General features: G+C 69.5%; 193 protein-coding genes, 1 tRNA gene and 3 pseudogenes (2 of these 197 only partly in view). 127 read left to right on the forward strand and 70 right to left on the reverse strand.

Annotation, left to right across the window (positions count from 1 at the left end; genetic code table 11):
- The 3 genes from OHB23_RS14290 to OHB23_RS14300 form a co-directional block, all read left to right on the forward strand.
- Positions 1-333, forward strand: the 3' end of a protein-coding gene (locus tag OHB23_RS14290) for an ABC transporter substrate-binding protein (RefSeq protein ID WP_328809761.1). Its footprint begins 1,389 nt before the window's first position; only the last 333 of its 1,722 coding nucleotides appear in the window; its start codon lies off the left edge, out of view; it ends in the stop codon at positions 331-333.
- Entirely contained in the window at positions 330-890 is a 561-nt protein-coding gene (locus tag OHB23_RS14295) for an adenine phosphoribosyltransferase (protein ID WP_027505231.1), read from the forward strand. The genes OHB23_RS14290 and OHB23_RS14295 overlap by 4 nt, the downstream gene beginning before the upstream one ends.
- 95 nt (positions 891-985) lie before the next feature.
- Positions 986-3,487: a RelA/SpoT family protein gene (locus OHB23_RS14300; RefSeq protein ID WP_328809762.1), complete on the forward strand. Its 2,502-nt coding sequence runs from the start codon at positions 986-988 to the stop codon at positions 3,485-3,487.
- A 98-nt stretch (positions 3,488-3,585) separates the two neighbouring features.
- Here the strand turns inward: OHB23_RS14300 and OHB23_RS14305 are convergent, their stop codons facing one another.
- Positions 3,586-4,458 carry a peptidylprolyl isomerase gene (locus OHB23_RS14305; protein WP_328809763.1) on the reverse strand — a complete coding sequence of 291 codons (873 nt, stop codon included), beginning with the start codon at positions 4,456-4,458 and terminating at the stop codon, positions 3,586-3,588.
- 191 nt (positions 4,459-4,649) lie between these two features.
- Here OHB23_RS14305 and OHB23_RS14310 point away from each other — a divergent pair, with 191 nt between their 5' ends.
- The 3 genes from OHB23_RS14310 to OHB23_RS14320 are packed head-to-tail and all read left to right on the forward strand — an operon-like array spanning position 4,650 to position 7,233.
- A complete protein-coding gene (locus OHB23_RS14310; RefSeq protein ID WP_027505234.1) occupies positions 4,650-5,318 on the forward strand; it encodes an MBL fold metallo-hydrolase in 669 nt (222 codons plus the stop codon).
- Positions 5,315-6,604 (forward strand): histidine--tRNA ligase, encoded by a 1,290-nt coding sequence (gene hisS / locus OHB23_RS14315; protein WP_328809764.1) that lies wholly within the window; start codon positions 5,315-5,317, stop codon positions 6,602-6,604. Before OHB23_RS14310 ends, hisS begins: the two co-directional genes overlap by 4 nt.
- A 2-nt stretch (positions 6,605-6,606) precedes the next feature.
- Positions 6,607-7,233: a hypothetical protein gene (locus OHB23_RS14320; protein WP_285185024.1), complete on the forward strand. Its 627-nt coding sequence runs from the start codon at positions 6,607-6,609 to the stop codon at positions 7,231-7,233.
- On the opposite strand, the gene OHB23_RS14325 is transcribed toward OHB23_RS14320, so the two are convergent.
- The 3 genes from OHB23_RS14325 to OHB23_RS14335 all read right to left on the reverse strand — a co-directional run bounded on the left by OHB23_RS14325 (position 7,223) and on the right by OHB23_RS14335 (position 9,748).
- The gene (locus tag OHB23_RS14325; RefSeq protein WP_222631017.1) at positions 7,223-7,906 is read right to left on the reverse strand and encodes a TetR/AcrR family transcriptional regulator; all 684 of its coding nucleotides are present in this window, start codon (positions 7,904-7,906) and stop codon (positions 7,223-7,225) included. The genes OHB23_RS14320 and OHB23_RS14325 overlap by 11 nt on opposite strands.
- A 3-nt stretch (positions 7,907-7,909) precedes the next feature.
- A complete protein-coding gene (locus tag OHB23_RS14330) occupies positions 7,910-8,413 on the reverse strand; it encodes a DUF3237 domain-containing protein (RefSeq protein ID WP_056444756.1) in 504 nt (167 codons plus the stop codon).
- Positions 8,414-8,482: 69 nt separating this feature from the next.
- A complete protein-coding gene (locus OHB23_RS14335; RefSeq protein ID WP_328809765.1) occupies positions 8,483-9,748 on the reverse strand; it encodes an FAD-binding domain-containing protein in 1,266 nt (421 codons plus the stop codon).
- A 124-nt stretch (positions 9,749-9,872) separates the two neighbouring features.
- Here OHB23_RS14335 and OHB23_RS14340 point away from each other — a divergent pair, with 124 nt between their 5' ends.
- Positions 9,873-10,910 (forward strand): Rv2578c family radical SAM protein, encoded by a 1,038-nt coding sequence (locus OHB23_RS14340; protein WP_328809766.1) that lies wholly within the window; start codon positions 9,873-9,875, stop codon positions 10,908-10,910.
- Positions 10,911-10,919: 9 nt separating this feature from the next.
- Here the strand turns inward: OHB23_RS14340 and OHB23_RS14345 are convergent, their stop codons facing one another.
- Both OHB23_RS14345 and ypfJ read right to left on the reverse strand, forming a co-directional pair.
- The gene (locus OHB23_RS14345) at positions 10,920-11,699 is read right to left on the reverse strand and encodes an MBL fold metallo-hydrolase (RefSeq protein ID WP_222631021.1); all 780 of its coding nucleotides are present in this window, start codon (positions 11,697-11,699) and stop codon (positions 10,920-10,922) included.
- A gap of 41 nt (positions 11,700-11,740) precedes the next feature.
- Positions 11,741-12,658 (reverse strand): KPN_02809 family neutral zinc metallopeptidase, encoded by a 918-nt coding sequence (gene ypfJ / locus OHB23_RS14350; protein ID WP_027505242.1) that lies wholly within the window; start codon positions 12,656-12,658, stop codon positions 11,741-11,743.
- Positions 12,659-12,802: 144 nt separating this feature from the next.
- Between ypfJ and aspS the strand changes: the two genes are divergently transcribed.
- The 14 genes and pseudogenes from aspS (at position 12,803) to aroB (ending at position 31,086) form a co-directional block, all read left to right on the forward strand.
- Positions 12,803-14,623, forward strand: coding sequence for an aspartate--tRNA ligase (gene aspS / locus OHB23_RS14355; protein ID WP_222631023.1), 1,821 nt, complete (start codon positions 12,803-12,805; stop codon positions 14,621-14,623).
- Between the two features lie 49 nt (positions 14,624-14,672).
- Positions 14,673-15,596, forward strand: coding sequence for a DUF389 domain-containing protein (locus tag OHB23_RS14360; protein ID WP_328809767.1), 924 nt, complete (start codon positions 14,673-14,675; stop codon positions 15,594-15,596).
- Between the two features lie 56 nt (positions 15,597-15,652).
- Entirely contained in the window at positions 15,653-18,280 is a 2,628-nt protein-coding gene (locus OHB23_RS14365) for a circularly permuted type 2 ATP-grasp protein (RefSeq protein ID WP_328809768.1), read from the forward strand.
- Complete coding sequence (locus OHB23_RS14370) at positions 18,277-19,179, forward strand: transglutaminase family protein (protein ID WP_056444737.1); 903 nt, start codon at positions 18,277-18,279, stop codon at positions 19,177-19,179. The genes OHB23_RS14365 and OHB23_RS14370 overlap by 4 nt, the downstream gene beginning before the upstream one ends.
- A gap of 237 nt (positions 19,180-19,416) precedes the next feature.
- A complete protein-coding gene (locus tag OHB23_RS14375) occupies positions 19,417-20,589 on the forward strand; it encodes a kinase (RefSeq protein WP_027505245.1) in 1,173 nt (390 codons plus the stop codon).
- Positions 20,590-20,596: 7 nt separating this feature from the next.
- Complete coding sequence (locus tag OHB23_RS14380) at positions 20,597-21,958, forward strand: replication-associated recombination protein A (RefSeq protein ID WP_307092885.1); 1,362 nt, start codon at positions 20,597-20,599, stop codon at positions 21,956-21,958.
- 9 nt (positions 21,959-21,967) lie between these two features.
- On the forward strand, positions 21,968-24,640 hold the full coding sequence (gene alaS / locus OHB23_RS14385; RefSeq protein ID WP_328809769.1) for an alanine--tRNA ligase: 2,673 nt from the start codon (positions 21,968-21,970) through the stop codon (positions 24,638-24,640).
- Positions 24,641-24,642: 2 nt separating this feature from the next.
- Positions 24,643-25,221, forward strand: coding sequence for a Holliday junction resolvase RuvX (gene ruvX / locus OHB23_RS14390; RefSeq protein ID WP_051613214.1), 579 nt, complete (start codon positions 24,643-24,645; stop codon positions 25,219-25,221).
- Positions 25,218-26,567, forward strand: a complete 1,350-nt coding sequence (locus OHB23_RS14395; protein ID WP_051613215.1) for an endolytic transglycosylase MltG — start codon at positions 25,218-25,220, stop codon at positions 26,565-26,567. The genes ruvX and OHB23_RS14395 overlap by 4 nt, the downstream gene beginning before the upstream one ends.
- Entirely contained in the window at positions 26,564-27,403 is an 840-nt protein-coding gene (locus OHB23_RS14400) for a shikimate dehydrogenase (protein ID WP_328809770.1), read from the forward strand. The genes OHB23_RS14395 and OHB23_RS14400 overlap by 4 nt, the downstream gene beginning before the upstream one ends.
- 79 nt (positions 27,404-27,482) lie before the next feature.
- On the forward strand, positions 27,483-28,034 hold the full coding sequence (locus tag OHB23_RS14405) for a prepilin peptidase (protein ID WP_328809771.1): 552 nt from the start codon (positions 27,483-27,485) through the stop codon (positions 28,032-28,034).
- Between the two features lie 12 nt (positions 28,035-28,046).
- Positions 28,047-29,234, forward strand: a complete 1,188-nt coding sequence (gene aroC / locus OHB23_RS14410) for a chorismate synthase (RefSeq protein ID WP_027505250.1) — start codon at positions 28,047-28,049, stop codon at positions 29,232-29,234.
- A pseudogene (locus OHB23_RS14415) lies at positions 29,231-29,785 on the forward strand (shikimate kinase); the annotation flags it as partial. The gene aroC and the pseudogene OHB23_RS14415, both read left to right, overlap by 4 nt.
- 191 nt (positions 29,786-29,976) lie before the next feature.
- Positions 29,977-31,086: a 3-dehydroquinate synthase gene (gene aroB / locus OHB23_RS14420; RefSeq protein ID WP_027505251.1), complete on the forward strand. Its 1,110-nt coding sequence runs from the start codon at positions 29,977-29,979 to the stop codon at positions 31,084-31,086.
- 12 nt (positions 31,087-31,098) lie between these two features.
- Here aroB and OHB23_RS14425 read toward each other — a convergent pair whose 3' ends face one another.
- Positions 31,099-31,692, reverse strand: a complete 594-nt coding sequence (locus OHB23_RS14425; protein ID WP_222631037.1) for a B-4DMT family transporter — start codon at positions 31,690-31,692, stop codon at positions 31,099-31,101.
- Positions 31,693-31,811: 119 nt separating this feature from the next.
- Between OHB23_RS14425 and OHB23_RS14430 the strand changes: the two genes are divergently transcribed.
- The 25 genes from OHB23_RS14430 (at position 31,812) to OHB23_RS14550 (ending at position 57,097) form a co-directional block, all read left to right on the forward strand.
- Entirely contained in the window at positions 31,812-32,921 is a 1,110-nt protein-coding gene (locus OHB23_RS14430; RefSeq protein ID WP_027505253.1) for a M24 family metallopeptidase, read from the forward strand.
- A 100-nt stretch (positions 32,922-33,021) separates the two neighbouring features.
- Positions 33,022-33,585, forward strand: coding sequence for an elongation factor P (gene efp, locus OHB23_RS14435; RefSeq protein WP_027505254.1), 564 nt, complete (start codon positions 33,022-33,024; stop codon positions 33,583-33,585).
- On the forward strand, positions 33,586-34,146 hold the full coding sequence (gene nusB / locus OHB23_RS14440) for a transcription antitermination factor NusB (protein ID WP_051613217.1): 561 nt from the start codon (positions 33,586-33,588) through the stop codon (positions 34,144-34,146).
- Between the two features lie 90 nt (positions 34,147-34,236).
- Positions 34,237-34,812, forward strand: a complete 576-nt coding sequence (gene pyrR / locus OHB23_RS14445) for a bifunctional pyr operon transcriptional regulator/uracil phosphoribosyltransferase PyrR (protein ID WP_056444721.1) — start codon at positions 34,237-34,239, stop codon at positions 34,810-34,812.
- Entirely contained in the window at positions 34,809-35,768 is a 960-nt protein-coding gene (locus OHB23_RS14450) for an aspartate carbamoyltransferase catalytic subunit (protein ID WP_268788559.1), read from the forward strand. The genes pyrR and OHB23_RS14450 overlap by 4 nt, the downstream gene beginning before the upstream one ends.
- On the forward strand, positions 35,765-37,081 hold the full coding sequence (locus OHB23_RS14455) for a dihydroorotase (RefSeq protein ID WP_222631043.1): 1,317 nt from the start codon (positions 35,765-35,767) through the stop codon (positions 37,079-37,081). Before OHB23_RS14450 ends, OHB23_RS14455 begins: the two co-directional genes overlap by 4 nt.
- Positions 37,082-37,585, forward strand: a complete 504-nt coding sequence (locus tag OHB23_RS14460; protein ID WP_027505258.1) for a PH-like domain-containing protein — start codon at positions 37,082-37,084, stop codon at positions 37,583-37,585. It begins immediately after the preceding gene.
- Entirely contained in the window at positions 37,582-38,736 is a 1,155-nt protein-coding gene (gene carA, locus OHB23_RS14465; RefSeq protein ID WP_027505259.1) for a glutamine-hydrolyzing carbamoyl-phosphate synthase small subunit, read from the forward strand. Before OHB23_RS14460 ends, carA begins: the two co-directional genes overlap by 4 nt.
- Positions 38,736-42,140: a carbamoyl-phosphate synthase large subunit gene (gene carB, locus OHB23_RS14470; RefSeq protein WP_222631052.1), complete on the forward strand. Its 3,405-nt coding sequence runs from the start codon at positions 38,736-38,738 to the stop codon at positions 42,138-42,140. Before carA ends, carB begins: the two co-directional genes overlap by 1 nt.
- Positions 42,137-42,979 (forward strand): orotidine-5'-phosphate decarboxylase, encoded by an 843-nt coding sequence (gene pyrF / locus OHB23_RS14475; RefSeq protein WP_328809772.1) that lies wholly within the window; start codon positions 42,137-42,139, stop codon positions 42,977-42,979. Before carB ends, pyrF begins: the two co-directional genes overlap by 4 nt.
- A 192-nt stretch (positions 42,980-43,171) precedes the next feature.
- Positions 43,172-43,492: an integration host factor, actinobacterial type gene (gene mihF / locus OHB23_RS14480; protein ID WP_027505261.1), complete on the forward strand. Its 321-nt coding sequence runs from the start codon at positions 43,172-43,174 to the stop codon at positions 43,490-43,492.
- A gap of 73 nt (positions 43,493-43,565) precedes the next feature.
- Positions 43,566-44,135, forward strand: coding sequence for a guanylate kinase (gene gmk / locus OHB23_RS14485; protein WP_056445214.1), 570 nt, complete (start codon positions 43,566-43,568; stop codon positions 44,133-44,135).
- A 64-nt stretch (positions 44,136-44,199) separates the two neighbouring features.
- On the forward strand, positions 44,200-44,505 hold the full coding sequence (rpoZ, locus tag OHB23_RS14490; protein ID WP_027505263.1) for a DNA-directed RNA polymerase subunit omega: 306 nt from the start codon (positions 44,200-44,202) through the stop codon (positions 44,503-44,505).
- The gene (coaBC, locus tag OHB23_RS14495) at positions 44,502-45,812 is read left to right on the forward strand and encodes a bifunctional phosphopantothenoylcysteine decarboxylase/phosphopantothenate--cysteine ligase CoaBC (protein WP_056444715.1); all 1,311 of its coding nucleotides are present in this window, start codon (positions 44,502-44,504) and stop codon (positions 45,810-45,812) included. Before rpoZ ends, coaBC begins: the two co-directional genes overlap by 4 nt.
- A 105-nt stretch (positions 45,813-45,917) precedes the next feature.
- Positions 45,918-47,132: a methionine adenosyltransferase gene (metK, locus tag OHB23_RS14500; RefSeq protein ID WP_328809773.1), complete on the forward strand. Its 1,215-nt coding sequence runs from the start codon at positions 45,918-45,920 to the stop codon at positions 47,130-47,132.
- Between the two features lie 110 nt (positions 47,133-47,242).
- Positions 47,243-49,210, forward strand: a complete 1,968-nt coding sequence (locus OHB23_RS14505; RefSeq protein WP_328811646.1) for a primosomal protein N' — start codon at positions 47,243-47,245, stop codon at positions 49,208-49,210.
- Positions 49,211-49,215: 5 nt separating this feature from the next.
- A complete protein-coding gene (fmt, locus tag OHB23_RS14510; protein WP_056445208.1) occupies positions 49,216-50,139 on the forward strand; it encodes a methionyl-tRNA formyltransferase in 924 nt (307 codons plus the stop codon).
- A complete protein-coding gene (locus OHB23_RS14515; protein WP_328809775.1) occupies positions 50,136-51,650 on the forward strand; it encodes an RsmB/NOP family class I SAM-dependent RNA methyltransferase in 1,515 nt (504 codons plus the stop codon). Before fmt ends, OHB23_RS14515 begins: the two co-directional genes overlap by 4 nt.
- A 46-nt stretch (positions 51,651-51,696) precedes the next feature.
- Entirely contained in the window at positions 51,697-52,422 is a 726-nt protein-coding gene (locus OHB23_RS14520; RefSeq protein WP_307092916.1) for an SGNH/GDSL hydrolase family protein, read from the forward strand.
- Positions 52,423-52,452: 30 nt separating this feature from the next.
- On the forward strand, positions 52,453-53,121 hold the full coding sequence (gene rpe / locus OHB23_RS14525; protein ID WP_328811647.1) for a ribulose-phosphate 3-epimerase: 669 nt from the start codon (positions 52,453-52,455) through the stop codon (positions 53,119-53,121).
- A 29-nt stretch (positions 53,122-53,150) separates the two neighbouring features.
- Positions 53,151-54,149, forward strand: a complete 999-nt coding sequence (ribD, locus tag OHB23_RS14530; protein ID WP_328811648.1) for a bifunctional diaminohydroxyphosphoribosylaminopyrimidine deaminase/5-amino-6-(5-phosphoribosylamino)uracil reductase RibD — start codon at positions 53,151-53,153, stop codon at positions 54,147-54,149.
- A 47-nt stretch (positions 54,150-54,196) separates the two neighbouring features.
- On the forward strand, positions 54,197-54,799 hold the full coding sequence (locus OHB23_RS14535; protein ID WP_027505271.1) for a riboflavin synthase: 603 nt from the start codon (positions 54,197-54,199) through the stop codon (positions 54,797-54,799).
- A gap of 86 nt (positions 54,800-54,885) precedes the next feature.
- Entirely contained in the window at positions 54,886-56,157 is a 1,272-nt protein-coding gene (locus OHB23_RS14540) for a bifunctional 3,4-dihydroxy-2-butanone-4-phosphate synthase/GTP cyclohydrolase II (RefSeq protein WP_051613220.1), read from the forward strand.
- The gene (gene ribH, locus OHB23_RS14545) at positions 56,157-56,642 is read left to right on the forward strand and encodes a 6,7-dimethyl-8-ribityllumazine synthase (protein WP_027505272.1); all 486 of its coding nucleotides are present in this window, start codon (positions 56,157-56,159) and stop codon (positions 56,640-56,642) included. The genes OHB23_RS14540 and ribH overlap by 1 nt, the downstream gene beginning before the upstream one ends.
- Positions 56,639-57,097, forward strand: coding sequence for a PH domain-containing protein (locus OHB23_RS14550; RefSeq protein WP_027505273.1), 459 nt, complete (start codon positions 56,639-56,641; stop codon positions 57,095-57,097). The genes ribH and OHB23_RS14550 overlap by 4 nt, the downstream gene beginning before the upstream one ends.
- Before the next feature lie 6 nt (positions 57,098-57,103).
- On the opposite strand, the gene OHB23_RS14555 is transcribed toward OHB23_RS14550, so the two are convergent.
- Positions 57,104-59,062: a gamma-glutamyltransferase family protein gene (locus OHB23_RS14555; RefSeq protein WP_328809776.1), complete on the reverse strand. Its 1,959-nt coding sequence runs from the start codon at positions 59,060-59,062 to the stop codon at positions 57,104-57,106.
- Positions 59,063-59,145: 83 nt separating this feature from the next.
- Between OHB23_RS14555 and uvrC the strand changes: the two genes are divergently transcribed.
- The 9 genes from uvrC to ppc all read left to right on the forward strand — a co-directional run bounded on the left by uvrC (position 59,146) and on the right by ppc (position 70,665).
- The gene (uvrC, locus tag OHB23_RS14560) at positions 59,146-61,359 is read left to right on the forward strand and encodes an excinuclease ABC subunit UvrC (RefSeq protein WP_328809777.1); all 2,214 of its coding nucleotides are present in this window, start codon (positions 59,146-59,148) and stop codon (positions 61,357-61,359) included.
- Positions 61,356-62,273 carry an RNase adapter RapZ gene (gene rapZ, locus OHB23_RS14565; protein ID WP_051613222.1) on the forward strand — a complete coding sequence of 306 codons (918 nt, stop codon included), beginning with the start codon at positions 61,356-61,358 and terminating at the stop codon, positions 62,271-62,273. The genes uvrC and rapZ overlap by 4 nt, the downstream gene beginning before the upstream one ends.
- Positions 62,270-63,301, forward strand: coding sequence for a gluconeogenesis factor YvcK family protein (locus OHB23_RS14570; protein WP_051613223.1), 1,032 nt, complete (start codon positions 62,270-62,272; stop codon positions 63,299-63,301). Before rapZ ends, OHB23_RS14570 begins: the two co-directional genes overlap by 4 nt.
- Complete coding sequence (gene whiA, locus OHB23_RS14575; protein ID WP_197027771.1) at positions 63,298-64,275, forward strand: DNA-binding protein WhiA; 978 nt, start codon at positions 63,298-63,300, stop codon at positions 64,273-64,275. Before OHB23_RS14570 ends, whiA begins: the two co-directional genes overlap by 4 nt.
- Positions 64,276-64,450: 175 nt before the next feature.
- On the forward strand, positions 64,451-65,470 hold the full coding sequence (gene gap, locus OHB23_RS14580; protein WP_027505278.1) for a type I glyceraldehyde-3-phosphate dehydrogenase: 1,020 nt from the start codon (positions 64,451-64,453) through the stop codon (positions 65,468-65,470).
- A gap of 4 nt (positions 65,471-65,474) precedes the next feature.
- Positions 65,475-66,686, forward strand: coding sequence for a phosphoglycerate kinase (locus OHB23_RS14585; protein ID WP_056444694.1), 1,212 nt, complete (start codon positions 65,475-65,477; stop codon positions 66,684-66,686).
- Positions 66,687-66,689: 3 nt separating this feature from the next.
- Complete coding sequence (gene tpiA / locus OHB23_RS14590; protein WP_222637593.1) at positions 66,690-67,505, forward strand: triose-phosphate isomerase; 816 nt, start codon at positions 66,690-66,692, stop codon at positions 67,503-67,505.
- Positions 67,506-67,594: 89 nt separating this feature from the next.
- Positions 67,595-67,828, forward strand: a complete 234-nt coding sequence (gene secG, locus OHB23_RS14595) for a preprotein translocase subunit SecG (protein WP_027505281.1) — start codon at positions 67,595-67,597, stop codon at positions 67,826-67,828.
- A gap of 68 nt (positions 67,829-67,896) precedes the next feature.
- Positions 67,897-70,665: a phosphoenolpyruvate carboxylase gene (ppc, locus tag OHB23_RS14600; RefSeq protein ID WP_328809778.1), complete on the forward strand. Its 2,769-nt coding sequence runs from the start codon at positions 67,897-67,899 to the stop codon at positions 70,663-70,665.
- Between the two features lie 236 nt (positions 70,666-70,901).
- On the opposite strand, the gene pgl is transcribed toward ppc, so the two are convergent.
- Genes pgl through tkt form a run of 5 tightly spaced genes read right to left on the reverse strand, consistent with a single transcriptional unit; the run spans position 70,902 to position 77,325 of the window.
- The gene (pgl, locus tag OHB23_RS14605) at positions 70,902-71,642 is read right to left on the reverse strand and encodes a 6-phosphogluconolactonase (RefSeq protein WP_328809779.1); all 741 of its coding nucleotides are present in this window, start codon (positions 71,640-71,642) and stop codon (positions 70,902-70,904) included.
- Entirely contained in the window at positions 71,635-72,540 is a 906-nt protein-coding gene (opcA, locus tag OHB23_RS14610; protein WP_027505284.1) for a glucose-6-phosphate dehydrogenase assembly protein OpcA, read from the reverse strand. Before opcA ends, pgl begins: the two co-directional genes overlap by 8 nt.
- Positions 72,537-74,096 (reverse strand): glucose-6-phosphate dehydrogenase, encoded by a 1,560-nt coding sequence (zwf, locus tag OHB23_RS14615; protein ID WP_328809780.1) that lies wholly within the window; start codon positions 74,094-74,096, stop codon positions 72,537-72,539. The genes opcA and zwf overlap by 4 nt, the downstream gene beginning before the upstream one ends.
- Positions 74,097-74,099: 3 nt before the next feature.
- Positions 74,100-75,221: a transaldolase gene (tal, locus tag OHB23_RS14620; RefSeq protein WP_027505286.1), complete on the reverse strand. Its 1,122-nt coding sequence runs from the start codon at positions 75,219-75,221 to the stop codon at positions 74,100-74,102.
- Between the two features lie 4 nt (positions 75,222-75,225).
- Positions 75,226-77,325, reverse strand: coding sequence for a transketolase (gene tkt / locus OHB23_RS14625; RefSeq protein ID WP_027505287.1), 2,100 nt, complete (start codon positions 77,323-77,325; stop codon positions 75,226-75,228).
- A 337-nt stretch (positions 77,326-77,662) separates the two neighbouring features.
- On the opposite strand from tkt, the gene OHB23_RS14630 reads away from it, so the two are divergent.
- Positions 77,663-78,640, forward strand: a complete 978-nt coding sequence (locus OHB23_RS14630) for a heme o synthase (RefSeq protein WP_442973044.1) — start codon at positions 77,663-77,665, stop codon at positions 78,638-78,640.
- Positions 78,641-78,653: 13 nt separating this feature from the next.
- Here OHB23_RS14630 and OHB23_RS14635 read toward each other — a convergent pair whose 3' ends face one another.
- Positions 78,654-79,619 (reverse strand): quinone oxidoreductase family protein, encoded by a 966-nt coding sequence (locus tag OHB23_RS14635; RefSeq protein WP_328809781.1) that lies wholly within the window; start codon positions 79,617-79,619, stop codon positions 78,654-78,656.
- A gap of 105 nt (positions 79,620-79,724) precedes the next feature.
- Between OHB23_RS14635 and OHB23_RS14640 the strand changes: the two genes are divergently transcribed.
- Positions 79,725-80,105: a hypothetical protein gene (locus tag OHB23_RS14640; protein WP_027505290.1), complete on the forward strand. Its 381-nt coding sequence runs from the start codon at positions 79,725-79,727 to the stop codon at positions 80,103-80,105.
- 10 nt (positions 80,106-80,115) lie between these two features.
- Here the strand turns inward: OHB23_RS14640 and OHB23_RS14645 are convergent, their stop codons facing one another.
- From OHB23_RS14645 to mptB, 4 genes are all read right to left on the reverse strand, one after another.
- Positions 80,116-81,099: a COX15/CtaA family protein gene (locus OHB23_RS14645; RefSeq protein WP_027505291.1), complete on the reverse strand. Its 984-nt coding sequence runs from the start codon at positions 81,097-81,099 to the stop codon at positions 80,116-80,118.
- A gap of 97 nt (positions 81,100-81,196) precedes the next feature.
- Complete coding sequence (locus tag OHB23_RS14650; RefSeq protein ID WP_027505292.1) at positions 81,197-81,997, reverse strand: ABC transporter permease; 801 nt, start codon at positions 81,995-81,997, stop codon at positions 81,197-81,199.
- The gene (locus OHB23_RS14655; protein ID WP_051613224.1) at positions 81,994-82,968 is read right to left on the reverse strand and encodes an ABC transporter ATP-binding protein; all 975 of its coding nucleotides are present in this window, start codon (positions 82,966-82,968) and stop codon (positions 81,994-81,996) included. Before OHB23_RS14655 ends, OHB23_RS14650 begins: the two co-directional genes overlap by 4 nt.
- Positions 82,965-84,632 (reverse strand): polyprenol phosphomannose-dependent alpha 1,6 mannosyltransferase MptB, encoded by a 1,668-nt coding sequence (mptB, locus tag OHB23_RS14660; protein WP_051613271.1) that lies wholly within the window; start codon positions 84,630-84,632, stop codon positions 82,965-82,967. Before mptB ends, OHB23_RS14655 begins: the two co-directional genes overlap by 4 nt.
- Before the next feature lie 250 nt (positions 84,633-84,882).
- Between mptB and OHB23_RS14665 the strand changes: the two are divergent.
- The 7 genes and pseudogenes from OHB23_RS14665 to OHB23_RS14695 form a co-directional block, all read left to right on the forward strand.
- Positions 84,883-85,623 (forward strand): annotated as a pseudogene (locus tag OHB23_RS14665) (helix-turn-helix transcriptional regulator); the annotation flags it as partial.
- A gap of 170 nt (positions 85,624-85,793) precedes the next feature.
- Complete coding sequence (gene sufB / locus OHB23_RS14670; RefSeq protein ID WP_027505295.1) at positions 85,794-87,245, forward strand: Fe-S cluster assembly protein SufB; 1,452 nt, start codon at positions 85,794-85,796, stop codon at positions 87,243-87,245.
- Complete coding sequence (gene sufD, locus OHB23_RS14675; protein WP_328809782.1) at positions 87,242-88,459, forward strand: Fe-S cluster assembly protein SufD; 1,218 nt, start codon at positions 87,242-87,244, stop codon at positions 88,457-88,459. The genes sufB and sufD overlap by 4 nt, the downstream gene beginning before the upstream one ends.
- A 49-nt stretch (positions 88,460-88,508) precedes the next feature.
- On the forward strand, positions 88,509-89,282 hold the full coding sequence (gene sufC / locus OHB23_RS14680; protein ID WP_027505297.1) for a Fe-S cluster assembly ATPase SufC: 774 nt from the start codon (positions 88,509-88,511) through the stop codon (positions 89,280-89,282).
- Positions 89,279-90,547 carry a cysteine desulfurase gene (locus OHB23_RS14685; RefSeq protein ID WP_328809783.1) on the forward strand — a complete coding sequence of 423 codons (1,269 nt, stop codon included), beginning with the start codon at positions 89,279-89,281 and terminating at the stop codon, positions 90,545-90,547. The genes sufC and OHB23_RS14685 overlap by 4 nt, the downstream gene beginning before the upstream one ends.
- The gene (gene sufU / locus OHB23_RS14690) at positions 90,544-91,014 is read left to right on the forward strand and encodes a Fe-S cluster assembly sulfur transfer protein SufU (protein WP_027505299.1); all 471 of its coding nucleotides are present in this window, start codon (positions 90,544-90,546) and stop codon (positions 91,012-91,014) included. The genes OHB23_RS14685 and sufU overlap by 4 nt, the downstream gene beginning before the upstream one ends.
- Complete coding sequence (locus OHB23_RS14695) at positions 91,011-91,358, forward strand: metal-sulfur cluster assembly factor (protein WP_027505300.1); 348 nt, start codon at positions 91,011-91,013, stop codon at positions 91,356-91,358. The genes sufU and OHB23_RS14695 overlap by 4 nt, the downstream gene beginning before the upstream one ends.
- Before the next feature lie 7 nt (positions 91,359-91,365).
- Here OHB23_RS14695 and OHB23_RS14700 read toward each other — a convergent pair whose 3' ends face one another.
- The 7 genes from OHB23_RS14700 to OHB23_RS14730 form a co-directional block, all read right to left on the reverse strand.
- A complete protein-coding gene (locus OHB23_RS14700) occupies positions 91,366-92,556 on the reverse strand; it encodes a GNAT family N-acetyltransferase (protein ID WP_328809784.1) in 1,191 nt (396 codons plus the stop codon).
- Positions 92,553-93,314, reverse strand: a complete 762-nt coding sequence (locus OHB23_RS14705) for a phosphatidylserine decarboxylase (RefSeq protein WP_328809785.1) — start codon at positions 93,312-93,314, stop codon at positions 92,553-92,555. Before OHB23_RS14705 ends, OHB23_RS14700 begins: the two co-directional genes overlap by 4 nt.
- The gene (locus OHB23_RS14710) at positions 93,311-93,550 is read right to left on the reverse strand and encodes a hypothetical protein (RefSeq protein ID WP_156380493.1); all 240 of its coding nucleotides are present in this window, start codon (positions 93,548-93,550) and stop codon (positions 93,311-93,313) included. Before OHB23_RS14710 ends, OHB23_RS14705 begins: the two co-directional genes overlap by 4 nt.
- Before the next feature lie 40 nt (positions 93,551-93,590).
- Complete coding sequence (locus tag OHB23_RS14715; protein WP_261769385.1) at positions 93,591-94,841, reverse strand: SDR family oxidoreductase; 1,251 nt, start codon at positions 94,839-94,841, stop codon at positions 93,591-93,593.
- A 183-nt stretch (positions 94,842-95,024) separates the two neighbouring features.
- Complete coding sequence (gene ku, locus OHB23_RS14720; protein WP_027505303.1) at positions 95,025-96,047, reverse strand: non-homologous end joining protein Ku; 1,023 nt, start codon at positions 96,045-96,047, stop codon at positions 95,025-95,027.
- A 43-nt stretch (positions 96,048-96,090) separates the two neighbouring features.
- A complete protein-coding gene (locus tag OHB23_RS14725; RefSeq protein ID WP_328811650.1) occupies positions 96,091-97,218 on the reverse strand; it encodes a lycopene cyclase family protein in 1,128 nt (375 codons plus the stop codon).
- Positions 97,215-97,985 carry an SDR family oxidoreductase gene (locus OHB23_RS14730; RefSeq protein ID WP_328809786.1) on the reverse strand — a complete coding sequence of 257 codons (771 nt, stop codon included), beginning with the start codon at positions 97,983-97,985 and terminating at the stop codon, positions 97,215-97,217. The genes OHB23_RS14725 and OHB23_RS14730 overlap by 4 nt, the downstream gene beginning before the upstream one ends.
- 140 nt (positions 97,986-98,125) lie before the next feature.
- Here OHB23_RS14730 and OHB23_RS14735 point away from each other — a divergent pair, with 140 nt between their 5' ends.
- Positions 98,126-99,757, forward strand: a complete 1,632-nt coding sequence (locus OHB23_RS14735; RefSeq protein WP_027505305.1) for an ABC-F family ATP-binding cassette domain-containing protein — start codon at positions 98,126-98,128, stop codon at positions 99,755-99,757.
- 6 nt (positions 99,758-99,763) lie between these two features.
- Here the strand turns inward: OHB23_RS14735 and OHB23_RS14740 are convergent, their stop codons facing one another.
- Positions 99,764-100,333, reverse strand: coding sequence for a TetR/AcrR family transcriptional regulator (locus tag OHB23_RS14740; RefSeq protein WP_027505306.1), 570 nt, complete (start codon positions 100,331-100,333; stop codon positions 99,764-99,766).
- A gap of 134 nt (positions 100,334-100,467) precedes the next feature.
- On the reverse strand, positions 100,468-103,272 hold the full coding sequence (locus OHB23_RS14745) for an aconitate hydratase (protein WP_308123754.1): 2,805 nt from the start codon (positions 103,270-103,272) through the stop codon (positions 100,468-100,470).
- A 379-nt stretch (positions 103,273-103,651) separates the two neighbouring features.
- Between OHB23_RS14745 and OHB23_RS14750 the strand changes: the two genes are divergently transcribed.
- The 8 genes from OHB23_RS14750 (at position 103,652) to OHB23_RS14785 (ending at position 112,308) form a co-directional block, all read left to right on the forward strand.
- The gene (locus tag OHB23_RS14750) at positions 103,652-104,221 is read left to right on the forward strand and encodes an Rv1476 family membrane protein (protein ID WP_328809787.1); all 570 of its coding nucleotides are present in this window, start codon (positions 103,652-103,654) and stop codon (positions 104,219-104,221) included.
- A gap of 288 nt (positions 104,222-104,509) precedes the next feature.
- Positions 104,510-106,120, forward strand: a complete 1,611-nt coding sequence (locus OHB23_RS14755) for an NlpC/P60 family protein (protein ID WP_442972986.1) — start codon at positions 104,510-104,512, stop codon at positions 106,118-106,120.
- Positions 106,121-106,215: 95 nt separating this feature from the next.
- Complete coding sequence (locus tag OHB23_RS14760; RefSeq protein WP_328809788.1) at positions 106,216-107,433, forward strand: AAA family ATPase; 1,218 nt, start codon at positions 106,216-106,218, stop codon at positions 107,431-107,433.
- Positions 107,430-108,440, forward strand: coding sequence for a DUF58 domain-containing protein (locus OHB23_RS14765; RefSeq protein WP_374197736.1), 1,011 nt, complete (start codon positions 107,430-107,432; stop codon positions 108,438-108,440). Before OHB23_RS14760 ends, OHB23_RS14765 begins: the two co-directional genes overlap by 4 nt.
- Positions 108,437-109,432 carry a VWA domain-containing protein gene (locus tag OHB23_RS14770; RefSeq protein ID WP_027505310.1) on the forward strand — a complete coding sequence of 332 codons (996 nt, stop codon included), beginning with the start codon at positions 108,437-108,439 and terminating at the stop codon, positions 109,430-109,432. Before OHB23_RS14765 ends, OHB23_RS14770 begins: the two co-directional genes overlap by 4 nt.
- Positions 109,433-109,540: 108 nt before the next feature.
- Positions 109,541-110,299, forward strand: coding sequence for a 3-oxoacyl-ACP reductase FabG1 (fabG1, locus tag OHB23_RS14775; RefSeq protein ID WP_037185384.1), 759 nt, complete (start codon positions 109,541-109,543; stop codon positions 110,297-110,299).
- Positions 110,300-110,367: 68 nt separating this feature from the next.
- Positions 110,368-111,192 (forward strand): NADH-dependent enoyl-ACP reductase InhA, encoded by an 825-nt coding sequence (inhA, locus tag OHB23_RS14780; RefSeq protein WP_222637578.1) that lies wholly within the window; start codon positions 110,368-110,370, stop codon positions 111,190-111,192.
- Between the two features lie 63 nt (positions 111,193-111,255).
- On the forward strand, positions 111,256-112,308 hold the full coding sequence (locus tag OHB23_RS14785; RefSeq protein WP_222649006.1) for a ferrochelatase: 1,053 nt from the start codon (positions 111,256-111,258) through the stop codon (positions 112,306-112,308).
- Between the two features lie 104 nt (positions 112,309-112,412).
- Here the strand turns inward: OHB23_RS14785 and OHB23_RS14790 are convergent, their stop codons facing one another.
- The gene (locus OHB23_RS14790; protein ID WP_222649005.1) at positions 112,413-113,234 is read right to left on the reverse strand and encodes a hypothetical protein; all 822 of its coding nucleotides are present in this window, start codon (positions 113,232-113,234) and stop codon (positions 112,413-112,415) included.
- A 133-nt stretch (positions 113,235-113,367) separates the two neighbouring features.
- Between OHB23_RS14790 and OHB23_RS14795 the strand changes: the two genes are divergently transcribed.
- The 3 genes from OHB23_RS14795 (at position 113,368) to OHB23_RS14805 (ending at position 115,941) form a co-directional block, all read left to right on the forward strand.
- Positions 113,368-114,216 carry a DUF3097 domain-containing protein gene (locus OHB23_RS14795; RefSeq protein ID WP_056444639.1) on the forward strand — a complete coding sequence of 283 codons (849 nt, stop codon included), beginning with the start codon at positions 113,368-113,370 and terminating at the stop codon, positions 114,214-114,216.
- A 63-nt stretch (positions 114,217-114,279) separates the two neighbouring features.
- The gene (locus OHB23_RS14800; RefSeq protein ID WP_027505316.1) at positions 114,280-114,711 is read left to right on the forward strand and encodes an NfeD family protein; all 432 of its coding nucleotides are present in this window, start codon (positions 114,280-114,282) and stop codon (positions 114,709-114,711) included.
- Positions 114,712-115,941, forward strand: a complete 1,230-nt coding sequence (locus OHB23_RS14805) for an SPFH domain-containing protein (protein WP_051613228.1) — start codon at positions 114,712-114,714, stop codon at positions 115,939-115,941.
- A gap of 3 nt (positions 115,942-115,944) precedes the next feature.
- On the opposite strand, the gene OHB23_RS14810 is transcribed toward OHB23_RS14805, so the two are convergent.
- From OHB23_RS14810 to OHB23_RS14820, 3 genes are all read right to left on the reverse strand, one after another.
- Positions 115,945-116,523 carry a hypothetical protein gene (locus OHB23_RS14810; protein ID WP_037185388.1) on the reverse strand — a complete coding sequence of 193 codons (579 nt, stop codon included), beginning with the start codon at positions 116,521-116,523 and terminating at the stop codon, positions 115,945-115,947.
- The gene (locus OHB23_RS14815; RefSeq protein WP_027505318.1) at positions 116,523-117,119 is read right to left on the reverse strand and encodes a hypothetical protein; all 597 of its coding nucleotides are present in this window, start codon (positions 117,117-117,119) and stop codon (positions 116,523-116,525) included. Before OHB23_RS14815 ends, OHB23_RS14810 begins: the two co-directional genes overlap by 1 nt.
- 115 nt (positions 117,120-117,234) lie before the next feature.
- Entirely contained in the window at positions 117,235-117,858 is a 624-nt protein-coding gene (locus tag OHB23_RS14820) for a TVP38/TMEM64 family protein (RefSeq protein ID WP_285186007.1), read from the reverse strand.
- Between the two features lie 274 nt (positions 117,859-118,132).
- Here OHB23_RS14820 and OHB23_RS14825 point away from each other — a divergent pair, with 274 nt between their 5' ends.
- From OHB23_RS14825 to meaB, 3 genes are read left to right on the forward strand one after another with little or no spacing between them, the layout of a single operon-like run.
- Positions 118,133-120,064, forward strand: coding sequence for a methylmalonyl-CoA mutase family protein (locus OHB23_RS14825; RefSeq protein ID WP_328809789.1), 1,932 nt, complete (start codon positions 118,133-118,135; stop codon positions 120,062-120,064).
- Positions 120,061-122,340, forward strand: coding sequence for a methylmalonyl-CoA mutase (gene scpA, locus OHB23_RS14830; protein ID WP_328809790.1), 2,280 nt, complete (start codon positions 120,061-120,063; stop codon positions 122,338-122,340). Before OHB23_RS14825 ends, scpA begins: the two co-directional genes overlap by 4 nt.
- Before the next feature lie 2 nt (positions 122,341-122,342).
- Positions 122,343-123,353 (forward strand): methylmalonyl Co-A mutase-associated GTPase MeaB, encoded by a 1,011-nt coding sequence (gene meaB, locus OHB23_RS14835; RefSeq protein ID WP_328809791.1) that lies wholly within the window; start codon positions 122,343-122,345, stop codon positions 123,351-123,353.
- Between the two features lie 2 nt (positions 123,354-123,355).
- Here meaB and OHB23_RS14840 read toward each other — a convergent pair whose 3' ends face one another.
- The 6 genes from OHB23_RS14840 to OHB23_RS14865 all read right to left on the reverse strand — a co-directional run bounded on the left by OHB23_RS14840 (position 123,356) and on the right by OHB23_RS14865 (position 130,312).
- Positions 123,356-124,399 carry a nucleoside hydrolase gene (locus OHB23_RS14840; protein ID WP_328809792.1) on the reverse strand — a complete coding sequence of 348 codons (1,044 nt, stop codon included), beginning with the start codon at positions 124,397-124,399 and terminating at the stop codon, positions 123,356-123,358.
- A gap of 12 nt (positions 124,400-124,411) precedes the next feature.
- Positions 124,412-125,785, reverse strand: coding sequence for a CoA transferase (locus OHB23_RS14845; RefSeq protein ID WP_328809793.1), 1,374 nt, complete (start codon positions 125,783-125,785; stop codon positions 124,412-124,414).
- Positions 125,782-127,083: a saccharopine dehydrogenase family protein gene (locus OHB23_RS14850; RefSeq protein WP_222648994.1), complete on the reverse strand. Its 1,302-nt coding sequence runs from the start codon at positions 127,081-127,083 to the stop codon at positions 125,782-125,784. Before OHB23_RS14850 ends, OHB23_RS14845 begins: the two co-directional genes overlap by 4 nt.
- 38 nt (positions 127,084-127,121) lie before the next feature.
- Positions 127,122-128,618, reverse strand: coding sequence for a glutamate-cysteine ligase family protein (locus OHB23_RS14855; protein WP_328809794.1), 1,497 nt, complete (start codon positions 128,616-128,618; stop codon positions 127,122-127,124).
- Between the two features lie 57 nt (positions 128,619-128,675).
- On the reverse strand, positions 128,676-130,148 hold the full coding sequence (locus tag OHB23_RS14860; RefSeq protein WP_037185609.1) for an SDR family NAD(P)-dependent oxidoreductase: 1,473 nt from the start codon (positions 130,146-130,148) through the stop codon (positions 128,676-128,678).
- A gap of 78 nt (positions 130,149-130,226) precedes the next feature.
- Positions 130,227-130,312: transfer RNA gene (locus OHB23_RS14865), tRNA-Leu, on the reverse strand.
- Positions 130,313-130,465: 153 nt separating this feature from the next.
- Here OHB23_RS14865 and OHB23_RS14870 point away from each other — a divergent pair.
- Positions 130,466-131,830, forward strand: coding sequence for a M20/M25/M40 family metallo-hydrolase (locus tag OHB23_RS14870; protein WP_285184903.1), 1,365 nt, complete (start codon positions 130,466-130,468; stop codon positions 131,828-131,830).
- Positions 131,831-131,864: 34 nt separating this feature from the next.
- Entirely contained in the window at positions 131,865-132,395 is a 531-nt protein-coding gene (locus OHB23_RS14875; RefSeq protein WP_027505328.1) for a YbhB/YbcL family Raf kinase inhibitor-like protein, read from the forward strand.
- Between the two features lie 11 nt (positions 132,396-132,406).
- On the opposite strand, the gene OHB23_RS14880 is transcribed toward OHB23_RS14875, so the two are convergent.
- Genes OHB23_RS14880 through OHB23_RS14890 form a run of 3 tightly spaced genes read right to left on the reverse strand, consistent with a single transcriptional unit; the run spans position 132,407 to position 134,858 of the window.
- Complete coding sequence (locus OHB23_RS14880) at positions 132,407-133,492, reverse strand: quinone-dependent dihydroorotate dehydrogenase (protein ID WP_328809795.1); 1,086 nt, start codon at positions 133,490-133,492, stop codon at positions 132,407-132,409.
- Between the two features lie 55 nt (positions 133,493-133,547).
- Positions 133,548-133,766 carry a DUF5703 family protein gene (locus OHB23_RS14885; RefSeq protein WP_328811652.1) on the reverse strand — a complete coding sequence of 73 codons (219 nt, stop codon included), beginning with the start codon at positions 133,764-133,766 and terminating at the stop codon, positions 133,548-133,550.
- A 48-nt stretch (positions 133,767-133,814) separates the two neighbouring features.
- Positions 133,815-134,858: a hypothetical protein gene (locus tag OHB23_RS14890; protein ID WP_328809796.1), complete on the reverse strand. Its 1,044-nt coding sequence runs from the start codon at positions 134,856-134,858 to the stop codon at positions 133,815-133,817.
- A 140-nt stretch (positions 134,859-134,998) separates the two neighbouring features.
- Between OHB23_RS14890 and OHB23_RS14895 the strand changes: the two genes are divergently transcribed.
- Positions 134,999-135,355: a hypothetical protein gene (locus tag OHB23_RS14895; protein WP_027505331.1), complete on the forward strand. Its 357-nt coding sequence runs from the start codon at positions 134,999-135,001 to the stop codon at positions 135,353-135,355.
- Positions 135,356-135,358: 3 nt separating this feature from the next.
- Here OHB23_RS14895 and OHB23_RS14900 read toward each other — a convergent pair whose 3' ends face one another.
- Positions 135,359-136,288, reverse strand: a complete 930-nt coding sequence (locus OHB23_RS14900) for an aldo/keto reductase (RefSeq protein WP_027505332.1) — start codon at positions 136,286-136,288, stop codon at positions 135,359-135,361.
- Between the two features lie 161 nt (positions 136,289-136,449).
- Between OHB23_RS14900 and OHB23_RS14905 the strand changes: the two genes are divergently transcribed.
- From OHB23_RS14905 to OHB23_RS14930, 6 genes are all read left to right on the forward strand, one after another.
- Positions 136,450-137,295 carry an undecaprenyl-diphosphate phosphatase gene (locus OHB23_RS14905; RefSeq protein WP_027505333.1) on the forward strand — a complete coding sequence of 282 codons (846 nt, stop codon included), beginning with the start codon at positions 136,450-136,452 and terminating at the stop codon, positions 137,293-137,295.
- 47 nt (positions 137,296-137,342) lie between these two features.
- Complete coding sequence (locus OHB23_RS14910) at positions 137,343-138,071, forward strand: histidine phosphatase family protein (protein WP_328809797.1); 729 nt, start codon at positions 137,343-137,345, stop codon at positions 138,069-138,071.
- A gap of 65 nt (positions 138,072-138,136) precedes the next feature.
- On the forward strand, positions 138,137-138,733 hold the full coding sequence (locus OHB23_RS14915) for a DUF3090 domain-containing protein (protein WP_027505335.1): 597 nt from the start codon (positions 138,137-138,139) through the stop codon (positions 138,731-138,733).
- A complete protein-coding gene (locus OHB23_RS14920; RefSeq protein WP_373425285.1) occupies positions 138,730-139,569 on the forward strand; it encodes an SCO1664 family protein in 840 nt (279 codons plus the stop codon). Before OHB23_RS14915 ends, OHB23_RS14920 begins: the two co-directional genes overlap by 4 nt.
- A 47-nt stretch (positions 139,570-139,616) precedes the next feature.
- Entirely contained in the window at positions 139,617-140,855 is a 1,239-nt protein-coding gene (gene mshC, locus OHB23_RS14925; RefSeq protein WP_027505337.1) for a cysteine--1-D-myo-inosityl 2-amino-2-deoxy-alpha-D-glucopyranoside ligase, read from the forward strand.
- Between the two features lie 172 nt (positions 140,856-141,027).
- The gene (locus tag OHB23_RS14930) at positions 141,028-141,861 is read left to right on the forward strand and encodes an endonuclease domain-containing protein (protein WP_328809798.1); all 834 of its coding nucleotides are present in this window, start codon (positions 141,028-141,030) and stop codon (positions 141,859-141,861) included.
- A gap of 78 nt (positions 141,862-141,939) precedes the next feature.
- On the opposite strand, the gene OHB23_RS14935 is transcribed toward OHB23_RS14930, so the two are convergent.
- From OHB23_RS14935 to OHB23_RS14970, 8 genes are all read right to left on the reverse strand, one after another.
- Positions 141,940-146,082 (reverse strand): TIGR02680 family protein, encoded by a 4,143-nt coding sequence (locus OHB23_RS14935; protein WP_328809799.1) that lies wholly within the window; start codon positions 146,080-146,082, stop codon positions 141,940-141,942.
- Positions 146,079-147,410, reverse strand: coding sequence for a DUF2398 family protein (locus OHB23_RS14940; protein ID WP_307092987.1), 1,332 nt, complete (start codon positions 147,408-147,410; stop codon positions 146,079-146,081). The genes OHB23_RS14935 and OHB23_RS14940 overlap by 4 nt, the downstream gene beginning before the upstream one ends.
- Positions 147,407-148,897, reverse strand: coding sequence for a TIGR02677 family protein (locus OHB23_RS14945; RefSeq protein ID WP_328809801.1), 1,491 nt, complete (start codon positions 148,895-148,897; stop codon positions 147,407-147,409). The genes OHB23_RS14940 and OHB23_RS14945 overlap by 4 nt, the downstream gene beginning before the upstream one ends.
- Before the next feature lie 17 nt (positions 148,898-148,914).
- On the reverse strand, positions 148,915-149,232 hold the full coding sequence (locus OHB23_RS14950) for a Rieske (2Fe-2S) protein (RefSeq protein ID WP_056444601.1): 318 nt from the start codon (positions 149,230-149,232) through the stop codon (positions 148,915-148,917).
- Positions 149,229-151,715, reverse strand: a complete 2,487-nt coding sequence (nirB, locus tag OHB23_RS14955; RefSeq protein WP_222648981.1) for a nitrite reductase large subunit NirB — start codon at positions 151,713-151,715, stop codon at positions 149,229-149,231. The genes OHB23_RS14950 and nirB overlap by 4 nt, the downstream gene beginning before the upstream one ends.
- The gene (locus tag OHB23_RS14960; RefSeq protein ID WP_042572487.1) at positions 151,715-152,062 is read right to left on the reverse strand and encodes a hypothetical protein; all 348 of its coding nucleotides are present in this window, start codon (positions 152,060-152,062) and stop codon (positions 151,715-151,717) included. Before OHB23_RS14960 ends, nirB begins: the two co-directional genes overlap by 1 nt.
- A 90-nt stretch (positions 152,063-152,152) precedes the next feature.
- Positions 152,153-153,286 carry an MFS transporter gene (locus tag OHB23_RS14965; protein WP_328809803.1) on the reverse strand — a complete coding sequence of 378 codons (1,134 nt, stop codon included), beginning with the start codon at positions 153,284-153,286 and terminating at the stop codon, positions 152,153-152,155.
- A 16-nt stretch (positions 153,287-153,302) separates the two neighbouring features.
- On the reverse strand, positions 153,303-154,169 hold the full coding sequence (locus OHB23_RS14970; RefSeq protein ID WP_197027772.1) for a PAC2 family protein: 867 nt from the start codon (positions 154,167-154,169) through the stop codon (positions 153,303-153,305).
- 189 nt (positions 154,170-154,358) lie between these two features.
- On the opposite strand from OHB23_RS14970, the gene metH reads away from it, so the two are divergent.
- The 5 genes from metH (at position 154,359) to OHB23_RS14995 (ending at position 161,338) form a co-directional block, all read left to right on the forward strand.
- A complete protein-coding gene (gene metH, locus OHB23_RS14975; protein ID WP_027505346.1) occupies positions 154,359-157,928 on the forward strand; it encodes a methionine synthase in 3,570 nt (1,189 codons plus the stop codon).
- 53 nt (positions 157,929-157,981) lie between these two features.
- Positions 157,982-158,650 carry an HAD family hydrolase gene (locus tag OHB23_RS14980; RefSeq protein ID WP_328809804.1) on the forward strand — a complete coding sequence of 223 codons (669 nt, stop codon included), beginning with the start codon at positions 157,982-157,984 and terminating at the stop codon, positions 158,648-158,650.
- Positions 158,651-158,689: 39 nt separating this feature from the next.
- The gene (locus tag OHB23_RS14985; protein WP_027505348.1) at positions 158,690-158,953 is read left to right on the forward strand and encodes a phosphoribosyl-ATP diphosphatase; all 264 of its coding nucleotides are present in this window, start codon (positions 158,690-158,692) and stop codon (positions 158,951-158,953) included.
- 55 nt (positions 158,954-159,008) lie between these two features.
- Entirely contained in the window at positions 159,009-159,860 is an 852-nt protein-coding gene (gene hisG / locus OHB23_RS14990; protein WP_328809805.1) for an ATP phosphoribosyltransferase, read from the forward strand.
- Between the two features lie 95 nt (positions 159,861-159,955).
- Entirely contained in the window at positions 159,956-161,338 is a 1,383-nt protein-coding gene (locus OHB23_RS14995) for an FAD-binding oxidoreductase (RefSeq protein WP_328809806.1), read from the forward strand.
- A 15-nt stretch (positions 161,339-161,353) separates the two neighbouring features.
- Here OHB23_RS14995 and OHB23_RS15000 read toward each other — a convergent pair whose 3' ends face one another.
- Entirely contained in the window at positions 161,354-162,157 is an 804-nt protein-coding gene (locus OHB23_RS15000; RefSeq protein WP_328809807.1) for a thioesterase family protein, read from the reverse strand.
- A complete protein-coding gene (locus OHB23_RS15005; protein WP_373428291.1) occupies positions 162,154-163,029 on the reverse strand; it encodes a RecB family exonuclease in 876 nt (291 codons plus the stop codon). The genes OHB23_RS15000 and OHB23_RS15005 overlap by 4 nt, the downstream gene beginning before the upstream one ends.
- A 128-nt stretch (positions 163,030-163,157) precedes the next feature.
- Here OHB23_RS15005 and OHB23_RS15010 point away from each other — a divergent pair, with 128 nt between their 5' ends.
- Both OHB23_RS15010 and arc read left to right on the forward strand, forming a co-directional pair.
- Positions 163,158-164,039, forward strand: coding sequence for a tRNA (adenine-N1)-methyltransferase (locus OHB23_RS15010; RefSeq protein WP_027505353.1), 882 nt, complete (start codon positions 163,158-163,160; stop codon positions 164,037-164,039).
- A 138-nt stretch (positions 164,040-164,177) separates the two neighbouring features.
- Positions 164,178-165,971, forward strand: coding sequence for a proteasome ATPase (gene arc, locus OHB23_RS15015; RefSeq protein WP_027505354.1), 1,794 nt, complete (start codon positions 164,178-164,180; stop codon positions 165,969-165,971).
- On the opposite strand, the gene OHB23_RS15020 is transcribed toward arc, so the two are convergent.
- Entirely contained in the window at positions 165,959-166,489 is a 531-nt protein-coding gene (locus OHB23_RS15020; RefSeq protein ID WP_328809808.1) for an NUDIX hydrolase, read from the reverse strand. The genes arc and OHB23_RS15020 overlap by 13 nt on opposite strands.
- A gap of 57 nt (positions 166,490-166,546) precedes the next feature.
- Here OHB23_RS15020 and dop point away from each other — a divergent pair, with 57 nt between their 5' ends.
- The 4 genes from dop to prcA all read left to right on the forward strand — a co-directional run bounded on the left by dop (position 166,547) and on the right by prcA (position 169,978).
- Entirely contained in the window at positions 166,547-168,046 is a 1,500-nt protein-coding gene (gene dop, locus OHB23_RS15025; protein WP_027505356.1) for a depupylase/deamidase Dop, read from the forward strand.
- Between the two features lie 116 nt (positions 168,047-168,162).
- A complete protein-coding gene (locus tag OHB23_RS15030) occupies positions 168,163-168,354 on the forward strand; it encodes a ubiquitin-like protein Pup (protein ID WP_027505357.1) in 192 nt (63 codons plus the stop codon).
- Entirely contained in the window at positions 168,351-169,229 is an 879-nt protein-coding gene (gene prcB, locus OHB23_RS15035; RefSeq protein WP_027505358.1) for a proteasome subunit beta, read from the forward strand. The genes OHB23_RS15030 and prcB overlap by 4 nt, the downstream gene beginning before the upstream one ends.
- On the forward strand, positions 169,226-169,978 hold the full coding sequence (gene prcA / locus OHB23_RS15040) for a proteasome subunit alpha (RefSeq protein WP_027505359.1): 753 nt from the start codon (positions 169,226-169,228) through the stop codon (positions 169,976-169,978). Before prcB ends, prcA begins: the two co-directional genes overlap by 4 nt.
- 22 nt (positions 169,979-170,000) lie before the next feature.
- On the opposite strand, the gene OHB23_RS15045 is transcribed toward prcA, so the two are convergent.
- Positions 170,001-171,485 (reverse strand): bifunctional phosphatase PAP2/diacylglycerol kinase family protein, encoded by a 1,485-nt coding sequence (locus OHB23_RS15045; protein ID WP_308115430.1) that lies wholly within the window; start codon positions 171,483-171,485, stop codon positions 170,001-170,003.
- A 71-nt stretch (positions 171,486-171,556) separates the two neighbouring features.
- Here OHB23_RS15045 and pafA point away from each other — a divergent pair, with 71 nt between their 5' ends.
- From pafA to OHB23_RS15080, 7 genes are all read left to right on the forward strand, one after another.
- A complete protein-coding gene (gene pafA, locus OHB23_RS15050; RefSeq protein WP_197027762.1) occupies positions 171,557-172,915 on the forward strand; it encodes a Pup--protein ligase in 1,359 nt (452 codons plus the stop codon).
- Between the two features lie 93 nt (positions 172,916-173,008).
- The gene (locus OHB23_RS15055) at positions 173,009-174,025 is read left to right on the forward strand and encodes a helix-turn-helix transcriptional regulator (protein WP_222637552.1); all 1,017 of its coding nucleotides are present in this window, start codon (positions 173,009-173,011) and stop codon (positions 174,023-174,025) included.
- Complete coding sequence (locus OHB23_RS15060) at positions 174,022-174,984, forward strand: helix-turn-helix transcriptional regulator (RefSeq protein WP_328809809.1); 963 nt, start codon at positions 174,022-174,024, stop codon at positions 174,982-174,984. Before OHB23_RS15055 ends, OHB23_RS15060 begins: the two co-directional genes overlap by 4 nt.
- 140 nt (positions 174,985-175,124) lie before the next feature.
- Positions 175,125-175,400: a Sec-independent protein translocase subunit TatA gene (tatA, locus tag OHB23_RS15065; RefSeq protein ID WP_027505364.1), complete on the forward strand. Its 276-nt coding sequence runs from the start codon at positions 175,125-175,127 to the stop codon at positions 175,398-175,400.
- A 155-nt stretch (positions 175,401-175,555) separates the two neighbouring features.
- Entirely contained in the window at positions 175,556-176,497 is a 942-nt protein-coding gene (gene tatC, locus OHB23_RS15070) for a twin-arginine translocase subunit TatC (RefSeq protein WP_328809810.1), read from the forward strand.
- Between the two features lie 106 nt (positions 176,498-176,603).
- Positions 176,604-179,333 (forward strand): DEAD/DEAH box helicase, encoded by a 2,730-nt coding sequence (locus tag OHB23_RS15075; RefSeq protein ID WP_056445154.1) that lies wholly within the window; start codon positions 176,604-176,606, stop codon positions 179,331-179,333.
- Between the two features lie 46 nt (positions 179,334-179,379).
- Positions 179,380-180,081: a DUF4333 domain-containing protein gene (locus OHB23_RS15080; protein WP_328809811.1), complete on the forward strand. Its 702-nt coding sequence runs from the start codon at positions 179,380-179,382 to the stop codon at positions 180,079-180,081.
- Between the two features lies 1 nt (position 180,082).
- Here OHB23_RS15080 and OHB23_RS15085 read toward each other — a convergent pair whose 3' ends face one another.
- Positions 180,083-181,045, reverse strand: coding sequence for a 5'-3' exonuclease (locus OHB23_RS15085; protein ID WP_027505368.1), 963 nt, complete (start codon positions 181,043-181,045; stop codon positions 180,083-180,085).
- A 42-nt stretch (positions 181,046-181,087) separates the two neighbouring features.
- Here OHB23_RS15085 and OHB23_RS15090 point away from each other — a divergent pair, with 42 nt between their 5' ends.
- Positions 181,088-182,212, forward strand: a complete 1,125-nt coding sequence (locus OHB23_RS15090; protein ID WP_328809812.1) for a M24 family metallopeptidase — start codon at positions 181,088-181,090, stop codon at positions 182,210-182,212.
- Complete coding sequence (locus OHB23_RS15095; RefSeq protein WP_328809813.1) at positions 182,209-182,967, forward strand: maleylpyruvate isomerase family mycothiol-dependent enzyme; 759 nt, start codon at positions 182,209-182,211, stop codon at positions 182,965-182,967. The genes OHB23_RS15090 and OHB23_RS15095 overlap by 4 nt, the downstream gene beginning before the upstream one ends.
- Before the next feature lie 2 nt (positions 182,968-182,969).
- Here OHB23_RS15095 and OHB23_RS15100 read toward each other — a convergent pair.
- A pseudogene (locus OHB23_RS15100) lies at positions 182,970-183,808 on the reverse strand (alpha/beta fold hydrolase).
- A 118-nt stretch (positions 183,809-183,926) separates the two neighbouring features.
- Here OHB23_RS15100 and OHB23_RS15105 point away from each other — a divergent pair.
- Positions 183,927-184,499 carry a TetR/AcrR family transcriptional regulator gene (locus OHB23_RS15105; protein ID WP_328809814.1) on the forward strand — a complete coding sequence of 191 codons (573 nt, stop codon included), beginning with the start codon at positions 183,927-183,929 and terminating at the stop codon, positions 184,497-184,499.
- Here OHB23_RS15105 and OHB23_RS15110 read toward each other — a convergent pair.
- On the reverse strand, positions 184,462-184,863 hold the full coding sequence (locus OHB23_RS15110; RefSeq protein ID WP_056444561.1) for a PPOX class F420-dependent oxidoreductase: 402 nt from the start codon (positions 184,861-184,863) through the stop codon (positions 184,462-184,464). The two genes, OHB23_RS15105 and OHB23_RS15110, sit on opposite strands and share 38 nt — an antisense overlap.
- Before the next feature lie 32 nt (positions 184,864-184,895).
- On the opposite strand from OHB23_RS15110, the gene OHB23_RS15115 reads away from it, so the two are divergent.
- From OHB23_RS15115 to OHB23_RS15130, 4 genes are read left to right on the forward strand one after another with little or no spacing between them, the layout of a single operon-like run.
- Entirely contained in the window at positions 184,896-185,678 is a 783-nt protein-coding gene (locus OHB23_RS15115; RefSeq protein ID WP_328809815.1) for an SDR family NAD(P)-dependent oxidoreductase, read from the forward strand.
- Positions 185,675-186,877 carry a precorrin-6y C5,15-methyltransferase (decarboxylating) subunit CbiE gene (gene cbiE / locus OHB23_RS15120; RefSeq protein WP_328809816.1) on the forward strand — a complete coding sequence of 401 codons (1,203 nt, stop codon included), beginning with the start codon at positions 185,675-185,677 and terminating at the stop codon, positions 186,875-186,877. Before OHB23_RS15115 ends, cbiE begins: the two co-directional genes overlap by 4 nt.
- Positions 186,874-187,623 (forward strand): precorrin-4 C(11)-methyltransferase, encoded by a 750-nt coding sequence (gene cobM, locus OHB23_RS15125; RefSeq protein WP_328809817.1) that lies wholly within the window; start codon positions 186,874-186,876, stop codon positions 187,621-187,623. The genes cbiE and cobM overlap by 4 nt, the downstream gene beginning before the upstream one ends.
- 27 nt (positions 187,624-187,650) lie before the next feature.
- On the forward strand, positions 187,651-188,448 hold the full coding sequence (locus OHB23_RS15130) for a cobalt-precorrin-6A reductase (protein WP_222631146.1): 798 nt from the start codon (positions 187,651-187,653) through the stop codon (positions 188,446-188,448).
- On the opposite strand, the gene cobJ is transcribed toward OHB23_RS15130, so the two are convergent.
- Positions 188,377-189,903 (reverse strand): precorrin-3B C(17)-methyltransferase, encoded by a 1,527-nt coding sequence (gene cobJ / locus OHB23_RS15135; RefSeq protein ID WP_222645208.1) that lies wholly within the window; start codon positions 189,901-189,903, stop codon positions 188,377-188,379. The two genes, OHB23_RS15130 and cobJ, sit on opposite strands and share 72 nt — an antisense overlap.
- Complete coding sequence (locus OHB23_RS15140) at positions 189,900-190,526, reverse strand: precorrin-8X methylmutase (RefSeq protein WP_027505377.1); 627 nt, start codon at positions 190,524-190,526, stop codon at positions 189,900-189,902. Before OHB23_RS15140 ends, cobJ begins: the two co-directional genes overlap by 4 nt.
- Before the next feature lie 183 nt (positions 190,527-190,709).
- Between OHB23_RS15140 and OHB23_RS15145 the strand changes: the two genes are divergently transcribed.
- On the forward strand, positions 190,710-190,838 hold the full coding sequence (locus OHB23_RS15145; RefSeq protein WP_307093034.1) for a hypothetical protein: 129 nt from the start codon (positions 190,710-190,712) through the stop codon (positions 190,836-190,838).
- A 15-nt stretch (positions 190,839-190,853) separates the two neighbouring features.
- Here the strand turns inward: OHB23_RS15145 and cobG are convergent, their stop codons facing one another.
- Positions 190,854-191,987, reverse strand: a complete 1,134-nt coding sequence (gene cobG, locus OHB23_RS15150; RefSeq protein WP_328809818.1) for a precorrin-3B synthase — start codon at positions 191,985-191,987, stop codon at positions 190,854-190,856.
- 162 nt (positions 191,988-192,149) lie between these two features.
- Here cobG and cobN point away from each other — a divergent pair, with 162 nt between their 5' ends.
- The 3 genes from cobN to OHB23_RS15165 all read left to right on the forward strand — a co-directional run bounded on the left by cobN (position 192,150) and on the right by OHB23_RS15165 (position 197,697).
- On the forward strand, positions 192,150-195,758 hold the full coding sequence (gene cobN, locus OHB23_RS15155) for a cobaltochelatase subunit CobN (RefSeq protein WP_328809819.1): 3,609 nt from the start codon (positions 192,150-192,152) through the stop codon (positions 195,756-195,758).
- Between the two features lie 19 nt (positions 195,759-195,777).
- Positions 195,778-196,158 carry a PPOX class F420-dependent oxidoreductase gene (locus OHB23_RS15160; protein WP_222631154.1) on the forward strand — a complete coding sequence of 127 codons (381 nt, stop codon included), beginning with the start codon at positions 195,778-195,780 and terminating at the stop codon, positions 196,156-196,158.
- A gap of 81 nt (positions 196,159-196,239) precedes the next feature.
- On the forward strand, positions 196,240-197,697 hold the full coding sequence (locus OHB23_RS15165; protein WP_328809820.1) for an HNH endonuclease signature motif containing protein: 1,458 nt from the start codon (positions 196,240-196,242) through the stop codon (positions 197,695-197,697).
- Positions 197,698-197,705: 8 nt separating this feature from the next.
- Here OHB23_RS15165 and OHB23_RS15170 read toward each other — a convergent pair whose 3' ends face one another.
- From OHB23_RS15170 to OHB23_RS15180, 3 genes are read right to left on the reverse strand one after another with little or no spacing between them, the layout of a single operon-like run.
- Positions 197,706-199,100 carry a metallopeptidase TldD-related protein gene (locus tag OHB23_RS15170; protein ID WP_328809821.1) on the reverse strand — a complete coding sequence of 465 codons (1,395 nt, stop codon included), beginning with the start codon at positions 199,098-199,100 and terminating at the stop codon, positions 197,706-197,708.
- The gene (locus OHB23_RS15175; protein ID WP_222637525.1) at positions 199,097-200,623 is read right to left on the reverse strand and encodes a TldD/PmbA family protein; all 1,527 of its coding nucleotides are present in this window, start codon (positions 200,621-200,623) and stop codon (positions 199,097-199,099) included. The genes OHB23_RS15170 and OHB23_RS15175 overlap by 4 nt, the downstream gene beginning before the upstream one ends.
- Before the next feature lie 10 nt (positions 200,624-200,633).
- Entirely contained in the window at positions 200,634-201,401 is a 768-nt protein-coding gene (locus OHB23_RS15180; RefSeq protein ID WP_222631166.1) for a TSUP family transporter, read from the reverse strand.
- 43 nt (positions 201,402-201,444) lie between these two features.
- On the opposite strand from OHB23_RS15180, the gene OHB23_RS15185 reads away from it, so the two are divergent.
- The 6 genes from OHB23_RS15185 (at position 201,445) to OHB23_RS15210 (ending at position 221,012) form a co-directional block, all read left to right on the forward strand.
- The gene (locus OHB23_RS15185) at positions 201,445-202,650 is read left to right on the forward strand and encodes a sensor histidine kinase (RefSeq protein WP_051613278.1); all 1,206 of its coding nucleotides are present in this window, start codon (positions 201,445-201,447) and stop codon (positions 202,648-202,650) included.
- A 10-nt stretch (positions 202,651-202,660) separates the two neighbouring features.
- Positions 202,661-203,323 carry a response regulator gene (locus tag OHB23_RS15190; protein WP_027505385.1) on the forward strand — a complete coding sequence of 221 codons (663 nt, stop codon included), beginning with the start codon at positions 202,661-202,663 and terminating at the stop codon, positions 203,321-203,323.
- Between the two features lie 77 nt (positions 203,324-203,400).
- Positions 203,401-203,937, forward strand: a complete 537-nt coding sequence (locus OHB23_RS15195; protein ID WP_328809822.1) for an FxsA family protein — start codon at positions 203,401-203,403, stop codon at positions 203,935-203,937.
- Between the two features lie 43 nt (positions 203,938-203,980).
- Positions 203,981-205,570 carry an amidohydrolase gene (locus tag OHB23_RS15200; RefSeq protein WP_328809823.1) on the forward strand — a complete coding sequence of 530 codons (1,590 nt, stop codon included), beginning with the start codon at positions 203,981-203,983 and terminating at the stop codon, positions 205,568-205,570.
- Positions 205,567-207,147, forward strand: coding sequence for an apolipoprotein N-acyltransferase (gene lnt / locus OHB23_RS15205; protein ID WP_328809824.1), 1,581 nt, complete (start codon positions 205,567-205,569; stop codon positions 207,145-207,147). Before OHB23_RS15200 ends, lnt begins: the two co-directional genes overlap by 4 nt.
- A 338-nt stretch (positions 207,148-207,485) precedes the next feature.
- On the forward strand, positions 207,486-221,012 hold the full coding sequence (locus tag OHB23_RS15210) for a non-ribosomal peptide synthetase (RefSeq protein ID WP_328809825.1): 13,527 nt from the start codon (positions 207,486-207,488) through the stop codon (positions 221,010-221,012).
- Positions 221,013-221,090: 78 nt separating this feature from the next.
- On the opposite strand, the gene OHB23_RS15215 is transcribed toward OHB23_RS15210, so the two are convergent.
- Positions 221,091-221,435, reverse strand: a complete 345-nt coding sequence (locus OHB23_RS15215; RefSeq protein ID WP_027505388.1) for an RNA polymerase-binding protein RbpA — start codon at positions 221,433-221,435, stop codon at positions 221,091-221,093.
- 142 nt (positions 221,436-221,577) lie between these two features.
- Here OHB23_RS15215 and OHB23_RS15220 point away from each other — a divergent pair, with 142 nt between their 5' ends.
- Positions 221,578-221,946 carry a hypothetical protein gene (locus OHB23_RS15220; protein ID WP_056445139.1) on the forward strand — a complete coding sequence of 123 codons (369 nt, stop codon included), beginning with the start codon at positions 221,578-221,580 and terminating at the stop codon, positions 221,944-221,946.
- Positions 221,947-221,952: 6 nt separating this feature from the next.
- Here the strand turns inward: OHB23_RS15220 and OHB23_RS15225 are convergent, their stop codons facing one another.
- The 5 genes from OHB23_RS15225 to OHB23_RS15245 form a co-directional block, all read right to left on the reverse strand.
- Entirely contained in the window at positions 221,953-222,819 is an 867-nt protein-coding gene (locus tag OHB23_RS15225) for an oxygenase MpaB family protein (protein WP_222631181.1), read from the reverse strand.
- Positions 222,816-224,264, reverse strand: coding sequence for an aldehyde dehydrogenase family protein (locus OHB23_RS15230; protein ID WP_328809826.1), 1,449 nt, complete (start codon positions 224,262-224,264; stop codon positions 222,816-222,818). The genes OHB23_RS15225 and OHB23_RS15230 overlap by 4 nt, the downstream gene beginning before the upstream one ends.
- Positions 224,265-224,374: 110 nt before the next feature.
- Positions 224,375-225,655 (reverse strand): lipase family protein, encoded by a 1,281-nt coding sequence (locus tag OHB23_RS15235; RefSeq protein WP_328809827.1) that lies wholly within the window; start codon positions 225,653-225,655, stop codon positions 224,375-224,377.
- Positions 225,656-225,746: 91 nt separating this feature from the next.
- A complete protein-coding gene (locus tag OHB23_RS15240; protein ID WP_222631193.1) occupies positions 225,747-226,301 on the reverse strand; it encodes a TetR/AcrR family transcriptional regulator in 555 nt (184 codons plus the stop codon).
- A gap of 25 nt (positions 226,302-226,326) precedes the next feature.
- Positions 226,327-227,712, reverse strand: a complete 1,386-nt coding sequence (locus OHB23_RS15245; protein ID WP_027505392.1) for a cytochrome P450 — start codon at positions 227,710-227,712, stop codon at positions 226,327-226,329.
- Positions 227,713-227,828: 116 nt separating this feature from the next.
- Between OHB23_RS15245 and OHB23_RS15250 the strand changes: the two genes are divergently transcribed.
- Genes OHB23_RS15250 through OHB23_RS15260 form a run of 3 tightly spaced genes read left to right on the forward strand, consistent with a single transcriptional unit; the run spans position 227,829 to position 229,286 of the window.
- Complete coding sequence (locus OHB23_RS15250) at positions 227,829-228,407, forward strand: TetR/AcrR family transcriptional regulator (protein ID WP_328809829.1); 579 nt, start codon at positions 227,829-227,831, stop codon at positions 228,405-228,407.
- Between the two features lie 11 nt (positions 228,408-228,418).
- Positions 228,419-228,862, forward strand: coding sequence for a helix-turn-helix transcriptional regulator (locus OHB23_RS15255; RefSeq protein ID WP_027505394.1), 444 nt, complete (start codon positions 228,419-228,421; stop codon positions 228,860-228,862).
- A 10-nt stretch (positions 228,863-228,872) separates the two neighbouring features.
- Positions 228,873-229,286: a VOC family protein gene (locus tag OHB23_RS15260; RefSeq protein ID WP_222637519.1), complete on the forward strand. Its 414-nt coding sequence runs from the start codon at positions 228,873-228,875 to the stop codon at positions 229,284-229,286.
- Here the strand turns inward: OHB23_RS15260 and OHB23_RS15265 are convergent.
- Together OHB23_RS15265 and OHB23_RS15270 are read right to left on the reverse strand one after the other, a co-directional pair.
- Positions 229,277-230,467 (reverse strand): FAD-dependent monooxygenase, encoded by a 1,191-nt coding sequence (locus tag OHB23_RS15265; RefSeq protein WP_328809830.1) that lies wholly within the window; start codon positions 230,465-230,467, stop codon positions 229,277-229,279. The genes OHB23_RS15260 and OHB23_RS15265 overlap by 10 nt on opposite strands.
- A gap of 136 nt (positions 230,468-230,603) precedes the next feature.
- On the reverse strand, positions 230,604-230,686 hold the 3' end of the coding sequence (locus OHB23_RS15270) for a dihydrofolate reductase family protein (RefSeq protein ID WP_328809831.1). 499 nt of this gene lie beyond the right edge of the window; the window shows 83 of its 582 coding nt (coding positions 500-582); its start codon lies off the right edge, out of view — the gene reads right to left on this strand; its stop codon occupies positions 230,604-230,606.

Raw genomic sequence — 230,686 nt, forward strand, 5'->3', positions numbered from 1 at the left:
GCCTCCACCGCCGGACAGGCGGGAGCGTCGGGCACGTCCTCCGCGGATCCCGGTCGCTTCGCCCTGCGCGGCGGACAGGGCGTCAACGTCGGCGGCTACGCCAACGGGCGTCTCGACGAGCTGATCGATCGCCTGGCCGTCGACCAGTCCGACGCCACCGTGCTCGCCGCGGCGGTCGAGGCGGAGAACATCCTGTGGACCGACATGCCCACCCTCCCGCTCTACAACGCGCCGCGCGTCACCGCGGTGGCGTCCGGAATGCGTGGTGTGGAGTCGAACCCGACGGTCGCGGGTGCGGGCTGGAACATGGACAAGTGGATACTCGTCGGATGAGTACACCCGGATCGAGCAGCCCCACCACGAGCGCACCCGGTGGATCGGACGTCGTCGCCCGGTTGACGCGCTGGGCCGACGACTTCCCCACGCCGGGAGTGCGCTTCGCCGACCTCACGCCCGTGTTCGCCGACGCGGAGGGGCTGCGCACCGTGGTGGACTCGCTCGCCGAGGCGGGCCGTGACGCCGACGTCGTGGCCGGTATCGACGCGCGCGGCTTCCTTCTCGGTGCCGGCGTCGCGCTGGCGTTGAACACCGGCGTGATCGCCGTCCGCAAGGCGGGGAAGTTGCCCCCGCCGGTGCACCGGCAGTCGTACGAACTCGAGTACGGCACGGCGGAGCTCGAGATCTCCGCCGAGGGCATCGCGCTCGAGGGGCGCCGCGTACTCGTCGTCGACGACGTGCTCGCGACCGGCGGCACACTCGAGGCCGCCGCCGAACTGTTGACGCGGTGCGGAGCGATCGTGGTGGGTGCCGCCGTCGTTCTCGAGGTGGAAGTTCTGGGCGGCCGCGAGCGTTGGAAGCATGGACCGCTCACGACATTGGGCGTCGTCTGAGCATCCGACCTCGAGAAGATGTGAGGGCGTGCGCTGTGCGCTCCGGTGACGGCGGATAGAGTCGGGTCTCTCGAGCAGCTGAGGAGGTGTCGATCATGACGCGATACATCGGTCGTACCGCCGAGGAGTCCGCAGCAGTGCCGCCTGGCGCGGGGGAGTCGCTGCCGTCCGACGCCGTCCTGCCTGCCGATGCTGCGGCTGACGAGGCCGCGACGGAGCCCGTGCCCTTCGGGGCGGAGCCTGCCGATCCGACAGCGCGCACCGATGCCCTGACACCGGAGCCGGTCGCACCCGCCACGGAGCCAGTGCCCGATCCGGCACCCTCCTCCGCCACCCCCACTGCGCCGTCGTCCGCGTCCCGGCGCGTTCGTGCGCGGCTGGCCCGCCGCATCACCGCGCAGCGCAACACCGCGGTCAAGCCGGTGCTCGAGCCGTTGGCCGGCACCCACCGGTCGATGTACCCGAAGGCGGATCTCGGTCTGCTGCAACGCGCGTACGACGTGGCCGACGAGCGTCACGCCTCGCAGATGCGCAAGTCGGGTGACCCGTACATCACGCACCCGCTCGCGGTCGCCAACATCCTGGCCGAGCTGGGAATGGACACCACGACGCTCGTCGCGGCGCTGCTGCACGACACCGTCGAGGACACCGGCTACTCGCTGGACCAGCTGCGCACCGAGTTCGGCGACGAGGTCGCCCATCTCGTCGACGGCGTGACGAAGCTCGACAAGGTCGCCCTCGGCACCGCCGCCGAGGGCGAGACCATCCGCAAGATGATCATCGCGATGGCGCGGGATCCGCGGGTGCTGGTCATCAAGGTGGCCGACCGGCTGCACAACATGCGCACGATGCGCTTCTTGCCGCCGGAGAAGCAGGCGCGCAAGGCGAAGGAGACCCTCGAGGTCATCGCACCGCTCGCGCACCGCCTCGGCATGGCGACGGTCAAGTGGGAGCTCGAGGACCTCGCGTTCGCGATCCTGCACCCCAAGAAGTACGACGAGATCGTGCGCCTCGTCGCCGACCGGGCCCCGTCACGCGACACCTATCTCGCCAAGGTGCGCGCCGAGATCAACGCGACCCTGTCGGCCTCCCGCATCAGTGCCGTGGTCGAGGGTCGGCCCAAGCACTACTGGTCGATCTACCAGAAGATGATCGTCAAGGGCCGCGACTTCGACGACATCCACGATCTGGTCGGCGTGCGCATCCTGTGCGACGAGATCCGGGACTGCTACGCCGCCGTCGGCGTGGTCCACTCGCTGTGGCAGCCGATGGCCGGACGGTTCAAGGACTACATCGCGCAGCCGCGCTACGGGGTCTACCAGTCGCTGCACACCACGGTCGTCGGTCCCGAGGGCAAGCCTCTCGAGGTGCAGATCCGCACCCGCGACATGCATCGCACCGCCGAGTTCGGCATCGCCGCGCACTGGCGATACAAGGAGACGAAGGGCCGTCACTCCGGTGACGCGACCGAGCTCGACGACATGGCGTGGATGCGCCAGCTGCTCGACTGGCAGCGTGAGGCCGCGGACCCGGGGGAGTTCCTCGAGTCGCTGCGGTACGACCTCGCGGTCAAGGAGATCTTCGTCTTCACCCCCAAGGGCGACGTGGTGACCCTGCCCGCCGGATCGTGTCCCGTGGACTTCGCCTACGCCGTGCACACCGAGGTGGGGCATCGGTGCATCGGTGCCCGCGTCAACGGGCGCCTCGTCGCACTGGAGCGTCAGCTCGACAACGGCGAGGTGGTCGAGGTCTTCACCTCGAAGGCCCCGACAGCCGGACCGAGCCGCGACTGGGCCACCTTCGTCGCGTCGCCGCGTGCGAAGACCAAGATCCGCCAGTGGTTCGCCAAGGAACGTCGCGAGGAAGCGCTCGAGGCCGGCAAGGACGCCATCGCCAAGGAGGTGCGGCGCGGGGGACTTCCGTTGCAGCGCTTGATGAACGGCGAGTCCATGTCGGCCATCGCGCACGAGCTGCGGTATGTCGATGTCTCGGCTCTCTACACCGCGGTGGGGGAGAACCACGTCTCGGCGCAGCACGTCGTGCAGCGTCTCGTCGCTCACCTCGGCGGTGTCGGCGATGTCGAGGAGGAACTGGCCGAGCGGTCCACCCCGTCCACCATTCCCACCCGTCCGCGCCGCGTCGGCGACGCAGGGGTCATGGTGTCGGGTGCGGACGGCGTCGTCGCCAAGCTGGCGAAGTGCTGCACCCCGGTGCCGGGAGACGACATCATGGGCTTCGTCACCCGCGGTGGCTCGGTGAGCGTGCACCGCACCGATTGCACCAACGCCGGGTCGCTGCAGACGCAGTCGGAGCGGCTGATCGAGGTCGAGTGGGCCCCGTCGCCGTCGTCGGTGTTCCTCGTCGCGATCCAGATCGAGGCACTCGATCGCCACCGTCTGCTCTCCGACGTCACGAAGGCGCTGGCCGACGAGAAGGTCAACATCCTGTCGGCGTCGGTGACCACCTCGGGCGATCGGGTCGCCATCTCGAAGTTCACCTTCGAGATGGGTGATCCCAAGCATCTGGGCCACGTGCTCAACGTGGTGCGCAACGTCGAGGGCGTGTACGACGTGTACCGCCTGACCTCAGCGGCCTAGAGCTCGACCCACCCCCGGCGAGTACGTCCGACGTGTCGTGATCCCGTCCGGAATCACGACACTGTCGGCGTACTCGCGGGAGTGTGCGGGGTGAGCCGTCAGGCCAGGTCGAGCCGCACCGTGTTCAGGGTGGTCGCGAGAGCCGGCGCACCGTCCTGCGCGCCACCCTCGACGCCGGCTGCAGCGATCTTGTCGAGCGTCGCGAGGCCGGTCTCGTCGATCGTGCCGAACACCGTGTAGTTCGGGGGCAGCTGCGAATCGCCGAACACGAGGAAGAACTGGCTGCCGTTGGTGTCGGCGCCGGCGTTCGCCATCGCGATGGTTCCGCGGGGGTACAGGACGGGCGACTGCAACGCGGCCGGATCGTCGGCGTACTGGTCCGTGGGGAACTCGTTGGCGTACTGGTAGCCCGGGCCGCCCGTTCCGGCGCCGGTCGGGTCACCGCACTGCAGGACCTTCAGGCTGTCGGCCGTGGTCAGACGGTGGCAGGGAGTGGCGTCGTAATAGTTCTGCCCGGCCAGCGAGGCGAAGCTGTTCACGGTGCAGGGCGCCTTCGTGGCGTCGAGAGACAGGCCGATCGGGCCCTGCGAGGTGTCCATGCTGACGCTGACGTTGTCGTCCGTGGTGGGCACGTTCTCGGTCTGCGGAGAGTTCGCCGGCTTCGCGGCAGTGCCGCCCGCAGGGTAGGAGCAGCTCACGGTCTCGGGCAGCGGTTCCGAGCGGCCGGCGGGCAGCATGCCCTCCGGGGTCGCGTTCTCGCTGGTGGGGGAGTCGGAGGCCTCGACGGCGGTATCGTCGTCGCCGCGTGTCACACCGATGGCGACAGCGACGCCGCCGATGACGACGACCAGTCCGATGACGGCGGCGGCGATGGTCGCCTGCTTGCGTCGTCGCGCCCGAGCGGCACGGTTCTCGAGCTGGCGTTCGAGCTTGCGCTTGGCAGCGTCACGTCGTTGTTCGTTCGTCGGCACGGTTGGCGTTCCTCTTCTCGCTGGAGCGGGTGAGCAGCAGAAGTGTGCCAGGCTTCCCTGAGAGGCACCTGACCCGGTGGACGGCCGAGGTGCCTGCCCCACGTTCCGGGGCGCCCGGTCGCACCGCCTACGCTGGTGGCATTCGTCCGATCGCGGATCGCTGCACCGCAAAGCATGAGGAGTCCTTCACTGTGCGTGTCACCGGATTCCCCGCCGGCATGTTCCAGACGAACTGCTACGTCGTCAGTCGGGACGAGGGGACGGACTGCATCGTCGTCGATCCCGGCCAGGACGCCGCGGCGCCGCTCTACTCGTTCCTCGACGACGCGGGCCTGACGCCCATCGCAGTGCTCCTCACGCACGGCCACCTCGATCACATGTGGGACGCGACGCCGGTGTGCGCGCGCTTCGACATTCCCCTGTACGTGCATCCCGACGACCGCCACATGCTCACCGATCCGGCGTCCGGTATCGGCCCGGTCCTGGCGCCGCTGATCGCGCACTCCACCTTCGAGGAGCCCGCGACGGTGGTGGAACTGGCGCACGGCGACGTTCTCGACGTGGCCGGACTCGGTGTCACCGTCGCGCACACGCCCGGTCACACCCGTGGCTCCGTCGTCTTCCGTCTCGACGGGGGCGAGCAGCAGGTGATCTTCTCGGGGGACACGCTCTTCGCGGGATCGATCGGCCGCTCCGATCTGCCCGGCGGCGATCACGAACAGTTGCTCGCCTCGATCGCCGAGCACCTGCTGTGCCTCGACGACGAGACCGCCGTGTTGCCCGGACACGGCGAGTCCACCACCATCGGCGCGGAACGCGGCAGCAACCCGTTCCTCGTGGGACTCGGTGGTGTGCGATGACCGGCGACACACAGCGCATCCAGCCGTTCGCCGCCCCCAAGGGCGTCCCGGACTATCTGCCACCCGACTCCGCGACCTTCGTGGCAGTGCGCGACGGTCTCACCGCCGCTGCCCGGGCCGCGGGCTACGGCCACATCGAGCTCCCCATCTTCGAGGACACGGCGCTGTTCGCACGCGGCGTGGGTGAGTCCACCGACGTGGTGAGCAAGGAGATGTACACCTTCGCCGACAAGGGTGACCGCAGTGTCACGCTGCGACCCGAGGGCACCGCCGGCGTGATGCGCGCGGTCATCGAGCACAGTCTCGACCGCGGAGCGCTCCCGGTGAAGGTCAGCTACTCCGGCCCGTTCTTCCGCTACGAGCGCCCCCAGGCCGGTCGGTACCGGCAGCTGCAGCAGGTCGGCGTCGAGGCCATCGGGGTCGACGATCCTGCGCTCGACGCCGAGGTCATCGCCGTGGCCGACAGTGGGTTCCGGAGCGTCGGTCTCACCGGTTTCCGGCTCGAGCTCACCTCGCTCGGTGACGAGACCTGCCGCCCGCAGTACCGGGAGCTGTTGCAGGACTTCCTGTTCGGTCTCGAGCTGGACGAGGACACGCGTCGCCGCGCCGAGATCAATCCGCTCCGCGTCCTGGACGACAAGCGACCGCACGTCCGTGAGATGACGGCCGACGCACCGTTGATGATGGACCACCTGTCGGAGTCGGCTCGCGTCCACTTCGACACCGTCCGCGCCCATCTCGACGCGATGGGCGTGCCGTACGTGGTCAATCCGCGCATGGTGCGCGGTCTCGACTACTACACGAAGACCACCTTCGAGTTCGTCCACGACGGTCTCGGTGCGCAGTCCGGCATCGGCGGCGGTGGACGGTACGACGGCCTCATGGCGCAGCTCGGCGGGCAGCCCCTGTCGGGCATCGGTTTCGGTCTCGGCGTGGACCGCACGGTGCTCGCTCTCGCGGCCGAGGGCGTCGCGCCCGCGTCGACGGCCCGGTGCGAGGTGTACGGCGTGCCCATGGGCCCGGAGGCCAAGCTGCGTCTCGCGGTGATCGCCCGGGAACTTCGGGCCGCCGGCGTCCGCGTGGACCTCTCCTACGGCGACCGCGGAATGAAGGGCGCCATGAAAGGTGCCGACCGTTCCGGTGCCCGCCTCGCGCTGGTGCTCGGTGATCGCGATCTCGAGGCCGGAGAGATCGGCCTGAAGGACCTGGCGACCGGCGAGCAGTCGTCGATCCCGTTGTCCGAGGCCGCCGCTCGCGTGCGTGCCACGCTGTCGCCAGTGAGCTGACCATGGCCGACAGAGGGCTGGTGGCGCTCGATCTGGTGCCGCCGGAGCTCATCGTTCCGCGGCTCCGCGTCGCCGGTGCGGTGTTCGCCGTGGTCGGTGCCGTGCTCGGCGTCGTCGCCGGACTGTTGATCTCGCCGTACGTCGGTGTCGCTCTGGGAGCTGCGCTCGTCGCCACGGCAGGGTTCGCCGTCGTGTCGGGCGGCCGCAGACGCGTGTGGATCGATCACGGTGTGGTGAGCCGGCGCGGGTCGTTCCGCGTGCGACGGGTCAACCTGTCGGACGCGACGAAGGTCGAGGTCCTCGTGCGAGTCGCGCGCGTCAGCCAGGTGCTGATCCGTGTCGGCGACTCGTCCGGCGACGTCACGGTCGGCGTGGCGATGTACACGACCGACGGCGGCCGCGAACTGCAGCCGATCGCGCTGCGCGCGGTGGCGGACGGACTGGCCTCGTCCCCGCTCGCGTCGGCTCTGGCGCTGTCGTCGGTACTGGTGACCCAGCTTCGCGCCGAGGCCCGCGAGGCCGGGCTGACGGAGCGCCCGCTCTATCGGGCGATCGACGTGGTCCGCACGTCCGGGCGAGCCCCGGCGACCGTGCTCACCGACGCCGAGGTCGCGGCTCTCACCGACTGATCGGCCGAGCGGCGTCGAGCAGTGTCGTGGCCGTGTCACGCAGCGACGCCGTCGAGCCCGTCCACCCCAGCACGCGCACCGCGGCGTCGGCGATCGTGTCGGGCGTCGCGAGGGAGTGCCGCGTCGATTCCGCATCGGACCGGGCGCTGATCACCGATTCGACGATGCGGAACGGGAGGGGTGTGAGTTCCTCGGAGACCACCAGCGTGCCGATGTCGACGAGAGCGTCCCGCGACAGCGAGGCGTAGAGCGCCATGAGGTCGGAGCGACGAGTGCGGAACTGTTCGAACCGTGCGCTGCGCAATTCGGGGACGAGGTACAGGGCGCCGAGGTTCCATCGCGAGGTCATGAGCTGGTCCGCGTCGAACCACACCAGGGCATACAGCGCGCTCGGAGCGTCGGCCGCGGCGTCACGCAGCGCCTGCGCACAGGCCAGGGGTGCGTCGACGGTCCCCACCAGCAGCGCCGCGAGCATGTCGTCCTTGGTGGCGAAGTGGTGATACAGCGACGCCTGCCGGACCCCGACCGCGTCGGCGATCATGCGGGTGGAGGTGCTGGTGACACCCCGCGTCGTGAACAACTCCGCCGCCGCGTCGAGGATCTCCTCCCGCGCCGTGGCTCCCGGTCGCTTACGGGTGGTGAGCCGGGGACGCCCGGCACCGGTGGTGGTCATCGACTACGTGACCAGGAACGCGTCAACCACGGACTGGGTGCCCTGACGCGAGCCGGAGGTGACGATCACGGCCCTGTTCAGGTAGGCGAGCGTCCGGATCGACGTGGACACCGTGAGGGTGCCGCGGAAGTAGTAGAGCGCGGACTCCACGTCCTCCCCGCGATCGAGGGCCTCGACGACCTCGGCCGATCCGAAACGGACGGAGTTCAGCGTCAACCGCATCACGGCGCCCGGGTCGTCCGACTCGACGTCGGCCAACAGGTCGGTGGAGTACGTGGTCGATCCGTCCGCTCGGACGTGGGCGTGCTCGGCACCGACGGCGCGGACGACGGCCTCGACCCCGGGCCCACTCAGCACACCACCCACGACCGGTGCCACGGACTCCGCGCCGACGGGAGTGTCGCCGAGCTGCACCGGATCCGCGGTGCGCAACACGATGCGCAGCAGCGGCTCGAGCGTGGGAGCGGTCGGTTCGATCGACGCGGACGGGTCCGTGGGTTCGGTCACGCGCTCGACCGTATCCGATCCACCTGGTGCCCTCCTGCCGACTTTCCGGCCGGGCTCCGCCCTCCCCGCCTACTTCCCGGCCGGGCTCCGCCCTCCCCGCTCCGACGCCCGGCGCCACGCGCTGAACGACCGCACCGATGATCGGGTCGGACGCACCAACCACGGCCACGGGTGCACCTCCACCGGATCGAGGGCGGCCGCGATGCGTGCCCACCCCGGTACCGGGGCGTGGGTCGCGGCGAGGCGCCGTCCGGCGAGCTCCTCGGTGACCCGTCCCCGTCGTACCTCCAGAGGCCGGACGGCGGCGAGCTCGCCGAGTGTCTCGGCGAGGAAGACCAGTCGCTTGCCGGACAATCGCAACCGTCGGAGCAGCGGCTCGTCGAACACGAACACCGCGGGGCGGGCGTCGTCGGCCGCGAGGGCCGGATCCGCGCTGCCGAGCGACTCCGCCGTCAGCCACACCTCGTCGCCGTCCTCACCCACGGTGTCCGCGGGGCCGGCCGGGGTGTCGCCGGTGGCCAGGCTCGGTCCGTCGACCGACGGGCCGAGAGCGGCCGTCGGCCAGTCCTGAATGGGACACGCTGACGACAGCGCGCACGATCGGCACAGGCTGGGTGCGCGTTTCTCCACCTGCCAGCGACTGAACCCGTAGACCTTGCCGCTGCCGGTACCGACGGTCCACTGCCAGCCGAGTCGGTTGGCCGCCCTCGAGCCGTCGAGGAGATGGGTGAACATCTCGTCCTCGCCGTCCCGCCATGTCGCGCCGGCCCGCACGGCCCACTGCGACGCCAGCCACATGCGCGTCTGGTTCACCAGCCACCCGTCCTCGTGCAGCTCGTCGACGACGGACTCCATGCAGCGCATCCGGGCCGGCCACGGATCGTCGGACCAGGTGTCGTCCGCCGAGACGGTCGGACGGGGCTGCTCGCGCGTGAGTGACGCCCCCAGGTGCGAGCCCACCCGTGCGTACAGGTGGCGGGCGTACTCCTGCCACAGCAATTCGTCGCGGTAACGAGACCGGTCCCGGGTCGGCGCGTCCGCCACCGCGTCCCACACCTCGCTCAGCGTGAGCAGGCCGTGCCGGATGTACGGCGACATGCGACTCGCCCCGCGCCGCGACGGCGGTTCCACCGTGCTGCGGGACCGGGCGTAGTCCGTGATGTCCAGGCTCGCGAGAGCGGCGTCGGCTGCCGACTGTCCGCCGCGCAGACCGCCCGCCCGGATCTCCTCGGGCTCTTCGAGGGTGAGGTCACCGAGGTGCTCGGCGACCCAGGCGACGACATCGTCGGACCGGGCGCCGTCAGCAGGTGACGGGGGAGACGGGAGGAGGGCCATGTCCACCGACACTACCGAAGAGTTGACACCTCGATAGAACGGATGTTCGACTGTCTGCGATTCGTCGATCGATCGTGTGTTCGAGGCATCGGCGTGCCGGGGTCGCCGGAGAACAGGAGGGGTCATGCGGTGGGACGGTCAGACACTCGACGCTCCCGACGGGGCGCTTCCCGGCCTCGAGCGCACCGGGCTGGTGCGTGCCGGTCTGGTCCGCACTGTCCGCACGCCCGAGTTCGAGGGCGTCACCTTCCACGAGGTGCTCTGCAAGAGCGCCCTCAACCGGGTGCCCGAGGAATCGGCGCTGCCGTTCCGCTGGACCATCAACCCCGCGCGCGGGTGCTCGCACGCGTGCCGCTACTGCTTCGCCCGGCCCACCCACGAGTACCTCGACCTCGATGCGGGCCGCGACTTCGACTCGCAGATCGTGGTCAAGACCAACATCGTCTCGGTGCTGCGCAAGGAACTCGCCCGCGCCTCGTGGAAACGTGACCCGGTCGCCCTGGGCACCAACACCGACCCGTACCAGCGCGCGGAGGGTCGCTACGAGCTCATGCCGGGCATCATCCGGGCGCTCACCGAGTCCGGCACCTCGTTCTCGATTCTGACCAAGGGCACGCTGCTGCGACGGGATCTGCCGCTGCTGACCCTCGCCGCTCAGCAGGTGAACGTGCAGGTGAGTGTCAGTCTCGCCTTTCACGACGAGGATCTGCAGAAGTCTCTCGAGCCGGGGGCGCCGTCACCGCGCGCTCGCCTCGACATGATCCGGGCCATCACGGACGCGGGTCTGTCGTGCCACGTGCTCATCGCGCCCGTCATCCCGTTCCTGACCGACAGTCCCAAACACCTCGGCGCCCTGATGGCGGCCCTGGAAGACGCGGGCGCGACCGGTGTGACCGCGCTGCCGATGCATCTGCGGTCCAGCACCAAGGAGTGGTTCATGAGCTGGCTCGCCGAGCATCATCCGGCTCTCGTGCGCCGCTATCGGGTGCTCTACGGACGCGGGGCGTACGTCAGCCCGGAATACAAGCAGTGGCTCCGCGACAAGGTGGAACCGTTGCGGGAGAAGCACTCTCTGACGGGGATCGATCCGGCCGGTGCGCGGCGTGTGGCCAGGGCAGCTCCCGCGGAACCCGCTCCGGAACCAGCGATGACCCTGTTCTGAGCCGGTCGGTCAGAAGCCGGGGGTCACGCCGATGTGCTCGAGGTAGCGCCGCGCCGAGCGGACCACCGCGCCGTGAGCGTCCTCCTCGACGACCCGGTCCCACCACGCCCCGACGATGCGCTCGAAGGCCACGTTCTCGAGGAGGGCGACCGTCCGGCGGATCGTGTCGGGATGTTCGGGGATCAGGTTGGGGTAGCTGTACATGAACGAGACCCATCGGCGGTCGGACACCACCTGGACGATGTCCCCGGTGCACAGCGCGCCGCGGCCGTCGGTGCCCGGCCAGTGCAGCACCGAACCGCCCGCGAAGTGCACCCGGGTGTTGATCAGCGTCCGCCCCGGCAGTATCTCCAGGGAGTCGCCCGACCACGTGCGGATGTTGCCGGCGCGGGGCAGCCACGCACGGTCGGACTCGTGCACGTAGATCGGCACGTCGCCGAAGGCCTCGCTCCACTCGACCATCGCGCTGTAGTAGTGCGGGTGGGACAGAGCGACGGCCGACACGCCGCCCAGTTCGGTGACACGGGCGATCGCGGCGTCGTCGATCGTGGTGATGCTGTCCCACAGCAGGTTTCCGCCGTCGCCGGGGACCAGCAGCGCGCGTTGACCGATCGCGAAGGTCGGCTCGGTGCCGATGCCCCACAGGCCCGGGTACTCCTCGCGCACCACGGTCCGGTGCGACGCCGACACCTCGGCGACGGTGGTCCACCGCTGGCCGCCGCGTCCGACGTACTGGCGCTCGTCGGTGCAGATCGGGCACTCGTCCGGATCGACGCGGTCGAACTGCACGCCACACGTCTCACAGACCGGCAGCTCCGTGCGGGACGACATCAGCGGACGGACGACGGGTCGTTCAGATCCGACGCGTCGTAGGTGTTGCAGGCGGCGACAGCTCCCGTGCGGTAGCCGGCGTCGAACCACGCCTGTCGCTGGTCGGACGAGCCGTGGGTCCAGCCCTCCGGGTTCACGCGGCCCGTCGAGGCCTGCTGGATCCGGTCGTCGCCGACGGACGACGCGGCCGACAACGCGTCGGACACGTCCTGGTCGGTGAGCGGATCGAGCAGCGGCTCGGAACTGCCGGGTGCGGGAACGTCGTCGGCCTTGTTCGCCCACACGCCGGCGTAACAATCGGCCTGGAGCTCGGTGCGCACGGCGCCGGACTCGGGTCCGTTCGGGTCGGCCTGCGCCCGGCCGATGTCGCCCAGCTGGTTCTGGATGTGATGGCCGAACTCGTGGGCCACGACGTATTCCTGCGCGAGCGGGCCGCCGCTGGAACCGAACTGGTCGACGAGCACCTGGAAGAATCCGGTGTCGAAGTACGCGGTGGAGTCGGCGGGGCAGTAGAACGGGCCGACGTCGGACGTCGCGGCGCCGCACCCGGTGGAGACCTGACCGGAGAAGATGTCGACCTCGGGGCGCTCGTACGGCACGCCCGTCTGCGCCGCCAGCTCGGCGTCCCACACCTGATCGAGACTGTTCACGGTGGCCGTGACCCGGCAGTCGACATTCGCGTTGGCGTCGGCCCCGGTGTCGCAGTTCTCGATGGCGCCGCTGCCCGAGTCCTGCGACGTGGCCTCACCGCCGCCGAGCTGCCCGATCACCGACGACGGGTCGCCGCCGAGCAGCAGGGTGATCACCACGATGACGATGCCGCCGAGACCGCCGCCGACGGCGATGCCCTTGCCGCGGCCACCGGAGGACCGTCGAACCCGGGAGGAGTCGATCCTGGCGTCGGGGTCGAACGTCATGAGTCACCACTTTCGTCGGCGTGTGCGGCTCACAGCTTCGCACGTGGCCACCACCGACACAGCGCTGTTTCTCCCGGCGTCGGGGTGGGCTCGAATGGTCCGTAGGATCACCAGCTGTATTCGTCTACTTCTGGAAGGACTCCTGTGCTGCGCACGCACCTCGCCGGTTCGCTTCGAGCCGAGCACGCGGACCGACACGTCACCCTGACCGGTTGGGTCGCTCGACGGCGCGATCACGGCGGAGTCATCTTCATCGACCTGCGTGACGCCTCCGGAGTGGTCCAGGCCGTGTTCCGCGACGGTCCGGCGGCCGAGCAGTCGCACCGCCTGCGGTCGGAGTTCTGCGTCAAGATCACCGGCATCGTCGAGCTCCGCCCCGAGGGCAACCAGAACCACGAGATCCAGACGGGCGCCGTCGAGGTGAACGTGACCGAGCTGGAGGTGTTGGGCGAGAGCGCGCCGCTGCCGTTCCAGCTGGACGAGACTCCGGGCGAGGAAGCGCGGCTCAAGTACCGCTACCTGGACCTGCGTCGCGCCGGACCCGGTCATGCGATCCGACTGCGCTCGAAGGTCAACGCGGCGGCACGGTCCGTCCTGGCCCACCACGAATTCGTCGAGGTGGAGACGCCCACGCTGACACGCTCGACCCCCGAGGGTGCCCGCGACTTCCTGGTTCCCGCGCGACTCCAGCCGGGAAGCTTCTACGCACTCCCGCAGAGCCCGCAGCTGTTCAAGCAGTTGCTCATGGTCGGCGGCATCGAGCGGTACTACCAGATCGCCCGCTGCTACCGGGACGAGGACTTCCGCGCCGACCGGCAGCCGGAGTTCACTCAGCTCGACGTCGAGATGAGCTTCGTCACGCAGGACGACGTCATCGTCCTCGCCGAGGAGATCCTCACCTCGCTGTGGAACCTGATCGGCCACGAGATCACCACACCCATCCCGCGCATGACCTACGCGGACGCGATGCGCCGCTTCGGTTCCGACAAGCCCGATCTCCGCTTCGGCGTCGAGCTCGTGGAGTGCACCGAGTACTTCGCCGAGACGCCGTTCCGCGTCTTCCAGGCGCCGTACGTCGGCGCCGTCGTCATGCCGGGCGGTGCGTCGCAGCCGCGTCGTCAGCTCGACGCGTGGCAGGACTGGGCGAAGCAGCGCGGCGCCAAGGGCCTCGCGTACGTCCTGGTCCAGGAGGACGGCACCCTCGGTGGTCCCGTCGCCAAGAACCTGTCGGACGCCGAGCGCGACGGACTCGCCGCCCACGTCGGCGCGAAGCCCGGTGACTGCGTCTTCTTCGCGGCCGGCCCCGCCAAGGCGCAGCGCGCACTGCTCGGTGCCGCCCGCGGCGAGATCGCCCGCAAGCAGGGCCTCATCGACGAGAACGAGTGGGCCTTCGTCTGGATCGTCGACGCGCCGCTGTTCGAGCCGACGTCCGATGCCACCGCCAGCGGCGACGTCGCCGTGGGTTCCGGCTCGTGGACCGCCGTGCACCACGCCTTCACCTCGCCGAAGCCCGAGTCGATGGACACCTTCGACACCGACCCCGGCAACGCCCTGGCCTACGCGTACGACATCGTCTGCAACGGCAACGAGATCGGCGGCGGCTCGATCCGTATCCACCGCAAGGACATCCAGGAGCGTGTCTTCGCGATCATGGGCATCGACGCGGAGCAGGCGCAGGAGAAGTTCGGCTTCCTCCTCGACGCCTTCGCCTTCGGTGCGCCGCCCCACGGCGGTATCGCTTTCGGCTGGGACCGCATCACGGCCCTGCTGGCCGGAGTGGACTCCATCCGTGAGGTCATCGCATTCCCGAAGTCGGGCGGCGGCGTCGATCCGCTGACCGACGCGCCGGCTCCGATCACCCCGGCGCAGCGCAAGGAGTCGGGTATCGACGCGAAGCCGGTTCCTCGTCAGACGCCGGGTGGCGCATCGGGCGAGAAGCCCGCGTCGGAGGGCCCCACGACCTAGGGTCGAGGCGTCGCCGGTCACGCGTCGACGACGCGCGGACGGAGAGTGCATGCAGAACCTCAGGGTGGTCAGTCCGGCGGACCGGACCGACGAGGTGCTGCGGGTGCTCGACGAGACTCCCGGCGTCGCTCACGTCGTCGTTCTGCGCGGTGCCGCTGTGCGCCCGGAGGGCGACGTCGTGGACGCCGTCGTCGTGCGGGAGTGCGCGAATCAGGTTCTCGACGGTCTGCGTTCGCTGCGCCTGACCCACGACGGAGCCATCACCATGCAACCCGTGGAGACGGTGCTGTCGGACGCGGCGCGCACCGCGGAACAGGACGCGCCCGGTGACCCGGACGACTCGATCGTCTGGGACGAACTGGTCGGACGTACGCGGGAGGAATCGTCCCTCACCCTGACGTTCGTCGCCTTCCTGACCATCGCGCTGCTGCTGGCGGCCATCGGCGTCGTGACCGACTCGCCGGTCACCATCGTCGGTGCGATGGTGGTGGGACCCGAGTTCGGTCCGCTGGCAGCGCTGTCGGTCGGCCTGGTGCGTCGTCAGCGATCACTGATCCGTCGATCGTTGCTGGCGCTGCTCGTGGGTTTCCCGATCGCGATGGTCATCACGGCGCTGGGGGCGTTCGGGGCCGAGGCCCTCGGATGGATCCGACCGGAGGCGATGGACGACCTGCAGCAGGTCGACTTCATCTACCAGGTGGGTCCGTTCTCTCTCGTCGTGGCTCTGCTCGCCGGCGCCGCCGGCATGCTCGCGCTGGTGTCGGCGAAATCAGCCGCCCTGGTCGGGGTCTTCATCTCCGTGACCACCGTTCCGGCAGCAGGTTTCGCCGTCGTCGCGGCCACGGTGGGGAGCTGGCGCATCGCCGCTCTGTCCGCAGGACAGCTGGGTATCAACCTCCTCGGCATCGTCGTCGCGGCGACCTTTGTGCTCTCCCTGCACCGGCGATCGGCTCGGGCACAGGCGGACAGGTAGATTTCTCGCGGACGTGCGCCGAGCGCGGTGCCGGTCGTCTGCGGAGGGGGAGTTGCGTGCAGCAGGGTGAGGCCACATCTCCCGTGCTCGCGGCGTACCTCGACGAGATCCGTCCGGACGGCCACGACGACCTCGTGGAGAACGCCGTCGACGGTGGTCCGCGGCTACGAGAGCGCTGGGCGGCCCTCCCCGGCGCCGAGGACGTGACCCCGGCTGATCTCGCCGCCGCACAGTTGCGCGTGGGCCGTCTGGTGGACGACTCCGGCATCACCTACAACGACACGGCGGACGCGTCGTCCGAATCGCCGTCGTCGACGCAGTCCGGTGCGCGGTGGGAGCTCGACGTGGTGCCGACGGTGGTGTCGGCGCCGGACTGGGACCGGCTCGAGGCCGGCATGCTGCAACGCTCGCGCATCCTCGACGCGGTGCTCACCGATCTGTACGGCGAGCGCACCCTGATTCGCCGCGGTCTGCTGCCGCCGGAGATCGTCTTCCGGCATCGCGGCTATCTCCGAGCCGCGCACGGCATCACCATCCCCGGCCCACATCAGCTGTTCTTCCACGCGGCGGACATCGCCCGATGCACCGACGGCGAGTTCCGAGTCCTCTCCGACCGCACTCAGGCACCGTCGGGCGCCGGCTACGCCCTGGCGGACCGGTCGATCGTCGCGCGTGCGGTACCGGCTGTCTTCGGCCGGGTGGCGCCCCGTCCCGCGAGCACCTACGTCGGTGCGATGCGCGTGGCCCTCGTCGAGGTGGCGCCTGCCGCCGCCGAGAACCCGCTCGTGGTGGTGCTCAGTCCCGGTGTCTGGTCGGAGACGGCGTTCGACCAGGCGCATCTCGCCTCGGTGCTCGGATTCCCCTTGGTCGAGTCCGCTGATCTGGTCGTCCGCGACGGCGCCCTGTGGATGCGCTCGCTCGGCACCCTGCGCCGCGTCGACGTCGTGGTGCGCCGTGTCGACGACGACTACGTGGATCCGCTCGACCTGCGCCCCGAGTCACGCCTCGGTGTCGTGGGACTGCTCGAGGTCGCGCGGCGCGGAGCCGTCACCGTGGTCAACACGATCGGCAGCGGCGTCCTCGAGAACGCGGCGCTGTTCGGACGGCTGCCGGAGCTGGGCCGGGCGCTGCTCGGGGAGGAGCCCCTGCTCGACTCGGTCCCGGCCTTCTGGGCGGGGGATCCACACGGCCTGTCGCACATCGTCTCTCGTATCGGTTCGCTCGTGGTGTACGCGATCGGCTCGCACGAGAGCGTCGTCGGTCCCGCGCTGTCCATGCGCGAGCGGGACGAGCTGGTGCGGCGGATCGGGGCGGACCCGACGGGGTGGGCGGCGCGGGCGATACCGGACCTGGCGACGTCGCCCGTCGGGCCGGTCGGTCATCGCCGGCACGACGCCGCCGTGCTGCCGAGGCCCGTCGGCATCCGACTGTTCGACGTGGGCGGGCGCCGGGGCTACACCCCGATGACGGGCGGTCTCGCCCAGGTGTTGGTCACGGATCCGCCGTCGGAGCCCATGGCCACGACCGCTGCCAAGGACGTGTGGGTGCTGGCCGAGCGTCGCGGCCGGTCGGATCAGCCGGACGTGTCGAGCGCCGTCGACGCACCGCGTCCGATGGGTGGACGCCGTCCCCGTGTCATCGACTCGGTGAGTACGCCGCGTGTGCTCGACGACCTGTACTGGATGGGTCGCTACGGCGAGCGTGCCGAGGCGACGGCCCGCCTGCTGGTGGCCGCGAACCAGATGGTCCGCGATCATCGCGGCGAGACGCCGTTCGGGGAGCAGGCGCGGTCCGACACGGACGTCGCCCTGGCCGTGGTGCTCGACGCGGTGACCGCGGTGACCGCGACGGCGCCGGGGTTCCGCGCCGCGACCACGCGGTCGGACCTGCTCGCGGAGTTCCGGTCGCTGACGGTGCGGACGCGGCGCACCGGTTCGCTCGCGCACGCCGTGGCGGCGTTGCAGACGTGTGCCCGCGCGGTGCGGGATCAGCTGGGCGAGGACACCTGGGCGGTGTTCAACCGGCTCGACACCGCGCTCGCCGAGTGTGCGGCGTCGCCGGTGTCCGACGAGGCGGGGCTCTGGTCGACGCAGAGCCGTGTCGTGGGGTCGATGCTCGCCGTCGCCGGTCTGTCGGCCGAGTCGATGGTGCACGATCCGGGCTGGTTCCTCATGGACACGGGCAAGCGCATCGAGCGCGCTCTGCAGATCACCGCCCTGCTCGCCGAGACCGTGGGCACCGCACGTCCACCGGCCGTCGAGCAGGCCGTGCTCGGGGCGGTGCTGAACGCCGCCGACTCGTCGGTCACCTACCGGCGCCGCTATCGCGGTGCTCCCGAGGTGGGCGCCGTGGCCGAGCTCGTGCTCTTCGACGGCGGCAACCCGCGCTCGGTCATCCACTCGGTGGAACGAGCAGCGGTGAACCTGGCGTCGCTGCCCGGGTCGACGGGGACCTCCCGCACCGATCGGGCGCTCGAGCGCATCGTCGCGACGCTGCGCCGAGTGGACCCGTCCGATCTCGAGGACGTCGACTCCACCGGGACCCGATCGGAGTTCGACGACGTCGTCCGGTCGGTGCATACCGATCTGCTCGACCTCTCCGAGTCGATCACCGCGGCGCACCTGACGCTGCCCGGCGGCACGCAGCCGTTGTGGGGACGCGGCGGCGGACGGGTGTTGTCGTGACCGATCACGAGGGTGCGCGGTGGTACGCCATCACCCACCGCACCGAGTACGTCTATCAGGGCACCGTGTCGTCGTCGTACGGCCGCGGCCACCTCTTCCCGCGCTCGACCTCGGAGCAGCGGTGTCTCGACGCCTCCGTCACCGTGACGCCGACGCCGACCGACCGGTCCACCGGTGTCGACCTCTTCGGGAACGAGGACGTCTACTTCCACGTCACCACCGATCACGACCGGTTGTGCGTGACCGCGCGCGCCCTGGTCGCCGTGGACCCTCCCGACCCCGCTCGCCTCACCACCCGGGCTGCGACGACGGCGTGGGAGAGTGCTCGTCCCACCGGGGTCGACGGGGCCCTGGACGTCGACTTCGTGCTCGATCTCGTGCCACCGGAGATCACCGACGAGGTGCACGAGTACGCCGCGCTCTCGCTGACCGAGGGCCGCCCGTTGGTGGAGGCGGTGTTCGACCTCAACCACCGGATCCACACCGACTTCGCCTACCTGTCGGGGTCGACGACCATCTCGACGACCGTCGCGGACGTCCTCGCCGCCCGGACCGGTGTGTGTCAGGACTTCGCACGGGTCGCCGTCGCGTGCCTGCGCTCGCACGGCCTCGCCGCGCGCTACGTCTCCGGCTACCTCGCGACTCAGCCGCCGCCGGGCAAGGAACGCATGGTGGGCGTGGACGCCACCCACGCCTGGGCGGCGGTGCGGTCACCGGACGGCTCGTGGCTGGCCTTCGACCCGACCAACGACCAGTGGGTGGACGAGCGCTACGTGACGGTGGCGTGGGGCCGTGACTACGACGACGTCCCGCCGCTGCGCGGCATCATCTACACGGAGTCGGCGGGGAGCCGCATCGCCGTGTCGGTCGACGTCGCGCCGATCGTCCGAGCCGTCTGACCTCGGGTCTTGCCTCTCATGGGCACCGAGGTCCCAGCGGCGCCCCCGAGCTGTCGCCGAGAGTGCGATAGGGTCGAGAAACCGCACAGCGAGCCCGTTTCATCGACTGTGGAGCGGGGAACCCGATCTTGCTCCGGCAGTACGCACACAGCATCACAGGCGGCCCTCGCGGGCCGACGCGAGTACGGAAACGAGGAATGACCTGCCCGTTCACGGACGAGGTGGGTCGGACAATCGATGACGGCAATGTTGGCAGATCCGGTCACCGAAGCAGTGGCAGCAGCACGAGAACTCCTCACCAGACGCACGGGAGCATCGGTGACCCTGGTCGACCCGGTCGATCTCGGCGGCAGCGGGCGCACTGTGGTCATCCGTGTCCGGGTGGCCGAGAACCCGTTCCAGTTGCCCCGCACGCTCGTGATCAAGCAGGTCCGCGAGACGTCCACGGAGTCGGTGTCCCGCACGGGTCTCGGCGCCGGAGATCACACGGCGTTCCTGCGCGAAGCGGTCTCGTACCAGTTCGCCACCGCCCTCGCGACGCACACCCGTCCCGGTCCGTCCCTCATCGCGTACGACCTGAAGGAACGGCTCCTCGTCCTCAGTGACCTGGGGGACGCCGCGCCGTTCACCAGTCTGATCGCGAACCCGGATCCGTCGTCCGTCACCAACTCGCTCATGGCTCTGGCCCAGGCACTCGGGCGGATGCACGCCGCCACGTTCGGCCGCGAGGAGGATTTCGGGGCGCTCCTCGGTCGCGCCGGCGTCGCCGATTCTCGGGACGGGCTGGCCGATCAGGTCGCGGTGGCCCAGTCGGACGTCCCGGCGATGCTCGCCGCGGATCTCGGCATCGAGGTGCCGCCCGCGGTCGCCGCCGCCGTCGCCCGCGCGGCCAAACTCTTCGGTTCCGGCGGACACCGCGCCTTCAGTCCGTCGGACCTGTGCCCGGACAACATCATCGTCAACGACGAGGGCGTGCGATTCCTGGACTACGAGTGGGGAGGCTTCCGGGACGCCACTCTCGACGTGGCCTACACGCTCCTGTCCTACCCCGGGTGCCTGTGCCGTCTCGATCTCACGCCGGAACGCGCCGAGGCCATGGTCGATGCGTGGCGCGCCGAGGTGGTCGGAATCTGGCCGCACCTCGCCGACGACGACGTGCTGCACGCCAAGTTGCTGGACGCCCAGTTGGTGTGGGCCTGGCTCACGACGCACTGGTTCCTCCCCGACGACGACACCCGCAACGCCGCACTGCGTCGGCACCACCTCTCGGTGCCCCGCGCCGCCGCGCTGACCACGCGGTGGTCCATCCTCTCGGAGTACGCGCGCTTCGTCGGGCACCACGATCTCGCGGACTTCGCGGGCGATGTCCGGCAGGCACTCGCGGCGCGGTGGCCCGCCGCCGCGTCCTGACCGTCCGATGAGCGCCGACGACTCCCTCTTCGACGACGACACCGCTGCTCCCGACGGGGACGCGTTCGTCCCGTCCCCGCGTGCGAGCACACCGGGTGCGCCGCTGGCCGTGCGGATGCGTCCACGGTCGTTGGACGAGGTCGTGGGCCAGGGCCACCTCCTCACCCCGGGTGCCCCGCTGCGCCGCCTGGTGGAGGGGTCCGGGGCAGCGTCGGTCATGCTCTACGGCCCACCCGGCACCGGCAAGACCACGCTCGCGTCCCTGATCTCGGGTGCCACCGGCCGCAAGTTCGAGGCCCTGTCCGCGCTCTCCGCGGGCGTCAAGGACGTCCGGGCCGTGATCGACCTGGCGCGTCGCCGGCTGCTGAACAACGAGCAGACCGTGCTCTTCATCGACGAGGTGCACCGGTTCTCCAAGACCCAGCAGGACGCCCTGCTTGCCGCCGTCGAGAACCGGATCGTGCTGCTCGTCGCCGCGACGACGGAGAACCCGTCGTTCTCCGTCGTGTCGCCGCTGCTGTCACGGTCCCTGGTGCTGCAGCTCCGGTCGCTCACCGACGACGACATCCGCGAGGTTCTCACGCGGGCCCTGGCGGACGAGCGCGGTCTCGGCGGGTCGGTGACGGTGACCGACGAGGCGCTCGGACACCTCGTGCGGCTGGCCGGCGGTGACGCTCGACGGGGTCTGACAGCGCTCGAGGCGGCCGCCGACACTGCGGGTGCGGGCGGCACCGTGGATCTCGAGACCGTGGAGAAGAGTGTCGACCGAGCCGCGGTGCGGTACGACCGGGACGGTGACCAGCACTACGACGTCATCAGCGCGTTCATCAAGTCGATCCGCGGTTCCGACGTCGACGCGGCCATGCACTACCTCGCCCGGATGATCACCGCCGGTGAGGACGCACGCTTCATCGCCCGCAGGCTCGTGGTGCACGCCAGCGAGGACATCGGCATGGCCGACCCCACCGCGTTGCTGGTCGCGACGGCGGCGTCGCAGGCGGTGCAGACGATCGGGATGCCCGAGGCGCGGCTCGCCCTCGCCCAGGCCACCATCCACCTCGCCACCGCACCGAAGTCCGGTGCCGTCACCAGCGCGCTGTCCGCGGCGATGGCCGACATCGCGGCGGGGAAGGCAGGCGCCGTGCCGCCGCACCTGCGCGACGGGCACTACACGGGAGCCGCCTCACTGGGCAACGCGGTGGGCTACAAGTTTCCGCACGACGACCCCGACGGTGTGCTCGCCCAGCAGTACCCGCCGGACGAGCTGGTGGGCGCCGACTACTACCGGCCCACCAACCACGGAGCGGAGCGAGACCTCGAGACGCGCGTCGGCAAGCTCCGCAGAATCGTGCGTGCTCTCGCGCGCTAGGGTGTTTCCGTGCAGACTCACGAGATTCGCCGTCGTTTCCTCGACCATTTCGAGAAGCTGGGACACACCCCCGTCCCCAGCGCCTCGCTGGTCCTCGACGACCCGAATCTGCTGTTCATCAATGCCGGCATGGTGCAGTTCGTCCCGTACTTCCTCGGGCAGCGCACCCCGCCGTTCGCGCGTGCCGTGAGTGTGCAGAAGTGTGTGCGCACCGGCGACATCGAGAACGTGGGCGTGACCACCCGCCACAACACGTTCTTCCAGATGGCCGGCAACTTCTCGTTCGGCGACTATTTCAAGCGCGAGGTCATCGGCTTCGCGTGGTCACTGCTCACCTCGTCCGTCGAGGACGGTGGCTACGGCTTCGATCCCGAGAGGATCTGGGCCACAGCGTATCTCGACGACGACGAGGCCATCCAGATCTGGAAGGACGTCGCCGGTCTGCCCGACGAGCGCATCCAGCGCCGAGGCATGGCCGACAACTACTGGTCCATGGGCATTCCCGGACCCTGCGGGCCGTGCTCGGAGATCTACTACGACCGCGGACCCGAGTTCGGCAAGGAGGGCGGTCCGGAGGCGGACGAGGACCGCTACATCGAGATCTGGAATCTCGTGTTCATGCAGAACGAGCGCGGACAGGGGACGTCGAAGGACGACTTCGAGATCCTGGGGCCGTTGCCGCGCAAGAACATCGACACCGGTATGGGTGTCGAGCGCGTGGCGTTCCTGCTGCAGGACGTCGACAACGTCTACGAGACCGATCTGGTCCGTCCCGTCATCACCGAGGCCGAGGCACTGTCCGGCCGTCGGTACGGGGAGAACCACGACGCGGACGTGCGGTTCCGCGTCATCGCCGATCACGCCCGCACCGCGGTCATGCTCATCGCCGACGGCGTGACGCCGGGCAACGACGGCCGTGGCTACGTGCTGCGGCGTCTGCTGCGCCGGATCGTGCGCAGCGCACGCCTGCTCGGTGCCGAGGACCCCTCGATGGCGCGGTTCGTCACGGTCGTCCGCGACACGATGGCCGAGTCGTACCCGGAACTGGTCGAGGACTTCGCGCGCATCGAGTCCGTCGCCGTCGGCGAGGAGAAGGCGTTCCTCGCGACCCTCACGTCCGGATCGCGCCTCTTCGACAACGCTGCTCAGGCCGTGACCGCGTCCGGCGGCACCCGCATCAGCGGTGACGAGGCCTTCGTCCTGCACGACACGTACGGCTTTCCCATCGACCTCACACTCGAGATGGCGGCCGAGACGGGCCTGCAGGTCGACGAGGCCGGATTCCGCACGCTCATGGCGGAGCAGCGCAACCGTGCGAAGGCCGACGCGCAGTCGCGCAAGCACGCGCACACCGACCTGACGGTGTACAAGGAGTTCGTCGACCGTGGTCCCACCGAGTTCACCGGTTTCGACGAGCTGGACAGCGAGGCAACGGTTCTCGCGATCATCGCCGGGGGCGTGCGGGTGCCCACCGCCGCTGCGGGGGAGAAGGTCGAGGTCATCCTCGACCGCAGCCCGCTGTACGCCGAGTCCGGCGGACAGCTCGCGGACATCGGCACCCTCACGGGCCCGGGACTGAGTGTCACCGTGGGCGACGTGCAGAAGATCGCGAAGACCGTGTGGGTGCACAAGGTCACCGTCGACGAGGGGCAGCTCACCGAGGGCGACGTCGTCACCGCGCACGTCGACCAGCAGTGGCGCCGCGGCGCCACCCAGGGACACTCCGGCACGCACATGGTGCACGCCGCACTCCGCCAGATCCTGGGCCCGAACGCGGTACAGGCCGGATCGCTGAACAAGCCCGGCTACCTGCGATTCGACTTCACGTACCAGGGTGCGTTGTCGGAATCGCAGCGCGAGGACATCGAGTCCGTCACCAACGACGCCGTCGCGTCCGACTTCGCGGTCAACACCTTCGTCACCGGTCTCGACGACGCCAAGGCCATGGGGGCGATGGCGCTGTTCGGTGAGAACTACGGCGACGAGGTCCGGGTCGTGGAGATCGGCGGACCGTTCTCGATGGAACTGTGCGGCGGCACCCACGTCCAGCACTCGTCGCAGATCGGCCCGGTGACGCTCCTCGGAGAGTCGTCGGTCGGGTCGGGCGTGCGACGCGTCGAGGCCTTCGTCGGCCTCGACTCGTACAAGTACCTCGCCAAGGAGCGGGCGCTGCTCGCCGGTGTCGCCTCGTCGCTCAAGGTGCCCACCGACGAGGTGCCCGCGCGGATCGAGAACCTCGTCGAACGGCTCCGCGTCGCCGAGAAGGAGCTCGAGGCCACTCGCGCCGCCGCCGTGCTCTCGTCCGCCGGGTCCTACGTCGACACGGCGCGCCGGGTCGGGTCGCTGCTCGTCGTCGCGGAGCCCGCGCCGGCCGGCGTCGGTGCCGCGGATCTGCGCACCCTCGTCGGCGACGTTCGCGGCCGGTTCGGCACGCAGCCCGCGGTGGTGGCGCTGTTCGGAGACGTCGACGGCAAGGTGCCGTTCGTCGTGTCGACGACCAAGGCCGCGCAGGAACTCGGCGTGAAGGCCGGTGAACTGGTGGGTGCCTTCGGTCCGAGCATCGGCGGCCGCGGCGGTGGCAAGGCCGACACCGCGCAGGGAGCCGGGTCGGACGCGTCGGGTGTTCCCGCGGCGATCGAGGCTCTGCTCGGTCGCGTCACCGAGATCGCCGGGAACTCCTGACGGTGGCCGCCGGCAGCTCCGCGCCCGACCGGCCGGGCGCCGACGACCCGGGGCGAGGGCGGCGGCTCGCGATCGACGTCGGGAGCGTGCGCGTCGGAGTGGCGTCCTCCGATCCCGACGGCACCCTCGCCACACCCGTCGAGACGGTCCCGCGCGCAGCGAAGACGCACACCGACTCGGCCGACGTCCAGCGGATCGTCGCGCTCGCCGAGGAGTACGAGGCCGTCGAGATCATCGTCGGTCTGCCGCGCACGCTGCGCGGCGAGCGCGGAACCGCCGCCACGCTGGCTGTCCGTTTCGCCCGAGTCCTGCACCGTGCGCTGCCCGGCGTGCCGGTGCGGCTGTCCGACGAACGCTTGACTACGGTGAGTGCCGCGCGTGGTCTTCGAGACAGCGGCGTCCGCGCGAGAGACCAACGGTCGATGATCGACCAGGCGGCGGCGGTCGCCATCCTGCAAGGGTGGCTCGACGAGCGCCGCAGTGTCCTGGCGCGAGAGATGGTCGCCCAGGCGAACGAGGAGGGGGCAACGGTGCCCGAGAATCACGGTCCGGAGCAGGACACACCGGGGACGACCCCGTGACGGACGACGGTCGTGGACAGCGGCCCGGCCGACGCGACGAGTGGGACACCGACGAGCTGAATCTCCCGGTCGACGACCTGCGCCGTCAGCCGCTCGCCGACGACCGCCGCGCCCGTCCTGCGCGAGTGGCGTCGGGTCCCGGTGACCGCCCGAGCCGCGCGAGCCGCGCGGACACCCGCCGCGACCGCGCCGCGGCCGGTCGCAAACGTCGCTCGCGCATCATCGGCGGACTCGGTGTGCTGGTCCTGGTCGGCCTCGTGGCCGTCGGAGGTGTGTGGGGAGTGTCGAAGTTCACCGGCGGCGGGGCCGCGGTCGCGGAAGACTACCCGGGTCCCGGCGGCGACGCCGTGGTGGTGCAGGTCGCCTCGGGCGACACCGCACAGGAGATCGCGACCGAGATGGCGGACAAGGACGTCACCGCCAGCTCGGCGGCCTTCTACGAGGCCGCGGTCCAGAACACCGCGATGACCTCCGTGCAGCCCGGATTCTATCGGATGCGCTCGCAGATGGCGGCGGCCGACGCGGTCTCCGCACTGGTGGACCCGGCATCGCGAGTGGGCCAGATCCAGATCGCCGAGGGCCGTCAGTTGCACGACTCGACCGACGTCAACACAGGCGCCGTCCGCAAGGGCATCTACACGCTGATCTCCGAGGCCAGTTGTGCTGTCGGAGAGGGTCTTCCGTGCGTGACATACGACGACCTGAACCTCGCGGGTGCGGGGGACGATCCTTCCGCACTCGGTGTCGCCGACTGGGCGACCGACGCGGTGCGGCAGGTGCCGGATCGCGATCGTCAGCTCGAGGGGCTCATCGCCGCGGGCACGTTCAACTTCGACCCCAGCGCCGCACCGACGGACATCCTGCGTCAGCTCGTGTCCGAGAGTGCCGCGATCTACGAGGACACCGGTCTACTGGAGGCAGGCGCCTCCTCGGGTCTCGACCCGTACCAGGTGCTCGTGGCGTCGTCCCTCATCGAGCGCGAGGCGTTGCCGCAGGACTTCGCCAAGGTGGCGCGCGTCATCCTCAACCGTCTCGCCATCGGGCAGCGTCTGGAGTTCGACTCCACGGTCAACTACTCGCTGGACACCACCGAGGTGGCCACCACCGACGCCGACCGTGCGAACGTCACGCCGTGGAACACCTACGCCAAGGAGGGTCTGCCGGCGACGCCGATCTGCTCTCCCGGTGTGGCAGCGGTGCAGGCCGCCGAGGCTCCCGAGCCCGGCAACTGGCTCTACTTCGTCACCATCAACGCCGCCGGTGAGACGCTCTTCACCGACGACTACCAGGTGCACCTGGACAACATCACGAAGGTCGAGGGCGGGTTCCTCGACAGCGGCCGGTGACGTCCGTCTCCGACGCCTCGTCGACGAGGCGCGCGGCCGTTCTGGGGTCGCCGGTGGCGCACTCGCGTTCACCGATCCTGCACGCGGCGGCGTACCGGGAGCTCGGGCTCACCGGGTGGACCTACGAGCGGGTGGAGTGCACCGCGGAACGGCTTCCAGAGTTCGTGGACGGCCTCGGACCCGAGTGGGTGGGACTGTCGGTGACGATGCCGGGCAAGTTCGCGGCTCTGGCCTGTGCGACCGAACGAACGCAGCGCGCAATCGCTGTGGGCTCGGCGAACACCCTGGTACGCACCGACTCGGGCTGGCGCGCCGACTGCACCGACGTCGACGGTGTCACGGGGGCCCTCGGCACGGTCGGTGTCCGTGACCTGTCGGGAGCGTCGGTGGTCGTCGTCGGGGCGGGCGGAACGTCCCGCCCAGCGCTCGTCGCTCTGCGTGATCTCGGGGCGAATGCGGTCACCGTCGTCTCGCGGGACGAGGAGCGGGCGGAGGGAGCTCTGGTCTGTGCTCGCGACGCCGGTCTCACCGCTCGGTGGAGTGCACCGGACGACGACGCGCTGCCGCGAGCGGTCGCGGACGCGGCAGCCGTGGTGTCCACCGTCCCGCCCGAGGGCGGCGCTGCGATGATCGACGCACTGCGCGGGACGCGCGTGCTGCTGGACGCGATCTACCACCCGTGGCCCACGCCGCTGGCCGCCGCGGTCGAGCAGTCCGGTGGCGTCGTCGTCGGCGGTCTCGAGATGCTGCTGCACCAGGCCTTCGGTCAGGTGGAGCAGTTCACCGGTATGCCTGCCCCGCGTGCTGCGATGGAACAGGCTCTGCGGGAGTCCTGACCATCCCCGGGTGCGCCCTCGTCCCCGGGCGGGTCGCCGCGGCACGAATCATGGGAGTCACCGGTGCCACCGTGACTGCATGACCGTCCTCCTCGGATCCGCGCTGTGTTGCCTCGCTCTTCTCACCGTCGGTCGGTGGGTGACGCCGACGGTGCCCGACCTGCTCGCGGCCGCCGTCGTCGGCGCCGCGCTCGGCGCGGTCACCACCGACGTGGCGATCCTCGCGGTCGGCGCGTGGTCCTGTGCCGTCGCGCTCGTCGACCTGGTCCGTCACCGCCTGCCGGACGATCTGACGCTGCCCGCCGCGGGTGCGGTGCTCCTGGCAGCCGCCCACCAGGGTGGGGGCGAGTTGGCGCTCCTCGGCGGCCTGGCTCTGGCCGGTGTGCACCTCGTCGGGTCGGTGGCGTCACCCGGATCGATCGGAGGCGGCGACGTCAAGCTGTGCCTCGCACTCGGGGGACTGGGCGCGGTCTCGGGGCCGTCCGTGTGGACGGTGGCCGCCGTGCTGGCACCGACGACGACGCTGGTGCTGGCGGCGATGACGGGACGAACCGGGGGAGCGGCGGTGATTCCGCACGGACCCGCTCTGTGTGCGGCGACCCTGGTGGCGTGGGTGAACGCCGGGACGTGAAAAGATCGATCCGTGTTGCGATGGATCACTGCCGGAGAATCTCACGGCCCTGCCCTGGTTTCCATTCTCGAGGGCATGGTGGCCGGAGTCGAGGTGACCTCCGAGGACATCGGAGCTCAGCTCGCCCGACGACGCCTGGGCTACGGCCGCGGCGCCCGCATGAAGTTCGAGGCCGACAAGGTCACCGTCATCGGCGGTGTCCGGCACGGCTCGACGCTCGGCGGTCCCGTCGCCATCGAGATCGGCAACACGGAGTGGCCGAAGTGGGAGACCGTCATGGCGGCCGACCCGGTCGATCCCGCCGTGCTCGCCGACCTCGCGCGCAATGCGCCCCTGACCCGTCCGCGCCCCGGCCACGCCGACTACTCGGGCATGCTCAAGTACGGCTTCGACGACGCCCGGCCCGTGCTCGAGCGTGCCAGCGCACGGGAGACTGCCGCCCGCGTCGCGGTCGGCACCGTCGCGCGACAGTTCCTGAAACAGGTCCTCGGCGTCGACGTCCTGTCGCACGTCATCTCGATCGGCGCGTCCGACCCGTACGAGGGCCCGGAGCCGTCGGCGGGAGACATCGAGGCGATCGACGCCAGCCCCGTGCGGGCGTTCGACGCCGTGGCCGAGCAGTCCATGATCACCGAGATCGAAGCGGCCAAGCGCGACGGGGACACCCTCGGCGGCATCGTCGAGGTGGTCGTCCACGGCCTTCCCGTGGGACTCGGCTCGTTCGTCACCGGCGACAGCAAGCTCGACGCGCAGCTCGCCGCGGCACTCATGGGCATCCAGGCCATCAAGGGTGTGGAGGTCGGCGACGGGTTCGAGACCGCACGCCGCCGCGGCAGCGCCGCCCACGACGAGATCCTCCCCGGCCCGGACGGGATCGTCCGCACCACCAACCGCGCCGGCGGCATCGAGGGCGGCATGACCAACGGCGCCCCGCTGCGGGTGCGCGCGGCCATGAAGCCCATCTCCACGGTTCCGCGTGCCCTGGCGACGGTGGACATGTCCACCGGCGAGGGTGCGGTGGCCATCCACCAGCGCAGCGACGTCTGCGCCGTGCCGGCCGCGGGGGTCGTCGCGGAGACCATGGTGGCTCTGGTGCTCGCCCGCGCCACGCTGGAGAAGTTCGGAGGCGACTCCGTCGCCGAGACCGCCGGCAACGTGCGCCGCTACGTGGAGAACGCGCAAGCCCGTCCGCCGCGATGACCGGGCAGGCCGGAGGCCGGTCGGACGAAGCCGGGGAGGTCTCCGGTCCGCCGCGTGCAGTGCTGATCGGGCCACCCGGCGCCGGGAAGTCCACCATCGGCCGACGGCTGGCTCAGGCCCTGGGCACGCAGGTGTACGACACGGACGTGGCCATCGAGAAGGACACCGGCCGCACCATCCCGCAGATCTTCGCCGAGAGCGGTGAGGCGGAGTTCCGTGCCATCGAGGAGCGCATCGTGCTCGATGCGCTGCGCACGTATCCGGGCATCGTGTCCCTGGGCGGTGGGGCGATCCTGTCCTCGCGCACTCGTGCGGCGCTCCGCGGTCACACCGTCGTCTACCTCGAGATCAGTGTCGGCGAGGGCCTCCGGCGCACCGGTGCGACCACTGCCAACGCTTCACGACCCCTCTTGGCCGGCTCGGACCCGCGGGCGAAGTACCGCGAACTGATGCGCACTCGGCGACCCCTGTACCGCGAGGTGTCCACCATCCGTGTCCGCACGGACGGCCGCAGCCCCGCTCGCGTCGTCACCGCTGTGCTCGGCCGTCTCGGCGTCGCCCCCGCCGACCGCGTCCCCGCGCCGGCCGCACCACCGCAGCGGACCTCGCCGCGGCGTCGGATCCGGCGCAAGGGCGGACGTCCGATCCCCACCGATCCGGGACCGTTGCCGCGGCAGTCGGCACCACGGACCGGCCGTACCCGACCACCGCAGGATCCACCCCCAGCACAGGAGACGCTCTCGTGACAGAACCTGTTCGTATCGACGTCCGGACGGCGAACCCGTACCCCGTGATCATCGGTCGCGGTCTGCTCACCGACCTGGTGGAGCAGCTCGCGGGCACGCGCACCGTCGCGATCTTCCATCAGCCTCCGCTCGCCGAGACCGCCGAGGCCGTCCGAGCAGCACTGGCGGACAACGGGATCGACGCACACCGCATCGAGATCCCCGATGCCGAGGACGGCAAGGAACTGGCCGTCGCCGGCTTCTGTTGGGAGGTGCTCGGCCGCATCGGTCTGACGCGGAGCGACGCCGTGGTCAGCCTGGGCGGCGGCGCGGCCACCGATCTCGCCGGCTTCGTCGCGGCCACCTGGATGCGCGGCGTCCGCATCGTGCACGTGCCCACCACGCTGCTCGCCATGGTCGACGCGGCCGTGGGAGGCAAGACCGGCATCAACACCGACGCCGGGAAGAACCTCGTCGGTGCCTTCCACGAGCCTGCGGCCGTCCTGGTGGACCTGGCGACCCTCGAGACGGTGCCGCACAACGAGATCGTGGCCGGGCTCGCCGAGGTGATCAAGACCGGATTCATCGCCGACCCGGTGATTCTCGACCTCATCGAGGCGGATCCCGCTGCCGCGCTGGACCCGACGGGCGAGGTGTTGCCCGAGCTGATCCGGCGCTCCATCGAGGTGAAGGCTCGGGTCGTCGCGGCCGATCTCCGGGAGTCCGATCTTCGCGAGATCCTGAACTACGGCCACACCCTGGGACACGCCATCGAGCGCCGCGAGAAGTACAAGTGGCGCCACGGCGCCGCGGTCTCCGTCGGTCTGGTGTTCGCCGCCGAGCTCGGACGTCTCGCGGGGCGACTGTCGGACGATGTCGCCGACCGGCACCGCAGCATCCTGCAGGCGGTGGGACTGCCCGTCAGCTACGACGCGGACGCGTTCGCCCATCTGCTGTCGGGCATGCAGACGGACAAGAAGAACCGCAACGGGCTGCTGCGCTTCGTCGTGCTGGACGGACTGGCCAAGCCGGGCCGCCTCGAAGGACCGGATCCGGCGCTCCTGGCAGCCGCGTACTCCGCAGTGGCGCGTGAGGAGCCGACGACGGGGTCGTCGATCTTCCTCTGACGACGGGGTCGGTCAGGAGGAGCGGTCGCCCTTCGCGAGGTTCGGGCGCCGATCGGAGTCCCGGACCGGCGCGAAGACCTCGGTGTCGGCGTCCGACTCGCCCCGTGCGGGTGCTCCGGAGGTGACGCGGTCGCGCTCGGTCGCGTCCTCCTTCTTGCCCGGCCGCAGGTCCTCCTGCTTGTCGTCGCCGCGTCCGGCCAGCCAGCGGCCCACCGTGACGGCGATGACCGTGGGGATGAAGACGAGCAGAATCGTGAACGCTGCGCCGGAGGTGACCTCGAAGAAGAGGGAGTTGCTGCTCACCGCGAGGTTCGCCACCGCCGAGAACACCCAGCAGACGAGCCCGGCGAGGACACCGGCCACGACCGACGCCTTCAGCCACAGCATCGTGAAATCGGTCCGGCCCTCGCCGTGGTCACCGCGGCGGTGCGCGTTGATCCCGTCGATTCCGCCCCACACGACGGCCACGAGAACGACGGCGGCCAGCGTGATCATGCGCAACACGGACCCTTGCGCGGGCCAGGCGGAGACCGCCAGCGCGAGCAGCACTCGTGCCACCACATGAACCAGCGCCATCCCCACACCGCGAACCACCCACCCAGTCATGCTGCACACAGTAATCACCCCGGTCGGTCGCGTGTGCTTCTGCCCACATATCCGGGTGCGGTGTCGTCGGGCGGACCGGTGTCGCCGGCCGTCGGTGACGGCGGCGGTAGGTTCGAGAGATGCCGTCCTCCGACCGCGCCGCACGGCGCGACGCCCTCCGAGAACTCGTCCGCGACCGGGAGGCCGACGCGCTCCTGGTGACCGATCTGCTCAACGTCCGCTACCTCACGGGGTTCACCGGTTCCAATGCCGCGCTGCTGCTGAGTGCGCACGACTCCGCCTCCGACGAGTCCGGCACCGTGGTGTGCACCGACGGTCGGTACGTGACGCAGGTGGCCGAGCAGGTGCCCGACCTCGCGGCGGTGATCGACCGCGCGGGCCCTGTTCGCCTGCTGCAGGACGCCGGCGGTGCGCGGGGCGGGCAGACCGTCGGATTCGAATCGCACGTCGTGTCCGTCGACGAGCATCAGGCATGGTCCGACGCCGCGTCCTCGCTCTCGCTCCAGCGCATGCCGCGACTGGTGGAGAAACTGCGGATGATCAAGGACGAGAGCGAGATCGACGCGCTGCGACGCGCCTGCGGTGTCGCCGACGCCGCGCTGGCCGCGTTGATCGAGCGGGGCGGCATCAGCGCCGGTCGGACCGAGAAGCAGGTCGCGATCGATCTGGAGTTCCTCATGCTCGAGCTGGGAGCGCACGCCATCTCGTTCGAGACCATCGTGGCCGCGGGCGCACACTCGGCGGTGCCGCATCACCGCCCCACCGGTGCGGTGCTCGAGCAGGGTGACCTGGTGAAGCTGGACTTCGGCGCGGAGGTGGACGGGTACCACTCCGACATGACGCGTACCTACGTGCTGGGCACCCCCGCGGACTGGCAGCGCGAGCTGTACGCCCTCGTCGAACAGTCCCAGGCCGCCGGACGCGCCGCCGTCCTCCCCGGCGCCGACGTGCAGGCGGTGGACGGAGCGGCTCGCTCGGTCATCGTGGACGCGGGGCACGGGGACAAGTTCCTGCACGGACTCGGCCACGGCGTGGGACTCGAGATCCACGAAGCGCCGGGAATCGGTGCCACCGGCACCGGTACACTGCTCTGCGGTGCTGCGGTGACAGTCGAGCCCGGCGTGTACTTCTCCGGTCGCGGAGGCGTACGGATCGAGGACACGCTCATCGTTCGAGAGAACGAGCCGGAACTGCTGACGCTCACCAGCAAAGAGTTCACCGTTCTGTAGGCGAGGGCCTGCCGACCAGTGCTTGTCAGGCCCGGAGGCCGTGCGCGGCGTCCGGGTACCGAGAGACCGAGACGACAGTCGACGAGGAGACGCGAAGCAAGTGGCTTCCACCAGTGATTTCAAGAACGGACTCGTTCTCAACATCGAGAACCAGTTGTGGTCCATCATCGAGTTCCAGCACGTCAAGCCTGGTAAGGGACCGGCCTTCGTGCGCACCAAGCTCAAGAACGTCACGTCGGGCAAGGTCGTCGACAAGACCTTCAACGCGGGCGTCAAGGTCGAGACCGCGACGGTCGACCGACGCGACATGACGTACCTCTACCACGACGGTTCGGACTACGTCTTCATGGACGGCGACACCTTCGACCAGATCTCCGTCGCCGAGGCGACCATCGGCGAGGTCTCGCGCTTCCTGCTCGAGAACATGAAGGTCCAGGTGGCGATGCACGAGGGTCTGCCGCTGTACGTCGAGTTGCCGGTCACGGTCGAGCTGATCGTCCAGCACACCGATCCGGGTCTGCAGGGCGACCGCTCCACCGGTGGCACCAAGCCGGCGACCCTCGAGACGGGTGCCGAGATCAACGTGCCGCTCTTCATCAACACCGGCGACAAGCTCAAGGTGGACTCCCGCGACGGCAACTACCTCGGGCGCGTGAATTCCTGAGTGAGCGAGCCTTCCAAGAACCCTGCCGCACCGGGCAAGCCGGCGGCGAAGAAGCTCGGAGCACGGCACAAGGCGCGTAAGCGTGCCGTCGACTTCCTCTTCGAGGCCGAGGCTCGGGATCTCGATCCCGTGGTGCTCGCGACCGAGCGCGGCGAGCTGTCCGCTCACGAGGAGACGGTGGCGCCGGTCAACGCGTACACCACGACTCTCGTGACCGGAGTGGCCGAGAACCTCGACCGCGTCGACTCGGTCATCGGGGATCACCTGCACCAGTGGACTCTCGATCGTCTCCCCGCCGTCGACCGCGCGATCCTGCGCGTCGCGGTGTGGGAACTGCTCAACGCGGTCGACGTCCCGCCGGTGGTGGCCGTCGACGAGGCGGTCGAGCTGGCCAAGCAACTCTCCACCGACGACTCGCCGTCCTTCGTCAACGGGGTGCTGGGCCAGATCGTGCTCGTCGCACCCCAGGTGCGCGCCGCCGCGGCGGCGCGTCCGGCGGCGCAGAGCCGGCCCGTGACGGAGAACACCGCCGACGACGCCGTACCGCCCGCCTCGAGCTGAGTTCGAGCCCGGCGTGGTTGGTATAGTCACCGCGTCAGACATCCTTTAACGATCCGTCCAGTGAGGCGGAGAAGGAGGTCACCTGTTCTCGTGTCCTCAGACGAGCCCGGTACCCCCGGTCCAGCAGGCCAGTCCCGCGAGCTGTTGTCGTCGGCGGACGTCGGCCGCACCATCGCCCGGATGGCCCACCAGATCATCGAGAAGACCGCATTCGGCTCGGCCGACGCCGCTCCGCTGGTTCTCGTGGGTATCCCCACTCGCGGTTCCACTCTCGCCACGCGCCTCGCGGACCGGATCGAGGAGTACTCCGGACTCCGCCCGCCGGTCGGTTCTCTCGACATCACGCTCTACCGCGACGATCTGCGCAGCAAGCCCCATCGCGCGCTCGAGCGCACCTCGATGCCCGACACCGGTGTGGACGGCGCTCTCGTCGTGATCGTCGACGACGTGCTGTTCTCCGGCCGATCGGTGCGCGCCGCGCTCGACGCTCTCCGCGATCTCGGGCGTCCGCGGGCCGTGCAGCTCGCGGTGCTCATCGACCGCGGCCACCGCGAACTCCCGCTCCGCGCGGACTACGTGGGCAAGAACGTGCCGACCGCGCGCACCGAGGACGTCTCGGTGCTGCTCGACGAGCACGACGGTCGAGACGGGGTGGAGCTCTCGTGAGTGCCCGGCACCTGCTGTCGACGATGGACCTGAGCCGCGACGACGCCACCGACATCCTGGACGAGGCGGAGCGCTTCGAGCAGGCGCTGCTCGGCCGCGACGTGCGCAAACTCCCCACCCTGCGCGGCAAGACGGTCATGACCGTCTTCTACGAGAACTCGACGCGCACCCGAGTGTCGTTCGAGGTCGCGGGCAAGTGGATGAGCGCGGACGTCGTCAACGTCAGCGCGAGCAGTTCCTCCGCGTCGAAGGGTGAGTCGCTGCGCGACACCGCCCTCACGCTGCGAGCGGCCGGCGCGGACGCCCTGATCGTGCGGCACCCCGCGTCCGGTGCGGCGCACCGCATCGCCCAGTGGACGGCCCTGTCCGACGGCTCGGGTCCGGCCGTGATCAACGCCGGGGACGGCACGCACGAGCATCCCACCCAGGCGCTGCTCGACGCGCTGACGCTGCGCCAGCGTCTCGGGGGAATCGAGGGCCGCCGCATCGCCATCGTCGGTGACGTCCTGCACAGCCGCGTCGCCCGGTCCAACGCGTTCCTGCTGGCCACGCTCGGTGCCGAGGTGGTGGTCGTCGCGCCGCGCACGCTGCTGCCGGTCGGCATCGAGACGTGGCCTGTCACCGTGGCACCGTCGCTCGACTCCGAGCTGCCGGCGCTCGACGCCGTCATGATGCTGCGCGTCCAGGCCGAACGCATGAACGGTGGCTTCTTCCCGTCGGCGCGGGAGTACTCCATCGGATACGGGTTGTCGCAGAAGCGGTTCGATCTGCTCCCCGACCACGCGGTGGTGCTGCACCCCGGTCCGATGCTCCGCGGCATGGAGATCGGCTTCTCGGTCGCCGACGCACCCGAGACCGCCGTCCTGCAACAAGTCCAGAATGGAGTGCACGTGCGTATGGCAGTGCTGTTCCGCCTGCTCATCGGGTCCGAGCCGACACCGGGACTCGCGCGATGAGCGGGACCGTGGTGCTGCGCTCGGTGCGCCCCTACGGCGAGGGTGATCCCGTGGACGTGGTGGTGTCGGGCGGTGTCATCGACGCGATCGGCGCGGACGTCACCGTTCCCGACGGTGCCGAGATCGTGGACGGTGCCGGTGGCGTTCTGTTGCCCGGCTTCGTCGATCTGCACACCCATGTCCGGGAGCCGGGCCGCGAGGACACCGAGACTATCGAGACCGGTTCCGCCGCAGCAGCTCTCGGCGGATACACCGCCGTCTTCGCGATGGCGAACACCTCTCCGGTCGCGGACTCCGTGGTGGTCACCGACCACGTGTGGCGTCGCGGCCAGGAAATCGGGCTGGTCGACGTCCACCCCGTCGGCGCCGTCACCGTGGGCCTGCAGGGCAAGGCCCTGGCGGAGATGGCCACCATGAACGCCGGTGTCGGTGCGGTCCGGATGTTCTCGGACGACGGTCACTGCGTCGCAGACCCACTGCTGATGCGCCGTGCCCTCGAGTACGCGGCCGGCCTGGGAGTGCTCATCGCCCAGCACGCCGAGGAGCCGCGGCTCACCGAAGGTGCCGTCGCCCACGAGGGTCCGACCGCGGCGCGCTTGGGTCTCACCGGATGGCCCCGGTCCGCGGAGGAGTCCATCGTCGCCCGCGACGCGATCCTCGCGCGGGACGCGCGCAGCCGCGTCCACATCTGCCACGCCTCCACCGCCGGCACCGTGGAGCTCCTCGACTGGGCGAAGAAGCAGGGCATCGCCATCACGGCCGAGGTGACACCGCACCATCTGTTCCTGGACGACTCGCGTCTCGAGACCTACGACGCCGTGAACAAGGTGAACCCGCCGCTGCGGGAAGCCTCCGACGTCCAGGCACTCCGCGCGGCGTTGGCCTCGGGTGTCGTGGACTGCGTGGCCACCGATCACGCGCCACACGCCGAGCAGGACAAGTGCTGCGAGTTCTCGCAGGCCCGGCCCGGCATGCTCGGTCTCGAGACCGCCCTGTCGGTGATCGTCACGACCATGGTGGAGACCGGTCTGCTCGACTGGCGCGGCGTCGCACGGGTCATGAGCGAGCGACCGGCGGAGATCGTCGGGCTCACCGACCAGGGTCGGCCCATCGCGGTCGGAGAGCCCGCCAACCTGACGATCGTCGACCCGGACGTCCGGTGGACCGTCGTCCCGAAGGATCTGGCCTCGCTGTCCGCCAACACCCCGTACGAGTCGCTCGAGCTGCCCGCGAAGGTCACCGCGACGCTGCTGCGCGGACGGATCACCAGCCGCGACGGAGTCGCGGCCGCGCCATCGGGAGGGATGAACTAGATGGACAGAGTGCTGTTGGTGGTCGGCTTCCTCGTGTTCTGGGTCGCCATGATCGGCCTGATCATCTGGGGCTGGAAGAACCGTCAGAAGCGTCAGGCCGACGCGATCGGAACCCTCCCGGCCGTGCCGGAGCAGCTCGGCGCCGTCGTCACCCCGGCCTGCACAGGTCTGTACGTGGGATCGACGTTGGCCCCGAGCTGGCAGAACCGGATCGCCGTGGGCGACATGGGCCATCGCGCCACCGGAACGCTGACGCGCTACGAGACGGGCATCCTGCTCGAGCGCACGGGGGAGTCCGACATCTGGATGCCCGCCGACTCGCTCCGCGCCGTGCGGACCGAGCGTGGCCTCGCCGGCAAGGTCATGACCAGGGACGGCCTGCTGGTCGTCCGCTGGGAACTGCCCACCGGCACCGAGATCGACACCGGCTTCCGAGCCGACGACAAGACGGTCTACCCGCAGTGGGTGGACGACACGAGCAGTGACGAGAAGGAGACCGCGTGAGCACCCAGGACGCCGCGGCACTGGTCCTCGAGGACGGGCGCATCTTCCGTGGCACCGCGTTCGGAGCCCGGGGTTCGACCCTGGGCGAGGCGGTGTTCTGCACCGGCATGACCGGCTACCAGGAGACGCTGACCGATCCGAGCTACCACCGCCAGATCGTGGTGGCCACGGCCCCTCAGATCGGCAACACCGGCTGGAACGGTGAGGACAACGAGTCCGTCGGACGCACCGGCGACGCCGACGACTCCCGTATGTGGGTCGCCGGGTTCGCCGTCCGCGACCCCAGCCGCCGCAGCTCGAGCTGGCGCTCGACCGGCACCCTGGGCGAGGAGATGGCGCGGCAGGACGTCGTCGGCATCGCCGAGATCGACACCCGCGCGCTGGTGCGGCACCTGCGCACCCGCGGGTCGATGAAGGCCGGCATCTTCTCCGGGGAGGCCCTCACCGACGTCGACGCGCTGATCGAGACCGTGCGCAGCCAGCCGAGCATGGTGGGTGCGGATCTGGCGGGCGAGGTGAGCACGACCGAGGGGTACACGGTCGACCCCGAGGGCGAGCCCCGGTACTCCGTCGTCGCGGTCGACCTCGGCATCAAGTCGAACACGCCGCGCATGTTCGCGCAGAGGGGAATCCGGGTCCACGTGGTCCCCGCGAACGCCGACATCGACCAGGTGCGGGCACTCGGCGCGGACGGAGTGTTCCTGTCCAACGGACCGGGCGACCCGGCCACCGCGGACTCCGTGGTGCGGCTGACCGAGCAAGTGCTCGGTGACGGCACCCCGCTGTTCGGCATCTGCTTCGGTAACCAGATCCTCGGCCGCGCCCTCGGCCGCTCCACCTACAAGATGACCTTCGGTCACCGGGGCATGAACATCCCGGTGATCGAACACGGCACGGGCCGCATCTCCATCACGGCCCAGAACCACGGGTTCGCGCTCGAGGGCGAGGCCGGCGAGGAGTTCGACACCCCGTTCGGCCGGGCGATCGTCAGCCACACGTGCGCGAACGACGGCACCGTCGAAGGTGTCCGCCTGCTCGACGACTCGGCGTTCTCGGTGCAGTACCACCCCGAGGCCGCTGCCGGTCCGCACGACGCCGAGTACCTCTTCGACCGTTTCCTGCAGCTCCTCGACAAGAAAGCCGGCCAGTAATGCCACGGCGCACAGACCTCCAGCACATCCTGGTCATCGGATCCGGACCGATCGTCATCGGTCAGGCCTGCGAGTTCGACTACTCCGGAACGCAGGCCTGCCGTGTGCTCCGCGAGGAGGGCCTGCGGGTCAGCCTCGTGAACTCGAACCCGGCGACGATCATGACGGACCCCGAGTTCGCGGACTCCACCTACGTCGAACCCATCACGGCGGAGTTCGTCGAGAAAGTCATCGCGAAGGAGAAGGCCGAGGGCCATCCCATCGATGCGGTGCTCGCCACCCTCGGCGGCCAGACGGCGCTCAACTGCGCGGTGGCGCTGCACGAGCAGGGGATCCTCGAGAAGTACGACGTCGAGCTCATCGGAGCCGACTTCGAGGCGATCCAGCGCGGTGAGGATCGCCAGAAGTTCAAGGACATCGTCGCGAAGGTCGGCGGCGAGAGTGCCCGGTCGCGTGTCTGTTACACGATGGCCGAGGTGCACGACACCGTTGCCGAACTCGGCCTGCCCGTCGTCATCCGGCCCAGCTTCACCATGGGCGGGCTCGGCTCCGGCATGGCGTACACGACCGAGGATCTCGAGCGTCTCGCCGGCGGCGGACTGGCCGCGTCGCCGTCTGCGAACGTGCTCATCGAGGAGTCCATCTACGGATGGAAGGAGTTCGAGCTCGAGCTGATGCGCGACAACCGCGACAACGTGGTGATCGTGTGTTCGATCGAGAACGTCGACCCGATGGGTGTGCACACGGGCGACTCCATGACGGTCGCTCCGGCGATGACGCTCACCGACCGCGAGTACCAGAAGATGCGCGATCTGGGCATCGCCATCCTCCGCGAGGTCGGCGTCGACACGGGCGGATGCAACATCCAGTTCGCGATCGATCCGAAGGACGGTCGTCTGATCGTCATCGAGATGAACCCGCGCGTCTCGCGGTCGAGTGCACTCGCCTCGAAGGCGACGGGATTCCCGATCGCCAAGATCGCGGCGAAGCTCGCGGTGGGGTACAGCCTCGACGAGATCGTCAACGACATCACGGGCGAGACACCGGCCTGTTTCGAGCCGACGTTGGACTACGTCGTCGTCAAGGCGCCGCGCTTCGCATTCGAGAAGTTCCCGGGGGCCGACGCCACCCTCACGACGACGATGAAGTCGGTCGGCGAGGCGATGAGCCTGGGCCGCAACTTCACCGAGGCGCTCGGCAAGGTGCTGCGGTCGCTCGAGACCAAGGCCACCGGATTCTGGACCACGTCGGACGAGGTGCTGGCGGGGGACCGGGCGCACGATCTGCAGGCGGTGCTCGCCGACCTGAAGGTTCCCACCGAGGGACGCATCTATGACGCCGAGTTGGCGCTGCGCCTCGGCGGCACCGTCGAGGAGGTCGCCGCCGCGTCCGGTATCGACCCGTGGTTCATCGACGAGATCGCCGGTCTGGTGGAACTGCGGACCCGGCTGCTCGACGCTCCCGTCCTCGACGAGAACCTGCTGCGTCGGGCCAAGCACTCGGGCCTGTCCGATCGGCAGATCGCGGCACTGCGTCCCGAGCTCGCGGGCGAGGACGGGGTGCGCTCGCTGCGCCACCGGCTGGGAGTGCGGCCCGTCTTCAAGACCGTCGACACGTGCGCCGCGGAGTTCGAGGCGAAGACGCCGTACCACTACTCCACGTACGAGCTCGATCCCGGCGCGGAGACCGAGGTGGCCCCGCAGACCACGCTCGGCAAGGTGCTCATCCTGGGCTCCGGTCCCAACCGCATCGGCCAGGGCATCGAGTTCGACTACTCGTGCGTGCACGCGGCCACGACGCTCTCGGCCGCCGGCTACGAGACCGTGATGGTGAACTGCAACCCCGAGACCGTCTCCACCGACTACGACACGGCGGATCGTCTGTACTTCGAGCCGCTCACGTTCGAGGACGTGCTCGAGGTGTACCTGGCGGAGAAGGAGTCGGGCGAAGGTGGACCAGGTGTCGTCGGTGTCCTCTGCCAGCTCGGTGGGCAGACGCCGCTCGGTCTCGCGCAGCGACTGCAGGACGCCGGTGTGCCGATCGTCGGCACGTCGCCCGAGGCGATCGACCTGGCGGAGGACCGCAAGGAGTTCGGTGAGGTGCTCGTCGCCGCCGGTCTGCCCGCGCCGAAGTTCGGCACGGCCACCACGTTCGACGGCGCGAAGCGCATCGCGAGCGAGATCGGCTACCCCGTGCTCGTGCGTCCGTCGTACGTGCTGGGCGGACGCGGTATGGAGATCGTCTACGACGAGGCGTCGCTGGACGACTACATCTCCCGCGCCACCGAGCTCACGCCGGAGCATCCCGTGCTGGTGGACCGGTTCCTCGAGGACGCGATCGAGATCGACGTCGACGCCCTGTGCGACGGCACCGAGGTCTACCTCGGCGGCGTCATGGAGCACATCGAGGAGGCCGGCATCCACTCCGGCGACTCCGCGTGCGCGCTGCCCCCGATCACGCTCGGCCGCACCGACATCGACGCGGTCCGCCGATCGACGGAGGCGCTCGCGTTCGGGATCGGGGTCCGCGGGCTGCTCAACGTGCAGTACGCCCTCAAGGACGACGTGCTCTACGTGCTCGAGGCCAACCCTCGTGCGAGCCGCACGGTGCCCTTCGTCTCCAAGGCCACGGCGGTGCCGCTCGCGAAGGCCGCGGCCCGGATCGCTCTGGGTGCGACCATCGCGGAGTTGCGGGCGGACGGCGTGTTGCCGCCCACCGGTGACGGCGGGCACGCTGCCTTCGATGCACCGGTCGCGGTCAAGGAGGCCGTGCTGCCCTTCAACCGGTTCCGCAAGGCGGACGGCAGTGGCGTCGACACCCTCCTGAGCCCCGAGATGAAGTCGACCGGCGAGGTCATGGGAATCGACGCGGACTTCGGTACCGCGTTCGCGAAGAGCCAGACCGCCGCGTACGGCTCGCTGCCGACGACGGGGTCGATCTTCGTGTCCATCGCGAACCGCGACAAGCGGTCGATGGTGTTCCCGGTCAAGCGGCTCGCCGATCTGGGCTTCCGCATCCTCGCGACCGAGGGAACGGCGGAGATGCTGCGCCGCAACGGCATCAGCAGCGACGTGGTGCGCAAGCACTCCGACGTGCTCGAGGACGGCGAGCGGACCATCGTGGACCTGATCCGCGAGGGGGAGGTCGACATGGTGTTCAACACACCGTTCGGCAACTCCGGCCCGCGGGTCGACGGGTACGAGATCCGCAGCGCCGCGGTGGCGCGCAACATCCCGTGCATCACCACCGTGCAGGGTGCCGCGGCCGCGGTGCAGGGGATCGAGGCGAGCATCCGCGGCGACATCGGGGTGCAGTCGCTCCAGGATCTGCACAGCTCGCTGACGACGTACCTGCGAGCGGGCACCGGGCCGACGGCCACGACCGACCCGGTCACCCCTCGGTGACCGGTAGTCCGGAGGCCGGGGTGTGGCGCAGGAAGCTGACCGCGGCCGTCCGGTCGCGGGGACGCCTGTGTGTCGGCATCGATCCGCACTCCGCGATCCTCGCGTCGTGGGGCCTCGACGACACCGTGGCGGGTCTCGACCGCTTCGCGCGGCTCTGCGTCGAGGCGTTCGCGTCGGACATCGGGGTGGTCAAGCCGCAGGTGGCGTTCTTCGAGCGCTTCGGGTCCGGTGGACTCGCCGTGCTCGAGCGGACCATCGCCGATCTGCGTGCGGCGGGCGTGCTCGTCGTCGCGGACGCGAAGCGTGGGGACATCGGGTCCACGTCGGAGGCGTACGCCCGGGCGTGGCTGGACCCGTCCTCACCACTCGCCTCGGACGCCGTGACGGTCTCGCCCTACCTCGGGGTGGGTGCGCTGACGCCGTTCGTCGAGCAGGCGACTGAGCACGGTTGCGGCCTGTTCGTGCTCGCACGCACGTCGAATCCCGAGGGCGCGGCGCTGCAACAGGCGGTCACCGCCACCGGTGCGAGTGTCGCGCAGGCCGTGGTCGACGAGGCCGCGGCGGTCAACGCGCGGGCGAACGACGACGTCATGGGTCTCGTGGTGGGTGCGACACGCGGACACGGGCTCGATCTGCGGACGTTCTCGGGGCCGATCCTCGCGCCCGGACTCGGCGCCCAGGGTGCCACCGCGCAGGACCTGCCCTCCCTGTTCCAGGGTTCGTCAGAGTTGTTGCTGCCCAACTCTTCCCGCGACGTCCTGCGACACGGTCCGGACGTGGCCGCTCTACGGGAGGCGGCGATCGTCGCTCGCGACACCGTCGAGCACGCCCTCGCATAGACCACCATCGCGGCGACACGGCGGCGGGGGGCAAGTTCGCAATCGGCGCCCTGCCCGGGTACGGTCGCTATCGCCGCTGGTCAATCCGGTGGCAGTGACTGGATGTACCAGAACGGCCGGCTCGCGCACATCGCGTGACGCGGGTACGGAATGCACTTCTCGACAGAGATTCACCGATGAGACGGAGGAACCGTGGCCCTTCCCCAGTTGACCGATGAGCAGCGCGCTGCTGCCTTGGAGAAGGCGGCACAAGCTCGTCGTGTCCGGGCTGAGCTCAAGGAACGCCTCAAGCGCGGCGGCACCGACCTCAAGCAGGTCCTCAAGGACGCCGAAGAGGACGAGATCCTCGGCAAGATGAAGGTGTCCGCACTGCTCGAGGCTCTGCCCAAGGTCGGCAAGGTCAAGGCTCAGGAGATCATGACCGAGCTGGAGATCGCACCCACCCGCCGCCTGCGCGGACTGGGCGATCGTCAGCGCAAGGCGCTTCTCGCCAGGTTCGACTTCGAGGCCTGACAGCGACGTGTCGACCGACAACGAGTCGACGGCAGTGTCGAGCGAGGACTCCTCGCTCAGGAAGGGCCGGCTGGTGGTACTGGCCGGCCCTTCCGCCGTCGGTAAGTCCAGTGTGGTCGCGAAGGTGCGTCAGCAGCTTCCCGATCTGTACTTCAGCGTGTCGGCGACGACGCGCGATCCCCGCCCCGGCGAGGTGCACGGACAGGACTACCGGTTCGTGGACGCAGCGGAGTTCGATCGCATGATCGAGGCCGGTGATCTCCTCGAATGGGCGGAGATCCACCGTGGCCTGCACCGCAGCGGTACGCCCGCCGAGCCCGTGCGTCGCGCGCTCGCCGCCGGTGAGCCGGTTCTCCTCGAGGTGGATCTGCAGGGTGCGCGCGCGGTCCGTGCCGCCGCCCCGGAGGCTCTGCTCGTGTTTCTCGCGCCGCCCTCCTGGGACGTGCTGGTGGGTCGGCTCACCGGCCGCGGCACCGAACCGCAAGACGTCATCGAGCGTCGGCTCGAGACCGCGCGCGAGGAACTGGCGGCCTCCGACGAGTTCGACACGGTCATCGTGAACGACGATGTCGACCGAGCGTGCGCGGAGTTGGTATCCTTGTTGGTCGGTGGCGTCCCGAACGGTGAGTTCGGGACCGCGTGACCGCACAGGTAACACCAGTTTTCTCTTCCGAGGCATCCGCCCCGGTGAATCTTCAGGAGCATTTGTGAGTAGTCCCTTGGCGAACGTGTCCGATTCCTTCTCCCGCATCGACGTGGCGACGTACGACACCCCGCTGGGCATCACCAACCCGCCCATCGACGAGCTGCTGGACCGGACGTCGTCGAAGTACGCGCTGGTCATCTACGCCGCCAAGCGCGCGCGTCAGATCAACGACTACTACAACCAGCTCGGTGACGGCATCCTCGAGTACGTCGGCCCCCTCGTCGAACCGGGTCTGCAGGAGAAGCCGCTGTCCATCGCCATGCGCGAGATCCACGCCGACCTTCTCGAGCACGTCGAAGGCGAGTGAGTTCCCTGTCTCCCTCGGACACGACGACACGGCGTCACGTCGTGGTCGGTGTCGGGGGAGGGATCGCCGCGTACAAGGCGTGCGGGCTGATCCGCCACTTCACCGAGGCGGGTGACGACGTCCGCGTCGTCCCCACCGAGTCCGCGTTGCAGTTCGTCGGCCGGGCGACCTTCGAGGCGTTGTCGGGCAACCCGGTGCACACCGGAGTGTTCGCCGACGTGCCGGAGGTACCGCACGTCCGCCTCGGTCAGAACGCCGATCTCGTCGTCGTCGCCCCGGCCACGGCCGACCTGCTGTCGCGGGCGGCTGCCGGACGCGCCGACGACCTGTTGACGGCGACGTTGCTCACCGCGCGGTGCCCGATCGTGTTCGCGCCGGCCATGCACACCGAGATGTGGGACCACCCCGCGACCGTCGAGAACGTCGCGACGTTGCGCCGGCGCGGTGTCACGGTGATCGAGCCGGCCTCGGGTCGGCTCACCGGCAAGGACACCGGAGCGGGCCGTCTGCCCGAGCCGGACGAGATCGCCGGCATCGCCGAGCTGCTGCTCGAGCGACCCGATGCGCTGCCTCGTGACCTCGAGGGGCGGCGCGTCGTCGTCTCCGCCGGCGGCACGCGCGAGCCGTTGGACCCGGTGCGGTTCCTCGGCAACCGCAGCTCCGGCAAGCAGGGTTACGCGCTCGCGCGGGTCGCCGCCCAGCGCGGTGCCGACGTGCTGCTGATCTCCGGCTACACCAGCGACCTGTCCGCTCCTGCCGGTGTCCGCGTCGAGACGGTCCGCACCGCCGAGGACATGCGCACCGCGGTCACGGCCGCCGCCGTCGGTGCCGACGCCGTGATCATGGCCGCGGCCGTCGCCGATTTCCGGCCGACGACGCTCGCCACCAGCAAGATCAAGAAGGGTGCCGACGAGCCGGACACCATCCCGCTCACGCGCAACGCCGACATCCTGGCCGGCCTCGTCGCGGCACGCGATGCCGGCGACCTGGCCGCCGACGCCGCGATCGTCGGCTTCGCGGCCGAGACCGGCGACCAGCACGGCGACGTGCTGACGCACGCCCGCGCCAAGCTGGCACGCAAGAAGTGCGACCTCCTGGTTGTGAATGCGGTCGGTGAGGGTAAAGCATTCGAGATGGACGACAACGACGGCTGGATCCTGTCCGCGGACGGGACCGAGCTGGCGCTCGAACACGGATCGAAGGCGCTCATGTCGTCTCGTGTGATCGATGCGTTGGTGCCCCTGTTGCGCGTGCGTCAACCGTCACCGACGTCGCAGGAGTGTACGAGCGCCGACGACTCGCGGTGACCCGCAGTACTCGAGACGTCGGTGGCTCCGTCTATCGTCGACTGGCGTCTCGGGGAGCGGTTCGATCATGTCGACACATTCATCCGTGTACGAGAGGAAACATCTGTGAGCACGTCCGCCAGTCGGCTCTTCACCAGCGAGTCCGTCACCGAGGGTCATCCCGACAAGATCTGTGACGCCATCAGCGACTCCATCCTGGATGCGCTCCTGACCGACGATCCGCGCGCACGCGTCGCCGTCGAGACCCTGGTGACCACCGGGCAGGTTCACGTCGCCGGTGAGGTCAACACCACCGCGTACGCCGACATCCCACACATCGTGCGCGAGAAGGTGCTCGAGATCGGCTACGACTCGTCGGCCAAGGGTTTCGACGGCAACTCCTGTGGCGTCAACGTCGCCATCGGCGCGCAGTCGCCCGAGATCGCCCAGGGTGTCGACAATTCGCACGAGTCCCGCGTCGACGGTCTGACCGACGACGAGATCGACCGTCAGGGTGCCGGCGACCAGGGCCTGATGTTCGGCTACGCCATCAAGGACACGCCCGAGCTCATGCCGCTGCCGATCGCACTGGCGCACCGGCTGTCGCGTCGCCTCACCGAGGTGCGCAAGACCGAGGTGCTGCCGTACCTGCGTCCCGACGGCAAGACCCAGGTCACCATCGAGTACGAGGGCAACAAGGCCGTTCGCCTCGACACCGTCGTCATCTCCACCCAGCACGCGGCCGACATCGATCTCGACAACATGCTGACCCCGGACATCCGGACCCATGTCCTCCAGGCTGTACTGGCCGAGCTCGGGCACGACTCGCTCGACACCTCGTCGGTACGCCTGCTCGTCAACCCCACCGGCAAGTTCGTCCTCGGCGGGCCGATGGGCGACGCCGGCCTGACCGGTCGCAAGATCATCGTCGACACCTACGGCGGCTGGGCCCGCCACGGCGGCGGCGCGTTCTCGGGCAAGGATCCGTCGAAGGTCGACCGCAGCGCCGCGTACGCGATGCGGTGGGTGGCCAAGAACGTCGTGGCCGCAGACTTGGCAGAACGAGTCGAGGTGCAGGTCGCCTACGCCATCGGCAAGGCCGCTCCCGTCGGTCTCTTCGTCGAGACGTTCGGATCCGAGAACGTGGATCCGATCAAGATCCAGTCCGCCATCACCGACGTGTTCGACCTGCGTCCCGGCGCGATCATCCGTGATCTGGACCTGCTGCGTCCGATCTACGCGCCCACCGCGGCGTACGGCCACTTCGGCCGCACGGACATCGATCTGCCGTGGGAGAACACCGACCGTGCCGAGAAGTTGCGGTCCGCCGCAGGTCTGTGACGTCTCGCTCCACTTCGTGATCATCGTCTGAAAGGGGTCGGTCGGTGAGTGCCACCGCATCCGGTGTGCGCTCACCGGCCCCCACCCGGCCCATTGCCCGCGTGCTTCCCATGCTCGCGTTGTCCCACCTCGATCGCGATTTCGACTACGTCGTCCCCGCCGAACTCGATGCCGTGGCGCAACCCGGTGTGCGTGTCCGCGTCCGCTTCGCCGGCCGTCTGGTCGACGGGTTCCTGCTCGCCCGCCTCGACACCAGCGACCATCCGGGGAAGCTGGGCTTCCTCGACAAGGTGGTCTCCGCCGAGTCGGTGCTCGGCCCCGAACTGCTCGGTCTCGTCGACGCCGTCGCCACGCGCTACGCCGGCACCCGTCCGGACGTTCTTCGTCTCGCGGTTCCACCCCGCCACGCGCGGGTGGAGAACGAATCGCTCGCTTCCGGTGCGCAGTCGATCCCCGTCCTTCGCCGCGCCGAGTGGTCCGCGTACCGGCACGGCGCCGAGTTCCTCGACGCGCTCGGCGGCGGTCGGGCGCCGCGGGCGGTCTGGCAGGCGTTGCCGGGGGAGGACTGGGCCGCCCGGCTCGCCGACCTGGCAGCCGTGGCCGTGTCGTCGGGACGGGGAGCCGTTCTCGTCGTCCCGGACCAGCGCGATCTCGATCGCGTGGACACGGCCTGCCGAGCCGTCCTCGACGACGACGCGGTGGTCGCGCTCGCCGCGGGGCTCGGTCCCGCCGAACGCTACCGACGGTGGCTCGCCGCCGCTCGTGGCCGCGCTCGCGTCGTGATCGGCACGCGCAGCGCCGTCTTCGCCCCGGTGCACGACCCGGGATTGATGGTCGTCTGGGACGACGGCGACGACTCGTTGTCGGAGCCGCGCGCGCCGTACCCCCACGCCCGTGAGGTCGCGTTGCTGCGTGCACACCGAGCCGGGTGCGCCGCCGTGGTGGGCGGTTTCTCCCGGACGGCGGAGGCACAGGCTCTGGTCGAGACGGGGTGGGCGCACGATCTCGTGGCCACCCGTGACACCGTCCGCGGGCGCGTTCCACGGGTCACCGCCCTCGCGGACAGCGACCACGCGCTCGCCCGCGACCCCGGAGCGCGCGCGGCGCGACTCCCGGCGATCGCCTTCGCGGCGGCCCGAGCGTCGCTCACCGCCGGGCACCCCGTGCTGGTCCAGGTCCCGCGGCGCGGGTACGTGCCCTCCCTGTCCTGCTCCAAGTGCAGGACGCCCGCCCGGTGCCGACGGTGCCACGGACCCCTGGCGCTGCCGTCCGCGCCCGGTGCCGACGGCGCGGGCAGCCCCACGTGCAAGTGGTGCGGCACCGCCGACCCGTCGTACTCGTGCCCCACGTGCGGTTCACGAGCACTGCGCGCCGTCGTGGTCGGCGCAGGACGGACCGCCGAGGAGCTGGGCCGGGCGTTCAGCGGCGTCACCGTGCGACAGTCCGGCGGCACCTCGGTGCTCGACACGGTGCCGGCCGGCCCGGCCATCGTCGTGTCCACCGTGGGCGCCGAACCCGTCGCGGACGGCGGCTACGGTGCCGCGCTGCTGCTGGACGGGTGGGCGCTGCTGGGTCGAGCGGATCTGCGCGCCGCAGAGCAGACCCTTCGCCGCTGGATGGCCGCCGCCACCCTCGTGCGCCCGTCGGCCGAGGGCGGTGAGGTGGTCGTGGTCGCCGATTCGGGACTTCCCACCGTGCAGGCATTGGTGCGGTGGGACCCCGTCGGACACGCGCGCACCGAACTCTCCGAACGCACCGAGGTCGGGTTTCCACCCGCGGTGCACATCGCCGCCGTGGACGGCACCACCGAATCGCTGCGCGCCCTGCTGGACTCGGCGCGGCTCCCGGACGACGCCGTCACGCTGGGACCCGTGGACCTGCCACCCGGCGAGCGGCTGCCGTTCGGCAGCGAGATCGACGCCGACTCGTCCGCGCCCGTCGAGCGGATGCTGGTCCGCGTCCCACGATCGTCCGGTGCCGCCCTCTCCCGCGCACTCGGTGAGGCACGGGCAGTGGTGGGAGCGAAGAAGACCGCGTCGGCGTTGCGAATCCAGGTCGACCCGCTCCGCATAGGGTGAACGGCGTGCGCCTCGTCTTCGCCGGTACTCCCGACCCCGCTCTCCCGTCGCTGCGGCGACTGCTCGACTCCTCCCGTCACGAGGTGGTCGGTGTGCTCACCCGACCCGACACGGTGGCCGGTCGAGGGCGCAAGGTCGTGCGATCGCCCGTTGCGATGCTGGCCGACGAGCACGGCATCCCGGTGCTGCAGCCCGCGAAGCCGTCCGACCCCGAGGCGATGGCCGCGCTCCGCGATCTGGAACCGGACTGCTGTCCCGTCGTCGCCTACGGCGCGCTGCTGCCGCAGCCCGTGCTCGACATCCCGCGACACGGCTGGATCAATCTGCACTTCTCCCTGCTGCCGGCCTGGCGCGGGGCCGCGCCGGTGCAGGCCGCGATCGCCGCGGGTGACGAGGTCACCGGCGCGTCGACGTTCCTCCTCGAGCAGGGGCTGGACACCGGTCCGGTGTACGGCGTCGTGACCGAGAGGGTGCGCCCCACGGACACCGCCGGGGATCTGTTGACCCGGCTCGCGGACAGCGGGAGCCAGTTGCTCGCGTCCACCCTCGACGGGATCGACGACGGTGCACTGCAGGCGGTTCCGCAGTCGAGCGACGGCGTGTCACACGCGCCCAAGGTGACCGTGGAATCGGCCCGCATCGATTTCGGTCGCCCGGCGCACCTGATCGACCGGCACGTCCGCAGTGTGACACCGGCACCCGGAGCGTGGACCGAGATCGGCGACGTCCGCGTCAAGATCGGTCCGGTGACGATCACCGACGAGGAGCTCGAACCCGGGCTCGTCGAGGTACGGAAGAAGGCGGTCCTGGTGGGTACCGCGACGACGGCCGTGTCGCTCGGGCTCGTGCAGCCGCACGGCAAGAAGCAGATGGCAGCGACCGACTGGGCGCGCGGCGCCCGCGATGTGAACGGAGCGACTGCACGATGAGCGGTGAGCAGACACCGGGGTCCGGCGGTCCTCGTAAGCGTGGCGGGAAGGCCGGCGGGAAGGCTGGAGGCCGGCCGGCGGTGGCCGGGGGTTCGAGAAAGGCCGGTGAGCGGTCCGGGAATTCGCGTCCGAAGCAGCCGGGTCGCCCCGATCCCGCCGAGGCGGGGTTGGACCCCGCACGGATCGCGGCACGGGACGTCCTGCGCGCGGTGCGGGAACGTGACGCGTACGCGAACCTGGTGCTTCCGGGTCTGCTCCGGGATCGCCGGTTGAACGAGCGTGATGCCGCCCTCGCGACGGAGTTGGCCTACGGCGCGGCCCGCGCGCAGGGGGTGCTGGACGCGGTCGTCGAGCATGCGGCCTCGCGTCCGGTGTCGGACATCGACGGTCGACTGCTGGACGTCATCCGGCTCGGTGCGTACCAGTTGCTGCGCACGCGGGTGGCCCCGCACGCGGCGGTGGCGACGTCGGTCGACCTGGTGCGCAGCGAGGCCGGGCAGGGGCAGGCAGGGTTCGTCAACGCCGTGTTGCGCCGGGTTTCCGAGCGCACGGAAGCAGAGTGGGTCGAGTTGCTGGCTCCCGACGCGGAGCGAGATCCGGTGGGTCACTCGGCGTTCCGGCACGCACATCCCGCCTGGATCGCACAGGCGTTCAACGACGCGTTGGGAGCGGACGCGGCGGAGCTGGACGAGGCGCTCGCCGCCGACGACGCCCGCCCGCTGGTGCACCTGGTGGCGCGACCCGGCGAGATCTCGGCGGACGAGCTCGCGTCGATCACCGGCGGTGAGCCCGGACCGTGGTCGCCCTATGCGGTGCATCTGGACAGTGGCGGCGATCCGGGTCGTCTCGACGCCGTGCGTGAGGGGCTGGCCGGCGTCCAGGACGAGGGCAGTCAGCTGGTCGCTCGGGCTCTGACGCTCGCGGAGCTCGACGGGCCGGACGGAGGTCGGTGGCTGGATCTGTGCGCCGGCCCCGGCGGCAAGGCTGCGCTGCTCGGCGCCATCGCGGCGATCGACGGTGCGACGGTCGATGCCGTGGAACCGTCCGAGCATCGAGCCGACCTGGTGCGCAAGACGGTGCGCGATCTCCCGGTCACCGTGCACGCGGTGGACGGTCGCGCGAGCGGACTGGACGCGGGATACGACCGCGTCCTCGTCGACGCACCCTGCACCGGTCTGGGCGCACTCCGTCGTCGCCCCGAGGCGCGGTGGCGTCGTCAGGCGAGCGACGTGGCGGGTCTGGTGACGTTGCAACGCGAGTTGCTCGCGGCAGCAGTGGAGCTGGTGCGGCCGGGCGGAGTCGTCGTCTACTCGACGTGTTCGCCGCATCTGTCCGAGACGGTCGGCGTCGTGGCCGATGCGGTCCGACGTCACGGTCTGACCGCGCTCGACACCGCGACGCTCGCGCCCGGCGTGCCGCGGGCGGCCTCGGGAACGTCGGTGCAGCTGTGGCCGCACCGGCACGGAACGGACGCCATGTTCTTCGCCGCGCTGCGCAAGGATGCCTCCTGACCGCGCTCGTTACCGGTCGGCAACGACTCGCGGGTACAACAGGAACGTGACTCCGCGACTCCTTCGACACCGCACGGCCGGGGCAGCGGTGGCCGCCCTCGCCTCGGTCGCGGTGCTGGGTGGCTGCTCGCTGTCCCCGTCGGTGACGGCAGGGACAGCCTCGGCGCGGACCGCCGACGCGGAGCGGGTGGTCGCGGCAGAGTCGGAGTGGAGCGCGGTCCGTGTGTCGGTGATCGGCGACTCGTTCTCCGCCGGCTCCATGAACGACGTGGTCTGGCCGGACGTCCTGGCGGAGGAACACGGATTCGAGGTGACCAACGCGAGCCTGGGCGGCGCCGGCTACGAGGCGGGCGACGACTATCTCGGCACCTTCGCGGACCAGGTCGCCTATGCCACCGAGGAGAACCCGACGGTCATCCTCGTGGTCGGCAGCGAGAACGACGTCGACGCGGATCCGGCGGACGTGCTCGCCGACGCCACCGACCTGTACGCGTCGCTGCGCGAGCGCTCACCCGAGGCCCACATCGTCGTCATCGGACCGATCTGGAGCGGGGAGCCGGTGAGCGAGGAGATGTGGGACGTGGACGCCGCGGTCTCCGCCGCCGCGGTGTCGGCCGGGCTGGACTACGTCGACGCGCTGCCGCAGGAGTGGCTGGCCGACCCGCTGATCATCCAGGACGACGGTGATCACCCGACCGACGAGGGTCAGTACCTCCTCGCCGGCCACATCGACGACGCTCTGATGCAGGTGGATCCGGACCTACTAGGCTGATCGCCCGTGGCCCCGACTCCGCAGCACCCGATGATCGCACCGTCCATCCTGTCCGCCGATTTCGCGCGGCTCGCCGACGAGGCCGCGGCCGTCGCGGGCAGCGACTGGCTGCACGTCGACGTGATGGACGCGCACTTCGTCCCGAATCTCACCCTGGGTCTGCCCGTGGTGGAGAGCCTGCTGAAGGCGACCGACATCCCGCTCGACTGCCACCTCATGATCGAGGACCCCGCCCGCTGGGCGCCGCCCTACGCCGAGGCCGGCGCGTACAACGTGACGTTCCACGCCGAGGCCACCGACGATCCGCGCGCCGTCGCTCGCGACATCCGGGCGGCGGGCGCGAAGGCCGGGCTGTCGGTCAAGCCCGGTACCCCGATCGAGCCGTACCTGGAGGTCCTGAAGGACTTCGACACGCTGTTGATCATGAGCGTCGAACCGGGATTCGGCGGCCAGAGCTTCATGCCGGAGGTACTGGACAAGGCTCGCGCCGTCCGCCGCCTGGTCGATTCGGGTGAACTGACGCTGGTGATCGAGATCGACGGCGGCATCAACGCCGACACCGTGGAGCAGGCCGCTGCCGCGGGCATCGACTGCTTCGTCGCGGGCTCGGCGGTGTACTCGACCAGTGACCCCGCGGGTGCCGTGCGTTCGCTGCGTGAGTCCGCCGCGAGCGCGTCGCCCCACCTGTTCGGCCGGTGACCGGGAGCCTCGACCCGATCGATGCCGCGATGCGGCGGGCGATCGAGGCATCGGTCGCGGCGCGCGGTGTCAGCACTCCCAATCCTCCCGTCGGCGCCGTCGTCCTGGACCGGGACGGGCTGGTGGTCGGAGTCGGCGCCACCGCGGCACCGGGCGGCCCCCACGCGGAGATCGCCGCGCTAGCGCAGGCGGGCGAGCGAGCGCGCGGCGGCACCGCCGTGGTGACGCTGGAGCCGTGCGACCACACGGGACGCACGGGTCCGTGCTCGCAGGCGCTGCTGCGCGCGGGTGTCGTCCGCGTCGTGCACGCGCTCGGCGATCCGAACCCGCTGGCGGCCGGCGGCGCGGAGACTCTGCGCGGTGCCGGCGTCGAGGTACGGTCCGGCGTTCTCGCCGATCTCGCCGAGGCCGGGCCCTTGCGTGCCTGGCTGCATCGGCAGCGCACCGGGCGCCCGATGCTCACGTGGAAGTACGCCGCCACGCTCGACGGCCGCACCGCGGCGCCGGACGGCACCAGCCGCTGGATCACGGGGGAGTCCGCTCGCGCACACGTCCACGCCGAGCGCGCGCGGATCGATGCTGTGGTGGTCGGTACCGGGACCGTGCTCGCCGACGATCCGGTGCTGACGGCGCGACTGCCCGACGGGTCGCTCGCTGCGCACCAGCCGGTGCGCGTGGTCGTCGGGCTGCGCGACATCCCTGCCGGGTCTCGGATCCTCGACGACTCCGCCCCCACCCGCGTCGTGCGCACCCGCGACCCGTTCGCGGTGATGGAGGCCCTCGCTGATCTGACCGACGTGGTGCTGGAGGGCGGATCGACGCTCACCGGAGCGTTCCTGTCGGCGGGCCTGGTCGACCGCGTCACGGCGTACCTCGCCCCTGTCGCGCTGGGCGAGGGTCCGACCGCCGTGCGGGGGACGGGTGTCGGAACAATTGCCGATGCGATGAGGTTTCGACGAGAGTCGGTGGAGACGCTGGGCGACGATCTGCTCGTCCGACTCGCTCCGCTACGGTCGTCCGACCACTGAGCCGAACAGAGATCACTGCACCAGCTGGTGCCGAGAGGATGACGAGCATGTTCACCGGAATCGTCGAGGAACTGGGCAGTGTCACCGCCAAGGAGGATCTGGCGGACGCGGCTCGCTTCACCGTGCGTGGCCCGCTGGTCACCTCCGATGCGTCGCACGGGGACTCGATCGCCGTGAACGGTGTGTGCCTCACCGTCGTCGAGGTCGCGGACGGCGCGTTCACGGCCGACGTGATGCAGGAGACACTGAACCGTTCGTCACTGCAGTCCCTGGCCGTGGGGTCACCGGTCAACCTCGAGCGTGCCGCCTCGCTCGCGTCGCGGCTCGGTGGGCATCTCGTCCAGGGCCACGTCGACGGGACCGGGGTGGTGCTCTCGCGCACCCCGTCGGACAACTGGACCGTGGTACGCATCTCGCTGCCCCGTGACATCGCGCGATACGTCGTGCACAAGGGGTCCATCACGGTCGACGGGGTGTCGCTGACGGTGTCCGCACTGGGCGGCGAGAAGGACGATCAGTACTTCGAGATCTCCCTGATTCCTACCACCCTGTCGCTCACCACACTGGGCGAGGCGGAGGCGGGAACGCAGGTCAACCTCGAGGTCGACGTGATCGCCAAGTACGTCGAGCGGCTGCAGAAGGTCGACTGAACATCGGCCCCCGCAGCGGGGGTCGTAGTCTTGAGAACACAGGATCTGCCCGACACTGCGGGCAGCAGACGTGGGGAGCGCACGGCGTGACCAGGTTCGACACCATCGAGCGCGCTGTCGCCGACATCGCCGCCGGCAAGGCCGTCGTCGTCGTCGACGACGAGGACCGCGAGAACGAGGGCGATCTCATCTTCGCCGCAGAGAAGGCCACACCCGAGCTGGTGGCCTTCATGGTGCGGTACACCTCTGGATACCTCTGCGTTCCGCTGTCGGGCGAGGATTGCGATCGCCTCGGACTGCCTCCCATGTACTCCACGAACCAGGACAAGCACGGCACCGCGTACACCGTGACCGTCGACGCTCGCGTCGGTATCGGTACGGGGATCTCGGCATCGGACCGCGCGGCGACCATGCGTCTGCTCGCGGACCCCGACACCGGTGCGAACGACTTCACCCGTCCCGGTCACGTCGTCCCGTTGCGGGCGAAGGAAGGTGGCGTGCTGCGCCGCCCCGGCCACACCGAGGCCGCGGTCGACCTCGCCCGGATGGCGGATCTGCGCCCGGCCGGCGTCATCTGCGAGATCGTGTCGCAGAAGGACGAGGGCGAGATGGCCCGCACGGACGAGCTCCGTGTCTTCGCCGACGACCACGACCTCGCGCTCATCTCCATCGCCGACCTGATCGCGTGGCGACGCAAGCACGAGAAGCACGTGGTGCGCATCGCCGAGGCGCGCATCCCGACGGCGCACGGCGAGTTCCGTGCGGTGGGCTACCAGAGCGTCTACGAGGACGTCGAACACGTGGCGCTGGTGCGCGGCGACATCGCCGGGCCCGACGGCGACGGCAGCGACGTGCTGGTCCGCGTCCACTCCGAGTGTCTGACCGGGGACGTGTTCGGCTCGCTGCGCTGCGACTGCGGTCCGCAGCTGGACGCGGCGCTCGACATGGTGGCGCAGGAGGGTCGCGGAGTGGTGCTCTACATGCGCGGTCACGAGGGCCGTGGCATCGGCCTGCTGCACAAGTTGCAGGCCTACCAGCTGCAGGACGCCGGCACCGACACCGTCGACGCCAACCTCGCGCTGGGCCTGCCCGCCGACGCGCGGGACTACGGCATCGGAGCGCAGATCCTCGTCGACCTGGGCATCTCGTCTATGCGTCTGCTGACCAACAACCCGGCCAAGCGGGTCGGCCTCGACGGCTACGGCCTGCACATCACCGAGCGGGTGCCGATGCCGCTGCGTGCCAACGCCGAGAACCTCACCTACCTGCGTACCAAGCGTGACCGGATGGGCCACGACCTCGTCGGACTGGACGATTTCGAGACGCCGGTGGTCACCCCCGATGCGGGCGGCCTCTGATGAGCGGCGAGGGCGAACCGGTACTGCAGCTCTCGGGCGCCGAGGACCTCGAGGTCGCGATCGTCGCGGGCCAATGGCACGAGAAGGTCAGCACGGCACTCGTGGACGGCGCACTCCGCAAGGCCGACGAGGTGGGACTGCGGAACGTGACTCTCGTGCGTGTCGCCGGAGCCATCGAGATCCCCGTGGTCGCACAGCAGCTCGCCCGCACCCACGACGCGGTGGTCGCTCTGGGCGTCGTGATCCGGGGCGGGACACCGCACTTCGAGTACGTGTGCGACGCCGTGACCGCCGGGCTGACCCGAGTGTCGCTGGACGAGTCCACCCCGGTCACCAACGGAGTACTCACCGTGAACGACGAGCAGCAGGCACTCGATCGCGCAGGTCTTCCCGGGTCCAAGGAGGACAAGGGTGCGCAGGCCGTCGCGGCGGCCGTCGACACGGCGCTGACGCTGAAGGGCCTGCGTCACGGGAGTCCGTCGTGACCGACACAGCGAGTCAGCAGTGGGAACTCGAGGCGCGGCCGCGCAAGAGCGCGAAGTACGCCGTCGGTGTCGCCGCTCTCCTCGTCATCGTGCACACCACCCTGGGGATTCTGCTGCGGACCGGCAACACCGGCGTGTTCTTCCAGCGCGTGGACCAGTTCGCCATGATCGCCATCGGGTGTGGCATGGCGGCGGGCGTGCTGTTGCTGACTCGTCCGCGGATCAAGGTCGGTGCGCAGGGCGTGCTGGTGCGCAACCTCGTCACCGAGAAACTGATTCCGTGGGACCTCGTGCGCGGCTTGTCCTTCTCGCCCGGATCGAGCTGGGCTCGCGTGGAACTGCCGGACGACGAGTACGTGCCGGTCATGGCGATCCAGTCCAACGATCGCGAGTACGCGGTGCACGCCGCGCGTACGTTCCGGTCTCTCGAGCAGAAGTACGCCGCAGCGAGCTGACCGAGGTCACTCGATCCCGTCTCCCATGACGACACCCTCGCGTCGGGGATCTGCACCGCCGATCCAGCCGTCGGCCGTTCGGACCAGGGCGCTCGAGCCGCTGGACTGATCGGCCACCGACACCTGGTGGCCCATCGCCCGCAGAGCCGACACCAGCGGATCCGCGGCACCGTCGTTCTGCGCGTCGATGTTCGGGTGCTCGCCGCCCACGTTCGTCGTCGGCGCGTTGGCCGCACCCACGTTGACGGCGGACACGGCCTGCTGCGGATCGAGACCCCAGTCGAGCATGCCGACGAGGTTCTTCACGACGAACTGGATGATGACCGAACCGCCGGGTGATCCGGTCACCAGCCGCACGTCACCCCGCGCACCGTCGTCCCCGCGGTCGAACACGATCGTCGGCGCCATGGAACTGCGGGGACGCTTGCCGGGCTCCACGCGGTTGGCCACGGGTACCCCGTCGGGCCCCTCGGGTGCGGCCGAGAAGTCGGTCAGCTGGTTGTTGAGGAGGAAGCCGTTCGTCATGTGGAAGGAGCCGAACGCCGACTCCACCGTGGTGGTCATCGACGCGACGTTCCCCGCGCTGTCCACGATGCTGAGGTGACTGGTCCCTGCCTCCGGTCCGGCGTAGCTGCTCAGGGGTATCGGACCGAAGTCGCCCGGCTGAGCCGTGCCCATGCTGCGGGCGGGATCGATCATGCGGGCGCGCTGCTCGAGGTAGTCCGGATCGAGTAGCTCGGCGGGGCTGCCACCGGGCAGGGGGATGTAGTCGGGATCGGCGACGTACTTGTCGCGGTCGGCGTACGCGAGGCGCTCCGCCTCGGCGATGAGATGGACGCCCTTCGCGTCGGGGACTCCGCCGTCGGCATCGGGCGAGGCGGGTGCGTACTGCGCCATGTCGAAGTGAGACAGGATGCCCATCGTGGACGCGACCGCGATACCGCCCGATGACGGGCCCGGCATGCCGCACACGTCCGTGTCGCGGTACGGCACGCACACCGCGTCCCGCTCCTTCGCCTCGTATCCGGTGAGGTCGTCGAGTGTCAGCCGGCCGGGGGTGCGCCCGCCCGTCGTGTCCGCCGTCGCGTCGACGATGGACTGCGCCAGCGCACCGGTGTAGAACGCGTCGGCACCCTCGGTGGCGATCGCGCCGAGCGTCTTGGCCATCGCGGGGTTCGTCAGCGTCGTCCCCGCTGCCTTCGGGCTGCCGTCCGGCTCGAGGAAATAGTCGCGAGAGGCCGGATCGAGTGCCAGTTCCGGCGCCGAGCCCGCGATGGACGACGCCATCCGAGGACTGATCTCGAAGCCGTCGTCGGACAGCGCGATGGCCGGATCGAACAGTGACCGCCACTCCTTGCTCCCGTGATCGCGGTGGACGTCGTCCAGCATGCGCACGACGCCGGGAACGCCGATCGCGCGGCCGCTCGATCGGGCATCGGGCTTCGGCACGGACAGATCGGCGGGCGCACCGGGGGCAGCCGTGTCGTCCACGAAGCGCAGGTAGTTCGCAGTGGCAGAGGCGGGGGCCGTCTCACGGCCGTCGTAGGCACGCAGAGTCCTCGACTCGGCGTCGTAGTAGAGGAGGAAGGCGCCGCCGCCGATACCGGAGCTCTGCGGTTCGACCAGTCCGAGCACCGTCTGCGCCGCGACCAGCGCGTCGGCCGCGGTCCCGCCGTCGCGCAGCACCTCGCACGCCGCCTCCGTCGACACCGGGTTGGCGGTCGACACCGCGTACGTGGCGGTGCGCACCGCGGTCATTCCGGTGCGGTAGCCGGTGGCGACCTCCGGCGCACCGTCCGGTCCCGTGCCCGCGTCCGCGGTGACGGGGGTGCCGCCTCCGCCCGCGACGCACGAGGGGGCCGAGCCGGAAGCGTCGTCACCGCTGCCCGAGGAGCAGGACACTGCGGTGAGGGCGACGACGGCCGCGAGGGCGAGAGGACGAGTCAGTGATCGGCGGGAAGTCACCGATCCATGACACCGCGTCCTCGCGTGGTTCGCAGCCCGAACGGCGGATTTCGACTGTCGGTCACGACGACTACCGTGGAGCTGTGTCCGACCCCGCTACGTACCGCCCGGCCACCGGAACCATTCCGGTCGAGCCAGGGGTCTACAAATTTCGTGATCCGCACGGCCGCGTCATCTACGTCGGCAAGGCGAAGAGCCTGCGCAGCCGTCTCAATTCCTACTTCGCCGACATCGCCGGCCTGCATCCGCGCACGCGTCAGATGGTCACCACGGCTGCCAGCGTCGAATGGACCGTCGTCACCACCGAGGTGGAGGCGCTCCAGCTCGAGTACAACTGGATCAAGGAGTTCGATCCTCGATTCAACGTCCGGTACCGGGACGACAAGAGCTACCCGATGCTCGCGGTCACGCTCAACGAGGAGTACCCGCGGTTGTTCGTCTACCGCGGGCCCCGGCGCAAGGGTGTGCGCTACTTCGGCCCGTACGCGCACGCGTGGGCGATTCGCGAGACGTTGGACCTGCTGTTGCGGGTGTTCCCGGCGCGGACGTGCTCCGCTGGAGTGTTCAAGCGGCACAACCAGATCGGTCGGCCCTGTCTGCTCGGGTACATCGACAAGTGCTCGGCGCCGTGCGTCGGACGCGTGTCGGCGGCCGAACACCGTGCGACCGTCGAGAACTTCTGCGACTTCCTGTCCGGCAAGACCGACAAACTCGTCCGCGAGCTCGAGAACCGGATGCAGAAGGCGTCGGAGGACCTGGACTTCGAGACGGCGGCCCGGCTGCGCGACGATGTGGGGGCACTGCGGCGCGCGCTCGAGAAGCAGGCCGTGGTGCTCGGCGACGGCACCGACGCGGACCTCGTCGCCTTCGCGAGCGACGACCTCGAAGCGGCGGTCCAGGTGTTCCACGTCCGCGGCGGTCGCGTGCGCGGCCAGCGCGGGTGGGTCGTGGAGAAGGCGGGCGAGGTGATCGACGCCGCGGTCGCGGCCGAGGCGACGTCCGCCGGGGCCGACGACCCTGCCGAGGCGCAGGACACTCCCGTGGACGCGGAGGCGGCGTCCGATCTGCCGGCGCTCGTCGAGCAGTTCCTCACCCAGTTCTACGGCGAGCAGGCCTCGCTGTCGTCGTCCACCGAGGACGCCGCTGCCAACGCCGTACCCCGCGAGGTGCTCGTTCCGGTCCTGCCGCCGAACGCCGACGAGGTGCAGGCGTGGCTCAGTTCGCTGCGCGGGTCCGCGGTGCAGCTACGGGTGCCTCGTCGCGGCGACAAGAAGGAGCTCGCCAAGACGGTGTATCGCAACGCCGTCGAAGCGCTCCAGCAGCACAAGATGAAGCGTGCGGGCGACTTCACGTCGCGCTCCGCAGCGTTGCAGGGCATCCAGGAAGCGCTCGACCTCGACAGTGCACCGTTGCGCATCGAGTGCATCGACATCTCGCACGTCCAGGGCACCGACGTGGTCGCGTCGCTGGTGGTGTTCGAGGACGGGTTGCCGCGCAAGAGCGACTACCGCCACTACTCCATCAAGGAGGCTGCGGGAGACGGTCACTCGGACGACGTCGCGAGCATCGCCGAGGTCACACGGCGACGGTTCCTGCGTCACGGCAAGGACTCCGGCGGCGATCTGGCTCCCGAGGCCTCCCTCGACCCGCAGACGGGTCGGCCCCGCCGCTTCGCCTACCCGCCGAACCTCTTCGTCGTCGACGGCGGCGCACCGCAGGTGGCCGCGGCGGCCGAGGTGCTCGACGAGCTGGGCGTCACCGACGTCGCGGTGGTGGGCCTCGCGAAACGGCTCGAGGAGGTGTGGGTACCGGGGGAGAGCGACCCCGTGATCCTGCCGCGCACCAGCGAGTCGCTGTACCTCCTCCAGCGGGTTCGCGACGAGGCGCACCGCTTCGCCATCACGTTCCACCGCAGCAAGCGGTCCAAGCGCATGACGGCGTCCGCGCTGGACTCGGTGCGCGGGCTCGGTGAGGCGCGTCGCACGGCGTTGGTGACGCACTTCGGCTCGGTGGCCAAGCTCAAGCAGGCCGAGGTGTCCGAGATCGTGAAGGTGCCGGGTATCGGCGAGACGACGGCACGCGCCGTCCTCGAGGCACTGGGAGTTCCACGGGACCAGGACGCGTCGGCTGCCGCGGCCACGTCGGAACCGACCGCGGTCCCCGACAACGAAGCGGACAGCGCCCCGGTACGACATGATGAACGCACCGACGGCAGCGACCGTGACGAGCTGCCGGCACCGTCCGGTGAGCCGCTGTCGGTGGCCGCGCATCGAGGAACAGGACACCGGGACGAGTGAACGTGCAGCGAGAGCAGGTGGGTGACCCCGTTCGACCGCACTCCGACATCGACGTCGCTCTGGTCACAGGGCTGTCCGGTGCCGGGCTCGGCACGGCGGCCAAGGTCCTCGAGGACCTGGGCTGGTACGTCGCCGACAACATGCCGCCCGAGTTGATCACTCGCATGATCGAGATCGGTCGCACCTCGGACCCCGGCATCGAGCGGCTCGCCCTGGTGGTCGACGTGCGCAGCCGATTGTTCAACGGCGACGTCGGCACCCTGCTCGCCGACCTGGCAGCGGACGGGGTGCGCCCGCGCGTGCTGTTCCTGGACGCGTCCGACGACGTGCTGATCCGGCGATTCGAATCGGTGCGCCGCAGCCACCCGCTGCAGAACTACGGTGTGGACGGCACGCTCACGGAAGGCATCTCGGACGAGCGGGCCCGGTTGGCCACCGTCAAGGAGGCCGCGGACATCGTCATCGACACGAGCTCGCTCTCCGTTCACGGTCTGCGCGATCGTGTCGCCGCGGCGTTCGGCGACGACGTGGTGGGCACCGTGGCCGTCACTGTCGAGTCCTTCGGCTTCAAGTACGGGGTACCGCTCGACGCGGACGTGCTGTGTGACATGCGTTTCCTCCCGAACCCGCACTGGATCCCCGAGCTGCGCCCCCTCACGGGCAAGGACGCCGGCGTGCGGGACTACGTGCTGGGGCAGCCGGACGCGGAGGAGTACCTCGAGCTGTATCACCGCCTGCTGACGATGACGCTCGCCGGCTACCGGCGCGAGGGCAAGCGGTACATGACCGTCGCCGTCGGTTGCACCGGCGGCAAGCATCGCAGCGTCGCCATGACCGAGGCGCTCGCCGAACGGCTGCGTGCCGATGCCGACACCAGTGTCCGCGTCGTGCACCGCGACCTGGGTCGAGAGTGAGCGCGGACGGCGGACGCGGCGACGACGACGCTCCGCACATCGTCGCGCTCGGCGGCGGACACGGCCTCTACGCGACCCTGTCCGCCGTACGGTCGCTCTCCACCCGGGTGACGGCGGTGGTCACCGTGGCCGACGACGGCGGGTCGTCCGGCCGATTACGCGCGGAGCTCGGCATGATCCCGCCCGGCGATCTGCGGATGGCGCTCGCGGCGTTGGCCGCAGACTCTCCGCAGGGCAGGCTCTGGGCGGACATCCTGCAGCACCGCTTCGGCGGCAGCGGCGCGCTCGCCGGGCACTCGGTGGGCAATCTTCTGCTCGCCGGACTGTCCGAGGTGCTCGGTGACCCGGTGGCCGCACTCGACGAGGCCGCGCGGTTGCTCGGTGTCGACGGCCGGGTGCTGCCGATGTCGCCCATCGCCCTGGACATCGAGGCGGACGTGTCGGGACTCGAGTCCGACCCGCGCGTGAGCCGCGTCATCCGTGGGCAGGTCGCCGTCGCCACCACCCCCGGCAAGGTGCGGCGCGTCCGACTGCGCCCGTCGGATCCGCCGGCCACCGAGCAGGCCGTCACCGCTGTGGGCGCCGCCGATCTGGTCGTCCTCGGACCCGGGTCCTGGTTCTCCAGCGTGTTGCCGCACGTCCTCGTGCCCGAGCTCGCCTCGGCGCTCCGCGCCACCGAGGCCCGCAAGGTGCTGGTGCTCAATCTCGGGCCGGAGCCGGGGGAGACCACGGGATTCTCGGCGGAGCGTCATCTCCACGTACTGTCCCAACACGCGCCGGGTTTTCGGGTGCATCACGTGGTGGTCGACTCGACGTCGGTGCCGCCGGGGTCCGAGCGTGATCACCTCGCGCGGGCCGCCGCGGTGTTCGGCGCCGACGTGATCCACGCCGACGTCGCGGGGGCGACACCACACGCACACGACCCGAGCAAGCTCGCGGCCGTGTTCGCCGCTGTTCTCGAGGGCGCCGACCGGGCCGACCTCGACAGCAGCACCGACAGCAGGAAGGGATCGACGTCGTGGCCATGACAGCCGATGTCAAGGACGAACTGAGCCGCCTCACCATCACGGCGGTCAGCTGCCGCAAGGCGGAGGTCGCCGCGTTGCTGCGCTTCGCCGGGGGGCTGCACATCGTGGCCGGTCGCGTCGTCGTCGAGGCGGAGGTGGACCAGCTGTCCATCGCCCGGCGGCTCAAGCGCGAGGTGTTCGATCTGTTCGGCTACAACGCGGACGTGCACTCCATCGGCGCGGGCGGGCTGCGCAAGTCGACCCGCTACATCGTCCGGGTGGCCAAGGACGGCGAGGCCCTGGCGCGCCAGACCGGGCTCCTCGACATGCGTGGTCGGCCGGTGCGCGGACTTCCCGCCCAGGTGGTGGGCGGCACCGTCGCCGATTCCGAGGCGGCGTGGCGCGGTGCGTTCCTCGCGCACGGCTCGCTCACCGAACCCGGTCGATCGTCCGCGCTCGAGGTCAGCTGCCCCGGACCCGAGGCAGCACTCGCGCTGGTCGGCGCCGCCCGCAGGCTCGGTGTGGCGGCCAAGGCCCGAGAGGTGCGCGGCGCCGATCGCGTGGTCGTACGCGACGGCGAGGCCATCGGTGTCCTCCTCACGAGGATGGGCGCCCAGGACACTCGACTGACGTGGGAGGAGCGCCGGATGCGCCGGGAGGTGCGGGCCACGGCGAACCGTCTCGCGAACTTCGACGACGCCAACCTGCGACGCTCCGCGCGGGCGGCCGTCGCGGCCGCGGCGCGGGTCGAGAGGGCGCTCGCGATTCTCGGCGAGGACGTCCCGGACCATCTCGCCGCGGCGGGTCACCTGCGCGTGCAGCACCGGCAGGCGTCGCTCGAGGAGCTCGGGCAGCTCGCCGATCCGCCCATGACGAAGGACGCGGTGGCGGGCCGGATCCGCCGACTGCTGTCCATGGCCGACCGCAAGGCGAAGGACTCGGGCATCCCGGACACGGAGTCGGCCGTCACGGCCGACCTGCTCGACGAGGCATGAGCGCGGGTGCCTGACCGAGAACTGCACCACCCCGAACCATTAGGGTGATCACAGGTCACGGAGCGGCTCGGTCGCCCGTGACGGACACGTCCGCACCATCACGTGCGGTGGAGGAAACCGATGCACGACCCGTGCATCGACGAGGAACACGAGTTTCAACACAAAGGAGCGAACAGTGACGGTTCGGGTTGGCGTGAACGGCTTCGGTCGTATCGGACGTAACTTCTTCCGGGCGGTCGATGCGCAGAAGGCGCTCGGCACCACCGACATCGAGATCGTTGCGGTGAACGACCTCACCGACAACGCAACGCTCGCTCACCTGCTCAAGTACGACTCCATCCTCGGCCGCCTCCCGCACGACGTCTCGCTCGAGGGCGACGACACCATCGTCGTCGGCGACCGCAAGATCAAGGCTCTCTCGCTGCGCGAGGGTCCCTCCGCCCTGCCGTGGGGAGACCTGGGCGTCGACGTCGTCGTCGAGTCCACCGGCATCTTCACCGACGCGTCGAAGGCTCAGGGCCACATCGACGCCGGTGCCAAGAAGGTCATCATCTCCGCGCCGGCCAAGGGCGAGGACATCACCATCGTCATGGGCGTCAACGACGACAAGTACGACGGCAGCCAGAACATCATCTCGAACGCTTCGTGCACCACCAACTGCCTCGGCCCCATCGCCAAGGTGCTCGACGACGAGTTCGGCATCGTCAAGGGCCTCATGACCACGATCCACGCCTACACGCAGGATCAGAACCTGCAGGACGGTCCGCACTCGGACCTGCGTCGCGCCCGCGCCGCCGCGCTCAACGTCGTGCCCACGGGCACCGGCGCCGCGAAGGCCATCGGCCTGGTGCTCCCGCAGCTGCTCGGCAAGCTCGACGGCTACGCGCTGCGCGTCCCGATCCCCACGGGTTCGGTCACCGACCTCACCGCCCAGGTGCGCAAGACCGCCTCGGTCGAGGAGATCAACGCGGCCATGAAGGCTGCGGCCGAGGGCCCGCTGAAGGGCATCCTGAAGTACACCGACGCACCGATCGTCTCCTCCGACATCGTCACCGACCCGGCGTCGTCGATCTTCGACTCGGGCCTGACCAAGGTCATCGAGGACCAGGTCAAGATCGTCTCCTGGTACGACAACGAGTGGGGCTACTCCAACCGTCTCGTCGACCTCATCGGACTCGTCGGAAAGTCGCTCTGACCCGATGGCCGTCAAGACACTGCAGGATCTCATCGACGAGGGCGTCGACGGACGCGGCGTCCTCGTCCGTGCCGATTTCAACGTTCCGCTCGACGACGGGCAGATCACGGACGCCGGCCGTATCGAGGCGTCGCTCCCGACGCTGAAGACGCTGCTCGAGGCGGGTGCCAAGCTCATCGTGACCGCGCACCTCGGCCGGCCGGAGGGCAAGCCGGACGCCGCGTTCTCGTTGGCTCCGGTCGCGGCGAAGCTCGGCGAACTGCTGGGACGCCACGTCCAGCTCGCCGGTGACGTCGTCGGTCAGGACGCCGAGGCTCGCGCCGAGGGTCTGACCGACGGAGACGTTCTCCTGCTCGAGAACATCCGCTTCGATCCGCGCGAGACCAGCAAGGACGACGCCGAGCGGCTGGCGCTGGCGAAGGAACTGGCCACGCTGGCCGGCGACGACGCCGCGTTCGTGTCCGACGGTTTCGGTGTCGTGCATCGCAAGCAGGCGTCGGTCTACGACGTCGCGACGCTGCTCCCGCACTACGCGGGCACGCTGGTCGCGACCGAGGTCGACGTCCTGACGAAGCTGACCGAGACCCCCGAGCGTCCCTACGCCGTGGTGCTCGGCGGCTCCAAGGTGTCCGACAAGATCGGTGTCATCGAGGCGCTGGCGCCGAAGGTCGACACGCTGGTCATCGGCGGCGGCATGGCTTTCACCTTCCTTGCGGCGCAAGGGTATTCCGTGGGCACGTCGCTGCTGCAGGAAGATCGCATCGAGACGTGCAAGGACCTGCTCGAGCGTTTCGGTGACGTCATCCACCTTCCGACGGACTTCGTCGTCGCCGACAGCTTCTCCGCCGACGCGGAGTCGAAGACGGTGAAGGCGTCGGAGATCCCCGACGGCTGGATGGGTCTGGACGTGGGGCCCGACTCGGTGGACCGTTTCGAGGCGGTGCTGAGCAACGCCAAGACCATCTTCTGGAACGGTCCCGCCGGAGTCTTCGAGTTCGAGAAGTTCTCGAAGGGCACCGAAGGTATCGCTCGGGCGATCATCGCGGCGACCACGAAGGGCGCGTTCAGTGTCGTGGGCGGTGGCGACTCCGCCGCGGCCGTGCGCACGCTGGGTCTCCCGGACGCCGGTTTCTCGCACATCTCCACCGGTGGCGGTGCCTCCCTCGAGTACCTCGAGGGCAAGCAGCTCCCCGGCCTGTCGGTACTGGAGGGCTGAACCATGACATCTCCACGAGCTTCGCTCGACCGTAAGGCCAGGACCCCGTTCATCGCCGGTAACTGGAAGATGAATCTGAACCACCTCGAGGCCATCGCCCTGGTGCAGAAGATCGCCTTCTCGTTGCCAGCGAAGTACTTCGAGAAGGTCGACGTCGCGGTGATCCCGCCGTTCACCGACATCCGCAGTGTCCAGACGTTGATCGAGGGCGACAAGCTCCTGCTCACGTTCGGCGCGCAGGATCTCTCGCCCCACGACTCCGGCGCCTACACCGGCGACATCAGCGGTGCCTTTCTGGCCAAGCTGGGCTGCACGTACGTCGTGGTCGGGCACTCGGAGCGTCGCGCCGGACACGGCGAGACCGACGAGGCGGTGCTCGCCAAGACCAAGGCCGCGCTGAAGCACGGACTCGTGCCGATCGTCTGCATCGGTGAGGGTCTCGAGGTGCGGGAGGCCGGCGAGCACGTGGCGTTCAACGTCGAGCAGCTCCGCGGGTCCCTCGCGGGTCTGAGTGCTGAGGAGATCGGGAAGATCGTCGTCGCCTACGAGCCGGTGTGGGCCATCGGTACCGGCCGCGTGGCCAGTGCCGCGGACGCGCAGGAAGTCTGCGGAGCCATCCGTCAGGAGCTGGCGTCGCTCGCCGACGTCGACACGGCGGCGGCGGTCCGTGTGCTGTACGGCGGATCGGTCAGCTCGAAGAACGTGGGCGAGATCGTCGGCCAGACCGACGTCGACGGTGCACTGGTGGGCGGAGCGTCGCTGAAGGCGGACGAGTTCGCCACCCTGTGTGCCATCGCCGCCGGGGGACCGCTTCCCTGACCCACCGCGCATCACCGATCGAAGGGCACGTCGCACACGCGACGTGCCCTTCGTCGTTCGGCGGCGCGCGGCCTGTAACATTGGCCATCATGCGCACGTTCCTGGACATCCTGCTGGTGGTCACCAGCATCGGCCTGCTCGTCTTCGTCCTGCTGCACCGCGGCAAGGGCGGCGGCCTGTCGAGCCTGTTCGGTGGTGGCGTGCAGTCGTCTCTGTCCGGGTCCAGCGTCGTCGAGAAGAACCTCGACCGTGTCACCGTCTTCACCGGTGTCGTGTGGCTCATCTGCATCCTGGGCATCGGCCTGGAGATCAAGTTCGCCTGATCGGGTGACGTGACCCCTGCCGTGAGCCCCGCGCTGCGGTCCGGGGGTGCGCCGACGATACTGTCCTCATGACAGTCGTGGATCCAGGTCTGCCCGCCACCGAACCTCTGCGAGAGGACATTCGGCTCCTCGGTGGAATACTCGGTTCCGTCGTCCGGGACCACGAGGGCGAGGAGATCTTCGACCTCGTCGAGCAGGCCCGAGTGGAGTCGTTCCGGGTGCGGCGGTCGGAGATCGATCGCGGCGAACTCGCCCGGCTCTTCGACGGAATCGACATCACGCGTGCCATCCCGGTGATCCGGGCGTTCAGTCACTTCTCGCTTCTCGCCAACCTGGCGGAGGACATTCACCGCGAGCGCCGCCGCGCCGTGCACGTGCGTGCCGGGGAGCCGCCTCAGGACAGCAGTCTCGCCTCCACCTACAGCAAGCTCGATGCGGCGCGCCTCGACGCCGCCACGGTGGAGGACCTGCTCCGCGACGCCCTGGTGTCGCCCGTCATCACCGCGCATCCCACCGAGACGCGTCGCCGCACCGTGTCGGAGATCCAGAGCCGCATCACCGATCTGATGCGCTTCCGTGAGCGCACGGAACTGGACGACACGGAGATCGCGGAGACCGACGCGAAGATCGAGCGGCAGATCCTCGCACTGTGGCAGACGGCGCTGATCCGGCTGTCACGCTTGCGGATCCAGGACGAGATCGAGGTGGGTCTGCGCTACTACGACATGTCGCTCTTCGACGTGATCCCACGCATCAACACCGAGCTGCGGGCAGCGCTCCGCAGCCGTTGGCCGGATGCCGACCTGCTGACGCAGCCGATGCTGCGACCCGGATCGTGGATCGGCGGCGACCGGGACGGCAACCCCTTCGTCACCGGGGAGATCGTGCACCGCGCGACCAACCGTGCCGCGCAGGTGGCGTTCACCCGGTATCTCGCGGATCTCGTCGGTCTCGAGCACGAGCTGTCCATGTCGGCTCGGTTGATCGACGTGGACGCGGACCTGCAGGCCCTGGCCGATGCGTCGAAGGACGAGTCGGCGTTCCGCGCGGACGAGCCCTTCCGCCGAGCTGTGCGCGGTATCCGCGGGCGACTGTCGGCGACGGCACGCCGCATGCTGGACGTGGTTCCGGACAACACCCTCGACTCGCCGGAACTCGAGCCGTACGGCGCCCCGCAGGAGATGCTCGACGATCTGGACCTGCTGGACCGCTCGTTGCGGCGCACGGCCAACGGCGTCATCGCCGACGACCGACTCGCGACGCTCCGGCAGGCGCTTGAGACCTTCGGGTTCCACCTGTCCGGGCTCGACATGCGGCAGAACTCCGAGATCCACGAACAGGTCGTGGCGGAGTTGCTGGCCTGGGCGGACGTCCACGCGGACTACGCGTCACTGTCGGAGGACGAGCGCGTCGCGATCCTCTCCGCCGAGCTCGAGACGCGGCGACCCCTCATCGGGCCCCGCGCGGAGTTCAGCGAGCAGACGGCCAAGGAGCTGGCGATCGTCGAGTCCGCCGCGGACGCCGTGCGCACCTTCGGCGGCGGCGCGGTGCCGAACTACATCATCAGCATGTGCACCTCGGTCAGCGACATGCTCGAGGCCGCGGTGCTGCTCAAGGAGGCGGGCATCCTCGATCCCGGCGACGCCGAGACGGGTCCGTCCTCGCCCGTCGGTGTGGTGCCGCTGTTCGAGACGATCGACGATCTCCAGCAGGGCGCGGCGACCCTCACCGCGACGTTGTCCATCCCCGTCTACCGGGCGCTGGTGACGTCCCGCGGGGACAACCAGGAAGTGATGCTGGGGTACTCCGACTCCAACAAGGACGGCGGGTACCTGGCCGCGAACTGGGCGCTCTACCGTGCCGAACTCGACCTCGTCGAGGCTGCACGCGCCGCCGGGATCCGGCTACGACTGTTCCACGGCCGCGGTGGCACCGTGGGCCGCGGCGGTGGCCCGAGCTACGACGCCATCCTCGCTCAGCCCACCGGTGCGGTCACCGGCTCGCTGCGGATCACCGAGCAGGGCGAGGTGATCGCGGCGAAGTACGCGGAACCCCGCCTGGCGCGCCGCAACCTCGAGACGCTGTTGGCGGCGACCATCGAGAGCACGTTGCTCGACGTCGAGGGGCTCGGGGACGACGCCGAGCCGGCCTACGCGTTGCTCGACGATCTGGCGGCACGCGCCCAGGCCGCGTACGGGGCACTGGTCCACGAGACGCCGGGCTTCGTCGAGTACTTTCGGATGTCCACACCGGTCGCCGAGATCGGGGAGCTCAACATCGGCAGCCGGCCGGCGTCGCGGAAGCCCACCAACTCGGTGTACGACCTGCGGGCGATCCCGTGGGTGATGTCGTGGAGTCAGTCGCGGGTGATGTTGCCCGGCTGGTACGGAGTGGGTACCGCGTTCGAGGACTGGGTCGGCGGCGACGCGGACAAGCTGGCCACGTTGACCCATCTGTACCGGCGGTGGCCGTTCTTCCGGACGGTGCTGTCCAACATGGCGCAGGTCATGGCCAAGTCGGATCTGGGGCTCGCCGCCCGGTACTCCGAACTGGTGCCGGACGAGCAGCTCCGCAAGACCGTTTTCGACATGATCTCGACCGAGCATGCCAAGACCGTGTCGATGTACCTGAAGATCACCGGGCACGACGGGCTGCTCGACGACAACCCGGCGCTGGCGCGGTCGGTGTTCAACCGCTTCCCGTACCTCGAGCCGCTGAACCACCTGCAGGTGGAACTACTCGCACAGCTGCGGGCGGGAGACGATCGCGAGCAGGTCAAGCGCGGCATCCTGCTGACCATGAACGGGCTCGCGACCGCGTTGCGCAACAGCGGATAGAGGGAACCGCGAGGACCCTCCCGGCGTCGAACAGAACAGACACATTCGACGCCGGGAGGATCTCCGTCATGACTCCGCAGAACGAACACCGTTGCACCGCAACCGGATCCGCGTGGCGCAGGGGAGTGCCCCGGCGTCGACCAGCGGCCTCGACACCCGTCCGACCGAAGGACGATCAGCCCGGACGGCCGCCGGCCTGACCGTCGCTCAGAGGCGGGACGCCGACCCCGCGTCGCTCAGAGGCGGGACGCCGACCCCGCGTCCAGGAACCACACGGTCGACTCGAGGCCGTGTGCCCCGGCGGCCGGATGCTCGACCGGGTCCGCGCCCCCGACACAGGCGGCGACGGCATCGGCCTTGCCCTCGCCCGAGACGAGGAACCACACGTGCCGAGACCTGTTCACCGCCGGGAGCGTCAGCGTGATGCGCACGGGAGGCGGCTTGGGGGAGTCGGTCACGGCCACGACCCAGCGTGACTTCTCCTGCACCGCGTCACCGTGGGCGAAGAGGGAGTTGACGTGAGAATCCGGGCCCATGCCGAGCAGGTGGATGTCGAAGGCGGGTCCGTCCTCCGGTGCGAAGGCTGCCACCGACTGCAGGTAGGTCACCGCCGCGGCCTCGACGTCGTCGCCCAGCGGCGAGTCGGACGGGGCCATGACGTGCACGCGGTCGGGATCGACGCCGACGTGATCGAGCAGGGCGTCCCTGGCCTGCATGTAGTTGCGTTCCGGGTCGCCCTCGGGGAGGAAGCGTTCGTCACCGAAGAAGACGTCGACGGCGGACCAGTCGATATCACCGCCGAGGTCGCGGACAGCGGCCAGGGTCGCGACGCCGGTGCCGCCACCGGTCAGCACCACGGAGGCGGTACCGCGTGCTCGCTGGGCATCGACGACCACCGAGACGAATCGCTCGGCCGCGGCGCGGGCGAGAGCCGCCGTGTCGTCGGAACGGTGGATCTCCGGTCGTGTCTCACTCATAGGTCACCTTCGTCAGGCCGGCGAGGGCCTCTTCGTAGATCTCGTCACGGTCGAGTCGACGCAGCTCCTCCGCGAGGCAGTCGCGGGTCTCCCTCCGGGCGAGTGAGACCAGCGTGTCCGGTTGTCCGGTGCGGATGAGGGTGGCCGTGGTGCCGGTCTGCGGCCTGCTGATGGACACGGTGCTGTCGGCCAGCACCATCTCCACACGCAGGTCGCCGACCTTGCGCACCACGGGGACGTCGAGGCGGGCGGCGAACCACCCGGCGAGGATGTCCAGTGCGGGCTCCTCGCGCAGACCCGACACGGTCACCGATCGCACCGGCTCGGCCTGCTGGTCGAGTGCCGTGGTGAGCAGCGCACGCCAATAGGTGATGCGCGACCAGGCGAGGTCGGAATCCCCCTCGGCGTACGACTCGAGTCGCGACGAGATGGCAGCGCGCGGGTCGGGTGAGTTGGTCGCGTCGGTGATCCGGCGGATGGCGAGTCGGCCCACCGGGTCCTCCTTCGGGACCGCCGGTGCTCCGCTCGGCCACCAGGCCACCACGGGGGTGTCCGGCAGCAGGAAGGGGAGGACGACGCTCTGCTCGTGTTCCGACAGCTCGCCCCGTAGTCGCAGGAAGACCACCTCGGACGCGCCCGCGTCGCCGCCGACGCGGATCTGCGCGTCCAGCACGTCGTCGTCGTCGCGATCACCGCGGGCCAACACGATCACACGACACGGGTGCTCCCGGCTGGCCTCGTTGGCCGCCTCGATCGCGGCTTCGAACTTCGCGGGATCACGGATGACGACCACCAGGGTGAGCACCCGACCGAGCGTGACGGCGCCGCCCGATTCGCGGAGCTCCACCAGCTTCTTCGAGACGGCACCGGTGGTGGTGGCGGGCAGATCGACGATCACGGCCTTCTCCATTCGCGTCCGGTGCGCTGCATCATCTCGTTGGCCGAGTCGGGGCCCCACGTGCCGGCCTCGTACGGATCGGCCGCGCCTCCGGACGCCCAGTATTCGAGGATGGGGTCGAGGATCTTCCACGACAGCTCGACTTCGGCATTGACCGGGAAGAGCGACGGCTCACCGAGCAGCACGTCGAGGATGAGCCGCTCGTACGCCTCGGGCGACGACTCGGTGAAGGCCTGGCCGTAACTGAAGTCCATGCTGACGTCCCGCACCTGCATGCTGGACCCCGGCACCTTCGATCCGAAGCGCAGCGTGACGCCCTCGTCGGGCTGCACGCGGATGACGAGTGCGTTCTGGCCCAGTTCCTCGGTCATCGTGGCGTCGAACGGCAGGTGCGGTGCGCGTTTGAAGATCATCGCGATCTCGGTCACGCGCCGCCCGAGCGACTTTCCCGTGCGGAGGTAGAACGGCACGCCGCCCCACCGCCGGGTGTCCACCTCGAGGGTGATGGCCGCGTAGGTCTCGGTGTTCGACTCCGTGTCGAACCCCTCCTCCTCCTTGAGCCCCTTCACCTTCTGGCTGCCCTGCCATCCCGAGGTGTACTGCCCGCGGGCGGCGGTCTGCGCGAAGGGCTCTGCCAGACGCGTCGACGAGAGGACCTTGATCTTCTCGCTCTGCAGCTCGCTGGGGCTGAAGCTGACCGGCTCCTCCATCGCGGTGATGGCGAGCAACTGCAGCAGGTGGTTCTGGATCACGTCGCGCGCAGCGCCGATGCCGTCGTAGTACCCGGCTCGACCCCCCAGGCCGATGTCCTCGGCCATCGTGATCTGCACGTGGTCCACGTAGTGGGCGTTCCAGATCGGGTCGAACAGCTGGTTGGCGAAGCGCAGCGCCAGGATGTTCTGGACCGTCTCCTTGCCGAGGTAGTGGTCGATGCGGAAGACGCGATCCTCCGGGAACACCCGGTTGACGATCGCATTGAGCTCCTTCGCGCTCGCGAGATCGTGGCCGAAGGGCTTCTCGATCACCACTCGACGCCAGTGCCGCGGCGCCTCGTCCTCGGTCTCCGGTCCGGTGGCGAGACCGGACGCCGACAACTGCTCGAGCACCGTGGGGAACGCGCCCGGCGGGATGGACAGGTAGAACGCGTGGTTCCCACCGGTTCCGCGCTCGACGTCGAGTTCCGCGAGCGTTCTCGTGAGCTGATCGAACGCCGCGGCGTCGTCGAACGACCCCTGCACGAAGCGGATGCCTTCCGACAACCGTTCCCACACGTCCTCACGGAACGGCGTCCGGGAGTGCTCCCGGACCGCGTCGTGGACGATGGTGCCGAAGTCCTGGTCCGACCATTCACGCCGGGCGAACCCGACCAGCGCGAACCCGGGCGGCAGGAGCCCACGGTTCGCGAGGTCGTACACCGCCGGCATCAACTTCTTGCGCGCCAGGTCGCCGGTGACACCGAAGATCACCAGGCTGCAGGGCCCGGCGATCCTCGGGAGACGCTTGTCTCTGCTGTCACGGAGCGGATTCACCCAGGGTGTGGCTGACTCCGTCGCCACGGTTCAGCTCTTCGACGCGGCGGAGAGTTGCTCGGAGGTGGCATCGAGCAGTTCGCCCCACGACGCCTCGAACTTCTGGACGCCCTCGTTCTCGAGCACGAGGAAGACGTCGGTCAGGTCGATACCCAGTGCACTGATGGCGTCGAAGACGGCCTGCGACTCCTGACCCTTGCCCGTGATGGTGTCGCCGGTGACCTCGCCGTGGTCGGCGAAGGCGTCCATCGTCTTCTCGGGCATGGTGTTGACGGTGTTCGGGGCGACCAGCTCGGACACGTACAGCGTGTCGGGCAGGGTCGGGTCCTTCACTCCGGTGGAGGCCCAGAGCGGGCGCTGCGGCCGGGCGTTGTCGGTCAGCATGCCCTGGAAACGCGACCCGATCTCGAAGACCTGCTGGTAGGCGACGTACGCGAGGCGTGCGTTGGCCAGTGCGGCCTTGCCCTTCAGGTCGGTCGCCTCCGGTGTTCCGATGGCGTCGAGACGCTTGTCGATCTCGGTGTCGACGCGCGAGACGAAGAACGACGCGACCGAGTGGATCGACGACAGGTCATGGCCCGCGGCCTTCGCCGACTCGAGTCCCTCGAGGTAGGCGTTCATGACGGCCTCGTAGCGCTCGACCGAGAAGATGAGCGTGACGTTGACGCTGATGCCCTCGCCGATGACCTTGGCGATGGCGGGGATGCCGGCCTCGGTGGCGGGGATCTTGATCAGGACGTTGGGCCGGTCGACGATCTTCCACAGCTCGATCGCCTGCGCGACCGTCTTGTCGGTGTCATGGGCCAGGCGGGGATCGACCTCGATGGACACCCGTCCGTCGACTCCGTTGGTCGCCTCGTACACCGGTGCGAGCACGTCGCACGCATTGCGGACGTCGTCGGTGGTGACCGTGCGGATGACGGAATCGACGTCGGCACCGCGAGCGGCGAGCTCGTTCACCTGCTCGTCGTACGAGGTGCCCTTCGACAGGGCGGCCTGGAAGATCGACGGGTTCGTGGTGACGCCGACGACCGACTTGGAGTCGATCAGGTCCTTCAGGTTGCCCGAGGAGATCCGGTCACGGGAGAGGTCGTCCAGCCAGACCGAGACTCCGGCGGCGGACAGGTCTGCGAGATTCTGGTTCTGAGTCATGCTGTCATCCCTTCACGTTGGTGATGGAGCGCTGAGCTGCGGCCACGACGGCCTCGGCCGTGAAGCCGTACTCGCGGAAGAGCGTCGCCGCGTCCGCGGACTCGCCGAAGTGCTCGAGCGAGATGATCTCGCCGAAGCCGCCGACGATCTTGTACCAGGGCATCGCGATGCCGGCCTCGATGGAGACACGGGCCTTCACGGTGGGCGGAAGGACCTGGTCGCGGTAGTTCTGGTCCTGGCTCTCGAACCACTCGACACACGGCATCGAGACGACGCGCGCCGCGATGTCCTGCGCCTCGAGAAGCTTCTGTGCCTCCACGGCGTACTGCACCTCGGAACCGGTCGCGACGATGATCACGTCGGGTGCGGCCTTGGACGACTCGACCAGGACGTACCCGCCCTTGGAGACACCCTCGTAGCTGGTGCCGTCGAGAATCGGGATGCCCTGACGGGTGAGCGCGAGGCCGACGGGTCCGCTGCTCGACGAGCGCGCGAGCACCGCGCGCCAGGCGTGGGCGGTCTCGTTCGCATCGCCGGGGCGCACGACCGAGAGGTTCGGGATCGCGCGCAGCGCCGCGAGGTGTTCGACCGGCTGGTGCGTCGGGCCGTCCTCGCCGAGACCGACGGAGTCGTGGGTCCAGACGTAGATGGGATCGATGTCCATGAGGGACGCGAGGCGCACCGCGGGACGCATGTAGTCACTGAACTGCATGAAGGTGCCGCCGTACGCACGCGTCGGTCCGTGCATGACGATGCCGGACAGGATCGCGCCCATCGCGTGCTCGCGGATACCGAAGTGCAGCGTGCGGCCGTAGGGCTCGGCGTCCCAGTCGTCGGTGGAGATCGACGTCGGGCCGAAGGACTTGGCGCCCTTCATGGTGGTGTTGTTGCTGCCGGCGAGGTCGGCGGAGCCGCCCCACAGCTCCGGCAGGACCGGGCCGACGGCACTGAGGACCTCACCGGACGCGGCGCGCGTCGCGATGGCCTTGCCGCCCGGCTCCCAGGTGGGGAGGACGTCGGTCCATCCGTCGGGCAGCGTGCCCTCGGTCAGACGGTCCAGCAGGCGGCGACGGTCGGGCTCGCGCTCGCTCCACGCGTCGAAGTCCTTGCTCCACGCCTCGTGCGCCGCGCGGCCACGCGCCTGCAGGCCGCGGGTGTGCTCGATGACCTCGTCGGTGACCTCGAACGTCTTCTCGGGATCGAAGCCGAGCGCCTTCTTCACGGCGGCGACCTCGTCGTCACCCAGAGCGGCACCGTGGACGGCACCGGTGTTCATCATCGTGGGGGCCGGGAAGCCGATGATGGTGCGCAGCACGATGATCGAGGGCTTGTCGGTGACGGCCTTGGCCGCCTCGACCGCCTCCTCGATGGCGGTGACGTTCTCGCCGCCCTCCACGACCTGCACGTGCCAGCCGTACGCCTCGTAGCGCTTGGCGGTGTCCTCGGACAGCGCGATGTCGGTGGAGTGCTCGATGGAGATCTTGTTGTCGTCGTAGAACAGGATCAGGTTGCCGAGCTGCTGCGTGCCGGCGAGTGAGGACGCCTCGGAGGTAATGCCCTCCTCGATGTCGCCGTCGGACGCGATGACGTAGACGTAGTGATCGAACGGGCTGTCGCCCCATGCGGGCTCGGGATCGAAGAGTCCACGCTCACGGCGCGACGCCATGGCCATGCCGACGGCCGAGGCCAGGCCCTGACCGAGCGGGCCGGTGGTGATCTCGACGCCCTTGGTGTGGCGGAACTCCGGGTGGCCGGGAGTCTTCGACTTGAACGTGCGCAGCGCCTCGAGATCGGCGAGCTCGAGGCCGAAGCCGCCCAGGTAGAGCTGGATGTACAGCGTGAGGCTCGAGTGGCCGCACGAGAGCACGAAGCGATCGCGGCCGATCCACGTGGTGTCCGTGGGATCGTGGCGCATCGTGCGCTGGAAGAGCGAGTACGCCAGGGGAGCGAGGCTCATGGCGGTTCCGGGGTGGCCGTTGCCGACCTTCTGCACCGCGTCGGCAGCGAGAACACGCACAGTGTCCACCGCCCGTGTGTCCAGATCGGTCCAGTCGCTCGGATGGTGAGCGCTGGTGAGAACGGTGATGTCGTCTGTGATCGACACGGGTGGAGATCTCCTGACACTGTCGGGGTGGGGGTGGCCAGTAGTGCACGGACGCGGCGCACTCGTCGCCGCTCCGCGCGTGATGAGCCTAGTTCCCCGGCGGGTCGGTCGGGGATACCCGGTTCACGGTCGAGCCTAGTTCCGTCCGGGACGCCTCGCTGGTTCCGCGACGGGTGGTCCGCCGCCGATCCGTCACACGACGCCCGAACCATCCGACTACCCGCCGATTGGGGTGATGACACAGGCGGCGTCTACCATCGCTTGTAGTAGCACCATTCCGCTCGGTAACTGGGCCGGGTGGTGGAGCGGACGGTGCGAGAGGGAGATTCGAGTGGGTATGCGGCAGAGCCCGAGCGGACACGGGTTCACCGACAGTCCGACCCGGGACGTGTCGACCGCTCCCACGTCGAGACTCGGCCGGCTGACGGCCAAACCCGCCGCCTACATCGCGCTGACGAAACCGCGCGTGATCGAGCTCCTCCTGGTCGCGACCATCCCCACGATGCTCCTCGCGGACCGCGGCACGGTGAACCTCCCGCTGCTGTTCGCCACGCTGTTCGGCGGGTGGATGGGTGCCGCCAGCGCCAACACGCTGAACTGCGTCGTCGACGCGGACATCGACAAGGTCATGAAGCGCACCGCGCGGCGGCCCCTGGCCCGCGAGGCCGTGCCGACGTCGCACGCCTTCGTCTTCGGCGCGCTCCTCGGAGTCGGATCTCTCCTCTGGCTCTGGTGGGCGGCGAACCTCCTCAGTGGGATCCTGGTCGTCGCGACGATTCTGTTCTACGTCCTCGTCTACACGATGGTGCTCAAGCGCCGGACCTCGCAGAACGTGGTCTGGGGCGGTGCCGCGGGATGCATGCCCGCACTCGTCGGATGGTCCGCCGTGACCGGGACCGTCGGGTGGCAGGCGATCGTCCTGTTCCTCGTCATCTTCTTCTGGACTCCGCCCCACACATGGGCCCTGGCCATGCGCTACAAGGACGACTACAAGGCGGCGGGTGTGCCCATGCTGCCCGTCGTCGCCACCGAACAGGTCGTCACCCGGCAGATCGTCCTCTACACCTGGGCCACGGTTGCGGCCACGGCTGCGTTGATCCCGGCGGCCGGTGTCGTCTACGCCGCGGTCGCCCTGGCGGCGGGTGCCTGGTTCCTCCTCATGGCGCACCAGCTCTACTCGGGCGTGAGACGCGGCGAGGCCGTGAAGCCGCTGCGCCTGTTCCTGCAGTCGAACAACTACCTCGCGGTCGTCTTCATCGGTCTCGCCGTCGACTCCGTGCTCGGGATGTCCACGGTCTCCGACTTCGTCTCCTGACATCCGCTCCGCGTCAGGGTTCCAGCACGATCGATCCCGCCGTCCGCCGGCTCTCCAGGTCGATGTGCGCCTGCCGGGCCTGCTCGAGTGGATAGCGATGCTCGACTCGGACCGTCAGGGTTCCGTCCGCCAGCGCGCGCACCACGTCTCCGCCGCGCCATTCCAGCTCTGCCCGGTCGCGGATGTGATGCGCGAGGGTGGGGCGGGTCAGGAACACCGAGCCGGCCTTGTTGAGGCGTTGCGGGTCCACCGGCGGTACCGGCCCGCTCGCGGCACCGAAGAGGGCCACTGTCCCGCGGATGCGCACGCTCTCGAGGCTCGCGTCGAACGTCGAGGCACCGACGCCGTCGTACACCGCCGCGACGCCGACACCGTCGGTGATGTCGCGCACGCGTGACGGGATGTCGTCGTCGTAGCGGAGAACGTGAGTCGCGCCTGCCTCGCGCGACAACGCCTCCTTCTCGTCGGTGGACACGGTGGTGATCACCGTCGCGCCCTTCGCCGTGACGAGCTGCGTGAGAATCAGCCCGACTCCGCCCGCGCCGGCATGCACCAGCACCACGTCGCCGGACCGCACGGGGTACGTCGACTCGATCAGATAGTGCGCCGTCATGCCCTGGAGCAGCACGGATGCCGCCTGAGGGGGATCCACACCCGCCGGCACCGCGATGGCAGCGGCGGCCGGGACCCGCACGAGTTCGGCGTAGCTCCCGAGCGCTGCGGCCCATGCGACGCGGTCGCCGACCGAGAACCCGGACACCTCCGAGCCCACCTGCTCGACGACGCCGGTGCCCTCGTCGCCCGGGACGTACGGCAGCTCCCGCGGGTAGGACCCGCTGCGGAAGTACGTGTCGATGTAGTTGATCCCGGAGGCCTGGACCCGGACCAGTAGATCGGCCGGGCCGGGTACCGGATCGGGGACGTCGGTCACGTCGAGGACGTCGGGTCCGCCGGTTCTGGTCACGAGTACAGCGCGCATGGGAAAAGTCTGCCACCGCGCCCGCGACAGCGGGGGCGGGACGGACCCACCGCTGAGTTACCGGCCAGTAGGGACGCGTGGGACGGACCGGGTATTCTCACGATCATGAGCACCGAGAGCATCGAGAACGCACCCAAGGGTGACTCCGGGCAGAGCACCGAGACGGCGGCCCCGCCGTCGAACCTGGTGTCCTCGATCGAGTCGTTCGTCGCAGCGCACGGCGGGTCCGCGACGGTGGTGTTGCAGCCGCTCGGCCGCGCCGGTGTCCGCATGACCCTGGTTGGTGCCGACGGGATCCTGGGGGACCGGGTCGCCGGCAATCTCCGCATCGCGCACGCGGTGGTGGACTCGCTCGACTCCGTGACCCTCGGTGACTGGGACCGCGAGCTGACGAGCATCGTCACCCCGCGCAAGGGTCACTTCGCGCAGATGGCGGGATGGGTGGCGCGTCAGTCGCGTTTCCCGAAGGCGCGCAACGGTCTCTGACCGCGTCCGATCAGTCCGCGCGGGCCAGCCGCGGCGAGGTCACGTCGGTGTCCTCGGCTGCCGGCACGGTCTCCCGCTCCCGCAGAGACACCCAGAGAGCGGCCGTGGCGGCCGTGGCCGCGGCAGCACCGGCGACGTGGACGGCCACGAGGGCCGCAGGGACGTCGGTGAAGTACTGGACGATGCCGACGCACGCCTGGGCGACGACGATCGCGATGACCACCTGCAGACGCTTCTTGATGGCCGAGGCTCCGGACGGACTGACGGCGTAGACGGCGAACGTGAGCCCCACCAGCAGCGCCAGGTACCCCACCAGAAGTTCGGCGTGCAGGTGCACCAGCGTGACGATCTCCACCTCGAGCCGAGCCACGTCCGCGTCACCGGCATGCGGTCCCGCGCCGGTGACCATGGTGCCCGCCACCAGAACTCCGGCGAGAAGGACCGCAGACAGCACGGTCAACCACCGCAGCGGCGCGGGCACGGCGGGTACCGAGACGCCCTCGTCCTTCTCACCGATCTTGTGGAACAGCAACGTCGCGAGCCAGACCATCAGCATCGAGATCACGAGGTGCACCGCCACGGTCCACCACAGCAGCCCGGTGAGCACCGTGATGCCGCCGACGCCGGCCTGCAGCACCGTGCCCGCAGGCATGAGCCACGCGTAGACGACCACCTCGCGGCGGCGCCGTGCCCGTGTCACCGCCAGGACGATGGCAGCCGCGGTGAGGACCACGGCGAAGGTGAGCATGCGGTTGCCGAACTCGACCGCCTGGTGCAGGACGGGCACCTCGGACACGCCGACGGGCGTGAAGCTGCCGGGGAAACACTGCGGCCACGTGGGGCACCCGAGCCCGGAGCCCGTCACCCGGACCACGGCGCCCGTCACCGAGATACCGCCCTGCGTCAGGATCACGACGAACGCGATGATTCGCTGGACGCGAACGGAGGGGACCGGGAGGCGGTCGACCACGGAGAAGTACGCACGGGAGAGCACACGTCGATGGTAGACGGCATCTCCTACGCTGCGTAGTTGGCCTGCGGCCCGGGGTAGTCGGCCTGCGGCTTCGGGTGGTCGGACTGCGGCTTCGGTGTCAGGTGAACGAGAACTTGCGGGTCGCCCAGAAGCCGCAGATCGCCGCCCACACGACGAGGACCAGGATGCCGAACAGATCGGCTCGTCCCACGACGGCCTGCTCGAGCGTCTCCGCCATCGCGCCCGACGGGATCAGTCGCGCGATCATGCGGACGCCGCCGGGAAGTGCCTCGTTCGCGAACACCACGCTGCCGATTCCGAGCATCACGAACCACGCGATGTTGGCGAGGGCGAGCACGATCTCGGCCCGCAGCGTCCCGCCGAGCAGGAGGCCCATCGTGGCGAAGGTGACGGTGCCCAGAGCGATCACCAGCGCGCCCAGCACGAGTCCGCCGGGAGTCGGACGCCACCCGAGGGCGAGGCCGATGGCGCCGAGCAGTACCGACTGCAGCACGACCACAAGGAGGACGGCGATCGACTTCCCGGCGATCGCGCCCCACTTCGGCAGAGCGGTGGCGCCGAGTCTCTTGAGAGCGCCGTAGCGCCGGTCGAAGCCGACGGCGATGGCCTGGCCGGTGAACGCGGTCGACATCACCGCGACGGTCATCACGGCGGGTACGACGGTGCCGACGCGCTCGGTGCCGAAGTCGCCGAACGGCAGCAGCGTGAGGCCGATGAGCAACGTCACCGGGATGAACATCGTCAGCAGCAGCTGCTCACCGTTGCGCAAGAGCAGGAGTAGTTCGAGGCGGCTCTGCGCCAGCAGCATGCGGCGGCGCGGTGCGGGCCGGGGATCCGGTGTGAACGTCCCCGGTGCGAATCGGTCGGACGCACGTTCGGACCGTGATGTCACGCTCACCCTCTCAGTTCCCGCCCCGTGAGGTCGAGGAAGACGTCCTCGAGGCTGCGCTGCTCCACACGGAGATCGGTGGCCAGCACGTTCAGTCGAGCACACCACGAGGTCACCGTCGCGAGCACCTGGGGGTCGATGGTCCCCTCGAGCAGATACGAGCCCGGCGAACTCTCGACCGGATCGAACCCCTCGGGCAGCACCATCTGCAGCAACGACAGGTCGAGGCCGGAGGGTGCGGAGAAGCGCAACTGGCCCTCGGCGCCCCGACGGGTGAGCTCGGTGGGCGTCCCCGAGGCGACGACCTGGCCGTGGTCGATGATCACCAGGTCGTCCGCGAGGTGCTCGGCCTCGTCCATGAGGTGGGTGGTCAGCAGGATGCTCACGCCGTCGCGCCGCAGCGCCTCGACGAGGTCCCACACGAGGAGCCGGGCCTGTGCGTCGAGCCCGGCGGTCGGCTCGTCGAGGAACACGAGCTCGGGGCGGCCGACCAGCGCACAGGCCAGCGAGAGGCGTTGTTGCTGACCGCCGGAGAGTCGTCGGTACGGCGTGCGGACGGCATCGGTGAGCCCCAACTGTCCGAGGAGCCACTTGGGATCGAGCGGGTCGGCCGAGTACGCGGCGACGAGGTCGAGCATCTCGCCCGCACGCGAGCCGGGGTAGGCGCCGCCGCCCTGCAGCATCACCCCGATCCGCGGCTTGAGACGGTCGGAGTCGACGATGGGATCGAGCCCCAGGACGCGGACCTCACCGGAGTCGGGCGTGTGGAAGCCCTCGCACATCTCGACGGTGGTGGTCTTGCCGGCCCCGTTGGGACCGAGGAGTGCGAGCACCCGGCCGCGCTGCAGCTCGATGTCGAGTCCGTCGACGGCCGCGACGTCACCGAAGTGCTTGACCACACCGCGGAGCGACACCGCCGGAGAGTCCGTCGGCGTCCCGGCATCGGACGCCGTGGGCGGAGGGACAGGTCGGGCGGTCACGATGATCCAGCGTAGGCGTCCGACGGACGGTCCGGCGCCGCCGCCCCGTCGCGTGCCCGCCAGGGCAGCAGTCGCCTCGTCGAGGCGTACAGCACGGCGATCGTCAGGACTGTCGCCACCGCCGCCTGGACGATGACGAAGGGCTGGACCTCACCGCCGGTCGGCATGACGATCAGCGAGACGAACGCGGAGAAGACGATCACCGGCACCCGGAACGCCGGTCGGGTGGCCCAGGCGGCCAGCGGGGTGACGGCCCACAGCAGGTACCAGGGCTGGACCACGGGGAAGAGCAGCACGAGTGCCCCGAGCGACACGCCGAGGGCTCCGATGGGGTGGAGCCGACCCAGCAGGACCGACACCAGCATCCGCACGATGATCAGCGCGGCCACCAGGGAGGCGATCGGGCGGGTGAGGGACAGCACGGCAGTGGTGTGGTCGCCGATGCCGAGGAGGACGCCGGCGCCTCCCGTGGCGAGGCCGAGCAGTGTGGGCAACGACATCCAGCTGCGCACGGCGTTGGCCGTGCCCAGGGTGTCCAGCCAGCCGAATCCGAGCCCGCTCGCGGCGCTGACGCCCAGGATCACGGCGACGGTCACCGCGCCGAGCAGGGCGGCGGCGGCGGCGACGTCGCGGGGCCGACCACCCCATCGACGGGCCAGGGCCATGCCCACGAATCCGAGCGCGAGCACCGACGGGATCTTGATCGTCGCGGACAGGGCGATGACCGCCGCGCCGGCGAGCAGCAGCACGCCGGTACGGCCCCGCAGTGGTGCCGCGGACTCGACCGCACGGAACGAGAGTTCGAGTCCCGCGAGCATCAGGCCCAGCATCGCGGCCTCGTTGTGGATCCCGGCGACGAGGTGGAAGAGCAGGAGCGGATTGGCGGCACCGAGCCACAGCGCCGCCACGCTGGACACTCCGCACCGGGCGGCGAGGCGGGGGAGGGCCCACACGATGAGCGCGACGCCGATCAGCGCGACGATGCGATGCAGGAAGATCCCGGCGACGATGTCGTCACCGGTGAGCGCGGTGATGCCCCGACCGATCCACAGGAAGAACGGTCCGTAGGGCGCCGGGGTGTCGCGCCAGATGGTCGGCACGGTCCTGGTCAGCACATGGTCGACGCCGAGTGCCGCCTGCGGACCGATGGCGTACGGATCGAGTCCGCGGGCCGTGATCTCGCTCTGCGCCAGGTACGAGTAGACGTCCTTGCTGAACATCGGTGGCGCGACGCACAGCGGCACGATCCACAGCGCGAGCGTGCGGTCCAGCTGGGAGCGAGACATCCGGCGCGGCGACGAGTGCGCGCCGAAAGATCCCACGGCGAGGCGGCCGAGGAGCAGCCATGCGAGCACCACGACGGCGGTGCCGATCATCGTGATGGTGAGTGCGGCGGGGAGCGCGCGAGCGAAGAGCCCGAGCACGCGGACACCCTGCACCGGATTCTGGAGAACCGGTTGTGCGCCGGCGCCCAGTGCACCGAGGGCCATCATCGCGGCGCCGATGGCACCGAAGCGGCGGATCCGTGTGAGATCGCGCACCTCGGCGGCGTTCAGTTCGGGGCGCTCGGGCTCGTTGTCGTGCAGAAACGCGACGCGGTCGCTGCGCGGAGACCCCTCGATCCCCAGCACCCGGCGCGTCGCTCGACGGGCCGTCGCCCGCATCCGCGCGGCCGTACAGGAGCGGCTCGGCTCCGTCGCACCCGCCGTGACCACGTCGTCGGTGCCGCCCGCGAGGGACGCCGAGGCGTCGGTCGGTGTCACCGGCGCGGAGGGCTCGGAGTCGTCGGCAGGTGCGGGCACAGAACGGAGCGTATCGACACCGGAGCCGATCACGAACGTCGCCGCGGCATCGGCCCTGCTACCCAGGGTGCCCTTGCTGGAACCTCTCCGGTAATTCGGTCACACTGGTGTTGTGAAAACGACTACCGAACGTTCCGGCGAGCGCGTCAGCGCCCGCGCCGACGTCGCGTCGGTCACCGTCACCCCGGCTTCGGTATCTGGCTCGGCAACATCGGGCTCGGCAACGTCGGAGGGTCGCACGCGGTCGTCCGTCGTGACGCTCCTGCTCGAGGAGGGTCCGATCAGCGCCACCCAGGTCGGGTCCCGTCTCGGCATCAGCGCTGCCGGCGTGCGGCGCCACCTCGATGCTCTCATCGACGCGGGCGACGCGCGCGTCACGATGACCTCGCGTCCCGGCGCACGTACCCGCGGTCGCCCCGCGAAGCTGTTCTCCCTGACCGCGCACGGACGCTCTCGACTCGGCCACTCGTACGACGATCTCGCGGGTGCGGCCATGCGGCACCTACGGGAGATCGGCGGCGACGACGCGGTGCGCACGTTCGCCCGCCGACGCATCCAGTCCATCGTGGGCGACGTCGAGCCGGCCGACACGTCCTCGCAGCAGTCCGTCTCCGAGACGGCCGACGCCATCGCCGAGGCGCTGACCGAGTCCGGCTTCGCCGCCTCCACCCGCCCGGTCGGCAACGGGGTGCAGATCTGCCAGCACCACTGCCCGGTCTCGCACGTCGCGGCCGAGTTCCCCGAGCTGTGCACCGCCGAGCGCGAGGCGTTCGCCGATCTGCTCGGAACGCACGTGCAGCGCCTCGCCACCATCGCCAACGGCGACTGCGCGTGCACCACCCATGTGCCCCTTCGCACACTCTCGACTCCCGAATCAGGCAATACCGACGACGATGTCGGCGTTGCACGGAGTGATGCTGCCGACAGCGGCACGGTCCACCACGACCGCACAGCTCTCGATTCGGCCCGTACCACCAGCTCCAGCCCGAACAGCCCGCTCGATCGTCTCCGGAAGGAGCCCGCATGACCGTCACACCAGACCAGGTGACCCCCACGGTGCCCGCGACACTCACGCAGGACGAGACCATCGCGTCTCTCGGGACCTATGGATACGGCTGGTCCGACTCCGACGTCGCCGGTGCGAGCGCCAAGCGCGGCATCAGCGACGCCGTCGTCCGCGACATCTCCGACAAGAAGAGCGAGCCCGAGTGGATGCTCGAGGCACGCCTCAAGGCGTTGCGCACGTTCGAGCGCAAGCCCATGCCGAACTGGGGCTCGAACCTCGACGGTATCGACTTCGACAACATCAAGTACTTCGTGCGGTCCAGCGAGAAGCAGGCCGCCACGTGGGACGATCTGCCCGCCGACATCAAGAACACGTACGACCGCCTCGGCATCCCGGAGGCGGAGAAGCAGCGCCTCGTGTCGGGTGTCGCCGCTCAGTACGAGTCCGAGGTCGTCTACCACTCGATCCGCGAGGATCTCGAGGAGCAGGGCGTCATCTTCCTGGACACCGACTCGGGTCTGCGTGAGCACCCGGAGCTGTTCCAGGAGTACTTCGGCTCGGTGATCCCGGCCGGTGACAACAAGTTCTCCGCACTGAACACCGCGGTGTGGTCCGGTGGGTCCTTCATCTACGTGCCGCCGGGCGTCCACGTCGACATCCCGCTGCAGGCGTACTTCCGCATCAACACCGAGAACATGGGTCAGTTCGAGCGGACGCTCATCATCGTCGACGAGGGTGCCTACGTGCACTACGTCGAGGGATGCACCGCGCCGATCTACAAGTCCGACTCGCTGCACTCGGCGGTCGTCGAGATCATCGTGAAGAAGGGTGGTCGGTGCCGCTACACCACCATCCAGAACTGGTCGAACAACGTCTACAACCTCGTCACCAAGCGCGCGAAGGCCGAGGCCGGCGCGACGATGGAGTGGATCGACGGCAACATCGGCTCGAAGGTCACGATGAAGTACCCGGCCGTGTGGATGACCGGTGAGCACGCCAAGGGCGAGGTTCTGTCGGTGGCGTTCGCCGGCGAGGGCCAGCACCAGGACACCGGCTCGAAGATGCTCCACCTCGCGCCGAACACGTCCTCCAACATCGTGAGCAAGTCCGTCGCTCGCGGCGGCGGCCGGGCGTCGTACCGCGGCCTGATCCAGATCAACAAGGGCGCGCACGGGTCGAAGTCGACCGTCAAGTGCGACGCACTCCTGGTCGATCAGATCAGCCGCAGCGACACCTACCCGTACGTCGACATCCGCGAGGACGACGTGACGATGGGCCACGAGGCCACCGTCTCGAAGGTCAGCGACGATCAGCTGTTCTACCTGATGAGCCGCGGCATGACCGAGGACGAGGCGATGGCCATGGTGGTGCGCGGCTTCGTCGAGCCCATCGCCAAGGAACTCCCGATGGAGTACGCCCTCGAGCTCAACCGCCTGATCGAGCTGCAGATGGAGGGATCGGTCGGATGACCCTGCCCCACACCGATACCGGGGTGAAGGCTGCCGTCACCGGCGAGAACCCCGCCACCGAGAACAAGCGCGCGATCGTCGCGAACAAGGGCGCGCAGTTCTCGTCCTACGACGTCGCCGCGTTCGAGGTGCCGTCCGGCCGCGACGAGATCTGGCGCTTCACACCGCTGCGGCGCCTGCGCGGTCTCCACGACGGCACCGCCGTGGCCACGGGCTCCGCGACCGTGACGGTCACCGACGCACCCGAGTCGGTGTGCGTCGAGACCGTCGGTCGTGACGACGCGCGGCTCGGCACCGCGGGTGCGCCGGCCGATCGGGTCGCCGCCCAGGCGTACTCGTCCTTCGACTCGGCCACCGTCGTCACGGTGGCCTCCGAAGCAGAGCTCGCGGATCCGCTGATCGTGACGGTCGACGGTCCGGGAGCGGACGTCGTCGCCTACGGCCACGTCCAGATCCGCGTCGAGGCGTTCGCCAAGGCGACCGTCGTGCTCGAGCAGCGCGGCAGCGGAACCTACGCCGAGAACGTCGAGTTCGTCGTCGCGGACAGCGCACACCTCACGGTCGTCGCGCTGCAGGAGTGGGACGACGACGCGGTGCACGTCGCGTCGCATCACGCGAAGGTGGGCCGCGACAGCGTCCTGCGTTACGTGTCGGTCAGCCTCGGCGGCGACCTGGTGCGCCTGACCCCGACGGTGAACTTCACCGGTCCGGGTGGCGACGCCGAGCTCCTGGGCCTGTACTTCGCGGACGACGGTCAGCATCTCGAGCAGCGCCTGCTGGTCAACCACACCGCGCCGCACTGCAAGTCCAACGTGGTCTACAAGGGCGCCCTGCAGGGCGACCCGGCGTCGAAGAAGCCCGACACCCACACCGTGTGGGTCGGCGACGTCGTCATCGGTGCGAAGGCGGAGGGGACGGACACGTTCGAGCTCAACCGCAACCTGATTCTCACCGACGGCGCGCGCGCGGACTCCGTCCCGAACCTCGAGATCGAGACCGGCGAGATCGTCGGGGCCGGTCACGCGAGTGCCACGGGTCGCTTCGACGACGAGCAGCTGTTCTACCTCCGTGCTCGCGGCATCCCGGAGGACCAGGCACGCAAGCTCGTCGTGCGCGGCTTCTTCCACGACATCATCGCGAAGATCCCGGTCGCGTCCATCCGTGAGCGCCTCTCCGACGCGGTCGAGGCGGAACTCGCCATCACCGGCGTCTGACCCCTCGCGCGACCACCTTCTCCCGATTCACAGACAGGCAAGGAACATCATGTCCACTCTCGAAATCCGCGATCTGCACGTCGACGTCGCGAACACCGACGACGCCGCGCAGCCGATCGAGATCCTGAAGGGCGTCGATCTGACGGTCTCGTCGGGCGAGACGCACGCCATCATGGGCCCCAACGGCTCGGGCAAGTCGACGCTCTCCTACGCGATCGCCGGCCATCCCAAGTACCGCGTCACCTCGGGCACCATCCTGCTCGACGGTGAGGACGTGCAGGAGATGTCCGTGGACGAGCGTGCTCGCGCCGGCCTGTTCCTCGCGATGCAGTACCCCGTCGAGGTTCCCGGTGTCTCCATGTCCAACTTCCTCCGCACCGCGGCCACCGCCGTGCGCGGCGAGGCCCCGAAGCTGCGGCACTGGGTGAAGGAGGCCAAGGAGGCGATGACCGAGCTCGACATCGATCCGGCCTTCGCCGAGCGCAGCGTCAACGAAGGCTTCTCCGGCGGCGAGAAGAAGCGCCACGAGATCCTGCAGCTGGGTCTGCTCAAGCCGAAGATCGCCATCCTCGACGAGACCGACTCGGGCCTCGACGTCGACGCCCTGCGGGTCGTGTCGGAGGGTGTCAACCGCTACAAGGAGCGGGAGAACGGCGGCATTCTCCTGATCACGCACTACACCCGCATCCTGCGCTACATCACGCCCGATCACGTGCACGTGTTCTCCGCGGGCCGCATCGTCGAGTCCGGTGGACCCGAGCTGGCCGACGAGCTCGAGGCGAACGGATACGAGCGCTTCACGAAGACCACCGCGGGCGCATGACGGCCGTCGCGTCGGTCGGCACCCTGGACGTCGCGAGGCTTCGGGAGGACTTCCCGATCCTCGGTCGTACCGTGCGAGACGACAAGCCTCTCGTGTACCTCGACTCCGGCGCGACGTCTCAACGTCCGGTGCAGGTGCTCGATGCCGAGCGGCACTTCCTCACCACCTGCAACGCCGCCGTGCACCGCGGGGCCCACCAGCTGGCCGAGGAGGCCACGGACGCCTACGAGGGTGCCCGCGCGGGCATTGCCGCCTTCGTGGGTGCCCGCGCGGACGAGATCGTGTTCACCAAGAACGCCACCGAGTCGCTCAACCTGGTCACGCACGTCCTCGGCGACGACCGCTTCGCGCGGTCGCTGCGTCCCGGTGACGAGATCGTCATCACCGAGCTCGAACACCACGCGAATCTCGTTCCATGGCAGGAGCTCTCACGCCGCACCGGTGCGACGCTCCGGTGGTACGGGGTCACCGACGACGGCCGGATCGATCTCGACTCGCTCGAGCTCACCGACCGCACGCGCGTGGTCGCGTTCACCCACCAGTCCAACGTGACGGGCGCGGTGGCTCCCACCGAGGAACTCGTCCGTCGTGCACGGGCGGTCGACGCACTGGTCGTCCTCGACGCCTGCCAGTCGGTGCCGCACATGCCGGTGGACGTCTCCGCGCTCGACGTCGACTTCGCGGCGTTCTCCGGGCACAAGATGCTCGGACCGTCCGGGGTCGGTGTCCTGTACGGAGAGTCGGCGCTCCTGGCCGAGATGCCTCCCTTCATCACCGGCGGGTCGATGATCGAGACCGTGACGATGGAGCAGACCACCTACGCACCGCCCCCGCAGCGGTTCGAGGCCGGTGTGCCCATGACGTCTCAGGTCGTCGGTCTCGGTGCCGCCGTGGAGTACCTGAACGCGCTGGGGATGGACGCCGTCGCCGCGCACGAACAGACGCTCACTGCTGCCGCACTGTCGGAGCTCGCCACCATCGACGGGCTCCGCATCATCGGACCCACGGACACGCAGGACCGCGGGGGAGCCGTGTCGTTCGTCGTCGACGGCATCCATGCGCACGATCTGGGGCAGATCCTCGACGACGAGGGCGTCGCCATCCGCGTCGGGCATCACTGCGCGTGGCCGCTGCACCGTCGTTTCGGCGTGGCCGCGACGGCCCGTGCCTCGTTCGCCGTCTACAACACGGTGGAGGAAGTGCACGCGCTGCGCGACGCGATCCGCACGGCACAGTCGTTCTTCGGCGTCGGCGGTGCCGCGTGAGAATGGAACAGATGTACCAGGAAGTGATCCTCGATCACTACAAGCACCCGCACGGTCGTGGGCTCCGCGAGCCGTTCGGCGCCGAGGTGCACCACGTCAACCCCACGTGCGGTGACGAGGTCACGTTGCGCGTGAACGTCGCCGACGGTGTCGTGGCCGACGTGTCCTATGACGGGCAGGGGTGCTCCATCAGTCAGGCGGCCACCTCGGTCCTGACCGACCAGGTCGTCGGACTCTCCGTCGAGGACGCGCTTCTCACGGTGGACGCCTTCTCAGCGATGGTCGGCAGCCGCGGCACCGTCGAGGGGGACGAGGACGTCATCGGCGACGGCATCGCCTTCGCGGGTGTGGCGAAGTACCCGGCACGCGTGAAGTGCGCGCTGCTCGGATGGATGGCATTCAAGGACGCCGTTGTTCGTACTGTGGAGACGCAGGACGAGCACGCGAACAGTGGAGGACGATCATGACCGATACCGACAACGGCGCAGTGGCGCCCGATTCCGTCATCGAAGACCTCGAGGAGGCCATGCGTGACGTCGTCGACCCCGAGCTCGGCATCAACGTCGTCGACCTCGGACTGGTCTACGGAATCACCATCGACGACGAGGCCGTGGTCACCCTCGACATGACGCTGACGTCCGCGGCGTGCCCGTTGACCGACGTCATCGAGGACCAGAGCCGCACCGCCCTGGTGCGCAGTGGCTTGGCCGAGGACCTCAAGATCAACTGGGTCTGGATGCCGCCGTGGGGACCGGACAAGATCACCGACGACGGCCGCGAGCAGCTGCGCGCGCTCGGCTTCACCGTCTAGAGCCGGCTCACCCGATCTCACGCGAGAAGATGCGGTACGTCCTGCTCGGGTCCACCGGGTAGGACGAACGCACCGAGTGGAACCAGCCCCCGTCCGCCAGCACGGGGGCTGCCTCCACGGAGGCGTACCCGCCGTCGTGGAGGCGCTGGAACAGTTCGAAGATCAGCAGTGCCGAGGTGCCCTTGTCGGGGCAGCTCGGGTCCACGAACATCATGTCGAGCCGCACGTGCGTGCGGTGTCTGCGTCCGCCGAGCCCCCGCCACCGCGCGATCGTGTGGAGATCGCGCACGATGCCGAACCGTGAGCGCACCGCTCCGAGGGCCGCCTTGTTCACGTCTGGGATCCCCATGACGAAGCCGACGACCTCGCCGTCGAGTTCGGCGAACAGCACGATCTCGGGATCGAGGATCGGACGCATGGTCGCCACGAGCGCATCGAGTTCATCGGGTTCCACGGGCGTGAATCCCCAGAACGACGCGAATGCGGTGTTGTAGAGCACGCGCAGCTTGGCCACGTCCTCGTCGAACGTCGCCGGATTCATCGGCCGGACGACGACGGACGACCGCGCCTTCCACCTCTGGCCCATCGCGTACTTGCGTGCGAACGGCGGCGACTGGACGAGCGTGTGCGGGTCGTCGTGATAGAAGCTGTGGAACTCCTTGATGCTGGTCATACCCCACGACTCGAGGAGATCGGCGTAATACGGGGGATTGTGGGGCATCCCGACCAGCGGCGGAATGTTGTTGCCGTGCACCAGCACTCCCGCGCTCCACAGCAGTGACGGGCTCATCGGACCCACCACGGTGCTCAGCGACCGCCCCCGAGCCCAGGCGGCCACGGCGTCGAGCAGAGCGTGCGCGGCCTCCCGGTCGTCGAGGCACTCGAAGTAGCCGAAGTACGCGGTCTGCTCCTCGTAGTGCGAGATGAAGACCAGGTCGGCGATGGCCGCGATCCGCCCCACGAGCCGCCGACCGCGATACGCGAGGAACGCCTGACTCGTCATCCGGCTCCGCGTCTCCTCCGACGGCCGACGCAGCGTCGAGCCCACGTCCGCGATGTCGCCGGGGATCCAGTTCGGGTCGTCCCGATAGACCGTGAACGGGACCTTCGCGAAGGCCGTCCAGTCGCGACGGGTGCGTACCGCCGTGATGGTCACGGCCGCGGTGGTGACCGGCCGGCTGTCCGTACGTGAGGTCATGAGAGGGCCTCCTCGAGATCGTTCCGCATCGGGCTCCGGGTCGTCGGTGCCGGCCGCACGACGGACCGGGCGAGCACCGACTCACCGGCCCACACGTACTGCCCCGGCCGTACCAGGACGTCGCCGTCGAGCAGAGCGTCGGGAAGGAACACGTCGCACTGTGAACCGAAGCGGATCAGGCCGTACTGCTCGCCGCGAGCGAGATTCTCACCGACCTCGACGTGGGCGACGATCCGGTCCACCCACAGATCGGCGATCTGCGTGACGAAGACGGTGGGACCGTCGGCGTGCCGGACACCGATGGTGAGCCGCTCGTTGGTCAGGAGGTACTCGCACCCCTCGTCGTAGGGCGTGCGGTGCAGGAACAGGTTCGCCGTCATGCGAGCCATCGACCTGTTGAACGGCGCCGCGCCGCGGTGTTCACGCACCACCACCGCCCCCTCGATCGGTGCGCGATTGCGGTGGACCGAGTGCTCGGTCATGTAGGTGCCGACGAGCCACCCGCTGGCGTCGGAGTCGATCCCGGCGTACTCGGACAGCCGGATGGTGCGCCGCTTCTTCACGGCGACCGGCATCTGGCCCGACTCGACACGCTTGACGTAGGTGATGTACCCGTCGGCCGCCGACACGATGGACGACGGGTCCGGGGGCACCGACCGCTCCGGATCACGGAGGAAGGCGGCGCTGCGCCAGTACGAGTACCCGCCTACGAGCGCAGCGAGAGCCACGGTTCCAGCGGTGGTGGCTGCTCTGGTCACGACGGCTCCACCGCCGTCTCCTTACCGTGGTCGATGCGCTCGACCAGTGCGATGAACGCGTCGTAGAGATGGGTGCGCAGCACGGCGTCGATCGCGACGGCGAGCACTCCGAGGGTCGCGCAGGCGACGTAGTAGACGAGCCCGAGGGTGAAGTTCACGAAATCGCCGAGGAACACCCGGACCCGGTACCTCGCGCCGGTTTCCAGGAACATCGGTTGCGGCGGGACGCGACTCATCGTGCACGACCGAGGACGTCGCGGGTCTGTGCGCTTCTGCTCACGCGGTGACCAGTCGGGGTCGGCGCGCCGTCGCGTCGCGGAACTGGATGACCGACAGGTACAGCGCGAAGAGCGCATCGTGATCCCACGAGGATCCGTCGAAGGACGACGGCATGAGCGACGGTGCGTTGGAACGGCGGATGAGGTCGTTGACGTCGGACCCGAGCAGGGACGCCGTCTTCTCCGCCGGGATCTTGCTGTCGACGATCGCTTTGAACTCCGCCCACGGCACGAGGTCCAGGCCGAGAGCCGATGCCAGGACGGCGTTGCTGTAGGGCACCGGATTGGACGGCACGAGGTGGGGGAGCGTGCCGTCGCCGAGAGCGTTGTCCGCCAGCACGCGCGCGAGCACGTCGACGGGCGCGTAGTTCATGCCCGGACCGTCCCACATCGCACCGACACTGTTCGCCAGCTCGATCGCGCGCCAGAAGCTGTAGACGCGACCCGGGTCCTTGCCGACGGTGGTGCTGCCGAGCACGTACGGCGACTCGACCAGGGTGACGGAGGCGACGCCGTCCCGTGCGAGCCATCCGAGGAGCTGACCGTTGATCCACTTCATCTGGCAGTAGCCCGAGTACCACCAGGAATCGGGACGCAGGAAGTCCTCCGGGCTGGTGTAGATGAAGGCGCCGATCGACCCCATGTAGGTGAGGTGCTTGCGACGGTCCTCCAGGGTGAACTGGACGACGCGCAGCAGGGAGACGAACCAGTCCTGTCGCAACTCGAGGTAGCTGGAGTCGTAGTCGGTGGAACTGGCCGAGTTGAACACCTGGTCGACGGTGCCGCGGAGCCGCAGGTAGGTGTCCTCGTCCAGACCGAAGTTCGTCCGGGTCGGAACCGCCTCGATGACGACGATCTTCGCGAGATCGATCCCGGTGATCGAGTACTGGGCGACGGTCTCCTCGAAACGCTCGGCGGCGGAGGAGTCGCCGGCGGATCGGACACCGGCGTAGACCGTCGTGATTCCGGGGCGCAGAGACAGTTCCGCGACGAGATGCGCTCCGACGAAGCCGTTGGCACCGAACACCAGCGCGATCTCGTCGGCGGGCGGCGCCATGGAGCGCACCTGCTCGGCGGTGCTCGGATCGACGATCGGTCGCAGCAGCTCGTGGTCGCCGGCCGACAGCGCCGCGACGTCCGCATACTTTCGCGAGAACAACAGCGACGGCGCGTCGCCCGTCAGAGCGACGACCGGACTGACCAGGTGCCCGTCGTTGGCGACAGTGCTGAACGTGTACTCGTCGAACATGTGATCTCCCCCGATGGATGCGGCGCCCGTCGCCGGTGTGACCGGGACGACTCGCTGTGTCTCTCCAGAGAGAGTAAAAGCATCCTTGGGGTGATCAAACACGTTTGGCGTTGTGAGACATACGGTTCCGTGGGCACTTGATTGTGAGGCCCGTGCGGATGCGCACGCCGTGGTCGTGAGACCTCACGCCCCCTTGCGCTGCTGGTCCTCGTCGCCCGACGACGTGCCGCTCCCGGCCTTCTTCGCCGCCGCCTTCTTCGCGGCCGTCTTCTTGGCGGGCGCTTTCTTCGCCGCCGCCTTCTTGGCCGGTGCCTTCTTCGCGGCTGCCTTCTTCGCCGGAGCCTTCGTCGCGGACTCCTCGTTCCCCGACTCGTCCTTCGTCGATGCCGAGTCGGTGTCGCCGCGACGACCACGGCCGGACCGGCCCGCCGCCTCGACGCTGCGTTGGAGTGCCGCGACCAGGTCGACGACCTCGGCGTCCTCGCCCGAGTCGGTGTCCTCCGGTTCGGCGTGCACCACCTTCTCGCCGCCGTTCTCGATCATCTCGTCGAGGACCTTGCGGAGTTCGATCTGGTAGTCGTCGGTGTACTCGGACGGGTCGAAGTCGCCCGACATGCTCTCGACGAGTGCCCCCGCCATCTTCAGTTCGTTGGGGCGGGGCGCGGTGACGTCGTCGAGCGAGGAGAACTCGGCGGCCCGCACCTCGTCGGGCCACAGCAGCGTCTGGATCATCAGCACGTCGTCGTGCACGCGGAGGGCCGCGAGGCGCGTCTTCTGTCGCAGCGTGAAGTGCACCAGTGCGGTGCGATCGGTCGTGGACAAGGTCTCCCGGAGGAGCACGTACGCCTTCGGGGACGTCGAGTCCGGCTCCAGGTAGTAGCTCTTGTCGAACAGGATCGGATCGATCTGGTCGGTCGGCACGAACTCGAGAACCGGGATCTCGTGCTTCTCGGCGGCGGGCAGCGACGAGAAGTCCTGATCGGTCAGGATCACCCGGTCGCCGTCGGGGGTCTCGTAGGCCTTGTCGATGTCGGCGAACTGCACCGACTCACCGCACACGGAGCACTTCCGGTCGTACTTGATGCGACCGCCGTCCTTGCCGTGGACCTGATGGAACTTGATGTCGTGGTCCTCGGTGGCCGTGTACACCTTGACCGGGACGTTCACCAGGCCGAAGGCGATGGAGCCTTTCCAGATCGATCGCATGTGTCCAATCTTGGGGCACGCCCGGTCACATTTCCACCACCCGTCACGAACGCGTCCCCACCGCTGCGGAGAACATCGCCCGACGGACCGCTCCGAGGATCACGCGGCGGTCGGACGAACCGATCCGCGAGAACAGCGTCAGCATCGCCCGGGACATGCCGGCGACATCGTCGTCCGACGACAGATAGGCCCGTTGCAGCGTCGACGGCATCTCGAAGAATCGGTCGAAGAACGGCGCGAGGGCATCGGGCGGGAAGGACAGCAGAGCGTCCGCGCCCACCGACCGCAGCCGGGTGACCGCCCGCGATCCCGCCGAGTCGACGCCGCCGCCGTCCAGCACGACCGACGCGATGACGTCCGCTCGGCGCAGGGAGGCAGCGACGCTGTACCCGGTGGCGGTGTGCAGAGCCGGACTCCGCGTCCCGGTGGTGACGACCCCGCGCGTCGGACGGGTCGGCGGACGCATCGCGAAGCGCACCCGCTCGACGGGCTCGTCGCCGCGCAGAGTCACACCCCGCGCAGCCAGTCGTGCGAGCAGCCGACGCGCGAGCTCGGGTGAGGTGAGGCCGGGCCGGCCGACCAGGCAGGTTTCCTCGAGCAACACCGCGCCGCCGCCCAGCGGCACGACGTACAGAAAGGACGGCACCGCGTCCGCGTCGGCACCGTTGTCCCGCCGCCAGTCCATGATCACCGCGGACTCGCCGCCGCAGGCACGTGCGGCGGTGTCCTCGTCGACCACGACCCCGTGGGCCGTCTGCTCGGGGACTCCGGGGCCCACCGCCGAGCCACGGGCGTCGATCACCGTCCGGCCGGACAGGGTCGTGCCGTTCCGCAGGGTCATCGAGGTGGGCGTGACCTCCGCCGCGGACTCCGCGACCACCGACACTCCGTCGAGCGTGAGGCCGTCCTGCAGTCGTCCGGTGTCGAGCACCGAGTACTCACGGTCCACCACGTGTCGGCGTGTGCCGACCACGACGGGGGAGCGGGACGTGGACGCGCGCGTCGACTCCGGCACCCAGTCCGGAATCTCGTCGGTCCACATCCCGTACGTGTTGATCCATCGACGATCCGGACGGGGGTCGACGAGAGTCACCGATGCCCCCGCGGCCGCGCAGCGATGTGCCGCCGCGCGGCCGGACGGGCCGGCGCCGACGACGAGGACGTCGGTCAGAACGTTCCCGTCGCCAGCAGTCCGCCGTCGACGCGCACCGTCTCACCGGTGATCCACGACGCGGCGTCGGACACGAGGAACCCGACGAGCGAGGCCACGTCCTCGGGCGTTCCCAGCCGCTCCATCGGGTAGCCGGCGGCCGCCGCCTCCTCACCATTGGCGACGAGTGCCTCGGCGAACTTGGTCTTGACGACGCCCGGGGCCACCGCGTTCACACGGATCGAGGGTCCGAGCTGCCACGCGAGCTCCTCGGTCAGCCGGATGAGCGCCGCCTTGGACGAGCCGTACGCGGCGATGACTCCGGTGGATCGGATTCCCGCCACGCTGGCGAGGTTCACGACCGAGCCGCCGTGCTCGCCCATCCACGCTCGGTGCGCCTCCTGGATGAAGCCGAGCGTCGCGACGACGTTGACCTCGAAGATCTTGCGGACGCCGGCCAGATCGGCCTCCATCAGCGATCCGTACACCGGATTGATGCCGGTGTTGTTGATCAGAATGTCGAGTGAGCCGAGCTCGGCGACCGTGCGGTCGACCGTCTCGCGGCGGGACTCCTCGTTCCCGGCGTTGCCGGCGATGGCGAGCACGGTGGCCCCCGGTACCGCGGCGCGCAACTCCTCGGCGGTGGCGTCGAGCTGCTCCTTCTTGCGGGCGGTCACCGTCACGGCGGCGCCGCGAGCGAGGAGGTCGGCCGCGATGGCCCGACCGATTCCGCGGCTCGCGCCGGTGACCACGGCGACACGCCCCTGCAGATCCTGTTCCTTCTCCATGCGTCGAACGTTAGCGGAGTCACGTCTGCGTGGACCGTGGGAGCCCGCGGAGGCGTTAAAATGAGGGATTGCTGCGCAGTCGACTTCGCGCTGCGCCCGGTCTGCCACCGGTAAACTACGACGATCGAGGAGTTCGCACCGTGATCACCGCCACCGACCTGGAGGTTCGTGCCGGCGTGCGTACTCTTCTGTCCGCTCCCGGGCCCGCCCTGCGCGTGCAGGCCGGCGACCGCATCGGCCTCGTGGGCCGCAACGGCGCCGGAAAGACCACCACTCTTCGCATTCTGGCAGGAGAGGGCGAGCCCTACGCCGGCTCGGTCACCCGCACCGGGGACATCGGTTACCTGCCGCAGGACCCCAAGGAGGGCGACCTCGACCTGCTGGCCAAGGATCGCGTCCTGTCCGCCCGCGGACTCGACACCTTGCTCCACGACATGGAGAAGCAGCAGGCGCTCATGGCCGAGGTGGCCGACGAGGATCGCCTCGACAAGGCCGTCCGCCGATACGGCGAGCTCGAGGAGCGTTTCGCCTCGCTCGGCGGCTACGTGGCCGAGAGCGAAGCGGCGCGCATCTGCAACAGCCTCGGACTTCCCGACCGTGTCCTGGCGCAGCCCCTGCGCACCCTCTCCGGCGGTCAGCGCCGCCGCGTCGAGCTGGCACGCATCCTGTTCGCGGCGTCCGACGGCAGTGGTGGTCGCTCGGCCACCACGCTGCTGCTCGACGAGCCCACCAACCACCTCGACGCCGATTCCATCACCTGGCTCCGCGGCTTCCTGCAGAGCCACGAGGGTGGGCTCATCGTCATCAGTCACGATGTGGAGCTGCTGAACGACGTCGTGAACCGCGTGTGGTTCCTCGATGCTGTCCGCGGCGAGCCGGACGTCTACAACATGAACTGGAAGAAGTACCTCGACGCGCGCTCGACGGACGAGCAGCGTCGTCGCCGCGAGCGTGCCAACGCGGAGAAGAAGGCCGGCGCTCTGCGCGCGCAGGCCGCCAAGATGGGTGCGAAGGCCACCAAGGCCGTGGCCGCCCAGAACATGGCCAAGCGTGCCGACAAGCTGATGGCGAACCTCGACGAGGAACGCGTGTCCGACCGGGTGGCACACATCCGCTTCCCCGAGCCCGCACCGTGCGGCAAGACGCCGCTCATGGCGTCGAACCTCACCAAGATGTACGGGTCCCTGGAGATCTTCGCGGGTGTGGATCTGGCCATCGACCGCGGTTCCCGCGTCGTGGTGCTCGGCCTCAACGGCGCCGGAAAGACGACGCTGCTCCGCATCCTCGCCGGCACGGAGAAGAGCGACTCGGGCCAGATCGAGCCCGGTCACGGTCTACGCATCGGCTACTTCGCCCAGGAACACGACACCCTCGACGACATGGCGTCGGTCTGGGAGAACGTGCGGCACGCGGCACCGGACACCCCGGAGCAGGAGCTGCGGTCGCTGCTCGGTGCGTTCATGTTCACCGGCCCGCAGCTCGAGCAGCCGGCCGGCACTCTCTCCGGCGGTGAGAAGACGCGACTCGCGCTCGCCGGCCTGGTCTCGTCGGCGGCCAACGTGCTGCTGCTCGACGAGCCGACCAACAACCTCGACCCGATCTCGCGTGAGCAGGTCCTCGAGGCGCTGCGGAGCTACAAGGGCGCCGTCGTGCTGGTGACGCACGATCCGGGTGCGGCCGAGGCACTGTCTCCCGAACGAGTGATCCTCCTGCCGGACGGCAACGAGGACCACTGGTCGCAGGACTACCTCGACCTGATCACGCTCGCCTGAGTCGGCTCACGGCCGATCGCGACGGACCGACTCCTCGACCAGATCGAGGACGGCCGACAGGTTCTCGGTGCCCTGGCCCGACGCGATGCGGGTCACGAGACCGTCCATGACGAGGTCGAGGTATCCCAGCAGTACCGCGGTGGGCACGTCGTCCCGCAGTCGGCCCGCAGACTTCTGACGCTCGAGACGTGACAGGACGGCGTCCTGCAGCTCGACCGAGCGCTCCGACCACCCGGCCCGGAACTCGGCGTCGGTCTTGAGCCGTCGGGCGATCTCCAGACGTGTACCGAGCCAGTCGAACTGGTCGGGAGCGGCCAGCATGTCCCGCATCACCTGGACGAGCCCCTGCTCGGCGGCGACGTCGGCCATGCGGCGCGCGTCGTCGCGGGCGAGCGCGAGGAACAGCCCGTCCTTGTCCTTGAAGTGGTGGAAGATCGCTCCTCGCGAGAGCGAGGTGGCCTCCTCGAGTCGCCGCACCGTGGCGCCCTCGTAACCGTATTCGGCGAAACAGCGGCGCGCGCCGTCGAGGATCTGACTTCGGCGCGCCGCGAGATGGTCGTCACTGACCTTCGGCACTCGGTGCTCCTGTCGTGTGCTGGGGACATCGTGCTGATCGCAGAACGCGCACGACCGAACCGGCGATACACGCGGTATCGCGGCGCGGTCGTGCGCGTTCTGCTCCCCTCACGGGGCAGTGATCACTGCGGTGATCAGCCGATCATGTTGCGCAGCACGTACTGCAGGATGCCGCCGTTGCGGTAGTACTCCGCCTCGCCGGGGGTGTCGATGCGGACCACGGCGTCGAACTCGACGGCAGAGCCGTCGTCCTTCGTCGCGGTGACGTGCATCGTCTTCGGCGTGCGGCCCTCGTTCAGCTCGGTGATGCCCGAGATGTCGAAGGTCTCGGTGCCGTCGAGCTTCAGCGACGCCGCCGACTCGCCGGCGGGGAACTGCAGCGGGACGACGCCCATGCCGATGAGGTTGGAGCGGTGGATGCGCTCGAACGACTCGGTGATGACGGCCTTGACGCCGAGCAGGCGGGTGCCCTTGGCAGCCCAGTCACGCGAGGATCCGGAGCCGTACTCCTTGCCGCCCAGGACGACCAGCGGGATGCCGGCGTTCTGGTAGTTCTGCGACGCGTCGTAGATGAAGGCCTGCGGGCCACCGTCCTGCGTGAAGTCGCGGGTGTAGCCACCCGAGACGTCGTCGAGGAGCTGGTTGCGCAGCCGGATGTTCGCGAACGTTCCGCGGATCATGACCTCGTGGTTGCCGCGACGCGAGCCGAAGGAGTTGTAGTCCTTGCGCTCGACACCGTGCTCGTCGAGGTACTGCGCAGCAGGCGTTCCTGCCTTGATGTTGCCGGCGGGGGAGATGTGGTCGGTGGTGACCGAGTCTCCGAGGTACGCCAGCACGCGCGCACCGGAGATGTCCGTGACGGCTTCCGGGTCCTTGGGCATGCCGTCGAAGTACGGGGGCTTCCGCACGTAGGTCGACTGCGGGTCCCACTCGAACGTCTTGCCGTCCGGGGTGGGCAGTCCGCGCCAGCGCTCGTCGCCCTTGAAGACGTCGGCGTAGCCCTTGGTGTACATCTCCTTGGAGATGGACGAGTCGATCGTGTCCTGGATCTCCTTGGGCGAGGGCCAGATGTCCTTCAGGAAGACGTCGTTGCCCTCGTTGTCCTGACCGAGAGCGTCGTGCTCGAAGTCGAAGTCCATGGTGCCGGCCAGCGCGTAGGCGATGACGAGCGGCGGGGACGCCAGGTAGTTCATCTTCACGTCGGGGGAGATGCGACCCTCGAAGTTGCGGTTACCGGACAGGACCGCGGTGACCGTGAGGTCGTTGTCCTGGATGGCCTCGGAGATCTTGGGATCGAGCGGTCCCGAGTTACCGATGCACGTGGCGCAGCCGTATCCGACGAGGAAGAAGCCGAGCTTCTCCAGGTACGGCCACATGCCGGCCTTGTCGTAGTAGTCGGTGACCACCTGTGAGCCCGGCGCCATCGAGGTCTTGACCCACGGCTTGCTGGTCAGACCCTTGTCGACGGCCTTCTTGGCCAGCAGGGCAGCGCCGAGCATGACCGACGGGTTCGAGGTGTTGGTGCACGAGGTGATCGACGCGATGGCGACGGCGCCGTGGTCGAGGACGAACGAGCCCTGCTCGTCCGAGTCGACGCGCACCGGGTTGGTCGGGCGACCCTCGGCGTTGCCGGCGGCGGAGTGCAGCGGAGCCGCATCGTCGTCGGCGAAGGACAGCGTGGCCGGATCCGAGCCCGGGAACGTCTCGTCGAGTGCCTCGTCCAGCTTCGACGGGGTGGCGTCGACGTCCTCGCCACCCACGTAGTTGTGGATGTCCTTGCGGAACGCGATCTTGGACTCCGACAACAGGATTCGGTCCTGCGGACGCTTCGGTCCGGCGATGGACGGCACCACGTCGCCGAGGTCGAGCTCGAGGTACTCGGAGTACGTCGCCTCGTTCTCGGGGTCGTGCCACATGCCCTGTTCCTTGGCGTACGCCTCGACGAGCGCGAGCTGCTCGTCGGAGCGTCCGGTCAGGCGCAGGTAGTCGACGGTCTCCGAGTCGATCGGGAAGATCGCCGCGGTGGAACCGAACTCGGGGCTCATGTTGCCGAGCGTCGCGCGGTTGGCCAGGGGGACCTCGGCCACACCCTCGCCGTAGAACTCGACGAACTTGCCGACGACGCCGTGCTTGCGCAGCATGTCGGTGACGGTGAGCACCACGTCGGTCGCGGTGACGCCGGGCTTGATCTCGCCGCTGAGCTTGAAGCCCACGACACGGGGGATGAGCATGGAGACGGGCTGGCCGAGCATGGCAGCCTCGGCCTCGATGCCGCCGACGCCCCAGCCGAGCACGCCGAGGCCGTTGACCATCGTGGTGTGCGAATCGGTGCCGACACACGTGTCGGGGTAGGCCTGACCGCCCCGCACCATGACGGTGCGGGCGAGGTGCTCGATGTTGACCTGGTGCACGATGCCGGTGCCGGGCGGGACGACCTTGAAGTCGTCGAACGCACCCTGGCCCCACCGCAGGAACTGGTAGCGCTCACCGTTGCGCTGGTACTCGATGTCGACGTTGCGCTCGAAGGCGTCCGCGCGGCCGAACACGTCGATGATGACGGAGTGGTCGATGACCATCTCGGCCGGAGCGAGCGGGTTGACCTTCTCCGGGTCGCCGCCGAGAGCGGTGACGGCCTCACGCATGGTCGCGAGGTCCACGATGCAGGGGACACCGGTGAAGTCCTGCATGATCACGCGGGCCGGCGTGAACTGGATCTCGATGCTCGGATCGGCGGACGGGTCCCACGCGGCGATCGCGTCGATGTGGTCCTTGGTGATGTTCGCGCCGTCCTCGGTACGCAGGAGATTCTCCGCGAGGACCTTGAGGGCATAGGGCAACTTCTCGGTGCCGGGGACGGCCTTCAGGCGGAAGATCTCGTACGAGTTCTCTCCGACCTCCAGCGTTCCCTTGGCGCCGAACGAATCGATACTTGCGGTCACGTCAGCTCCACTCGTCTTCTGGGCTGCCGTCGACGGGGCTGTGTCGACGGCGTGGCGAGAGCGGGCGGACATCGCCGTGGGTGAGGGTGCACCCGGGTGGCGTCGAGGCCGCCGCAGTCTCGGTGTTTCGATTCTAACAGTACGCTTGTCCTGTGAGAACGAGTGGCCGAATCGCCGTGTCGCTCTCACCGTGGTGCGCACTCATCGTTCCCCGGCAGCGTTCCGGGCGCAACGAAGGGCTGCCTCCGTGCACCTCGGTGCGCCTCGGACTCGGCGACGGTCCCGTCCCGTAGGGTCCCGCTCGACGGCGCACACACTTCGACCATCATCGCCTCGCGATCCGCCGCATCGCCTCGCGATCGACGACAACGGACGGACGATGTCTCTCTTTCCTCTCCCGGCCCTACCGCTGAGTGATCAGCCGCTGGTCGCCCTCCCGATGATCAGCGAGGTGCCGACGTTCGTCGACCTGCAGGCGACCCTCGCCGACGTCGCGGACGACGGGGTGGCCGCGCCGGGTCAGGACGTCGTCGGGCTCGAGGGTGTCGTGGCGCGCGCCGGCGAGCACGGTATCGACCTGAGCATCGTCGTGCTCGACGCGCCGGCGCCGCTCGATTCGCAGCTCCGCGATCTCGCCACGTCAGTCGGTGCCACCGACGGTGGGACGGTCCTCGTGATCGGTCCGGGACAGGTCGGCACGTTCAGCGACTCGATCGATCGCGTGACGCTCGAAGCGGGTCAGGATCAGGCGTACACCGGCAACGCGGTGCAGTCCGCGGACAACTTCCTCGACGTGCTCGTCGAGCCCGGCCCACCGTGGACCGGCATCACTCTGGGCCTCGTTCTCGTGGTCGTCGCCGTGCTCGGCGGCACCTGGTGGGTGAATGAACGCCGTCATCGTTCGGGAGATGTCACCGATCGAGAGGCCGTCACGCCCGACGGGCAGTGACCGTTCCCAAAAAAGTCTCAACGAATCTTTCTCGGACAACGTCCTGATCAGCGCGGATGCGGTCGGCGGAATGACACATGTGTCATTTGTGACTGGAGTTCCTTAAGCGTTCGAAGTGTCGTACGGTTCGCATGGCACTGCTTGGGGAAGAAGTGTCGCAGAGGGGCTGATCGTTGCTCCCGGGTCGGCCGTTGTCGGCTGTGGTCCGGGATCCTGTCACGCTGCGTCGTGTCCTCCCCACGCGTGCGGTGGGTGAATCCGCACTGCGGACGTGAGGGAGACGAACAGGTGAAGCGATACTCCGGAGGTCGACGGCACGTCGGTCGATCGCGGGCTCTGCGTCGCACGATCGGGGGCGCCGTCGTCGCGACGACGCTGCTGCTGTCCGGGACGGGGTTCCTCGCACCGAGTCTCGCGTCCGCCGTGCCGCCGCCCCCGCCCAATCCCTCCGACTCCGACATCGCCGCCGCGGGTGCGCGCGTGGGGGACCAGCTCGGACGAGTCGGTCAACTGATCGACCAGGTCGCCTCGGCCAACCAGCAACTCGCCGCGATCGACGCGCAGGTGGCCGTCAAGCGCGAGGACGTCAACAAGGCCCTCGTCGACCTGCAGAACGCTCGCACCGTCGCCGACGCCGCCGCCGCGGCCGTCGGCATCGCGCAACAGGCCCTCCGCGACGCCGGCCAGATGATCTCCGACGCGCAGAAGAAGTTCGACGCCTTCGCCGTCACCGACTACGTCAAGGGCACCGGGTCCGCCGGTGTCTCCTCACTCCTGGACGCGCAGGGGCCGCAGGACGTGCTCGATCGCGCGCAGATCCTGCGGATGCTGTCCGCCAAGCAGAACGCCACCCTGGACAGCCTGCAGCGGGCGCGTACCGAGGAGGCCAACCGAGACTCCACCGCACGCCAGAGCAAGATCGAGGCCGACCGTGCCTCCGCGGAAGCGGACGCGAAGAAGGACGAGGCGGAACAGGCCATCGCCGCGGCCGTGTCCGCACAGCAGGAGCAGGCAGCGCAGAAGGCGGCCGTCGAGGCACAGCGGGACAGCGCCTCCGCCGAGCTGGAGCAGGCACGCAACGACGCCGCGGGGCTCGAGGGACAGCGCGACGCGTACTCGCAGTGGGACCAGCAGCGTCAGGCGGAGGAAGCCGCCGCCGCGGCAGCCGCGCAGGCAGCGCAGGAGGCAGCGGTGGCCGCGGCCGCCCGGGTGGCCGCGAACCAGGCCGCCGCCGATCGTGCCGCAGCGTTGGTGGACGGGGAGCGCGACCACACCGACCTGACCGGATCGACGTCGAGCGGCACCTCGTCGGGCGGCACGTCGTCCGGTACCTCGTCCTCGGGCGGCACGTCCTCGGGTACCTCGTCGTCGGGAAGCACGTCGTCGGGAAGCACGTCGTCGGGAAGCACGTCGTCGGGAAGCACGTCTTCCGGCGGCGGTCGCGGGACCGCCACCAAGGATCCGTCGCTCACCGGGTCCGCAGCCATCGAACTCGTCATCGACCGCGGCATGTCCGTGTTGGGCACCCCCTACTCGTGGGGTGGCGGCAACGAGAACGGGCCGACCAAGGGCATCCGCGATGGCGGTGTCGCCGACAGCTACGGCGACTACAACAAGGTGGGCTTCGACTGCTCCGGCCTCATGATGTACGCCTTCGGTGGTCTCGGCATCTCGCTCCCGCACTACACCGGCTACCAGTACACGGCCGGCAAGCAGGTGCCGTCGTCCCAGATGCGCCGCGGCGACATGATCTTCTACGGTCCGGGCGCCTCGCAGCATGTCGCCCTCTACCTCGGTGACGGCAAGATGCTCGAGGCTCCGCAGTCGGGATCGGTGGTGAAGGTGTCGCCCGTCCGTTTCGACGGCATGACGCCGTACGCCGTCCGCATGGTGGAGTGACACCCCGTCCGAGCAGGTAGAACGTCATGTGTCCTCGCCACCTGCAATAGTGGTGCTCGGCAGCAGAGTCCGGGTAGAAAGCGGTGGTTCCACAGGTGACGTCACGAGAGACCGACACGACCGACATCTCTCGGGACGTGCAGACGCTCGAGAAGGCCGTCTACGAGGTCAAACGCGTCATCGTCGGTCAGGACCGACTGGTCGAACGCATCCTCGTCGGGCTTCTCGCACGTGGGCACGTCCTGCTCGAGGGTGTTCCCGGTGTGGCGAAGACGTTGGCGGTGGAGACGTTCGCGACGGTGGTCGGGGGCTCGTTCTCCCGCGTACAGTTCACGCCCGACCTGGTGCCCACCGACCTCATCGGTACGCGCATCTACCGTCAGGGCAAAGAAGAATTCGACACCGAGCTCGGCCCGGTGGTCGCGAACTTCGTGCTCGCGGACGAGATCAACCGAGCTCCGGCCAAGGTGCAGTCGGCTCTCCTCGAGGTGATGGCCGAGCGCCACGTCTCCATCGGTGGTCACACGTACCCCATGCCGGATCCGTTCCTGGTCATGGCGACGCAGAACCCCATCGAGAACGAGGGCGTGTACCCCCTTCCCGAGGCGCAGCGCGACCGCTTCCTGTTCAAGATCGTCGTGGACTACCCGACGGTCGAGGAGGAGCGCGAGATCGTCTACCGCATGGGCGTCGCGGCACCGAAGCCCAAGCAGATCCTCGACCCGGTCGAGTTGGTGCGCCTACAGAACGTCGCGGCGTCCGTGTTCGTCCACCATGCTCTGGTCGACTACGTCGTGCGCGTCATCGCCGCCACCCGTACTCCGCGCGACGTGGGCCTCGACGACGTGGCCGGCTGGATCGCCTACGGCGCGTCACCCCGTGCGACCCTCGGCATCATCAGTGCCTCCCGTGCGCTGGCGTTCCTGCGTGGACGGGACTACGTCGTGCCGCAGGACGTCCTCGACGTGGTGCCGGACGTGCTGCGGCACCGTCTCGTGCTCTCGTACGACGCCCTGGCCGACGAGATCACGCCCGAGCAGATCATCACGCGCATCCTGCAGACCGTGGGTCTGCCGCAGGTCGGCGCCCAGCCGGTCCAGCAGCAGGCGCCGGCTCCTCAGGAGAACGGACCCCTGCAGAACGGCCCCCAGCAGCAGGGACCGGGCGGACCGCAGCAGTTCCAGCCCGGACCCCCGCAGCCCGGTCCCGACGGACCGTCGCAGCAGGGTGGCCCCCAGCAGAACGGTCCCCAGCGGGGTGGCCCGGCGCCGTGGATGCAGAAGCAGACTCCCGCGACCGATCCCACGCGGTGACCATGGCGTCACCCACGGGTGGCCGGCCCGGTGATCCGGTGTTCGGCGCGCCCGCCGTGCAGCAGTCGTTGCGTGGTGCGCCCCCGTCCTTCGCCTCGGGATCGCTGGAGGACCCTCGGTTGTCGGCTGCGCTGCGCACCCTCGAGCTGACTGTTCGTCGGCGCCTCGACGGCGTGCTGCACGGCGATCATCTGGGTCTCATCCCGGGCCCGGGTTCCGAGCCGGGCGATGCACGCGAGTATCAGCCGGGCGACGACGTACGTCAGATGGACTGGTCCGTCACCGCCCGGACGACGCACCCCCACGTCCGGCAGAGCGTCGCGGACCGCGAGCTCGAGACGTGGATGGCGATCGACCTGTCGGCCTCCCTCGACTTCGGCACCGCGGGGTGCGAGAAGCGGGACCTCGCCGTCGCGGCCACATCGGCCATCGCGCATCTGACCAGTGGCGGCGGCAACCGCATCGGCGCCGTCGTCGCGACGGGCGAACGTGTCGTCCGGGTCCCCGCGCGGGGCGGTCGGGCTCACATCCAGTCGCTGCTCCGCACCGTGGCCACCACACCGCACGCACCCGACGGCACCCGCGGCGACTTCGTCGGCGCCATCGACGCTCTGCGACGGCCCGAACGTCGACGCGGCATGGTGGTCGTCGTCAGCGACTTCCTCGGTCCGACGGACTGGGAGCGTCCGCTCCGCGCCCTGGCGGCCCGCCACGACGTGCTGGCCGTGGAGGTCGTCGACCCCCGCGACCTCGAGCTGCCGGATGTCGGTGACGTGGTGTTGCACGACCCGGAGACGGGAAGGACGCGGGAGTTCAGCACGACACCCCGGTTGCGGGAGGACTTCGCGGCCGCCGCTGCGGCGCACCGCGCGAACGTCGAGAAGATCCTGCGTGGCTGCAGCGCGCCTCGGCTCACCCTGCGGACTGACGGCGACTGGATCGCCGACGTCGTCCGCTTCGTGTCCCGGCGACGCCACGGCGCGAGCATGGGAGCGAGTACGCGGTGAGCCTGTCCGATTTCTCGTCACCCTGGTGGCTGCTCTTCCTCCTCGTGGTCGCGGGCCTGGTGGTGGCCTACGTGCTCGCGCAGCGCCGCCGTCAGCGCAACACCATGCGCTTCACCAACATGGAGTTGCTCGAACGCGTCGCACCGCAGCGCCCCGGACTGGTGCGCCACGTCCCCACGGCGCTCGTGCTCGTGGGGCTGCTCTTCCTGACCGTCGCACTGGCCGGACCGACGTCCGATCAACGGGTTCCGCGTAATCGGGCGACGGTCATGCTGGTCATCGACGTGTCGTTGTCGATGGAGGCCACCGACGTCCAACCGACGCGACTGGCAGCGGCGCAGGAGGCCGGCAAGCAGTTCGCCGACGGCCTGACTCCCGGCATCAACCTCGGACTCGTCGCGTTCGCGGGCACGGCATCGGTGCTGGTCTCACCGACCACCGATCGTGAGGCGACGAAATCGGCCATCGATCGGCTGCAGCTGGCCGAGCGGACCGCCACGGGCGAGTCCATCTTCACGGCGATGCAGTCGATCGAGACACTCGGCGCGGTGCTCGGTGGATCGGACGCGGCGCCGCCGGCACGGATCGTGCTGCTGTCCGACGGCAAGCAGACCGTTCCCGAGAACCCGGACGACCCGCGCGGTGGGTACACGGCGGCCCGCGAGGCGGAGACGAAGGGGATCCCGGTCTCCACCATCTCGTTCGGCACCAGTTACGGCACGGTGGACATCACCGACGAGCAGGGCGACACCCAGCGCGTCGCGGTGCCCGTCGACGACCCGTCGCTCGAGGAGATCGCACGCCTGTCGGGTGGCAACTTCTTCACGGCGTCGAGTCTCGAGGAACTCACCGAGGTGTACGACACGCTCGAGGAGCAGATCGGCTACGAGACCACCCGCGGTGACGCGAGTCGGCCCTGGTTGATCGCCGGAGTGCTGTTCGTGTCGGCGGGACTTGTCACAGCATTGTCACTACGCCAGCGAGTCCCCTGACACGCATCGGTAAAGTACGCGCGGGTCGAGGCGATCGACGACGTCCGTGATCGCCCACCGACTGGCCGTTGCTGCGAGCAGCACCCCCGAGAGAGAAGGTTCATCCGTATGTCCTCTGCGCCCGAGTCCGCGACACCCGACGCGACGGCCGGCGGGGGATTCGTCTCCCGGTCCGTGCTCGTCACCGGCGGTAATCGGGGCATCGGCCTGGCCGTGGCCCGCCGACTCGCCGCGGACGGCCACAAGGTCGCGGTCACGCACCGCAGCTCGGGTGCACCGGACGGACTGTTCGGGGTGCAGTGCGATGTCACCGACACCGCGTCCGTCGATGCCGCGTTCACCGAGGTGGAGAAGCATCAGGGCCCCGTCGAGGTGCTCGTCGCCAACGCGGGCATCACGGACGACACCCTGCTGATGCGGATGACCGAGGAGCAGTTCACCTCCGTCATCGACGCCAATCTCACCGGCGCGTTCCGGGTGGCCAAGCGAGCGAGCCGCTCGATGCTGCGGGCACGCTTCGGACGGTTCGTCTTCCTCGGTTCCGTCGTCGGTCAGGCCGGCGGACCCGGCCAGATCAACTACGCGTCCTCCAAGGCGGGTGTCGTCGGCATGGCGCGCTCGCTCACCCGTGAGCTGGGCTCGCGTTCGATCACCGCGAACGTCGTGGCACCCGGGTTCATCGAGACCGACATGACGGCCGAGCTCGACGACAAACTCCGGGACACCGCGCGCGAGTACATCCCGCTCAAGCGACTCGGTACTCCCGAGGACGTCGCCGCGGTGGTGAGCTTCCTCGCGTCACCCGATTCGAGCTACGTCTCCGGCGCGATCATCCCGGTCGACGGCGGTATGGGCATGGGCCACTAGCCCACCTCGTCCCGACTCCTGCCCGATCGACTCGGGCACACCAGACTTCACACGAAAGGCACACGCACATGGGCGGACTGCTCGAAGGCAAGACCATCCTGATCACCGGGATCATCACCGACGCGTCCATCGCGTTCCACGCGGCCAAGGTCGCGCAGGAGCAGGGAGCCAAGGTCGTCATCACCGGGTTCGACCGGCTGCGACTGATCGACAGGATCGCCCAGCGACTTCCGGCGCCCGTGCCGCCGGCGATCGAGCTCGACGCGACGAACGAGGAGCATCTCGCCGCACTCGCCGGTCGCATCTCCGAGGTCGCTCCGGAGGGCATCGACGGCGTTCTGCACTCCATCGCGTTCGCTCCGCGCACCCTGATGGGCCCGGGTTCCAAGCCGTTCCTGGAGGGACCGGGTCCCGACGCAGCCGCCGCGTTCCAGATCTCTGCCTGGTCCTACGCCTCGCTCGCACGCGCCGTGCTCCCCGTCATGAACGAGGGTGGATCGATCGTCGGCATGGATTTCGATCCGCGCACGGCGATGCCGTTCTACAACTGGATGGGCGTGGCGAAGGCTGCGCTCGAGTCGGTCAACCGCTATGTCGCCCGCGAGGTCGGCGAGGCCAAGAAGGTCCGTTCCAACCTGGTCGCCGCGGGCCCGATCAAGACGCTCGCCGCCAAGGCCATCGCGGGTACCGCGACGGGTGACGCGGACAAGATGAACCAGCTCAACGAGTACTGGAACGGTGCGTCCCCGATCGGCTGGAACTTCAACGACCCGACGGCCGTGGCCAAGTCGATCTGCGCGCTGCTGTCGGACTGGCTGCCGGCGACCACCGGGTCGATCGTCTACGTCGACGGCGGCGCGAGCCACAACACCTGGCTGCCCGAGAATCTCTGACATCTCGCCTCGATCCGAGCATCCTCTCGGGTCCACCGAAACGGGTTCCGGCACAATGGCGTCATGACCTACGACGCGCTTCTGCTGCTGTCCTTCGGTGGGCCCGAGGGGCCGGACGAGGTGCGGCCGTTCCTGGAGAACGTCACCCGTGGCCGCGGAATCCCGCCCGAACGCCTCGATGCCGTCGCCGAGCACTACCACCACTTCGGTGGGGTCTCGCCGATCAACCGACTCAACCGCGAGATCATCGCCGCGGTCGAGACCGAGTTCGCGCTCACGGGCATCGATCTGCCGGTGTACTTCGGTAACCGCAACTGGCATCCCATGGCGGAGGACACCGTCGCCGCGATGCAGGCCGACGGCGTGCGCAACGCGCTGGTGTTCCCCACCTCGGCCTGGGGCGGGTACTCGGGCTGTCGGCAGTACCACGAAGACATCGCCCGCGCCCGTGCCGCCGTGGGGGAGGGCGCTCCGCAGCTCACGAAACTGCGGCAGTACTACGACCATCCGCTCATGGTGGATGCCTTCGCCGACGCGATCCGCGCGGCGATCGGCAGGCTTCCGGCGGATCGCCGGGCCGGTGCTCGCGTGGTCTTCACGGCGCACTCGGTGCCCGTCTCGGCGGACGAGGCCGCGGGTCCGCCGTCGGCGGGCGGCCACCTCTACAGCCGTCAGGTCACCGAGGCGTCCCGATTGTGCGCCGCCGCAGCAGGTGTCGACGAGTTCGACGTCGTGTGGCAGTCCCGGTCGGGACCGCCGCAGATCCCGTGGCTGGATCCCGACATCTGCGATCACCTCGAGGCCCTGGCGGAGACGGGCGTCGACGCCGTGGTGATCTGCCCGGTCGGGTTCGTCTCGGATCACCTCGAGGTGGTGTGGGACCTGGACACCGAGGCGGTCGAGAAGGCGCAGGAACTCGGCATCGCTCTCGAGCGTGCCGGCACCCCGGGTGCGGACCCTCGATTCGCCCGGCTCGTGCGCACGCTGGTCGAGGAACGCACCGTGGGCACCGCGCCGCTGCGTCTGGGTTCCGAGCCCGCCTTCGGGACCACCGTCGATGGAACGCCGTGCAATCCCGGCTGCTGTGAGCCCCCGGTGCGTCGCCGCCCGGCCTGACAGCTCGAACATCCCGGGAACCACCCACCCGCGAGTACGCCGAAAGTGTCGTGATCCGGGCATGGATCGCGACACTACGGACGTACTCGCGCGAGGGGGTACCGCTAGCGTCGATCGGGCGACAGGTATCCGTCCACGGCGGCGCGCACGGCGGCACGTCGCGCGGCGCGCACGGCGCGACGCAACGGTCGGAGCACGGCCTCGCGGGCCTCGGCACCGCTGCTGCTGGGTGCCTCCGAGGGCGCCGACGTCTGCGCGGCCGCGAGGATGGCGTCCACCCGGTCGGCCGTGTCGAGAACTCGGGTGGTGCGTTCGGGGAGCGGCGGGTAGCGATGGCGGCTCGCGATGGCGAGGCGCTCGGCGATCATCGTGTGCGGGTCGCCGCCGGAACGGCCGGTGTCGACCGTCTGCACCGCGGTGAGGGCCTCGGCCGCACTCCGGACGGTGTCCCGCATCGAGTACTCGATCTCCCCGAGCGCCAGCTCCTGGTAGGTGACCGGCACGGTGACGGTGAACACCGTCCACCGCATGACGTCGGGGCCCTCGTCGGTGGGGACGAGTCCGACACCCGGCTGCCCCGGCACTCCGATGACGACGCCTTCGCCCGCGAGCACGGCGGCTGCCGAGAACGCGGAGTCGGTCGGCAGCCCGGCGACGTCACCGGGGGCGGGAAGAACCATGTCGACGGTCACCTCGCGGTCGCCGACGGGCGCCGCGGCGCGGACGACTCGGAGCAACTGGGCGATGCCGACGTCACGAGGAGTGGGCCACGGGAGGTCGTGCCGCTCGGCTGTCTCGGGATCGGCGGCGACGACGAGGGCCAACGGTGCCCACTCGGTGAGGGCATCGATCACGTCGTCGGGCGGCGCGGCTCCGGCGAGCCAGGCGCCGCACCAGATGGCGAGGCTCGAGGATGGGGACGACACCGTCCGATCATAGGCGGCGTCGGAGGCGACCGGCGTGGCTGCGGTCGGGGAGTGCGCGGCGCCGATACCGTGGGACGGCCCGGTGACCCGACAGTCCTGTCCCGGGAGTGAGCGCGGAGGGCGAGGGAAGACGATGACAGCGGACAACCGGTACGGCGGCGACATCTTCGCCGGGCACGCGAGGCGAGCGCGACGCGTGGTCCCGACGATGGCGGCCGAACGGGACGTGGTGGTCGAGGACGCGGCGACCGGATTCTGCGGCGCCGTGGTGGGTTTCGAGCGCACGTACGACGGTGACTTCGTCCGGCTCGAGGACGGCCGAGGCGTACGGAGGCTCTTCGCGATGCGCGAGGCCGCCTTCCTCGTCGACGGAAGCCCGGTGACGCTGACGCGTCCGGCGCCGACCCGTGCCGTCGCTCCGACCCGCTCGGCCTCCGGGTCGACGCGGGTGGAGAACGTACGAGCGAAAGTGGCTCTGCCCAGCCGTATCTGGGTGGAGGGCATTCACGACGCCGCCATCGTCGAACGGGTCTGGGGCCACGACCTGCGGGTCGAGGGTGTGGTCGTCGAGCATCTCGAGGGACTGGACAACCTGGCAGAGCGGTTGCAGGAGTTCGGACCCGGGCCGGGACGCAGGGTGGGGGTTCTCGTCGACCACCTCGTCGACGGTTCGAAGGAGGACCGCCTGACGCGGTCGCTCGGCCCGTACGTGACGGTCACGGGACACCCCTACATCGATGTGTGGGAGGCGGTGAAGCCCGCCGCGGTGGGCATCGAGGCATGGCCACGGATCCCGCGCGGCACCGACTGGAAGACCGGCATCTGCCGCGAGTTGGGTTGGGGCACACCGCAGGACGGGTGGCGCCGGGTCTACGGTGCGGTGTCCAGTTTTCGCGATCTCGAGGCGCCGCTCATCGGCGCGGTGGAGCGTCTCGTCGACTTCGTCACCCTGGGTGACGAGAACGGGGAGACAGGTCGGTAACGATCTCCCCACGACGGTCACGCGCACCCCACGGGCTCGTCGTTCGTCGCTACTGTGGAGTTCGTGGTTGCACTTCTGTGGCTCGTCGGAGCGGTGATTCTCGCTGCGGGTGAAGCGCTGTCCGGAGATTTCTTCCTTCTCATGCTGGCCGGCGGGGCCCTGGGTACCGCGGGCATCTCGGCGCTGACCGACTTCCCCGTGTGGGGCGACGCGATCGTGTTCGCGATCCTGTCCGGAGCCCTCATCCTGGGTGTCCGGCCGGTGCTGACCCGCCGGTTCTCGACGCCCCCGCCGACCCCCACCGGGATCGCCGCGCTCACCGGGCGATCCGCGCAGGTGCTCGATGCCATCGATCAGCACTCCGGCACGGTGCGGCTGGACGGTGACGTGTGGACGGCTCGTCCGCTCGATCCCACCGAGGTGTACGCGGCCGGAACGACCGTGACCGTGATGAAGATCGACGGCGCCACGGCCGTCGTGTGGAAAGGACCCTAGATGGGTGACTATGCCGCCTTGATCGCCCTTGCCGTGGTGGTGCTGTTCGTCGCCGTGGTGGTGGCGAAGTCGGTGACGCTCGTGCCGCAGGCCGAGGCCGCGGTGATCGAGCGTCTGGGCCGATACTCCAAGACGGTCTCCGGGCAGCTCACGTTCCTCGTGCCGTTCGTCGACCGTGTCCGAGCGAAGGTCGACCTGCGTGAGCGCGTCGTGTCCTTCCCACCGCAGCCGGTGATCACGCAGGACAACCTGACGGTGTCCATCGACACCGTCGTGTACTTCCAGGTCACCACCCCGCAGGCCGCGGTCTACGAGATCAGCAACTACATCGTCGGTGTCGAGCAGCTCACCACGACGACGCTTCGCAACGTGGTCGGCGGTATGACCCTGGAGGAGACGCTCACCTCGCGTGACTCCATCAACGGCCAGCTCCGCGGAGTGTTGGACGAGGCCACCGGGCGATGGGGCCTGCGTGTCGCCCGAGTGGAGCTCAAGAGCATCGATCCGCCGCCCTCCATCCAGGAGTCGATGGAGAAGCAGATGAAGGCGGACCGCGAGAAGCGCGCCACCATCCTCACGGCCGAGGGACACCGTGAGTCGTCCATCAAGACGGCCGAGGGTGACAAGCAGTCTCAGATCCTGTCCGCGGAGGGCGCCAAGCAGGCCGCCATTCTCTCCGCCGAGGGTGAGCGTCAGTCCCGCATCCTCCGTGCGCAGGGTGAGCGGGCGGCCAAGTACCTCAACGCACAGGGTGAGGCGAAGGCCATCGAGAAGGTGTTCGAGGCTATCAAGGCCGGCAAGCCGACGCCCGAGTTGCTCGCCTACCAGTACCTGCAGACGCTGCCGAAGATGGCGCAGGGTGATGCGAACAAGATGTGGGTGGTGCCGTCCGACTTCGGTGATGCCCTGAAGGGCTTTGCCAAGAATCTGGGTGCGCCGGGCGACGACGGCGTCTTCCGTTTCGAGCCCAGCGACCAGGGCGAGACGCACTCCAAGCCGGAGGACGACTCCGCGGAAGTGGCCGACTGGTTCGACACGAAGACGGACCCGGCCATCGCTCGGGCGGTGGCCGACGCCGAGGCCGTGGCACGCAAGCCTGTCGACACGTCGTTGGCCGCCGCACCCAACCCGGCGCGGGACTCGGCTCCGGAGCCCGCAAAGGCCGTCGAGGCCTCCACGCCGGACGGGTCCGGGTCGGGCGACGACGCACCGCGCGAACTGGACCGCTGACGGTCAGGCAGCCAGACCCGCGCCGATGCCGCCCGCGGCGAGTGCCCAGAGCACGCTGGTGAAGGTGCCGATGATGAAGTACTCGGACGCCCGCGGATCGCGGAGTTCGGGGTAGCGCGCGAGTCCCTTCACCGCGAGCACCACGGCGATGCCCTCGGGCCACCCCGTGAGCACTGCGACCACGACGGCGATGCGTTCGAGTGTGCCGATGACGAGCCCCCCACGCAGGACGGGGCGCTCGTCGTCGGCATCGCCGTCTCCGGGCTCGGGCCGGCGGCGCGCGAGATGGAAGACCGCGGGAACGACGACGGTGCCGCCGGTGACGGCGACCGCGACGACCAGGACCATCGCAACGACGAGTGGTGGCCCGGTGACCGGTGCGCCGGCGATCGCGGCAGCGAGACCCGCCAGTGCGAGCATCCCGGCGGACAGGAGTGCCGGAATCCACCAGCGCAGCGGCGGCAGCCACCGGACGCGGCGTCCCGGCGCAGCCGTCGGTGGGATCGTCGGCACCGGTCGGGCGGGAAGCAGTGCTGCTCCGGCGGAGAGCGCGAGTGCGAGCAGCGCGAGGGTGGTCGCCATCAGGCGTCCGTTCCGCGTGCGCGCAGATCGGCGAGCGCGAGCATCCGCGCCACGACCGGTCGTGCTGCACGCTCGGCCTGCCACCCCGCGACGGCCAGTCGTTGGGACACTGCCTGCGGTGTGATGGACAGTTCCTCGGCGACGGCGGTCTGCGATCCGAGCCTGCGGACACTGTCGACCGCGGCGCGGCCCTGCTCGGTGCGCCGGACCAGGAGCAGTGCCAGCAGTGCCACCACGGCGTCGGCATCGCCGGCGGACTCGGCGTCACCGCCGCGGACCGCGATGTGGGCGACGGCGTTCTTGGCGCTGTCGACGGCGTCCCGCGCGGCTTCGAACGCCGGGCCCCGACCCGCTCTGGTGGAGCGTGGCAACGGATCCTCCACGGCCCCCACCCCGATCCCGACGCTCCAGTGCCCGTCCTCGAGGAAGTCGAGGGCGAGGTCGAGTGCCACAGACGCGTCGTCCGCCACACCCTGGACCTCGTCGCCGGCCGTGCGTTCGAACGGGCGCACCAGGTCGGTGGCTCGGTCGAGGATGTCGGCGACGCGATCGATGTCGCGTCGACTTCCGCGTTGGTCCACGGTCAGAACGAACATCGATCAACCCTAGAAGCTTGATCAGTCGGAATCAAGCCTCGAGTCTTGATGCGTTGCGACGCACAGAGTTCATCGTCGACCTTGATCCGGCCACATCAAGCCCGTGACCTTGACCTCATCGATCGCCGGCCACCGGCATCCGCGCGTCCAGGATCAGTCCCACGACGCCCACGGCAATGCAGACCCCCGAGATCGCGAGCAGGACCGGATCGCCGTGACCGGCCAGAGCGTCGCCGAGCAACACGATGCCGACCGTTCCCGGGATCACCCCGACCACCGTCGCCAGCGCGAACGGCACCACGGCCACCGAAGACAGGCCGGCGGAGTAATTGACCACCGAGAACGGCACCGGCGCGATGAGTCGAAGACTCCCCACCGCCAACCATCCCCGTCGCGCGAGACGGGAATCGACGGCCCGGATCACCGGATGGTCCCAGCGTGCGGTCACCACGTCGCGGCCGAGTGCTCGGACCAGCAGGAACGCGAGCACTGCACTCACGGTCGTCGCTGCGACCGCCACACCGACCCCCGTCACGGGTCCGAACAGCACACCCGCCGACACCGTGAACAGGGTGCGGGGGATCGGCGCCACCGTGATGATCGCGTGCGCCGCGAAGAAGACGAGGGGGAAGGCCGGCCCGACGGCAACGGCCCACTCCCGCACGCGGTCGATGGTGGGGAGGGGTACGAGCAGTGCCACGACGATCAGGGCGGCGAGCACGGTGACGGTCGCGGCCACGCGGAGCACGAGCGCGCGGCGGCCTCCGACGACGATCGACTCCTCCGACGGCACTGTGTCGTGCGGGTCGATGTCGGGGGTCGTCACGTCTGCTCACGCTACCGAAGAGCGATGCGGGCGGTGCTCGTCGACGCGGTCGGAACGGTCACTAGGAGGACCGATGCTCGGACGCCCTACTAGTGTGAAGTTTGTCTCAGGCCACTGTGATGGGACTCGGGATAGCGTGCCCGGAGTGCGGTTAACATCACAGCATCCGCAGGCGCGAAAGGGACACATGGCCACGTCACACACCGGGACACCGGATTCCGTCGCTGCCGAGGACGTCGGCGCGGCCGTACCGGTGAGCAGCGCCGAGGAGGGTTTCGCGACCTGGCGCCGCGGCGTGGCCGGGGTGCTGGCCAAGGCTCGTCGGGTGGACGTCTCGGAGCTCCCCGAGCATCCGGAGACGCTGCTCGAAGTGACCACGTACGACGGGGTCACGGTGCGGCCCCTGTACGGGCCGCTGGACGAGACTGCCGAGGCTCCGCTGCCCGGCACCTTCCCCTTCACGCGTGGCACGGACGCGCATCGCGACGTCAACGTCGGGTGGCTGGTCGCCGGTCGGTTCGGCCGTCCCGCCGGTGCGGACTCGGACGCGGCGACGCTCAACGACCAGCTCCTCGACGCGCTGCAGAACGGCACGAGCGCCCTGTGGCTCGACACGGCGTCCGTGGGTGCCGAGGGCCTGGCCCGCGCACTCGACGGGGTCCTGCTCGACCTCGCGCCCCTGACGCTGGACGCGGGTGCGGACGTCACAGCGGTGGCCGACGCGCTGTTCGCGCTCCTGGACGAGCGCGGTGCCGCCGCCGACGTCCGACTGGGGGCGTCACCGCTGACCGATCGATTCGCCGACCTCCCGGGTGCGAGCGAGCAGGACGCGATCGATCTCGCGGTGCGGGCAGTGGCGCGCACCGAGCGGGTGCGCGCGATCACGTTGGACGGCACCGTGTTCCACGCTGCCGGGTCGGCAGACGCGCAGGAGGTCGGTCTGACCGTCGCGGCCGGACTCGAGTATCTGCGCGCGCTCACGGCGGCGGGACTGTCCACTGTCGAGGCATTGGGACAGGTGGAGTTCCGGCTCGCGGCCACCGACGAGCAGTTCGAGACCATCGCCAAGTTCCGTGCGGCCCGGCGGGTCTGGGCCCGGGTGGCCGAGGTGCTCGGGGCGCCGGAGCACGGCGGGGCCCCACAGCACGCCGTCACCTCGGCGGCGATGATGACGCAGCGCGATCCCTGGGTGAACATGCTGCGCACGACGCTGGCCGCGTTCGGCGCCGGTGTGGGCGGAGCCGACGCGGTGACCGTCCTGCCGTTCGACGCCGCGATTCCCGGCGGCGCCGCGGACGTCTCGCAGACATTCGCCGCCCGGATCGCGCGCAACACCCAGCTGCTCCTGCTCGAGGAGTCCCACCTTGGTCGGGTGGTCGATCCGGCCGGTGGTTCCTGGTACGTCGAGTCGCTCACCGACGCGCTCGCGGACTCGGCGTGGTCGGTTCTGCAGGCGGTCGAGGCCGCCGGCGGTTACCGCGCCGCGCTGGAGTCCGGTGAGATCGCGCGCCGGGTCGACGAGACCCGAGCTGCCCGTGCGAGCGACATCGCCCACCGCCGCACCGCGGTCACCGGTGTCAACGAGTTCCCGAACCTGCAGGAGCCGTCGCCCGCGGCCTCGGGGAACGGCACCGTCGCCGGACGTCCCGCGACGCGGTACGCCGCCGAGTTCGAGGCGCTGCGTGATCGCAGCGACGCGGTGCTGGCGGACAAGGGCAGTCGCCCGGTGGTGCTGCTGGCGCCGTTGGGCAGCGTCGCGGAACACAACGGACGCACCACGTTCGCGGCGAACCTCATGGCGTCGGGCGGGATCGAGGCGGTGAACCCCGGTGCGGGAGCCGATCTCGCCGCGGTGGCACGCGAGACCGCCTCGCCGATCGCCGTGCTGTGCGGCACCGACAAGCGGTACGCCGCCGAGGGACCGGACGCCGTCGCCGCTCTGCGGTCGGCGGGGGTGCGGACGGTGCTCGTCGCCGGCGGTGCCTCGGCCTTCGCGGACGCGTCGCCGGAACAGACCCCGGACGGACATCTCACGCTCACCATCGATGCCGTCGCCGAACTCAGTGCTCTTCTCGATGCACTCACCGGCGAGGCTCGTACGGAAGGACACACCGCATGACCGACGACGCTGGTGACATGGGCCCCGTGGGCAGTTTCGCGGACGTTCCGCTCGTCGACCCCCGCGGTGCGGACGCGGCAGCGCCGGCGGCCGACGATGCGCGCGCCCACGTCGAGGCGGCCGCGGCGGCTCACGGCTACTCGCCCGAGCAGGTGGTGTGGTCCACCCCCGAGGGCATCGACGTCCGACCCCTGTACACCGGCGCCGACCGGGCGGAGGCGGCCGAGGCCGGGTACCCGCTCGACTCCTACCCGGGCACGGCTCCGTTCCTGCGCGGTCCGTACCCGACGATGTACGTCAACCAGCCGTGGACGATTCGTCAGTACGCCGGATTCTCGACGGCGTCGGAGTCCAACGCGTTCTACCGTCGCAACCTCGCTGCCGGTCAGAAGGGGCTGTCGGTCGCGTTCGACCTCGCGACGCACCGCGGCTACGACAGTGACCACCCGCGCGTGCAGGGCGATGTCGGCATGGCGGGTGTCGCGATCGACTCGATCTACGACATGCGCCAACTCTTCGACGGGATCGACCTGGGGTCGGTGTCGGTGTCGATGACCATGAACGGCGCCGTGCTGCCGATCCTGGCGCTGTACGTCGTCGCGGCGGAGGAGCAGGGCGTCGGACCAGAGAAGCTCGCCGGCACCATCCAGAACGACATCCTCAAAGAGTTCATGGTGCGCAACACCTACATCTATCCGCCCGAGCCGTCGATGCGGATCATCTCCGACATCTTCGCGTACACCTCGACGCACATGCCGAAGTTCAACTCGATCTCCATCTCCGGCTACCACATCCAGGAAGCCGGCGCGACGGCCGATCTGGAGCTCGCGTACACCCTCGCCGACGGGGTGGAGTACATCCGCGCCGGGCTGGCCGCGGGCATGGACATCGACACGTTCGCCCCGCGGCTGTCCTTCTTCTGGGCCATCGGCATGAACTTCTTCATGGAGGTCGCCAAGCTGCGCGCGGGCCGGTTGCTGTGGGCGGAGCTGGTGCAGAAGTTCGATCCGTCCAGCGCGAAATCACTGTCGCTGCGCACACATTCGCAGACGTCCGGCTGGTCGCTGACGGCGCAGGACGTCTTCAACAACGTCTCCCGCACGTGTATCGAGGCGATGGCCGCGACGCAGGGACACACGCAGTCACTGCACACCAACGCGCTCGACGAAGCGCTCGCGCTGCCCACCGACTTCTCCGCCCGGATCGCCCGCAACACCCAGCTGCTGCTGCAGCAGGAGTCCGGCACGACGCGGCCCATCGATCCGTGGGGCGGCTCGTACTACGTGGAGTGGCTGACCCACCAGCTCGCCGATCGGGCCCGCGCGCACATCGCCGAGGTCGAGGAGGCCGGCGGAATGACCAAGGCCATCGGCGAGGGCATCCCGAAGCTCCGCATCGAGGAGGCGGCGGCGCGGACGCAGGCGCGCATCGACTCCGGTCGGCAGCCGCTGGTGGGTGTCAACAAGTACGTGCCCGACGAGCCCGACGCCATCGAGGTGCTCAAGGTCGAGAACTCGCGGGTGCGCACCGAGCAGATCGAGAAGCTCGAGCGGCTGCGAGAGGAGCGCGACCCCGGCCGCGTCGAGGCGGCGCTGTCCGCCCTCACCGCGGCGGCCGCGTCCACCGACGGCGGGATGGAGAACAACCTGCTCGCCCTCGCCGTCGACGCGGCGCGGGCCATGGCTACGGTGGGCGAGATCTCCGACGCTCTCGAAAAGGTCTACGGACGGCACCGCGCCGAGATCCGCACGATCAGCGGTGTCTACCGGGACGAGGCGGGGAAGGCCACGAACATGGTGCATGCAGGCGAGCTGGCGACGGCGTTCGCGAAGGCGGAGGGCCGCCGACCCCGCATCCTGGTGGCGAAGATGGGGCAGGACGGACACGATCGCGGGCAGAAGGTCATCGCGACGGCGTTCGCCGACATCGGCTTCGACGTCGATGTCGGCCCCCTGTTCCAGACCCCCGAGGAGGTGGCGAACCAGGCCGCCGACAACGACGTCCACGTCATCGGGGTGTCGTCGCTCGCCGCCGGTCACCTGACGCTGGTTCCGGCGCTGCGGGAAGCACTCGCCGCCGTCGGCCGGTCCGACATCATGGTCGTGGTCGGCGGCGTTATCCCGCCGGGCGACTTCGACGCGCTGCGTGAGGCCGGGGCGGCCGCGATCTTCCCGCCCGGCACGGTGATCGCCGACGCCGCGGTCGATCTCATCGGCCAGCTCGCGGAGAGCCTGGGTCACGGCGCGGCCGTCTCGGACGCAGGAGCGAACGCCTGAGCATGTCCGACGCGACCGCAGCACGTCCCACGCGTCCGGCGATCGATCTCGACGCGCTCGTGGCCTCGGTGCGGGCCGGTGAGCGTGCCGGGCTGGCGCGTGCCATCACCCTCGTCGAGTCCACCCGCGACGACCATCGCGACCTCGCCCAACAGATGCTGCTCGAGCTCCTTCCGCACGCCGGGGGGTCACATCGGGTGGGCATCACGGGCGTACCGGGAGTCGGCAAGTCGACGTTCATCGACGCCCTGGGCATGACGCTCATCGAGAAGGGCCACCGCGTCGCGGTTCTCGCGGTGGATCCGTCGTCGACCCGTACCGGGGGCTCCATCCTCGGGGACAAGACGCGGATGGCACGGCTCACGGTCGCGCCCGAGGCGTACATCCGGCCGTCCCCGACGTCGGGAACCCTCGGCGGTGTCGCGAAGGCGACCCGCGAGACGATCGTGCTGCTCGAGGCGGCCGGCTACGACGTCGTGTTGGTGGAGACCGTCGGGGTCGGGCAGTCCGAGATCACGGTCGCGGGCATGGTGGACACCTTCTGCTTCCTGACGCTCGCGCGCACGGGAGATCAGCTGCAGGGCATCAAGAAGGGTGTCCTCGAACTCGCCGACGTGGTCGCCGTCAACAAGGCCGACGGGAACCATCTCCGCGACGCCAAGGGTGCCGCGCGCGAACTCGCCGGAGCGCTCAGACTGATCTACCCGCACGACGCCCTGTGGACGCCGCCCGTGCTGACGATGAGCGCGATCGAGGAGACCGGACTCACGGAGTTCTGGGACACCGTGTGCCGCCACCGCGACGTCCTCACCGCGGCAGGCGACTTCGACGCCCGCCGCCGCGACCAGCAGGTCCAGTGGGTGTGGACCATGGTGCATGACCAGCTGATGCGCCGACTGTCGTCGAGTCCCGCGGTGACCGCCGTCCGCGCCGACGTGGAGAGGCGCGTGGCCGACGGGTCTCTCACCGCGGCCCTGGGTGCGCAGGAGATCCTGACCGCCTTCGACGGCTGAACTCAGCGCCCGGCGGCGAACGCCCCGACCGTCGCGAGCAGGTGATCGAAGAAGGCGTCCGGATCGGTCGACACGGCGATCGCGGCATTGGGGCGACGTTCCCAGAACCCGCGCCGGTCGGCCACCGTCGTTCCCCGCGTGAGGGTCCCGACGAGTTCGACGTCGACGGTGGCCAGGGCGTACTCGGCGATCTCCGGGTGCAGTGCGACGGCCGCCGCGAACGGGTCGTGCATGTGCGCCAGGTATCCCTCACCCTGCGCGTGGTGGAACTCCATGTAGAACCGCACCGCGTCCGTCAGGTATCGCACGACGGGCACGGACGCCGTCGAGCGTGCTCCCACCTCGTCGATCGAGAGGTGCTCCACCGGAACGGATCCGGCGATCTCTGCCAGACGTGCCACGTGCGACGGACGCATCTCGATCCGTTCCGTCAGGCCCAGGGCGCACACGATCGGCTCCCGGCCCGAAGGCACCGCGTCGAATGCGTCGAACACCTCCTTTGCGGCTTCCGGGTCGACCGCCACGTTCCATTCGGAGGTGGGCGTCGTGTTCCCCGGGTGATCGATGCTGCCGCCCATGATCACCAGACGCTTCAGCAGCACGGGTAGTGCGGGCTCGAGCCGCAGTGCCAGAGCCAGATTCGTCATCGGACCGGTCACCAGTCCGACCAGCTCGCCCGGGTTCTCGCGCGCCAGGTCCACCCACGCCTGCGCCGCCGTCCGATCGGAGACGGTCATGGTGGGCGCCGGCAGATTCGCGTAGCCCACTCCCAGCGGACCGTGCGTGTCCTCCGTCGTCATCAGCGGGGCGACCAGAGGTGCGTCGACGCCGACGGCCACCTCCACGTCGGTCAGACCACAGATCTCCAACCAGGACAGCGTGTTCCGTGTCACCTGCGCGGTGGGCACGTTGCCCGCCGTGCAGCACACGGCCACGATCTCGGCGTTCGGACTCGCAGCCAGGTAGACCAGAGCGAGGGAGTCGTCGATTCCGGTGTCGACGTCGACGAGGAGTCGCGTGCGGGCGGGGGAGTCGACGTCGGTCATGCCGCCATCCTGTCAGGACGGGAAGCGTGGCTCGTCGCGTCCCCACGGGCGGGCCGGGAAGGGGTGATCGTCGTACTCCGCGAGCGCCGGTCGGGCCGTGCGCACGTCGTCGTGGAGGACGGTGTGCTCGTCCGTCGGCAGCACGGGGTCGGCCGGAGTGTCGACCCTGCCGTCGGCATCGAGCAGCCAGGCGGCAGTGCGTGCCAACGAGACCGACACCGTCCTACCGATGCCACCGTCGAGGCGCTGGGTCAGAGCGTCGACGATCCCCGCCGCCAGCAGGTGGCCGGACGCGTGGTCGAGCGCCTGCACCGGCAGCGCCCCCGGAACCCCGGCCGTCCCGCCGTCATCCGACCGGCCTCCGGCCTTCCCGCCGCACATGTTCGCGATGCCGGACGCTGCCTGCACCAGGCTGTCGAATCCGCGCCGCCGTGCCCACGGCCCCCGGCCGCCCCACGCACTCACCGTCCCGATGATCGCTCCGCTCGGCCGGTGCGCGCGGAGGTGGTCGTCGATGTAGGAGCCCGGCCGGTAGCCGCCGACCACCACGTCCACCGACGACATCAGCGCCGTCAGTCGCTCGTCGTCGTCGTCGACGAGCACGTCCAGGAGTGTCGAGTACTTGCCGGCGCCGGTGTCGAGGTGCTGGGCTTCGATCTCCGGCAGCAGTGGGGAGTCGACCCGCAGTACCGATGCACCGAGGAGGGCCAGATCGCGCGTGGCGACCGGGCCGGCGATGACCCGCGTGAGATCCAGTACGCGCACCCCGGCCAGCGGTCGCATCGGGTCGGTCGGTGGTTCGGGGAGCGACGGCAGACCGTCGGGACGCACGGTGGACGAGACGATGGGGCCGGAACGCGTGAAACGGCCGGGCGCCGAGCCGAACCACTCGTCCGGGGTCCGCACCGCCACGACGAGCGCGCCGAGTTCTGCTGCACGCTCCTCCACGTCCAGAGCCTCGTGGCGGAGCAGAGCCGCCGCGACGGCGGTGTGGTCGGCGTCGTCGGCGAGCCCGAGGAGCGAGACCAGTCGCGCCCGGTGGTGTGGGTAGTTGGCGTGGGTGCGCACCCACCCGTCCGCGGTGCGGAAGAATCCGGACAGGGCGGCGAACCCTGCGACCGGCCGCCCGTCGATGCGCAACAGTCTGTCTCCCGCGAACGACGCGGCGACCCGATCGCCGACCACCACGCGCGGTGACGGTGCGGTCAGCCCCGAGGCGACGCGGAACCGGTCGACCGCGGAACCGAGTGCAGCGACCGCACCGACGGCCAGCGCGGCCACCGGCAGGGTCGACGACAACACGCCCTCGGACACGGGTCGCACGGTGATGTCGGCGGCCTGAGCGAGACCCAGGTCGGCCTGGTACCGGTGCAGCAGGTCGGTCATACCTTGCGCGCGGAGATCTCCATGCCGGCGCCGCGGAGTCGGTGGATCAGCGCGTCACCGATTCCGGAGGCCGGGGTGAGCACGCCGCCGCCGACGGAGGGGAGTGCGTCACGGTCGAGCGCGAGCGCCAGTGCCGATTCGCCCAGCATCATGGCGGTGGCCGCGTAGCCGGGATCCCCCTTCGCCTTCACGCGCGAGACGTACCGGTCACCGGTGCTGGTGGTGGTGTAGACGTCGATCGTGAAATGCCCCTTCTGCCGGGTCTTCTCGCTGGGACCGTCGCCCGGCTTGGGCAGGATCTTGTCGAGCAGGAAGCGGGTGGGCTTGAAGGCCATGCCCGCGACGAAGGCGCCCAGTCCGGCGAGCACGGCACCGGCGATCACCGGGGAGGCGGGCGACGAGCCGACGCTCATGACTTCGCTGTAGCGGAAGTTCTTGCCGTACGGGTATCCGAGCAGCGCGTTCGTGCGGCGCACGACCCGAGTGTTGTACGAGGACATCACGAACGGTGCCTTCCACCCCTTGAGATCGGGGTGGATGTCGGCGCCCTTGACGATGGGGGTGTCGCTCTGGCGTCCCAGATCCGGCTCGATCGAGCGGTCGGGGCTGAGCGAGTAGGGGCTCGCCGCCATCTTCGCCGCGGCGCGGTCCTTCGTGATCTCGTCGATCTGGCCGCGCAGCGAGTCGATGGTGCCGCCGCTGACTCCGCCGCTCATCGACGTCACGACGAGGGTGGTGTCTGTCAGGTCGCCTGCTCCGTCCTCGTGGACCTTGGAGTAGAGCGCGTGCACGCCGATGTCGGACGGCACCGAGTCGAAGCCGCAGGAGTGCACTATCCGAGCGCCGGTGGAGTGTGCGAGATCGTGGTTCTGGTCGGCACTGAGACGAGCGAACAGCACTTCGCCGGTGAGGTCGACGTAGTCCGTGCCCTGCGCCGCGCAGACGTGCGCGAGCGTGCGTCCGAACTTCGCGTACGGCCCGACCGTGGTGATGACGACCTGTGTGCGAGAAGCGATGTCGGTGAGCGCGGCCTCGTCGTCCGCGTCCGCGACGAGCAGTGGCCAGTCGGCGGCGCGGGACGGCAGACCGCGACGGGTCGACTCCAGCTTGGATCGGGACCGGCCCGCGAGAGCGATCGACGTGCCCTGCGGGGCATGATTCGCCAGGTACTCGGCGGTGAGCGCGCCCACGAAACCGGTGGCGCCGTAGACGACGACGTCCAACTCGCGATCCCCTGCCGTGTCGAGATCGGACGCAGTGTCGAGTTCGGATGGGTCAGGTGCGGAAGTCTCGGCCATCACCCGAGCCTACAAGCGCTCCTGTGACCCACCACCACTCACCACGACCACGTGTGGACGGCCTCGCCCTCGTGCATGAGCTGCAGGTAGTCGGACAACATGCCCGCCACGGCGCGCTCGCGCGACTCCCCGGCACGCTCGCGTGCGACGACGGCATTGCGTTGCCACACCGATCCGGACTGACGGCGCAGGCATCGACCCTCGATGACCCGGAGGTAGCGGTCGCGCACCTCGGTGTCCACGCCGTACGACGCGAGACCCGCCTCGGCCATGGGCAGCAGTCGGCGCAGGACCAGCTCCTGCGGCGAGATCCAGCCGACCTCCGGCCAGTAGAGCCGCGAGTCGAACCCGCCGCGGGCCGCCGAGTGCAGGTTCTCCACGGCGGCGTCGAACGACATCTGCGTCCACACCGGCCGGTCCGCGTCGACGAGCGACCGCAGGGTGCCGTAGTACAGCGCCGCGTCGGCGAGGACGTCGAGCACGCTCGGCCCTGCGGGAAGAACGCGGTTCTCGAGGCGGATGTGCTGCTCGCCGTTCGAGGTGTCGTAGATCGGACGGTTCCATCGGTAGACGGTGCCGTTGTGCATCTTCAGCTCGGTCAGGCCGGGCGCTCGGCCCGCCGCGAGTTCGGCCATCGGATCCTCGTCGGACACGACCGGCAGCAGCGCGGGGAAATACCGCGAGTTCTCCTCGAAAAGATCGAAGATCGACGTGATCCAGCGCTCGCCGAACCACACGCGGGGTCGCACTCCCTGGTTCTTGAGTTCCTGTGGGCGCGTGTCCGTCGCCTGTTCGAACAGGGGGATCCGGGTCTCGTGCCACAGTGCCTTGCCGGCGAGGAAGGGGGAGTTGGCGGCCAGTGCCACCTGCACTCCCGCCAGCGCCTGCGCGGCGTTCCAGTGCGCGGGGAACTCCGTCGGCGAGACCTGCAGGTGTAGTTGCACGGAGGTGCACGCGGCCTCGGGGAGGATCGTGTCGGAGATCTCGTTCAACGACTCGATGTCGTGGCTGCCGGGCAGAGGGACCCCGGTGATCGACAGTTCGATGTCCTCGCCGCGCGCCGCGAAGATCTGTTGGTTGAGCAGGTCGTATCGCGGATTGCTGGACAACCACTGGTGGGCGAAGTGATCCTTGCCCAGCGTGGGCAGCATCCCGATCATCGCCAGGGCGCATCCCTGCTCACGAGCACGGGCGTCCGCGGTGTCCAGGGAGGTGCGTAATCCGTTCTCCAGGATGCGCATCCGGTCGCCCGCCAGCGGTTCCGGGGCCACGTTGATCTCGATGTTGAACTGGCCCAGCTCGGTCTGGAAGTCCGGATCGGCGATCGCCTCGAGCACGGCCGCGTTGGCCATGGCCGGCTGCATCGACTCGTCCACCAGGTTGAGCTCGATCTCCATGCCCAGGCGTGGCTCGTCCACCCGGAAGGTGTCGTCCGCCAACATTGCCGCCAGGGCGTCCAGACACTCCTGCACCTTGTGCCGGAACATCTGCCGGTCCTTACGGCTGAACGTGCGCTGCTCGACCTCGTCGCCCATCACGACATTGCACCACGTGGGCGGCCGCCAGGCGCACGACACGGGGGTTCGGCGGTGTCACCAGGGCGAGGCCGCGTAGTCCTTGAGGAACTTCCCGTGCAGATCGACACCGAGCTCACCCTGGACGATGGGGTCGTAGACACGAGCCGCGCCGTCCACCAGATCCAGGGGCGCGTGGAAGCCCTCGTCGGCGAGGCGGATCTTCGTCGGGTGCGGGCGTTCGTCGGTGATCCAGCCGGTGTCCACCGCGCTCATCGAGATGCCGTCGTCGAGCATCTCGTTCGCACTGGTGCGCGTCAGCATGTTCAGTGCGGCCTTGGCCATGTTGGTGTGCGGATGCCCCGGTCCCTTGTAGCCGCGGCCGAACTGGCCCTCCATCGCGGAGACGTTGACGACGTAGGACCGGCGATGCGGCGACGCCGCCAGGGCGGCGCGCAGGCGCGAGACGAGGATGAACGGCGCCACCGAGTTGCACAGCTGCACCTCGAGCAGCTCGACGGGATCCACCTGGTCGACGGTGTGCACCCAGCTGTTGGTCGGCGCCTCGTCGGGTACCAGCCCACCCGCGTCGATCGCCGTTCCGGCAGCCATGCGCTGCAGGGACGCCGAACCGGCGACGAGGGCCATGGAGGTCACCTGCGACGGCCCCATGTTCGCCATGACGGCGGTGTCGAGAGCGACGGTGTCGCCGTCGGTCTCGCCGAACGCTCCCACCAGCGCTGCCGGGTGGGCATCGCTCGTCGCGCCGAACGTGCGCACCCCGAGCGCTGCCAGATCGACGCCGTGCTCACCGTCCTCGAGGGCGGTGTACGAGCCGGCGGACCGCTTGACGGTCTGAGCGGCGTTGTTGATCAGGATGTCGAGCGGGCCCTCCGCCGCGACGGAGTCCGCGAACGCGACCACCTGCGCGGGATCACGCAGGTCGATGCCGACGACGGACAGTCGATGCATCCAGTCGTGGCTGTCGGACATCGAGGAGAACCGGCGCACCGCGTCCGCGGGGAAGCGCGTCGTGATGGTCAGGTGAGCACCGTCGCGCAGCAGGCGCAACGCGATGTACATGCCGATCTTCGCGCGCCCGCCGGTGAGCACGGCGCGGCGGCCGGTGAGATCGGTCCGGGCGTCCCGCTTCGCGTGGTTCAGGGCGGCGCACTCGGGGCAGAGCTGGTGATAGAACGCGTCCACCGTGGTGTACCGCTGCTTGCAGATGTAGCAGGGACGCGCACGCTGCAGTGTGCCCGCGGTCTCGGTGGTGGTGGCCGACGTCAGCGCCAGCCCGGCGGTCTCGTCGTCGATGCGGTCGGGGGATCCGGTCGCCGTGGCGGCGACGACGGCGCGGTCGGCGTCGGCGACGCGGGCGCGCGACTCCAGGCGGCGACGCTTCTTCGCGGCCTTGAACATGCCGGCCGTGGCACGCTGCACGGTCACGGCGTCGGGGTGGTCGTCGTCCAGGGCCGCCGCGCGGTCGAGCACGCGCAGGCACGCGGCGAGTTCGTCGGGGTCGATGCCCGTCACGCTGTGCTCCGTCATCGCCGCCTCCACGCTCCCGTGTCATGACGAAAGCCCCGATTCCGTGAGGAATCGGGGCTTTCGTCGGTCTGTCTTCGGTGTCCGAGGGGGGACTTGAACCCCCACGTCCGTTAATAGGACACTAGCACCTCAAGCTAGCGCGTCTGCCATTCCGCCACTCGGACATCCCGCGTCACACCCTGCTGGTCACACACAGTTCATGATCGCGTCGCACCCGTGTTCTCGGTGCGGTCGCTAAATCTAGCCGATACCGCGCCCTGGACCAAAACCGCACGTCGGAGCACCTGCCGAGGCACCTGGAGTGGTAGGAACGAGCTGTGTCCGCAACAGGAGAGAACGACCACCAGACCGAGAAGCAGACCGTGGCCGTGGACGAGGTGGTCGACCTCGTCTCGTCGCTGATCCGCTTCGACACCTCCAACACCGGTGAGCTCGAGACCACCGCCGGCGAGAAGGAGTGCGCCGAGTGGGTGGCGCGCCAGCTCGAGGCCGTGGGGTACGAGACCGAGTACGTCGAGTCGGGTGCGCCCGGCCGCGGCAACGTCTTCGCCCGACTGGCCGGCGCCGACAGCTCACGCGGCGCGTTGCTCGTGCACGGCCACCTCGACGTCGTTCCGGCCGAGCCCGCCGACTGGAGCGTGCATCCCTTCTCGGGTGCCGTCGAGGACGGCTACCTGTGGGGACGCGGCGCCGTCGACATGAAGGACATGGTCGGCATGGCCCTGGCGCTGGCCCGACAGTTCAAGTCGGCCGGCACCGTCCCGCCCCGCGACCTGGTCTTCGCGTTCCTGGCCGACGAGGAGGCCGGCGGCAGGTACGGGTCGCACTGGCTCGTCGAGCACCGGCCCGATCTGTTCGAGGGTGTCACCGAGGCCGTCGGCGAGGTCGGCGGCTTCTCGCTGACGGTGTCCACCCCCGAGGGCGACGAGCGTCGCCTCTACCTCGTCGAGACGGCGGAGAAGGGGCTCGCCTGGATGCGTCTGACGGCCAAGGCTCGCGCCGGTCACGGATCGTTCCTGCACGAGGACAACGCCGTGACGTACCTCGCCGAAGCCGTTGCAGCACTGGGTAACCACCAGTTCCCGCTGGTGATGACGGACTCGGTGACCGAGTTCCTCGCCGCCGTGAGCTCGGAGACCGGCCTGGCCTTCGACCCGGAGTCGCCCGACATCGACGGCACCCTCGCCAAGCTCGGCAGCATCGCCCGCATCGTCGGCGCGACACTGCGCGACACGGCAAACCCCACGATGCTCTCGGCCGGGTACAAGGCCAACGTCATCCCGCAGACGGCCTCTGCCACCATCGACTGCCGCGTCCTGCCAGGACGCAAGGCGCAGTTCGAGCGCGAGGTCGACGCGCTCATCGGTCCGCACGTCGAACGGTCCTGGATCACCGACCTGGAGCCGTACGAGACCACGTTCGACGGGCACCTCGTCGACGCGATGAACGACGCGATCCTGGCGTTCGACGAGAACGGTCGCACGGTGCCCTACATGCTGTCCGGCGGCACCGACGCCAAGGCGTTCGCCAAGCTGGGCATCCGCTGCTTCGGCTTCGCGCCGCTCAAGCTGCCGCCCGAGCTCGACTTCGCGGCGTTGTTCCACGGCGTGGACGAACGGGTACCCGTCGAGTCGTTGATCTTCGGTACCAGGGTCTTCGAGCACTTCCTTCTGCACAGCTGACAACCCCCGAACCCATATCTCCCGAGAGGACCTCATGTCACACGATCCCTACGCCGCACTGCCGTCGCTGCCGTCGTTCGAGCTCACGTCGGACAACGTCACCGATGGTCAGCCGCTCCACGAGGACCAGGTCAGCGGCATCATGGGCGCGGGCGGCCACGACAACTCGCCGCAGCTGTCGTGGTCGGGTTTCCCGGAGGAGACAAAGAGCTTCGCCGTCACCGTCTACGACCCCGATGCGCCGACCGCGTCCGGTTTCTGGCACTGGGCGGTGGCGAACATCCCCGTCTCGACCACCACCCTGGTCACCGGAGCGGGCGACGACAGCTCCACCGGGTTGCCGAACGACGCGATCACGCTGCGCAACGACGCGGGCCTGGCCCGGTTCATCGGTGCCGCACCCCCGCAGGGGCACGGACCGCACCGCTACTTCGTGGCGGTACACGCCGTCGACGTCGAGAAGCTCGAGATCGACGAGAGTGCGTCACCGGCGTACCTCGGATTCAACCTCTTCAGTCACGCCATCGCGCGTGCCGTCATCGTGGGCACGTACGAGCAGAGCTGACGAGAACCGAGTCAGCGCGGCCCGGGCCGCGGGACAGTCTCCGTGCCGACCGCGTCGGCCACCGAGGCGAATCCCGCGGCCCGGGCTCGTCGAGCCAGGCCGACGGCGACGCGGCGCGCCCAGAACGGACCGCCGTAGACGAAGCCGGTGTACCCCTGCACGAGGGTGGCACCGGCGAGGATGCGTTCCCACGCGTCGTCGGCGGTCTCGACACCGCCGACCGAGATCAGCGTCATCGAGTCCCCGACGCGTGCACGCAGTCGGCGCAGCACCTCGAGTGATCGGTCCGCGACGTACGGGCCGGAGACGCCACCCGCTCCGAGATCCGCGGTCCCGGCCGTCCGCAGCCCGTCGCGCCCGACGGTCGTGTTGGTCGCCACGATGCCGGCGGATCCGAGCTCCATGGCCAGGTCTGCCACCGCGTCGACGTCGTCGTCCGACAGGTCGGGCGCGATCTTCACCAGGACGGGCACCGTCACGACGCTCGCCACGGCGGCCAGCAGAGGCCGCAGCGATTCCACCGCCTGCAGATCCCGCAGTCCGGGGGTGTTCGGCGAACTCACGTTGACCACGACGAAGTCCGACAGCGGGCCGAGCAGCCGCGCACTCTCCGTGTAGTCGATCGCGGCGTCCGCCGCGGGAACCACCTTGGTCTTGCCGATGTTGGCGCCGACCGGGATGTCCCCGCGCCGTCCGCGCAGACGCTCGGCCACCGCCGCCGCACCCGGATTGTTGAAACCCATGCGGTTGAGCAGGCCTCGGTCGGCGGGAAGCCGGAAGAGTCGAGGCTGTGGGTTCCCGGGTTGCGCCTGCGCGGTCACGGTGCCGACCTCCGCGAAACCGAACCCCAGCGGACCCCACGCGTCGACACCCTCACCGGTCTTGTCGAAACCGGCGGCCAGGCCGACCGGGGTGGGGAACGTCACGCCGAAGGCGGTCGTCCGCAGTGCCGGATCTCGGACCGAGAGCACGCGCGAGACCAGCGCACGCAGGGGCGCGAATCGAGTCACCGCGACCATCGCCGCGAATGCGAGGTGATGAATGCGTTCCGGAGGGAGCAGGAACATCGCGCGGAGCAGCAGCCGGTACGGGCTCACAGCCTGGAAACCTCTCGTCGGGGAATCTCGTCGGTGGTGCGGCGCCGCCACTCGGTCAGAGACCGGGATCGGGCACGTGGTGCGCGGTCTTGCGTCGTTTGAGAAGTACTCGCCTGCTGCCGTCGGTGTACAGCCGGACCCGGGAGAGCTCCCATCCACCGAACTCGGCGGAGATGGCCAGCCGCATCGAGGCCGACACTCGGGTGACGTCCGGCGGCAGCTTGATGGGCACGTACTCCCAGTCGTCCGACTGGGTCTCCCAGCCGACGGGCATCGCACGGTTGTTCCGGTTCACGGATCTCGCTCTCGTCCTCGCGGGCACTCACGCCCGGGTCGGGATCACCTGGACCCCGGCGCCACTGTTCGAGCCTACGAAAAGTTCGCCGGACTGCGAGTCCACGGCGAGCGAGTCGGGCTGGCGCACTGTGGGGAACCGTGCCGACTCGACAGGAATTCCGGAGGTGATGTCGAATCCCACCACCTCGTTCAGTGCGGTCACGGTCACCCACACGGTGCCGTCGTCCTCGCACGCGACGGCGTACGGGGAACCGGCGACGGGGTAGCGCTGTCGCATGATCAGATCGGGGTCGCCCGTGAAGACGAGCAGTTCGTCGTCGGTCGTGTCGGCGACCACGACGGCACCGTCGGCGCATCCGGTCATGCGGGTGGCCCCGTCGCCTGCGCGCAGCGCGGCGCCGAGACGTTCGGCACCGACGTTCACGGACGTCACCGACGTCTGCCGGGTGTCCAGAGACACCAGATCGTCTCCGGTGCGTACGAGACCGTCGACCGACGCCTGACCGGGGATGGTGCTCTCGACCGCGCCGTCGGCTCCCGTGATCACGACGGTTCCGGTCGGCGTCCCGACGGCGTACCCGTCGTCCCACGGCGTCACCGAGGCGGCGCCGCCGTCGACCGCGACGTCCGTCGTCGCACCGGACTGCGCGTCCACCCGGCTGATGCCCGACGACGTCGTGACCAGCAGTTCGCCGTCCCTGCCGGCGGAGACGGACGTGCCGGGTGCGGAGAGTCGCACCGAGCGCGGATTCTCCTCCGAGTCGAGCGGGGTCAGCAGCAGCGTCGTACCGTCGTCGGTGAGGATCCCGGCGATCCGGTCGCGAGGCTCGATCGCGAGGCCGTCGACGGTGGCCGGACCGCCGAAGCGCGGGTCGGCCGTGACGCCCGCCGGCGTGACGGTCGTGTCGGGGGACGCCGCGGCGACCTCCGGCTCACGCGTGTTCAGCTGCTCCGGATCGTCGGAGTTCGCGCATCCCGCTGTGACCGTCGTCACCAGGGCGAGGCCGAGAAGGACGAAACGGGTACTGCTGCGTCGTGCCGGGTGGGCACTGGTCGGTCGGGGTGCCATGGGGGTGATTCTCCTTCAGGTCTTCTCTCATCCGATCATCTCGCCGTCCCGGCGCGAGCACAGGGGAGGGATGTGGCCACCATGACGCGTCTGTACGTTTCGACGAGTGCCTGTCGACGAGAGAGAGCGAGGGAGGACGCATGACGGGGCCGAGCAATGCGGAGTTCTCGGTGGAGGACGTGTCGGTGGGGGCGCACGCCCACGGGTTCGGGTCCACTCCGGACGGGCGGAGCTTCGCCTTCCGGGTACGCGGTAAGTCGTTGCGCGTGGAGGTCTACCGCTCCGACCTGGCGCAGGCCGTTCCCGACGATCTCGACGTCGACGCGGTCGCGGAGCGCGATGTCACGGACGTCGACCTCTCGGACGAGCGCTCGATCGTCGCCGCGGTCCGGGACGCGGTCGCCGACGTCCGTCCGCTCGACTCGCCGCAGCCGCCCGACACCACGCTCCTGCGATCGCTGCTCGGGCGGCTGGGCAACGCGATCGACCCGAAGTGACGGTCAGGAACTGACGTCGTCCAGCGCGGAGGTGATGGCCGACGGAAGCGCGACGTCCTCGGCGGCCAACACACCCGTCAGCTGACCGATGTCTCGCGTCCCGACCACGACCGACGCGACACCGGGGCGATCTCGGGCCCACGCCAGAGCCACCGCGAGTGGCGACGTGCCCAGACCGTCGGCCGCCGTGAGGACAGCCTCGACCACCTTCCCGCCGTCCTCACCGAGGAAGGGTGCGAGCGCGTGGCGTCGGTGATCGTCCGCGCCGCGTGAATCCGCGGGCACACCGTCCCGGTACTTGCCCGTGAGCACGCCGCCCGCCAGAGCCGACACCGCGAGAACGCCCACGCCGTGGTGGTCGGCCGCGGGGAACAGCTCGTCCTCGGCGCCGCGCGCGAGCAGGGAGTACTCCGCCTGCGCCGCGGTGATGTCGACGGACGCCGACACAGTGGCCAGCTGCCACGCCGTGAAGCCGCGAACACCCGCGTAGCGCACCCGCCCGGACGAGACCGCGTGCTCCAGAGTCGCCGCCACCTCACCGAGAGGGGTCTGCGGATCCCACGCGCCGACGCTCCACAGATCGAGGTGATCGGTGCCGAGCTCGCGCAGTGTCCTGTCCAGGTCTGCGAGGAGCGCGCGCCGCGAGCAGTCGACGGTCCAGTGCCCCGAGGTGTCCGGACGCGAGACGCCGGAATCGATGCTGAGCACCAGCTCACCGCGCGGAACCACGTCGTCGACGATCTCGGCCAACACCCGCACCGCGCGTCCGTCTCCATAGGAGGCGGACGCGTCGACGAGGGTCCCGCCCGCGTCGACGAACGCCGTCACCTGCGCCGCGGCGTCGTCACCGTCGACTCCGCGTCCCCATTCACCCGTTCCGAGTCCCAGGCGTGACACCCGCAGCCCGCTGCTCCCGACCGTTCTGTGCTTCATGAAGGCAGTGCATCCGTTTCGCCGTGTTCCGTCCGTGTCTCGTCCTGCCGACACGGTGGTCGAGGCACGACCCTAGTACGGTCGTGCCTCGTGACTTCGACAGGAAACCTCGTCGGTGGCGTCTGCGCGCCGCGGAATCGGACGGCAGGAGAGCAGCGATGATCGCGGAATCGATGTCCTGGGTGCAGGCCCTCGTGCTCGGCGCCGTGCAGGGGTTGACCGAGTTCCTCCCCATCTCCTCCTCGGCACACCTGCGCATCGTCTCCGAGGTCTTCTTCGGTGACGACGCCGGCGCGTCGTTCACCGCGGTGACGCAGCTCGGTACCGAGGCCGCGGTCCTGCTCTACTTCGCCCGCGACATCGGGCGCATCGTCGCGGCATGGTTCCGCGGTATCGCCGACAAGTCCCAGCGCGACACGCTGGACTACCGCATGGGGTGGTACGTCATCTTCGCCACCATCCCGATCGGGGTGCTCGGCTTCGTCTTCAAGGACGCGATCCGGACGGGCGCGCGCAACCTGTGGATCATCGCGACGCTGCTCATCGTGTTCGCCGTGGTCATCGCCGTCGCGGAGAAGGTCGGCCGACAGACGCGACCGATCGAGAAGCTCACCACCCGCGACGGCCTCGTCATGGGCGCCGCGCAGTGTCTGGCGCTCATCCCGGGCGTGTCCCGATCCGGCGCCACCACGAGTGCCGGTCTGTTCATGGGCCTGACGCGTGCCGCCGCGGTCCGCTTCTCGTTCCTGCTCGCGATCCCGGCCGTCACCGCGTCCGGACTCTTCTCCTTGCCGGATGCCTTCGAACCGGCGGGCGAAGGTCTGCAGGCATCGGGATCCCAGCTCGTCGTGGCGACGCTCGTGGCCTTCGTACTGGGGTACGCCTCCATCGCCTGGTTGCTGCGCTTCGTCGAGAACCACTCGCTGTACTGGTTCGTCGGGTACCGCATCGTCGTCGGCGTCGCGGTTCTCGGCCTCCTCGCCACGGGTGTCGTCGCAGCGAACTGACGCCACCGCGACGCCGGGCGCCCCTCGCGTCTCACTAGGCTGAGGTCATGACGGTCATACTTCTGCGCCACGGACGCTCGACGTCCAACACGGCCGGCACGCTCGCGGGCAGGTCGGACGGCGTGGAACTCGACGATCTCGGTCGGGAGCAGGCGGAGCGTGTCGTCGCCCGTCTCGAGGTGCTTCCGCTCGCGGCGATCGTGCGATCACCGTTGCTCCGGTGCGAACAGACGGTCGCGCCCCTCGCTGCGGCGCGCGAGCTCGAACCCGTCGTGGAGGATCGGCTGCTCGAGGTCGACTACGGCGAGTGGACCGGCAAGCCGATCAAGGATCTCGTGGGGGAGCCGCTGTGGAAGGTGGTGCAGCAGCACCCGTCCGCTGCCGTCTTCCCCGGGGGTGAGGGCCTCGCCGATGTGCAGATCAGGGCGGTGCGCGCGATCCGCGAGATCGACGCGCGGCTCGCCGCCGAGCACGGCGCCGACGTGCTGTGGGTGGCCTGTTCGCACGGCGACGTCATCAAGTCCGTCCTGGCCGATGCTCTGGGGTCGCACCTGGACCAGTTCCAGCGCATCGTGGTGGACCCGGCGTCGATCAGTGTCGTCCGGTACACCGAGACGCGGCCGTTCGTCCATCGTCTCGGCGATCTCGGTGGGGATCTGACGCAGTTCGTTCCGACGCCGCCCGCCGAGACGGACACCACTGCCGAGGCCCCGTCCGACCAGGCTCCGACCGCGTCGGAATCGGACGCCGTCCCCGGTGGTTCCACCGGACAGTGACAACACGCGGATAATGGGAGTCACAGCCGCGGCAGTTCGGCGGCGCGATCTTTGGAGGTGCAGATATGCCACGCGCGATTCACGTCTTTCGCACCCCCGACCGGTTCGTCGCCGGAACGGTGGGTGAGCCCGGCGATCGATCCTTCTACCTCCAGGCAGTGCACGACGCCCGAGTGGTGTCGGTGGCACTCGAGAAGCAGCAGGTTCAGGTCCTGGCCGACCGTGTCGGGCTCCTGCTCGACGAAGTGGCGAGGCGCTTCGGTACCGATGTGCCACCCGAGGAAGCCGATCCCAGCGACGTCGACCCACTGGTGATGCCCGTGGACGCCGAGTTCCGGGTCGGGACCATGGGTCTGGGCTGGGACGCCGACGCCGGCGCCGTCGTGGTGGAGCTGCTCGCCATCACCGAGACCGAGATCGACGAGTCGGTGGTGCTCGACGACACGGACGAGGGTCCGGACGCCGTGCGGGTGTTCCTGAGTCCGGAGCAGGCCCGTGAGTTCGCCGCGCGCAGCGAGCGCGTCATCGCTGCCGGTCGGCCCCCGTGCCCGCTCTGCGGGGAGCCCCTCGCGCCCGGTGGTCACATGTGCGTGCGGACCAACGGGTACCGGCGCGGCACCGTGCTGGGAAGCGACACCACCGAGTTCGGGGACGAGTCCTGACCTCCGCCGGCGACGCCACCGCGCCCTGGACCGACGACGACACGGACCTGCTCGCGCACGGCGAGATGACCATCGTCGGTCGCGTGGTGCAGGCGTCCAACGCGACGCTCGTGTGCGAGATCGAGCGTGAGGATCCCGCGCCGGCACTGCGCTGTGTCTACAAGCCGGTGCGCGGGGAACAGCCGCTGTGGGACTTCCCCGACGGCACGCTGGCGGGCCGCGAGATCTCGTCCTACCTGATCTCCGACGCACTGGGCTGGGGCGTCGTGCCCACGACCGTGCTTCGGGACGGTCCGCTCGGTGTCGGCATGGTGCAGCGGTGGATCGACACCGTCGAGCGCCTCCCTGAGAAGGGCGAGGGCTACGACATGGTGGACCTCTGCCGCCCCGACCTCGTGCCCTCGTCCTACATCCCCGTGCTCCGGGCCTACGACGATGCCGGCGACGAGGTGGCACTGGTGCACGCGGACGATCCGCGGCTGCACCGGATGGCTGTTCTCGACGTCGTCATCAACAACGCCGACCGCAAGGGCGGACACGTGCTCGAGGCACTCGACGGCTCCGTGTACGGCGTGGACCACGGCATCGCCCTGCACCGGCAGAACAAGCTGCGGACCGTGCTGTGGGGGTGGGCCGGTCGACCCGTCGACGCCGCTCTGGTGGCCGACCTCGTCGACTTCTCCCGCGACCTGCGCGGTGCCTTCGGGGACACCCTCGCGCCGCACATCACCGACGAGGAGATCGAGGCGCTGGCCGGTCGCGTGTCGCGGTTGCTCGCGGAACCGGTCATGCCGGCGCCCGACTCCAGCAGGCCCATTCCCTGGCCCGCGTTCTAGACCGGGCACGCGGCGGCGGCTCCGGCCCGACCGGATAGTCTTCACCCATGCAGTCGTGGCCCGAAGTGGACGTTCCCAGCGTGCCGGGCGAGGGCCCGCCGCTCCGTTTGTACGACACGGCCGATCGCGCCGTGCGTCCCGTCGCGCCCGGTTCGACCGCCACCATGTACGTCTGCGGCATCACCCCGTACGACGCGACGCACCTGGGCCATGCGGCCACCTACCTGACGTTCGACCTCGTCAACCGGGTCTGGCGCGACGCCGGCCACGACGTGCACTACGTCCAGAACGTCACCGACGTCGACGACCCGCTCTTCGAGCGCGCGGCACGCGACGGCGACGACTGGGTGTCGCTCGGACAGCGCGAGACCGACCTCTTCCGGTCGGACATGACCGCGCTCCGCGTCATCCCGCCGCGCGACTACATCGGCGCGGTCGAGTCTGTGACCGAGGTCGTGGAGCTCGTCGAGAAGCTCGTCGCCTCGGGCGCCGCCTACGTGGTGGACGACGCCGAGTACCCCGACGTCTACTTCCGCGCGGACGCCACCGAGCAGTTCGGCTACGAGTCCGGGTACGACCGGGCGACGATGGACACCTTCTTCGCCGAGCGCGGCGGAGATCCCGACCGCCCCGGCAAGCGCGACCCTCTCGACGCCCTCGTCTGGAAGGCCGAGCGTCCGGGCGAGCCGTCGTGGCCCTCGCCGTTCGGTCCGGGGCGCCCCGGCTGGCACATCGAGTGCGCGGCGATCGCGTTGAACCGCATCGGATCCGGCTTCGACGTGCAGGGTGGCGGCAGTGACCTCATCTTCCCGCACCACGAATTCTCCGCGGCCCACGCCGAATCGCTCACGGGTGCAGACCGTTTCGCGCGACACTACGTGCACACCGGCATGATCGGCCTCGACGGCGAGAAGATGTCGAAGTCGTTGGGCAATCTCGTCCTGGTCTCGAAGCTCACCGCTGCGGGTGTCGATCCCGGTGCCATCCGCCTCGGTCTCCTCGCCGGCCACTACCGGCAGGACCGCACCTGGACCGACGAGATCCTCGCCGCTGCGCAGGACCGACTCGCGTTGTGGCGCAAGGCCGTGGCGCTCGAGTCGGCACAGTCCGCCGAGGACACCGTCGCCCGCGTGCGCCAGCACCTGGCCGACGATCTCGACTCCGCCAAGGCACTCGACGCGATCGATGCGTGGGCACACGACGCCGTGACGCTCGGCGGCTCCGACCCCGCGGCGCCGGGGCTGGTGTCGCTGGCGGTGGATGCGCTGCTGGGTGTGAAGCTCTAGCTCGTCGGGAGTGGTGTTCCACTCGTGGTTCGTGATCGCGGTTCTCCGCGCTGTGACCGATCGAGTGGAACACCACGCCCACGTCGTCCACAGGGTCGCTCGATCCACAGCTTCTCTGTCGACCCTGGTCGGCTGCGCTGACGATCGCACACACTCGTCGACGATCTCGGACATGACCACGTATGGCCTGGCGACACGTCGGCAACTGTTGGCGGCAGGGGTCTCCAGCAGTTCCCTCTCTCGCGACTATCACCGCGTGTTACCGCAGATCTACTCTCGCACCGAACCGAGCTGGACCGGACGGTGCGCCGCCGTCCTGCTGTGGAGATCGGACGCCGTCCTCAGTCATCGGACGGCGGCCCGCTTGTACGGGTGGCTCGCCGAACCGGCCATCATCGAGGCCACGGTTCCCCGGGCGAGAAAGGGCCGTACTCCGTCGTGGCTCGTCCTTCATCGACGTGACCTGGCCAGTGATGCCGTCACTCGGGTCGACGACCTGTCCGTCGTCACGGAGGCGCAGGCACTGCTCGACTGCGTCGCGATCATGGAACCTCGCGCCGCGGGTCGACTCGTCGATCATCGGCTGGCCGTGGGCATGACACGGGATTCCGTGCAGCGACTCGTCGCGTCGGCACCGGGGCGCTCGGGGAACGCTCGCCTGACCGAGCAACTCAGATCTGCCTCGACGAGGTTCGCATCCGAGCCCGAGCGGGTTCTGGACCGTGCCCTCATCGCCATCGGGCTGCGCCTGAAGGTCAACGCGCGGGTCGGGGCGTTCATCGTCGACTTCTACGACGAGGCGTCGCGAGTGATCATCGAGGTGGACGGCCGGGAGTTCCACATCGACGGGGATGTCTTCCGACGAGATCGCGTGCGCCAGAACATTTTGGTCCTGGCAGAATTCCGTGTGCTCCGCTACGCGGCATTCGATGTGCTGCGTGATCCGGACAGCATCGCTCGACAGATCGCCCACGAGGTCAGAAGGCGACGGCACGCTCGTCGCTGAGGGAGTGCTGTACCAGTGTCAGCCCGAGAGAGCGGATTCCCGCCGCGAACACCCGGTAGTGGAACACCACACCCACCATCACACCTCGGCGAAGTCCAGCCCACCCTCCGCGGGGAGGTCGACGCGGCGGCTCAACGGCGAGCCCAGTGCCGCGGCGAGGTCGGACCCGTCGTGCTCCGCGAGCAACTCCCCGTTCTCCCACACGAGAAGCGCTGCGCTGACGGTGTTCTCGACCGTCGAGTGCGCGAGGTCGTAGTGGGCGCACCCGGGCACGTCGCGGTAGGTGATCCAGAGGTCGTAGCCCGTCATGAAGAGGTCCAGGTCGAACTGCACACTGAGACCGAGGAGTTCGCTGCGACCGTTGTCGTCGACACCCGCGAACGCCTCGTCCAGTGCGAGCAACCGCGGTGAGTGCGGGTCCGCGGACGACAGCATCACGTGCGCCGCCGCGAAGAGCGGGAGGTGCAGCGACACCGACTGCTCGCCGCCCGAGAGCGCACTGTGGCGTGCGACGGTGAGCCTGTCCTCGGAGCCGTCACCGGAGATGAGCGTGAACGCGAAGACGCGCCACTGCCGGTAGTCCAGTGCGGCACTGAGGATCTCGGGGTACGAGCGCTCGGGATGCTGCGCCCGCGCCGTCCGAATCTGTGCCGCGAAGTGCACACGCATCTCGGCCAGTTCCTCGGGTCCGAGCGCGGAGGCGTCCCGCTCGAGCAGCTTCGACACGGCGCGGGTGCTGTCGTCGAGGTTGTCCGCGAGCACCCAGTGCACGCCGATGGTGTTGCCCGACGACATGCGGCGCTGCTTCATCTCCGATCCCATACGGGCGATCAGTTCGCGGGCGTCGACCGTGCGCTCGTGGATCTGCTGCGCCAGGCCGGTGAGCAGAGCGTCCTCGAGGATGCGGCGCTCGGCATCGGTGAGCAGCGTCTCCTGGTCGCGTCGTGCCGCGTCGATGCGATCCGCGAAGTCGGCGATGGTGGAGTGGCCCTGCTCGTCCTGCACCCGCACCACCGTGACCCCGTCGGCCGCGTCCCAACTGAGCCGGAAATCCTGACCCGACGCGGCCAGCTGAGCGTCGAACTCCTGCAACGCCGCCGTCAGCGCGCTGCGTGTGGAGCGTCGGCTCGCATCGCTGACCTTGACCTGCGCCGTCGCCTCGGTGAGCTCGGTGTGCAGTCGGTGCACTTCCGGGGGCAGTACGTCCGGGGCCTCGTCGGGCCCGGCAGCCGTGTCGGTTCGGTAGAGCAGTTGCTCGACCGTCGACCAGGCCGCGTCGCTCGCCGGCCAGGAGCAGTCGCGCGCCGCACCGAGCACCGCCAGCAGATCGCGGTGCGCGTAGGGAGCCAGTCGCGCGGCGTCGCTGAGCGCTTCGGTCAACGCGGTCGTCAGTCCGGCGACGGCCGTCTCGTGCGCGCCCTCCGCCTTGCCGATGGCCTCGCCCGATTCACGGTCCGCCTTCGTGGCGGCGCGCTGCTCGGTCTTGCACGCCTCGATGCGCATCCTGATCGCGTCGAGCTCGGCGTCGATCTTCTCGGCGCTCGCACCGAGCGAGTCCCGCAGAATCTCCAACTTGGCGTGCTGTTGCTCGTAGTCGGATTCGGCGATGGCCGCTTCCTCCGCGTACTCCTCGGCCAGAATCATGGCCTCGTCGAGGCGCCCGGCAGCTTCCCGGTCGCGCTCGGCGGACCGGTCCGCGTCGCCGCGGTGGCGCAGGATGGCAGAACCGGTGTTCTCGAAGTGGCGGATCGCCGCCGCGAGCGCGTCGAGGTCTCGCGGCGTGAACGGAGCCCGCCGCGCGACGGCGTCCGTCCGCAGACGTCGTTCGGCGGCAGACAGTTCGGCGATCGCGTGGTCCAGTTCTCGGTCGGCGGACGCGACCGACTCGGTCGTCGATCGGAGAGCGCCGGCGGCCGACGTGACCGCCCGGAGCGCCGCGGTGACCTCCGACGTACGAGGAACCGTCGAGACGGCGGCGCGGATCGAGTCGAGACGTTCTCGACACTGCTCGGCGACTCGATCGGCCTCGTCGCGCCGCGCGGTGGCCACCTCGAGGGCCTCGTCGATCTCCGCGATGCGGGACGTGCGCCGTGCAGCTCGTGCCGTCGCGCCGATGTACTCGGCGGCGTCCTTGTGGTGCGCGCCGCGCACGAGACCGTGCGCGAAGCTCCCGTCCCGTCCGACCCCCGCAGAACTGCCCACGTCGTCCAGAGCGATCGAGTCGAGGATCGCCCGCACGGTGCTGTGCTGCACGGGGATGTCGTCCTCGACGACGAGGACGTCGGCCAGCGATCGCCCGCTCACCGGTGTGGTGGCGGTCAGGTACTGATCCGAGACGAGCCCCGTCGGAGCCGTGTCGGCGACCCACGCGTCCAGCAGGGTGGCCGCGTCGAGCGCGGCCTCGAGGGCCGCGGCATCGTCGGCGGTGACGTCGTCGGCGAAGCGGACGAGTGTCCAGAACGGTGCGCCGTCGAGACCCGCACGGTCGCCGGTACGGGTGCGCAGCGCCGGGGGAGCGTCGTCGTGCTCGGCGGCGACCGACGCGCGCTCGGCCGTCGCCTCGGTGATGGTGCGCGCCGCGTCGTCCCGGTCCTGCAGTGCAGCACTCCTTCGGTCCCGCACCGTGTCGAGCAGCTCGCGAACTCCGTCGCCGAGTACCTCACCGAGCGTGGGTGCGTCGTCCTCACCGATGCGTGCGAGCGCGGTGTGCAACGACTCGAAGATCTCGCCGTCGTCCAGCACCGAGGCGTGCGTGGCCCACCACGCGCGCAGCGATTCCGCTGTCGCGGCACGGGACGACTCGACGGCGGCCTCGGCCTCGCGGACGGAGGCCACCGCGGCGTCGTGCAGTGTGTGGGCGCGGTCGGCGGCCCGTTCGGTACGGGCACGCTCGGTGGTGGCACGGTCGACGACGGACAGCGCGGCACGCACGGCCCGGACGTCCCCGTCCCGCTCCTCGGCATGACCGCGTACCGCTGCCGTGATCTGGTCGGTACGGGCGTCGCGGGGGAGTGGCGTCCAGGCGATGCCGGCGTCCTCGGCGGCCGCGAGGAGCTCGTCCTCGGCGCGGACGATCGACGCGGTCGACTCCCGCAGCGCCACTGCGGCCTCGTCTGCCTCTCGTCGCCGGACGTCGACGGCCTCCGTCGCCTTGCGAGCCTTGTCGCGCTGCTGCACGGTGGACACCTCGAGCTTGCGGACCGCATCCGCGAGATCGTCGAGCTGCTGCTTGCCCTCGTAGGCGGTGGACCGTTGCAAGGTCTGCTGGTCGGCGACGGCGAGATCGAGTGCGCGCTCGGCTGCCTCGTACCGCTTCTCCGCCTCGACGCGCTCGACCCGTCGTCGTTCACGCAAGCCCTTGGCGGCGAAGAGGGCGACGGTGGCGTGGTCGACGGCCTCGAGACGTCGACCGACCTGATCGACGTCGGTGCGCGCCTGGACGGCAAGGTACTTCGAGTAGACCTCGACGAACCTCTTCGACGCGTGGTCGGCCTGCACCAGTCCCTCGAGGGCGCGGCCCACCTCCTCCATGTCGCTGAAGGAGCGCGCCGCCTCGAGGACGAGGTGCTCGTCGAGGGGGCGTAGTCCGTCGGACAGCGCACGGGACAAGCCCTTCGGGTCGAGGTTCTTCGCCAACTGCGGGCGTCGCAGCGTGAGAATCAGGGTGATGAGCTGGTCGTACCGCTCGGCGCCGAGACCGAACAGTCGCGCGTCGATGGCGGCGCGGTAGTCCACCGGCCGATCGACGATGGCGTCGGTCCCGATCTGCTCGGCCAGTTGCTTCTTCGTCAGCGGCCTGTCGTCGGTGCCCAGCAGCGAGAAGTCGACGCCCACGCGGCCGTCGGCGACGAAGTACCAGCGCGTCACCTTGTCCGCCGACCGTGTCGCACGCATGCCGATGCCGACGGTCACCGCTTCGGGCTCGTCCCGATCGCCACGTGCGAACTCCATCCACACGTACGAGTGCGCCGAATCCTGACCGCGGTAGAGCAGATTGGACTTCATGGTGCGTTCCTCACCCGCGAACGGGTTGAGGCGACGCGGCTCGATCCGGCCGTCGAACACGAACGGGAACAGCACCTCGAGTGCCTTGGTCTTGCCGGATCCGTTGGGGCCACGCAACACCAGCCGACCGTCGGCGAACGAGAACTCCTGATCGCGGTAGTCCCAGAGGTTGATGATGCCGGCGCGCGTGGGCCGGAATCGGGTGCTGCGCGTCACGGGGTGTGCTCCTCGAGGGTGCTCGTGTGATCGGTGGGAAAGAGGCCGGCGGACGCCTGTTCTCGGACGGTGACGACCACTCCCCGATAGCGCGCCAGGGCCGGCAACGCGACGATGCCCCCGCGTACCGGTGCCACCAGAGTGAGGTTCGTCAGGAGTGCGACAGCGGCCGCGCGAACCCCGGCACGGTCCGCCTGCCACTGAGCGGCGAAGGTGCGGCCGTAGGCGTCGACGAGGGCGCCGACGGTCTCGTCGAGCCAGGAGTCCGCGACGAACGGGTGCCGGATCGTCTCGTCCGACGCCTCCACCGTGTCCGGGGCGACAGAGTCGTCGACCAGGTCGTCCACGACGCCGCCGTCCGGGATCGCGCTGTCGAGGGCCGCGAGCAGCGCGTCGGTAGGGTCGATGTCCGCCTCGAGCATGGTCCGATCGTCGGCATCGGGATCGAGTACCCGCTCCGCGATCTCACCGGCGAGGAGAAGGGCGACCTGCGCGACCGTGCCGGTTGACGGAAACCTGATGTCCGACAGGCGTCCCGACGTGTCGATGAGCGCGATGCCCTCCGCCCGGCGTTCGACGGACAGTCCGGTCAGCAGCCGGACATCCTCGACGGACCGGTCGTCCGGCACCGAGTCGGGGCCGTGGACCACGGGCTGCTCGACGAGCGCACGGCGGGCACGGCGAGCGCGATCGGCCGGGTCGTCCGTGGTGCTGTGCAGCAGGTGTGCCGTGCTGCGCAGATGCTGGAGCGCGCGCGGTGGACGAAACAGGGCCACGACGACGGAGCGGTCGATGTCGTACAAGGCCTCTCCCGCGTCGGGGTTGTGCGCCCACCCGCCGGCATCGCCGTCGGCCAGGGTGATCGCACCGCGAACGGACAACCAGCCGACGGCGTCGACGAAGGCGTCCCGGTCGGTCGCGCGTTCGGTGTCGAGGTCGACCCCGACCACCCGTCCGGCATCGGAGGCGACCTGAACCGCCAACTCGGACAACGTGATCTGGTCACCCGCGCGACCGAGTGCCGCCAGGGTGAGCGCCAGGAATGCGTAGCGGCGACGGTCGAAGACGCGGTCGGAGGTCGTGCGGGCCGGTCGACTCGCGTCCAACCGGTCGAGTACGGGGTAGAGCCGGGCCGTGGTCTCCGTGACCTCGAGTCGGTATCCGAAGAGATCGAGCATGTCCTCGCGCAGTTCCGTGGCCCATCGGCGAACCAGGGGCAGGGCGATGCGGTCCGGGTAGGTGCGGGTGATCAGGTGGTGGGACAACACGACTCGGGCGGCGCGCTGGTACGAGTCGAGTGCCAGGCTCGGAATGGTGCGTGCTCTCATCGCCGCGCGCCGATGGTGAGTGACAGCCGTTCGAGGTGCAGTAGACCGCGTTCGGTGCGCACCACGGTGGACTGCTCGTGCGGTGCCAGTGTCAGGGTGACGCCACCCTCGGAGCCGGTCGAGCTGCCCACGCGGCCGCTGACCGGGACGCGTGCGGTGAGGGCGGCGTTGAGCAGCCCGAGCAGCACGTCGGTCTCCTCGTTGGTCAGATCCCGTTCGTACACCCCGTGTTCGGCGAGTGATCGCGCGGCCTGAGAGCGGCGACGCTGCACGCTCAGCTGTTCCTCGCGCAGACGCCGGACACCGGCGTCGTTGCGGTGGACCCTGGCAGGAGCACCGGCGGCGGGGGGCCGACCGGTCTCGGCGAGCGTGCGCGAGATCTCGACAGGCGGAGCGTCCCACCACGATCGCGTGGTGGGAATGATGTCGTCGTCGGGGTGGACCATCGACAGGTGACGAGGCCGGCCGAGGCCGAACACGGCACCGAACAGGGCGTGGGCGGACTCCTCGGAGGGAGCGGACGCGAACCACCCGGCGAGATGTCGCAGCTGGGACTCGCGACTGACTCCGCCCCTGCGGGTCTCGGTGACGCGGCGCAGCAGCGACAGCACGGCGGCGATGGCGCTCATGGTGCCCTCCCGCAGACGATCCGACTCGGTGAGCTCGCCGTCGGTGGAGGTGAACCAGTGCACGAGACCGGTCCACCGGCCCGCCCAGTCGGCGCGGCGCTCCTCGCGGCTGAGGAAGACGCGTTCGTCACTGGCTGCCACCCGGTCGAGCAGCGAGTCGAGTCCGGTGGCATCCACCCGCTCGATGGCGGCGGTGAGCTTGGGGCCGAAGCGGGCGAGGTCGAGGGAGAACTCCCGCATGTGGGAGAGCAATGCGTCCTTGTGTGCCAGGAACGACTCGGGTGTGACGTCTGTGGTGCGGACGAGGTCGCCCAGCGACAGGTAGAAGTGCGCGGCGCGGGTGGCCATGTCGTTGAGAGCGGTGTCGAGCCGATCGAGTTTGCGGTACACCAGGTCGGCGTCCCCGGCGAGGTTCGCCGCCGCGAGATCCTCCAGGTCGGCGAGCAGCTCGGGCAGCACCAGACGCGAGAGCGAGGCGTCCTCGGGGCGGGCGGCCAGGACGTCCTCGACGGCGCGGTATGCCTGGTAGCCGACCTGACCGAACTGGTAGACGTAGTGGCGATTGCGGTACTCGGCGAGCGTGGCCGCGCGGGTGCCGTCGTAGCTGCGTTCGAGGACGCCCCACGTGTGCAACTGTTCGAGCAGCGGGCCGATCTCGACGCCGGTCAGAGTGTCGCCGCCGTCGGTGCGGGCCAGGATCTCGGCCACCTCGCCGGCGTGCAGCAGAACGACGTAGCCGGTGCGTGCATGTTCGAAAGCGCGCAGAACCCGCAGGTAGTCGGCCCGTTTCTCGGCTGTCGCGAACGAGAAGAGCCGGAGCCTGTCGTCCACCACGAAGGAGTCGGCGGATTCGGTCACTGCAACAGGGTAGGCGGTCAGGACAGTCGGACAGCCACCTGCCCGTCGACGACGTCGGCACGGTGGGTCGCGACCGTTCCGATGCCGTCGGTGGTGCACCGGCCGGTGTCCAGGGAGAACTGGTACTGGTGCAGGGGACACACGACGACGGCCCCGTCGATCTGCCCGTCCGCCAGCGGCCCGCCGCGATGGGGGCACACCGCGTCCATGGCGCGGACCGTCCCGTCGGTCAGGAGGAAAACGGCGATCTGTCGTCCGTCGACCACGTAGGTCCGGCCCTCGCCGGGGGTGAGATCGTCGACGGTTCCCACCACGGTCGCCTGTGCCGTCGTCATCGAACCGGCACCTGAGGCAGCGGGAGAAGCGGGAGGGAGGGCGCGAACTGCGCCGGTGACCGCGGCGCCGCGCGTTCCTTCCACGGATCGGTGTAGCCGTCGATGGATATCTGGATGCGCTCGTCGAGTCCTGCACAGAGACCCTCGGCGTCGTCGACGAGCAGTCGCTGCAACGTCTCGAGGCCGACCCGCGGGACGAAGGCGTAGGTTCGCTCGAGCCACTTCGCCTCCTCTCGGTAGTACTGGATGAACCGGCCCGCGAGGGTCAGGACCTCCTCGGGGGAGTCGACCGTGGCGAGGACGTCGCCCTTGCGGATGTGTGCGCCGGCCGCGCCGCCGATGTAGATCTCCCAGCGGCCGTCGCCGACGGCCACCACACCGAAGTCCTTGCAGAGCGCCTCGGAGCAGTTGCGGGGGCATCCGGCCACGGCCAGCTTGAGCTTTGCGGGAGTTTCGAGACCTTGGAACCGTTCCTCGATCGCGATGCCGAGTGCGGTGGAGTCACCGAGTCCGAAACGGCAGAAATCGCTGCCGACACAGGTCTTCACGGTGCGCATGCTCTTGCCGTACGCGTACCCGGACGGCATGTCGAGATCGCCCCACACCTTCGGCAGGTCCTCCTTCTTGATGCCGAGAAGATCGATGCGCTGGCCACCGGTGACCTTGACCAGCGGGACGCCGTACTTGTCGGCCACATCGGCGATGCGCCGCAACTGGTCCGGGGTGGTCACGCCGCCCTTCATCTGCGGCACGACGGAGAAGGTGCCGTCGCGCTGGATGTTGGCGTGAACGCGGTCGTTGATGAACAGCGCGCCTCGCTCGTCGACCCAGTCGGGTCCCCAGACCACGCGCAGCAGCGAGGCCAGCGGCATCTTCGCGGTCGCGTCCTCGGCGTCGGCCAACGCATCGAAGACTGCGGAGACGGACCGGAGGTTCTGCGAGCGGACGGCCTCGATCAGCTCGGGCTTGGACATCGGGATACAGGGGACGTACCAGTCCGCCGCGGGATCGACCGCGAGCGCTCCACCGGCGGCGCAGGCGACGATGTCGGCGACCAGGCCCTTGCAGGATCCGCATCCCTTGCCCGCACGGGTCTTTCCCACGACCTCGGAGACGGTGGTGGCCCCGCCGTGCACGCAGGCGACGATGTCGCCCTTCGTGACCCCGTTGCAGTTGCACACCTGGACATCGTCGGACAGTTCGGCGGCGCCGGTCTCCGCGCTCGGCGTACCCATGTCGAAGAGCATGCTGATGCGCTCGTCGGGAAGCGGTACCTTCTCGTCGAACGCCTGAGTCAGGAAGCTCACCTTGCTGATGTCGCCCAGCAGCATCGCGCCGATCAGCTTGTTGTCGCGCACGACCACCGACTTGTAGGTGCCGCTGCGGGGTTCGTAGAACTGCACGAACTCGTCGGTGTCCCGCTCGGGACCCTTGACGCCCATGGCCGCAACGTCGACGCCCGCGACCTTCAGCTTCGTCGTCAGCCTCGAACCATGATATGCCGCAGCCGGATTCGCGCCGGTCAGCACGTCGGCCAGGACCGACGCCTGCTCCCACAGCGGGGCCACGAGGCCGTACACCTCACCGCGGTGCTGACAGCATTCCCCGACGGCGTGGATCGCTCCCTCGTCCTCGCACCGCATCTGATCGTCGACGACGATGCCGCGCTCGATCACCAGTCCGGCCCGCCGCGCGAGGTCGACGTTGGGGCGGATACCGGCCGTCACGACGATCATGTCCGCGGGCAGGGTGGAGCCGTCGTTGAACGCGACCCCGGTGACGGCACCGCTCTCGTCCCGCAGCACCGCCGTGGTGCGCTTGGACGTGTACACGCCGACGCCGAGGTCCTCGATCTTGTTGCGCAGCACGCGTCCACCACGTTCGTCGAGCTGCTGGTTCATCAGGTGACCGGGGGAGTGCACGACGTCCACGTCGATGCCCTGCGTGCGCAGACCGTAGGCGGCTTCGAGGCCCAGCAGTCCGCCACCGATGACGACGGCGCGGATGCCGTCGCGGGAGGACGCCATCTGCAGCATGCCGTTGGTGTCCTCGATCGTCCGGAAACCGAAGACGCCGCGCGCCAGTCTGCCGTCGGCCTCACGCAGTCCGTCCATGTTGGGAAAGAACGTCGTGCTCCCGGTCGCGATGATCACGGTGTCGTAGGGGACGACGCGTCCGCTCTCGCACGTCACGTTCTTGGCGAAGCGGTCCAACGCCACCGCCCGGTCTCCGACGTGGAGGGTGACGCCGTTCTCCCGGTACCAGGCCATCGGGTTGAGCATCAGATCGTCGTCGTCGATGGACGACTCGCCCGAGAGCACGTGCGAGAGCATGATGCGGTTGTAGTTGCCGTACGGCTCGTCGCCGATCATCGTGACGTCGAACTTCGCACGGTCGCGGCCGAGGATCTCCTCGACGGTGCGGGCCCCCGCCATTCCGTTGCCGACGACGAGCAGGCGATGCCGTTCTCCTGCAGCCGGCATCAGAAGATCATCATCCCGAAATCGACGACGACCTCGCCGCTGCAGCCGTCGGGCGCCGCGACGGTGAGCTCGAGAACCGAGTCGGGATCGACGTCCTCGACGACGCGCAGCGGAACGTTGACGCTCGCCTTCGCGCCCATCGGGAACACGCGCATCGACTCTCCGTCGCGCGTGAGCGTGACGACGACCAGTTCGTCGGAGGAGTTACCGCCGCGGAAGTAGAGCGGCTGTGCGGTCAGGCCCGACGGAACGGTGTACGCCGTGGCGGCGTCGAGAAGCTCGGACTTGCCCAGGCCGTGCCCGACGAAGGGAAAGACGCCTTGGATGAACTTCGGAGTGCTGGCCATGGGACGACTGTCCGTGCACGCGGTGACGGCACTGCTGCGCCCGTGTTACGGCGGCGTCATCATTCACTCTCGAGCGCGGCCGCCGCAGTGTCAGGTCTTCCGCCCGGTCATCACCAGCGGCGCGACCACTGCCAGCAGGACGGCGGGAATGACGAAGGCCGACGTCTGGTGCACCGCGTACAGCGGGGTCAGCGCGAGAGGAGCGAAGGCCGCCCCGGAGAACCGGAACGACTGGACGACCGACACGGCGCCGCCGCGGTTCGCCCCCGACGAGCCGAGGACAGCGGCGTTGACGCCGACGAGGATGAACTGGCTGGCGACACCCGCTGCCGCCCAGACGAGGCCGACGACCACCAGGCTGGGCATGGTGCCGGCGAGGGCGATGAGGACCGCGCCGACAGGAGCGGCACCCACGATCGCTCGGCGCGGCCCGATGCGGTCGATCAGTCCACCGACGCGTCGCGCCACCAGGATTCCGGCGACCCCGAACACGGTCAGCAGCAGTCCGCGCTGTGTGGAGGACAGACCGAACGTGTCCTCCGCGCGGAAGGCGACGAGGAAGTTGAGTCCCCCGAGGGCGCCCCAGCCGAGGAGCGCGACCACTGCCACGCGGAGGACCGGGACGGTGAGAGCGTCGCGCAACCGTTCGGGACGACCGCCGGGGGTGGACGGCGCGGTGGCCGCGGGGAGCCCGACCAGCCCGAGGATCGCGGCGACGACGGCCAGCACGACGAACGCGTACCGCCAGTCGAACTCGGCGGCGAGGCCACCGACCAGCGGCGCGCTGGTCTGACCCGCCGCCTGCAGGGCGCCGAAGGTACCCAGCACCCGTCCGAGGCGCTCGCGGGGAGTGACGGCCGCCAGTGACGCGAGGAGCAGCGGCGTCGTGAAGGAATTGCCGATGCCCTGCAGCGCGCGCGCACCCAGCAACAGGTCGAGCGTGGGCGCGACCGCACACAGGAGCGAGGAAACGACGTAGAGCAGGTAGGCGAGGCGCACGGTGCGCACCCGGCCCCATCGCGCGCCGAGGGTGCCCGACACGAGCATGGCCAGAGCGAACGGAAACAGGTACGCGCTGAGAGTCGATGCCGCCGACCCGGTGGACACCCCCAGATCCGCGCCCATCTCGGGCAGCATCGAGGACACCACTCCGCCGCCGAACGGGCCGAGGAAGCCACCGGCGTACAGAGCGCCGATGCGGAGCCGTGCGAGTCGCGCGCTCACCGGTGACGAGCGCGCGTCACAGCCCGAAGCTGCCCGGCCCGCGTCGGCGCAGGTAGCGCTCGAACTCGGCGGCCAGCGCATCGCCGTCCACCTTGGAGACGGCCTCCGACATGTCGACCTCGGCGTCGCCGCGCTCCTCGAGGGTGCGGACGTACTCGGCGATCTCGTCGTCGTCCTTGGTCATCTCGGTGACCGACTCCTCCCAGTCCTCCGCCTGGGACGGCAGCTCGCCGAGCGGCACCTCGATGTCGAGGACGTCCTCGACACGCTGGAGCAGGGCGACGGTGGCCTTGGGGTTCGGCGGCTGGGACACGTAGTGCGGGACCGCCGCCCACAGGGACACTGCCGGAATCCCCGCTTTGACGCATTCGTCCTGCAGCACTCCGGTGATGCCGGTCGGGCCCTCGTACCGGGTCTGCTCGAGGTTGAACTGCTCCGCCGACTCGGTGCTGTACGCGGTGCCGGTCACCGGAACGGGCCTGGTGTGCGGTGTGTCGGCGAGCAGCGCGCCGAGAATGACGACCGTCTCGACCCCGAGCTGGTCGATGAACTCGAGCAGGTCGTCGCAGAAGCTCCGCCAGCGCATGTTGGGCTCGATACCGCGCAGGAGAACCACGTCGCGATCGCTGCCGGGAGGCGAGCACACCGACAACCTCGTCGACGGCCACTCGATCTCGCGGGTCACACCGTCCACCTGTCGGACCGTCGGGCGGTTGACCTGGTAGTCGTAGTAGTCCTCGGAGTCGAGCTCGGCCAGGGGCGTCGCGTCCCAGATCAGTTCGAGATGCTCCACCGCGCCGCTCGCGGCGTCGCCCGCGTCGTTCCATCCCTCGAACGCCGCGACGAGAATCGGGCTGCGCAGGGTCGGCAGGATCTCGTCCAGCTCGGACTCGTCCGTCGCGGAGTCCTGATCGTCCGCTCCGACACCGGCCACCAGCTCGGCAGCGACGCCGGCGGCGAGGTCTGTCGGGGGGTCCTGGACCACGGGGAGATCGCCCTCGGGCGTTTCTGGCGCACTCACCCGCCCAGCCTACGACCAGAGCTGTCGGGACAGACCACTACGCTTGGGGGCATGCCTGTCGAATTCCGATCACGCCTGCTCGATGCGCTGTCCCAGCGTGTTGTCATCGGCGACGGTGCCATGGGAACGATGCTGCAGGCCGCAGACCTGACGCTGGACGATTTCCGCGGCCTCGAAGGCTGTAACGAGATCCTCAACGACACGCGTCCCGACGTGCTCCGCCAGATCCACCGGGAGTACTTCGAGGCGGGCGCGGACGCCGTCGAGACCAACACCTTCGGGTGCAACCTCCCCAACCTCGCCGACTACGACATCTCGGACCGCATCCGCGAGCTGTCGTACAAGGGAACGATCCTGGCCCGCGAGGTCGCCGACGAGATGGGTACCGGGCGAGACGGCATGGGCCGCTTCGTGCTCGGGTCCATGGGGCCGGGCACCAAACTGCCCACCCTCGGCCACGCCCCGTTCCGGGCGCTGCGCGACGCCTACGCCGAAGCTGCGCTGGGAATGATCGACGGTGGCGCCGACGCCGTCCTGATCGAGACGTGCCAGGACCTGCTCCAGGTGAAGGCCGCCATCCTCGGCAGTCAGGCCGCGATGGAGCAGCTGGGCATCCGCATCCCGATCATCACGCACGTGACGGTCGAGACCACCGGCACGATGTTGCTGGGCAGCGAGATCGGCGCGGCACTGACCGCGATCGAGCCGCTCGGGGTCGACCTGATCGGCCTCAACTGCGCCACGGGCCCCGCCGAGATGAGCGAGCACCTACGTCACCTCAGCAGGCATGCCACCGTGCCGGTCTCGGTCATGCCCAACGCCGGCCTGCCGCAGCTCGGCCCCAAGGGTGCCGAGTACCCGCTCGGTCCCGACGAGCTGGCCGAGGCGCTCAGCGGCTTCGTCACCGAGTTCGGCCTCTCCCTGGTGGGTGGCTGCTGTGGAACCACCCCGGAGCACATCCGCCAGGTCGCCGACGCGGTGCACGACGCGCGCCGCGGAGTGCGGGACCCGAAGCCCGAGAAGGGTGTCTCGTCTCTCTACGCAGCGGTGCCGTTCGAGCAGGACGCCAGCATCCTCATGATCGGCGAACGCACCAACTCCAACGGTTCGAAGGCGTTCCGTGACGCGATGCTGGCCGAGGACTACCAGAAGTGCCTCGACATCGCGAAGGACCAGACGCGCGACGGCGCGCACATGCTCGATCTCAACGTCGACTACGTCGGCCGCGACGGTGCTGCCGACATGTCGGCTCTGGCCTCGCGCCTGGCCACCTCCTCGACGCTGCCGATCATGCTCGACTCCACCGAGCCCGCAGTCCTGGAGGCCGGGCTCGAGCACCTCGGTGGGCGCAGCGCGGTCAACTCCGTCAACTACGAGGACGGCGACGGGCCCGACTCGCGCTTCCAGCGCATCATGACGCTGGTCAAGCGTCACGGAGCGGCGGTCGTCGCGCTGACGATCGACGAGGAGGGTCAGGCCCGGACGGCGGACTGGAAGATCCGCATCGCGGAGCGGCTCATCGCCGACATCCGCGACAACTGGGGTCTGCCGGAATCGGACATCATCCTCGACACCCTGACGTTCCCCATCTCGACGGGCCAGGAAGAGGTCCGGCGGGACGGCATCGAGACCATCGAGGCCATCCGTCGACTGCACGAGAGTCATCCCGAGGTGCACTTCACCCTGGGTATCTCGAACATCTCGTTCGGCCTCAATCCTGCTGCGAGGCAGGTGCTCAACTCGGTCTTCCTGCACGAGTGCACGGAGGCCGGGCTCGACACGGCCATCGTTCACGCGTCGAAGATCCTCCCCATGGCGCGTATCCCCGAGGAGCAGCGCCAGGTCGCGCTCGACCTCGTGTACGACCGTCGCCGCGAGGGCTACGACCCGTTGCAGGCGCTCATGGCGCTGTTCGAAGGCGTCTCCGCGGCGTCCGCACGCGAGTCGCGGGCGCAGGAACTGGCCGGCCTTCCCTTGTTCGATCGCCTCGAGCGCCGCATCGTCGACGGTGAGCGTGCCGGGCTGGGAGACGATCTCGACGAGGCGATGCAGGAGAAGCCGCCGCTCGCGATCATCAACGAGACGCTGCTGTCCGGCATGAAGACCGTCGGTGAGCTGTTCGGGTCCGGGCAGATGCAGCTTCCGTTCGTGCTGCAGTCCGCCGAGGTGATGAAAGCGGCTGTGGCACACCTCGAGCCGCACATGGAGGCGTCCGACGAGGACGGCAAGGGCCGCATCGTGCTCGCCACCGTCAAGGGCGACGTCCACGACATCGGCAAGAACCTCGTCGACATCATTCTGAGCAACAACGGCTACGAGGTGGTCAATCTCGGTATCAAGCAGCCCATCTCGGCGATTCTCGACGCCGCGGTGGACAAGCGTGCCGACGTCATCGGCATGTCCGGTCTGCTGGTGAAGTCCACGGTGGTCATGAAGGAGAACCTGCTCGAGCTCAACGCCAAGGGCGTCGCCGAGAAGTTCCCCGTCATGCTCGGTGGCGCAGCGCTCACCCGGTCCTATGTCGAGAACGATCTCGCCGAGGTCTACGAGGGTGAGGTGTCGTACGCGCGTGACGCGTTCGAGGGCCTGCGCCTGATGGACACGATCATGAACACCAAACGCGGTGTGGCGCCGGCTCCCGACAGCGAGGAGGCGCTCGCCGCTCAGCAGAAGACCGCGGAGCGCAAGGAGCGGCACGAGCGGTCCCGGCGCATCGCCGAGAAGCGCAAGGCCGCGGAGACACCGGTCGTCGTTCCCGAGCGCTCCGACGTCTCTGTCGAGAAGGAGCTTCCGGCGCCGCCGTTCTGGGGCAGCAGGATCGTCAAGGGCATCTCGCTGTCCGAGTACTCGGGGCTTCTCGACGAGCGTGCCCTGTTCCTCGGTCAGTGGGGTCTGCGCGGCGCACGCGCCGGTGAGGGCCCGTCCTACGAGGACCTGGTGGAGACCGAGGGTCGTCCGCGCCTGCGGTACTGGCTCGACCGCCTCAGCACCGACGGCATCCTCGCGCACGCGGCACTGGTGTACGGGTACTTCCCGGCAGTGTCCGAGGGTGACGACGTGGTGGTTCTCGAGTCCCCGGAACCCGATGCGGCGGAGCGCTTCCGGTTCACGTTCCCGCGCCAGGACCGCGGCAGGTTCCTCTGCATCGCGGACTTCGTGCGGTCGCGAGACCTCGCCCGTGAGACGGGGGTGGTCGACGTCCTGCCGATGAACCTGGTGACGATGGGTCAACCCATCGCCGACTTCGCCAACGAGCTCTTCAAGGCGGATGCGTACCGCGACTACCTCGAGGTGCACGGCATCGGCGTGCAGCTCACCGAGGCGCTCGCAGAGTACTGGCATCGCCGCGTCCGCGAGGAACTGGTGCTGCCCAGCGGCCGCTCCCTCGTGGATCAGGATCCGTCCGACGTGGAGGGGTACTTCAAGCTCGAGTACCGCGGTGCCCGGTACTCGTTCGGGTACGGCGCGTGCCCCGATCTGGAGGACCGCATCAAGCTCGTCGCGATGCTCGAACCCCAGCGCATAGGGGTGGATCTGTCCGACGAGTTGCAGTTGCACCCCGAGCAGTCGACGGATGCGTTCGTGCTGCACCACCCGGAGGCGAAGTACTTCAATGTCTAGCGGGCAGGCCGGAGGCCGGTCGGAGTTGAGCGGGCAGGCCGGAGGCCGGTCGGATGTCTGAGCTCCAGGCCGTCTTGTTCGACATGGACGGGACGCTGTTGGACTCGGAGCGCCTGTGGGACATCGCGGTGTACGAGCTGTCCGAGTCCCTCGGGCGCGAGCTCACTCCGGAGGTGCGGGAGTCGACTCTGGGCAACTCGATGATGGGTGCGCTGGCGAAGGTCTACGCGCACGTGGGACGGGAGGCGTCGCCGGAGAACCTGGCGGAGTCCGCTGCCTGGCTCAACGGCCGTGTTGTCGAGCTGTTCGCGGGTGGTCTGCCGTGGCGTCCGGGTGCGGAGGCGGCGCTGGATCTGGTGCAGTCGGCCGGTCTGGGCTGTGCCCTCGTCACCAACACCGAGCGCATGCTGACGGAGATCGCGCTCGAGACGCTGGGCCGTCACCGCTTCGGCGCGACCGTGTGCGGCGACGAGGTGACGCACGCGAAGCCCGCTCCCGATCCGTACCGCCGGGGCGCAGATCTGCTCGGTGTCGACACGGCGTCGTGCGTCGCCGTCGAGGATTCGCCCACGGGAACCGAGTCCGCCGTCTCGGCGGGATGCGCCGTCGTCGTGGTGCCCTCCGAGGTGCAGGTGCCCAGCGGACCGGGCCGTACGTTCCGCACCACCCTCGAGGGGCTCACCCTCGACGATCTCCGGTCTGCGCGCGCCGGGGGACACTGATAGCGGTCCGCGGGCCGCGTCGTGGAACAATCATCACCCGTGAAGAACTTCGAGTCCCTGTTCGCCGAGCTCACCGACCGCGCTGCCACCAGGCCCGAGGGCTCGGGCACCGTCGCCGCGTTGGACGCGGGTGTGCATCAGCAGGGCAAGAAGATTCTCGAGGAGGCCGGCGAGGTGTGGATCGCCGCGGAGCACGAGACGGACGAGGCGCTGGCCGAGGAGATCTCGCAGCTCCTGTACTGGATCCAGGTGTTAATGGTCGGGAAGAACCTCTCCCTCGAGGATGTCTACCGACATCTGTGAGCGGACCGACCCACTTCCACCGCCACCGATCTTCCCGCACCCCAGGAGTCCCACCATGCTTCGCGTCGCCGTCCCCAACAAAGGTTCCCTGTCCGAGCTCGCCGGAGAGATTCTGAGCGAGGCGGGCTACCGTCGCCGCGCCGATTCCCGCGATCTCACCGTGCTCGACAACGCCAACAACGTCGAGTTCTTCTTCCTCCGTCCCAAGGACATCGCCATCTACGTGGGCTCGGGTGAGCTCGATCTCGGCATCACCGGCCGGGATCTGTCGCTCGATTCGGGCGCACCCGTGACCGAGCGGCTCGCACTCGGATTCGGCAACAGCACCTTCCGCTACGCCGCGCCGGCCGGCAAGGAGTGGACCCCGAACGATCTGGCCGGGCTCCGCATCGCCACGTCGTACCCCAACCTGGTCCGCCGGGACCTCGCGGCGCGGGGCCTCGAGGCCACCGTGATCCGTCTGGACGGAGCCGTCGAGATCTCCATCCAGTTGGGTGTCGCCGATGCGATCGCAGACGTCGTGGGCTCGGGACGCACGCTGCGCCAACACAACCTGGTGGCGTTCGGTGAATCCCTGTGCGACTCGGAGGGCGTGCTCATCGAGCAAGCGGGCTCGCCCGTCGACGACAAGGCGCGCAACCAGCTCATCGCGCGTGTCCAGGGCGTCGTCTTCGCCCAGCAGTACCTGATGCTCGACTACGACTGCCCGCGCAGCATCCTCGACGACGCCGTCAAGATCACGCCCGGCCTCGAGTCGCCGACGCTGTCCCCGCTCGCGGACGACGCGTGGGTGGCCATTCGTGCCATGGTTCCGCGCAAGGGACACAACGCCGTGATGGACGAGCTCGCCGAGCTCGGCGCCAAGGCGATTCTCGCGTCCGACATCCGGTCGTGCCGCGCATTCTGACGCGTCCGCTCCGTTGTGATCGGTCCCAGTAGTTTCTGATCGGTACCGACCAGTCTCCTCTCGTCGCTAGAGTCGCGTCGTCGAGAGGATCCATCATGACCGTCGTCGATTCTGCGAGCCCCGACCTGCTCGTCTCGCTCGCCGCCGCACTCACCGGAACACTGTCGCGTCCGGGGGAGCCCGGATACGAGCGGTCGGTGCCGTGGAACGTCGCCGTCCCCGTCGATCCGGTGGCAGTCGTCGCGGCCGCCACCGCGGACGACGTCGCCGCCACCGTGCGGGCAGCGAGCGAGGCCGGGCTTCGCGTGGCCGTGCAGGCCACCGGACACGGGGCGGTGCGCATCGGTCCGGACACGATTCTGGTCCTCACCGGTGATCTCGACGAACTGACGATCGACCCCGACACGCGCGTCGCCCGGCTCGGCGCCGGGGTCCGGTGGCAGCAGGTTCTCGACGCCGGCGCGCCGTCCGGATCGGCGCCGCTGTGTGGGTCGTCGCCGAACACCGGCGTCACGGGATTTCTGACCGGTGGGGGAATCGGGCCGGTGGCTCGGACGTACGGGGTCTCGTCGAGTCGTGTGCGCGCGTTCGATCTCGTCACGGGCGACGGCACACTGCGCCGGGTGACACCGGACACCGACGCCGATCTCTTCCGCGGCCTGTGTGGGGGCAAGTCGACACTCGGCATCGTCACCGCGGTCGAGACGGAGCTGCTGCCGATCGCCGAGTTCTACGCGGGCGCACTGTATTACGACGACCGGCACGCGGCGGCGGTACTCGAGGCGTGGCGGGTGTGGAGCGCCACGCTGACCGAGGAGCACAACACCTCGCTCGCGTTCCTCCAGCTTCCACCGCTGCCCGGCGTGCCGGAACCGTTGGCCGGGAAGTTCGTGGTCGCGGTGCGTTTCGCATCGGTCGCGGAGCCGGGGATAGCAGCTGACGTCCTCGCACCGATGCGCGCTGCGGCCCCGACCGTCATCGACACGGTCACGACCATTCCGTACGCGGCGGTGGGGTCGGTGCATGCCGACCCGGTGGATCCGATGCCGACACGTGAGGCCACGACGATGCTCCGCGTGTTCGACGAGGAGGCGGCAGCGACCGTGTTGGTCATGACCGGCCCCGCGTCGAGTTCACCGCAGGTGATCGTGGAGCTGAGGCTGCTCGGCGGCGCTCTCGGCCGGCCGGGACCGCATCCCGACGTGTACTGCCATCGGGAGGCCGCCTACAGCCTCCTGTGCATCGGAGTGCTGGCGCCTCCCGTCGCCGATGCGGTGATCGCGCACGGCGAGGCAGTCGTGGAGGCTCTGGCACCGTGGTCGACCGGTGGCGCATTGCCCAACTTCGCGGCGTCCGACGACCCCGCTCACCTCGCACGGGTCTACGACGAGGACACTCGGGCCTGGCTCGGAGCCCTGGCCGAACAGCACGATCCCGCGGGGATCTTCCGCGTCGGACAGGTGGTCCGGCTCGGCTGATCCGGTGTGGAGACGTCAGGCGCGAGCGCGCACCTCGAGTGTCTGGAACGTGCGGCCCACCGACCCCGTCGCGTCGTACAACGTCGAGGTGCACAGCCCGATGCCGTCGTCGCCGATCGCGGTGCGGGCCTGCACACCCACCCATTCGCCGACGGGTTCGCGCACGATCTGCACCGTCAGATCGGTGTTGAGGAACGTCCACTCCGTCGGATCGAGAAGTGCCGCGACGCCATTGGCGATGTCGGCCACGGCGAACAGTCCGACGATCGGCGACGTCTGCTCGCCGGCCACCACGGGATACCTGGGACGTGCCCACACCCGGCCGGGCTCCGACGCCGTCACCGGGCGGGCGCCCCGGAACTCGAGACTGTCGAGGAACCCGCCGTGCCAGTGGTCCGGAAAGGCCCACCCGGCCTCGGACTCGTCCGGACCGGGCACCAACGGTGGATCGAGAGTCTGCCCGGCCGCCGAGGTGTCGGTCATCGCCACGCGCCAGGCCGTGGCACGCGCGACCGCCCTGGTCGACCCGTCGGGCAGATCCGCGACGAGGTCGGCCGTCAGCATGGCGACCCGGCGACCTGGGCGTTCCACACGGGCCTGCACGGTGAGTTCTCCGACGGGCACGGGCCCGAGGATCTCCATCGTCACCCGCGCCAGCCGGGTGCCCGGCACCGGCGAACACTGCTCCAGCGCTCGGGCGAGCAGCGCCGACGGGGGAGCGCCATGTTGCATGGTCTCCGCCCACACACTCGTGGTGAGCCGCGTGGCGCGATAGCGATCGGTTCCCTCGACACGGACGAAGAGTGCAACCTCGCTCACGCCGTGACCTCCGTCGGCTCGCTCGGCCACCCCGGGTACTCGGGCGGAGTGCCGCCGAAGGACGGGCACAGGGCCTGGAAGTCGCACCACCCACACAGCTTTCCGGGCTTGGGGCGGAAGTCGCCCGTCTCGCCGGCGGACCGGATGGCCGTCCAGATGGCGGACAGCGTCCGTTCGAACCGGCGGAGCTCGTCCTCGTCCGGGGCGTAGGTGAGAATCTGGCTGTCCTTCAGGAACAGCAGGCGCAGCTGCGCGGGAACGATGCCGCGCGTGCGCATCAGCACCACCGCGTAGAACTTCATCTGGAACAGCGCCTTGGCCTCGGCGATCTCGCGCGGCGCCTTGCCCGTCTTGTAGTCGACGACGCGCAGTTGCCCGGTGGGCGCGACGTCGATGCGGTCGATGTAACCGCGCAACAGCACGCCGTCGTCCAGTTCGGTCTCGACGAGCTGTTCGCACGACTCGGGATCGAACCGTGTGGGGTCCTCGAGCGAGTAGTAGGACGCCACGAGCGACTGCGCCTCGGCGACGAACTTCTCGCGCTCGTGCTCCTCGACGAGATCGGCCGCGTACTCGTGCGACACGACCATGGCGTCCCATTCCTCCCGCACGAGGGTGCCGGCTCGCGTCGAGACCCGGTCCGCCGCGGGCAACGCGTAGAGCGACTCGAGGGCGGAGTGCACGAGGGTGCCGCGCAACTGCGCCTTCGACGGCGGTGCGGGCAGGCGGTCGATGGCCCGGAACCGGTAGAGCAGGGGGCACTGCTTGTAATCCGCTGCGCGCGAGGGCGACAACGCGGGACGACGGCGAGGACGGTCGGGTGCCGCCGCGGCGACGTCGGTGACGACGGGGTCTTCGGTCGAGATACTCACGGCGCCGACACTATGCCCGCTCACCGACACGATCCGGTATCTGCCCTACAGTTCCCCGGGGCGCGTCGCGCCCCGAGAGCGCCCCGCATCGTGGGCGGGACCAGAGTGCACCGGAAAGAGGACCACCCGTGGAACCGACCGACACCGACACGTCTGCGCGCGCGAGCGGACCGTTCCGCGTCGGTGATCGCGTGCAGCTCACCGACGCCAAGGGGCGGCACTACACGGTGGTGCTCGACGCGGCCAAGGAGTTCCACACCCACCGCGGCGGGATCCGCCACGACGATCTGATCGGTGTCGACGAGGGCAGCGTCGTGAAGTCGACGAACGGCACCCCGTATCTCGCTCTGCGCCCGCTCCTCGTCGACTACGTGCTGTCGATGCCGCGCGGCGCGCAGGTCATCTACCCCAAGGACGCCGCCCAGATCGTGCACGAGGGCGACGTCTTCCCGGGTGCCCGCGTGCTCGAGGCCGGCGCCGGTTCCGGCGCCCTGACGTGTTCGCTCCTGCGTGCCGTCGGTCCGCAGGGGCGCGTCATCTCCTACGAGGTGCGCGAGGACCACGCCGTGCACGCGGTGCGCAACGTGGAGACCTTCTTCGGCGAGCGGCCGGAGAACTGGGACCTGGTGATCGACGACGTCGCCGCGTTCGACGTCGCGCGTCACGAGGGCATGGTCGACCGGGTGGTACTGGACATGCTGGCGCCGTGGGACGCACTCGACGCCGTCGCCGGTGCGCTGGTTCCGGGCGGCGTGCTGATCGTCTACGTGGCCACCGTCACGCAGTTGTCCAAGGTCGTCGAGGCCCTGCGTGCGCAGGAGTGCTGGACCGAGCCGCGGTCGTGGGAGTCGATCGTGCGCGGGTGGCACGTCGTCGGGCTGGCAGTGCGACCCGAGCACCGCATGCAGGGGCACACCGCGTTCCTGGTCAGTGCGCGTCGTCTGGCCGAGGGCACCGTCACCCCGAAACCGCAGCGACGGGCCGGCAAGACCCCCACCGAACCCGCCTGACACCGGGGGTTCATGCACCGACCGTGTGCCGTTCGTCCGCTGTCTGTCGGTGGTCGGTGACAGTGTCTGACCACGGTCGTCACACACGTTTGCGTTTCGCCCGGTAGCGTTGAGAAATCGCTTTGGGAGGAGTCCTGCATGAGCCCTACAGACAACCCGGACCAGTCCGCAGTCCTGGCCGAACTCGATGCCCTGCGAGCCGAGGCCACCGTCCTGCGCCGACAACTCGACGCTTCCCGTGGGGGTGCGCCGTCGGCGGACACCCGTAACACCGACGTGCGTGATCTCGAGTCGCGGGTCGACTCGCTCTCCACACGCAATACGAAGCTGATGGAGACGCTCAAGGAGGCGCGCCAGCAGCTCATCGCCCTTCGCGAGGAGGTCGACCGGCTCGGCGCACCGCCCAGCGGTTACGGCGTCCTGGTGCACACCTACGACGACGCGACGGTGGACGTGTTCACCTCGGGCCGCAAGATGCGCCTGACGTGCTCGCCGAACGTCGACGCCACCGCACTCCGGCCCGGCCAGACCGTGCGTCTGAACGAGGCCCTCACCATCGTCGAGGCGTGTGAATTCGAACGCGTCGGCGAGATCAGCTCCCTTCGCGAGATCCTCGAGGACGGCAAGCGCGCCCTCGTCGTCGGCCACGCCGACGAGGAACGTGTCGTGTGGTTGGCGACTCCGCTGCAGGAGATGGCCGACGACGAGGCACCGGAGGATCCGGACGGGCCGTCGCGCCGCCTGCGCCCCGGCGACTCGTTGTTGGTCGACACCAAGGCCGGCTACGCCTTCGAGCGCATTCCCAAGGCCGAGGTCGAGGACCTCGTGCTCGAGGAGGTCCCCGACGTCGGCTACGAGGACATCGGCGGCCTCGGGCGGCAGATCGAGCAGATCCGCGACGCCGTGGAACTGCCCTTCCTGCACAAGGATCTGTTCCGTGAGTACTCGCTGCGCCCGCCCAAGGGTGTGTTGCTCTACGGGCCTCCCGGCTGCGGCAAGACACTCATCGCCAAGGCGGTCGCCAACTCACTGGCGAAGAAGATCGCCGAGGCACGGGGGCAGGACGCACGCGACGCGAAGTCCTACTTCCTCAACATCAAGGGCCCCGAGCTGCTCAACAAGTTCGTCGGTGAGACCGAGCGCCACATCCGGTTGATCTTCCAGCGGGCTCGCGAGAAGGCGTCCGAGGGCACTCCCGTCATCGTGTTCTTCGACGAGATGGACTCCATCTTCCGTACCCGTGGGTCGGGCGTCTCGTCCGACGTGGAGACCACCGTCGTTCCTCAGCTGCTGGCCGAGATCGACGGTGTCGAGGGCCTCGAGAACGTCATCGTGATCGGTGCGTCCAACCGCGAGGACATGATCGACCCGGCCATTCTGCGCCCGGGCCGTCTGGACGTGAAGATCAAGATCGAGCGCCCGGACGCCGAGTCCGCGCTCGACATCTTCTCGAAGTACCTCGACGACTCGCTGCCCGTCAACGCCGACGATCTCGCGGAGTTCGGCGGCGATCGCGCTGCCTGCATCCGCGGCATGATCGAACGGGTCGTCGAGCGCATGTACGCCGAGAGCGACGACAACCGATTCCTCGAGGTCACCTATGCCAACGGTGACAAGGAGGTCCTGTACTTCAAGGACTTCAACTCGGGCGCGATGATCCAGAACATCGTCGACCGCGCGAAGAAGTACGCCATCAAGTCGGTGCTCGACACCGGGACACCGGGTCTGCGCGTCGGACACCTCTTCGACTCCATCGTCGACGAGTTCGCCGAGAACGAGGATCTGCCCAACACCACCAATCCCGATGACTGGGCCCGCATCTCGGGCAAGAAGGGTGAGCGGATCGTCTACATCCGCACGCTCGTCACCGGTAAGAACGCCAGTGCGAGCCGGTCGATCGACACCGAGTCCAACACGGGTCAGTACCTCTGACCGCCCACCTGTAGCAGCGCCGAGACGATCACGCGGGTGTCCGGAACGAAGGGCCACGCGGGATCGTCCAGGTGTGTCAGCACCTCGACGTCCGACCACCACCAGCCGTCCGCGATCTCGGACGGCTGGTGGTGCATCGGCCCGTCGTGACGCACCTCGTACGCGAACAGGTGGCAGCGCACCGTCGCAGCGCCGGATCGTCCCGTCCAGCGGCCGACCACCGGGTCGCCCGTCACGTCCGCTACGACGCCGAGTTCCTCGGCGAGTTCTCGCGAGGCGGTCTGTTGAGGGGCCTCCCCGGCATCGACGACCCCACCGGCCAGAACGTCGTGCATCCCCGCGAACACCGACTTGGTCGTCGTGCGGCGGTGGACGTACACGCGTGACCCGTCGGTGGATCGCACCAGCACGCCGGCACTCGCGTGCCACAGACCGCGCTCGTACACCTCGGTGCGCGGCGCCGCGCCCACCACGTGGCCACGCTCGTCGTACACGGCCACGATCTCGTCGTCAGGCATGCGTCACCGCTCCCACTCGATCAGGGGTCACAGGGTCGATAGCCTAGGGTCGAGAGCATGCAGCGCATCATCGGCATCGAGGTCGAGTACGGAATTTCCTCTCCTACCGAGCCTTCCGCCAATCCGATCCTGACGTCCACCCAGGCGGTGCTGGCGTACGCCGCCGCGGCGGGTGTGCCGCGGGCCAAGCGGACGCGCTGGGACTACGAGGTGGAATCTCCGCTGCGTGACGCACGCGGGTTCGACCTGGGCCGGTTCAGTGGCCCGGCGCCGATCATCGACGCCGACGAGGTCGGCGCGGCCAACATGATCCTCACCAACGGCGCGCGTCTCTACGTCGACCACGCCCACCCGGAGTACTCCGCACCGGAGGTGCGCGATCCGCTCGACGCCGTCATCTGGGACAAGGCGGGGGAGCGCGTCATGGAAGCGGCTGCGCGCCATGCCTCGAGCGTGCCCGGCGCCCCGCGCCTGCAGTTGTACAAGAACAACGTCGACGGCAAGGGCGCGTCCTACGGCACCCACGAGAACTACCTGATGTCTCGCGAGACCCCGTTCTCCGCGATCATCGCCGGGCTCTCGCCGTTCTTCGCCTCCCGCCAGGTGTTCACCGGCTCGGGCCGCGTCGGCATCGGTCAGTCCGGCGACGAGCCCGGATTCCAGCTCTCGCAGCGCGCCGACTACATCGAGGTCGAGGTGGGCCTCGAGACGACGCTCAAGCGCGGCATCATCAACACCCGCGACGAGCCGCACGCCGACGCCGACAAGTACCGGCGCCTGCACGTGATCATCGGTGACGCCAACCTCGCCGAGATGGCGACCTATCTCAAGGTCGGAACGACGGCCCTGGTGCTCGACATCGTCGAGGCCGGCGTGGACCTGTCCGATCTGCAGCTGGCCCGTCCGGTGACGGCGGTGCACCAGATCAGTCACGACCCGACGCTGCGCCGCACGGTCGCGCTCGCGGACGGTCGCGAGCTGACGGCGTTGGCACTGCAGCGCATCTACCTCGAGCGCGTCTCCGCGCATCTCGACGCACAGGGCGAGAAGGATCCGCGCGCCGCCGACGTCGTCGAGAAGTGGGCGATGATCCTCGACAAGCTCGAGCGCGACCCGATGGACTGCGCGTCCCTCCTCGACTGGCCGGCGAAACTGCGGCTGCTCGAAGGGTTCCGCAACCGCGAGGGACTCGGCTGGTCGGCGCCGCGACTGCACCTCGTGGACCTGCAGTACTCGGACGTCCGCCTCGACAAGGGTCTCTACAACCGGCTCGTCGCGCGCGGATCGATGGAACGGCTGGTCTCCGAGCAGGACGTCATGGACGCCGTCTCGAACCCTCCGACCGACACCCGCGCGTACTTCCGCGGCGAGTGCCTCCGCAAGTTCGGCCGCGACATCGCGGCCGCGAGCTGGGACTCGGTCATCTTCGACCTCGGTGGAGACTCGCTGGTGCGTATCCCCACCCTCGAGCCACTGCGGGGGAGCAAGGCCCACGTCGGTGCTCTGCTCGAATCGGTGGACTCGGCCGCAGAACTGGTGGACCAGCTCACCACCTGACGGTCCGCCCGTGCCGGACGTACGGTGGGTTGTCACCCTGTGACGGCGCATGCTCGGTAGGGTGAAGTTTCGCTGCGTGTCGAGAGAACACGCGGTTCGTGACGAGGAGGTCGGCTATGGCACAAGAGCAGACCACACGCTCCGGCGGTGGCGATGACGACGACGGTTCGGCCGAGGGCGCATCGGGTCAGGAACGACGCGAGAAGCTCGCCGAGGAGACCGACGATCTCCTCGACGAGATCGACGACGTGCTCGAGGAGAACGCGGAGGACTTCGTCCGCGCCTACGTGCAAAAGGGCGGCCAGTGACGGACGCGAACTCCGTTCCCCGTCCCCACGAGAGCGACACCACCCTGCGCTACGGGTCGCCGTTCTCCTCCTTCAGTGAACACCTGCGGGCCTACGCACCGCACCTGTTGCCCGAGAACCGTTTTCGTGCGGATCTCGCTCTGTCCCCGGAGGCGACGATGCAGTCCGACATCGCACCGCACGGCACCACCATCGTGGCCGTCACCTTCGACGGCGGCGTCATCCTCGCGGGTGATCGCCGCGCGACGATGGGCAACCTCATCGCCAGTCGCGACGTCGACAAGGTGTACGTCACGGACGACTACTCGGCCGCCGGCATCGCGGGTACCGCGGGCATGGCGATCGAGCTGGTGCGGCTGTTCGCGGTCGAACTCGAGCACTACGAGAAGATCGAGGGCGTCTCCCTCACCTTCAACGGCAAGGCCAACAAGCTGTCCTCCATGGTGCGGGCCAATCTCGGTGCGGCCATGCAAGGTCTGGCTGTGGTTCCGCTGCTCGTCGGCTACGACCTCGACGCCGCCGACGCCCGCCATGCGGGGCGCATCGTCTCCTACGACGTGGTCGGTGGCCGTTACGAGGAACGGTCCGGCTACCACGCGGTGGGATCGGGATCGCTGTTCGCGAAGTCGGCGATGAAGAAGCTCTACCGCGAGGACATGACCGAGGACGAGGCACTGCGCGTCGCGGTCGAATCGCTGTACGACGCTGCCGACGACGATTCGGCGACCGGCGGACCGGATCTGACCCGCGGCATCTACCCGACGGCGGTGGCCATCGGTGCCGGGGGAGCGAACCTGGTGGGATCGGACCGCATCGAGGCTCTGGCCCGTGCGGTACTGCAGGACCGATCGGAAGAGGGGGGTGCGCGCCGATGACGATGCCGTACTACGCGTCCGCCGAACAGATCATGCGCGATCGTTCGGAACTGGCGCGCAAGGGAATCGCACGCGGTCGCAGCGTGGTCGTGCTGACCTACGCGGACGGCGTGCTCTTCGTCGCCGAGAACCGGTCCTCCGCACTGCACAAGGTGAGCGAGCTGTACGACCGCCTCGGCTTCGCCGCGGTGGGCAAGTACAACGAGTTCGAGAATCTACGCCGCGCCGGCATCGTGCACGCCGACACCAAGGGCTACACCTACGACCGTGCGGACGTCACCGGACGATCGTTGGCCAAGGCGTACGCGCAGACGCTCGGCACCATCTTCACCGAGCAGCTCAAGCCGTACGAGGTGGAGATCTGCGTGGCGGAGGTCGGTGCCGTCGACGAGAGCCCCCGGTCCCAGCTCTACCGCATCACGTACGACGGCTCGATCGTCGACGAGGTCGACTTCGTGGTCATGGGCGGTGCCACCGAACCGATCTCGACGGTCCTGCGCGAGAAGTACCGCTCGGGGCTCGATCTCGACGCGGCGGTCGCGCTGGCAGTCGGTGCGCTCCAGGACTCCACGTCGACGCCGCCGACCAACGGTGCCGCGAGCGAGCCCGCGGAGAAGCGCGTCCTCGAGGTCACGAGCCTCGAAGTGGCCGTTCTCGAACAGACGCGGCCGAGGCGTGCGTTCCGGCGGATCTCCGGAGCGGCGCTCCAGGGACTGTTGCCCCCCGGTTCGGAACCTGCGGGCACCTGACCGACCGGCTACGAAGCACCCGTCACGCGCGCGGCGCGTCGGCGGTGCCCGTTCCGTACAGCGTGAGCAGCGAGGGCCGGGCCCGGTAGTCGAAGGCCCGGCCCTCGCCCGCCACCTCCCCGTCCACCGCCACCGCGACCGTGGTCTGCAGGTTGCGCACCGAGACCGCCGGCACCCGCAGATGGCGGTAGGTGGGCGACGTGCCGAGAGTCCCGGTCATCGCGGCGAGTGCGAGGCGGGTACGCGAGAGCCGCATGTGCGCGCGCAGGAACCGCACGTCCAGCACACCGCTCGCGATCGACGGCCGCGACATGGGCACCTGATCACCCGGCGTGTAGGTGCCGTTGCCGACGAACATCATCCACACCGAGTCGCGGCGCCCGTCGATCTCCACGTGCATCGGCTCGGCCACCGCCAGGACGGCCACCATCGCGGCCGCGGCCGCGGGCCACTTCCCGATGCGTGAGCTCCACTTGTCCCGCAGCCGAACCGAATCCGGGTAGCCCCCGATGCTGGCGGTGTTGACGAAGAGGATCTCCTCACCGCCGTCGATGCTCACACCGCCGAGATCCACCCGGCTGGACGCGCCGCGAGTGACGGCGTCCGCGGTGACCGACACCTCCACCGCGCCGACGTCCCGTGCGAAGTGGTTCAGCGTGCCGCCGGGGAACACCGCGAGAGGAAGCCCCGTCCGCACCGCGGCCGCGACGGCAGCGGCCACCGTGCCGTCCCCTCCGCAGACTCCGAGCGCGAGCACGTCCGATCCTGCGGCGCGGACGAACTGGGCGGTGAAGTCGTCGTCGGCGTCCGGCTCGAGGAACCGCGCCCTCGGCAGGGCCTTCGCCACGTCGGCGACGACTTCCGAATTGTGGGTGCCCGCGCCCGGATTGACCAGCACGAGCATTCCCTCACCCTCGTGCAGGGCGGGCGCCAGCCCCGCGGGGCCCAACTCGGCCGACTCGGTGGAGCGCACGGCCCACCAGCGGCGGGTCGACAGCGCGACCGCGACCCCGAGCGCCGCGCCCACCACCACGTCCGACGGCCAGTGCACACCGACGTGCACTCGCGAGTACGCGACGGTCGCGGCCAGCGGGGCGACGAGGAGACCGGCGAGCGGAGCCTCGAGCGCCACGCCCGTCGCGAACGCCGCGGCGGAGGCGGCGTGACCCGACGGGAACGACGACGACACGGGTGGGGTCATGATCCGCCGGAGCGCGGGGACCGACGCGGCCGGTGGACGATCGCGGGGGAGCAGCGGCTTGAGCACCCCGTTCGCGAGCGAGCTGGCACCCACGACCGCGAGCATGCCGCGTACGGCACCTCGTCGTCGGGGGCCGCCGGACGCGGCGAGCGCCGACGCCACGATCGCCCACAGAACACTGTGATCGGCGAGCCCGGTGAGCGTGCGCAGCGCGGGGTCCAACCCCGACGGTCGCGACGCGAAACTGGCCTTCACCAGCGCCAGATCGACGGAACGGGTGCGGCCGCGCAGCGATCGGGGATTCACCTGCGCCACACTACGGCTGCCACGGGCTCGGGTAGCCGATGCCGCGGTCGATGCCGTTGTACTGTCGAAGTGTGCAGCGACGAATCATGGGGATCGAGACCGAGTTCGGTGTGACGTGCACGTTCCACGGGCACCGTCGACTCAGCCCGGACGAGGTGGCCCGGTATCTGTTCCGGCGTGTCGTGTCGTGGGGACGCAGCTCCAACGTGTTCCTGCGCAACGGTGCGCGGCTCTACCTGGACGTCGGCTCCCATCCCGAGTACGCCACTGCCGAGTGCGACAGCCTTCTGCAGCTGGTCACGCACGACCGCGCCGGCGAGCGTGTTCTCGAGGACCTGCTCATCGACGCCGAGCAGCGTCTCGTCGAGGAGGGCATCGGCGGCGACATCTACCTGTTCAAGAACAACACCGACTCCGCGGGCAACTCCTACGGCTGCCACGAGAACTACCTCGTGGTGCGCGCCGGCGAGTTCTCCCGCATCTCCGACGTGCTGTTGCCGTTCCTGGTCACCCGCCAGCTCATCTGCGGCGCGGGCAAGATCCTGCAGACGCCGAAGGCCGCCACGTTCTGCCTCTCGCAGCGCGCCGAGCACATCTGGGAGGGCGTGTCGTCCGCGACCACCCGCTCACGGCCCATCATCAACACGCGCGACGAACCGCATGCCGACGCCGAGAAGTACCGTCGTCTGCACGTCATCGTCGGCGACTCCAACATGGCCGAGCCGACGACCATGCTCAAGGTCGGCACCGCAGCGCTGGTCCTGGAGATGATCGAGGCGGGCGTCTCGTTCCGAGACTTCGCCCTGGACAACCCGATTCGCGCCATCCGCGAGGTGTCCCACGACTCGACGGGGCGGCGCCCCGTCCGTCTCGCGGGGGGACGCCAGGCCAGTGCACTCGAGATCCAGCGCGAGTACCACGCCCGCGCCGTCGAGCACCTGCGCAACCGCGAGCCGGACGCGCAGATCGAGCAGGTCGTCGACCTGTGGGGCCGCACCCTCGACGCCGTCGAGGCGCAGGACTTCGCCAAGGTGGACACCGAGATCGACTGGGTGATCAAGCGCAAGCTGTTCGATCGCTATCAGGACAGGTACTCGATGGATCTGTCCGACCCGAAGATCGCCCAGCTGGACCTGGCCTATCACGACATCAAGCGCGGCCGCGGTGTCTTCGACGTGCTGCAGCGCAAGGGACTGGTCAAGCGCGTCACCGAGGACGACCAGATCGACGAGGCGGTGAACACGCCGCCGCAGACGACACGCGCGAAGCTGCGTGGCGAGTTCATCAGCGCCGCACAGGAGGCGGGACGCGACTTCACCGTCGACTGGGTGCATCTCAAGCTCAACGACCAGGCTCAGCGCACGGTGCTGTGCAAGGACCCGTTCCGCTCGGTCGACGAGCGCGTGGAGCGCCTGATCGCGTCGATGTAGAGGCCGACGGTCCTCCTTCTCCACAGGAGTCCCGTCCTCCCCACCCCGGCGATGCGCACGGGTGGGGAGATGCTCAGCCACTAGGCTGGGTCGGTGGCGATCTCCAAAGTCGAGCGGTTGATGAACCTCGTCATCTGCCTGCTCTCGACACGGCAGTACCTGACCGCCGAGCGCATCCGCGAGTCCGTCGCCGGATACGAGGACTCGGCGAGCGACGAGGCCTTCAGTCGCATGTTCGAGCGCGACAAGAACGAGCTGCGTGATCTCGGCGTCCCGCTCGAGACCGGTCAGATCTCGCGCTTCTCGACGGTCGAGGGGTACCGCATCAACCGCGATCGGTACGAACTCCCCGACGTCGACCTGGCCAGCGACGAGGCCGCTGCGGTCGCCGTGGCCGTCCAACTCTGGGAGTCGCCCGAGCTCACCTCCGCCGCTCAGAGCGCGATGTTGAAGTTGCGCGCCGCGGGCGTGCAGGTGGACACCGAGAACTCGCCGGCCGCCGTGACCGCCGTTCCGTCCCGCAGTCGAGGTTCCGAGCCCGCGCTGGGCAAGCTGCTCGCTGCTATCGACGCCGGCCGGTCCGTGCGGTTCTCGCACCGTTCCACCCCGGCCGCCCCCTTCCGGGAGCGCACCGTCGAGCCGTGGGGAGTGGTCACCCACTCCGGACGCTGGTACCTCGTCGGGCACGACACCGAGCGGGACGCCGTCCGTACCTTCCGCCTGTCACGGATCGGGGACGACGTCGTGGCCTTCGGACCGGCGGGATCGGTGCGCAAGCCCGACGACGTCGATCTCGGTGTCATCGTGGCCCGCGCCGCCGCGAGCGGTGACGTGGCGGGCAGCGCCGACGTCTGGGTGTCGGAGGGACGGGGACTCGAGCTGCGCCGTCTCGGCACCGAGGTGGAGACACGTGATCTCGTGGGGCGACGCGGTTCCGTGGTCCGCATCCCGGTGCGGTCGTGGGAGTGGATCGCCCGGGTGGTCGCCGGCCACGGCGCCGACGCGATCGTGCTGTCGCCGACCGAACTCCGCGACATCGTCGTCGGCACCCTGTCCGTGAGCGCGCACCGCGCGCCGACCGACGCCGTCTCGCCCGGGAGCAGCTCATGAGCGTTCGCCTGTCCTCGCGGCTGGCCCGGCTGCTCAACCTCGTGCCGTACTTCATCGCCAATCCGGGTATCAGCGCGGCCGACGCCGCGGCCGAGCTCGGGGTCACGACCAAACAGCTGATGGACGACCTGAACCAGCTGTGGATGTGCGGACTGCCCGGATACGGTCCGGGCGATCTCATCGATCTGTCGTTCTCCGAGGACAGCATCGAGGTCACGTTCTCCGCAGGTATCGACAGGCCGCTGCGTCTGACGTCCACGGAAGCGACCGCGCTGCTCATCGCGCTGCGGTCACTCGTCGAGATGCCCGGCATGGTGGACCCGTCCGCGGCGTACCGCGCCATCGCGAAGATCGAGGCCGCGGCGGGTGTCGCGGCGTCCGAGGGGCCGGACGACACGCCCGAGCCGCAGGAGAGTCCCAGTGTCACGACCGTCCGTGGGGCGCTCGCCCGCGGTCGCGCGCTGCACATCACCTACTACTCGGCATCGCGGGACGTGGTGTCCGAACGCACCGTCGATCCGTTGCGCATCGTCCTCGTCGACGATCAGAGCTACCTGCAGGCCTGGTGCCGCGACGCGGAGGGCGTCCGGCTGTTCCGGCTGGACCGCATCGATGCCGCGACCGAGCTGGACGAGCCGTCCGCACCGCCCGAGCAGGCCCGGACCGGTGGGGACGCACTCGATCTGTTCCACGACGATCCGTCACTGCCGCTCGCACGGCTCGTCATCGCACCCGACCACGTGTGGATTCTGGACTACTACCCCATGACGCAGACCGCTGCGCACGACGACGGCTCGATCGAGGTCTCGATGCGATTCGCGACGCTCGACTGGATGAGCCGTCTGGCGCTGGGTCTGGGGTCGGGAGTGCGGGTGCTCGGACCGCCCGCACTGGTTCGTGAGGTCACCGCTCGGTCGCGCGACGCCCTCGACGTCTATCGCGCCGTCTCGGGAGCGTGACCGGCCCATCTCGAGTCGTCCGGACATGCAGGACTCGTCCGGTGAACTCTCGGCGAACGGTAGGTACGCGGGTCCACCGGACACCGGGTGGGAGCCCTCGGGTCCGGTAGCATCGAATCCACCGAAACTGGGAGGTTTTCATGGGTGCGTTACAACCCTGGCACTGGATCGTCCTGATCGTCGTGCTCGTACTGCTGTTCGGATCGAAGAAGCTGCCCGAGGCCGCACGTGGCCTGGGACGCTCGATGCGCATCTTCAAGAGTGAAGTGCAGGAGATGCAGAACGACGGCAAGAAGCCGGACACCACCACGAACACGGCGCCGGCACCGCAGTCGCAGTTGCCGTCCCCGAACACGGTCACCCCGACCGTCGCGTCGACCGAACCGACGCACGAGCAGCACCCGCGCTCGGCCTGACACTCGCAGGCACCACGGTCGGGGCGATGTCGCCTCGGCCGTTTCGTGGGTGGTGACCGAGGTTCGCGCCCGCTGCGGCGTGCGCACCTCGGCACCCGTCACCGCGAACCACAGTCTTCAGTCCAGGCACCGCAGTCGACAGGCGAAGAGTCACCGTGCGCATACCGTTCGATCCGCGACAGCGCAGGCGTCGCGTCAATCCCGACGGCACCATGTCGTTGGTGGAGCATCTCTACGAGCTCCGCACGCGTCTGCTGTGGTCGATGCTGGCCATCGTCCTCACCACGATCGTGGGGTTCTTCTGGTACTCGCACTCGCTGCTGGGTATCGAGTCGCTCGGTGACCTGCTCCGCGGGCCGTACTGCTCGCTCCCGTCCGAGAGTCGTGCCGAGCTCACCGACGACGGCACGTGTCGGCTGCTCGCCACCGGACCGTTCGAGCAGTTCATGCTCCGGTTCAAGGTGGCCATCACCGCGGGCGTCGTGCTCGCCTGCCCCGTCTGGCTCTATCAGGTGTGGGCGTTCATCACGCCCGGCCTCTACCGCCAGGAACGGCGCTACGCCATCTCGTTCGTCACGGCGGCGGCCGTGCTCTTCGTCTCCGGCGCCGTCCTCGCCTACATCGTCGTCGCGAAAGCCCTGCACTTCCTGCTGACCATCGGCGACAACGTCCAGGTCACCGCTCTCAGTGGCGCCGAGTACTTCGGCTTCGTCATCAACCTGCTCGTCATCTTCGGCGTCAGCTTCGAGATCCCGCTTTTGATCGTCGCGCTCAACGCCGTCGGCGTCCTGAAGTACGAGAAGCTCCGCGGCTGGCGTCGCGGGCTCATCTTCGCGATGTTCGCCTTCGCCGCCGTCGTCACGCCCGGCGGTGACCCCTTCTCGATGACCGCGCTGGCGCTCGCGCTGAGCATCCTCGTCGAGTTCGCCATCCAGATCGCGCGCGTCAACGATCGACGGCGCGCACGGCGCGAGACCGAGGAGTGGGGGAACGTCTCCGATGACGAGGCGTCGCCTCTCGACACCTCGGCCGCCCCGGTCGGCAGGCCCGTCCCGGTGCGTCACGACGCCGACGCCGACTACTCCGACACTCTCTGAGTTGCCCACGCTGTCTGAGTGACCCCCATCGGCGGACACCCTCTAATCTGGAGTCGTGGCCAATCACAGCGGGCAGCAGAACACCGGCGACATCCGGACTCGACTCGTGGACGGGCCGAAGCTGACCGAGTTCGCGGCGTCGCTTCCGTTCCCGCTCGATCCCTTCCAGATCCGTGCGTGCTCGGCCCTCGAGGACGGGCACGGCGTACTGGTGTGCGCGCCGACCGGAGCCGGCAAGACCGTCGTCGGCGAGTTCGCCGTCCACCTCGCACTCACCAGCGGCGCGAAGTGTTTCTACACCACCCCCATCAAGGCACTGAGCAACCAGAAGTACGCCGAGCTCGTCGCGCGCTACGGCAAGGGCTACGTCGGCCTGCTGACCGGTGACCAGAGCATCAACTCGGACGCACCGATCGTCATCATGACCACCGAGGTGCTCCGCAACATGCTGTACGCGGAATCGCCTGCGCTGCGAGGACTCTCGCACGTGGTGATGGACGAGGTGCACTACCTCGCCGACCGGTTCCGCGGCGCCGTGTGGGAGGAGGTCATCCTGCACCTGTCCGAGGACGTCCGGCTCGTCAGCCTGTCGGCGACGGTGAGCAACGCCGAGGAGTTCGGCGCCTGGATGGAGACGGTGCGTGGCAACACCACCGTCGTCGTCGACGAGACCCGCCCGGTTCCGCTGTGGCAGCACATCCTCGTCGGTCGCCGCCTGTTCGACCTCTTCGACGTCGAGGCGAACAACGGTGCTCCGGGCGGCGTGGTCGTGGACAAGAACCTCGTCCGGTACGTCAAGGAACGAGTGCAGGCCGAGCGCATGGGCGCCTGGGAGGCCCCACGCGGCCGTGGCCCGCGCTCGGGTCGGTCCGGTGGCCGCCCCGGCCGGCCGGAATCTCGTCCGATCCCGCGGCCCGACGTCATCAAGCTCCTCGACGAGGAGGGGTTGCTTCCCGCCATCACGTTCATCTTCAGCCGCGCCGGGTGCGACGGCGCCGTCGATCAGTGTCTTCGATCGGGACTGCGGCTGACCTCCGAGGAGCAGGCGCGCGAGATCACCGAGGTCGTCGAGCGCCACACCGCCGAGATCCCGCGCAGCGACCTCGAGGTGCTCGGCTACTGGGAGTGGCGCGACGCCCTCGAGCGGGGCATCGCCGCGCATCACGCAGGGATGCTGCCGGTGTTCCGGCACACGGTCGAGGAACTGTTCGTTCGCGGTCTGGTCCGCGCGGTCTTCGCGACGGAGACCCTCGCCCTCGGCATCAACATGCCGGCGCGGACGGTGGTGCTCGAGCGCCTCGTGAAGTTCAACGGTGAGGCGCACGCCAACCTGTCGGCGGGGGAGTACACGCAACTCACCGGCCGCGCCGGTCGTCGCGGTATCGACGTCGAGGGTCATGCGGTGGTGCTGTGGCAGTCGGGTGTCGAGCCGACCGAGGTGGCCGGGTTGGCCTCCACCCGTACGTTCCCCCTGCGGAGTTCGTTCCGCCCCTCGTACAACATGGCGGTGAACCTGGTCGACCGGATGGGTGTCGACGCGTCCCGGATGCTGCTCGAACGGTCGTTCGCGCAGTACCAGGCCGATGCGTCCGTCGTCGGGTTGGTGCGCGGTATCGAGAAGAACGCCGTGGCTCGGCGCGAGTTGCTCGGCAAGTTGGGCGGCGAGGACTCGCCCTACGTCGAGTACACCGCCCTGCGCGCGCGCCTCAAGGAGCGCGAACGCGAGCTCGAGCGTCAGGGCCGCACGGATCGTCGCAACGATGCCGTCACGTCGCTGGTGTCGCTGCGGCGGGGCGACGTCATCTCCATCCCGTCCGGTCGACGCTCGGGACTGGCTGTCGTCCTGGAGACCGACGCGAACTCGGTGGACCCGCGGCCGCTGGTGCTCACCGAGGACAAGTGGGCGGGGCGCGTGTCGTCGGCGGACTTCCCCACACCGGTGTCGGCTCTCGGCCACATGCGCCTTCCCCGCCACGTCGATCACCGCACGGCGCAGACCCGTCGTGATCTGGCGTCCGCGCTCCGGGGAACGGGGATCAGCGCGCCGGGACGCGGTCGGCGCCGGCAGTCGTCGGCAGGCGACGATCGCGAGCTCGGAGTGCTGCGCCGCGCCGTCCGCTCGCATCCGTGCCACACCTGGCCGGATCGTGAGCACCTCGCCCGGCTGGCCGAGAAGTACAGCCGGCTCGAACGTGACACCGATGCGATGAAGCAGAAGGTCGCCGCGACCACCAACTCCTTGGCCCGTACCTTCGATCGCATCCTGGCGCTGCTCACCGAGCGCGGCTATCTGGCCGCCGGTCCTGACGGCGAGGTCGCGGTCACCGACCGTGGAGCCAAGCTCGGACGTCTGTACTCGGAGTCGGACCTGCTGGTCGCGGAGTGCCTCGCCGAGGGAATCTGGCGAGGCCTCGGGCCGGCCGAGCTCGCCGCCGTGGTCTCGACCGTCGTGTACGAGTCGCGCCAGGAGGGTGAGAGCGCGGAGCAGGGTCCGACCGGGAACATCCGACACGCGTTGACCCGCACCGTCGCCGCGTGGCACGAGCTCCGCGCGGACGAGATCCGACTGAAGCTGCCTCCGACGCGGGAACCCGACACCGGGTTCGCGGTGGCCGTCTACAAGTGGGCTCGCAAGGAGTCGCTCGAGGACGTGCTGTTCGCCGCGGGTCAGCACGGCCGCGCCCTGTCCGGCGGGGACTTCGTACGGTGGTGCCGCCAGGTCATCGATCTGCTCGACCAGATCCGCTCGGCGTCCCCCGACGACGAGGTCACCGCGACCGCCACGAAGGCGATCTCGGCGATACGGCGCGGAGTCGTCGCCGTAGATGCCGCATGATGGTCACCACAGTCACAGCAGTCACCACAGGCACCCACCGGAGGCGATGATGAGCGGCCCGTACAACCCCGACGACCGTTCCTCGGCCGGTGAGGACACGCCCACCAGCCAGTACCCGAGCGGACAGCAGCCGGGCTACGACCAGCAGGCCTACGGTCAACAGCCTTACGGTCAACAGCCCTATGGTCAGCAGCCGGGCTACGACCAGCAGGCCTACGGTCAGCAACCCCAGTACGGGCAGCAGCCTTACGGCCAGCAGCCCCAGTACGGCCAACAGCCTTATGGCCAGCAGCCCCAGTACGGCCAGCAGCCTTACGGCCAACAGCCCTACGGCCAGCAGCCCCAGTACGGCCAGCAGCCCCAGTACGGCCAGCAGCCCTACGGACAGCCGGGTTACCCGCAGGGCAACCAGCAGTGGAACGCCGCGCCGGCGCAGAAGCAGTCGAAGGTGCCGTTCATCGTGGGCGGCGTCGTCATCGCCGCGATCGTCGTGGCGGGTGGGATCTACGCGGCCACGTCGCTGGGCGGCGACACCCTGGACAACTCCGCGGTGCAAAGCGGGGTGGCCAAGATCGTGACGGAGTCCTACGGCGCGATCGACGTCTCCGCGGTGTCCTGCCCGTCGGGCCAGAAGGTGGAGGCGAACACGACCTTCTCCTGCGACCTGACGGTGGACGGTGAGGCGCGCTCGGTGACGGTGACCGTCAAGGACGACCAGGGCACCTACGAGGTCGGCCGGCCCCAGTAGCTCACCGCGCCATCGCGGTGAGAAGGCGGCCGACGGAGTTCTGCACGCCGAGTTCCTCGGCGAGCGCCGCGAGGCGTTCCGGATCGACGGGCTCGTGCGGCAGCACGTCGGGGCGCGACCAGATGATGTCCGCATCGGTCACCACCCGTACCACCGGGAGTGCAGCGTCGATGTAGTCGCGGGAGCTCTGGATCTTCGCGCGCACCCCGGCCGACATCTCGGGGTCGCCCGAGTCGGCGGCGGCGAGCAACGCCTCGAGGGAGCCGAACTTCTGCATGAGGGACGCCGCGGTCTTCTCCCCGACGCCCTTCACCCCGGGCAGTCCGTCGGACGAATCACCGCGCAGCAGTGCGAGTTCCGCGTAGCCCGGCCCGGGTCGGTCCGCGGGCACCCCGTACTTCTCGGCCACTTCTGCCGGGCCGAACAGCTCGGCTTTCGCCAGTCCGCGTCCCGCGTAGAGCACACGCACCGGAACCGGATCGTCGGAGACGACCTGCAACAGGTCGCGGTCTCCGCTGACCACCACCACGGTGCCGTCGCGCTCGGTGGCGGCGAGGGTTCCCAACACGTCGTCCGCCTCGAGACCCTCCGCTCCGGCCGTCGCGATGCCCGCGGCCTCGAGGATCTCCAGGATCAGGTTCACCTGCGGACCCAGTGCGTCGGGTGCCTCCTCCGCGTCCGGGCCCGCAGCGGACTCGGTGAGCACCCGATGCGCCTTGTAGGACGGCACCAGATCGACCCGGAAGGTGGGACGCCAGTCGAGGTCGAGGCAGACGGCCAGTCGGGACGCACCCGTCCGCGTGATGAGGGACGCGACCATGTCGGTGAAACCACGCACCGCGTTCACCGGCCGACCGTCGGGCGCCGTGATCGATTCGGGCAACGCGTGGAAGGCCCGGAACCACAGGCTCGCCGCATCGAGGAGAAGTACCGTGTCTCTGCTCTCGGCCGTCATGCGCCACATCCTGCCGCATGTAGGCGGCACCGGAGTCGATAGCCTGGCGTCATGACGTCTCGGTTTCCCTCCTCCGTGTATCGCACCCGCCTCGACCGAGCGGCGGCTCTCGCTGCCGAGGCCGGTCTCGATGCGCTGCTGATCACGCCCGGACCCGACCTGCGTTATCTGCTCGGCTCGCGCGCCGAGTCGTTCGAGCGTCTGACCTGCCTCGTCGTCCCGGCGGACGGCACGCCCGCGTCGGTGGTGGTGCCTCGCATCGAACTGGCGGCGTTGAAGGACTCGGCCGCGGCCGACCTGGGAATCGAGCTGCGGGACTGGGTCGACGGCGTGAATCCGCATCAGGCAGTCGCGGCGCTGCTTCCCGGCCCGGCCCGGACCGCTGTCACCGACGCCATGCCCGCCCTGCATCTCGTTCCGCTGACCGAGGCGCTCGGCGCGATGCCCGTCCTGGCGACGGCGGTCCTGCGCGAGCTCCGGATGACCAAGGACGACGCGGAGATCGGCGCGTTGCGCACGGCGGGCGCCGCCATCGACCGCGTCCACGCGCGCATGGGCGAGTTCCTCGCGGCCGGGCGCACCGAAGCGCAGGTCGCTGCCGACATCTCGGCCGCGATCCTCGAGGAGGGGCACACAGAGGCGGCGTTCGTCATCGTCGGCTCGGGCCCGCACGGCGCCGACCCGCACCACGAGGTGTCCGAGCGCGTCATCGAGGAGGGCGACGTCGTCGTCATCGACATCGGTGGCCCCGTCGAGCCGGGCTACAACTCGGACTCCACCCGGACCTACTGCATCGGCGAGCCGTCGGACTCGGTCGCTGCGACCGTGGCGGTCCTCGAGCGCGCGCAGCAGGCAGCCGTCGATGCAGTCCGTCCCGGAGTCACCGCGGAGTCGATCGACGCCGCCGCACGCGACATCCTGGTCGACGCCGGCTACGGCGACGTCTTCGTGCACCGCACCGGGCACGGCATCGGCCTCTCGGTGCACGAGGAGCCGTACATCGTGGCGGGCAACGACATTCCGCTCGAGGTGGGGATGGCGTTCAGCATCGAGCCGGGGGTGTACTTCACCGGCGAGTGGGGCGCCCGCATCGAGGACATCGTCATCGTGACTCCGGAGGGCTGCGAGTCGGTCAACACGCGGCCGCACGGCCTGACCGTGCTTCCGGTGCGATGAGCCTCGACCTCCTCGCCACACTGCGACGCGAGGGCGACCGCCTCGCGTCGATGCCTGTCGAGGCGCTGACGGCGCCGGTACCCACCGTGCCGGGATGGACGCTCGAGCACGTGGTCCGACACACGGGCAAGGTCCACAGGTGGGCGAACGCGGTGATCCTGGCGGGCCCGGGTGCGGACACGGGCGCGGTGGCGAAGCAGCAGGTCGAGTCGTTGCCCAAGGGCCCGGACAGTCTCCCCGCGTACCGATCGTCGCTGGAGGCGATGGTCGCCACGTTCGAGTCGACGGATCCCGAGGCGGTCGTGGAGACGTTCGTCGGCGCGCGCACGGCCGCGTGGTGGCTCCGACGGCAGGCACACGAGGTCGCCGTGCACCGCATCGACGCCGCCGACGCCGTGCGCGCCGCCGGGGGAGTGGCGCCTGAGGCGCTCGATCCCGACGCCGCCGCGGACGCCGTGGCCGAGCTGACGGAGGTGCAGTATCCGCACCGACTGCTCCTCGACCGCCTGACGCCCGAGTCGATCGGGCGCACCGTGCACGTGCACGGAACGGACGTGGACGACCTGGAGTGGACGTTCACGCTCGGGGCCGACGGCCTCGCCAGTGCGCGCGGGCACGGGAAAGCCGATGTGGCACTGCGGGGTACGGCAGAGCACCTGCTGCTGGTGCTCTGCCGTCGTCGACCACTCGACGTGCTCACCGTCTTCGGTGACACTTCGGTCGCGGAGTCACTGCTCGACGCGTCCCGCTTCTGACGTCACTCGAGGAAGTCGAGCAGCGCCGTGTTGACCTCCTGGTAGTGGGTCCACAGGAGACCGTGGGGCGCGCCCTCCACCTCGACGTAGGTGGCCTCGGGGAAGGCGTCGTGGAACGGGCGACCCGTCGAATCGATCGGCAGGATGTTGTCCGCGGTGCCGTGCAGGATCAGCGTGGGCTTGCCCGACTCGCGAACGGTGCGGACGTCGGCGCGGAAGTCGGTGAGCCACGTCGGAACCACCGCGTACGCGGCGATCGGCGCACTCGCCGCCGCGACATTCCAGCTGTTGCGGACGGCGGCCTCGCTGATGCGCGTGCCGAGCGTGTCGTCCAGGTTGTAGAAGTCCTTGTAGAACGCGTCGAACCAGGCGAAGCGGTCTCCGCGTGCGGCGGCTTCGATGCTGTCGAACACCGACTGCGGCACACCCGTCGGGTTGTCGTCGGTCTGCAGGAGGAACGGCTCGAGCGACGCGAGGAAGGCGAACTTCGCCACACGGTCGGTCCCGTATCGCGAGGCATACCGCGCCAGTTCACCGGTACCCATGGAAAATCCGACGAGAATCACGTCGCGCAGATCCAGCGCTTCGAGCACCTCGTTCAATCCGAGGCGAAGGTGTCGTAGTCGTACCCGGACGTGGGCTTGCTCGACTGTCCGAAGCCTCGACGGTCGTACGTCACGACGCGGTGGCCGGCGTCGAGCAGGGTCGCGGTCTGGCGCTCCCACGAGTGTCCGTCGAGCGGATATCCGTGAATGAGGACGACGGGCTGTCCACTGCCGTGATCCTCGTAGTAGACGTCGATCGGGGTGCTGTTCTCGTGTCCGACAGTGATGTGTCCCATGGCGTGCGCGACCTTTCGACGGGAATGTCTCTCGTGGAGAACGAGCGTTCTCGCTCGTGTCGGCTACAGTAGAGAACGTTGGTTCTCGCCGCAAGTGCTCACGACGACAGGAGGGTTCGTGGAGACCGATCATCGCGCCAGAATCCTCTCGGCGGCAGACACGCTGTTCTATGCCAAGGGGGTGCAGGCCGTCGGTATGGACGAACTGCGCACCGAGGCGGGCGTTCCGCTCAAACGGCTCTACGCGGAGTTCCCGTCCAAGTCCGCGATTGTCACCGCGGTGCTCGACGGCCGGACGACGATGTGGAACAACCGCATCGACGAGGCCGAGAGCGCACACGAGTCACCGCAGGACAAGCTGTTGTCGATCTTCGACTTCCTGCACGACTGGTTCCTCGAGGACGACTTCCGCGGGTGCGCGTTCATCAACTCGTTCGGGGAACTCGGCGCCACGATGCCCGCGGTGTCCGATGCCGCGCGCGCCCACAAGCTGACGTTCATCGACCATGTCACGACGCTGGCCGTCGCGGCCGGGGCGTCGCCCACCGTGGGACTGCAGATCGCGCTGTTGGCCGAGGGTGCTCAGACCACCGCGGCCATCACGCGGTCGAGCGAGACCGCGCGGGCGGCCAGGGAGGCCGCCGCCCGATTGCTCAGTCCCGCAACGACTGGGAGCCCATCACCCGGGTGACGGTGATCTCGATGACCACGCGCTCCGGGTTCTCCCGCGGCGTCCGGTAGCGCTGGGCGTATCGGTTCTCCGCATCACGCACGGCGTCGGGTTCGCGCAGGATGCGTGCCGGCCCCTCGAGGGTCAGCCATCGCGCCCCGTCGACCTGAGTCACGGCGCCGTAGCCGCCGCGCTCGGCGTTGCGCACCTTCTGCGATCCGTCCCGCGTGATCACTCGCGCCAGACCTGCCTCCGGATCCCATGTGAATCCCACCGCCACCACGTGCGGTGTGCCGTCCTGACGCTTCGTGGCCAGCGTTGCCAGATGACGCTCGGTGAGGAAGGTTCCGGCGTCGGCGTTCAGCGAGGAGGGGGTGGCGGGCATGCCCGCCACGATAATCGAGGACACTGGACGCCGTGACCCACCCACCGGCCGGCCGTGACCCGACCACACCCGACCAGTCGAGCACCGGCATCCTGCTGCTCCTCGGTGGTCGCAGCGACATCGGTCTCGAGATCGCGGAGCGCCTCGCGCGCGGCCGCCACGTCGTCCTCGCCGCCCGGCGGTCCGACGATCTGGTCGCCGAGTCGGATCGAGTGCGCGCGGCCGGCGCGAGTCGGGTGACGACGCTCGAGTTCGACGCCGACGACCTGGCGTCGCACGACGGTCTCGTGACGTCGGTTCTGGCTCACGGGCCGATCGACACGGCGGTCCTGGCCTTCGGCATCCTCGGCGATCAGACGCGCGCCGAGACGGATGCGGCGCACGCGGTGGCCGTCGTCCACACGGACTACGTGGCGCAGGTCAGCATGCTGACACATCTCTCGACGGCGTTGCGCGAGCAGGGATCCGGCCGGCTCGTCGTCTTCTCTTCCGTCGCCGGCGCTCGGGTCCGCAGGGCGAACTACGTCTACGGGTCGGCGAAGGCCGGACTGGACGGATTCGCGTCCGGTCTCGCCGACGCGCTGCACGGGACCGGCGTGCGGTTGCTGCTGATCCGACCGGGTTTCGTCATCGGCCGGATGACCGAGGGGATGTCTCCCGCACCGATGTCGAGCACACCCGGCCAGGTGGCCGACGCGGTGGTCCGCGCGTTGAGCTCGCGGACCGACGTCGTGTGGGTGCCCGGCCGTCTGCGCCTACTCGTCGCCCTGATGCGCGTCCTCCCACGTCCGATCTGGCGCGGGATGCCGCGATGATCGACGTCGTGGGCGTGGGCGCCGACGGGTGGGCCGGGCTGTCGCCGACCTCCCGTGACGCCGTCGAATCCGCGGACGTCCTGTTCGGCTCCGAGCGTCAACTCGACGCGGTGCCGGGCACCGCGGCTCGGCGAATCGCGTGGCCCACCCCGATGCTGCCCGCCCTGACCGGTCTCCTGGACGAGCATGCCGGTACGCGGCGATGCGTGCTCGCGAGCGGTGACCCGATGTTTCACGGGATCGGCGTGACGTTGACGCGGCTCCTCGGTGCTGATGCGGTGCGCGTCCTTCCGCACCCGTCGTCGGCGTCGCTCGCGTGCGCCCGTCTCGGCTGGGCGCTCCACGACGTCGAGGTGGTGTCCCTGGTGAACAGGCCGATCGAGACCGTACTGCCCGCCCTGACACACCGACGCCGCGTCCTCGTGCTCGCCGAGAACGAGAGCACCGCAGCCGAACTCGCGACTCTGCTGCTGAGCCGTGATCTCGGCTCCAGTGCCATGTCCGTGCTCGAGCAACTCGGGGGACCGCGCGAGCGGGTGCGTGCGCTGCCCGTCACCGACTGGGTGCACGCGCGCGACGTCGACTCACTGAACGTCGTCGCACTCGAGGTGCGGGGCCACACCGTCTCGCGCGCACCCGGACTCGACGACGCGCTCTACATGGGCGACGGTCAGCTGACCAAACGCGAGGTCAGGGCGCTGACTCTCAGCGCCCTCGCGCCCTCACCGGGTGAACGTCTGTGGGACGTCGGCGGCGGGTCGGGAAGCATCGCGATCGAATGGATGCGCACGCATCCGGCATGTTCCGCGATCGCGTTCGAGCGCGTCGAGTCCAGATCCGCCACCATCCGGACCAATGCTGTCGCCCTGGGCGTTCCGTCGCTCGTCGTCCGCGGCGCGGCACCCGATTCCTTGTCCGGTGCGCCCGAACCCGACGCCGTGTTCGTCGGGGGCGGCGCGACGCAACCCGGAGTGATGGACGCCTGCTGGGACGCCCTGCCCGAGGGTGGGCGGCTGGTGGCGAATGCCGTCACCGCGGAGTCGGAATCGCTACTTCTGCAGTGGTATTCGCAGCACGGCGGTCTGCTGCGACGACTGCAGGTGCACCGCGGCGAACCGCTCGGCGGATTCACCGGGTGGCGTCCGCAGATGCCGGTGACGCAGTGGAGCGTCGTGAAGAACGAGAAGGAGACAGCGTGACCGTCAGATTCGTCGGCGCGGGACCCGGTGCAGCCGATCTCGTGACCGTCCGCGCAGCCAGCATCATCGCGTCGAGCCCGGTCTGCCTGTACGCCGGGTCGTTGGTGCCACGCGAACTGCTCGACACGTGCCCGGCAGACGCCCGCGTCGTGAACACCGCTCGCATGACGCTCGACGCGATCGTCGACGAACTCGTCACCGCCTCGCGTGACGGCCTCGACGTCGCCCGCGTGCACTCCGGCGATCCATCGCTGTACAGCGCCGTCGCCGAGCAGTCGCGACGACTCGACGCGGCGGGCGTGGACTACGAGATCGTGCCGGGTGTTCCGGCGTTCGCCGCGGCTGCGGCCGCGCTGGGTCGCGAACTCACCGTGCCCGGGATCTCGCAGAGCGTGGTGTTGACACGGGTGTCGACGTTGTCGACGGCCATGCCCGACGGCGAGGATCTGCCCACGTTGGCACGGAGCGGGGCGACACTGGTCATTCATCTCGGTGCGCGCCAGATCCACAGCATCACCGAGCAACTCGTGCCGCACTACGGATCCGACTGTCCCGCAGCGGTGGTGGCCTTCGCCAGCCGCGCGGACGAGGTGATCGTGCGGGGCACACTGGCCGATCTCGCGGACGCGACGGTGGCGGCAGGCATCGTCAAGACGGCGGTCGTGGTCGTCGGCCGCGTCTTGTCGGCCGAGGGCTTCCCGGACAGCTTCCTGTACTCGGCGGCCCGGCGACGGCTCGATCACTGACTGTCCGGGGCCGGTAAGGTCGCCCCAATGCATGTTCTGGTTCTCGGTGGCACGTCCGAAGCACGTCAGCTCGCGATCAAGCTGGACGGACTGCACGGCACCACCGTGACCTCCTCGCTCGCCGGCCGAGTGGCCGATCCCGTGCTCCCGGTGGGGGAGGTGCGGATCGGCGGCTTCGGTGGAGTGGACGGTCTGCGCGAGTGGATCACGGAGCACGAGGTGACGCACGTCGTCGACGCCACGCATCCCTACGCCGCGACGATGACGGCGCACGCGGTCGAGGTCTGCACGGCGGCCGACGTGCCGCTGGTGCTGGTGCGTCGCGCGCCGTGGAGTCCGCTGGCCGAGGACGACTGGATCACGGTGCCGTCGATGCCGGCGGCAGCGCAGGCACTCGCCGACCGACCCGCTCTCGCCCGCGTCCTGCTCACCATCGGCCGACAGGGCGTGCACCACTTCGCGTCCCTGGACGACCGGCACTTCATCGTGCGGTGCATCGATCCGCCCGAGGGCGAGGTCCCCGCGCACTCGAGCATTCTGGAGTCACGCGGGCCGTTCGACCTCGAGGGCGAGCGCGAGCTGTTGGACGAGCACCGCATCGACGTGGTGGTGAGCAAGAACAGCGGCGGCAAGCTCACGTCGGCCAAGCTTCAGGCCGCCCGCGAGCGCGGCATCCCCGTCGTCATGGTGGAACGGCCGCCCGTTCAGGACGACGTCCCCGTGGTGCCGACAGCCGACAAGTGCGTGACCTGGTTACTGAAGCGACGCACTCCCCGCGCCGCTCCCGACGCGGGCGATGGGATCGACGGTGTCGTAACGCCGTGACGTGAACACCCGCGGGCCGTCCGCGGTGTGATCGACCGTCGTGGTGGACGCTCCGACGATGAGCAGACAGCGCATGTCGATCGTGGCCGGGTCGAGATCCCCGAGCCGGACGACGGTCACCGATTCCTCGGGTCCCGAGACGTCGCGGCCCACGACGACGGGAGTGTCCGGGCCACGGTGCTCGAGCACGAGCGTCTTCAGCGCCTCCACCTGCCAGGTCCGCGAGCGCGAGGCCGGGTTGTAGACGGCGAACGCCATGTCGGCCGCCGCGACCGCGCGGATGCGGCGCTCGACCACGTCCCACGGCTTGAGGCGATCGGACAGGGACAGAACGGCATAGTCGTGGCCCAGGGGAGCGCCGACGCGGCTCGCGACCGCGTTGGCGGCCGTGACCCCGGGGCAGACGCGCACGGGAACGTGGCGCCATCGGTCCTGCGCCGCCACCTCGAGAACCGCTGCGGCCATGGCGAACACGCCGGGATCGCCGGAGGACACGACGACGACCCGACCGCCGCGAGACGCGAGATCGAGTGCCATCTCGGCCCGTTCCGATTCGACTCGGTTGTCACTCGCGTGTCGACGCTGGCCGGCTCGAACGGGCACCCGGTCGATGTAGGTGGTGTAGCCCACGAGATCGGTGGCGCGGAGCAGCTCGCCGCGCACCTCCGGCGTGGTCCACTCGGCGGAGCCCGGCCCCAATCCGACGACCACCACCTCGCCCGACGCAGCGGGTTCGCTGACCACGTAGGACGGGCTCGAGACCACGGCGATGGAGAAGTACGGAACGTCCGTCGCATCGTCGGCGGCGAGAACGCGTTCGCCGGTGGTGCTCGCGCGCTCGACGTAGCGGGCGCGGTCGATCATGCCGCTGTCGCGCAAGGCTTCGCGCACAGCGGGATACGTGCGGCCCAGCTTGAGGATCGCGGCGGAGTCGGTGTCCTCGAGTCGCCGCGTGAGTTCAGCGCGGGGCAGGGTCCCCGGCAGGATGGTCAGGACCTCGTCACCCTCGACGAGCGGTTCCCCGACCGCCGCGGACGCCGCACTGACCGACGTGACGCCGGGGATCACCTCGGTGTCGAAGCGGTGCGCGAGACGAACGTGCATGTGCTGATACGAGCTGTAGAACATCGGGTCGCCGGCGGCGAGCAGCGCGACCGAGCGCCCGGCCTCGAGGTGCGCCGCCAGACGTTCGGACGCTTCGACGTAGAAGTCCGCGAGCGCGCCGTCGTACCCGCCGGGGTGGTCGGTGCCTTCCGTCGTCACCGGGTAGACCAGGTGCTCCTCGATCTGCCCCTCGCGCAGGTACGGCTCCGCGGTGCGGCGCGAGATGCTCTTGCCGTGCCGGGCGCTGTGGAAGGCGACGACGTCGGCGGCGGTGATGACCCGCGCGGCTTTGACCGTCACCAGCTCCGGATCACCCGGGCCGATACCGACACCCCAGAGCTTGCCGCTCATTCGCGTTCCGTCGCAATGGCATTGACGGCGGCCGCGGCGATGGCGCTGCCACCGCGGCGGCCGAGGACGAGCAGGTGGTCGAGGCCGAGACCGGAGGCGACGAGATCGTCCTTCGACTCCGCGGCGCCGATGAAGCCCACGGGCCCACCCAGGATCGCGGACGGGCGCGGAGCGCCCTGCTGGATCAACTCCATGAGCCGGAACAGTGCGGTGGGTGCGTTGCCGATCGCGACGACGGCGCCGTCGAGGTGGTCGACCCACAGATCTACCGCTGCGGCCGTTCTGGTGGTGCCGCGCTCGCGCGCCATCTCCGGGACGTCCGGTGCGTTGAGGGTGCAGATCACCTCGTTGTCGGCCGGGAGCCGTCGACGGGTGATGCCGGACGCGACCATGGTGGCGTCGCAGAGGATGGGAGCCCCCGCGCGCAGCGCAGCACGGCCCTTCGCCACGACGTCGGCCGTCGACGCGATGGACTGCGCCAGATTCACTTCTCCGCACGCGTGGATCATGCGCACGACGACCTGGGCCACATCGTCGGAGAACGCCGACAGATCGGCTTCCGCTCGGATGGTCGCGAAGGAGCGCCGGTAGATCTCGTCGCCGTCGCGAATGTAGTCGTGCATGGCTCCACGATAGGGAGCGATGACGCGCCGTGGTCGGCCAGGGTCCGGCGCCGCGGCACGGGGGAGAGGCACCACGGATCGACACCGAATCGTAACGATGGGTCTGTTCCGGTCGTGCTGCAACGCCCGTAACGTTGCCGAGACAAACGACCGCGGGGTCGTCGACGAGAACGGAGCCGAACCATGTTTCCGAGCACTCTGTTCGACCTCGCCGGCCACTGGCTGGTCGACAACTACGCCTTCCCGGGCCAACAGATACTGGCTATCGGTGCCACGCTGTACTACCTGATCGTGACCTCACCGGGCTCCTGATCGGATGCAGGCGGCTCAGGAGCGCTGGTAACCGCTCTCGGTCGCGACCACGTCGGTGACCTCACCGCGGGGTCGGCCACATCGGCGCTCACACCCGACCCAGTGCTCCCGGCCGTCGCCCACCTCGCCGTGCTCCACGGCGGCGTCGAGATCGGCGCGCACGTCGGAGTGCGACTTCGCGCAGCCGGGAGATCCGACGCACGAGCTGGCCCGCACCCACGGTGACTCCGCGTCGAAGATCAGGCCCATCGGGGCCAACACACGCACAACCTGCTCGGCGACGCCCTCGTCGAGATCGAGGAGCACGATGCCGCGCCACGGCGTGACGTGGATCGGCTTCTCGACCGCCGCGAGGAAGAGGGCGGTGCGGGCCGGAAGCACGCCGTGGGCGAGTGCGGCACCGAGCGCGACGGTGGCGTCGTCCTGCACGAACCATCCGATCGGCGGCTCCACCGACGTCTCGACGGCGACCCGAGGGTGGTCGCCGACAGCGTGATCGACGTGACCGAGCACAGCCTCCACGCCGTTCGGCATCTCCGCGATGCGCCAGTGCCCCTGCCGCTCGCGGCGGAACCCGCGTGCCGCGTCGAGCATCACCGCGACCGCGTCGGCCCGCGGGACCCGGACGCCGCTGTCGGCGCCCCCGAGGATGAGGGCGAAGGAGTCCTCGTCGACGGCGTGGACGCCGATGTCGGCGCCGAAACCCGTCACATCGCCGCGGCCGTCGTCGACCGAGAAGAGCACCCGACCCGGCAGGTCGGCCAGCTCAGGATCACTCGTGAGCGAGGTGTCCAGCGAGGACACCAGGTCGCGGACGTCGGCCGTTCCGCCGAGACGACCCGAGAGTGGCGACGCCAGGATGTTGCGGACCCGCTCGTGGGTCTCCGACGGCAGAAGTCCCGCGGCCGCGAGCCGGTCGGCCAGGTCGTCGGGATCGCGTACCGCGCGGAGCTGGACGTTCCCCCGGGAGGTGTGCACCAACTCACCGTCGGACAGATCTGTCGACGCCGCCGCGAGCACACCCATCTGCTCGGCGCTGAGCGCGCCGCCGGGCAGACGCACCCGAGCCAGCAAGCCGTCCTTCGCCTCGTGCAGTTGGAGCGCCCCGGGGCAGGCGTCCCGTCTGCTCCTGTCCCCGGCATCACTCATGCAGTCCAGGCTACGACGTACGATCATCGCGAAGCACCCCGGAAGCCGGTGAGACTCCGGCGCGGTCGCGCCACTGTGACTCCAGCGTCTCCGGAGAAGTCAGACCTGGGGTGCACACCGACGCCGACGGGGCGCGAAAACCCCAGGGAAGGCTCCACCACCGTGATCTTGCTGCTCTCGACATCCGACACCGACCTGCTGAGCGCACGTGCGTCCGGCGCCGAGTACCGCTGGGCCAACCCGTCCCGCATCCTCGTCGACGCCGATCTGCCGACGCTCATGGACGGTGTCGACCTGGTGGTCGTGCGCATTCTCGGCGGGCGCCGGATGTGGGAGAGCGGTATCGACGCGGTGCTCCGCGGCCCCGTTCCGGTGGTCATGCTGGGCGGCGAGCAGGCTCCTGATGCCGAGTTGATGGAACTGTCGACAGTGCCGGCGAATGTCGCTGCGCAGGCGCACCAGTACCTGGCCGAGGGCGGCGCGGACAACCTCCGCGAGCTGTCGTGGTTCCTGTCGGACACCGTTCTGCTCACCGGTCACGGATTCGAGCCGCCCGCCCATCTCCCCACCTGGGGTGTGCTCCGCACCCGTGCGAGCACGGCGTCGACGGAGCCCACGATCGCCGTCCTGTACTACCGAGCCCAGCACCTCGCGGGCAATGTCGACTACATCCACGCGCTCTGCGACGCCATCGAGGCGAAGGGCGCCCGCGCACTCCCGATCTACTGTGCGTCGCTGCGCAGCGCGGAGCCGGAACTGCTCGAGGCACTGCGCGAGGCCGACTCCATGATCGTGACCGTTCTCGCGGCCGGTGGCACGCGTCCGGCCAACGTTGGCGCCGGCGGCGACGACGAGGCATGGGACGTCGCGGAACTGGCTGCGCTCGACGTGCCGATCCTGCAGGGCCTGTGCCTCACCAGCTCCCGGTCGACGTGGGAGTCGAACGACGACGGGATGTCACCCCTGGATGTCGCGACCCAAGTCGCGGTGCCCGAGTTCGACGGTCGCATCATCACGGTGCCGTTCTCGTTCAAGGAGATCGACGCCGACGGCCTCAGCACGTACGTACCCGACCACGAGCGCTGTGCGCGTGTCGCCGGCACCGCGGTCCGGCATGCTCGACTGCGCCGAATTCCCGCAGCCGACAAGCGCATCGCGCTGATGCTGTCGGCATACCCCACCAAGCACGCGCGCATCGGCAACGCCGTCGGCCTGGACACGCCGGCATCGGCGATCAGGCTGCTGACACAGATGCGCGAGCACGGGTACGACATCGGCCCCGTCGACGGTGACGACGCGGTTCCGGGCCTGGCGGCACAGGACGGCGACGCCCTGATCCACGCGCTCATCGCCGCGGGTGGTCAGGATGCGGACTGGCTCACCGCCGAACAACTCGAAGGCAACCCGATCCGCATTTCGGCTGCGCGCTACCGCCGGTGGTTCGACACGCTGCCGGAGGATCTCCGGTCCGGGGTGACCGAGCACTGGGGTGAGGCTCCCGGCGAGCTGTACGTCGACCGCTCGGCCGACCCCGAGGGCGAAATCGTCATCGCTGCTCTGCGATTCGAGAACGTCGTGCTGATGGTGCAGCCCCCACGCGGGTTCGGTGAGAACCCGGTGGCGATCTACCACGACCCGGACCTGCCGCCCAGCCATCACTATCTCGCCGCCTACCGCTGGCTCGCCGCCCCCGAGGAGGACGGTGGGTTCGCCGCCGACGCCGTCGTGCACCTGGGCAAGCACGGCAACCTCGAATGGTTGCCCGGCAAGACTCTCGGCATGTCCGCCTCGTGCGGCACCGACGCCGCGTTGGGCGATCTGCCACTGATCTACCCGTTCCTGGTCAACGACCCGGGTGAGGGGACACAGGCCAAGCGCCGCGCGCACGCGACTCTCGTCGACCACCTCATCCCGCCGATGGCCCGCGCCGAGAGCTACGGCGACATCACCCGCCTCGAGCAGTTGCTCGACGAGCACTCGAACATCTCGACGCTGGACCCGGCCAAACTGCCGGCGATTCGTCAGCAGATCTGGACGCTCATGACCGCGGCCCAGATGCACAAGGACCTCGGCCTGGAGGAACGCCCCGACGAAGAGGTGTTCGACGACATGCTGCTGCACGTCGACGGCTGGCTGTGCGAGATCAAGGACGTGCAGATCCGCGACGGGCTCCACGTCCTCGGGCAGGCTCCGCGCGGTGAGGCGGAGGTCGACCTCGTGCTGGCCATGCTGCGGGCCCGTCAGATGTGGGGTGGGGAGCGCACCGTTCCGGGTCTGCGAGAAGCGTTGGGTCTCAGCGAGGACGGCGACGAGGCCCGTACGTCGGTCGATGCCGTCGAGGAGCAGGCACGTGGTCTCGTTGCGGCACTGCACCGCGCCGACTGGTCGGTGGACGCCGTCGACGGCATCACCGCGGGACTGCCCGACACCGTCGCCGAGATCCTCCGCTTCGCGGCCACCGAGGTGGTTCCCCGTCTGCGCGGAACCGACCAGGAGATCGACCGTGTACTGCATGCGCTGAACGGCGGATTCATCCCGGCCGGTCCCAGCGGGTCGCCGCTGCGTGGACTCATCAATGTGCTGCCGACCGGCCGCAACTTCTACTCGGTCGACCCCAAGGCGGTGCCGTCGCGGCTCGCGTGGGAGACCGGCCAGGCGATGGCCGAGTCGCTCGTGGCCCGCTACCTGCAGGATCACGGCGAGTACCCGCGCTCTGTCGGGTTGTCGGTGTGGGGGACCAGCGCCATGCGTACCTCGGGTGACGACGTGGCCGAGGTGTTCGCACTGCTCGGCGTGCTGCCCGTGTGGGACGAGGCGTCGCGCCGCGTCACGCACCTCGAACCGATCGCTCTGGACGAGCTGAAACGGCCGCGTATCGACGTGACGGTCCGCATCTCCGGCTTCTTCCGCGACGCATTCCCGCACGTGCTCGCGATGATGGACGACGCCGTCCGCATGGTCGCGGGCCTGGACGAGACCGACGAGCAGAACTATGTGCGTGCGCACGCACAGGCCGATCTCGCGGAGCACGGCGACGACCGCCGAGCCACCACCCGCATCTTCGGATCCAAGCCCGGCACGTACGGCGCCGGACTGCTGCAGTTGATCGACAGCAAGAGCTGGCGCAGTGACGAGGATCTGGCGCAGGTCTACACGACGTGGGGCGGCTTCGCGTACGGCCGCGGACTGAACGGCGTCCCGGCAGCGGACGACATGCGTTCGTCCTACCGGCGCATCGCGGTGGCGGCGAAGAACACCGACACCCGCGAGCACGACATCGCCGACTCCGACGACTACTTCCAGTACCACGGCGGCATGGTGGCGACCGTGCGTGCGCTCACCGGCACGTCTCCCGAGGCGTACATCGGCGACAGCACCCGCCCGGAGTCGGTGCGCACCCGCACGCTGCACGAGGAGACGTCCCGCGTGTTCCGTGCGCGCGTCGTCAACCCGCGCTGGATGGACGCGATGCGGCGGCACGGGTACAAGGGCGCATTCGAGATGGCTGCGACGGTCGACTACCTGTTCGGGTACGACGCCACTACGGGAGTCGTGCAGGACTGGATGTACGAGAAGCTCACGCAGGAGTACGTCCTCGACGAGACCAATCGGAAGTTCATGTCGACGTCCAATCCCTGGGCGCTGCACGGTATCTCCGAGCGACTGCTCGAGGCCGTGGAACGCGGCATGTGGGTGGAACCGGACCCGGCAGTGCTCGCGGACCTCCGTGCGGCCTACCTCGAGAGCGAAGGCGAGCTCGAGGGCGACTGACCGGCCTATCCTGTCTCGTATGAGCAACCCGTTCGGTGACGTCGGCACCGCGAAGTACGTCCTCCTGACCACGTTCACCAAGGACGGCACCCCCAAGCCGACACCCATCTGGGCGGCCCTCGACGGGGATCGGCTCCTCATGTGGACGCAGCGAGAGTCGTGGAAGGTGAAGCGGATCCGCAACACGCCGCGCGTCACGGTCGCGACCTGCGATCGCAGTGGAAAGAACGTGGGCCCGGCCATGGACGCTGTCGCCGAGGTGCTGGACGACGCAGGCACCGCGCGTACCCGCGACGTGGTGATCGAGAAGTACGGCATCACCGGCCGCATCGTGGTGACGATGAGCTCGCTCTTCAAGGGTAAGAGCAGCACCGTCGGGTTGGCGTTGCGCGCGGCCTGATTCCGTGTCGGTGGTGTCGGTTACTGTCTGTTCAGGTCGTCGGGGGGCGGTCTGATCGGGGCATCACCGGGGGGTGAATTCGTGTACGACACAGCGGTTTCGACGGATGTGTTGGTGTCGGCGAAGGTCGACGCCCAGGCCTCGTTCGCCCGGACCGTGTCGGCGTCGTGTGCGTACGTGCAGGAGTCATCTCGTCGGCCGGCGGTGCTCGGTCCGGGTGGGGTGTTCGACGCGGAAGCTGCTGAGACCTGTGCGGTGGCGGAGGTCGCGGCGGCGTTGGCGGTCTCGACGCGCACTGTCACGGAGTGGCTGTTTCTGATTCGCACCGCCCGTCCGGCGGTGCAGGAAGCGTTCGATGCGGGCCGGTTGGCGTACGCGGCGTTCCGCACGGTCTGCCGATCCCTGGCCGGGGTTCCGAAGGCCACCGAAGCGCTGCTGCAGCGGGTGATCGCTGCCGCGTCGAGGTGCACTCCGGGTGCGGTGGCAGCGGCGGTCGACCGGATCGTCGCGGAGTTCGACGCGCAGTGGCACCGGAAGGCGCGTGAACGGGCGACGCGGGAGCGGTCGGCAACGGTGCGGAAGCTCCCGCGCGGTCAGGCCGAGCTGACGATTCGTGGTCCGGCGGAGCAGGTCGCGGCGATGTGGCGGGCGATCGTGTCGGCGGCGCGTGGGGTGTGCGCGACGGATCCGCGGCCGCTGTCCGCGCGGTTGTTCGATGCAGCTCACGCGGTGCTCTCCGGCGGAGCTGTCGCGTGCGACTGTGCAGGCCAGGCCTGCGAACAGCGGGAGACGGTCGCCCGTACCGAGGCCACTGCGGTGATCGTGCTCGATGCGGCCACGGCGGCGGGGTTGTCGGGGGAGCCGGGGCATCTCGTGGGTTGGGGTCCGGTTCCTGCGGACACTGCACGGAGGATCGCCGAGGATGCGACGTGGCAAGCACTCATCACCGCAGCCGGCGGAACTGAACCGCGGGCGGGATGCAGCTGCCTATGCCCACAACACGACCCACCGACCGACTCCGAACCACCGGCCCCGCCCGTGCCGATCGACGGTCGGGAAGTCCGCCGCACCCGCCGCATGCCCGCAGGGTGGACACCGACCACGGGGAAACTGGGCAGCACGACAGCCCGAAAAGCCAGGGAGCAGGTCGAGTACCTTCGCGCGCTCGCACCATCGGCGGTGGACCGTGCCGTCGCCGACCCCGACGGACATGGGGGATTCGCCGTACCCCCGGCCGGGGCGTTGACCTATCGGCCGTCCGAGGCGATCGCGTCGCTGGTGACAGCGCTGTATTCGACGTGCGTTCACCCGGGGTGTGCTGTGCCCAGCGAGGACTGCGATCTCGACCATGTCGTCCCGTTCGACCACACCGACCCCCGGAGAGGCGGATGGACCGTCACCGGCAACCTCACGCCGCTGTGCCGCCGGCACCACGGCCTGAAGACCCGGCGGCAGTGGCACCACCGCATGCTCCGGGACGGGATCGTCCATGTCCGCGACTCGCACGGCACCGACCATTTCACCGCACCCGGCGAGTGAGGCCCCTCCTACTGGGCCGCGCTCACGGACGACATGTGGAAGTCGGGGATCCGCATCGGGGGCATCGCTGCGCGGGTGAACCAATCCGACCACTCACGCGGCAGGGTGGGAACGGTCGTACCCGCCTCTGTCGCGCGGCGCAGGATGTCGAGCGGGCTCTCGTTGAACCGGAAGTTGTTCACGGCAGCAGTCACCCGGCCGTCCTCGACCAGGTAGACGCCGTCCCGCGTCAACCCGGTGAGGAGCATGGTCGTCGGGTCCACCTCGCGGATGTACCAGAGGGTCGTCAACAAGAGTCCGCGTTCGGTGCGCGCGACGAGGTCGTCGACGGAACCGCCGGCGCCGCCCACCATGACGAGGTTGTCACCGGGCACAGTGGGTGTAACCCCGAATTCTGCTGCGGCGGAACGTGGGTAGGCAAGGGAGGTGATTGCACCGTCGCGAATCCAGTCGGTGCGGCCGGCGTCCATTCCGTTGTCGAACACCGACACCGCGTCGCTCGAGGATCCGGTGACCACGAACGGGGCGTACTCGAGGCCGTTCTCGGACGGGTCGGAGTACAGCGTGAGACCGAGGTGTCCGAGCACCTCACCGACGCGGGTGCCGCCGCCGGGAGCGGACAGGGCGGTGCGGCCCTCCTGCGCGCCCCGGCCGTCCATCGACCACAGCAGATCGATCATCAGATCGGCGACCGCGGACGGTGGGAGGATCGTCTCGTAGCGTCCCGCGGGAAGGTCGACGGTCCGGGCGGACCAGTCGAGCCGGCGCGTCAGTTCGGCCAGGGACGCATCCAGATCGATGTCGCGGAAGTCTCGGGTACCGGTGCCCACCCAGGCACTGGCACCGCCCGAGAGACCACCCCTCTTACCGTTGATCTCGAGCGACCCGACAGGTTCGACGACGCGCCGCCGTACCCCGGTGGACGTGCCCAGCCACACGGTGCGGACCGTGTGATGCGCGAAGCCGTACAACGCATCGGCTCCGTCGAATCCCCGCGCCAGGCCCGGTACCACGGAGTCGAACACGTCGATCCCTGTGCGGAGCGGGACGTCGCCCCAGCCGGAGTCCGGCGTCGGGGCGCCCTCGACGAGGGGCATCGCATCGGTGGCGGGCTGAGCCGCACGAGCGGCGTCCTCGGCGGCTGCCACGACGCCGGCGACATCATCCGGATCCATGCTCGTGGACGAGACCGTTCCCACCCGCGCCGCCGTGCCGTCCCGCACGATCGAGACGACGGTCCAGGACCTCGAGTCACCCACGCCGTTGGTGGTCATCGAGTTCCCGGCCCACCGCAGGGATGCCTCCGAGATGTCGGCGACGATCACGACGGTGTCCGAGACGGTGGCGTACGACAGCGCACGCTCCACCAGATCGTGGCCGCCGAGGGGAGTGCTGACGCTCACTGACCCGCCTCCGTTCGTGTGTTGAGGACGTTGACCGAACGGAAGAGAGCAGCGGGGCAGCCGTGCGACACCGCCGCCACCTGACCGGGCTGCGCCTTGCCGCAGTTGAACGCGCCGCCCAGACGCCACGTGGACGGTCCGCCCACCGCCTCCATCGAGCCCCAGAAATCGGTGGTCGTCGCCTGGTACGCCAGGTCCCGGACCTGGCCCGCGAGAGCCCCGTTCTCGATGCGGAAGAAGCGCTGGCCGGTGAATTGGAAGTTGTAGCGCTGCATGTCGATCGACCACGACTTGTCGCCCACCACGTAGACGCCGTGCTCGACGTCGGCGATGAGATCGTCCACGCTGCGATCGACGTGCGGGTCCGGTTGCAGCGAGACGTTGGCCATCCGCTGGATCGGGACGTGGTGGGGCGAGTCCGCGTACGAGCACCCGTTCGACCGCTCGAGCCCGAGGCGGGGGGCGAACACCCTGTCGAGCTGGTAGCCGACGAGAACCCCGTCGCGCACCAGATCCCACGACTGCGAGGCCACGCCGTCGTCGTCCCACCCGATGCTGGACAACCCGTGGCGTTCGGTGCGGTCGGCGGTCACGTGCATCGACTCACTGCCGTAGCGCAGCGTGCCGAGCTGGTCGGGCGTCGCGAAGGACGTTCCGGCGTAGGCGGCCTCGTAGCCGATGGCTCGGTCATATTCCGTGGCGTGGCCGATGGACTCGTGGATGGTGAGCCACAGGTTGGTCGGGTCGATCACCAGATCGGTGAGACCCGGCTCCACGCCGGGGGCCTTCGTCTTCTCGGCGAGCCAGTCGGGGATGCGCGAGAGTTCGTCGTCCCAGTCCCACAGTCCGTCGGCGCCGGTCCCGTCGGAGGTCAGGTACTCCCAGCCACGTCCCGTCGGGGGAGCGAGGGTGCGCATCGAATCGAAGCCACCCGACGCGGAATCGACGGACACGGCGTCGATCTGCGGGTGGAGTCGCACCCGTTGCTGCGTGATGCGCGACCCGGCGAGGTCTGCGTAGAACGACTGCTCCTTGACCTGCAGCACGGAGGCACTCACGTGGTCGACGCCGTCCGAGGCCAGCAGACGGCCGGAGTACTCGCCCAGCAGATCGACCTTGTCGGTGGTGGGGACGTCGAAGGGATCGATCTCATAGTCCGACACCCACGACACGTTCTCGTACACCGGCTCGGAGGCGAGCACGACGGGATCCCGGTTCAGGTCGCGCAACGCCTGTGCGACGAGCACGGCGCGCGAGGTGACGGAGACGGCCTCGTCCACCGACAGCACCGCACCGGACGCGAATCCCCAGGTTCCGTCGACGATCACCCGGACCGCGAGGCCGAGCGTCGTCGCCTCGACACTCGACTGCACCTCGCCGTCGCGGAGAGCGAGCGACTGCGTCCGCAGTCGATGCACCCGCAGATCCGCATGCGTGGCACCGGACGCACGTGCCGCTGTCAGCGCCGCGTCCGCGAGCGCGTGCAGTGGCAGGGCGACGAAATCGCTGTCGACGTCTCTCACATCGGTGACGCTAGCCGAACTGTTGCCACCCGAGTCGGATGACGAGCGCGAACACCACCACCAGCAACACGATGCGCACGAACCCGGCGCCCCGCGAGATCGCCATGCGTGAGCCGACCAGCGAGCCCGCGACGTTCGCGACGGCCATGGCGAGGCCGAGCAACCACAGGACGTCGTCGGTCGCCGAGAAGTACAGGAGGGCGCCGATGTTGGATCCCAGATTCAGCACCTTCGCCATCGCCGCGCTGCGCACGAACTCGGTGCCGAGCAGGGTGGCGAACGTGATGATGAGGAAGGTGCCGGTGCCCGGACCGAGGATGCCGTCGTAGAACCCGATGCCGACGGCGGCCACCACCACCACGATGGTGATGCGGCGGCGCGTCGGCGGATCACCCACCACGACGCCGACGGTGGGGCGCAGCGTCACCAGCACCGCGACGCCGACCAGCACCACCAGCACGATGGGGATGAAGAGGTCCTTGTCGATGAGGCTGACGGTGGCGGCGCCGAACGCCGCGCCGACCGCGGCCACCACTCCGGCGGGTGCGAGGAGCCGCCAGTTCATCGGGACCTTGCGGGAGAAGGTCAGCACCGCGGCGGTGGTGCCGGCGACGGAGGCCAGCTTGTTGGTGGCCAGCACCGTCTGCTGGGTCGTGGCCGCCGGCGTGACCAACAGGAGTGCGGGCAACAGGATGAGCCCGCCGCCACCGACCACGGCGTCCACCCAGCCCGCCGCCAGCGCGGCAGCCAGCAACACCGACCAGTCACCAGCACCCATGGCGGACATTCGATCACAGGTCCCGCGCTACGCTTCGACCACGATGCGCCGATTCAGCGAATGGCTCCGCCACCGTCCGTTCGCGGTCGACTGTGCGCTGGCGGTGTCACTCTTCCTCATCGAGCTCACGGCCGTCGCTGCCGTGGAGCAGCCACTCGTCTACGTGGCGATGGCGGTCGCCGTGTCCACGCCGATCGCCTGGCGCCGCCGCTACCCGGTGGCCGCCGCCTGGACGGCGCTCGCACTCGGCCAGGTCGCGACTCTGATGGTGTGGGCATCGGAGGAACCGCGCACGCTGCCGCCCGGGCAGCTCGGCTTCGTGGTGATGCTCTACACGCTGGCCGTGTACACCGACCGGCGCACGACCCTCCTCTTCGCGCTGGGCCTCGCGGCCGACATCGTCGTCGTGCGACTCGTGCTCGGGTCCGACTGGACCTCCACCATCTTCTTCGTCCTCCTCTACGCCCTGGCCTACATCACGGCGGAGTTCCTCGGGACTCGCCGGGCCTACGTCGCCGAGGTCAGCGCACGGCTCGCCGTCGCCGAATCCGATCGTGACCGACGCGCCGTCGAGGCGGTGTCCGCCGAGCGCACCCGCATCGCCCGCGAACTGCACGACGTGGTGGCCCACGCGGTGAGCGTCATGATCGTGCAGGCGGACGGGGCGTCCTACGCGCTGCGGTCGGACCCGGAGCGGGCCGCGGCGGCACTCGCGAACATCTCCGCGACCGGCCGCACCGCACTCACCGAACTCCGACGCACGGTGTCGCTGTTGCGGACCGACGAGTCGTCCGAGTCCCACCCCGAGTACGGCACCGCGGCCCTCGCCAAGATCGTGGAGTTGATGCGCGCCGCCGGGCTGCGGGTGTCCATCGAGCAGACGGGCGAACTCGACGACCTGCCGCCGGCGGTGTCGCTCGGGGTGCACCGGCTGGTGCAGGAATCGCTCACCAACGTACTGCGCCACGGCGGTGAGCGGCCCCGAGCCGTGGTGGCCGTGCGCCGCGAACCGTCCGCGGTGACGGTGTCGGTGATCAATTCCTCGGACGACACCGGCCCGGCCGTCGACATCCACGCCGCACCCACCACCAGCGGCTTCGGCGTCATCGGCATGCGCGAACGTGTCGCCGTGCTGGGCGGAGAGCTCCGAGCCGGTCCGCTGCCGGACGGCCGGTGGCGCGTGGCCGCGACGCTGCCCCTCGAATTGAAGGCCGCGCTGGGCGTCGACCAGGACCACCCGGACCGCTAGGTTGTCTCCCGTGTCCATCTCGGTGCTCCTGGTCGACGATCAGGAACTGATGCGCATGGGTCTGTCGATGGTTCTCGGCGCGCAGCCCGACATCGACGTGGTGGGCGACGTGCCCGACGGTGCCTCCGCGATCGCCGCGGCCGCGCGCCTCGAACCGGACGTCGTGCTGATGGACGTCCGCATGCCCGGTATCGACGGTGTCTCGGCCACCGAACGCATCATCGCGGCGCAACCCGAGGTGCGGGTCATCGTCATGACGACCTTCGACCTGGACGAACACGCCCTGGGCGCACTGCGTGCCGGTGCCAGCGGATTTCTCCTCAAGGACACGCCTCCGGAGGACCTCGTGTCCGCGATCCGCAGCGTGGCGGCAGGGGACGCCGTCGTCTCGCCGCGGGTGACCCGACGTCTGCTCTCCCGCATCGTCGCCGGGCAACCGCGCGATGTTCCCGGACGATCGGCAGCCGTCGAATCGCTCACCGACCGTGAGCGCGAGGTGCTGCTGCTCATCGCCGCCGGCAAGTCGAACGCCGAGATCGCGGGTGAGCTGTTCCTGTCCGAGGCGACCGTCAAGACCCACGTCGGCCGCATGCTCACCAAGCTCGGGCTGCGCGATCGCGTCCAGGCCGTCGTGCTCGCCTACGAGCTCGGACTGGTCACTCCGGGCGCCTGACCGGCCGGGAGAAAAACGAGGCGGTCGCGCGTTGACACGGCAGACGGGTTCGACCAGTCGCCGAAAGGACTCCCGCGATGCCACTGCTCTACTTCTTCCTCTACCTCGTCGTCGAGATCAGCGCCCTCGTGTGGCTCGGCTCGGCGATCGGCATCCTGTGGACGGTGTTCGTGGTGATCGCACTGTCCGCTCTGGGCATGGTCGCGATCCGCTCCCAGGGTCGGCGCGTGCTCTCGGAACTGCGCTCGGCCAACGCCGGACGCCGCTCACCCGGCGGCGCGGTCGCGGACGGTGCGCTCGTGGCCCTCGGCTCGGTCCTGCTGACGATTCCCGGTCTCGTCTCGAGCGTCCTCGGCCTGCTGCTGATGATCCCGCTGACCCGCGCGCTGCTTCGTCCGGTCATCGCGCGGTCCGCCGCCCGGCGCGTCGAGACGGCCGTGGCCTCGGGCCGTACGTTCCCGCCCGGCGGTTTCGGGCCGCAGGGATTCGGGCCGCAGGGTTTCGGGGCCGGTCACGTGGTCATCGACGGCGACGTGATGCCGGACCGCGGGAATTCGGCCCCTCGCGACACGCGCGGTGTGACCGACGGCACCACCGGCCGCGACGAGCGCTGACCCCCGACACCCCGGCCGCCCGACACCGGGCACACTGGCGAGCGTGAGTACGCATCTGCTGGTCGGCGGACGGATCTACAGCCCGTCCGCGCCCGACGCGACAGCCATGGCCGTCACCGACGGCACCGTCGTCTGGATCGGTGAGGATCGCCCCGCGCGGGCGCTGCATCCCGACGCCGAGGTGGTGGAACTGAACGGGGAGTTCGTGACTCCCGCGTTCGTGGACACCCACGTCCACACCACCGCCACCGGTCTGGCGCTCATCGGACTCGATCTGAGCGGCGCTCGGTCTCTCGACGAGTGCCTGCGCGCTCTCGCCGCGTACGCGGCCGAGGACGGGGGCACCCTGATCTGGGGGCAGAACTGGGACGAGTCGACGTGGCCGGAGGGGCGCGGCCCCACCACCGCGGAGCTCGACGCCGCAGCACCCGGACGGGCCGTGTACCTCTCGCGCATCGACGCGCACTCCGCGGCGTGCTCGACGGTGCTGCGTCGCGCCGCCGGAGACGTGGCCGCCACCGCAGATCCGCAACGGCCGCTCATCGCGGAGGCGCACCATGCCGTGCGCACCCGGGCGCTGGACCTGCTGAGCCCCGCGGGCCGGCACCGCGCCCGCGTCGCCGCGCTCGATCATGCTGCCGCGCACGGGGTCGCCGCCGTGCACGAGTGCGCCGGCCCCGACATCTCCGGCCGCGTCGACCTGGCCGAACTCCTCGCCCTCGAGCACGGCGTCGAGGTGCGCGCCTACTGGGGCGAGGCCGTCTCGACCCCGGACGAGGCGACGGCACTCCTGGCCGCGACCGGCGCGCACGCCCTGGGCGGCGACCTCTTCGTCGACGGTTCGATCGGCTCGCACACCGCCTGGCTGCACGACCACTACGCCGACCACTCCGGTTGCGGCCGTTCGTATCTCGACGTCGACGCGATCGCGGCGCACGTCTCCGCCTGCACCCGCGCCGGTATCCAGGCCGGCTTCCACGTCATCGGCGACGCCGCCACCACTGCCGTGGTCGAGGCGTTCGGACGGGTCGTGGCCGAGCTCGGCGGCCCCGCCGTGGCGTCTCGCGGCCATCGCCTCGAACACATCGAGATGGTGTCGTCCGAGCAGGCCGACGCCCTCGCGGCGTGGGGTGTCATCGCGAGCGTGCAACCGGTGTTCGACACCTACTGGGGCGGTGAGGAGGGCCTGTACGCCACTCGACTCGGCGCGGAGCGCGCTCGCGCACTCAACCCGCTGGCGATGATGGCGTCCGCCGGGGTGTCGCTGGCCATCGGGTCGGACGCACCCGTCACGCCGCTCGAGCCGTGGCGCGGTGTCCGCGGAGCGGTCAACCACCGCACACCGGGCAGTGCCGTCTCGCCCCGCGCCGCGTTCTCCGCGGCCACGCGCGGCGCCTGGCGCGCCGGGGGAGTGCGCGACGGCCTGGCCGGCACGCTGGTGCCGGGCGCGCCGGCCAGCTATGCGGTGTGGGACGCCGCGGAACTGGTCGTGAGCGCACCACGGGACTCGGTGCAGCGCTGGTCCACCGACCCGCGGTCACGAGTTCCGGCCCTGCCTCGCCTCGATCCCGAGGCGCCGGACCCGGTGTGCCTGGAGACCGTGCACCGCGGCACCACGGTGTACCGCGCGTGAGCGTTCCCGCTCGACTGATCCCACCCGCGCGGCTCGCTCTCTCGGCCGGCGCCGGCGCGCTCCTGTTCGCGTCGTTCCCACCGCGATCACTGTGGTTTCTCGCGCCCGTCGCCCTGGCGCTCGTCACGTTCGTCCTGACCGAGCGGCGGGTCGACGATCCGGCGCGCGCCCTGTCGCTGAGAGGCGGCTTCCTGTACGGGTTCGCTTTCGGCCTCGGCTTCTTCCTGCCGCTGCTCCCGTGGATCGGCGTGTACGTCGGACCGCTGCCGTGGATCGCGCTCGCCGTCGCGGAGTCACTGTTCCTCGGTCTGTTCGGACTGCTCGCCGTGGTGGTGTCCCGCCTACCGTTCGCCGCGGTGTGGATCACCATGGTGTGGTCACTGACGGAATGGTTGCGCAGCACGGTCCCGTTCGGCGGATTCCCCTGGGGCCGTCTGGCCTTCGGTCAGTCCGAATCACCCCTGCTTCCGCTGGCCGCACTCGGCGGCGCCCCGCTGCTCAGCGCCGCGGTGGCACTGATCGGTGTGTGCCTGACGCTGCTGTGCAGGACGGTGCGCACCGGCTTCGCCGTCACCTCGGTCGCCGGGCTGGTCGCGCTCGCCGCCGTGGCGCCGGTCGTCGCACTCGTCGTGCGCCCCACGCTCGCGGGTCCACAGGACGGTGAGGACACGATCACCATCGCGGCCATCCAGGGCAGCGTTCCCCGGCTGGGCCTCGACTTCAACGCGCAACGCCGCCAGGTGCTCGACAACCACGTGAACGAGACTCTCCGGCTGGCGGAGGAGGTCGAGGCGGGGCGGACCCCGAAGCCCGACGTCGTCATCTGGCCGGAGAACGCGTCGGACGTCGATCCCACCCGCGACGCGACCGCAGCGGCCGAGATCACCGCCGCCTCCGTGCGGATCGACGCACCGATTCTCGTGGGCGCGGTGCTGTCGAATGCCGACGGCACCTCCACCAACTCGGTCATCGCCTGGGACGGAGCCGCCGGACCGGGGGAGCGCCACGACAAGAAGATCGTCCAACCGTTCGGGGAGTATCTGCCGTACCGCAGCTTCTTCCGGCTGTTCTCCTCGTACGCCGACTCGGCGGGCAACTTCGTGCCCGGCGACGGCGACGGCGTCGTGCACGTGCCCGCCGGCACGGATCGCGAGCAGCGGGCTCTCGCGGTGGGTGTCGCGACCTGCTACGAGGTGGCCTTCGACCGCGCACCCACCGAGGCGGTGCGCGCCGGCGCCCAGATTCTCGCGGTGCCCACCAACAACGCGACCTTCGGCGACACGGAGATGACCTACCAGCAGCTGGCCATGTCGCGAGTCCGGGCGGTGGAGCACTCGAGGACCGTCGTGGTCGCCGCCACCAGCGGGGTCAGCGCCGTCATCGCGCCCGATGGTTCCGTGACCTCTCGGACCGCTCTCTTCGACGCCGACCATCTGGTCGCCACGGTGGGTCTGCGCACCGACACCACACTCGCGACGCGGCTGGGATCCACCGTCGAGTACGTGTTCGTGGCCCTCGGCGTCCTGAGTGTGATCGCCGCCACGATACCGAACGTTCGACGGCGCCTGGCCCGCTGACCGGGCACACGGCTCCGCGTCCGCTGGTCGGGGCGGTCTTTCCGCACTTTTCGTGATCTGTCACCGCGATGAACGTAACGTTTCGGGTCCGCAAACCGAGAAGTTGGTAAGTCTCACCCATCCACGACGGGTGGTTGAGCGAATGCCACATACAGCTCAGTACAGAGTGCGACCACGGTCGGGGACACCGGAAGTCACACACAGCACGCAGACGTGCGGCCGAATCGGCCGCGGCGTCGATGCTCTCTGCGTCCGTTCGGTGGAAGTGTGCGTCGTCTCGCACAGCCCGGGGAGCAGAACCGCTCCTCGGCCACGGGACCGACGAGGAGGAGCGAACGATGACGACGTCGGACAGCGCACCGAGAACCACCGAACCGGCCGACACGGCACCTACCGTGAACCGGACAGCGTCCGATCCCTTCCCGCTCTCCCCGGCGCAGGCCAGCCTGTGGTTCGCCCAGAAGCTCGCTCCCGAGGTTCCCCTCACCGTCGCGCAGTACGTCGACGTGCAGGGTGACCTCGACATCGACCTGCTCGAGCGCGTGGGTGCCCGCGCGGCCGCGGAACTCCAGTCCGGCGAGATCAGGCTCGTGGAGATCGACGGTCAGCCGTATCAGGTCGTCGACCCGGCAGCCACCGTGCGCACCACTCGGCTCGACGTCCGGTCCGAGGCGGACCCGATCGCCGCGGCCCTGGCCTGGATGCAGAAGGAGATGCGCTCCCCGGTCGATCTGGACCGCGATCCGCTGACCGTCAACGTCGTCTTCCGCGTCGAGGACCACCGCTACTTCTGGTACACCCGCATGCACCACATCGCCGGTGACGGATACGGCGCCGTCACCGCCATGAAGCGCGTCGCCGAGCTGTACACCAACGAGCAGGCCGGTGTTCCCACCCCGGACAGCAAGGCCGGCGACCTGGCCACGCTCTACGCGGCAGAACGCGCGTACCGCACCTCCACCAGGTTCGAGACCGACCGCGCCTTCTGGCAGGACACGCTCCAGGGTCTGCCGGACACCTTCTCCCTCGCCGATCGCACCGCCCCGGCCGCGCCGAGTCGCCTGCGACTCAACGGTGTCACCGACGAGACCGTCGGCGACATGCTCACCTCCGCGGAGGAGCGATTCGACGCCAGTGCCGCTGCCGTCGTGGCCGCGTCCTTCGCCGCCTACCTGCACCGGGTCACCGGGCGCGCCGACGTCGTCATGAGTCTGCCGGTGTCCGTCCGCACCACCGCGGCGCTGCGCCGCTCGGGCGGCATGGTGTCCAACGTCGTACCGATCCGCGTGCACATCTCGCCCGACATGAACATCGGCGACCTGGTGTCGTCGGTGACCCTCGAGATCACCGGTGCGCTGCGCCACCAGAAGTATCGCCACGAGGACATCCGCCGCGACCACGGCAGCTCGACCATGCACCGCGGGTTCTTCGGACCCATGGTGAACATCATGCTGTTCGACTGGACCGTCGGTCTGGGCGATCTGGTGGGCCGGCTGCACCTGCTCTCCAGCGGTCCCATCGAGGACTTCACCTTCAACGTCTACAACAGCGGCGGCAACTCGCTGAACATCGACTTCGAGGGCAACCCGTCGCTGTACGACGAGGACACCCTCGCCGCCCATCATCGGCGGTTCCTCGCCTTCTTCGAGAACTTCCTGGGACGCGGGGCACGAACTCGCGTCTCCGGTCTCGACGTCGTGCTGCCCGACGAGTACGACCGTGTGGTCACCGAGTTCAACGACACAGCCGTGAGCGTTCCGCGGACCACGCTGCCCGCGCTGTTCGACGCACAGGTGCGGCGCACCCCGGACGCGACGGCCCTGGAGTTCGCCGGCACCGCACTGACGTACGCGGAACTCGATCGTCGCTCGTCCCGCCTGGCGCGGGCGTTGATCGCCCGCGGCGTCGGACCCGACGTGCTCGTGGGCCTGGCCATGCAGCGCTCGCTCGACCTCGTCGTCGCGATGTACGCGATCGAGAAGGCCGGCGGCGCCTACGTACCGCTCGACCCCGATCATCCCGCCGAGCGTCTCGGCCACGTCCTCGACACCGCCCGGCCCGCGTGCGTGCTGACGGTGTCCACGCAGGGTGTCGTCCTGCCCGACACCGCTGCGCGCGTCGACGTCGACACGCTCGATCTCGCCGGACTCGCCGACACACCGGTCGGCGACAGTGAACGCACGGCGACTCTGCGACCCGATTCGCTGGCGTACGTGATCTTCACGTCGGGTTCCACGGGCCGCCCCAAGGGTGTCGGGGTGTCGCACCAGGCGATCGTCAACCGATTGCTGTGGATGCAGAACGAGTACTACCTCGGCGCCGACGACGCCGTGTTGCAGAAGACTCCGGCGACGTTCGACGTCTCGGTGTGGGAGTTCTTCTGGCCGCTCCAGGTCGGCGCCCGCCTGGTGATCGCGGAGCCCGACGGGCATCGCGACCCGCGCTACCTCGCCTCGATCATCGCCGGATCAGGCGTCACCACGGCACATTTCGTGCCCTCGATGCTCAGCGCCTTCGTCGCTGAACTGCGCGCGTCCGACGCCCGGCTCGGTGACCTGCGTCAGGTGTTCTGCAGCGGTGAGGCACTGCCCGCGGAGACGGCATCGGCATTCCGCTCGCTCACCGGGTCCGCGCTGCACAACCTCTACGGGCCGACCGAGGCCGCCGTCGACGTCACCTACTGGAAAGTGACCGACGCCGACGCCGTCACGGTGCCGATCGGACGGCCGGTGTGGAACACCGCGTTGCAGATCCTCGACGCCCGGCTCGAGCCGGTTCCGGTGGGAACGGCGGGCGAGCTCTACCTCGCGGGCGACCAGCTCGCCCGTGGCTACGTCGGTCGGCCCGATCTGAGCGCCGACCGGTTCGTCGCCGACCCGCTGTCGGCGCACGGCACCCGCATGTACCGCACCGGCGACCTGGCGCGTTGGCGGGCCGACGGCGCCGTCGAGTACCTGGGCCGCACCGACTTCCAGGTCAAGATCCGCGGACTGCGGATCGAGCTCGGCGACGTCGAGGCGGCTCTGGTCGCGCATCCCGCCGTGCACCACGCGGTGGCCGTGGCCCACGTCGACGAGCGCGGCGAGACCACGCTCGTCGCGTACGTCGCACCCGAGCCCGGCACCGACGCGGCGAGCGTCGAGGTCCGCGCTGTCGCCGCGACCGTCGCCGACCGCCTCCCGTCCTACATGGTGCCGTCGCTGGTGATCGTTCTCGACGCACTTCCGTTGAGCGCCAACGGCAAGGTCGACCGCAAGGCACTGCCGGAACCGGTGCGCCGCCGGGCCGACGTGCCCTCGGTCCCGCCGCGCACAGAGGTCGAGCGACGCATCGCCGAGACCATCGCCGACGTGCTGGACGTCCCCGCTCCCGGTGTCCACGACAGCTTCTTCGAGATCGGCGGCAACTCGCTGCTGGCCACGCGCGTGGTCTCCCGCATCAGCGCCGAGCTCGGTGCCGACGTGGGCATCAAGGACCTCTTCGAGGCGCCGACCGTGGCACGTCTGGCGGATCGCGTCGCCCATGCGCCCGTGGTCACCACCGGGCCGCCGCTGGTCGCTGGACCTCGCCCGGATCGCATTCCCCTCTCGCTCGCCCAACAGCGACTGTGGTTCCTGAACCGGTTCGACTCGGCGTCCCCGGCGTACAACATGCCTTTCGCCATCACGTTGCACGGCGACCTCGACGCGGACGCTCTGAGTGTCGCGCTCGCCGACGTCCTGGAGCGCCACGAGACGCTGCGCACCGTGTATCCCGACTCCGCCGACGGTCCGCACCAGGTGGTGCAGGACCCCGCGCACCACGACCTCGCGCCGATCGACACCGACGACTCGGCGCTGGCCGACACCGTGCGGGAGTTCGCGTCTCACGGATTCGACGTCACGCGGGAGCACCCGGTCCGTGTCCGCCTGTTCCGCACCTCGCCGACGTCGCACACGCTGGCCGTGGTGCTGCACCACATCGCGTCGGACGGGTTCTCCTTCGGCCCCCTCGCGACCGATGTCATGACCGCCTACGCTGCGCGGACGCAGGGGAGTGCGCCGCTGTGGGCACCGCTCGACGTGCAGTACGCGGACTTCACGCTCTGGCAGCACGCCGCACTCGGAGACGAGAACGATCCGACCTCGATCCTGCGCAGTCAGATCGACTACTGGACCGCGCGGTTGGACGGCCTGCCCGACACGCTCGAGCTGCCGACGGATCGCCCCCGTCCCGCTGCACCGTCGCACCGCGGCGGCGCCCACGACTTCCACATCGACGCCGATCTGCGCCAGCAGCTCCTCGTGCTCGCATCGGACACCTCGGCCAGCCTGTTCATGGTGTTGCACGCGGCACTGTCCGCGCTGCTGGGACGGCTCGCGGACTCGGACGACGTCGCGATCGGGTCGCCCATCGCCGGTCGCGGCCACCGCGCGCTCGACGGACTCGTCGGCATGTTCGTCAACACACTGGTGCTGCGGTCGACGCCCGCGCCGCACGTCCCGTTCACCGACCTCCTCCGCGAGGTACGCGATCACGACCTCGAGGCGTTCGCCCGCGCGGACGTCCCGTTCGAGCGTGTCGTCGACGCGGCGGCACCGGAGCGCTCGACGTCGCGCCACCCGCTGTTCCAGGTCGTTCTCTCCTTCGAGAACCTCGCGCCGGTCCGCGTCGAGATGGCCGGACTGGATGTCGAGGTCGCCGAAATCGACCCCGGCACCGCCAAGTTCGACCTCACGCTGCAGCTCTCGGAGCGCACCACGGTCGACGGTCGGCCCGACGGGGTCGATGCGCGCCTGGGCTACGCCCGCGATCTGTTCGACGACGCGACAGCCGCGACGATGGCGCAGCGACTGGTGTCCGTCATGCGATCGGTCGCGGCGGATCCCACCCGAGCGATCGGCGACATCGATCTGTCCACGTCCACCGACGCTCCTGCCGTCCTCGTGGGCGCGGCAGCCGGGCCCACCTCGTCGCTCGCCGACATCCTCGTCTCGGCCGCGCGGCGCGATCCGTCCGCCACCGCCGTCGTCACGGCGGACGGCTCCGTCACGTACGGCGAACTCGACGACGCGTCGGACCTGCTGGCGCACGCGTTGATCGCCGAGGGAGTCGGCCCGGAATCGATCGTGCCCGTGTGCCTCGAGCGCTCGATCGACTCGATCGTCGCGACCTGGGCCGTGACGAAGACCGGCGCCGCCTTCCTCCCGGTGGATCCGCGCTACCCGGCGGACCGCATCGAGCGCATGGTCACCGACGTCGCCGCGTCCCTCGGCATCGCTGCCGCGGGAGCCGCACTGCCCGTCGCGGTCCGGTGGGTCACCGTCGATCACCGATCCGACGAGTCCTCGGCGGCACTGCCCGTACGGGTGCGCCCGGAGAACCCGGCATACCTCATCTTCACGTCCGGATCCACGGGCACCCCCAAGGCGGTCGTGGTGCCGCACCGCGGCCTCGCCGACTTCGCCCGCGAGCAGGTGGCGACCTACCGAGTCGGACCGCGATCGCGCACACTGCATTTCGCCTCGCCGAGTTTCGACGCCTCGATCCTGGAACTGCTCATGGGATTCGCCGCGGGCGCGACCGTCGTGGTCGCCGGTACCGACGTCTACGGCGGCGACCGCCTCACCGCACTGCTGCGTGATCAGCGGGTGACCCACGCCTTCGTCACCCCTGCTGCTCTCGAGACGGTGGACCCTGCGGACCTCGACGCTCTGACCTTCGTCGGGGTCGGCGGCGACGTCTGCAATCCCGCCCTCGTCGAACGGTGGGCGCCCGGCCGCCGCATGCTCAACCTGTACGGGCCGTCCGAGGCCACCGTCGTCGCGACCCTGACACCGCCGATGGCACCCGGCTCGCCCGTCACCATCGGCGCCCCGCGCCGCGGTGTCGACGTGCGGGTGCTCGATCGTCGTCTGCGCCCGGTGGTCCCCGGAGTTCCCGGCGAGCTCTACCTGTCCGGGCCGGCGCTGGCCCGCGGGTACCTCGGGCGCCTGCCGCTGACCTCGACCCGCTTCGTCGCCGATCCGTTCGGCACCCCGGGTGACCGTATGTACCGCACCGGCGACGTCGTCGCCGCCGTGACCACCACCGCGGGAACCGAACTGGTGTTCCGCGGCCGAGCCGACGACCAGGTCAAGGTGCGGGGTCACCGCATCGAACTCGCCGAGATCGACGCGGTGCTCCAGCGTCATCCGTCGGTCACGTTCTCCGTCACGAGCGTGCAGAACGCGGGCCGGGCCGACGCCCGGCTGGTCTCGCACCTCACGCTCGCGCCGGGCACCGCCGGAACCGAGCCGGTGCTCGAGCACGCCCGCCGCACCCTGCCCGGGTACATGGTGCCGTCCGCGGTGGTCGTGCTCGACGAGGTGCCCCTCACCCCGTCGGGCAAGCTCGATCGCCGCGCGCTGCCGATGCCCACCCCGGAGACGACGGAGGCGGCGTACCGCGAGCCCCGCACCGAGACCGAGTGGACCGTCGCCCGCGTGTTCGCGGACGTCCTGACGGTGCCCCGGGTCGGTCTGGACGACAGCTTCTTCGACGCCGGTGGCAACTCGTTGATGGCGACCCGTGTCACGAGTGCGATCGGCGCCGCGCTGAGCCGTGAGGTGGAGGTGCGCACTCTCTTCGAGGCCCCGACCGTCGAGGCGCTCGCGGCTCACCTCGACGCCGACAGCGGTGCGGCGTCGCGGATCCCGCTCGTCGCGATCCCGGCGGCGAGCCGTCCGGACCGGATTCCGCTCTCGTCGCCGCAGCAACGGCTGTGGTTCCTCAACCGCTTCGACCCGACCTCCGACGCCTACAACATCTCGTTCTCGGTGCACCTGGACGGCGTCCTCGACGCCCCCGCGATGGCACTGGCGTTGGCCGACGTGGTGGAACGGCACGAGAGCCTGCGGACCATGTTCCCCGAGAACGATCACGGACCGCACCAGGTCGTCGCACCGGCAGCACCCGCACCGCTCACGACGAGAGTCGTGGACCGCGGCGACGTCGCGGACGCGCTGACACGGTTCGCCCGTCGCGGGTTCGATCTCACTGTCGAGACCCCGCTGCGCACCACTCTTCTGTCGATCTCCGAGACGGAGCACGTGCTCGGTCTCGTCGTGCACCACATCGCCGCGGACGGGTGGTCCCTCGGACCTCTGACCCGCGACGTCATGGTCGCCTACGCCGCCCGCATCCGGGGAGCTGCCCCGCAGTGGACCCCGCTTCCGGTGCAGTACAGCGACTTCACTCTGTGGCAGCGGGCCGTGCTCGGAGACGAGGCCGACCCGGAGAGCCGGGCACACCGCGAACTCTCCTTCTGGACCGACACTCTCGCCGACCTTCCGGACGAGTGCACCCTGCCCGGCGATCGCGTCCGCCCGGCTGCGCCGTCCCACCGGGCCGGCGTCCACGAGTTCGCCGTCGATCCGGCCGTGATGACCGCACTGTCGGCCGTCGCCGAGCGCCGGGGCAGCACCACGTTCATGGCGATGCACGCCGCACTCGCGGTCACGCTCGCTCGGCTCGCCGACACTCGGGACGTGGTGATCGGCACCCCGATCGCCGGCCGACGCGATCGCGCACTGGACGAGCTGGTCGGCATGTTCGTCGGCACCCTGGTCCTGCGCTCCGACGTGGCGCCGTCCGACACCTTCGCCGACCTTCTCGGCCGGGTCCGCAGCACCGATCTCGACGCGTTCGCCCACGCGGACCTGCCGTTCGAGCGTCTGGTCGACGCACTGTCGCCGTCGCGGACGGCCGGTCGGCACCCGCTCGTGCAGGTCGTGCTGGCTTTCCAGTCCGACGGTGTCACCAGCGGCGAACTCGACGGTCTCACCGTCACCGCGTCGGAGATCGATCTGCAGCGCAGCAAGTTCGACGTCGAGCTCGCCGTCACGGAGAGCACCGACGCCGACGGCGAGCGGTCGTGGCGGTTCCGCGTCACCTACACGCGCGATCTCTACGACGAGAGCACCATCGCCGCCTTCGCGGACCGTGTCAGCGCCGTGCTCACCACGGTGGCCCGAGACCCGTCGGTGACCGTGGGCGACATCGATCTCCTGTCCCATCAGGAGTCCCGCGAACTGACGACACGGGCCGGCGGGCGTCCCGACGCACCGGTACTGCTGCCCGACCTGTGGGCCGCCGTCGCGCGGGAGTACGCGAACACCACTGCGCTGGTGCATGATCCGTCCCACGGCGTCGACGCCACGGCTCGGCGGTCGCGCACGTACGCCGAGCTCGATGCCGACGCCACCCGTCTCGCCCGGGTCCTGCTCGAACGCGGAGCCGGACCCGAGCGCGTCGTCGCCCTGGCGCTCACCCGGTCGGCGGAGTCCGTCGCGGCGATGCTCGCCGTGGCGATGACAGGCGCGGCCTGGGTCCCCGTCGATCCGCGCTACCCGGCGGACCGCATCGACCACATGCTCACCGACAGCGGGGCCGACCTCGGTGTCTGCACCGTGGCCGACCGCCCGGCGGCAGGACGGGACGTCGACTGGATCGTGCTCGACGACCCGGCCACCGTCGCCGACATCGCGACCCGGTCGACGGAACCCGTCACCGACCGTGACCGGACGTCCACGCTGCGTGTCGACCATCCGGCCTACGTCATCTACACCTCCGGATCGACGGGACTGCCCAAGGGCGTCGCCGTGACGCACTCGGGACTCTCCTCGTTCGCGGAGGTGCAGCGCACGACGTTCGGCATCACCGGAACATCGCGGACCCTGCACTTCGCCTCGCCGAGCTTCGACGCGTCGGTGCTCGAGATCCTGATGGCGATGGGCGCCGGCTCCACCGTCGTCGTCGCCCCGAGCGACGTCTACGGCGGCGCGGAACTGGCCGAACTGATCGACCGCGAGTCGGTCTCGCACGCCTTCGTCACCCCGGCCGCGCTCGCGACCGTCGACGTCGCCGCCGGATCACTGCCGAGTCTCACCACCGTGGTGGTGGGCGGCGACACGTGCTCCGCGGACCTGGTGCGGCGCTGGTCGGTCGGACGTTCGCTGTACAACGGGTACGGCCCGACGGAGGCGACCATCGTCGCCGCCATCGCGGAACTGCGTGCCGACGAACCGGTCACCATCGGTACGCCCATCGCCGGAGTCCGCGCCGTGGTGCTCGACGCGCGTCTGCATCCGGTGCCGGTCGGCGTCACGGGTGAGCTGTACCTGTCGGGTGTCGGCGTCGCTCGCGGCTACCTCGACCGCGCGGGACTGACGGCGGGCCGGTTCGTGGCCGCTCCGTACGGCACAGCGGGGGAGCGGATGTACCGCACCGGCGATGTCGTGCGGTGGACTGCGGACGGCCGGCTCGACTACATCGGACGCTCGGACACCCAGGTCAAGATCCGCGGATTCCGCATCGAGCTCGGTGAGATCGACGCCGCACTGACGAGGGACCCGTCCGTCGGCTTCGCGCACACTCTGGTGCACACCGATGCCTCCGGTCGCGCCTCGCTGGCGTCCTACGTCGTCGCCGCCACCGGACACGACATCGATGTCGACGCGGTCACGGGCGGCGTCCGCTCCGTCCTGCCCGGCCACATGGTCCCGGCATCGATGACGGTTCTCGAGCGCATCCCTCTCACTCCCGTCGGCAAGCTGGACGTGCGGGCGCTTCCCGCCCCGGTCGTCGTGGCCGTCGACCGCACTCACGACGCGCCGGCCTCCGAGACCGAGCGGACCGTCGCCGAGACCGTGGCGGCAGTGCTGGACCTCGACGTCGAGGTCGGACGCGACGACAGCTTCTTCGCACTCGGTGGCAACTCCCTGTTGGCCACACAGGTCGCGTCCCGCCTGGGTTCCACTCGCGGCGTTCGGGTTCCGGTCCGGGCACTCTTCGAGCACCCGACGGTCGCAGCCCTCGCCGCGCACATCGACGGGCTCGCCGAGTCCGCCGGCCCCGCTCTCGAGGCACGGCCTCGACCCGACCGGATCCCGCTGTCCTCGGCGCAGCAACGCCTGTGGTTCCTCAACAGGTTCGACCGGGCGTCGGGGGCGTACAACGTGCCCTTCGCGGTGCGCCTGACGGGACCGCTCGACATCGCCGCGCTGGAGGCCGCGCTGCGCGACCTCGTCGACCGCCACGAGGTGCTCCGGACCGTGTACCCGGACTCGCCCGAGGGCCCGCACCAGGTGATCCTGCCTGCGCACGAGGTGCCGGTGGCGCTGGAGCCCGTCGTGACCGAGCCCTCCGCGGTGACGGCCGCGATCGTCACGAGCGCGGCCCGCGGGTTCGACGTGACCACGCAGGCGCCCCTGCGGGTGGACCTGCTCGAGGTGGCGGCCGGGGACGAGCACGTCCTCGTCGTCACGCTGCACCACATCGCCGCGGACGGCTGGTCGCTGGCGCCGCTCGCCGCCGACCTGCTCACCGCCTACACCGCGCGGTCCACCGGCACGGCACCCGCGACGGAGCCACTGCCGGTGCAGTACGCGGACTACACGCTGTGGCAGCGTGACCGGCTCGGCTCCGAGGACGACCCGTCGAGCCTCGTCTCGACGCAACTGGCGTACTGGACGGCGGCGTTGACCGGAGCTCCCGACCGTATCGACATCCCCACCGACCGTCCGCGGCCGAGCGTGCCGTCTCACCGGGGCGGGGTGGTCACCACCACGGTGGGTGTCGACACGCACCGGCGGCTCGTCGACCTCGCGCGGCGGGAGAACGCGACGCTGTTCATGGCCGTCCACACCGCCCTCGCCGTCGTGCTCGGCCGTCTCGCCGGCCGCTTCGACACGTCCGTCGGTACCGCGGTCGCCGGCCGCGGCGACCAGGCACTGGACGCGCTGGTCGGAATGTTCGTCAACACGCTGGTCCTGCGCACGCGGGTCTCGCCGACCGCGTCGCTGACCGAGGCGTTGCAGCACGTGCGCGCGGTCGATCTGGACGCGTTCGCGCACCCCGACGTTCCGTTCGAACGTCTGGTGGACGTGCTGCACCCGCAGCGCAGCACGAGCCATCACCCGTTGTTCCAGATCATGTTGTCGTTGCAGGACGACGTTCCGACGACTGCCCGCATGGGCGAGGTGACCGTCGACGCGGCCGAGGTGGACGTCGCCGTCGCCAAGTTCGACATCCAGTTCACGGTCACCGACCGGCGCACCGACGACCGGGAGCCGGCGGGGCTGACCGTCACCGCCGACTACGCGACCGATCTGTTCGACGCCGCCACCGTGAGCACCATGCTCGATCGTCTGGTGGGCGTGTTGGGCGTCCTGGCCACCGAACCCGACCGCAGCATCGGCAGCGTCGAGATGTTGACCTCGCAGGAGCGAGCCCATCTGGTGCCCGTGCACGGCGGCGAGACCGATCCTGATCCGTCGCTGACCCTGTCCGAGGTGTTCGAGCAGACCGCACGCCGGGTTCCCGACCGCATCGCGGCGGAGTACCTCGGCGCCCACATCACCTACGGCGAGCTCGACCGACGTTCGACCACGGTGGCCCGAGCTCTCGTCCGGCGCGGTGTCGGACCGGAATCACTGGTGGCCCTGGGCTTCACGCGATCCTTCGACTCTCTCGTCGCGGTCCTGGCCGTCGCGAAGGCCGGCGGCGCCTTCGTCCCGGTCGACCCGCACTACCCGGCCGACCGCGTCCGTCACATGCTGACGGACTCGGCGACCACGTGGGGACTGACGACCGCGGAGCACCGGGCGGCCGTGGACGGAGTCTCGTCGACACGGTGGCTCGTGCTCGACGACGCGGACACCCTGGCCGAGCTGGCTCGTACGTCCAACGAACCCCTCACGCCCGCAGAGCTTCTCGGACCCATCGCTCTCGTGCACCCCGCGTACGTCATCTACACCTCGGGGTCGACCGGGACACCAAAGGGCGTCGTCGTCACCCACGCCGGCCTGTCGAACTTCGCCGGCGAGCTGCGCGATCGATTCGAGGTCGACGAGACGGCACGCGTACTGCACTTCGCGACACCGAGTTTCGACGCCGCCGTCATGGACCAGCTGTTCGCGTACGGATCCGGCGCGACACTCGTCGTGTCACCGCCCGGGGTCTACGGCGGCCGCGAACTGGGCGACCTGCTGGGATCGGAACGCATCACGCACGCCTTCATCACGACCGCGGCATTGTCGACCGCGGACCCGGCGAGCGCGACGTCGTTGCGACACATCCTCGTCGGCGGCGAGGCGTGCCCACCGGAACTGGTGGAGCGCTGGGCTCCGGGACGCTCGCTGTACAACGTGTACGGGCCGACGGAGACGACCATCGTCACGACGATGAGTGCGCCGATGGTGCCCAAGGGTCCGGTCACGATCGGTGGACCGATCCGCGGTGTCGCGGCGCAGGTCCTCGACCGCCAGCTGCAACCGGTGCCGTTCGGCGTCGTCGGCGAGCTGTACCTCGCCGGACCGGAACTCGCTCGCGGATACCTCGGGCGCACGGCGTTGACGTCGTCGCGGTTCGTCGCCGATCCGCACGGCAAGCCGGGTGAGCGCCTCTACCGCACCGGTGACCTGGTGCGCTGGCGCGAGTCCGCCGACGGCGACCCGACCCTGTCCTACGTGGGCCGGACCGATCATCAGGTCAAGATCCGCGGGTTCCGCATCGAGCTGGGTGAGATCGACGCCGCGTTCGACGTGCACGACGGCGTGGACTTCGCGACCACGATGGGCCACGTCCTGCCCTCGGGGGACACCGTGCTGGTGTCCTACGTCCTGCCGCACCGGGAATCGTCGGTCGACACGGCGTCGCTGCGTCGCCATCTGCAGGAGCGACTGCCCGGCTACATGGTGCCGCAGTCGATCATGCTGCTGGACGAGCTGCCGCTGACCTCCGTCGGCAAGCTCGATCGGCGAGCGCTGCCCGCTCCGGAGTTCGCCGTCACCGGCGAGCATCGCGATCCGAGCACCGCGACCGAGCGCGCCGTCTGCGCTGTCTACGAGGAGATCCTGGGGGTGGCCGGAGTCGGACTCGACGACAGCTTCTTCGAACTCGGCGGCACGTCGCTGGTGGGGACGCGCGTGGTCGCTCGACTCGAAGAGACCCTCGGCACGACGGTTCCGATGCAATGGTTGTTCACCGACTCCACGCCGGCAGCTCTCGCCGCGCGCATCGACGACACCGCGCATCTGTCGGCGGACGAGGTCGCGGCGACGGCCACGGCGTCACTGGACATGCTGCTGCCGCTGCGCCCGCAGGGTTCCGCGTCACCGGTGTTCTGCATCCATCCGGCGTTCGGACTGTCCTGGAGTTACAGCGGTCTGCTCGCCCACCTCGACTCGAATCAGCCGGTGTACGGCCTGCAGTCACCCGTCGTCTCGGGACGCACCGAGGAGTTCGACACGGTCGAGGAGCTGGCCCGGTACTACGTTCGCGAGATCCGGTCGATCCAGCCGCACGGTCCGTACCACCTGCTGGGCTGGTCGCTCGGAGGCCTCATCGCCCACGCGATGACCGTCGAGCTGCAGCGGGTGGGGGAGAGCGTCGCGACGCTGACCATGCTCGACAGCTACGTGCTCGCCGACGAGTACCTCGAGTCGACACCGTCGGTGCGGGACCTCATCGAGGAGTTCACCGGCCACGAGTTGCCGGCAGGCGTGGAACCGACGGTCGCGGAGGCGGCGGCCGCGCTGCGGTCCGAGGGTGGTCCGATGGCGGCGATGACCGTCGACACCCTCGAGCGGCTGTACGCGGGCTACGTGAACGGGACCTCGCTGGCGCACGGGTACTCACCGGGCGTCGTGGACTGCGACGTGCTGTTCTTCACGGCGACCGAGGACGAGGTGAACCGGAACGACGTACGGCGGACCGCCTCGGCCTGGCGTCGACACGTCCGCGGTGCCATCCACGATCACGCGGTGCCGGTCGCACACTCCGCGATGACCGATCCGCAGGCACTCGCGATCATCGGACCGATCGTCGCGCAGCACCTGCGCTGATCTCGGACGTACCCGAGACACACCGAGGGCCCCGGAGCAGATGCTCCGGGGCCCTCGGTGACGACAGGGGAGAGGCGGTCAGACTCCGGCGCCGCGACGCTTCGCCTTGAGCAGATCCATCCGCTCCTTGAGCAGTTCCTCGAGCTCCTCCACCGAACGCCGCTCGAGCAGCATGTCCCAGTGGGTGCGCGGGGGCTTGACCTTCTTTGCCTCGGGCGCGGTGCCCTCGATCAGACTGCCCTCGAGACCGTTGCGGCAGAGCCAGGTGCCGGGCAGCTCGGCGTCGTCGGCGAAAGGAACGTCGAACTCCTCGCCGTTGTCCGTCCGGTATCGAGCCATGCGCCGGGGCGCGAGGTCGTGGTCGCGATCGGTCTCGTAGCTCACCGCTCCGAGTCGACTACCTCGTAGAACGCGATCTGCCATGGTGGAGTCCTCTCTCGATCGTGGTACGCATGTCGCGTCCGTCGAATTCAACGCGCGTGGTGCGCGGAACGTTCCCGCACGCGAACACCCCATTCTAACCGGTGATGCGGCAGGGTCCGCGCACGTCGGTATCGTCGGGTCGATGCGGGGTGAATCCGGGACTGTGGACGGTGGGATCGGTCGGTCCCGCGCACGGCGCCCGAGCACGTGTCTGTGGTGCGGTCGGCCGGTGGTCGAGGGCGCTGCGGGCCGGCGCCGACGGTACTGCCGTCAGTCCTGCCGTCAGCGCGCCTACGAACAGCGGACGTCGCTGAAGGACACCGTCGTCGCGGACGACGCCGTGGTGCTCACGGAGGCCGAGGCCGGTGCCGCCGCCGATCGCGCGTTCGGAGTCCGGTGCGCCGCCGAGGACGTGGCCACGGCCGTCGCGGAGGGCGCCGACGCGGCCGAACTCGCCGAACTCTGCGACCGGTTGGTCACCCTGGCCAAGGACGCGGAACGACTGCGCTGATCCTGATCAGACACCCAGGTCGCTCGGGTGGTAGCCCTGCGGGTACCCGGGGTACGTCCGGTTGCGCGGATCCTGCGCCGACCGCGATGCCGTCCGCTTGGGCAGCAGACGCTCCACGCGGCCTCGGGCCTGCAGCGCCGACTCGAGCGCCGGGCGCACGGCAGGGACCGGGTCGCCGAACCCGAAGGCGCGGGTCATGTCCTGATCGATCATCGACAGCACGGCGCCGCGCACCGCGGAGCGGACCGGGCGCGGGTACCACGACGCCAGCAGGTCGCGGGTGTACTCGCCGATGGCCCTGTTGTCGTCGGAGTAGACGAACCGCTCGCGCTCGTACCGCACCTTGAAGGCGTGGAAGTCGGCTGTCGACGCGGGAATGTCCCGGATGCCCATCCGGATCCCGACCTCGCGGTAGAACGCGACGCTCGCGATCCGTTCGTGCGGATGCAGGCGCCGCCACCCGTAGCGGTCGATCCAGTCCAGCGGATCGAACGCGAAGGTGGAGAGCACGTACAGCATGTCGTCGTTCGAGATGTCGTAGCGCGCGTGCATGCGGTTGACCGCGCGGAGCGACGCGCGCCCGCGCTCGGAGTCGTACCCGTGTTCCACGAGTTCCGACATGAGCAGCGCGGTGTCGTCGTACCGCTTCTGGGGGCGGTGCTCGAACTCTCCCGTCCTGCGGAGCAACGCCGAGATGGTGGGCACGCAGTACGTGCGGAACAGCGCGAACTCCAACGCGCGCTGGTAGTCCCAGGGAAACTCGCAGCCCGCCGTGATCTTGAGGACGGTGGCCGCGTCCGCCACCGGATCCAGCTCGTCGATCACCCGCACCCACCCGAACCGCCCGAAGCGCGGTCGGGGGAGGGTGGTCATCGCCCGTAGACCTTGGTCAGCAACAGGCGCGCGACCGCGACGTCGCGCCGCTTGCGCGTCATCGTCACCAGGCCCAGCGGGGCGGCGAAGCGTTGCTTCGTCACCGACTTCACCCGGGAGAACTCCCGCAACCCGTCGGCGCCGTGGATCCGTCCGAAGCCCGAGTCGCCGACTCCGCCGAACGGCAGCGCGCCCACCGCTGCGAAGCCCAGCACGGAGTTGACCGTCACCACTCCGACGCGGAGCCGATCCGCCGCCCGCTCGGCCGCGGCCTTCGACGCGGTGAAGACCGACGCGCCCAGCCCGTACTTCGAGGCGTTGGCCCGCTCGATGCCCTCGTCGAGATCACGGACGCGGTTGACCACCACGGTCGGACCGAACGTCTCCTCGGCGACGGCCGAGCTGTCCTCCGGCACGTCGAGCAGCACGATGGGATCGACGTACGGCGCCCGGACGGATTCGAGTCCGCCGACGACGGCGCGACCACCGCGCGCCAGGGCGTCCTCGACCTGGTCCCGCACGATGTCGACCTGCTTCGGCAACGTCATGCGTCCGTACTGCGCATCGTCCGAGTCGCCGACCCGGAGGTCGCGTACACGGGAGGTCAGGATGTCCACGAAACGATCGGCGACCTCCTCGACCACGTAGATGCGCTCCACACCCGCGCAGGTCTGGCCCGCGTTGCCCATGGCGCCGAACGCGGCGAAGGTCGCCGCGGCCTCGAGGTCGGCGGTGGCGTCGACGATGAGCGCGTCCTTGCCGCCGCCCTCGACCACGATCGGCGTGAGCGTCTCCGCGCACACCGCCATGACCTTCTTCGCCGTCGCGGTGGACCCGGTGAAGGCGAGCTTGTCCACTCCCGAGCGGCACAGCGCCTCGCCGACCCGACCGTCGCCGGTGACGGTCTGGAGCACCTGGTGCGGCGCCGCCAGCGACGCCCAGGCGTCGGCCAGCCAGGTGCCGGTGCGGGGAGTGAGCTCGCTGGGCTTGAAGACGACGGCGTTGCCGGCGGCCATCGAGTACGCGAGCGACCCCATCGGTGTGTAGACCGGATAGTTCCACGGGCCGATCACGCCGACGACACCCATCGGTTGATACCGCACGGAGGCAGCGTGATTGATGCTCACCAGACCCGGGAAGACGGACCGCTCCCGCAGGACACGTCGCGCGTTCTTCGCGGCCCACGTGAGATGCTCTACCGCCAGCATGACCTCGAGCAGAGCGTCGTCCTTCGGCTTGCCCGTCTCCTCGCGCACGGTGTCGACGAGCGACCCCGACGTCCGGGCGATCCTGGATCGGAACTCGAGCAGCCACCCCTTGCGATCCGTGAAATCGAGAGCGCCCCACCACAGTGCCGCGTCACGCGCGCGGGCGACGGCCGCGTGCACCTCTCCGTCGGACGGCGTCGGTGCCGCGGTGCGTTCCGGAGAGTGCTGGACCGTCATGTGTGTACCCCTCAGTCAGCCGAATGATCCACTGTGATCGGTGACACTATGGCTGATCGCCGTCCGCGACAATGACCGAGCCGACCGTGGTCGGTGACCCGAACCGACCGTCAGGCGATGTCGCACCCGTCGGTGGGTACGTCGGCGAACCTGTCCATCAGGTACGCCGCGGCCGCACCGCCGTAGCCGTCGATGATCTGCGGACCGAAGTGGTTGGGCAGCACCGCACCCGGCAGGATCGGCGGCAGCGGGTTCGACCGGAACGTCACCGACGCACCCTGGCCGCACCACTCCTCCGCCAACTCCCGCGCCTGCCCGTACGGCACCGTGTCGTCGTTGATGCCGCTGGTGATCAACACCGGGGCCGACGGCCGCAGGGTGCCGGTACGCAGCTTCTCGAAGATGGGACCGGCCTCGGGCACGGATCTCAGATTCTCCGACATCGAGCGACCGTCCTTCGTCAGCGTCTCGGTGCGCAGGAACGGATACGTCAGGATCGTGTCGGCGATGCACTGGGTCGACAGGTCGTTCAGCACCGTCTTGCCGTGATCGGAGACGCGCTCCTCGACGCGGGCCCGCAACGACGGGTTTCGCTCGAGGACTCCGTTCAGTGCGTACCCGATGACTCCGCCGATGAGAGTGCCGTCCACCACGTTCAGCACGTCGAGCAGGTCGGCCGTCGGTGCGCCCGCCCACGTGCCCTTGATGTTCAGTTCCGGTGCGTAACTCGCCGCCGACTCGGCCGCGGCGGCGGTGGCGCCGCCGCCCTGCGAATAGCCCCAGAGACCGATGGGGGAGTCGGGGTCGCCCGCCAGCGCGTTCGCCGCTCGCGCGCCGTCGAGCACCGCGTGCGCCTCCTCCGGCCGGTTGACGTAGGTGTGCAATCCCGGCGTGCCGAGACCGATGTAGTCGGTCACGAAGACGCGCGCGCCCATCGACCCCCAGAGTGTCGACGACACGAGTTCCTGGTTCGCCGAGAGGGACAGGGGGTCCGTCGTGAGGTTCAGCCCGAGCGGGAACGCCCGCGACGGCGCGCACTGGTCGCCCTGCCCCACCGTCCCCGGAGCGACCACGACGGTGGGTCTGGGGCCGACGCCGCGCCAGGGAACGGCCGAGTCGATGAACGTTCCGGTCACCGCGACGGGCTCGTCGTTCTCGGTCCGCGAGGTGTACATGACGCGCTGCGCGGTGGCGGGATAGCGACCGTCCACTCCCGGCGCAGCGAGAAAGAGCGACATCGGCTCGGTGCGGAGCACCGTGCCCGGCGCACCCGCGACGTCCGTCGGTGGGGAGTAGAAGTCGTCACCGGGGGCTGCGTCGGCGAGTGCGGGTGCGACACCGACCAACGCCACGAGCACGGCTCCGACGATCAGACTGCGTGACAGTGTCATCGACTTCCTTCCCGCTGCGCGGACCCCCCGGCAGGCGCCCTGAAGTTAGACAGTTCTGGCACCAGGTGTCAAGGTCACGAGGTGAAGCCCGTCACTCCGGCGGCACGGTCATCGACGCCGGGAGCCACCGCAGGAGGAAGGCGCGGAGGTCGTCGTCGTCCGCGATGGACGGATCGTCGAAGAGCACGACGGACAGTCCGAGACGAGTGGTGATGAGGACGATGTCGTCCAACACCTCCGCGACCCGGGGGTCGAGTGCGGTCAGCGGGGACAGTAGATCTCGCACGACGGGAATGGCGTGCTGGACGACATCGGGATGCAGCACCGGGTTGATGCCGTCCAACCGCAGCAGCGCTCCCATCGCGGGAATGTCGCGCACCGCCCGCCGACCACCGATCACCATCTCCACGACGTAGTCGCGCACGGTCTCCGGGCCGTCGAGGCGCGACCGGATCTCGGTCATGACCTCGACCGCCAAATGCTCCATCGTGCGGGTCACCAACACCTCGCGCGTGCCGAAGATGGAGTACACGGTCTGTCGGGAGACCCCGGCAGCGGCGGACACACCCGCGATGGTGACGCCGTCGAAACCGTGCTCCGCGATCACCTCGAGGGTGGCCTCCATGATCTTGCCGCGCGATCGCATGGGACCAGTGTGCGGGATCCTCACGTCAGCTGCGGTCGCGCCGAGCCACCTCGAGCTCGAACCCGGCCGGCATGAGGGTGAGGCGTTCCTCGATGGCGAGCTCGTAGCCCGGATCGGGAGCGACGTCGAAGGTCTGGAGGATCGTGCCCAGCACCAGCAGCGACTCGTGGAGAGCGAACTGGCGCCCGATGCAGGCACGCTCGCCCGTGCCGAACGGCTTGTAGGCGTGCGGCGGCCTGGCCCGCACGTTCGCCGACAGGAAGCGGTCCGGGTCGAACACCTCGGGATCCGGCCCCCATACGGGATCGCGATGCAGACCGGGGATGAGCACCAGGGCCCAGTCGCCCGCTGCCATGGGACGCCCGCCGACCGTCGTGTCGTGGCGTGCCTCCCGCGCGTAACCGGGGGCCGTCGGCCACAGGCGCAGTCCCTCGTCGAGAACCCGTCGGACGAAGCGCAACTTCGCCACCTGCTCGAAGGACGGCGTGTCCGCACCCCACACCTCGTCCACCTCCGCACGCGCCCGAGCCCACATCTCGGGATGCCTCGACAGGTAGTACAGGGCGAACGACAGTGAGCCGGAGGTCGTCTCGTGTCCGGCGATGAGGAAGGTGACGATCTGATGCCGGATGTTCACCTCGTCCAGCGCGTTGGGATCACCGTCGCGTGCCGCCTGGAGCATGATGTCCAGCAGATCGCCGTCGCCGCTCGTCTCACCGTCCCGGCGGGCCCGCACGATGTCGTCGAGCAGCTCGGCCATGAAGGCCTTGTCGGCATCGTTCCGCCGTTCGCGACGCCGGAACACCAGGTCGCCGACGACGGGGAGCGGCAGCAGTGCGCGGCGCTGGTTGTGCTGCAGGGTCCGCACCATGGCCCGGACGAACGGATGCGTCTCGGCGCGGGTGAACGAGTCGAAGCTGTAGCTGAACCCCGTGCGGCCGATGGTCTCGAGCGTCAACTTGGTCATGTCCGAGGAGACGTCGACCCGATCACGGGACGACCAGTGCGACACCAGCTGTCCGGCGACGTCCACCATGATGTCGTGGTAGCTCCGCATGGCCGACTGCGTGAACGCCGGCCGGAGGAGATCGTGGGCCTTGCGCCAGTTCGGTTCGTGCGAGTACGCCGTGAACAGTCCGTCCCCGCCGATCGAGCGAAGTCCGGCGACCGCGGGTGCCACGTGCTTGACGAACCGCGACTCGTCGCTGAGTTCCTCCACGAGATCGGCGCCCGACACGATCACGAACCGGCGTCCCAGGACCACCCGCTCGAAGATGGGGCCCAGCTGCGCGGCCAGCGCCACCGAGTCCTGCACCGGGGTGCTCGCGTGTACGCCCAGCACGTCGCCCAGCACCGGGAGTCGTCGAGGGGGATGGGGAAGCGGAGAAGTGGACGAGATCGTGGTGACCACGGTCGGACCCTTTCGCGTGGGTGGCCGGCGTACTGAACCGGGATACAACAGCGGACGGTACCCCCTACTGAACGCGTGTCAAGTATCACGAGCAGTCCCGTAACATGGCGCAGGTCATGACCTCTCCCCGCAAACGCCTGTCACCCGATCAGCGTCGGCACCAGCTGCTCGAGATCGGGTCACGACTGTTCGCGGAACGGCCTTACGAGGAGGTGTGGATCGAGGAGGTCGCCGACCTGGCCGGCGTCTCGCGTGGGCTGATGTATCACTACTTTCCGTCCAAGAGGGATTTCTTCGCCGACATCATCCGGCTCGAATCCGCGCGGATGGTCGAGATCACGGCTCCCGACACCACGCTGCCCGTCGAGCACCAGGTGTCCGCCGGACTGCGCGCCTACATCCGCTACTCCACCGATCACGCTCACGGACTACGGGCCATCAATCGAGGAACGATGTCGGGCGACGTCGGTATCCAGGCGATCCTCACACCCGAGTTCGAGACGCAGCAGCAACGGATCCTGGCGGCTCTGGGACCCGACGACGGCGCGGACGAGGTGACGCGGGTGGCCGTGGCCGGGTGGGTGTCGTTCGTTCGCGCCGTGTGCGTGGACTGGGTGGACCGGCAGTCGATCTCGGCCGACGAGGTGCATGATCTCTGCATGCGCGCACTGCACGGACTGCTGCGCCGTTCCTGAGAGGAGGACGCGTGACCGACACCGGTGCGGACTCGCGACACCTCGACGATCTGCGTCGTCTCCGTCGAGTACGGGATCGAATGGACCGCGAGTACGCCACGCCACTGAACCTCGAGACCCTGGCGCGCGACGCGCACGTGTCCGCGGGGCACCTGAGCCGGCAGTTCCGCGCCGCGTACGGAGAGTCGCCCTACGCGTACCTGATGACGCGGCGCATCGAACGAGCCATGGCGCTGCTCCGGGGGTCGGAGAGGTCGGTGACGGAGATCTGCTTCACCGTGGGGTGCTCCTCACTGGGCACCTTCAGTACCCGTTTCTCCGAACTGACCGGACTGTCCCCGTCCGCGTATCGGCAGCAGAACCAGTCCACGGAGGTCGGCGCGCCGTCGTGTGTCGAGAAGGTGGTCACCCGACCGATCAGGAATCGAGAAGCGGACCGCGTAAGGCGAACCTAGTGTCGTCGCCATGACACTCACCATCGCCTCCAGCTTCCTCCCGCAGGACGATCCGGAGGCCGCACTGGCCTTCTACCGCGACCTTCTCGGCTTCGAGGTCCGCCTCGACGTCGGGTACGAGAACCTGCGGTGGCTCACCGTCGGCCCGCCCGGGCAACCGGACACCGCCATCGTTCTGACACCGCCCGCGGTCGACCCCGCCATCACCGAGGACGAGCGCCGCACCATCACCGAGATGATGGCCAAGGGCACGTACGGCGGCATCCTGCTCGCGAGCGACGACCTCGAGGCGACCTTCGATGCACTCCAAGCCGCGGATGCCGACATCGTGCAGGAACCGACCGACCAGCCCTACGGGATCCGGGACTGCGCGGTGCGTGATCCCGCGGGCAACCTGGTCCGCATCCAGCAGCGTCAGCGGTAGTCGCTCAGATCGAGGTTCGCGTCGTCCGAGCCGCTGAACCTGCCGGCCAGCGCTCGCACCGGCGCCGAACCGGCCAGTCGCACAGCAGAGTTGAAGACCGCGAGCCCCACTGCCGTCTTCGGGTGCGCCAGCCTCGGCGTTCCCGGCGGCAGCGACTGCACCGTGTCGACGAAGGGCCGCATCCGCGCGTCCCACGCCGTGAACGCGGCCCGGTGATCATCGGTGCGGGCGAGTTCGGCGGCCAGTACGTAGGCACCGGTGATGGCCAGTGTCGTGCCCATCCCACTCACGGGAGTCGCGCACCAGGCCGCGTCGCCCACCATCGCGACCCGGCCCGACGACCACCGTGGGGCGCGCACCTGAGCGAGACGGTCGACGTACAGCTCCGAGGCGGAATCGAGCGACTCCAGGATGCGGGGAGTCTCCCAGCCGGCGCCGGCGAACGTCGTCCGAAGGGCGGCGACGACCTCCGACTGCCCTGCCCGCTCGAGGCCGGTCGGCCCCGACAACCAGGACAGGCTGAAGCGCGTGGTGCCCTGGTTGTCCGGGCGCAAGCCGGCCACACGTCCGCCGGTCGCGTTGTACCAGCGCCACCATGCATCGTCGTCCGAGGTGCGGGGGAGCACCCCGTAGGCGGTGAACAGCCCGAGATCTCGCGTGACGGCCTCGCCGGGAAAGACGATCTCCCGGCTCCCGGACCGCACTCCGTCGGCGAACACCACGAGGTCGTAGCGCTCGGGAGCGCCGTGCTCGAACGTCACGTCGACACCGTGGGCGTCCTGATCGCAGCCCACGACCCGGTCGCCGTAGCGGTACTCGACGTCCGGTCCCGACGCGTCGACGAGGATGCGCGCGAGTTCGCCGCGGAGGATCTCCAGCTCGGCCGTCGCGCCTCCGCTGTCCGCCGTACCGGCCGGGAACGCCGCGATCGTCGCGCCCCGTCGATCGACGAACCGGGTGCCCTGTTCCGTCGTGGTCGCGGCGAAGAGAGCGTCCTCCAGACCCATGCGGCGTACGACCTCGCGGCCGGGACCACGAATGTCGATGTTCTGCCCGCCGAGCCGAGGCGACGGAGCGCGCTCGACGACGGTCACAGCACGACCCGACCTCGCAAGCCAGTACGCGAGGGTCGGGCCGGCGATGCTGGCCCCGGTGATCAGTACGCGTCGTTCTGCAGTCACGATCCTCGCCTTCCGTGCTCACTACCTGTGAGGTACAGGAAGGACTTCGTCGACCGACGGTACGTCGGTCGACGTGCGACGCTCAGGCAGGGTTCCAGGTGATACCAAATTGTGCCGATAATCGACATTATGTCAACTACCGTGAAATTCCCACCCCTTGCCGCGTCAGGTACCTCATCAGGTGCAGTCCCCCCGAGAACGTCCGCGTCTCCGCCAACT

The organism is Rhodococcus sp. NBC_00294, assembly GCF_036163995.1.
In the GTDB taxonomy this organism is placed as follows: Bacteria; Actinomycetota; Actinomycetes; order Mycobacteriales; family Mycobacteriaceae; genus Rhodococcoides.

What these genes read in the sequence shown, in the direction of transcription:
- OHB23_RS14980 (WP_328809804.1), top strand. Translation starts at nt 157,982, where the DNA reads ATGTCTGAGCTCCAGGCCGTCTTGTTCGACATGGACGGGACGCTGTTG.
- hisG (WP_328809805.1), top strand. Translation starts at nt 159,009, where the DNA reads ATGCTTCGCGTCGCCGTCCCCAACAAAGGTTCCCTGTCCGAGCTCGCC.
- sufB (WP_027505295.1), top strand. Translation starts at nt 85,794, where the DNA reads ATGACCGTCACACCAGACCAGGTGACCCCCACGGTGCCCGCGACACTC.
- ku (WP_027505303.1), bottom strand. Translation starts at nt 96,047, where the DNA reads ATGCGATCGATCTGGAAAGGCTCCATCGCCTTCGGCCTGGTGAACGTC.
- OHB23_RS14375 (WP_027505245.1), top strand. Translation starts at nt 19,417, where the DNA reads ATGACGGCAATGTTGGCAGATCCGGTCACCGAAGCAGTGGCAGCAGCA.
- ypfJ (WP_027505242.1), bottom strand. Translation starts at nt 12,658, where the DNA reads ATGACGTTCGACCCCGACGCCAGGATCGACTCCTCCCGGGTTCGACGG.
- metH (WP_027505346.1), top strand. Translation starts at nt 154,359, where the DNA reads ATGCCTGTCGAATTCCGATCACGCCTGCTCGATGCGCTGTCCCAGCGT.
- inhA (WP_222637578.1), top strand. Translation starts at nt 110,368, where the DNA reads ATGGGCGGACTGCTCGAAGGCAAGACCATCCTGATCACCGGGATCATC.
- OHB23_RS14960 (WP_042572487.1), bottom strand. Translation starts at nt 152,062, where the DNA reads ATGGCCAGCACTCCGAAGTTCATCCAAGGCGTCTTTCCCTTCGTCGGG.
- OHB23_RS14460 (WP_027505258.1), top strand. Translation starts at nt 37,082, where the DNA reads ATGGACAGAGTGCTGTTGGTGGTCGGCTTCCTCGTGTTCTGGGTCGCC.
- OHB23_RS15090 (WP_328809812.1), top strand. Translation starts at nt 181,088, where the DNA reads ATGACGTCTCGGTTTCCCTCCTCCGTGTATCGCACCCGCCTCGACCGA.
- cbiE (WP_328809816.1), top strand. Translation starts at nt 185,675, where the DNA reads ATGATCGACGTCGTGGGCGTGGGCGCCGACGGGTGGGCCGGGCTGTCG.
- OHB23_RS15220 (WP_056445139.1), top strand. Translation starts at nt 221,578, where the DNA reads ATGCGGGGTGAATCCGGGACTGTGGACGGTGGGATCGGTCGGTCCCGC.
- OHB23_RS14455 (WP_222631043.1), top strand. Translation starts at nt 35,765, where the DNA reads ATGAGCGGGACCGTGGTGCTGCGCTCGGTGCGCCCCTACGGCGAGGGT.
- OHB23_RS15110 (WP_056444561.1), bottom strand. Translation starts at nt 184,863, where the DNA reads ATGCCCGCCACCCCCTCCTCGCTGAACGCCGACGCCGGAACCTTCCTC.
- OHB23_RS14380 (WP_307092885.1), top strand. Translation starts at nt 20,597, where the DNA reads ATGAGCGCCGACGACTCCCTCTTCGACGACGACACCGCTGCTCCCGAC.
- OHB23_RS14300 (WP_328809762.1), top strand. Translation starts at nt 986, where the DNA reads ATGACGCGATACATCGGTCGTACCGCCGAGGAGTCCGCAGCAGTGCCG.
- OHB23_RS14805 (WP_051613228.1), top strand. Translation starts at nt 114,712, where the DNA reads ATGGGTGACTATGCCGCCTTGATCGCCCTTGCCGTGGTGGTGCTGTTC.
- OHB23_RS15260 (WP_222637519.1), top strand. Translation starts at nt 228,873, where the DNA reads ATGACACTCACCATCGCCTCCAGCTTCCTCCCGCAGGACGATCCGGAG.
- tatA (WP_027505364.1), top strand. Translation starts at nt 175,125, where the DNA reads ATGGGTGCGTTACAACCCTGGCACTGGATCGTCCTGATCGTCGTGCTC.
- OHB23_RS14815 (WP_027505318.1), bottom strand. Translation starts at nt 117,119, where the DNA reads ATGTTCGTTCTGACCGTGGACCAACGCGGAAGTCGACGCGACATCGAT.
- OHB23_RS14630 (WP_442973044.1), top strand. Translation starts at nt 77,663, where the DNA reads ATGCGGCAGAGCCCGAGCGGACACGGGTTCACCGACAGTCCGACCCGG.
- OHB23_RS15030 (WP_027505357.1), top strand. Translation starts at nt 168,163, where the DNA reads ATGGCACAAGAGCAGACCACACGCTCCGGCGGTGGCGATGACGACGAC.
- OHB23_RS15160 (WP_222631154.1), top strand. Translation starts at nt 195,778, where the DNA reads ATGAGCAACCCGTTCGGTGACGTCGGCACCGCGAAGTACGTCCTCCTG.
- OHB23_RS14860 (WP_037185609.1), bottom strand. Translation starts at nt 130,148, where the DNA reads ATGACGGAGCACAGCGTGACGGGCATCGACCCCGACGAACTCGCCGCG.
- OHB23_RS14635 (WP_328809781.1), bottom strand. Translation starts at nt 79,619, where the DNA reads ATGCGCGCTGTACTCGTGACCAGAACCGGCGGACCCGACGTCCTCGAC.
- OHB23_RS14950 (WP_056444601.1), bottom strand. Translation starts at nt 149,232, where the DNA reads ATGACGACGGCACAGGCGACCGTGGTGGGAACCGTCGACGATCTCACC.
- hisS (WP_328809764.1), top strand. Translation starts at nt 5,315, where the DNA reads ATGACCGGCGACACACAGCGCATCCAGCCGTTCGCCGCCCCCAAGGGC.
- cobG (WP_328809818.1), bottom strand. Translation starts at nt 191,987, where the DNA reads ATGAGTGATGCCGGGGACAGGAGCAGACGGGACGCCTGCCCCGGGGCG.
- ribD (WP_328811648.1), top strand. Translation starts at nt 53,151, where the DNA reads ATGCGGCGGGCGATCGAGGCATCGGTCGCGGCGCGCGGTGTCAGCACT.
- OHB23_RS14425 (WP_222631037.1), bottom strand. Translation starts at nt 31,692, where the DNA reads ATGACTGGGTGGGTGGTTCGCGGTGTGGGGATGGCGCTGGTTCATGTG.
- fabG1 (WP_037185384.1), top strand. Translation starts at nt 109,541, where the DNA reads ATGTCCTCTGCGCCCGAGTCCGCGACACCCGACGCGACGGCCGGCGGG.
- nirB (WP_222648981.1), bottom strand. Translation starts at nt 151,715, where the DNA reads ATGCCGGCTGCAGGAGAACGGCATCGCCTGCTCGTCGTCGGCAACGGA.
- OHB23_RS15145 (WP_307093034.1), top strand. Translation starts at nt 190,710, where the DNA reads ATGTTTCCGAGCACTCTGTTCGACCTCGCCGGCCACTGGCTGGTCGAC.
- OHB23_RS15240 (WP_222631193.1), bottom strand. Translation starts at nt 226,301, where the DNA reads ATGCGATCGCGCGGCAAGATCATGGAGGCCACCCTCGAGGTGATCGCG.
- OHB23_RS15230 (WP_328809826.1), bottom strand. Translation starts at nt 224,264, where the DNA reads ATGACGGTCCAGCACTCTCCGGAACGCACCGCGGCACCGACGCCGTCC.
- OHB23_RS14335 (WP_328809765.1), bottom strand. Translation starts at nt 9,748, where the DNA reads ATGGCCCTCCTCCCGTCTCCCCCGTCACCTGCTGACGGCGCCCGGTCC.
- arc (WP_027505354.1), top strand. Translation starts at nt 164,178, where the DNA reads ATGAGCCCTACAGACAACCCGGACCAGTCCGCAGTCCTGGCCGAACTC.
- OHB23_RS14930 (WP_328809798.1), top strand. Translation starts at nt 141,028, where the DNA reads ATGACCACGTATGGCCTGGCGACACGTCGGCAACTGTTGGCGGCAGGG.
- OHB23_RS14795 (WP_056444639.1), top strand. Translation starts at nt 113,368, where the DNA reads ATGACAGCGGACAACCGGTACGGCGGCGACATCTTCGCCGGGCACGCG.
- OHB23_RS14430 (WP_027505253.1), top strand. Translation starts at nt 31,812, where the DNA reads ATGCCGTCCTCCGACCGCGCCGCACGGCGCGACGCCCTCCGAGAACTC.
- OHB23_RS15195 (WP_328809822.1), top strand. Translation starts at nt 203,401, where the DNA reads ATGCCACTGCTCTACTTCTTCCTCTACCTCGTCGTCGAGATCAGCGCC.
- OHB23_RS14295 (WP_027505231.1), top strand. Translation starts at nt 330, where the DNA reads ATGAGTACACCCGGATCGAGCAGCCCCACCACGAGCGCACCCGGTGGA.
- OHB23_RS14320 (WP_285185024.1), top strand. Translation starts at nt 6,607, where the DNA reads ATGGCCGACAGAGGGCTGGTGGCGCTCGATCTGGTGCCGCCGGAGCTC.
- OHB23_RS14710 (WP_156380493.1), bottom strand. Translation starts at nt 93,550, where the DNA reads ATGAGTCGCGTCCCGCCGCAACCGATGTTCCTGGAAACCGGCGCGAGG.
- OHB23_RS14405 (WP_328809771.1), top strand. Translation starts at nt 27,483, where the DNA reads ATGACCGTCCTCCTCGGATCCGCGCTGTGTTGCCTCGCTCTTCTCACC.
- OHB23_RS14885 (WP_328811652.1), bottom strand. Translation starts at nt 133,766, where the DNA reads ATGCCCGTCGGCTGGGAGACCCAGTCGGACGACTGGGAGTACGTGCCC.
- OHB23_RS15060 (WP_328809809.1), top strand. Translation starts at nt 174,022, where the DNA reads ATGAGCGTTCGCCTGTCCTCGCGGCTGGCCCGGCTGCTCAACCTCGTG.
- OHB23_RS14850 (WP_222648994.1), bottom strand. Translation starts at nt 127,083, where the DNA reads ATGGCCGAGACTTCCGCACCTGACCCATCCGAACTCGACACTGCGTCC.
- mshC (WP_027505337.1), top strand. Translation starts at nt 139,617, where the DNA reads ATGCAGTCGTGGCCCGAAGTGGACGTTCCCAGCGTGCCGGGCGAGGGC.
- OHB23_RS14535 (WP_027505271.1), top strand. Translation starts at nt 54,197, where the DNA reads ATGTTCACCGGAATCGTCGAGGAACTGGGCAGTGTCACCGCCAAGGAG.
- sufD (WP_328809782.1), top strand. Translation starts at nt 87,242, where the DNA reads ATGACCCTGCCCCACACCGATACCGGGGTGAAGGCTGCCGTCACCGGC.
- OHB23_RS14940 (WP_307092987.1), bottom strand. Translation starts at nt 147,410, where the DNA reads ATGAGAGCACGCACCATTCCGAGCCTGGCACTCGACTCGTACCAGCGC.
- OHB23_RS14730 (WP_328809786.1), bottom strand. Translation starts at nt 97,985, where the DNA reads ATGGAGAAGGAACAGGATCTGCAGGGGCGTGTCGCCGTGGTCACCGGC.
- OHB23_RS14515 (WP_328809775.1), top strand. Translation starts at nt 50,136, where the DNA reads ATGAGCGGTGAGCAGACACCGGGGTCCGGCGGTCCTCGTAAGCGTGGC.
- OHB23_RS14890 (WP_328809796.1), bottom strand. Translation starts at nt 134,858, where the DNA reads ATGGCACCCCGACCGACCAGTGCCCACCCGGCACGACGCAGCAGTACC.
- OHB23_RS15210 (WP_328809825.1), top strand. Translation starts at nt 207,486, where the DNA reads ATGACGACGTCGGACAGCGCACCGAGAACCACCGAACCGGCCGACACG.
- ppc (WP_328809778.1), top strand. Translation starts at nt 67,897, where the DNA reads ATGACAGTCGTGGATCCAGGTCTGCCCGCCACCGAACCTCTGCGAGAG.
- OHB23_RS15020 (WP_328809808.1), bottom strand. Translation starts at nt 166,489, where the DNA reads ATGCCTGACGACGAGATCGTGGCCGTGTACGACGAGCGTGGCCACGTG.
- cobJ (WP_222645208.1), bottom strand. Translation starts at nt 189,903, where the DNA reads ATGAGCGGCAAGCTCTGGGGTGTCGGTATCGGCCCGGGTGATCCGGAG.
- OHB23_RS14785 (WP_222649006.1), top strand. Translation starts at nt 111,256, where the DNA reads ATGACCTACGACGCGCTTCTGCTGCTGTCCTTCGGTGGGCCCGAGGGG.
- OHB23_RS14875 (WP_027505328.1), top strand. Translation starts at nt 131,865, where the DNA reads ATGTCACACGATCCCTACGCCGCACTGCCGTCGCTGCCGTCGTTCGAG.
- OHB23_RS14700 (WP_328809784.1), bottom strand. Translation starts at nt 92,556, where the DNA reads ATGACCTCACGTACGGACAGCCGGCCGGTCACCACCGCGGCCGTGACC.
- dop (WP_027505356.1), top strand. Translation starts at nt 166,547, where the DNA reads ATGCAGCGCATCATCGGCATCGAGGTCGAGTACGGAATTTCCTCTCCT.
- OHB23_RS14750 (WP_328809787.1), top strand. Translation starts at nt 103,652, where the DNA reads ATGTCTCTCTTTCCTCTCCCGGCCCTACCGCTGAGTGATCAGCCGCTG.
- OHB23_RS14360 (WP_328809767.1), top strand. Translation starts at nt 14,673, where the DNA reads ATGCAGAACCTCAGGGTGGTCAGTCCGGCGGACCGGACCGACGAGGTG.
- OHB23_RS14810 (WP_037185388.1), bottom strand. Translation starts at nt 116,523, where the DNA reads ATGGCGACCACCCTCGCGCTGCTCGCACTCGCGCTCTCCGCCGGAGCA.
- OHB23_RS14695 (WP_027505300.1), top strand. Translation starts at nt 91,011, where the DNA reads ATGACCGATACCGACAACGGCGCAGTGGCGCCCGATTCCGTCATCGAA.
- OHB23_RS14840 (WP_328809792.1), bottom strand. Translation starts at nt 124,399, where the DNA reads ATGACCGACGTCGACTCCCCCGCCCGCACGCGACTCCTCGTCGACGTC.
- OHB23_RS14900 (WP_027505332.1), bottom strand. Translation starts at nt 136,288, where the DNA reads ATGAAGCACAGAACGGTCGGGAGCAGCGGGCTGCGGGTGTCACGCCTG.
- OHB23_RS14915 (WP_027505335.1), top strand. Translation starts at nt 138,137, where the DNA reads ATGCCACGCGCGATTCACGTCTTTCGCACCCCCGACCGGTTCGTCGCC.
- OHB23_RS15250 (WP_328809829.1), top strand. Translation starts at nt 227,829, where the DNA reads ATGACCTCTCCCCGCAAACGCCTGTCACCCGATCAGCGTCGGCACCAG.
- OHB23_RS14640 (WP_027505290.1), top strand. Translation starts at nt 79,725, where the DNA reads ATGAGCACCGAGAGCATCGAGAACGCACCCAAGGGTGACTCCGGGCAG.
- OHB23_RS15180 (WP_222631166.1), bottom strand. Translation starts at nt 201,401, where the DNA reads ATGGGTGCTGGTGACTGGTCGGTGTTGCTGGCTGCCGCGCTGGCGGCG.
- OHB23_RS14585 (WP_056444694.1), top strand. Translation starts at nt 65,475, where the DNA reads ATGGCCGTCAAGACACTGCAGGATCTCATCGACGAGGGCGTCGACGGA.
- OHB23_RS14505 (WP_328811646.1), top strand. Translation starts at nt 47,243, where the DNA reads ATGCTCGCGTTGTCCCACCTCGATCGCGATTTCGACTACGTCGTCCCC.
- OHB23_RS15080 (WP_328809811.1), top strand. Translation starts at nt 179,380, where the DNA reads ATGATGAGCGGCCCGTACAACCCCGACGACCGTTCCTCGGCCGGTGAG.
- OHB23_RS14855 (WP_328809794.1), bottom strand. Translation starts at nt 128,618, where the DNA reads ATGGGCGACGAGGTCGAGCAGCGCACGTTCAGCCGTAAGGACCGGCAG.
- rpe (WP_328811647.1), top strand. Translation starts at nt 52,453, where the DNA reads ATGATCGCACCGTCCATCCTGTCCGCCGATTTCGCGCGGCTCGCCGAC.
- OHB23_RS14325 (WP_222631017.1), bottom strand. Translation starts at nt 7,906, where the DNA reads ATGACCACCACCGGTGCCGGGCGTCCCCGGCTCACCACCCGTAAGCGA.
- OHB23_RS15225 (WP_222631181.1), bottom strand. Translation starts at nt 222,819, where the DNA reads ATGACCACCCTCCCCCGACCGCGCTTCGGGCGGTTCGGGTGGGTGCGG.
- whiA (WP_197027771.1), top strand. Translation starts at nt 63,298, where the DNA reads ATGACAGCCGATGTCAAGGACGAACTGAGCCGCCTCACCATCACGGCG.
- sufC (WP_027505297.1), top strand. Translation starts at nt 88,509, where the DNA reads ATGTCCACTCTCGAAATCCGCGATCTGCACGTCGACGTCGCGAACACC.
- tpiA (WP_222637593.1), top strand. Translation starts at nt 66,690, where the DNA reads ATGACATCTCCACGAGCTTCGCTCGACCGTAAGGCCAGGACCCCGTTC.
- OHB23_RS14910 (WP_328809797.1), top strand. Translation starts at nt 137,343, where the DNA reads ATGACGGTCATACTTCTGCGCCACGGACGCTCGACGTCCAACACGGCC.
- OHB23_RS15095 (WP_328809813.1), top strand. Translation starts at nt 182,209, where the DNA reads ATGAGCCTCGACCTCCTCGCCACACTGCGACGCGAGGGCGACCGCCTC.
- OHB23_RS15140 (WP_027505377.1), bottom strand. Translation starts at nt 190,526, where the DNA reads ATGCACGACTACATTCGCGACGGCGACGAGATCTACCGGCGCTCCTTC.
- OHB23_RS15235 (WP_328809827.1), bottom strand. Translation starts at nt 225,655, where the DNA reads ATGACACTGTCACGCAGTCTGATCGTCGGAGCCGTGCTCGTGGCGTTG.
- mptB (WP_051613271.1), bottom strand. Translation starts at nt 84,632, where the DNA reads ATGCGGGCGACGGCCCGTCGAGCGACGCGCCGGGTGCTGGGGATCGAG.
- OHB23_RS14845 (WP_328809793.1), bottom strand. Translation starts at nt 125,785, where the DNA reads ATGACCGACCTGCTGCACCGGTACCAGGCCGACCTGGGTCTCGCTCAG.
- prcA (WP_027505359.1), top strand. Translation starts at nt 169,226, where the DNA reads ATGACGATGCCGTACTACGCGTCCGCCGAACAGATCATGCGCGATCGT.
- pgl (WP_328809779.1), bottom strand. Translation starts at nt 71,642, where the DNA reads ATGAGTGAGACACGACCGGAGATCCACCGTTCCGACGACACGGCGGCT.
- tal (WP_027505286.1), bottom strand. Translation starts at nt 75,221, where the DNA reads ATGACTCAGAACCAGAATCTCGCAGACCTGTCCGCCGCCGGAGTCTCG.
- OHB23_RS15130 (WP_222631146.1), top strand. Translation starts at nt 187,651, where the DNA reads ATGCATGTTCTGGTTCTCGGTGGCACGTCCGAAGCACGTCAGCTCGCG.
- meaB (WP_328809791.1), top strand. Translation starts at nt 122,343, where the DNA reads ATGTCCGACGCGACCGCAGCACGTCCCACGCGTCCGGCGATCGATCTC.
- OHB23_RS15215 (WP_027505388.1), bottom strand. Translation starts at nt 221,435, where the DNA reads ATGGCAGATCGCGTTCTACGAGGTAGTCGACTCGGAGCGGTGAGCTAC.
- OHB23_RS14685 (WP_328809783.1), top strand. Translation starts at nt 89,279, where the DNA reads ATGACGGCCGTCGCGTCGGTCGGCACCCTGGACGTCGCGAGGCTTCGG.
- carB (WP_222631052.1), top strand. Translation starts at nt 38,736, where the DNA reads ATGCCACGGCGCACAGACCTCCAGCACATCCTGGTCATCGGATCCGGA.
- OHB23_RS14825 (WP_328809789.1), top strand. Translation starts at nt 118,133, where the DNA reads ATGGCCACGTCACACACCGGGACACCGGATTCCGTCGCTGCCGAGGAC.
- secG (WP_027505281.1), top strand. Translation starts at nt 67,595, where the DNA reads ATGCGCACGTTCCTGGACATCCTGCTGGTGGTCACCAGCATCGGCCTG.
- ribH (WP_027505272.1), top strand. Translation starts at nt 56,157, where the DNA reads ATGAGCGGCGAGGGCGAACCGGTACTGCAGCTCTCGGGCGCCGAGGAC.
- OHB23_RS15085 (WP_027505368.1), bottom strand. Translation starts at nt 181,045, where the DNA reads ATGTGGCGCATGACGGCCGAGAGCAGAGACACGGTACTTCTCCTCGAT.
- scpA (WP_328809790.1), top strand. Translation starts at nt 120,061, where the DNA reads ATGACCGACGACGCTGGTGACATGGGCCCCGTGGGCAGTTTCGCGGAC.
- OHB23_RS14715 (WP_261769385.1), bottom strand. Translation starts at nt 94,841, where the DNA reads ATGTTCGACGAGTACACGTTCAGCACTGTCGCCAACGACGGGCACCTG.
- OHB23_RS15185 (WP_051613278.1), top strand. Translation starts at nt 201,445, where the DNA reads ATGCGCCGATTCAGCGAATGGCTCCGCCACCGTCCGTTCGCGGTCGAC.
- OHB23_RS14995 (WP_328809806.1), top strand. Translation starts at nt 159,956, where the DNA reads ATGACCGTCGTCGATTCTGCGAGCCCCGACCTGCTCGTCTCGCTCGCC.
- OHB23_RS14895 (WP_027505331.1), top strand. Translation starts at nt 134,999, where the DNA reads ATGACGGGGCCGAGCAATGCGGAGTTCTCGGTGGAGGACGTGTCGGTG.
- OHB23_RS14340 (WP_328809766.1), top strand. Translation starts at nt 9,873, where the DNA reads ATGCGGTGGGACGGTCAGACACTCGACGCTCCCGACGGGGCGCTTCCC.